This is a genomic window from Noviherbaspirillum cavernae (genome assembly GCF_003590875.1).
Lineage (GTDB): Bacteria > Pseudomonadota > Gammaproteobacteria > Burkholderiales > Burkholderiaceae_D > Noviherbaspirillum > Noviherbaspirillum cavernae.
In genome coordinates, this window is sequence record NZ_QYUN01000002.1 from 2,409,595 (window position 1) to 2,636,056 (window position 226,462).

At 60.0% G+C, this 226,462-nt stretch carries 223 protein-coding genes, 4 tRNA genes, 1 other RNA gene, 1 pseudogene and 1 riboswitch (1 of these 230 cut by a window edge); of the genes and pseudogenes, 121 read left to right on the forward strand and 108 right to left on the reverse strand.

The genetic code is table 11. From position 1 onward, the window contains the following. The 6 genes from D3870_RS22750 to D3870_RS22770 all read right to left on the reverse strand — a co-directional run. Positions 1-300, reverse strand: partial view of a tyrosine-type recombinase/integrase gene (locus tag D3870_RS22750; protein ID WP_242489940.1) — the 5' portion only. It extends 159 nt beyond the left edge of the window; the window shows 300 of its 459 coding nt (coding positions 1-300); the start codon lies at positions 298-300; its stop codon lies beyond the left edge, outside the window. Positions 301-374: 74 nt separating this feature from the next. After that, on the reverse strand, positions 375-893 hold the full coding sequence (locus tag D3870_RS22755; RefSeq protein ID WP_242489941.1) for a hypothetical protein: 519 nt from the start codon (positions 891-893) through the stop codon (positions 375-377). A 1-nt stretch (position 894) separates the two neighbouring features. After that, the gene (locus tag D3870_RS11250) at positions 895-1,107 is read right to left on the reverse strand and encodes a DUF4224 domain-containing protein (protein WP_158590435.1); all 213 of its coding nucleotides are present in this window, start codon (positions 1,105-1,107) and stop codon (positions 895-897) included. Between the two features lie 174 nt (positions 1,108-1,281). Further along, on the reverse strand, positions 1,282-1,473 hold the full coding sequence (locus tag D3870_RS22760) for a DUF3310 domain-containing protein (protein ID WP_242489942.1): 192 nt from the start codon (positions 1,471-1,473) through the stop codon (positions 1,282-1,284). 104 nt (positions 1,474-1,577) lie between these two features. Next, on the reverse strand, positions 1,578-2,363 hold the full coding sequence (locus D3870_RS22765; protein WP_242489943.1) for a DEAD/DEAH box helicase: 786 nt from the start codon (positions 2,361-2,363) through the stop codon (positions 1,578-1,580). Continuing rightward, entirely contained in the window at positions 2,364-2,903 is a 540-nt protein-coding gene (locus D3870_RS22770; protein ID WP_340638441.1) for an SNF2-related protein, read from the reverse strand. It lies immediately after the preceding gene. Positions 2,904-2,950: 47 nt separating this feature from the next. Here D3870_RS22770 and D3870_RS23240 point away from each other — a divergent pair, with 47 nt between their 5' ends. Next, positions 2,951-3,295, forward strand: coding sequence for a site-specific integrase (locus tag D3870_RS23240; protein WP_119739152.1), 345 nt, complete (start codon positions 2,951-2,953; stop codon positions 3,293-3,295). Here D3870_RS23240 and D3870_RS11275 read toward each other — a convergent pair. Beyond that, a complete protein-coding gene (locus D3870_RS11275) occupies positions 3,289-3,942 on the reverse strand; it encodes an IS630 family transposase (protein WP_158590390.1) in 654 nt (217 codons plus the stop codon). The genes D3870_RS23240 and D3870_RS11275 overlap by 7 nt on opposite strands. On the opposite strand from D3870_RS11275, the gene D3870_RS22055 reads away from it, so the two are divergent. The 11 genes from D3870_RS22055 (at position 3,914) to D3870_RS11325 (ending at position 16,725) form a co-directional block, all read left to right on the forward strand. After that, on the forward strand, positions 3,914-4,369 hold the full coding sequence (locus tag D3870_RS22055) for a hypothetical protein (RefSeq protein ID WP_147375771.1): 456 nt from the start codon (positions 3,914-3,916) through the stop codon (positions 4,367-4,369). The genes D3870_RS11275 and D3870_RS22055 overlap by 29 nt on opposite strands. Before the next feature lie 453 nt (positions 4,370-4,822). Further along, positions 4,823-5,452: a LysE family transporter gene (locus D3870_RS11280; protein WP_119739154.1), complete on the forward strand. Its 630-nt coding sequence runs from the start codon at positions 4,823-4,825 to the stop codon at positions 5,450-5,452. Between the two features lie 21 nt (positions 5,453-5,473). Further along, complete coding sequence (locus tag D3870_RS11285) at positions 5,474-7,345, forward strand: non-ribosomal peptide synthetase (RefSeq protein ID WP_119739156.1); 1,872 nt, start codon at positions 5,474-5,476, stop codon at positions 7,343-7,345. Between the two features lie 31 nt (positions 7,346-7,376). After that, positions 7,377-10,367, forward strand: a complete 2,991-nt coding sequence (locus tag D3870_RS11290; RefSeq protein WP_119739158.1) for a type I polyketide synthase — start codon at positions 7,377-7,379, stop codon at positions 10,365-10,367. Further along, positions 10,360-11,514: a MupA/Atu3671 family FMN-dependent luciferase-like monooxygenase gene (locus tag D3870_RS11295; protein WP_119739160.1), complete on the forward strand. Its 1,155-nt coding sequence runs from the start codon at positions 10,360-10,362 to the stop codon at positions 11,512-11,514. Before D3870_RS11290 ends, D3870_RS11295 begins: the two co-directional genes overlap by 8 nt. Beyond that, a complete protein-coding gene (locus D3870_RS11300) occupies positions 11,511-12,041 on the forward strand; it encodes a gamma carbonic anhydrase family protein (protein ID WP_119739162.1) in 531 nt (176 codons plus the stop codon). The genes D3870_RS11295 and D3870_RS11300 overlap by 4 nt, the downstream gene beginning before the upstream one ends. A 9-nt stretch (positions 12,042-12,050) precedes the next feature. Next, entirely contained in the window at positions 12,051-12,809 is a 759-nt protein-coding gene (locus D3870_RS11305; RefSeq protein ID WP_119739164.1) for a thioesterase II family protein, read from the forward strand. After that, a complete protein-coding gene (locus D3870_RS11310; protein WP_119739166.1) occupies positions 12,784-13,614 on the forward strand; it encodes a transporter substrate-binding domain-containing protein in 831 nt (276 codons plus the stop codon). Before D3870_RS11305 ends, D3870_RS11310 begins: the two co-directional genes overlap by 26 nt. A gap of 51 nt (positions 13,615-13,665) precedes the next feature. Then, the gene (locus tag D3870_RS11315) at positions 13,666-14,964 is read left to right on the forward strand and encodes a homoserine dehydrogenase (protein ID WP_119739168.1); all 1,299 of its coding nucleotides are present in this window, start codon (positions 13,666-13,668) and stop codon (positions 14,962-14,964) included. Beyond that, positions 14,948-15,679 carry an FAD-binding oxidoreductase gene (locus tag D3870_RS11320; RefSeq protein WP_119739170.1) on the forward strand — a complete coding sequence of 244 codons (732 nt, stop codon included), beginning with the start codon at positions 14,948-14,950 and terminating at the stop codon, positions 15,677-15,679. The genes D3870_RS11315 and D3870_RS11320 overlap by 17 nt, the downstream gene beginning before the upstream one ends. Before the next feature lie 290 nt (positions 15,680-15,969). After that, positions 15,970-16,725, forward strand: a complete 756-nt coding sequence (locus D3870_RS11325; RefSeq protein WP_158590436.1) for a 4'-phosphopantetheinyl transferase family protein — start codon at positions 15,970-15,972, stop codon at positions 16,723-16,725. Between the two features lie 493 nt (positions 16,726-17,218). On the opposite strand, the gene D3870_RS11335 is transcribed toward D3870_RS11325, so the two are convergent. Continuing rightward, on the reverse strand, positions 17,219-17,794 hold the full coding sequence (locus D3870_RS11335; RefSeq protein ID WP_119739176.1) for an IS630 family transposase: 576 nt from the start codon (positions 17,792-17,794) through the stop codon (positions 17,219-17,221). Here D3870_RS11335 and D3870_RS11340 point away from each other — a divergent pair. Next, positions 17,793-18,299: a hypothetical protein gene (locus D3870_RS11340; RefSeq protein ID WP_119739178.1), complete on the forward strand. Its 507-nt coding sequence runs from the start codon at positions 17,793-17,795 to the stop codon at positions 18,297-18,299. The genes D3870_RS11335 and D3870_RS11340 overlap by 2 nt on opposite strands. Positions 18,300-18,476: 177 nt before the next feature. Further along, a protein-coding gene (locus D3870_RS11345; RefSeq protein ID WP_199710509.1) for an IS5 family transposase occupies positions 18,477-19,302 on the forward strand; the annotation gives its coding sequence in 2 pieces (ribosomal slippage) (positions 18,477-18,845 and positions 18,847-19,302; 825 coding nt in all). 20 nt (positions 19,303-19,322) lie between these two features. Here D3870_RS11345 and D3870_RS11350 read toward each other — a convergent pair. The 6 genes from D3870_RS11350 to D3870_RS11375 all read right to left on the reverse strand — a co-directional run bounded on the left by D3870_RS11350 (position 19,323) and on the right by D3870_RS11375 (position 25,747). Then, positions 19,323-19,397, reverse strand: a tRNA-Val gene (locus D3870_RS11350). A 37-nt stretch (positions 19,398-19,434) separates the two neighbouring features. Further along, positions 19,435-20,145, reverse strand: a complete 711-nt coding sequence (gene dnaQ / locus D3870_RS11355; RefSeq protein WP_119739180.1) for a DNA polymerase III subunit epsilon — start codon at positions 20,143-20,145, stop codon at positions 19,435-19,437. Positions 20,146-20,148: 3 nt separating this feature from the next. Beyond that, a complete protein-coding gene (locus D3870_RS11360; protein ID WP_119739182.1) occupies positions 20,149-23,235 on the reverse strand; it encodes an efflux RND transporter permease subunit in 3,087 nt (1,028 codons plus the stop codon). Positions 23,236-23,246: 11 nt separating this feature from the next. Then, a complete protein-coding gene (locus D3870_RS11365) occupies positions 23,247-24,455 on the reverse strand; it encodes an efflux RND transporter periplasmic adaptor subunit (RefSeq protein ID WP_119739184.1) in 1,209 nt (402 codons plus the stop codon). Between the two features lie 75 nt (positions 24,456-24,530). Then, entirely contained in the window at positions 24,531-24,965 is a 435-nt protein-coding gene (gene rnhA / locus D3870_RS11370; protein ID WP_119739186.1) for a ribonuclease HI, read from the reverse strand. Beyond that, the gene (locus D3870_RS11375; protein WP_119739188.1) at positions 24,965-25,747 is read right to left on the reverse strand and encodes a class I SAM-dependent methyltransferase; all 783 of its coding nucleotides are present in this window, start codon (positions 25,745-25,747) and stop codon (positions 24,965-24,967) included. Before D3870_RS11375 ends, rnhA begins: the two co-directional genes overlap by 1 nt. 4 nt (positions 25,748-25,751) lie before the next feature. Between D3870_RS11375 and gloB the strand changes: the two genes are divergently transcribed. Together gloB and D3870_RS11385 are read left to right on the forward strand one after the other, a co-directional pair. Then, positions 25,752-26,525, forward strand: coding sequence for a hydroxyacylglutathione hydrolase (gloB, locus tag D3870_RS11380; protein ID WP_119739189.1), 774 nt, complete (start codon positions 25,752-25,754; stop codon positions 26,523-26,525). 141 nt (positions 26,526-26,666) lie between these two features. After that, on the forward strand, positions 26,667-28,163 hold the full coding sequence (locus tag D3870_RS11385) for a transglycosylase SLT domain-containing protein (RefSeq protein WP_119739191.1): 1,497 nt from the start codon (positions 26,667-26,669) through the stop codon (positions 28,161-28,163). 223 nt (positions 28,164-28,386) lie between these two features. Here D3870_RS11385 and D3870_RS11390 read toward each other — a convergent pair whose 3' ends face one another. From D3870_RS11390 to D3870_RS11405, 4 genes are all read right to left on the reverse strand, one after another. Beyond that, a complete protein-coding gene (locus tag D3870_RS11390; RefSeq protein WP_119739193.1) occupies positions 28,387-29,994 on the reverse strand; it encodes an ABC transporter ATP-binding protein in 1,608 nt (535 codons plus the stop codon). Beyond that, positions 29,991-31,034 (reverse strand): ABC transporter permease, encoded by a 1,044-nt coding sequence (locus D3870_RS11395; protein WP_119739195.1) that lies wholly within the window; start codon positions 31,032-31,034, stop codon positions 29,991-29,993. The genes D3870_RS11390 and D3870_RS11395 overlap by 4 nt, the downstream gene beginning before the upstream one ends. Then, positions 31,031-32,089: a microcin C ABC transporter permease YejB gene (locus D3870_RS11400; RefSeq protein WP_119739197.1), complete on the reverse strand. Its 1,059-nt coding sequence runs from the start codon at positions 32,087-32,089 to the stop codon at positions 31,031-31,033. The genes D3870_RS11395 and D3870_RS11400 overlap by 4 nt, the downstream gene beginning before the upstream one ends. Positions 32,090-32,217: 128 nt before the next feature. Beyond that, positions 32,218-34,017, reverse strand: a complete 1,800-nt coding sequence (locus D3870_RS11405) for an extracellular solute-binding protein (protein ID WP_119739199.1) — start codon at positions 34,015-34,017, stop codon at positions 32,218-32,220. Positions 34,018-34,348: 331 nt separating this feature from the next. On the opposite strand from D3870_RS11405, the gene fabI reads away from it, so the two are divergent. Further along, positions 34,349-35,137 carry an enoyl-ACP reductase FabI gene (fabI, locus tag D3870_RS11410; RefSeq protein WP_119739201.1) on the forward strand — a complete coding sequence of 263 codons (789 nt, stop codon included), beginning with the start codon at positions 34,349-34,351 and terminating at the stop codon, positions 35,135-35,137. Between the two features lie 344 nt (positions 35,138-35,481). Further along, positions 35,482-36,882, forward strand: coding sequence for a DEAD/DEAH box helicase (locus tag D3870_RS11415; protein ID WP_119739203.1), 1,401 nt, complete (start codon positions 35,482-35,484; stop codon positions 36,880-36,882). A gap of 90 nt (positions 36,883-36,972) precedes the next feature. On the opposite strand, the gene senA is transcribed toward D3870_RS11415, so the two are convergent. Together senA and D3870_RS22775 are read right to left on the reverse strand one after the other, a co-directional pair. After that, positions 36,973-38,169 carry a selenoneine synthase SenA gene (gene senA / locus D3870_RS11420; RefSeq protein ID WP_199710618.1) on the reverse strand — a complete coding sequence of 399 codons (1,197 nt, stop codon included), beginning with the start codon at positions 38,167-38,169 and terminating at the stop codon, positions 36,973-36,975. Between the two features lie 221 nt (positions 38,170-38,390). Next, positions 38,391-38,555, reverse strand: a complete 165-nt coding sequence (locus D3870_RS22775) for a hypothetical protein (protein WP_242489946.1) — start codon at positions 38,553-38,555, stop codon at positions 38,391-38,393. Between the two features lie 134 nt (positions 38,556-38,689). On the opposite strand from D3870_RS22775, the gene leuA reads away from it, so the two are divergent. Further along, complete coding sequence (gene leuA, locus D3870_RS11425) at positions 38,690-40,387, forward strand: 2-isopropylmalate synthase (protein ID WP_119739205.1); 1,698 nt, start codon at positions 38,690-38,692, stop codon at positions 40,385-40,387. Between the two features lie 47 nt (positions 40,388-40,434). Here the strand turns inward: leuA and egtB are convergent, their stop codons facing one another. Together egtB and egtD are read right to left on the reverse strand one after the other, a co-directional pair. Continuing rightward, on the reverse strand, positions 40,435-41,685 hold the full coding sequence (egtB, locus tag D3870_RS11430) for an ergothioneine biosynthesis protein EgtB (protein WP_119739207.1): 1,251 nt from the start codon (positions 41,683-41,685) through the stop codon (positions 40,435-40,437). A gap of 14 nt (positions 41,686-41,699) precedes the next feature. Next, positions 41,700-42,653, reverse strand: coding sequence for an L-histidine N(alpha)-methyltransferase (egtD, locus tag D3870_RS11435; protein ID WP_242489947.1), 954 nt, complete (start codon positions 42,651-42,653; stop codon positions 41,700-41,702). 236 nt (positions 42,654-42,889) lie between these two features. Between egtD and D3870_RS11440 the strand changes: the two genes are divergently transcribed. The 14 genes from D3870_RS11440 to D3870_RS11505 all read left to right on the forward strand — a co-directional run bounded on the left by D3870_RS11440 (position 42,890) and on the right by D3870_RS11505 (position 57,093). Next, positions 42,890-43,537, forward strand: a complete 648-nt coding sequence (locus tag D3870_RS11440; RefSeq protein WP_119741978.1) for an ABC transporter ATP-binding protein — start codon at positions 42,890-42,892, stop codon at positions 43,535-43,537. Next, positions 43,534-46,092, forward strand: coding sequence for an FtsX-like permease family protein (locus D3870_RS11445; protein WP_119739209.1), 2,559 nt, complete (start codon positions 43,534-43,536; stop codon positions 46,090-46,092). The genes D3870_RS11440 and D3870_RS11445 overlap by 4 nt, the downstream gene beginning before the upstream one ends. 307 nt (positions 46,093-46,399) lie before the next feature. Next, positions 46,400-47,548: an IS481 family transposase gene (locus D3870_RS11450; RefSeq protein WP_119739211.1), complete on the forward strand. Its 1,149-nt coding sequence runs from the start codon at positions 46,400-46,402 to the stop codon at positions 47,546-47,548. Positions 47,549-47,716: 168 nt separating this feature from the next. Then, on the forward strand, positions 47,717-48,886 hold the full coding sequence (locus D3870_RS11455) for a lipocalin-like domain-containing protein (RefSeq protein ID WP_119739213.1): 1,170 nt from the start codon (positions 47,717-47,719) through the stop codon (positions 48,884-48,886). Next, positions 48,883-50,676 carry an ABC transporter transmembrane domain-containing protein gene (locus D3870_RS11460; RefSeq protein WP_119739215.1) on the forward strand — a complete coding sequence of 598 codons (1,794 nt, stop codon included), beginning with the start codon at positions 48,883-48,885 and terminating at the stop codon, positions 50,674-50,676. The genes D3870_RS11455 and D3870_RS11460 overlap by 4 nt, the downstream gene beginning before the upstream one ends. A 370-nt stretch (positions 50,677-51,046) precedes the next feature. Next, positions 51,047-51,985, forward strand: coding sequence for a virulence RhuM family protein/type II toxin-antitoxin system death-on-curing family toxin (locus D3870_RS11465; RefSeq protein WP_199710620.1), 939 nt, complete (start codon positions 51,047-51,049; stop codon positions 51,983-51,985). Between the two features lie 56 nt (positions 51,986-52,041). Next, positions 52,042-52,257 (forward strand): type I restriction endonuclease, encoded by a 216-nt coding sequence (locus D3870_RS22060; RefSeq protein ID WP_147375772.1) that lies wholly within the window; start codon positions 52,042-52,044, stop codon positions 52,255-52,257. A 30-nt stretch (positions 52,258-52,287) separates the two neighbouring features. Next, the gene (locus D3870_RS11470; RefSeq protein ID WP_119739216.1) at positions 52,288-53,082 is read left to right on the forward strand and encodes a thymidylate synthase; all 795 of its coding nucleotides are present in this window, start codon (positions 52,288-52,290) and stop codon (positions 53,080-53,082) included. Next, complete coding sequence (locus D3870_RS11475) at positions 53,083-53,568, forward strand: dihydrofolate reductase (RefSeq protein WP_119739218.1); 486 nt, start codon at positions 53,083-53,085, stop codon at positions 53,566-53,568. Between the two features lie 336 nt (positions 53,569-53,904). Next, entirely contained in the window at positions 53,905-54,669 is a 765-nt protein-coding gene (locus tag D3870_RS11485) for a phosphoribosyltransferase (protein WP_242489948.1), read from the forward strand. Then, entirely contained in the window at positions 54,666-55,340 is a 675-nt protein-coding gene (locus D3870_RS11490; RefSeq protein ID WP_119739222.1) for a dienelactone hydrolase family protein, read from the forward strand. The genes D3870_RS11485 and D3870_RS11490 overlap by 4 nt, the downstream gene beginning before the upstream one ends. 33 nt (positions 55,341-55,373) lie before the next feature. Continuing rightward, positions 55,374-56,558, forward strand: coding sequence for an SRPBCC family protein (locus D3870_RS11495; RefSeq protein ID WP_158590437.1), 1,185 nt, complete (start codon positions 55,374-55,376; stop codon positions 56,556-56,558). Positions 56,559-56,659: 101 nt separating this feature from the next. Next, positions 56,660-56,869, forward strand: a complete 210-nt coding sequence (locus D3870_RS11500; protein ID WP_147375773.1) for a hypothetical protein — start codon at positions 56,660-56,662, stop codon at positions 56,867-56,869. After that, positions 56,866-57,093 carry a hypothetical protein gene (locus D3870_RS11505; protein WP_147375774.1) on the forward strand — a complete coding sequence of 76 codons (228 nt, stop codon included), beginning with the start codon at positions 56,866-56,868 and terminating at the stop codon, positions 57,091-57,093. The genes D3870_RS11500 and D3870_RS11505 overlap by 4 nt, the downstream gene beginning before the upstream one ends. A gap of 209 nt (positions 57,094-57,302) precedes the next feature. On the opposite strand, the gene dnaK is transcribed toward D3870_RS11505, so the two are convergent. Together dnaK and grpE are read right to left on the reverse strand one after the other, a co-directional pair. Beyond that, complete coding sequence (gene dnaK / locus D3870_RS11510; RefSeq protein WP_119739231.1) at positions 57,303-59,228, reverse strand: molecular chaperone DnaK; 1,926 nt, start codon at positions 59,226-59,228, stop codon at positions 57,303-57,305. A 71-nt stretch (positions 59,229-59,299) separates the two neighbouring features. Then, positions 59,300-59,854, reverse strand: a complete 555-nt coding sequence (gene grpE / locus D3870_RS11515) for a nucleotide exchange factor GrpE (protein ID WP_119741982.1) — start codon at positions 59,852-59,854, stop codon at positions 59,300-59,302. A 517-nt stretch (positions 59,855-60,371) separates the two neighbouring features. Between grpE and D3870_RS11520 the strand changes: the two genes are divergently transcribed. The 5 genes and pseudogenes from D3870_RS11520 (at position 60,372) to D3870_RS11540 (ending at position 66,299) form a co-directional block, all read left to right on the forward strand. After that, positions 60,372-62,621 (forward strand): arginine/lysine/ornithine decarboxylase, encoded by a 2,250-nt coding sequence (locus tag D3870_RS11520; protein WP_119739233.1) that lies wholly within the window; start codon positions 60,372-60,374, stop codon positions 62,619-62,621. A 45-nt stretch (positions 62,622-62,666) separates the two neighbouring features. Continuing rightward, on the forward strand, positions 62,667-62,951 hold the full coding sequence (locus D3870_RS11525) for a hypothetical protein (protein WP_242489949.1): 285 nt from the start codon (positions 62,667-62,669) through the stop codon (positions 62,949-62,951). Between the two features lie 87 nt (positions 62,952-63,038). After that, the gene (locus D3870_RS11530) at positions 63,039-64,244 is read left to right on the forward strand and encodes a DUF2863 family protein (RefSeq protein ID WP_119739234.1); all 1,206 of its coding nucleotides are present in this window, start codon (positions 63,039-63,041) and stop codon (positions 64,242-64,244) included. Positions 64,245-64,502: 258 nt separating this feature from the next. Then, positions 64,503-64,661 (forward strand): annotated as a pseudogene (locus D3870_RS23245) (Orn/Lys/Arg family decarboxylase); the annotation flags it as partial. A 318-nt stretch (positions 64,662-64,979) separates the two neighbouring features. Next, positions 64,980-66,299: a PQQ-dependent sugar dehydrogenase gene (locus D3870_RS11540; RefSeq protein ID WP_119739236.1), complete on the forward strand. Its 1,320-nt coding sequence runs from the start codon at positions 64,980-64,982 to the stop codon at positions 66,297-66,299. A 76-nt stretch (positions 66,300-66,375) separates the two neighbouring features. On the opposite strand, the gene D3870_RS11545 is transcribed toward D3870_RS11540, so the two are convergent. The 4 genes from D3870_RS11545 to hrpA form a co-directional block, all read right to left on the reverse strand. After that, positions 66,376-66,912: an REP-associated tyrosine transposase gene (locus tag D3870_RS11545; protein WP_119739238.1), complete on the reverse strand. Its 537-nt coding sequence runs from the start codon at positions 66,910-66,912 to the stop codon at positions 66,376-66,378. Between the two features lie 79 nt (positions 66,913-66,991). Beyond that, a complete protein-coding gene (dcd, locus tag D3870_RS11550; RefSeq protein ID WP_119739240.1) occupies positions 66,992-67,558 on the reverse strand; it encodes a dCTP deaminase in 567 nt (188 codons plus the stop codon). A 280-nt stretch (positions 67,559-67,838) separates the two neighbouring features. Continuing rightward, positions 67,839-69,260, reverse strand: a complete 1,422-nt coding sequence (locus D3870_RS11555; RefSeq protein ID WP_119739241.1) for an NAD(P)/FAD-dependent oxidoreductase — start codon at positions 69,258-69,260, stop codon at positions 67,839-67,841. A 236-nt stretch (positions 69,261-69,496) separates the two neighbouring features. Next, entirely contained in the window at positions 69,497-73,417 is a 3,921-nt protein-coding gene (hrpA, locus tag D3870_RS11560) for an ATP-dependent RNA helicase HrpA (protein WP_242489951.1), read from the reverse strand. Between the two features lie 172 nt (positions 73,418-73,589). Between hrpA and argA the strand changes: the two genes are divergently transcribed. Then, complete coding sequence (gene argA / locus D3870_RS11565; RefSeq protein WP_119741986.1) at positions 73,590-74,900, forward strand: amino-acid N-acetyltransferase; 1,311 nt, start codon at positions 73,590-73,592, stop codon at positions 74,898-74,900. 61 nt (positions 74,901-74,961) lie between these two features. Then, positions 74,962-75,234 (forward strand): oxidative damage protection protein, encoded by a 273-nt coding sequence (locus D3870_RS11570; RefSeq protein WP_119739245.1) that lies wholly within the window; start codon positions 74,962-74,964, stop codon positions 75,232-75,234. An 85-nt stretch (positions 75,235-75,319) separates the two neighbouring features. Here the strand turns inward: D3870_RS11570 and rpiA are convergent, their stop codons facing one another. Then, positions 75,320-75,991, reverse strand: coding sequence for a ribose-5-phosphate isomerase RpiA (rpiA, locus tag D3870_RS11575; RefSeq protein ID WP_119739247.1), 672 nt, complete (start codon positions 75,989-75,991; stop codon positions 75,320-75,322). 155 nt (positions 75,992-76,146) lie between these two features. Between rpiA and D3870_RS11580 the strand changes: the two genes are divergently transcribed. Genes D3870_RS11580 through D3870_RS11595 form a run of 4 tightly spaced genes read left to right on the forward strand, consistent with a single transcriptional unit; the run spans position 76,147 to position 80,379 of the window. Then, positions 76,147-77,370: an efflux RND transporter periplasmic adaptor subunit gene (locus D3870_RS11580; RefSeq protein ID WP_119741988.1), complete on the forward strand. Its 1,224-nt coding sequence runs from the start codon at positions 76,147-76,149 to the stop codon at positions 77,368-77,370. Further along, a complete protein-coding gene (locus D3870_RS11585; RefSeq protein ID WP_119739249.1) occupies positions 77,367-78,050 on the forward strand; it encodes an ABC transporter ATP-binding protein in 684 nt (227 codons plus the stop codon). Before D3870_RS11580 ends, D3870_RS11585 begins: the two co-directional genes overlap by 4 nt. A 5-nt stretch (positions 78,051-78,055) precedes the next feature. Continuing rightward, positions 78,056-79,213, forward strand: coding sequence for an ABC transporter permease (locus tag D3870_RS11590; protein ID WP_119739251.1), 1,158 nt, complete (start codon positions 78,056-78,058; stop codon positions 79,211-79,213). After that, positions 79,213-80,379: an ABC transporter permease gene (locus D3870_RS11595; RefSeq protein ID WP_119739253.1), complete on the forward strand. Its 1,167-nt coding sequence runs from the start codon at positions 79,213-79,215 to the stop codon at positions 80,377-80,379. The genes D3870_RS11590 and D3870_RS11595 overlap by 1 nt, the downstream gene beginning before the upstream one ends. Before the next feature lie 41 nt (positions 80,380-80,420). Here D3870_RS11595 and D3870_RS11600 read toward each other — a convergent pair whose 3' ends face one another. Then, positions 80,421-81,770: an MFS transporter gene (locus D3870_RS11600; RefSeq protein ID WP_119739255.1), complete on the reverse strand. Its 1,350-nt coding sequence runs from the start codon at positions 81,768-81,770 to the stop codon at positions 80,421-80,423. Between the two features lie 248 nt (positions 81,771-82,018). Here D3870_RS11600 and cyoA point away from each other — a divergent pair, with 248 nt between their 5' ends. The 7 genes from cyoA to D3870_RS11635 are packed head-to-tail and all read left to right on the forward strand — an operon-like array spanning position 82,019 to position 88,747. Next, the gene (cyoA, locus tag D3870_RS11605; RefSeq protein WP_242489952.1) at positions 82,019-82,960 is read left to right on the forward strand and encodes a ubiquinol oxidase subunit II; all 942 of its coding nucleotides are present in this window, start codon (positions 82,019-82,021) and stop codon (positions 82,958-82,960) included. Positions 82,961-82,962: 2 nt separating this feature from the next. After that, positions 82,963-84,966, forward strand: a complete 2,004-nt coding sequence (gene cyoB / locus D3870_RS11610; RefSeq protein WP_119739259.1) for a cytochrome o ubiquinol oxidase subunit I — start codon at positions 82,963-82,965, stop codon at positions 84,964-84,966. Continuing rightward, positions 84,959-85,606: a cytochrome o ubiquinol oxidase subunit III gene (cyoC, locus tag D3870_RS11615; RefSeq protein WP_199710624.1), complete on the forward strand. Its 648-nt coding sequence runs from the start codon at positions 84,959-84,961 to the stop codon at positions 85,604-85,606. Before cyoB ends, cyoC begins: the two co-directional genes overlap by 8 nt. Then, positions 85,603-86,028: a cytochrome o ubiquinol oxidase subunit IV gene (cyoD, locus tag D3870_RS11620; RefSeq protein ID WP_119739263.1), complete on the forward strand. Its 426-nt coding sequence runs from the start codon at positions 85,603-85,605 to the stop codon at positions 86,026-86,028. Before cyoC ends, cyoD begins: the two co-directional genes overlap by 4 nt. Further along, positions 86,025-86,888, forward strand: a complete 864-nt coding sequence (locus D3870_RS11625; RefSeq protein ID WP_119739265.1) for an SURF1 family protein — start codon at positions 86,025-86,027, stop codon at positions 86,886-86,888. The genes cyoD and D3870_RS11625 overlap by 4 nt, the downstream gene beginning before the upstream one ends. Then, complete coding sequence (locus tag D3870_RS11630; RefSeq protein ID WP_119739267.1) at positions 86,872-88,221, forward strand: ATP-binding protein; 1,350 nt, start codon at positions 86,872-86,874, stop codon at positions 88,219-88,221. Before D3870_RS11625 ends, D3870_RS11630 begins: the two co-directional genes overlap by 17 nt. Continuing rightward, entirely contained in the window at positions 88,211-88,747 is a 537-nt protein-coding gene (locus D3870_RS11635; protein WP_119739269.1) for a response regulator transcription factor, read from the forward strand. Before D3870_RS11630 ends, D3870_RS11635 begins: the two co-directional genes overlap by 11 nt. On the opposite strand, the gene eda is transcribed toward D3870_RS11635, so the two are convergent. Both eda and edd read right to left on the reverse strand, forming a co-directional pair. Beyond that, the gene (gene eda / locus D3870_RS11640; RefSeq protein WP_119739271.1) at positions 88,740-89,372 is read right to left on the reverse strand and encodes a bifunctional 4-hydroxy-2-oxoglutarate aldolase/2-dehydro-3-deoxy-phosphogluconate aldolase; all 633 of its coding nucleotides are present in this window, start codon (positions 89,370-89,372) and stop codon (positions 88,740-88,742) included. The genes D3870_RS11635 and eda overlap by 8 nt on opposite strands. Beyond that, positions 89,369-91,213, reverse strand: coding sequence for a phosphogluconate dehydratase (gene edd, locus D3870_RS11645; RefSeq protein WP_119739273.1), 1,845 nt, complete (start codon positions 91,211-91,213; stop codon positions 89,369-89,371). Before edd ends, eda begins: the two co-directional genes overlap by 4 nt. 258 nt (positions 91,214-91,471) lie before the next feature. On the opposite strand from edd, the gene pgi reads away from it, so the two are divergent. From pgi to tal, 4 genes are all read left to right on the forward strand, one after another. Then, positions 91,472-93,124 (forward strand): glucose-6-phosphate isomerase, encoded by a 1,653-nt coding sequence (gene pgi, locus D3870_RS11650; RefSeq protein ID WP_119739275.1) that lies wholly within the window; start codon positions 91,472-91,474, stop codon positions 93,122-93,124. Positions 93,125-93,320: 196 nt separating this feature from the next. Next, entirely contained in the window at positions 93,321-94,793 is a 1,473-nt protein-coding gene (gene zwf, locus D3870_RS11655; RefSeq protein WP_119739276.1) for a glucose-6-phosphate dehydrogenase, read from the forward strand. Further along, a complete protein-coding gene (locus tag D3870_RS11660; RefSeq protein ID WP_119739278.1) occupies positions 94,793-95,662 on the forward strand; it encodes an SIS domain-containing protein in 870 nt (289 codons plus the stop codon). The genes zwf and D3870_RS11660 overlap by 1 nt, the downstream gene beginning before the upstream one ends. A 219-nt stretch (positions 95,663-95,881) precedes the next feature. After that, positions 95,882-96,817 (forward strand): transaldolase, encoded by a 936-nt coding sequence (gene tal, locus D3870_RS11670; protein WP_119739282.1) that lies wholly within the window; start codon positions 95,882-95,884, stop codon positions 96,815-96,817. Between the two features lie 18 nt (positions 96,818-96,835). Here tal and D3870_RS11675 read toward each other — a convergent pair whose 3' ends face one another. Genes D3870_RS11675 through D3870_RS11685 form a run of 3 tightly spaced genes read right to left on the reverse strand, consistent with a single transcriptional unit; the run spans position 96,836 to position 98,415 of the window. Beyond that, positions 96,836-97,465 carry an FMN-binding negative transcriptional regulator gene (locus D3870_RS11675; RefSeq protein WP_119739284.1) on the reverse strand — a complete coding sequence of 210 codons (630 nt, stop codon included), beginning with the start codon at positions 97,463-97,465 and terminating at the stop codon, positions 96,836-96,838. A 54-nt stretch (positions 97,466-97,519) separates the two neighbouring features. After that, entirely contained in the window at positions 97,520-97,981 is a 462-nt protein-coding gene (locus tag D3870_RS11680; protein ID WP_119739286.1) for an OsmC family protein, read from the reverse strand. Positions 97,982-98,013: 32 nt separating this feature from the next. Continuing rightward, a complete protein-coding gene (locus tag D3870_RS11685; protein WP_119741990.1) occupies positions 98,014-98,415 on the reverse strand; it encodes a GNAT family N-acetyltransferase in 402 nt (133 codons plus the stop codon). A 103-nt stretch (positions 98,416-98,518) separates the two neighbouring features. Here D3870_RS11685 and pdxR point away from each other — a divergent pair, with 103 nt between their 5' ends. Next, the gene (gene pdxR / locus D3870_RS11690; protein ID WP_119739288.1) at positions 98,519-99,991 is read left to right on the forward strand and encodes a MocR-like pyridoxine biosynthesis transcription factor PdxR; all 1,473 of its coding nucleotides are present in this window, start codon (positions 98,519-98,521) and stop codon (positions 99,989-99,991) included. A gap of 44 nt (positions 99,992-100,035) precedes the next feature. Here pdxR and D3870_RS11695 read toward each other — a convergent pair whose 3' ends face one another. The 4 genes from D3870_RS11695 to dnaX all read right to left on the reverse strand — a co-directional run bounded on the left by D3870_RS11695 (position 100,036) and on the right by dnaX (position 103,864). After that, positions 100,036-100,638 carry a HupE/UreJ family protein gene (locus tag D3870_RS11695; protein ID WP_119739290.1) on the reverse strand — a complete coding sequence of 201 codons (603 nt, stop codon included), beginning with the start codon at positions 100,636-100,638 and terminating at the stop codon, positions 100,036-100,038. 276 nt (positions 100,639-100,914) lie between these two features. Then, complete coding sequence (gene recR / locus D3870_RS11700; RefSeq protein ID WP_119739292.1) at positions 100,915-101,511, reverse strand: recombination mediator RecR; 597 nt, start codon at positions 101,509-101,511, stop codon at positions 100,915-100,917. A 96-nt stretch (positions 101,512-101,607) separates the two neighbouring features. After that, complete coding sequence (locus D3870_RS11705) at positions 101,608-101,934, reverse strand: YbaB/EbfC family nucleoid-associated protein (RefSeq protein ID WP_119739294.1); 327 nt, start codon at positions 101,932-101,934, stop codon at positions 101,608-101,610. A gap of 28 nt (positions 101,935-101,962) precedes the next feature. Further along, entirely contained in the window at positions 101,963-103,864 is a 1,902-nt protein-coding gene (gene dnaX / locus D3870_RS11710; protein WP_119739296.1) for a DNA polymerase III subunit gamma/tau, read from the reverse strand. Between the two features lie 105 nt (positions 103,865-103,969). Between dnaX and D3870_RS11715 the strand changes: the two genes are divergently transcribed. Then, the gene (locus D3870_RS11715) at positions 103,970-105,613 is read left to right on the forward strand and encodes an isovaleryl-CoA dehydrogenase (RefSeq protein ID WP_119739298.1); all 1,644 of its coding nucleotides are present in this window, start codon (positions 103,970-103,972) and stop codon (positions 105,611-105,613) included. 29 nt (positions 105,614-105,642) lie between these two features. On the opposite strand, the gene ffs is transcribed toward D3870_RS11715, so the two are convergent. The 3 genes from ffs to ubiD form a co-directional block, all read right to left on the reverse strand. Continuing rightward, positions 105,643-105,741, reverse strand: an RNA gene (gene ffs / locus D3870_RS11720) — signal recognition particle sRNA small type. Between the two features lie 100 nt (positions 105,742-105,841). Further along, a complete protein-coding gene (locus tag D3870_RS11725) occupies positions 105,842-106,363 on the reverse strand; it encodes a superoxide dismutase family protein (protein ID WP_119739300.1) in 522 nt (173 codons plus the stop codon). Between the two features lie 120 nt (positions 106,364-106,483). Continuing rightward, on the reverse strand, positions 106,484-107,968 hold the full coding sequence (gene ubiD / locus D3870_RS11730) for a 4-hydroxy-3-polyprenylbenzoate decarboxylase (RefSeq protein ID WP_119739302.1): 1,485 nt from the start codon (positions 107,966-107,968) through the stop codon (positions 106,484-106,486). A 463-nt stretch (positions 107,969-108,431) separates the two neighbouring features. Between ubiD and D3870_RS11735 the strand changes: the two genes are divergently transcribed. Further along, positions 108,432-109,373: a transglycosylase SLT domain-containing protein gene (locus D3870_RS11735; protein ID WP_119739304.1), complete on the forward strand. Its 942-nt coding sequence runs from the start codon at positions 108,432-108,434 to the stop codon at positions 109,371-109,373. A 50-nt stretch (positions 109,374-109,423) separates the two neighbouring features. On the opposite strand, the gene D3870_RS11740 is transcribed toward D3870_RS11735, so the two are convergent. The 14 genes from D3870_RS11740 to glyA all read right to left on the reverse strand — a co-directional run bounded on the left by D3870_RS11740 (position 109,424) and on the right by glyA (position 124,388). After that, the gene (locus D3870_RS11740; protein WP_119739306.1) at positions 109,424-110,617 is read right to left on the reverse strand and encodes a pyridoxal phosphate-dependent aminotransferase; all 1,194 of its coding nucleotides are present in this window, start codon (positions 110,615-110,617) and stop codon (positions 109,424-109,426) included. A 61-nt stretch (positions 110,618-110,678) separates the two neighbouring features. Next, positions 110,679-111,149, reverse strand: coding sequence for a transcription antitermination factor NusB (gene nusB / locus D3870_RS11745; protein ID WP_119739308.1), 471 nt, complete (start codon positions 111,147-111,149; stop codon positions 110,679-110,681). Between the two features lie 100 nt (positions 111,150-111,249). Continuing rightward, positions 111,250-111,735 (reverse strand): 6,7-dimethyl-8-ribityllumazine synthase, encoded by a 486-nt coding sequence (gene ribH / locus D3870_RS11750; protein WP_119739310.1) that lies wholly within the window; start codon positions 111,733-111,735, stop codon positions 111,250-111,252. Positions 111,736-111,887: 152 nt separating this feature from the next. Further along, positions 111,888-113,000, reverse strand: a complete 1,113-nt coding sequence (ribBA, locus tag D3870_RS11755; protein ID WP_119739312.1) for a bifunctional 3,4-dihydroxy-2-butanone-4-phosphate synthase/GTP cyclohydrolase II — start codon at positions 112,998-113,000, stop codon at positions 111,888-111,890. Positions 113,001-113,208: 208 nt separating this feature from the next. After that, on the reverse strand, positions 113,209-113,823 hold the full coding sequence (locus D3870_RS11760) for a riboflavin synthase (protein WP_119739314.1): 615 nt from the start codon (positions 113,821-113,823) through the stop codon (positions 113,209-113,211). Between the two features lie 16 nt (positions 113,824-113,839). Further along, entirely contained in the window at positions 113,840-114,904 is a 1,065-nt protein-coding gene (ribD, locus tag D3870_RS11765) for a bifunctional diaminohydroxyphosphoribosylaminopyrimidine deaminase/5-amino-6-(5-phosphoribosylamino)uracil reductase RibD (RefSeq protein ID WP_242489953.1), read from the reverse strand. A 127-nt stretch (positions 114,905-115,031) separates the two neighbouring features. Then, complete coding sequence (locus tag D3870_RS11770) at positions 115,032-115,589, reverse strand: GspH/FimT family pseudopilin (RefSeq protein ID WP_242489954.1); 558 nt, start codon at positions 115,587-115,589, stop codon at positions 115,032-115,034. Continuing rightward, a complete protein-coding gene (locus D3870_RS11775) occupies positions 115,586-116,071 on the reverse strand; it encodes a type IV pilin protein (RefSeq protein WP_119739317.1) in 486 nt (161 codons plus the stop codon). Before D3870_RS11775 ends, D3870_RS11770 begins: the two co-directional genes overlap by 4 nt. After that, a complete protein-coding gene (locus tag D3870_RS11780; protein WP_158590439.1) occupies positions 116,055-119,957 on the reverse strand; it encodes a pilus assembly protein in 3,903 nt (1,300 codons plus the stop codon). The genes D3870_RS11775 and D3870_RS11780 overlap by 17 nt, the downstream gene beginning before the upstream one ends. A 38-nt stretch (positions 119,958-119,995) precedes the next feature. Next, positions 119,996-120,646 carry a pilus assembly PilX family protein gene (locus D3870_RS11785; protein ID WP_119739320.1) on the reverse strand — a complete coding sequence of 217 codons (651 nt, stop codon included), beginning with the start codon at positions 120,644-120,646 and terminating at the stop codon, positions 119,996-119,998. Then, positions 120,643-121,668 (reverse strand): PilW family protein, encoded by a 1,026-nt coding sequence (locus tag D3870_RS11790; protein WP_277986356.1) that lies wholly within the window; start codon positions 121,666-121,668, stop codon positions 120,643-120,645. The genes D3870_RS11785 and D3870_RS11790 overlap by 4 nt, the downstream gene beginning before the upstream one ends. After that, on the reverse strand, positions 121,665-122,291 hold the full coding sequence (gene pilV, locus D3870_RS11795; RefSeq protein ID WP_119741996.1) for a type IV pilus modification protein PilV: 627 nt from the start codon (positions 122,289-122,291) through the stop codon (positions 121,665-121,667). The genes D3870_RS11790 and pilV overlap by 4 nt, the downstream gene beginning before the upstream one ends. Before the next feature lie 85 nt (positions 122,292-122,376). Continuing rightward, complete coding sequence (gene nrdR / locus D3870_RS11800) at positions 122,377-122,847, reverse strand: transcriptional regulator NrdR (protein WP_119739322.1); 471 nt, start codon at positions 122,845-122,847, stop codon at positions 122,377-122,379. 293 nt (positions 122,848-123,140) lie between these two features. Further along, the gene (glyA, locus tag D3870_RS11805) at positions 123,141-124,388 is read right to left on the reverse strand and encodes a serine hydroxymethyltransferase (RefSeq protein WP_119739324.1); all 1,248 of its coding nucleotides are present in this window, start codon (positions 124,386-124,388) and stop codon (positions 123,141-123,143) included. A 165-nt stretch (positions 124,389-124,553) separates the two neighbouring features. Further along, positions 124,554-124,658: riboswitch (ZMP/ZTP riboswitch) on the reverse strand. Between the two features lie 125 nt (positions 124,659-124,783). Here glyA and D3870_RS11810 point away from each other — a divergent pair. The 9 genes from D3870_RS11810 (at position 124,784) to D3870_RS11850 (ending at position 130,960) form a co-directional block, all read left to right on the forward strand. After that, positions 124,784-125,530: an SDR family NAD(P)-dependent oxidoreductase gene (locus D3870_RS11810; RefSeq protein ID WP_119739326.1), complete on the forward strand. Its 747-nt coding sequence runs from the start codon at positions 124,784-124,786 to the stop codon at positions 125,528-125,530. Between the two features lie 65 nt (positions 125,531-125,595). Next, positions 125,596-126,015 carry a tol-pal system-associated acyl-CoA thioesterase gene (gene ybgC / locus D3870_RS11815; protein ID WP_119739327.1) on the forward strand — a complete coding sequence of 140 codons (420 nt, stop codon included), beginning with the start codon at positions 125,596-125,598 and terminating at the stop codon, positions 126,013-126,015. 85 nt (positions 126,016-126,100) lie between these two features. Further along, a complete protein-coding gene (gene tolQ / locus D3870_RS11820; RefSeq protein ID WP_119739329.1) occupies positions 126,101-126,790 on the forward strand; it encodes a protein TolQ in 690 nt (229 codons plus the stop codon). After that, positions 126,790-127,227: an ExbD/TolR family protein gene (locus D3870_RS11825; protein WP_119739331.1), complete on the forward strand. Its 438-nt coding sequence runs from the start codon at positions 126,790-126,792 to the stop codon at positions 127,225-127,227. Before tolQ ends, D3870_RS11825 begins: the two co-directional genes overlap by 1 nt. Positions 127,228-127,234: 7 nt before the next feature. Next, positions 127,235-128,185 carry a cell envelope integrity protein TolA gene (tolA, locus tag D3870_RS11830; protein ID WP_119739333.1) on the forward strand — a complete coding sequence of 317 codons (951 nt, stop codon included), beginning with the start codon at positions 127,235-127,237 and terminating at the stop codon, positions 128,183-128,185. Between the two features lie 6 nt (positions 128,186-128,191). After that, entirely contained in the window at positions 128,192-129,463 is a 1,272-nt protein-coding gene (gene tolB, locus D3870_RS11835) for a Tol-Pal system beta propeller repeat protein TolB (protein ID WP_119739335.1), read from the forward strand. 36 nt (positions 129,464-129,499) lie between these two features. Further along, positions 129,500-130,027 carry a peptidoglycan-associated lipoprotein Pal gene (gene pal / locus D3870_RS11840; protein WP_119739336.1) on the forward strand — a complete coding sequence of 176 codons (528 nt, stop codon included), beginning with the start codon at positions 129,500-129,502 and terminating at the stop codon, positions 130,025-130,027. A gap of 3 nt (positions 130,028-130,030) precedes the next feature. Beyond that, on the forward strand, positions 130,031-130,780 hold the full coding sequence (ybgF, locus tag D3870_RS11845; RefSeq protein ID WP_119739338.1) for a tol-pal system protein YbgF: 750 nt from the start codon (positions 130,031-130,033) through the stop codon (positions 130,778-130,780). Positions 130,781-130,884: 104 nt separating this feature from the next. Beyond that, positions 130,885-130,960: transfer RNA gene (locus tag D3870_RS11850), tRNA-Lys, on the forward strand. Positions 130,961-131,178: 218 nt separating this feature from the next. Here D3870_RS11850 and D3870_RS11855 read toward each other — a convergent pair. After that, a complete protein-coding gene (locus D3870_RS11855; RefSeq protein WP_119739339.1) occupies positions 131,179-132,024 on the reverse strand; it encodes a hypothetical protein in 846 nt (281 codons plus the stop codon). Positions 132,025-132,442: 418 nt separating this feature from the next. Between D3870_RS11855 and D3870_RS22065 the strand changes: the two genes are divergently transcribed. Then, on the forward strand, positions 132,443-132,742 hold the full coding sequence (locus D3870_RS22065) for a hypothetical protein (RefSeq protein ID WP_147375775.1): 300 nt from the start codon (positions 132,443-132,445) through the stop codon (positions 132,740-132,742). A gap of 54 nt (positions 132,743-132,796) precedes the next feature. Here D3870_RS22065 and D3870_RS11860 read toward each other — a convergent pair whose 3' ends face one another. The 3 genes from D3870_RS11860 to D3870_RS11870 all read right to left on the reverse strand — a co-directional run bounded on the left by D3870_RS11860 (position 132,797) and on the right by D3870_RS11870 (position 140,747). Continuing rightward, complete coding sequence (locus D3870_RS11860) at positions 132,797-134,068, reverse strand: L,D-transpeptidase family protein (protein WP_119739341.1); 1,272 nt, start codon at positions 134,066-134,068, stop codon at positions 132,797-132,799. Further along, entirely contained in the window at positions 134,068-135,144 is a 1,077-nt protein-coding gene (locus D3870_RS11865) for a nuclear transport factor 2 family protein (RefSeq protein WP_340638442.1), read from the reverse strand. The genes D3870_RS11860 and D3870_RS11865 overlap by 1 nt, the downstream gene beginning before the upstream one ends. A 410-nt stretch (positions 135,145-135,554) precedes the next feature. Further along, a complete protein-coding gene (locus D3870_RS11870) occupies positions 135,555-140,747 on the reverse strand; it encodes a hypothetical protein (RefSeq protein WP_119739344.1) in 5,193 nt (1,730 codons plus the stop codon). Between the two features lie 17 nt (positions 140,748-140,764). Between D3870_RS11870 and D3870_RS22325 the strand changes: the two genes are divergently transcribed. Both D3870_RS22325 and D3870_RS11875 read left to right on the forward strand, forming a co-directional pair. Further along, positions 140,765-140,998, forward strand: a complete 234-nt coding sequence (locus D3870_RS22325; protein ID WP_158590440.1) for a hypothetical protein — start codon at positions 140,765-140,767, stop codon at positions 140,996-140,998. A 49-nt stretch (positions 140,999-141,047) separates the two neighbouring features. Continuing rightward, entirely contained in the window at positions 141,048-141,815 is a 768-nt protein-coding gene (locus D3870_RS11875) for a response regulator (RefSeq protein ID WP_158590441.1), read from the forward strand. A gap of 6 nt (positions 141,816-141,821) precedes the next feature. Here the strand turns inward: D3870_RS11875 and amaB are convergent, their stop codons facing one another. Further along, positions 141,822-143,321 carry an L-piperidine-6-carboxylate dehydrogenase gene (gene amaB, locus D3870_RS11880; RefSeq protein ID WP_119739348.1) on the reverse strand — a complete coding sequence of 500 codons (1,500 nt, stop codon included), beginning with the start codon at positions 143,319-143,321 and terminating at the stop codon, positions 141,822-141,824. Between the two features lie 162 nt (positions 143,322-143,483). After that, positions 143,484-143,666, reverse strand: a complete 183-nt coding sequence (locus D3870_RS11885; RefSeq protein WP_119739350.1) for a hypothetical protein — start codon at positions 143,664-143,666, stop codon at positions 143,484-143,486. A 371-nt stretch (positions 143,667-144,037) separates the two neighbouring features. Between D3870_RS11885 and D3870_RS11890 the strand changes: the two genes are divergently transcribed. From D3870_RS11890 to D3870_RS11900, 3 genes are all read left to right on the forward strand, one after another. Continuing rightward, positions 144,038-145,150 (forward strand): serine hydrolase, encoded by a 1,113-nt coding sequence (locus tag D3870_RS11890; protein ID WP_119741998.1) that lies wholly within the window; start codon positions 144,038-144,040, stop codon positions 145,148-145,150. 213 nt (positions 145,151-145,363) lie between these two features. After that, positions 145,364-145,675, forward strand: a complete 312-nt coding sequence (locus D3870_RS11895; RefSeq protein WP_119739352.1) for a hypothetical protein — start codon at positions 145,364-145,366, stop codon at positions 145,673-145,675. Between the two features lie 242 nt (positions 145,676-145,917). Further along, entirely contained in the window at positions 145,918-146,256 is a 339-nt protein-coding gene (locus tag D3870_RS11900; RefSeq protein WP_119742000.1) for a hypothetical protein, read from the forward strand. A gap of 11 nt (positions 146,257-146,267) precedes the next feature. On the opposite strand, the gene D3870_RS11905 is transcribed toward D3870_RS11900, so the two are convergent. Beyond that, entirely contained in the window at positions 146,268-147,269 is a 1,002-nt protein-coding gene (locus tag D3870_RS11905; RefSeq protein ID WP_119739354.1) for a serine/threonine protein kinase, read from the reverse strand. Positions 147,270-147,518: 249 nt separating this feature from the next. On the opposite strand from D3870_RS11905, the gene D3870_RS11910 reads away from it, so the two are divergent. Beyond that, positions 147,519-148,214, forward strand: coding sequence for a UPF0149 family protein (locus D3870_RS11910; protein WP_119739356.1), 696 nt, complete (start codon positions 147,519-147,521; stop codon positions 148,212-148,214). Positions 148,215-148,346: 132 nt separating this feature from the next. Here the strand turns inward: D3870_RS11910 and D3870_RS11915 are convergent, their stop codons facing one another. From D3870_RS11915 to D3870_RS11925, 3 genes are all read right to left on the reverse strand, one after another. Beyond that, complete coding sequence (locus D3870_RS11915) at positions 148,347-148,574, reverse strand: hypothetical protein (RefSeq protein ID WP_147375776.1); 228 nt, start codon at positions 148,572-148,574, stop codon at positions 148,347-148,349. A 457-nt stretch (positions 148,575-149,031) separates the two neighbouring features. Then, on the reverse strand, positions 149,032-149,556 hold the full coding sequence (locus tag D3870_RS11920; protein ID WP_119739360.1) for a glycine zipper 2TM domain-containing protein: 525 nt from the start codon (positions 149,554-149,556) through the stop codon (positions 149,032-149,034). Between the two features lie 221 nt (positions 149,557-149,777). Further along, positions 149,778-150,008 (reverse strand): hypothetical protein, encoded by a 231-nt coding sequence (locus D3870_RS11925; RefSeq protein ID WP_119739362.1) that lies wholly within the window; start codon positions 150,006-150,008, stop codon positions 149,778-149,780. A 54-nt stretch (positions 150,009-150,062) separates the two neighbouring features. On the opposite strand from D3870_RS11925, the gene D3870_RS22070 reads away from it, so the two are divergent. The 6 genes from D3870_RS22070 (at position 150,063) to D3870_RS11955 (ending at position 156,109) form a co-directional block, all read left to right on the forward strand. Further along, positions 150,063-150,518: a hypothetical protein gene (locus tag D3870_RS22070; protein WP_147375777.1), complete on the forward strand. Its 456-nt coding sequence runs from the start codon at positions 150,063-150,065 to the stop codon at positions 150,516-150,518. Positions 150,519-150,829: 311 nt separating this feature from the next. Then, entirely contained in the window at positions 150,830-153,001 is a 2,172-nt protein-coding gene (locus D3870_RS11935) for an NHL repeat-containing protein (protein WP_158590442.1), read from the forward strand. Between the two features lie 322 nt (positions 153,002-153,323). Beyond that, positions 153,324-154,139, forward strand: a complete 816-nt coding sequence (locus D3870_RS11940) for a DNA/RNA non-specific endonuclease (protein ID WP_242489957.1) — start codon at positions 153,324-153,326, stop codon at positions 154,137-154,139. Then, on the forward strand, positions 154,136-154,399 hold the full coding sequence (locus D3870_RS11945) for a hypothetical protein (protein ID WP_119739370.1): 264 nt from the start codon (positions 154,136-154,138) through the stop codon (positions 154,397-154,399). The genes D3870_RS11940 and D3870_RS11945 overlap by 4 nt, the downstream gene beginning before the upstream one ends. 91 nt (positions 154,400-154,490) lie before the next feature. Beyond that, a complete protein-coding gene (locus D3870_RS11950) occupies positions 154,491-155,495 on the forward strand; it encodes a Bug family tripartite tricarboxylate transporter substrate binding protein (protein WP_119739372.1) in 1,005 nt (334 codons plus the stop codon). A gap of 359 nt (positions 155,496-155,854) precedes the next feature. Beyond that, entirely contained in the window at positions 155,855-156,109 is a 255-nt protein-coding gene (locus tag D3870_RS11955) for a DUF1488 family protein (RefSeq protein ID WP_119742002.1), read from the forward strand. A gap of 95 nt (positions 156,110-156,204) precedes the next feature. On the opposite strand, the gene D3870_RS11960 is transcribed toward D3870_RS11955, so the two are convergent. The 4 genes from D3870_RS11960 to D3870_RS11975 form a co-directional block, all read right to left on the reverse strand. Beyond that, on the reverse strand, positions 156,205-157,323 hold the full coding sequence (locus D3870_RS11960) for an alpha-hydroxy acid oxidase (protein WP_119739374.1): 1,119 nt from the start codon (positions 157,321-157,323) through the stop codon (positions 156,205-156,207). A 24-nt stretch (positions 157,324-157,347) separates the two neighbouring features. Further along, complete coding sequence (locus tag D3870_RS11965) at positions 157,348-158,037, reverse strand: Fe2+-dependent dioxygenase (protein ID WP_119739376.1); 690 nt, start codon at positions 158,035-158,037, stop codon at positions 157,348-157,350. A 10-nt stretch (positions 158,038-158,047) separates the two neighbouring features. Then, the gene (locus D3870_RS11970; RefSeq protein WP_422879666.1) at positions 158,048-160,276 is read right to left on the reverse strand and encodes a TonB-dependent receptor; all 2,229 of its coding nucleotides are present in this window, start codon (positions 160,274-160,276) and stop codon (positions 158,048-158,050) included. Between the two features lie 295 nt (positions 160,277-160,571). Next, entirely contained in the window at positions 160,572-161,615 is a 1,044-nt protein-coding gene (locus D3870_RS11975) for an extracellular solute-binding protein (protein WP_119739378.1), read from the reverse strand. Between D3870_RS11975 and D3870_RS22075 the strand changes: the two genes are divergently transcribed. The 3 genes from D3870_RS22075 (at position 161,614) to D3870_RS11985 (ending at position 162,802) form a co-directional block, all read left to right on the forward strand. Beyond that, positions 161,614-161,952, forward strand: coding sequence for a hypothetical protein (locus D3870_RS22075; protein ID WP_147375778.1), 339 nt, complete (start codon positions 161,614-161,616; stop codon positions 161,950-161,952). The two genes, D3870_RS11975 and D3870_RS22075, sit on opposite strands and share 2 nt — an antisense overlap. Positions 161,953-161,964: 12 nt before the next feature. Next, entirely contained in the window at positions 161,965-162,282 is a 318-nt protein-coding gene (locus D3870_RS11980; protein ID WP_119739380.1) for a hypothetical protein, read from the forward strand. A gap of 265 nt (positions 162,283-162,547) precedes the next feature. Beyond that, on the forward strand, positions 162,548-162,802 hold the full coding sequence (locus D3870_RS11985) for a hypothetical protein (protein WP_119739382.1): 255 nt from the start codon (positions 162,548-162,550) through the stop codon (positions 162,800-162,802). Between the two features lie 353 nt (positions 162,803-163,155). On the opposite strand, the gene D3870_RS11990 is transcribed toward D3870_RS11985, so the two are convergent. Then, on the reverse strand, positions 163,156-163,428 hold the full coding sequence (locus tag D3870_RS11990; RefSeq protein WP_119739384.1) for a hypothetical protein: 273 nt from the start codon (positions 163,426-163,428) through the stop codon (positions 163,156-163,158). A gap of 97 nt (positions 163,429-163,525) precedes the next feature. Further along, complete coding sequence (locus D3870_RS11995) at positions 163,526-163,750, reverse strand: hypothetical protein (RefSeq protein WP_119739386.1); 225 nt, start codon at positions 163,748-163,750, stop codon at positions 163,526-163,528. Between the two features lie 441 nt (positions 163,751-164,191). Between D3870_RS11995 and D3870_RS12005 the strand changes: the two genes are divergently transcribed. Continuing rightward, positions 164,192-165,091 carry a YihY/virulence factor BrkB family protein gene (locus tag D3870_RS12005; protein ID WP_119739390.1) on the forward strand — a complete coding sequence of 300 codons (900 nt, stop codon included), beginning with the start codon at positions 164,192-164,194 and terminating at the stop codon, positions 165,089-165,091. A 48-nt stretch (positions 165,092-165,139) separates the two neighbouring features. Here the strand turns inward: D3870_RS12005 and D3870_RS12010 are convergent, their stop codons facing one another. The 4 genes from D3870_RS12010 to D3870_RS23250 are packed head-to-tail and all read right to left on the reverse strand — an operon-like array spanning position 165,140 to position 167,185. Then, a complete protein-coding gene (locus D3870_RS12010) occupies positions 165,140-165,556 on the reverse strand; it encodes an ExbD/TolR family protein (protein ID WP_119739392.1) in 417 nt (138 codons plus the stop codon). A 1-nt stretch (position 165,557) separates the two neighbouring features. Beyond that, the gene (locus tag D3870_RS12015; protein WP_119739394.1) at positions 165,558-166,277 is read right to left on the reverse strand and encodes a MotA/TolQ/ExbB proton channel family protein; all 720 of its coding nucleotides are present in this window, start codon (positions 166,275-166,277) and stop codon (positions 165,558-165,560) included. A gap of 27 nt (positions 166,278-166,304) precedes the next feature. Continuing rightward, the gene (locus D3870_RS12020) at positions 166,305-166,997 is read right to left on the reverse strand and encodes an energy transducer TonB (RefSeq protein ID WP_158590443.1); all 693 of its coding nucleotides are present in this window, start codon (positions 166,995-166,997) and stop codon (positions 166,305-166,307) included. 26 nt (positions 166,998-167,023) lie between these two features. Next, positions 167,024-167,185 carry a hypothetical protein gene (locus tag D3870_RS23250; RefSeq protein WP_158590444.1) on the reverse strand — a complete coding sequence of 54 codons (162 nt, stop codon included), beginning with the start codon at positions 167,183-167,185 and terminating at the stop codon, positions 167,024-167,026. A gap of 350 nt (positions 167,186-167,535) precedes the next feature. Here D3870_RS23250 and D3870_RS12025 point away from each other — a divergent pair, with 350 nt between their 5' ends. Next, positions 167,536-167,808 carry a hypothetical protein gene (locus D3870_RS12025; protein WP_147375781.1) on the forward strand — a complete coding sequence of 91 codons (273 nt, stop codon included), beginning with the start codon at positions 167,536-167,538 and terminating at the stop codon, positions 167,806-167,808. A gap of 85 nt (positions 167,809-167,893) precedes the next feature. Here D3870_RS12025 and D3870_RS12030 read toward each other — a convergent pair whose 3' ends face one another. Next, complete coding sequence (locus D3870_RS12030; RefSeq protein WP_119739400.1) at positions 167,894-168,157, reverse strand: hypothetical protein; 264 nt, start codon at positions 168,155-168,157, stop codon at positions 167,894-167,896. Positions 168,158-168,424: 267 nt separating this feature from the next. On the opposite strand from D3870_RS12030, the gene D3870_RS12035 reads away from it, so the two are divergent. Both D3870_RS12035 and D3870_RS23255 read left to right on the forward strand, forming a co-directional pair. After that, entirely contained in the window at positions 168,425-168,679 is a 255-nt protein-coding gene (locus D3870_RS12035) for a hypothetical protein (RefSeq protein ID WP_119739402.1), read from the forward strand. A 207-nt stretch (positions 168,680-168,886) separates the two neighbouring features. Continuing rightward, entirely contained in the window at positions 168,887-169,345 is a 459-nt protein-coding gene (locus D3870_RS23255; protein ID WP_119739403.1) for a J domain-containing protein, read from the forward strand. Between the two features lie 54 nt (positions 169,346-169,399). On the opposite strand, the gene D3870_RS12045 is transcribed toward D3870_RS23255, so the two are convergent. After that, entirely contained in the window at positions 169,400-170,191 is a 792-nt protein-coding gene (locus tag D3870_RS12045) for a YdcF family protein (protein WP_119739405.1), read from the reverse strand. A gap of 21 nt (positions 170,192-170,212) precedes the next feature. On the opposite strand from D3870_RS12045, the gene D3870_RS12050 reads away from it, so the two are divergent. Beyond that, positions 170,213-170,512 (forward strand): hypothetical protein, encoded by a 300-nt coding sequence (locus D3870_RS12050; RefSeq protein ID WP_147375782.1) that lies wholly within the window; start codon positions 170,213-170,215, stop codon positions 170,510-170,512. A gap of 184 nt (positions 170,513-170,696) precedes the next feature. Here the strand turns inward: D3870_RS12050 and D3870_RS12055 are convergent, their stop codons facing one another. Beyond that, complete coding sequence (locus tag D3870_RS12055; protein ID WP_119739409.1) at positions 170,697-170,945, reverse strand: hypothetical protein; 249 nt, start codon at positions 170,943-170,945, stop codon at positions 170,697-170,699. A gap of 231 nt (positions 170,946-171,176) precedes the next feature. Between D3870_RS12055 and D3870_RS12060 the strand changes: the two genes are divergently transcribed. The 13 genes from D3870_RS12060 (at position 171,177) to D3870_RS12120 (ending at position 181,372) form a co-directional block, all read left to right on the forward strand. Further along, positions 171,177-171,575, forward strand: coding sequence for a hypothetical protein (locus D3870_RS12060; protein WP_199710626.1), 399 nt, complete (start codon positions 171,177-171,179; stop codon positions 171,573-171,575). Between the two features lie 78 nt (positions 171,576-171,653). Beyond that, entirely contained in the window at positions 171,654-172,148 is a 495-nt protein-coding gene (locus D3870_RS12065) for an Rrf2 family transcriptional regulator (RefSeq protein WP_119739411.1), read from the forward strand. A 79-nt stretch (positions 172,149-172,227) separates the two neighbouring features. Beyond that, on the forward strand, positions 172,228-173,667 hold the full coding sequence (gene sufB / locus D3870_RS12070) for a Fe-S cluster assembly protein SufB (RefSeq protein ID WP_119742006.1): 1,440 nt from the start codon (positions 172,228-172,230) through the stop codon (positions 173,665-173,667). 5 nt (positions 173,668-173,672) lie between these two features. After that, entirely contained in the window at positions 173,673-174,455 is a 783-nt protein-coding gene (sufC, locus tag D3870_RS12075) for a Fe-S cluster assembly ATPase SufC (RefSeq protein ID WP_119739413.1), read from the forward strand. Between the two features lie 161 nt (positions 174,456-174,616). After that, entirely contained in the window at positions 174,617-175,963 is a 1,347-nt protein-coding gene (sufD, locus tag D3870_RS12080; protein WP_119742007.1) for a Fe-S cluster assembly protein SufD, read from the forward strand. Further along, positions 175,963-177,246 carry a cysteine desulfurase gene (locus D3870_RS12085; protein WP_119739415.1) on the forward strand — a complete coding sequence of 428 codons (1,284 nt, stop codon included), beginning with the start codon at positions 175,963-175,965 and terminating at the stop codon, positions 177,244-177,246. Before sufD ends, D3870_RS12085 begins: the two co-directional genes overlap by 1 nt. 12 nt (positions 177,247-177,258) lie before the next feature. Then, positions 177,259-177,705 (forward strand): Fe-S cluster assembly sulfur transfer protein SufU, encoded by a 447-nt coding sequence (sufU, locus tag D3870_RS12090; protein ID WP_119742009.1) that lies wholly within the window; start codon positions 177,259-177,261, stop codon positions 177,703-177,705. Positions 177,706-177,740: 35 nt separating this feature from the next. After that, positions 177,741-178,136 (forward strand): SUF system Fe-S cluster assembly protein, encoded by a 396-nt coding sequence (locus D3870_RS12095; protein ID WP_119739417.1) that lies wholly within the window; start codon positions 177,741-177,743, stop codon positions 178,134-178,136. A gap of 64 nt (positions 178,137-178,200) precedes the next feature. Further along, complete coding sequence (locus D3870_RS12100; RefSeq protein ID WP_119742011.1) at positions 178,201-178,521, forward strand: non-heme iron oxygenase ferredoxin subunit; 321 nt, start codon at positions 178,201-178,203, stop codon at positions 178,519-178,521. A gap of 2 nt (positions 178,522-178,523) precedes the next feature. After that, entirely contained in the window at positions 178,524-178,943 is a 420-nt protein-coding gene (locus D3870_RS12105; protein ID WP_119739419.1) for a M67 family metallopeptidase, read from the forward strand. After that, positions 178,940-179,251, forward strand: a complete 312-nt coding sequence (locus D3870_RS12110) for a MoaD/ThiS family protein (protein WP_119739421.1) — start codon at positions 178,940-178,942, stop codon at positions 179,249-179,251. The genes D3870_RS12105 and D3870_RS12110 overlap by 4 nt, the downstream gene beginning before the upstream one ends. Further along, positions 179,223-180,395, forward strand: a complete 1,173-nt coding sequence (gene moeB / locus D3870_RS12115; RefSeq protein WP_119739423.1) for a molybdopterin-synthase adenylyltransferase MoeB — start codon at positions 179,223-179,225, stop codon at positions 180,393-180,395. Before D3870_RS12110 ends, moeB begins: the two co-directional genes overlap by 29 nt. Beyond that, a complete protein-coding gene (locus D3870_RS12120) occupies positions 180,392-181,372 on the forward strand; it encodes a PLP-dependent cysteine synthase family protein (protein WP_119739425.1) in 981 nt (326 codons plus the stop codon). Before moeB ends, D3870_RS12120 begins: the two co-directional genes overlap by 4 nt. On the opposite strand, the gene D3870_RS12125 is transcribed toward D3870_RS12120, so the two are convergent. Further along, a complete protein-coding gene (locus D3870_RS12125) occupies positions 181,348-181,788 on the reverse strand; it encodes a CBS domain-containing protein (protein WP_119739427.1) in 441 nt (146 codons plus the stop codon). The genes D3870_RS12120 and D3870_RS12125 overlap by 25 nt on opposite strands. A gap of 287 nt (positions 181,789-182,075) precedes the next feature. Here D3870_RS12125 and D3870_RS12130 point away from each other — a divergent pair, with 287 nt between their 5' ends. Next, positions 182,076-182,750 (forward strand): hypothetical protein, encoded by a 675-nt coding sequence (locus tag D3870_RS12130; protein WP_422879648.1) that lies wholly within the window; start codon positions 182,076-182,078, stop codon positions 182,748-182,750. Between the two features lie 261 nt (positions 182,751-183,011). Then, complete coding sequence (locus tag D3870_RS22085) at positions 183,012-183,203, forward strand: hypothetical protein (RefSeq protein ID WP_147375783.1); 192 nt, start codon at positions 183,012-183,014, stop codon at positions 183,201-183,203. A 194-nt stretch (positions 183,204-183,397) separates the two neighbouring features. Here D3870_RS22085 and D3870_RS12135 read toward each other — a convergent pair whose 3' ends face one another. The 3 genes from D3870_RS12135 to D3870_RS12145 form a co-directional block, all read right to left on the reverse strand. Continuing rightward, entirely contained in the window at positions 183,398-183,610 is a 213-nt protein-coding gene (locus D3870_RS12135; RefSeq protein WP_119739431.1) for a hypothetical protein, read from the reverse strand. 141 nt (positions 183,611-183,751) lie between these two features. After that, positions 183,752-184,447 carry a papain-like cysteine protease family protein gene (locus D3870_RS12140; RefSeq protein WP_158590445.1) on the reverse strand — a complete coding sequence of 232 codons (696 nt, stop codon included), beginning with the start codon at positions 184,445-184,447 and terminating at the stop codon, positions 183,752-183,754. A 118-nt stretch (positions 184,448-184,565) separates the two neighbouring features. Beyond that, a complete protein-coding gene (locus D3870_RS12145; RefSeq protein ID WP_119739434.1) occupies positions 184,566-184,955 on the reverse strand; it encodes a glutaredoxin in 390 nt (129 codons plus the stop codon). A 185-nt stretch (positions 184,956-185,140) separates the two neighbouring features. Between D3870_RS12145 and D3870_RS12150 the strand changes: the two genes are divergently transcribed. Next, complete coding sequence (locus D3870_RS12150; RefSeq protein ID WP_147375784.1) at positions 185,141-185,353, forward strand: hypothetical protein; 213 nt, start codon at positions 185,141-185,143, stop codon at positions 185,351-185,353. A 111-nt stretch (positions 185,354-185,464) separates the two neighbouring features. Further along, a complete protein-coding gene (locus D3870_RS12155) occupies positions 185,465-185,890 on the forward strand; it encodes an OsmC family protein (protein WP_119739438.1) in 426 nt (141 codons plus the stop codon). A gap of 20 nt (positions 185,891-185,910) precedes the next feature. On the opposite strand, the gene D3870_RS22335 is transcribed toward D3870_RS12155, so the two are convergent. Further along, positions 185,911-186,087, reverse strand: coding sequence for a hypothetical protein (locus D3870_RS22335; protein WP_158590446.1), 177 nt, complete (start codon positions 186,085-186,087; stop codon positions 185,911-185,913). Positions 186,088-186,385: 298 nt separating this feature from the next. On the opposite strand from D3870_RS22335, the gene D3870_RS12165 reads away from it, so the two are divergent. Further along, positions 186,386-186,865 (forward strand): septal ring lytic transglycosylase RlpA family protein, encoded by a 480-nt coding sequence (locus tag D3870_RS12165; protein ID WP_119739442.1) that lies wholly within the window; start codon positions 186,386-186,388, stop codon positions 186,863-186,865. 79 nt (positions 186,866-186,944) lie between these two features. On the opposite strand, the gene D3870_RS12170 is transcribed toward D3870_RS12165, so the two are convergent. From D3870_RS12170 to D3870_RS12180, 3 genes are all read right to left on the reverse strand, one after another. Continuing rightward, positions 186,945-188,018: an AI-2E family transporter gene (locus D3870_RS12170; protein ID WP_119739443.1), complete on the reverse strand. Its 1,074-nt coding sequence runs from the start codon at positions 188,016-188,018 to the stop codon at positions 186,945-186,947. Positions 188,019-188,114: 96 nt separating this feature from the next. Then, positions 188,115-188,723 (reverse strand): hypothetical protein, encoded by a 609-nt coding sequence (locus tag D3870_RS12175; protein WP_242489958.1) that lies wholly within the window; start codon positions 188,721-188,723, stop codon positions 188,115-188,117. A 230-nt stretch (positions 188,724-188,953) separates the two neighbouring features. Further along, positions 188,954-189,301, reverse strand: a complete 348-nt coding sequence (locus D3870_RS12180; protein WP_147375785.1) for a hypothetical protein — start codon at positions 189,299-189,301, stop codon at positions 188,954-188,956. A gap of 322 nt (positions 189,302-189,623) precedes the next feature. Between D3870_RS12180 and D3870_RS12185 the strand changes: the two genes are divergently transcribed. Together D3870_RS12185 and D3870_RS12190 are read left to right on the forward strand one after the other, a co-directional pair. Further along, positions 189,624-190,178: a ferritin-like domain-containing protein gene (locus D3870_RS12185; RefSeq protein WP_119742015.1), complete on the forward strand. Its 555-nt coding sequence runs from the start codon at positions 189,624-189,626 to the stop codon at positions 190,176-190,178. 555 nt (positions 190,179-190,733) lie between these two features. Further along, complete coding sequence (locus D3870_RS12190) at positions 190,734-191,858, forward strand: hypothetical protein (RefSeq protein WP_119739447.1); 1,125 nt, start codon at positions 190,734-190,736, stop codon at positions 191,856-191,858. Between the two features lie 716 nt (positions 191,859-192,574). Here D3870_RS12190 and D3870_RS12195 read toward each other — a convergent pair. Together D3870_RS12195 and acs are read right to left on the reverse strand one after the other, a co-directional pair. After that, a tRNA-Ser gene (locus tag D3870_RS12195) sits at positions 192,575-192,665 on the reverse strand. 147 nt (positions 192,666-192,812) lie between these two features. Continuing rightward, positions 192,813-194,795, reverse strand: a complete 1,983-nt coding sequence (gene acs / locus D3870_RS12200) for an acetate--CoA ligase (protein ID WP_119739449.1) — start codon at positions 194,793-194,795, stop codon at positions 192,813-192,815. A gap of 320 nt (positions 194,796-195,115) precedes the next feature. Here acs and D3870_RS12205 point away from each other — a divergent pair, with 320 nt between their 5' ends. From D3870_RS12205 to D3870_RS12220, 4 genes are all read left to right on the forward strand, one after another. Then, on the forward strand, positions 195,116-195,736 hold the full coding sequence (locus tag D3870_RS12205; protein WP_119739451.1) for a YqhA family protein: 621 nt from the start codon (positions 195,116-195,118) through the stop codon (positions 195,734-195,736). Between the two features lie 26 nt (positions 195,737-195,762). After that, positions 195,763-197,298, forward strand: coding sequence for a fumarate hydratase (locus D3870_RS12210; RefSeq protein WP_119739453.1), 1,536 nt, complete (start codon positions 195,763-195,765; stop codon positions 197,296-197,298). Positions 197,299-197,317: 19 nt separating this feature from the next. Further along, complete coding sequence (gene murI, locus D3870_RS12215) at positions 197,318-198,169, forward strand: glutamate racemase (RefSeq protein ID WP_119739455.1); 852 nt, start codon at positions 197,318-197,320, stop codon at positions 198,167-198,169. A gap of 80 nt (positions 198,170-198,249) precedes the next feature. Continuing rightward, positions 198,250-198,325, forward strand: a tRNA-His gene (locus tag D3870_RS12220). A 507-nt stretch (positions 198,326-198,832) separates the two neighbouring features. Here the strand turns inward: D3870_RS12220 and D3870_RS12225 are convergent. Further along, positions 198,833-199,249: a PRC-barrel domain-containing protein gene (locus D3870_RS12225; RefSeq protein ID WP_119739457.1), complete on the reverse strand. Its 417-nt coding sequence runs from the start codon at positions 199,247-199,249 to the stop codon at positions 198,833-198,835. 693 nt (positions 199,250-199,942) lie between these two features. Next, entirely contained in the window at positions 199,943-200,326 is a 384-nt protein-coding gene (locus tag D3870_RS12230; protein ID WP_119739459.1) for a hypothetical protein, read from the reverse strand. Between the two features lie 123 nt (positions 200,327-200,449). Here D3870_RS12230 and D3870_RS22340 point away from each other — a divergent pair, with 123 nt between their 5' ends. Continuing rightward, positions 200,450-200,644 (forward strand): hypothetical protein, encoded by a 195-nt coding sequence (locus tag D3870_RS22340; RefSeq protein WP_158590447.1) that lies wholly within the window; start codon positions 200,450-200,452, stop codon positions 200,642-200,644. A 325-nt stretch (positions 200,645-200,969) separates the two neighbouring features. Here the strand turns inward: D3870_RS22340 and D3870_RS12235 are convergent, their stop codons facing one another. After that, a complete protein-coding gene (locus D3870_RS12235; protein ID WP_277986357.1) occupies positions 200,970-202,139 on the reverse strand; it encodes an ABC transporter substrate-binding protein in 1,170 nt (389 codons plus the stop codon). A gap of 199 nt (positions 202,140-202,338) precedes the next feature. Here D3870_RS12235 and D3870_RS12240 point away from each other — a divergent pair, with 199 nt between their 5' ends. From D3870_RS12240 to D3870_RS12255, 4 genes are read left to right on the forward strand one after another with little or no spacing between them, the layout of a single operon-like run. After that, complete coding sequence (locus D3870_RS12240; RefSeq protein ID WP_119739461.1) at positions 202,339-203,259, forward strand: branched-chain amino acid ABC transporter permease; 921 nt, start codon at positions 202,339-202,341, stop codon at positions 203,257-203,259. A 10-nt stretch (positions 203,260-203,269) separates the two neighbouring features. Beyond that, positions 203,270-204,241, forward strand: coding sequence for a branched-chain amino acid ABC transporter permease (locus D3870_RS12245; RefSeq protein ID WP_119739463.1), 972 nt, complete (start codon positions 203,270-203,272; stop codon positions 204,239-204,241). Continuing rightward, positions 204,238-204,993 (forward strand): ABC transporter ATP-binding protein, encoded by a 756-nt coding sequence (locus D3870_RS12250; protein ID WP_119739465.1) that lies wholly within the window; start codon positions 204,238-204,240, stop codon positions 204,991-204,993. Before D3870_RS12245 ends, D3870_RS12250 begins: the two co-directional genes overlap by 4 nt. Further along, complete coding sequence (locus tag D3870_RS12255; protein ID WP_119739467.1) at positions 204,990-205,700, forward strand: ABC transporter ATP-binding protein; 711 nt, start codon at positions 204,990-204,992, stop codon at positions 205,698-205,700. Before D3870_RS12250 ends, D3870_RS12255 begins: the two co-directional genes overlap by 4 nt. A gap of 140 nt (positions 205,701-205,840) precedes the next feature. Here the strand turns inward: D3870_RS12255 and D3870_RS12260 are convergent, their stop codons facing one another. Next, positions 205,841-206,161, reverse strand: a complete 321-nt coding sequence (locus tag D3870_RS12260; RefSeq protein WP_119739469.1) for a hypothetical protein — start codon at positions 206,159-206,161, stop codon at positions 205,841-205,843. 581 nt (positions 206,162-206,742) lie between these two features. Here D3870_RS12260 and D3870_RS12265 point away from each other — a divergent pair. After that, positions 206,743-207,495, forward strand: a complete 753-nt coding sequence (locus D3870_RS12265) for a helix-turn-helix transcriptional regulator (RefSeq protein ID WP_119739471.1) — start codon at positions 206,743-206,745, stop codon at positions 207,493-207,495. 453 nt (positions 207,496-207,948) lie between these two features. Here the strand turns inward: D3870_RS12265 and D3870_RS12270 are convergent, their stop codons facing one another. Beyond that, positions 207,949-208,848, reverse strand: a complete 900-nt coding sequence (locus tag D3870_RS12270; protein WP_119739473.1) for a helix-turn-helix domain-containing protein — start codon at positions 208,846-208,848, stop codon at positions 207,949-207,951. Between the two features lie 190 nt (positions 208,849-209,038). On the opposite strand from D3870_RS12270, the gene pobA reads away from it, so the two are divergent. Beyond that, complete coding sequence (gene pobA, locus D3870_RS12275; RefSeq protein ID WP_119739474.1) at positions 209,039-210,220, forward strand: 4-hydroxybenzoate 3-monooxygenase; 1,182 nt, start codon at positions 209,039-209,041, stop codon at positions 210,218-210,220. A 223-nt stretch (positions 210,221-210,443) separates the two neighbouring features. After that, the gene (locus tag D3870_RS12280; RefSeq protein ID WP_242490070.1) at positions 210,444-211,577 is read left to right on the forward strand and encodes an ABC transporter substrate-binding protein; all 1,134 of its coding nucleotides are present in this window, start codon (positions 210,444-210,446) and stop codon (positions 211,575-211,577) included. A gap of 271 nt (positions 211,578-211,848) precedes the next feature. Here the strand turns inward: D3870_RS12280 and D3870_RS12285 are convergent, their stop codons facing one another. The 14 genes from D3870_RS12285 to D3870_RS12350 all read right to left on the reverse strand — a co-directional run bounded on the left by D3870_RS12285 (position 211,849) and on the right by D3870_RS12350 (position 225,252). Further along, the gene (locus D3870_RS12285) at positions 211,849-212,397 is read right to left on the reverse strand and encodes a YdeI/OmpD-associated family protein (RefSeq protein ID WP_119739478.1); all 549 of its coding nucleotides are present in this window, start codon (positions 212,395-212,397) and stop codon (positions 211,849-211,851) included. A 77-nt stretch (positions 212,398-212,474) separates the two neighbouring features. Continuing rightward, positions 212,475-214,337 carry an ATP-dependent nuclease gene (locus tag D3870_RS12290; RefSeq protein WP_119739480.1) on the reverse strand — a complete coding sequence of 621 codons (1,863 nt, stop codon included), beginning with the start codon at positions 214,335-214,337 and terminating at the stop codon, positions 212,475-212,477. A 299-nt stretch (positions 214,338-214,636) separates the two neighbouring features. Continuing rightward, complete coding sequence (locus D3870_RS12295; protein ID WP_119739482.1) at positions 214,637-215,341, reverse strand: ABC transporter ATP-binding protein; 705 nt, start codon at positions 215,339-215,341, stop codon at positions 214,637-214,639. After that, positions 215,334-216,101: an ABC transporter ATP-binding protein gene (locus D3870_RS12300; RefSeq protein WP_119739484.1), complete on the reverse strand. Its 768-nt coding sequence runs from the start codon at positions 216,099-216,101 to the stop codon at positions 215,334-215,336. Before D3870_RS12300 ends, D3870_RS12295 begins: the two co-directional genes overlap by 8 nt. Next, on the reverse strand, positions 216,098-217,108 hold the full coding sequence (locus tag D3870_RS12305; protein ID WP_119739486.1) for a branched-chain amino acid ABC transporter permease: 1,011 nt from the start codon (positions 217,106-217,108) through the stop codon (positions 216,098-216,100). The genes D3870_RS12300 and D3870_RS12305 overlap by 4 nt, the downstream gene beginning before the upstream one ends. A 23-nt stretch (positions 217,109-217,131) precedes the next feature. After that, positions 217,132-217,995 carry a branched-chain amino acid ABC transporter permease gene (locus tag D3870_RS12310; protein ID WP_199710628.1) on the reverse strand — a complete coding sequence of 288 codons (864 nt, stop codon included), beginning with the start codon at positions 217,993-217,995 and terminating at the stop codon, positions 217,132-217,134. A gap of 211 nt (positions 217,996-218,206) precedes the next feature. Then, a complete protein-coding gene (gene pcaC, locus D3870_RS12315) occupies positions 218,207-218,599 on the reverse strand; it encodes a 4-carboxymuconolactone decarboxylase (RefSeq protein ID WP_119739490.1) in 393 nt (130 codons plus the stop codon). 1 nt (position 218,600) lies between these two features. Continuing rightward, on the reverse strand, positions 218,601-219,386 hold the full coding sequence (gene pcaD, locus D3870_RS12320; protein ID WP_119739492.1) for a 3-oxoadipate enol-lactonase: 786 nt from the start codon (positions 219,384-219,386) through the stop codon (positions 218,601-218,603). A 5-nt stretch (positions 219,387-219,391) separates the two neighbouring features. Further along, entirely contained in the window at positions 219,392-220,774 is a 1,383-nt protein-coding gene (locus D3870_RS12325) for a 3-carboxy-cis,cis-muconate cycloisomerase (RefSeq protein WP_119739494.1), read from the reverse strand. A 209-nt stretch (positions 220,775-220,983) separates the two neighbouring features. Further along, positions 220,984-221,559: a protocatechuate 3,4-dioxygenase subunit alpha gene (pcaG, locus tag D3870_RS12330; protein ID WP_119739495.1), complete on the reverse strand. Its 576-nt coding sequence runs from the start codon at positions 221,557-221,559 to the stop codon at positions 220,984-220,986. A gap of 1 nt (position 221,560) precedes the next feature. Beyond that, positions 221,561-222,265 (reverse strand): protocatechuate 3,4-dioxygenase subunit beta, encoded by a 705-nt coding sequence (gene pcaH, locus D3870_RS12335; protein WP_119742019.1) that lies wholly within the window; start codon positions 222,263-222,265, stop codon positions 221,561-221,563. A gap of 258 nt (positions 222,266-222,523) precedes the next feature. Then, on the reverse strand, positions 222,524-223,726 hold the full coding sequence (pcaF, locus tag D3870_RS12340) for a 3-oxoadipyl-CoA thiolase (protein WP_119742021.1): 1,203 nt from the start codon (positions 223,724-223,726) through the stop codon (positions 222,524-222,526). A gap of 210 nt (positions 223,727-223,936) precedes the next feature. Beyond that, entirely contained in the window at positions 223,937-224,584 is a 648-nt protein-coding gene (locus D3870_RS12345) for a CoA transferase subunit B (RefSeq protein ID WP_119739497.1), read from the reverse strand. Further along, positions 224,581-225,252 carry a 3-oxoacid CoA-transferase subunit A gene (locus D3870_RS12350; RefSeq protein WP_119739499.1) on the reverse strand — a complete coding sequence of 224 codons (672 nt, stop codon included), beginning with the start codon at positions 225,250-225,252 and terminating at the stop codon, positions 224,581-224,583. The genes D3870_RS12345 and D3870_RS12350 overlap by 4 nt, the downstream gene beginning before the upstream one ends. Before the next feature lie 325 nt (positions 225,253-225,577). On the opposite strand from D3870_RS12350, the gene D3870_RS12355 reads away from it, so the two are divergent. Then, positions 225,578-226,414 (forward strand): IclR family transcriptional regulator domain-containing protein, encoded by an 837-nt coding sequence (locus D3870_RS12355; protein WP_119739501.1) that lies wholly within the window; start codon positions 225,578-225,580, stop codon positions 226,412-226,414. The last annotated feature ends 48 nt before the right edge of the window (positions 226,415-226,462 follow it).

Below are 226,462 nucleotides of genomic sequence, written 5' to 3' on the forward strand. Positions count from 1 at the left end.
CTTGGATTCCTTGAGCAGCCTTTCCATGAAGGATTGCCAAACCGTATCGAATCCCTTGGTGGTTCCTTTTGCCTCTTCGAATAGCGGGCGGCCAAACCTGTTGCAAAACAGGTAATGTGACAGCGCGGGCCGCACGACCACGGCATCATCGACTGCCGCGCGCAGTTCGGGCGTCCACTCGTAGATCAGACGTTTGCCGGTCTTCTTGCGGGTTTTTGAGGGTTGGACGTGAATCCCATCTTCCTGGCAATCCGCCTTGGTCAAATGGAGGATATCTCCCTTGCGCAAGCCGGTCAGCATCTTCAGGCGTAGGTATGCCTGTATCATCTTCACGCTGCCCTTGCGCCTCTTGCTGGACATCGACATTGCCTCGATCAGTTCCCAGTCCTCGACGTAGCGATCGCGCGGCGGCCGGCCTTCCAGCCTGACCTCGCCTTTGAAGGGTGGGCTTTGATCCATCCCCACTGCACTGCCTTGGTAAATGCGTGGCTCAGGACTTCGACCTCGCGCTTGGCCGCGGTCTTGGCGGTACGCTTGTCCACGTACTGATAGACGTGCTGAGGTTCCAGATCGCTCAGCGCGACGGTGGCGAACGCAGGCCGCAGCGCGGCGATATGGCGCTGGTTCTCGGTTTTCGTCTTCGGGGCCTTGGTCGGCACGACCTCGAGCGCATAGCGATCCAGCAGTGCACCGATGGTGGTTGCCTTCCTGGGCGTGCCGGCACGCTCGGCCCACGCCCGGTAGGCTTCTGGCAGAGTTGCGCCAAGCCGGAACCAAGTCTTGCCGTCCCACTGATCGCGCACCTCAGACGGTGGCAGGTAGTAGAAAGCACCATGCTTTTGCACCCAGCGCGCCGGCAGCTTGCGGTTCTCGGCTTTTCTCTTTGGCGGCATGTCAGTTCACCAGGTCAAAGCGTGGCTCGGTTTTACGCTTGGTCTTTGATACTACACCCTCGCCGAACAGCTTCTCGACATGAGCGCGCAACACGGCGATACTGCCGTCTGGACGCAGCTTGTGTTCAATGCCCATGAAGGAGAGCGCGCGCACTTGGGCAGGTCGGCGCTGCTTCCCGGACAGTTCTTCGACTTCGTTTTCATCCAGAAACATTACGGCAGCCTCCACTTGTCCCGGCACGGTGCGCAGGCGCCGCGCACCAAGCGGCCGGACCATTCACCGCACAGGTCGCACTCGCCTGGCATGCCAGGTTCAAGCGGCTTGGTCGCTCGCCGGATGGCATCTACGCGGGCAATTTCCTCGCGATCCTGAGCCAAGTCGATTTCGTCAGCCATTGCGGGACTCCAATTCAATCAGCAGATCGATGAAGTGGCGAGCCTTTTCCAAATCCTTGGTGCCGCCCTTCTCGCGCCAGCGCGTGACGTACTTGATGACGCTGCCCTCGGCGAATGGGATGCCGTTTGCGTGGATGTATTCGATCGGCTGAATCTTCAAATTCTTGTAGTGGTTGCCAGCCACTTGAGTGGCAAGCGCGGACGTTGTAGTTTTAGGTTCGCAATCGCATTTTTCCAAGTCGTCCAGCGCGCGATCGCAACGAGCGCATTGCTTCGTATAGTTCGCAATCATTTCAATCCCTTTCTTTTCATTGCTTCAAGCAGTAGGTCTTGCACTTCGCGCTTACTATCGCGGCGGGCCATAATTAGCTCGTCCACAGTGTCGGCAGCAACGATGTGGTGAATGAACACCGGGCGATCGTGCCCGGCTTGCGCCTGGCGCGTGGGGCCGATGCGCTCGATGATTTGCATGTACTTCTCCAGATCCCACCAGTGACCGAAGAAGGCGAGGATGTTGCCACCGTCCTGCAAGTTGAGGCCGTGGCCGGCGCTGGCTGGGTGCGCGAACAAGACCGGGATCTTCCCCGCGTTCCAGTCGCGGATGGTTTGCGGGTCTTTGTCCAAGGCGCGAGCTTTCGGGAAGGCACGCTGCAGGCGGGCAAGATCACTCTTGAAGTGATACGCCACCAGCACCGGCATGCCGGCCGCTTCCTCGATCACGTCCTCAAGCGCTTGCAGCTTCACGTCGTGGATGTCGGCCCACGCACTGCACGTGTCGTCGGTGTAGATCGCGCCGTTGGCGAGCTGCAGGCATTTGATCGTTTTGCTGGCCGCGTTGAAGGCTTCCACTTCGGTGCCGCATTCCAACGCGAGGAACATCTCGCGTTCCATGTCCTTGTACAGGCGGCGGGCCTTGGCCGGCAGCTCCACGCGGATGACATTCACGATGGGCTCGGAAATGTCAAAGTAGTCGCGCGCATCCAGCGACAGGCAAAGGTCGCGCATCCTGTCTTCGATCTGCTCCTGAGCAAACGGCAACGGATCGAGGCGCGTGGCATGGCGATCACTGCCCACCTAGATGGACTGGAACCACCGCGCCTTGAATGCCTCGAAGCTGCGCCCCAGGCGCACGCCCTTGTCGAGGAACCACGCCTGCCCCCACAAGTCCTGCAATCCGTTCGGGCTGGGCGTGCCGGTCAATTCAATGAAGCGGTCGATCTTGCAATGCGCGACACGACCCAACGAGTGCGCGCGCTTTCCGCCCTGCTTCAGGCGGAAGGACTTGAGCTTCGTCGATTCATCGGCCACCACCTTGCGGAAAGGCCAGCGATCACCGAAATGCTCGACCAGCCACGGCAAGTTGTCGTAGTTGGTGGCGTAAATCGTGGCCGGGCGCTTGAGCGCGGCGCGCCGTTCCTCGGGCGTGCCGACGACAGCCGACACCTCCACATTCCTCAGGTGTGCCCACTTCTTCGCCTCATCGGGCCAGGTGCTTGATGCCACGCGCAGGGGCGCGAGCACCAAGGCCGGTCTTCGTTGTCGTCGAAATAGCTCATGATTTTTCTCGTTATTCGCTTTGGTGAGGGTGTTGCCACGGAGTGCCGTCAGCCTCACCAAAGCGCCCTGAGCGCAAGACTCAGGGCGTGTTGTTTAAATGGCCGATGCGAATTTATCCAGCTCGGCCAAGGCATATCGACCTGAAAAAACAAACCGTGCTTTTGCCAGACTCAAAAAGCGGTCACTCACGAATTCTTCCATTGTCCAGTCGTGCCGTTGCAGCTGTTCGAAACCTAACAATAGGTATCAAGGGTAAAGTCTTTTCGATAGGTGCTGGTGCGCTCCGATACCAATGGAGAGCTGCCCGAGCAAACATCGGTTCGCCAGATCTGCGCATACATGACCTCCGCCATGAAGGCGCAAGCCGACTTTTTGAGAAGGGCTTGAACGTGATGGAGGCCAGTGCGGTGACCGGACATAAGACGCTAGAGCGATTTTCAAATCAATGAATGGAATAACCGCAGTGGGCGAACCAGCCGCTGGCATCGCTGTTGCTGATTCTGCCGATCACTTTGGTGAGCGCCTGATCAAGCGCCTCACGTGTCCGGGCCTTCATGCCGCGCAAGCGGGTTTTGATTTTGGACCAGCAAGGCTCGATCGGTGACCAGTCGGGAGAGTACGGCGGCAGGTAAATCAGTTGCGCGCCGGCGCCAGCAATCATGGCTTCAATGTCCGGGACCTTGTGGACGCTCAGGTTATCCATCACCACCACGTCACCTGAGCGCAGCGTCGGCACCAGAGCATGGGCAACACAAGCCCGGAATACCGCCGCATCGACCGCGCCTTCGACCGTCATGACGGCCTCCATGCCATGGCAGGAAAGCGAACCGGGAATGCTGACATTGCGCCCGAAGTTTCCCGGTACCGCGTCATGCACCCGCTGGCCGTGCATCGCCCGTCCATAACGACGCGTCATGGCAATGTTCAGGCCGGACTCGTCGATGAATTTCAGCCTTTTGACAGGACAGGATGCGATCTGCTTGCGGTAGCGACGACGTGCCAGACGTACGCGCGCCGTGTCCCGTTCTGTGGCATGTACGGTCTTTTTTTCGGCGCAGGCCCATCCGATGCAGAACCCGGCACATGGTGGGTTCACTGACGGCAATGCCGGTACCGGCCTGCAATCGTCCGATCAACTCTTTCAAAGTCAGATCGGACTGTTCCAGCAGCCACTGCCGCAATTGCTCTCGGCAAGCCTCATCAAGCAGTACGCGTCGTCCGGATTTATGCCGCTGTCGAACCAGCTCGCCGCCACTGCGGCGATAGTGGCTCAACAGCGCTTCGACAAAGGACAGGCTGACATTGAAAAACCCGGCCACTTCGCGTTGCGATTGTGTTCCTCGTTCGCACGCCTGCACGATTTTCCGCCGCAAATCCTCAGAATAGGGAGCCGCCATGATTGCACCTTCGGCATTGCATATATGCCCATGGGACCCGCATTCTGGTTTTACGTTCCTTTTGCCGTTATGAAATCCACTCTAGGGTCTAACCGATGCCCGGGTGTGGCTGATGGAGTGTTATAGCTCCGACTTACGCTCCGGTCTCGTTACCAGCAACGGCAAGTTGAACTCCATGAAAAGGTTCGATGATAGCTTGCGAAGATTTTGATTGGGACTAATGTATTGACAAATAAATATTTTATATGTCAAAATAGCAATAGAAATTTCAAATAAATTGTCTTCCTTGTGGATATGCGGTTACCCCGTATCTCTCAAAAAACAATACGATTTCTGCAACTGGCAATAATCGCTATTCGTTTTCCCCGCCAGTACTTCCTTAAGTTCGCGCCCTGCGGGTTCGTGCTAGTCGTCTGCGCGCACACCCGGAGTGCTCGCTTGATTCCAGTGCGCGACGAAGACTTTGGTATGCAGTCTAGGGTCGAGCCTGCGTAGCTCGGACGTAATTATCAACTTGTCAACCGGCGGATCAGAACTTTTTGTCTCTATTTTTGAAATCACAAAACGAATTTATTAATCATGAAAATCGACATCTGGGGTACTTGTTTTTTGGCGTCTTGGATTTTTTCTCTTTCTCCCGGTGCCGGTTCGGTGTTTTCCATGACCAACGGATTGAATCACGGGTTCAGGCGCGGCTACTTCGGCGTGCTGGGCCTGGTCCTCGGTTTGTGGACCGTATTCCTTGCGGTCGTGGTCGGGCTCGGCGCCATCATCCAGGCGTCGCCCATGACCTTCAATATTCTGAAATGGGCTGGCGTCGCCTACCTATTCTATCTCGGCTTCGATCAATGGCGTTCCAAGGGTTCGCCGATCAAGATCAACCAGGATCAGCGCGAGAAGGTCGGCCTGGGTACGCTGATTTTCAAGGGGTGGGGCCTGAATGTCATCAATCCCAAGGGCTACATCTTCATGCTGGCGGTGATCCCGCAATTCATCGATTACAGGACGCCGATGCCCATGCAATATCTGCTGATCGCGCTGACCTTCGCCTTCACCGACCTAGTTGTTATGGCCGGCTACACCGGGCTGGCGGCCAAGGCTTTGGGCTATCTGAAGACGGAAGCGCAGATGAGCATGCTCAACAAGATCTTCGGTTTCCTCTTCATGGCCGCCGCCGCGATCCTTGCGACCTTCCACCAGGCGGCTTGATCCGGATCTGGAGCTTGAAACGTGACAACTTTCAACGCGACATTCGACGAGGTCAGAGAGGCGTTCGATCAGGTCCATGTCCTGTTTCATCGCGCCTGCGCCCGGTACGGTGACCAGGTGGCAATCGAATGCGGAGGGCAACGCATCACTTACGATGGCCTGCTCGATCGCGCCAATTCGATACGCGCTCATCTACGCGCGCATCAGCTCGGACAGCGAACGATCGTCGCCGTCTGCGGCGAACGCTCGGTCGACGTAATCGCTTGCACCATAGCGGTCTGGGCGGCCGGTTCGACGGTCATGCTGATCGATTCCTCGATGCCGGAAGAGCGTCGCAACCTGATGCTGAAATCGGTCCCGACCGGTGCAGTCATGCTGTGCGGCGCCGACTTCGCCGTCAGCGACCTGCCCGTGATCGAATATCGTTCGACTGCGCCGACGCCGGTCGAATCCGGGTTCGAGAATCAAGCGGGCGATCAGGCCTACATCGCGTTCACCTCCGGCTCGACCGGACGGCCCAAGGCGATCGTCGGCAGCCACAACGGTCTGTCGCATTTCCTCACTTGGCAACGCCGGGAATTCTCGATCGGCCCCGGCGAACGCTTCGCCCATTTCACCAACCTGTCGTTCGACGTATGGTTTCGGGATGTCCTGACGCCGCTCATCAGCGGCGCGACGGTGTGCATTCCGGTTTCTCCGCCGCCGAGCGCGCGCTTCGCCTTCGATTTCCTGCGCGACAGCCGCATCACGGCAACGCACCTGGTGCCGTCCATCACGAATCTCTGGATCAACACGCATCGGCCGGAGGCGCCGATCGAGAGCCTGAAGCACACCTTCTTTGCCGGAGAACCCCTGGAGGGCGTCCTGGTGAAGAAATGGAAGCGCGTCTTTCCGAACAGCGAAATCGTCAACCTGTACGGACCGACGGAGACGACCCTGGCAAAACACTTCAAGCGCATCGGGAGCGACGTGGCCGAGGGCGTGCAGCCGATCGGATTCAACATTCTCGGATCGATGTCCTACATCCTGGCCGACGATGGCAGTCTGTGCGAGCCCGGCCAGACCGGGGAAATCTGCATTGCGACGCCTTACCGCTCGCATGGCTACCTCACCGAAAGCGGATTGGTGCCGCCGTTCGTGGAGGGCTTGGCCCCCGGGGCGACGACGGAGCCCCTGTACCGGACCGGGGATCTCGGCAGAAGGAACCGGGACAACGAGATCGAGATCCTCGGCCGCAAGGACGACCAGATCAAGATCAACGGCGTCAGGATCGATCTGCTGGAGGTGAAATCAATACTCGCATCGCATCCTTCGGTGCGCGACGTGTTCGTGTGCGCGCGCCAGAACCGGTTCACCAAGACGATCGTCGGTTTCATCGCGTCCGACGAGCGCGGCGAGAGCACCATCCTGAACTTCCTGCGCGACAAGCTTCCTGCCGTGATGATTCCTTCCCAATTGCACTTCAGGGAGGTTCTTCCGAGGCTGTCGAATGGGAAGATCGACCGTAAGTCTCTCACCGAATATGCTAATCGACCGGCGGCGCCGCTGCAGGATGCATCGCAGCGTCACGACCAGACCGCCGCTGACCATATCGAAAGGATCTGGATGCAGCTGCTGGATCGCCCCGGACTGCTTCGCACGCAAAATTTCTTCGATGTCGGAGGGAATTCGCTATCGATCATGGTGCTGCACGAACAGGTCGAGAAGCAGTTCAACCTGAGGATTCCGGTGGTGCGCTTCTTCCAGAACACGACGGTGGAGTCGCAGGCGCAATTGGTCGACCAGTTGCTGCATCGCTCCACGCAGGCGAGCCCGGACGCAGGCCATGCGTTGCTCGGACAAGTCCAGAACAGGCGGCGCATCATCGCCGCGCGTGCGCGTCCCAGGAATTGAGGCACCATGACAACGACTCAAGGAATATTCCATGCCAAATGATGACGAAAGTTCCATTGCCATAGTCGCGATGGAATGCAGGATTCCGCAGGCCTCCGACGTGGATGCGCTCTGGGACCTGCTGATGCAGGAAAAATACACGATCACCGATTTGCAGGACGAGCAGATCCAGCAAGCGGGCGTTGCGCAGGAAGTGCTCGGCAAGCCGAACTACGTCAAGCGCGCCGGCATCCTCGACGATATCGATCGATTCGACGCCGGCTACTTCGATATCGGCGCGAAGGAAGCGGACGTCCTGGACGTGCAGCAGCGGGCGATGCTCGAATCCGCCGTGACCTTGCTGAACCGGGGCAATATCGATCCGGCCCGCAGCAAGCAGCGAATCGGGGTATTCGCCGGATCCGCATTTAGCTCCTACCTGTTCGGCGTGCTCGAGAGAGACGACCTGATCGACGCCCTAGGCGAGATGGTCGTCCGGCACGGCAACGACAAGGATTTCCTCGCCACGCGCACTTCCTACAAGCTGAATCTCAAGGGCCCGAGCCTCAATGTGCAGACCTCCTGCTCGACCGGCATCGTCGCCGTGCACGTGGCTTGCCAGAGCCTGCTTCTCAACGAATGCGATGCAGCCATCGCGGGTGCGGTCTGCATCAAGCTGCCGCAGGACGCAGGCTACCTGTACCAAGAGGATGGCGTGCTTTCGCCAGACGGCAACTGCCGTCCGTTCGCCGCCGATTCGAACGGCACCATCTTCACCAACGGACTCGGCCTGGTATTGCTGAAGCGATTGAGCGATGCGGTCGACGACGGCGACGAGATCGTCGCCGTCATCAAGGCCTCCGCCATCAACAACGACGGTTCGATGAAGGTCGGCTTCACAGCTCCCAGCGTGACCGGGCAGGTCGAAGCGCTGCGCGACGCCATCCAGATTGCCGACATCAACCCGGAAGACATCCAGTACATCGAAGCGCACGGCACGGGAACCGCACTGGGCGATCCGATTGAGGTGGACGCGATCCGGCAAGCCTATGGCGAGGCGGGTACGCCGTGCGGCATCGGTTCGCTGAAGGCGAACTTCGGCCACTTCAATATCGCGGCGGGCATCATCGGCCTGATCAAGGCGGCCCTGATACTGAAGCACAAGAAGATTCCTGCGACCCTTCATGTGAAAGAGGTCAATCCGAACCTTGGGCTCGAACAATCGCGCTTCTATGTGACCGGCCGCAGCACGGAGCTCGATACCTCGAGACCGCAGATCGTGGCCGTCAGCGCGTTCGGCATGGGCGGCACCAACAGCCATGTGATCCTGCAGAACCATGAAGACCGGAGGGAGGTGTCGTCGCCGTCGGAAGAGTCGTACAGGATCTTCACGCTCTCCGCGAAATCGGAAGGTGCGCTGAACCGGCTGGCGGGAGATCATCAGGCGTATTTCTCCTCTGATCCTTTCGCTTCCTTTGCCGATGCCGCCCATACGGCGTATTTCTGCCGGCCCTTGCTGCCCAACCGGCTTGCGTTCGTCGCTAGGAGTCACAAGGAGGCGCTGTCGCGCTTGAAGTCCGGCCAATACAACCGCCGCCTGAGCAAGGATTCCAGGCTGATGGCCTTCGTCTTCTCCGGCCAGGGCACGCAGAACGTCGACATGGGTTCGACGCTCGCCGGCGAATCGCCGCAATTCAAGCAGCAGCTGGATCGCGTGCTGGCGGTCTTCAAGGTCGAACACGGACTCGATCTGTCGGCCTATCTTTGGAACCGGGATAAAGAGCAGGATATTTCGTCGACGCTCATCACGCAGCCTCTCCTGTTCGCCGTTGAGTTCGCACTTGCCCGCACGCTGCTCGATATCGGGGTCGCGCCCAACTACGTGTTCGGCCACAGCCTCGGCGAACTGATCGCCGCCGCCGTCTCCGGCGTGTTCGATCTGCAGACCGCGGCCGCGGTGGTGATGAAGCGAGCGCAGTCCATGGTGCGCTGCGAACCTGGCGCCATGCTCGCCGCCGAAAGCCTCGACGGCTTGGAGGAGCTGCTGCAGGAGCGCGCCGTCTCGGTGGCCGCGCACAATTCGCCGAAGCAGTTCGTGGTGTCCGGCGGCTTCGAGCAGATCGATGCGGCGGCCGACATATTCAAATCGCGCGGTTTCGGGCATCAACGGCTCAAGACCTCGCATGCCTTCCACTCCCACATGATGCGCCAGGCAGCAGCCGAATTCCTGGAGTTCATGAAGGGCGTGCCGTTCAACGACGCGCGCATTCCGATCGTCTCCAACATTACCGGCCGCATCCTGACGGAATACGAATACAAGAACCCGATCTATTGGTCGGACCACCTGCTGAGATCGGTCCAGTTTGCGAAATCCGTGCAAACCCTGCATGAGCTGGGCGTCAGGAATTTCATCGAGATCGGCCATGGGTATGCCATGAGCAACCTGGTTCAAGCCAATCTCGCCACACGGCCGAACGGTGAAAGCAAGGTGGTGCAGGCGCTCGGCGGCGTGGACGAGGAGTACTCCTCCTTCCTGAATACGATCGCCGCCTACTGGACGATGTCGGACCGCGTGGCTCTCGATCCCTTCGTCGTCGGCCGACGCAGGGCGGCTCTGCCGGCCTATCCCTTCGATCGCACGCGGCATTGGATAGAACCGGTCATCGGGTTCGGCAAGCGCGGCGCACGCATGGTCGAGACTCCCGCGTCGTGCCAGCAGATGGAGGCCGCGGCGAGCACGCCAGGCGCAAGCCAGGGTCCGACCCACCCCGCCCCGCAGCCGGTCGAACACGTCCAGGACAATCCGGTCGAATCGGTGGTGGCCGACATCTATGCGACCTATCTCGGCAGCGCCGACATCGACAGGCAGACTGCCTTCTTCGATCTCGGCGGAAACTCCCTGATCGCCATCCAGCTGATCAACAAGCTGCGTGAAACCTTTCAGCTGGATATCCCGATGCGCGGCTTCTACGAGAACAGCTCGATTGCCGACATTTCTCTGCAGATCGCCAACAAGCTGCTGGAGGGCGCCAAGCATGGCTGACGCCAGTGTCCTCACGAAGAGCCAGCTGTCCTTCCTGAATGCCAAGCTGCAGGGCCTCAAAACAGGTGAAGCACCCAAGACGCCGGTGCAGACCAGACGTGCCACCATCCCCGAATTGGGCGTCATCTTCTTTTCCGGCGTCGCCAATGGATGCGCGCCTTACGACCTGCTGTTGGACGTTGCGAAATTTGCCGATGCTCAAGGCTTCAAGGCGATCTGGACGCCCGAGCGGCATTTCACCGAAGTCGGCGGCGCCTATCCGAATCCCGCGACGCTGGCGGCCGCCTTGGCCACCGTCACCCGCAATGTCAGGCTGCGTGCGGGCAGCATCAATCTGCCGCTGCACGATCCGATACGGGTGGCCGAAGAATGGTCGGTGGTGGACAACCTGTCAAACGGCCGCGTCGATCTCGCGGTCGCCCCGGGATGGCATGTGCGCGACTTCGTGCTCAAGCCCGAAAATTTCGCCGGCAAGTTCGACATTCTCAATGAGTATCGCGACCAATTGCGGCGCATGTGGCAAGGCGAGCCGATCGAGAAGACGGATGCCAACGGCGATATCCAGGCGATCGTCACCTATCCCCGGCCCGTGCAAAAGACCTTGCCGTTGTGGCTCACGACCTCGCAAAAAGAGGACGCATGGCGTTTTGCCGGGGAAAACAACTTCAACGTCTTGTCGGCCTTGATCAATTTCGGGCCGAAGGATCTCGAGAAGCGCATCCGGATCTATCGGGAGGCGAGAGCGTCGGCCGGCTTGAATCCGGAATCCGGTGTCGTGTCGCTGATGCTGCATACCTATGTCGACGAAGATCCGCGGCGCGCCGTGGAACGGGTGAGGCCGGCGTTGACGGATTACCTGAAGTCCTTCGTCACTCAGCATCAGACCGCGAACACCTCGGCCGACGACAAGGTGAAGACCCTGAATTCCCTAGGCGAAGACAGCGACGATTTTGTCGACATGGTGTTCACCCGCTACGTCAAGACCAGCTCATTGATCGGCGACGCGGAACAGGCGGAGTCGGTCCTCGCGAATTTCAAGGCCATGGGCGTCGATGAAGTCGCCTGCCTGGTCGATTTCGGATTGAAGAAGGAAGAAGTCCTGGGCAGCCTGCGCCTGCTGTCGGGACTCATGCGGAGCCAACGATGAAAACCTATGCATTCAAGGGCATCGCCCCGCAAATCCACCCGAGCGCCTATGTCTTCGACGATGCGATCATCATCGGCGACGTTCTCATCGAAAAGAACGTGAGTATCTGGCCCGGCGTCACCATCCGGGGCGACAAGGAAAAGATCGTCATCAGGGAAGGGGCCAATATCCAGGAGCACTCGGTGCTCCATGCCGACCCCGGCTACCCGCTGGTGATCGAAAGAAACGCGACGATCGGCCACGGCGTGGTGCTGCACGGCTGCACGGTAGGCGCGCATACCGTCGTGGGCATCGGCGCCATACTCCTGAACGGCGCGCAAGTCGGCGACGACTGCATGATCACCGCCGGCTCCATGCTCAGCTCAGGGCCGCGGTTCCCGTCCGGCAGCCTGCTCTCCGGCAGTCCGGCCAAGGTGCTCATGAGCTTGAGCGAAAGCGATATCCGGAACCTGCGGGATACCGCGATCGAATACCAGGACCTGGCGGCGGAGTACCGGGAAAACCTGACGCCCACGCAGCCGCGATAGGGTGGCGCGATGTTCCGCGATACCCGGCTTCTTCGATTGCATGCATCGCCGCAGCCCGACCTACTGGTGTGCTTCCCGCATGCTGGCACGGGAGCGTCCGCCTTCCGGCCATGGACCGCGAAATTGAAGCTATCGGCGAGCGTCGCATTGGTGCAATTGCCGGGACGCGAAGACCGGATGCACGAGGCCTTTTCCCAGACCCTGGCCGAAGTGTCCGTTCAGATCGCAGACGAATTGGCCGCCGTGCGCGCCGGAACGCTGTTCCTCTTCGGGCACAGCATGGGCGCGTCCATCGCATGGGCCGTCGCGGCACAGCTTTGGCGGCGGCATGGTCTCCGTCCGATCGTGATTCTTTCGGCGCAATCGCCAGATGTGCCGTTGCGGGACTTGGGTCGGCGGCCGGGCGATTTGCGCGAGTGGTTTGCATTGTTGGGCGAGGATTTTCCGAAGGCGCTGGAGAACCCGGAATTGCTGGAGATTTTCCAGAGGACGCTTTCCGCGGACTGCGCATGGATGGAGAGGGAGCTTGCCGAACCGCCCGCTGGTCGTCTCCCGATCGATCTGCATTGCGTCTATGCCACACAAGACGGTTTGGCCACCAGGGAGGCGGTCGCCCGCTGGCGTGATCATACCAGCGCGTCATTCAGCATTACGCCGATGCGCGGCGGGCACATGTATTTTCTGAAGGAGTCGGAAGAACTTCTGGCTTTCGTTCATCACTTGATCGAGGTTTGCAAACACGATGCTGATTCAACCTGCATTGGATAAGTTGAAGGAACGCGGTGCGCTCCATGTCGGATTCCAGCGGTACACGCCGCCGTTTTCCTATTCCGTCGACGAGACATTCGACCCCGTCGGCTATTCGGTTGATCTGTGCCGGCATGTCGTCGCCGCGATCGGCCGGCAATGCGGGCGCGACGAAGTGGAGATCGTTCCCGTCGAGGTCACCTCGTCGAATCGGCTGGCCTTCCTGGAGCAGGGCCTGATCGACATGGAATGCGGTTCCACGACGAATACCGTGGAGCGGCAACGGTATTCGCTGTTCAGCCGCTCGATCTTCTACACTGCGCATCGGATCCTGTTGAAGGACTCGGCCGCGGATACGGACGGACGTCGCGCATTGACGATCACCGGCATCCAGGATTCCACGAGCCACCGCTCCTTGATGGAATGTGAGCATCCCGATCCGGACCAACGTTTCGATTTCACGGGATGCCCCAGCATTTTTTCCGCATTCGAACGCTTCCGCGACGATCCGCAGGTCGACGCCATCATCGCGGACGAAGTGATATTGAAATCCCTGCTGCTGCGTTCGCAGGCCGCAGGCGTGCGTTTCTTCCCCGACGGGCTGGGCGGTGAACCCTACGGCTTCATGATCCGCATGGGAGAGGATGCGTTCAAGGCCGCGGTCGACGATCAATTGGCCTGTCTCTTCCGATCGGATGGCTTCGCATCCTTGTATGCGAAATGGTTCATGCAGCCGCTGCCCGACCTCGGATTCGATCTGAGCATGCCGATGTCCTCGGCCATGCGCGAAGTGGTCCGGTCGTCCGATGACCAGGTCCGGTTATGATCGTGGTTCGCAAGCTCAAATTTGTTTATTGAAAAGGTGAGGGTGTTGCATATGAAGATAGGCGTATTGGGATTCGGCAACGTGGCCGCGGCGACGGTACAAAGATTCGTGTTCAACCGGGATCTGATCGCGTCGAAGCTCGAGACCGAGATCGAAATCGCCAAGGTGGCGACGCGAACCGTGAGCCGCGCGTCGGGCCTGGTGCCGCAAGCTTGCGTGCTGACGGACGATTGCTGGTCCGTGGTCGATGATCCCGAGATCGACGTCGTGATCGAACTGATCGGCGGCGTCGAGCTGGCCAAGGAGCTGGTGCTGCGCGCGATCGCCAACGGCAAGCACGTCATCACGGCGAACAAAGCCTTGCTTGCGACCAGCGGCGAGAAGATATTGCAGCTGGCGGACCAGAAGGGCGTATGCGTGCTGTTCGAAGGGGCGGTCGCCGTGTCGATCCCGATCATCAAGACGCTCAAGGAATCTGCCGCCGCCAATCGCGTCAGCTCCATCGTCGGCATCCTGAACGGCACCTCGAATTACATCCTGTCGCAGATGAGCGAACAGGGCGCCGACTTCGGCGACGCGCTGGCCCAGGCCCAGCAGAAGGGATATGCAGAAGCCGATCCCGCCCTCGACGTGAACGGCGAGGATGCGGCGCACAAGATCACGATCCTCGCCTCCCTGGCGTTCGGGGTTCCGGTCGATTTCGACATGGTGCGGTTCAAGGGGATCACCGAGATCGAGCGCGCCGATATCCAGGCCGCCAAGCGGCTGGGCTATGAATTGAAGCTCATCGCCCAGGCCCAGCTCAGGAACGACAAGGTCTCCATCTCGGTCGCGCCCACGCTGGTGCCGAACCATTCCATGCTGGCCCACGTGCGAGGTTCGATGAACGGCATTTCGCTGGCCGGCGATCTGTTCGGTCCGGCATTCTTCTACGGTTCGGGCGCGGGCGGCGTGCAAACCGCCAGCGCCATTCTCGCCGACCTGATCGATCTTGCCCAGAGCACTCGGGACGGCAAGTATGTTGGCGCGCCCAACATGGGCTTCAAGAAAAGCGCTATGGCAGGAAAGGAATACCTGTCGTCCGACGAGTGCAGCAGCCAATTCTATTTGCGCCTCAAGGTCGAGGACAAGGTGGGCGTCCTCGCGGAAGTCAGCGCGATTTTCGCGAAGGCCGACGTATCTGTCAGCACGCTGCTGCAGGACGAAAGCCGGGAAGGCATGACTGACCTGATCGCGACGACGCATGCCATTTCGACGTCCAAGCTGCAGAGCATCCTGCCCCTCTTGCAGGATGCAGCGGGCGGCCATCCCGTGGTGACCTATCCGGTGCTGGATGAACGTGCCGACTGAAGCCATGCATGTCGTCGACAAGGTGGCTTGCCGGATCTCCAGCGTGGAAGCGTTGTCCGCGGATATCCTGGGCATCAAGCTGGCATTGGCCGACGAAGGCTTCCTGCATCGTTCCGGGCAGTACCTCGACCTGGTGCTACCCGACGGATCGAAGCGCAGTTTTTCCATCGTCAACCGTCCGGATCGCGAGGGTACGGTCGAGTTGCATGTCAGGCAGCCGCCGGGCGGGGGCTTCATCCGCGAGGTGCTCGATACGCGGCAACGCGGCGGAGAGCTGGCGATCGAAGGTCCGTTCGGCGAATTCCATTTCCGCGACCGGCCGCAGGATCGTCATGTCCCCGTGATTTTCCTCGCTTCCGGAACCGGCTTCAGTCCGTTCAAGGCCATGATCGAGGACCTGGTCGCGGCACGCAATCGGCGACCCGTGCATCTGTATTGGGGCGGGCGCATCAAGGACGATTTCTACCTGCACGATTGGGTGACGCGGCAAGCGGAGGCGATGCCAGCATTGGCCTATGTGCCGGTGTTGAGCGAGGCGAAGGCCGGCGATGCTTGGACCGGACGCACGGGCTTCGTTCACCACGCCGTGATCGTCGATTTTCCCGATTTGCGCGATTTCCACGTGTATACCTGCGGCGCGCCGGTGGTCGTCGAATCGGCTCGGCGCGATTTCGTCACACGGTGCGGCTTGCCCGAGGACAGTTTCTTCAACTGAACACCTCCTTTGTGTATTCCTCCCGTATGGACCGGCGGTCATGCCCAGGTCGAAAATATGCGGTCGTGACGACGATCTGGAATCCGAGGCTTGAACAGACTCAGCCCGTGGAGCGATGCCCTATCGAGTTGTGCGGTCACACAGCCGTACATCTTGAGGGAAAGTGCATGCAAGACGCATTCGGCCATCCATAGGATCTGATCGCTTCAAGGTGTTGTTCTGCATCGACAAAGACTGAAATGTTAGACCACGCTCACCCTGCCGCCTGTAGGCGCGGTATTGACATATGGTTGACCTATTACCAAGACATTGTTGACACGCGATTGCTCTCGAATCTGCGAGAGCTGCTTAGCGATGCCGAGCGCGAGCGGGAGAAACACTTTTGTTTTGCTGATGACCGCCTGTGCTACCTCGTGACGCGGGCAATGGTGCGGACGGTACTGTCACGCTATGCGCCAATCTCTCCTGTGAACTGGATATTCTCGGCAAATACCTACGGCCGCCCCGAGGTCGCGAATTGTGACATTGATGCAACGGACTTGTGCTTCAATATTTCGCATGCCCGTGGCCTGATCGCACTGGCAGTTTCACGGCGTTGCGCCTTGGGGATCGATGTCGAAAATCTCCAGACACGCCAAGCTTCAATTGACCTCGCAGAGCGGCACTTTTCGCCGGTAGAAATCGCCGATCTGGCCACCGTCCCAGCCGAACAGCGTCAGGATCGCTTTTTCGAATACTGGACGTTCAAGGAATCCTATATCAAGGCGCGCGGCATGGGGCTGTCGCTTCCTCTAGACCGGTTCAGCTTCCACTATCCGCGTGAGTGCACTGTGCAGATTACCATCGATCAGAAATTGGGTGACGATGGTAATCGCTGGAGCTTCTGGCAATTCCGGCCGACCCAAGAGCACTTGCTCGCCGTTTGCGCAGAACGTTTGGATAATGAAGCGCCAGTCCTGAGCATACGAAAGATCGTACCGACAGTCGCGGATGAGGTGGTCGAAATACCGTTACTGAGGTCGTCGGAAATGCGTTCTGAACATTGAACGCGCTTCGCGGCGCATTTCTCGGAGCACGCGTGCTGCAGCGCTTCAACACCTCTGCCCTATTTCCAGGGCGTTTGTATGTGGGCGTAGCGGGTCGCAGCTGTCGTTGTGACGCTTCCTTGATTCACAGGAATGTTCCCGGGCTCGACGGCATCGACATGAATGCCCTTTGGACGCTCGAGCCTCCAACACTCATTCATTAGCAGTAAGATTCTCGAGTAGTCCATCGGGGGATGAATATGAGCATTTTCGGGTCTATTGAAGGGTGGGATTGCGGGCAGAGTGGTAATTACTGGGGGCAGTATGCGATGGATTGCTTACCCGAAGAGATCAAGAAAGCGTGCTACGGCAAATTAGCGTTTGTCAGCATGACCGAGTCTGACGGGCGACGGCTCACTCAAAAATTCTGCGCTGGGCGCGACGTAATTGTGGTATCAGAACGCATTGTTCCTCAAGGCTACGCGAGCGAGGCTGACCTAGAGCGATTTTCAAATCAATGAATGGAATAACCGCAGTGGGCGAACCAGCCGCTGGCATCGCTGTTGCTGATTCTGCCGATCACTTTGGTGAGCGCCTGATCAAGCGCCTCACGTGTCCGGGCCTTCATGCCGCGCAAGCGGGTTTTGATTTTGGACCAGCAAGGCTCGATCGGTGACCAGTCGGGAGAGTACGGCGGCAGGTAAATCAGTTGCGCGCCGGCGCCAGCAATCATGGCTTCAATGTCCGGGACCTTGTGGACGCTCAGGTTATCCATCACCACCACGTCACCTGAGCGCAGCGTCGGCACCAGAGCATGGGCAACACAAGCCCGGAATACCGCCGCATCGACCGCGCCTTCGACCGTCATGACGGCCTCCATGCCATGGCAGGAAAGCGAACCGGGAATGCTGACATTGCGCCCGAAGTTTCCCGGTACCGCGTCATGCACCCGCTGGCCGTGCATCGCCCGTCCATAACGACGCGTCATGGCAATGTTCAGGCCGGACTCGTCGATGAATTTCAGCCTTTTGACAGGACAGGATGCGATCTGCTTGCGGTAGCGACGACGTGCCAGACGTACGCGCGCCATGTCCCGTTCTGTGGCATGTACGGTCTTTTTTTCGGCGCAGGCCCATCCGATGCAGAACCCGGCACATGGTGGGTTCACTGACGGCAATGCCGGTACCGGCCTGCAATCGTCCGATCAACTCTTTCAAAGTCAGATCGGACTGTTCCAGCAGCCACTGCCGCAATTGCTCTCGGCAAGCCTCATCAAGCAGTACGCGTCGTCCGGATTTATGCCGCTGTCGAACCAGCTCGCCGCCACTGCGGCGATAGTGGCTCAACAGCGCTTCGACAAAGGACAGGCTGACATTGAAAAACCCGGCCACTTCGCGTTGCGATTGTGTTCCTCGTTCGCACGCCTGCACGATTTTCCGCCGCAAATCCTCAGAATAGGGAGCCGCCATGATTGCACCTTCGGCATTGCATATATGCCCATGGGACCCGCCCCCCTTACACATGCCGTGTTCAATTACCATGCGGTGATCTTCATTGGGTGCAGCAGACTTGCCGTTGAATATACCAACAGCTAATGGATTTAGTAACTTCTAGCAGCCCAAATCAACCCAAAAAACACCCTAAATTTTGGGTATTTCGTGGTATCCCAAGACATATCGAAATATACTAAGAGCCTATCCCGGTAGGCCGTCGGCAAGGGAAATTGCGAGGTAAATGGTGGTCCAAGCGCATGTTGGCGAAGGAGGTTCGACATGGGCATGGTCAAGCAGGACGACGGCTGGCGTTTGCCAGACAGACTCTGGGCGCAAATGGAGCCGCTTTTACCGCCACGCAAGCCACATCCGCTGGGCTGCCATAACCCGCGTGTCTGCGACCGGGCAGCCATGGATGCGATCTTGTTCGTGTTGCGTACCGGTTGCCAGTGGAATGCATTGAACGGTACCGGCATTTGTTCCAGCAGTTCGGCGCATCGGCGCTTTCAGGAATGGGTTGATGCCGGCGTGTTCGAGGAGTTCTGGATGCATGGGCTGTTGTCGGCAGCGGCGTTGCGGGAAATCGACTGGTCCTGGCTGTCACTCGACGGCGCGATGACCAAGGCTCCTCTGGGTGGGGAAAAAAATCGGCCCCAATCCAACGGATCGCGGCAAAGGCGGCGTCAAGCGCAGCCTGCTGACGGACGCACACGGCATTCCCCTGGCCATCGTCATTGATGGTGCGAACCGCCATGACATGAAGCTGGCGCGACCGACACTGGAGTCGCTGGAAGTGGGGCGACCGTCATTGCTTGCGGTGTGGCCACAAGGACTGTGCCTGGACAAGGGCTATGACTATCCGCAGATCCAGCAGTTGGCGCTTGAATTGGGCTACCGGGCGCACATCCGGTCACGCGGGGAGGAAGCGCAGCAGCGGCAGACGGGAACGAGAGCCCGCCGCTGGGTGGTGGAGCGTACGCATAGCTGGCTGAACCGGTTTCGTGGCTTGCTGATTCGTTGGGCCAAGAAGGCGAAGAACCATCTCGCGTTCCTTCATCTCGCCTGCGGCATTATCACCTGGCGAAGCATAGGCCTACTGGGATAGGCTCTAAGTGCTTGATTTGATGGTGGACGGTACTGGGATCGAACCAGTGACCCCTGCCGTGTGAAGGCAGTGCTCTACCCCTGAGCTAACCGTCCAAAGCGACCCGAATTATCTCACAAAAGATGGGCCAGATCAATTTCCGGGAGTGGCGCGCCAAATGCTGGCGCCTTTCACTTCCTTGTCCAGGCGGTCGAGGAGCGCTTCGTGTTCGGCGCACTCGTCTTCGGATGCCTGCATGACAATGATGTCCGCCATGGGAGCGTTTTCCAGCACCATGTCGCTGACGGTAGCGGTTTCGGCCACGGCAAGATCGATCGTCAGGCTGTTCTGGCCTCGCGTCATCGCAAGATAAACCTCGGCCAGCAATTCGGCATCGAGCAACGCGCCGTGGAGCGCGCGGTGCGCATTCGAGATGCCGTAGCGGTCGCACAATGCGTCGAGCGAATTGCGCTTGCCCGGATGCATTTCCTTCGCTTGCACCAGCGTGTCGGTGATCTCGCCTACGTGATCGGCGAAGCGGGGAAAACTCAAGCGCTTGAATTCCGCATCCAGAAAGGCGAGGTCGAATGGCGCATTGTGAATGATGATTTCCGCGCCGCTGACGTAATCGCGCAGTTCATTGGCGATCTCGGCGAATTTCGGTTTGTCGCTGAGGAATTCGGTCGTCAATCCGTGCACGGCAAGCGCACCCTCTTCCGAGTCTCGTTCCGGATTGATATAGGTGTGAAAGTTGTTGCCGGTCAGGCGGCGGTTGATGATTTCGACGCAGCCAACTTCGATGATGCGGTCGCCGGAGCGCGGATTGAGACCTGTGGTTTCGGTATCGAGAACGATTTGTCGCATGATTCAATGAGCAGTTACGGGGGACGCGACCGGCTGCGCGTCGGCCATGACGGCCGGCATGTGCGCTTTCTGACGCGACAGGAAGGTATAGACGGTCGGCACCACGAACAGGGTCAGCAGCGTGCCGAAGCTCATGCCGCCGACGATGACCCAGCCGATCTGGATGCGCGATTCCGCACCGGCGCCGGTCGCTAGCGCGAGCGGCATGGCACCCAACACCATCGCGCCGGTCGTCATCAGGATCGGACGCAAGCGCAATTCCGCCGCCTCCACAATGGCTTCGTGCATGGATTTTCCTTGCTCGCGCAACTGGTTCGTGAATTCCACGATCAGGATGCCGTGCTTGGTGATCAGTCCGACCAGCGTGATCAGGCCGATCTGGCTGTACACGTTGAGCGTGCCGCCGCTCAACTGCAATGCGCCCAGCGCTCCGGCCATCGACAACGGCACGGTCAGCATGATGATGAACGGGTCGATGAAGCTTTCAAACTGTGCAGCCAGTACGAGATAGATGAATGCCAGCGCGAGTACGAAGGTCAGCATCAGGCTGCCGCTGGAGGTCTTGTATTCGCGCGACGAGCCCGACAAATCCGTGGCGTAGCCGGGCTTGATGTGTTTCTGCGCAGTCGCTTCCATGAAGTCCAGCGCTTCGCCTTGGGTGTAGCCATTGGCGAGGTTGGCGGAAATGACCACGGCCCGGCGCTGGCCAAAGTGATTCAGTTCGCGCGGCGCAACCGTTTCCTGCACCTTCAACAGACTCGCCAGCGCAATCATCTGGTCGTTCTTGCTGCGCACGAAAATGTTGTTGATGTCTTCCGGCGAATTCCGCTCGCCCTTGCCGATCTGGACCACCACATCGTACTGCTCGCCGTCTTTCTTGAAGCGCGTGACATTGCGCCCGCCAAGCATGGTTTCCAGAATCCGGCCGACGGTTTCGATCTGCACGCCGGCATCCGCCGCCTTGTCGCGGTCGACCGTGACATTGACTTGCGGCTTGTTCAGGCGCAGATCGGTGTCGATATTGGCCAGACCGGGGTTCTTGCTCGCCTCGGCGACGATCTGCTGCACCACATCCTGCATTTCCTGATATGGCGCACTGCTCATCACCACGAGATTGACCGGACGTTCTCGCGCCGACTGTCCGAGCGAAGGCGGCGCATTCGGGAAGGCCAGCAAGCCGGGGATGCCCGCCATTTTCGGCTGCATTTCCTTGACCATCTGCAGCGTTGATCGATTGCGATCTTCCCAATCGACAGTGCGAAAAAATGCGATCCCGCGCTCCACCGTGGGCGAGCCGGACACGATGAAGATACGGTCGATTTCCTTCGTTTCCCTGGCGATGTCTTCGAGGCGCAGCGCATACTTCTGCGTATAGTCCAGCGAGGCGCCGTCCGGGCCGGAAAGTGAAGTGAAGATGACGCCGCGGTCCTCGATCGGAGCCAGCTCTTTCTTCATGCTCGTGCCCAGCCAGACCAGCCCGCCAATAACAATCACGTACACCAGCACGACCAGCCAGCGCGCCGACAACGACGTTACCAGCATGCGCCGATACGCAGCGGTGATGGCGTTCAAGCCATTTTCGACGATGCGATAGACCGGGCCGTGCTTTTCCTGATGCTTGAGGAGGACGGAACACATCATGGGCGACAGCGTCAGCGCGACGAAACCGGACACGATCACCGCACCTGCCAGCGTCAATGCGAATTCGATGAACAATCTTCCGGTACGCCCCGGCGTAAACGCGACCGGCGCATATACCGCGGCCAGCGTCATGGTCATCGCGATCACCGCGAAGCCGATTTCCTTTGCGCCTTTCAGGGCGGCATCAAACGGCTTCATCCCTTCTTCGATATGCCGGTAGATGTTTTCGAGGACGACGATGGCATCGTCCACCACCAGGCCGATGGCAAGCACCAGTGCAAGCAGCGTCAGCGTATTGATTGAAAAGCCGGCCAGCGACATCAGCGCGAACGCGCCGATCAGGGACACCGGGATCGTGACCAGCGGAATGATCGATGCACGGAATGAACGCAAGAACACGAAAATGACCAGCCCCACCAGCACCACCGCTTCACCGATGGTGTGGTACACCGATTTGATGGAGCGGTCGATGAACACGGTCGAGTCATACGAGATGCCGACTTCGATGCCTTGCGGTTTCAGCTCCTCGTTCAGTTTCGGCAGTTCGGCCTTCACATAGGCGGCCAGTTCCAGCGGATTCGCGGTGGCCTGCCGGATCACGCCGAGCGCCACTGCGTTGCCGCCATTGAAGCGCACCGATGAACGTTCTGCCGCCGGTCCGATTTCGACCCGCGCCACGTCCTTCAGACGCACCGCATAGCCGTTGACGTTGCGAACGATGATGTTTTCGAATTCTTCCGGCGTCGTCAGGTCAGTTTGCGAGACGACCGAGAATTCGCGCTGCATCGATTCGATCCGGCCGGCGGGCACTTCAACATTCTGCCGGCGCAGTGCATCTTCGACATCCGGCGGGGTCAGGCGCTGGGCGGCGAGCTTGTTGCGGTCGAGCCAGATGCGCATGGAATATTTGCGGTCGCCGTTGATGCGCACATCGGCCGCACCCGGCAACAGCTGCATACGCGGCTTGACGATGCGGTTGGCGACATCGGTCAAGTCCAGTGACGACATCGTGGTGCTGGAAAAGGCCAGCCAGATGATCGGACTGGCATCGGCCTCAACCTTGGCGATGACGGGTTCCTCAATCGTCTGCGGCAGTTTCGAGCGCACGCGCGAGACGCGGTCGCGCACGTCGTTGGCACCGGAATCGGGGTTCTTTTCAAGGCGGAAGCGCACCGTGATCTGGCTTTGTTCCGCGCGCGAAATCGAAGTCAGGACATCGATGCCGTCGATGCCGGCGATGGAATCCTCCAGCGGCTTGGTGATCTGCGATTCAACCACCTCCGAACTCGCGCCCGGATACTTGGTATCGACGGTCACCACCGGCTCGTCGATCTTCGGATACTCGCGCACGGAGAGCTGCTTGTAGGAAACCAGCCCGACAAGCACGATGATGAGCGACATCACCGTCGCAAACACGGGACGACGAATGCAGATATCGGATAAAACCATGACGCGCCCCGTTAGTTCTTCGCGACGCGCATCGCCGGCGCAACGGCCGCGCCGCTGTCGTTGGCCTTGGCGGCATCGCTCGGTTTGCCGTTTCGTTCGCCGCCGTCCGCGATTCTGACCGGTACGCCGTTGCTCGACAGTCTCATCTGGCCGGCAGTCACGACTGTCTCGCCGAGTCGCAATCCTTCCGTGATCTCGACCTTCGCATCGCGGCGCATGCCGATCTTGACTTCGACACGCGCAGCCTTGCCGTCCACGACTTTCCAGACGGTCGCCTTGCCGCCCTGCGGCACGATCGCCTCCTCCGGCACGACCAGCGCATTCTCGCGCTGGCCAAGGATCAACTTGACACGCGCGAACATGCCTGGCTTCAGCCTGCCTTCGGGATTGGAGATGCGGCCGCGCAACAAGGCAGAACGGCCTGAACTGTCGACCTGCGGATCGATCGCGTCGACCTTGGCAGCAAAAGGCTTGTTCGGCAGCGCGTCGACCACGACCTCGATATCCTGGCCGGGCCGCACGATGTCAACGAATTTTTCCGGCACGCGAAAGTCGACTTTCACGCTGGAGATGTCTTCGAGGTTGACGAGATCCGCGCCGTCCTTCACGTAGTCGCCCACGCTGACGCTGCGGATGCCGACCACGCCGGCAAACGGCGCCTTGATTTCCAGCTTGGACAGCTTCGCCTGCGCCAGCGCCAGCTTCGCCTCGAGAACCTGCACGTTCGATGCCGACTCGTCGCGGGCGCGGATGGAGATGAATTTCTGCTTCGCGAGATCGTCGTTGCGCTCAAAGTTGGCGCGTGCAATGTCGAGTTCGGCCTTCGCCTGCTGCACTTCCGCCTGATTGACCGCAGAATCGAAGGCAACCAGCACTTGTCCTTTCCTCACGCTCTGGCCATCGGCGAAATTGAGTCTGGTGATGCGGCCCGCGACCTCCGGCCGGATCACGACCGCCTCGTTCGAGCGGATCGTGCCGGTCGCGTTGATGTCGTCGAGCAGGCGCGCCGCCGACACAATGGCCACATCAACCGCAATCGGGCCGTTGCCGCTGGCGCTCCTGGGCGCGGCATTCGCGATACCTGCCGGTGCCGGCGGGACCGCTCCGGCGGTTTTCTCGTTGGGTCCCGAGGTTCCGCGTTGCGCGTAAAAGGCGTAAGTGCCGAGGGCTGCAATGCCGAGTGCGGCGATGCCGGAATAAACCAGTCTCCGTGCGTTCATGTGTTTGCTTGTTATTGGAAGAGTTGGGACAAGGATGCGTGCATGAGAGTCATTGAATGTAGCACAAGGCCTGTTTCAGGACACGGAGGCAACGCCCAGGTTGGCAAGCGCGTCGGCGCGCTCGTTGCCCGCATGTCCGGCGTGGCCCTTGACCCAGCGCCACTGGATCGCATGGTCCGCTTGCGCGGCATCGAGCGCCTGCCACAGATCGACGTTCTTGACCGGCGCCTTCGCCGCGGTTTTCCAGCCGCGCGCCTTCCAGCCGTGGATCCATTCGCTGATGCCCTTCTGGACGTACTGGCTGTCCGTATGGACGATCACCTCGCATGGACGCTTGAGCAAGGAGAGCGCTTCGATGACCGCCTTCAGTTCCATGCGGTTGTTGGTGGTATTCAGCTCGCCGCCGAAGAGTTCCTTGCGGTGTTCTCCGGCCACCAGCAACGCTCCCCAACCGCCGGGGCCCGGATTTCCCTTGCAGGCGCCGTCGGTGTAAATCTCGATTTTTTCCATCATTGATCTGTATTCTTGTGTATGCGGTTAGTGGCGGGGACCGCCTTGGGGGCGTTGGCCGGCCGCGTTTTCCATGCGGGACCGATCAGACGCATGCCCCTGACGCGCTTGATCGCCTGCACCATGTAGATGGCGCCGAGATAAGGCCACCAGCGGTCGCCCGCTTTTTCCATGAATGAAAAACGGTCCAGCCACTTGGTGGTGATGAAAGGCGGCGCATAACAGCCGTAGTGGCCGCGATTGACTTCCATGTTGAGGAGCTTCAGCCAGTCCTTCAGGCGCGGCAGGCTGATGAACTCCCCGTTCTGCGGCAGAAAATGCGCGCCGGTCAGACGACCCGCTGCCTGACGCAAGCCCCACAGACTGGCCGGATTGAAGCCGCAGACAATAACCTGCCCTTCGGGAATCAGCACCCGCTCCACTTCACGCAACACCTGGTGGGGCTCTTCGGTGAATTCCAGCACATGCGGCAAGACCAGCAGGTCGAGACTTTGTGACGCAAACGGCAACTCGGCAAAATCATGCACCACCACGATCGGCACCGTATTGCCGTCTTCCGCAGCAGCGGGAAGATGCGTGTCGGTGAGCCATTTGTTGGGCATCCGATTGGCACTCAGGGCGTTAATCTGGGGCAAGCCGATCTGCATCGCATTGAAGCCGAAAATATCCGCCGTCAGCATGTCCAGCCGCGCTTGCTGCCATGCCCGCACATAGCTTCCGGCTGGCGTTTCCAGCCATGCACCGAGCGATATAATGGCTTTTTCGGCTGAAAGGTTATGCATCGTTATGTTGGACGTTCTGACTGTTCCGGCGTTTGCAGACAATTACTTGTGGCTGATTCACGATCGCACGCACGCTGCGGTCGTTGATCCTGGCGATGCGGCGCCGATTCTTGCCGCACTCGAGGCGCACAAGCTCTCCCTAGTAGCTATTCTACTGACACATCATCATGCTGACCATGCAGGCGGCGTGCCTGATTTGTTGAGACGATTCAAGGTCCCGGTCTTCGGGCCGCGCAAGGAAGCGATCCCCGGCGTGACGCATCCACTCGGCGAGGGTGACACAGTGACAATACCCGAACTCGGCCTGCATCTATCGGTGCTCGACGTGCCGGGCCATACGCGCGGTCACATTGCCTACGTTGCGCAAGATCAAAGCTGGCTGTTCTGTGGCGATACGCTGTTCGCGGGCGGTTGCGGACGCCTGTTCGAAGGCACGCCGGAACAGATGGTTGACTCGTTGGCAAAACTTTCAAGCCTGCCGGACGCAACCAGGGTGTATTGCGCACACGAATACACCTTGTCCAACCTGCGATTCGCACATGAAGTCGAACCGGGCAACACCGCCCTGCAGGAACGCATTCGCATCGAGCAAGCCAGGCGTGAGCAGGGCCAACCGACCGTACCCTCCACCATCGGCCTGGAAAAGGCGACCAACCCCTTCCTCAGATACCGCGAGAAAGACATCCTCGACAGATTGACGAAAGAGCAATTGATTTCCTCTACGGAACCAATTCCGGCATTCGCAGCTCTACGACAGTGGAAAAATTCCTACCGTTGAAAAACCGCAAACTGATTATGTTTTTGTCATGTTAGTTTGGAAGCGTTTTGCAATAAGGCTTGACGCAAGGAAAAACCATTACGTAAACTCCCTCGATTGCCGGCTGACAATAGGTCAGTCACTCTAAATTAGTGAGGACCTATGCCCCTGCCGAAAACAAGAATAATCCCATTTGCAGCCCTGCTTCTCTGCACCTCCCTCACCTCCCACGCCGCCGATCTCTCTCTCCCGCTCTACAATTGGTCGCAGATCTCTGCGATGGAAGGGCCTTACGATCCGAACGATCCGCTCGCGCAAGTGCTGGGGATGGAAGAGATTGATGTCTGGGGACGCATTCGCAAGGGCTTCGGCATTCCGGACCTGGACAATCCATTGGTCGCCAACCAGACCCAGTGGTACAGCTCGCGCCCGGACTACATCCAGCGCACCACGACCCGCGCTTCGCGCTATCTGTTCCACGTCGTGCAGGAACTGGAAAAGCGCAATATGCCGACCGAACTGGCTCTGCTGCCTTTCATCGAATCGGCATTCAATCCGCAAGCCTATTCCAGCGCCCATGCCGCCGGCATGTGGCAGTTCATCCCGTCAACCGGCCGCGATTACAACCTGAAGCAGAACATGTTCAAGGACGAGCGCCGCGACGTGCTGGCCTCGACCGATGCGGCGCTGACCTACCTGCAAAAGCTGTACGGCATGTTCGGCGACTGGCAGCTCGCACTGGCCGCCTATAACTGGGGCGAAGGTTCGGTGCAGCGCGCGATCAACAAGAACCGCGCCGCCGGCTTGCCGACGGATTTCAACGGCCTGTCGCCGAACATGCCGCTGGAAACACGCAACTACGTGCCCAAGCTGCAGGCAGTCAAGAACATCATCGCCGCGCCGGCGCAATACAGCATCGTGCTGCCCAAGGTCGACAACCAGCCGTACTTCGTCACCATCGGCAAGACGCGCGATATCGACCTCAAGGTCGCCGCCCAGCTGGCCGAATTGTCGATCGACGAATTCAAGGCGCTCAATCCGCAATACAACCGCCCCGTCATCGTCGGCAGCGCGGATACGCGAATCCTGCTGCCCCAGTCCAACGCCGAGAAGTTCAAGACCAACCTCTCGAAATGGGGGCGCGCCCTGTCGTCATGGAGCGCACACACGGTCACCAACGCACGCGAACGGATCGAGACGATTGCATCGAAGTTCGGCACCACGCCGGAAGTCATCCGCGAGGTCAACAACATTCCGCCCAGGATGCGTCTGAAGGCCGGCTCGACGGTGCTGGTGCCGAAGACCGAGGCTGCGATTGAAAAGGATATCTCGTCAGATCTGGCCGAAAACGCCATCATGGCGATCGAGCCGGATGTGCCCGATACGCGGCGCATCACCGTCAAGGTCGGCAAGCGCGACAGCTTGGCGTCGATCGCACAGCGCCACAAGGTAAGCGTCGCGCAAATCAAGTCATGGAACGATCTGCGCCAAGACAAGGTGGCGAACGGCCAGAGCCTGCACATTCAGGTGCCGTACAAGCCGGCAGCGCGCCCGGCCTCAAAACAGGCGACACGCACGCCTGTACGCAAAGTGGCCGCACCGCGCAACGCCACACAACGCAAGGCGGCTCCAACGACAGGCAAACCGCGCCGCAGCTGACGCAGGGAACTCGGGCGGCATTGTCGCCGGGCAGCAAAACGGCACAGGTTTGCCATCTACCCACCCTCTGGGAAGATGGAAGAGCAAACGTCGACGCAGCCGCATATGCTGGAGATCCCTCGCTTCGCTCGGAATGACAGACCTGCGGCGGCAGCCCTTGACATCAGTTACATCAATGTGAAGGCTTCCATGCAGTCACGATCAGCTCGCGGCAAAATGCCGCTTACGAAGCGGATTCCACCCATCCCGCATTGTCATTGACGGAATACGTCGAGGCCGCCAGCAGCCGCCTGGTGTATGGCTGCACCGGATTCGACAACACGTTTTCCGTCGCACCGCTTTCCACCACCTTGCCGTCCTTCATCACCATCACGCGATGCGCCATCGCCCGGATCACCGCCAGATCGTGGCTGATGAAAACATAGGCGATGCCGTGTTTGCGTTGCAGTTCGGCCAACAGCATCAGCACCTGCTGCTGCACCGACACATCCAGCGAGGATGTCGGCTCGTCCAGCAAAATCAGTTCAGGCTTCAATACCAGTGCGCGTGCGATGGCAATGCGCTGGCGCTGACCGCCCGAGAATTCATGCGGATAGCGCGCCATCATGTCGGGCGACAGTCCAACCTCGATCAAGCCATTCGCGACGGCATCGCGCAATCCATTGCGCCCCAACTGCGGCTGATGCAGCGCCAGCCCCTCGCCCACGATCTGTTCGATCGTGCGGCGCGGCGACAGCGACGCAAACGGGTCCTGGAACACCACCTGCATCTTCGCGCGCAACGGCCGCAATGCATCGCTGGACATGTCGCTGACCGGCTGTCCCTTGAACGCAATGCGTCCATCGACGTGCGCCGATGACAGGCGCAGCAAGGCCATGCCGAGCGTCGATTTTCCCGAGCCCGATTCACCGACGATGCCGAGCGTCTCGTGCGGCTTCAGCTGCACATCGACATCATCGACCGCGACGAACGGCGTCTTCTTGAACCAGCCATGCTTGATGGAAAACGTGCAGCGCACGCGTTCCGCCGAGAGCAGCGGTTTGACGTTTTCCTCGACCTCGCCGACGATGCGTTGCGGATGGCTCGCCAGCAGCTTGCGTGTGTATGCCTCGCGCGGATTGGCGAACAATTGCGCAGTCGTTGCTGTCTCGACCAGCCGCCCTTTCTCCATCACGCCAACCCGGTCCGCGAAATGTCGCACCAGATTCAGATCGTGGGAGATCATCAGCACCGCCATGTTTTCTTCGCGCTGCAGCTGATTGAGCAGTTCCAGGATTTGCACCTGGATCGTGACGTCCAGCGCAGTGGTCGGCTCGTCAGCGATCAGCAGTTTCGGCTTGCATGCCAGCGCCATTGCGATCATCGCGCGTTGCCGCTGGCCACCCGACAATTGGTGCGGATAGGAGAGTGCGCGCCGTGCCGGGTCCGGGATATCAGTCTTGGCCAGCAACTCGACCGTGCGCTGTGCAGCGTGCTTCGCGTTGATGCCTTCATGCAGCATCAGCACCTCGGCAATCTGGTTGCCGATGGTGAACAGCGGATTCAGTGCCGTCATCGGCTCCTGAAAGATCATCGCGACATCCTTGCCGCGCACCGTGCGCATCGCCGGCTCGGTTTTTCGCAGAATGTCTTGCCCCTCGAACAGGATGCGTCCTTCGTAATCGGCATCCTGATTCAGGCGCAGCACCGACAACGATGTCACCGTCTTGCCGGAGCCCGACTCGCCGACCAGTGCGAACTTTTCGCCGGGCGCGATCGACAGACTCACATCATCGACCACCGTCGTTGCACCGAATCGCACCGTCAAATGCTGAATATCGAGCAGCGTCATGCCTTCCTCCTGACATCCAGCGCATTACGCAATGCGTCGCCGATATTGGTCAGCAGCAGCAAGGTCATGGTCAGCACCATGAACGTCGAAAGCGCGATCCACCATGCATCGAGGTTGTTTTTCCCCTGCGCCAGCAATTCGCCCAGGCTCGGCGTCGATGGCGGCACGCCGAGGCCGAGAAAATCGAGGCTGGTCAATGCCAGAATCGCCCCGCTCATGCGGAACGGCAGAAAGGTCACGACCGGTGTCATGCTGTTCGGCAACACATGACGCCAGATGATCTGGCCGTTCGACAGGCCGAGCGCGCGCGCCGCCTGTACGTATTCGAGATTGCGGTTGCGCAGAAAATCGGCGCGTACGTAATCGGACAGCCCCATCCAGCCGAACAGCGAAAGCAGAATCAGCAGCAAGCCGATGCTCGGCTCGAAGATCGATGCAAAGATGATCAGCAGGTAAAGCTCCGGCATCGAGCCCCAGATTTCCATGAAGCGCTGAAAAAACAGGTCGGTCTTGCCCGCGAAGTAACCCTGTATCGCGCCGGTGACCATGCCGAGCACGACGCCGGTGATCGTCAACGCCAGACCGAACAGCACCGATACCCGGAAGCCGTACAGCAGCCGCGCGAACACGTCGCGGCCGCGGTCGTCCGTGCCCAGCCAGTTGTCGCCCGATGGCGGCGCGGGGTTTGGCGACTTGGCGAAGTAATTCAGCGTGTCGTAGCGATAATGGTTGAGCGGATAGATGGCCCAGTTGCCATCTTTCTTGAACTGGTCCTGGATGAAGGGATCGAGATAATCCGCAGGCGAATCGAAATCGCCACCGAATACCGTTTCCGAGTAATTCTTCACGATCGGGAACACAAGCTGGCCGTTGTAGCGGGCGACGAGCGGCTTGTCATTCGACACGACTTCTGCCAGCAGACTGATCACGACCAGCACCGAAAATATGACGAGACTCCAGTAGCCGCGCCGGTTTTTCCGAAAGCGCAGCCATATGCGCCGCCAGGGAGAGAGGGAAGGTGTCGGTGTTGCTCTGTTCATCGGCTCAGGCTCTCGAACTGGACACGCGGATCGGCCCACACGTAGCAAAGATCGCCCAGCAGCTTCACTACCAGGCCGATCAGCGTAAATAGATACAGCGTGCCCATCACGACCGGATAGTCGCGCCGCACGACGGATTCATATGACAGCAGGCCGAGCCCGTCGAGCGAAAACAGCGTCTCGATCAGCAGGCTGCCGGCGAAGAATGCGCCGATGAACGCCGCCGGGAAACCCGTCACCAGCGGGATCAGCGCATTGCGGAAGACATGCTTGTACAGCACGTTCTTCTCGCTCAAGCCCTTGGCGCGCGCGGTCAATACATACTGCTTGCGAATCTCTTCCAGAAAGGTGTTCTTGGTCAGCATCGTCATCACCGCGAACGAGCCGGCGACCGAGGCCGTGACCGGCAAGGTGATGTGCCACAGATAATCGGTGACCTTGCCGAACCAGGACAAGGTCTCCCAGTTATCCGAAGTCAGGCCGCGCAACGGAAACCACTGCACGAAACTGCCGCCGCCGAACATCACGAGGAGGAAGACGCCAAGCACGAAGCCGGGAATCGAATAGCCGACCAGCACCACGATGCTGGTAATCGCATCGTAGCGGGTGCCTTCCCGTATCGCCTTGGCGATACCCAACGGGACCGAGATGAAATACGTGAGGAAGAAAGTCCACAGGCCGATGGTGATGGACACCGGAAGCTTCGACTTCACCAGCGACCAGACGTCCTTGTGGTGATAGAAACTCTTGCCGAGGTCGAAGGTCGCGAAGCCTTTCAGCATTTGCCAGAAGCGTTCCAGCGGCGGCTTGTCGAAGCCGTACAGCGCCTGGATTTCCTTGACTCGCTCGGCGTCGAGGCCCTGCCGTCCGCGATAGTCGGCTGCGCCCCTGCCGGACGCCTCGCCGCCGCCGATCTGGCCTTTCAACTCCATCATCGCCTGTTCGACCGGACCGCCGGGAACGAACTGGATCACGGCAAACGTGATGGCGACGACACCGAACAGGGTCGGCAACATCAACAGCATTCGCTTCGCAATATAGGACCAGATATTCATGTCAGCATCTCATTATGTGCATCTGCATCGACTGTCGTTCAATGCCACTCTGTCATTCCAAACGAATGCGAGGAATCTTCATTTGCACCGGAGACTCCTCACATTCGTTCGGAATGACAAGCCGATAGTCATCGCGGCTTCTTCTGCCACCACGTCGAAATCACGTACGGATCGGCCTGAAAATACAGCGGCGCCACTTCCGGAATGCCGAACCGGTCGCGGTAGGCGACACGATGCGTAGACGAGAACCAGTGCGGAACGACGATGAATTTATTCAGCAAGACCCGATCCAATGCCCGCGAGGCAGCGACCAGCTCCTTGCGCGTCGTCGCCGTGACCAGCGTCCCGACCAGCTTGTCCACCGCGGGGTCCTTCAAGCCCCAGGCATTGCTCGAACCTTTTTCATCCGCCGCCTTGGACCCGAACATGTCGAACATTTCGTTGCCAGGACTCGTCACATCGGGAAAGCGGATGCTCGTCATGTCGAAATCGAACTCATCCATCCGCCGCTGCACCAGGGCGAAATCGGCAGTACGCTGATTGACCTGGATGCCGAGTTTTTGCAGGTTGCGTATATAGACGCTGATGATGCGCGACAGCGCCGACTGGTCGTCCAGAATTTCGAACGTGAACGGCTCGCCCTTCGCGTTGCGCAACGCGCCATCCTTGTATTCCCAGCCCGCTTCCTTGAACAGGGTTTTCGCCTGCAGCAGGTTGGCACGCAGCGAGGCTGGCGGATCGGTGCGCGGCGGCACGGGAGCGGGTCCGAAGACTGCAGGGGCCAGTTGGGAGCGCAGGGATTCCAGCAACTTCAGCTCCCCGTCGGTCGGCACACCGGTCGCACCGAGTTCGCTGTTGTTGAAGAAGGAATAGATGCGCGTGTACTGGCCGTAGAACAACTGCCGGTTCATCCATTCGAAATCGAGTGCGAGGCCGAGCGCCTTGCGCACGCGAATGTCGGCAAATTGCGGGCGGCGCAGATTCATCACGAAGCCCTGCATGCCCGCGCCATTAGAGTGCGTCAGTGTGCGCTTGACGATCTCGCCGCTTTCGAATTTCGGTCCGGTGTAGCTGCGCGCCCAGTTCTTGGCGCTGTATTCGACCACGACATCGAACTCACCCGCCTTGAACGCCTCCAGCCGCGCGACATCGTCCTTGTAGAAGCGATAGTTGATGCGTCCGAAATTGAACATTCCCCTGCGGGACGGAACATCGTCCCCCCAATACGCGGGATTGCGCTTGTAATTGATCGAACGGCCGACATCGAAGCGGTCGATCAGATACGGACCGGAGGCAATCGGCGCTTCCAGCTGGATGTTGTCAAACGACGTTTTTGCGCCCCACTTGCGCGAGAACACCGGCACACCACCCACGATCAATGGCAGTTCGTGATTGAGCGATTTGAAATCGAAGCGCACGGTGCGATCGTCGACGACCACGCATTGCTTGACGTCGGCAAAGATCGTCTTGAACTGCGGCGCGCCCTTGGTGACGAGGCTATCGAACGAATGCTTGACGTCGGCGGCCGTCACCGGATCGCCATTGTTGAATTTCGCTTTGGGATTGAGGCGGAAGGTCATCGACATCCGGTCCGGTGCCAGTTCCATGTCCTCGGCCAGCAGGCCGTACATGGTCGCCACCTCGTCCGAAGAAGCGGCAGCCAGGGTCTCGAACATCAGATTTGAGACGCCCGCCGCAGCCACCCCCTTCAGCGTGAACGGATTGAACTTGTCGAAGCTGGTGCGGCGGTCCGGGTTGGCGAGGAACAACTCGCCGCCCTTGGGCGCATCCGGATTCACGTAATCGAAGTGCTTGAACCCGGCCGGATATTTCGGTGTGTCGTACAGGGAAAATGCGTGAGCGGCGACTGCGCTGCCGCCATGGCAAAGAATTCCGACGAGCAGGATAGGGAGAAGGAGTTTATGCATTCGCCTGGTTATGTAATTGCGTTGCGCTCAGTCCCGAGAGTTGGGTTATTGTACCGAAAGGGTCATGCTGCGGCGCGATTTTATGGCCGGCAAGGTGCAATGCGTTGGCGGCGCGGTCTTGCGCCTCGTCACGACGAAACGAACCGGATACCGGCATCCCCTCTTTTCCCGTCAAGGCAAAGGTTGCCGTGACCGCGGCAAGCACCTACAATCTTGGCCAGTTTGAGACCCGAGTAACGCACAACAACCCTCCCCCGCCTGTTCATGCGACTTCCCGGCCGATTTGCGGCTGCGAGCATCCAACACACGCGGGACACATTTGGAGTCATTCATGGCATTCCTGCAAGGCAAAAAAATCCTGATCACCGGCCTCTTGTCGAACCGCTCCATCGCCTACGGCATCGCACAGGCATGCAAGCGCGAAGGTGCGGAACTGGCATTCACCTACGTCGGCGATCGCTTCAAGGACCGCATCACCGATTTCGCGAAGGAATTCGACAGCAATCTGATATTCGATTGCGATGTCGGCAGCGATGAACAGATCAACGCGCTGTTCGCCGATCTCGGCAAATCCTGGGATCGTCTGGATGGCCTGGTGCATGCGATCGGCTTTGCGCCGCGCGAAGCGATTGCCGGCGATTTTCTTGACGGCCTGTCGCGCGAAGGATTCAAGATCGCGCACGATATTTCGGCCTACAGCTTCCCGGCGATGGCGAAGGCCGCATTGCCGATGCTGAGCCCGAACGCGGCGCTGCTGACCCTGACCTATCTCGGCTCGGTGCGCGCCCTGCCGAACTACAACACCATGGGCCTGGCCAAGGCATCGCTGGAAGCCAGCGTGCGTTACCTGGCGGAATCACTCGGCCCGAAAGGCATCCGTGTCAATGGCGTGTCAGCCGGCCCGATCAAGACGCTGGCTGCCAGCGGCATCAAGGATTTCGGCAAGATCCTGAATTTCGTGAAGGCAAATGCGCCGCTGCGCCGCAACGTCACCATCGAAGATGTCGGCAATGCGTCCGCCTTCCTTCTGTCCGATCTGGCGGGTGGCATTACCGGCGAAATCACCTATGTCGATGGCGGCTTCTCGCATGTGGTCGCCGGCATGGGCGAAACCGAATAAACGCTGCGACCCAATGCGGACGGGCAATTTTTTACCTGTCCGCATTTGGCAATGCAACATTCCAGCCGCCAAATACCTCGGCAGTGATTTGATTTAGTCGGTATAATTCGCCGCTGTGCACTGCAACATGACTTGCACAATCGCAGCATCGCGAACCCTTAGCAATAACGATAAAGCCCTCCCGCCCTTTGGTGTTGATTCTTGAACACCGTCCCGGCGCAAAGCTTTTGTGCCGAAATCTCTCAGATTCTTTCTCAGCAGTTTCGTTGGTTGGCGTTGCATTTTTACGTGCGCGCATTGCCCTGTAACAAGGCGGCGTGCCGTTGATTCTACGAAGGAACACAATGACTTTTGAAGCACTAGGCCTACACGCGTCCATTCTCAAAGCACTGACCGACGCCGGCTATACCGCGCCGACCCCTGTCCAGGCGCAAGCCGTTCCGGCAGCGATGGCGGGACGCGACTTGCTGGTTTCGTCACAAACCGGCTCCGGCAAGACAGCAGCATTCATGCTGCCGGCATTGCACACGTTTGCCGAAGAGGAACAACAAAATGCGGGCGGCAAAACAGCGAACCAGGAGCGCCAGTCCGCCCGTTCGCGCGGCGAGCGTCCGCGTTTTCAACCGGCACAACCAAAGATGCTGGTCTTGACCCCAACCCGCGAACTCGCCTTGCAGGTGACGACCGCAACCGAAAAATACGGTATCAATCTGCGCCGTGTGCGCGCCGTGTCGATTCTCGGCGGCATGCCGTATCCGAAACAGATGCAATTGCTGGCGAAGAATCCGGAAATTCTGGTTGCCACGCCAGGCCGGCTGATCGATCACATGGAATCCGGCAAGATCAATTTCTCGCAGCTGCAGATGCTGGTGCTGGACGAAGCCGACCGCATGCTCGACATGGGCTTCATCGACGATATCGAAAAGATCGTCGAAGCGACGCCGGAAACGCGTCAAACCATGCTGTTCTCCGCCACGCTGGACGGCGTCGTGGGCAACATGGCCAAGCGCATCACGCGCGATCCGCTCACCATCCAGATCGCCGGCTCTGCCACCAAGCATGAAAACATCCAGCAGCGCGTCCATTTCGTGGACGACCTGTCGCACAAGAATCGCATTCTCGACCATCTGCTGCGCGACACGACAATCGACCAGGCCGTGGTCTTCACCGCGACCAAACGCGATGCCGACACGATCGCCGACCGTCTGAACATCGCCGGTTTTGCCGCCGCCGCATTGCATGGCGACATGCACCAGGGTGCGCGTAACCGCACGCTGAACGCATTGCGCCGCAAGCAGGTTCAAGTGCTGGTCGCCACCGACGTGGCCGCACGCGGCATCGACGTGCCGGGCATCACGCACGTGGTCAATTACGATCTGCCGAAGTTCCCGGAAGATTACGTGCACCGGATCGGTCGTACCGGCCGTGCGGGTCGCAACGGTCTGGCGATCTCCCTAGTGAACCACAGCGAGAACATCAACATCAAGCGCATCGAACGCTTTACCAAGCAGACGATCCCGGTCGATGTGATCGAAGGCTTCGAGCCGAAGAAAACGGCGTCCGCGCCGCGTTCGAACCGCAAACCGGGTGGCTGGAAGCCCGGCGACAATCGCGGCAATTCGGGCAACGCCGGCAAGCCGGGTCAACGCACCTTCAGCAAACCGGGCGGACCGCGCAAGGAAGGCGGCTTTGGCAAGGGCTCCGGCGATGGCTACAATTCGCGCCGCAGCTACGGCGATCGCTGATCGCCATAGCGCTTGAAGAACGACCGCTTCGGCATTGCCGAGCGGTCGTTTTTTATTGGGCCGCGGATTCGTAGAGTGTTCGTGGCGCTGTTACAGTGCACAGGTGCGGAACCCCGCAAACATGTCGTTGCGTTCCGGCGCATGGAAATTGCGGAATTTCGGTGAACGCATCCGCAACGGTGTCGCAAACGACGCGCCTCGCAAGACCTGGTGCGTCATGAAATGCGGTTCGGAATATTCGCGATAACCGTCTGCCGAAAACCCCGGATACGGCTCGAAGGGTGAGCACGTCCACTCCCACAGATCGCCCCAGCGTAACGCGGCATGGCCGGACAGCGCTGCGAATTCCCATTCCGCTTCGCTCGGCAGACGCCGTCCCGCCCACATGCAATACGCCTGCGCCTCGTAGAGCGAGACATGGCGCACCGGCTCGTCGAGCGGCAGCGCGAAATGCCGGCCGAAGCGCTCGCATCGCCAGCGCTTGCCGTCACGCAGCCAATCGCGCGGCGCGGAGCGACACTGTTGCATCAGCCATTGCCGTCCCGCCGCCGACCAGAACTGCGGATGCTGATAGCCTCCGTCCGCGATGAAATCGCTGTACTGCGCATTGTTCACCAAAGTGGAATCCATCGAGAACGACGGCACGTAACATGCATGTGCCCATTTCTCGTTGTCGAATACGAATCCTGCGTCACGTTTACTGCCGAGCTCTATCGTGCCGCCGGGAAAACGGATCTCTCCTTGTGCCCATGCCGGGATCGTGCGTTCAGCGAGACGCGGCGGCAGGATCACACCTAGGGTCTGCAGCATCTGCGCCAGAGCTTCGCCGCGCTGGTCTTCGTACGCCAGTGCGAGTCGGTACGGATACAACGCAGCATCGTCGTCAGCAGAGCGGTTTAACTTGTCGAGTTTGTCGAGCACACGATCAAGCACTTCATGGCAATAGGTCTTGAGTGCGCCCGCGCCGGGAAGCCCGAGCGTCCAGCGGGCACGGTGCGGCACCGTGTTGGCGTCGAACCAGTCATCGCCCTTGGTCAGCAGCGACGCGCGCTGCGCCGCCACCGGCGCACTCGATTGCGCTTCACGCAGCACGTACCATTCGGCAAACCACGCAATGTGTCCCAGTTCCCATAGCGGCGGATTAACAGTTGGCAACATCGGCACATTGACCGGCGCATCCATGCCGGCCTGCGCAAAACACTCGAAGGTGGCAAGCGTATCGTCACGCGCATCCTGCAAAGCGTCAGCCAGCTCATCGCGGGAGGCGGTTCGAAATGAAAGATTCATCAAGGAGCAGGTGGAATGAAAAGGAATGGATGTCGAGGTCAGTATTCGCGCTCATTATCGGCCTCGGCAAGCGTGCTGTCGATTGAACAACTTCCCGCCTTGACATGAATCTGTTGCCAACCAGTCCATTATTGACAAGGAGTGGCAGCTTCTCTTACAGTCGCACAATGTTCTCCGGAAAATTTTCCTCCTCGCTACTACTGCTACCCGCCAGCGCTCCGCTAGCGGCGTCGCTGCTGCGCCTGGCGCGCTGACACTCCCCCTTCCTTGTTGTTTGCGAGCGCTGCTCCGCCATTCCGGCCGGTGCGGATGTTGAAAATTTCAGAAAGCTTCCGGTCCATGCATTTCAAGTCGATTCCCGTAACGTTCATCAGCGGCGATGCCATCGCCTTGATGATCTTTGCGCGTTCGCTTGCTCTGCTACCGCTACCGATCGGTTGCCTGGCCTCGCGCTAGTGGCAGTCAGGCAGCCATTCCGCCACATCTGATCCATTCAACACCCTCACAAAAAGGATGCACCATGATGTTGCCGAATCCGGCGGCGAAGTACCGCCCGTTCTCCCCTGTTCAGCTCACCGATCGTACCTGGCCGGACCATGTCATTTCCAGACCGCCGATCTGGATGAGCACCGATCTGCGCGACGGCAATCAGTCGCTGATCGAACCCATGAGCCCGGAACGCAAGCTGCGTTTCTTCGAGATGCTGGTGAAGATCGGCCTGAAGGAAATCGAGGTCGCCTTTCCGTCCGCTTCGCAAACCGATTACGACTTCGTGCGCAAGCTGATCGAGGAAGAGCGCATCCCGCGTGACGTCACGATCGAAGTGCTGACGCAATCGCGCGAAGACCTGATCCGCCGCACGGTGGATTCCGCGACCGGTGCGCGGCGCGCCATCGTGCACCTGTACAACGCGATCTGTCCGCAATTCCGCCGCATCGTGTTCGGCATGTCGCGCAAGGAAGTCAAAGAGATCGCCGTGTCGGGAGTGAAGCTGATCAAGCAGCTGACGGACGAACGTCCGCAAACGGAATGGGTGTTCCAGTATTCGCCGGAAACCTTCAGCATGGCCGAACTCGATTTCGCCAAGGAAGTGTGCGACGCGGTATCCGAAGTCTGGCAACCGACACCGCAGCGCAAGATGATCATCAACCTGCCCACCACAGTCGAGTGCAGCACGCCAAACGTGTATGCAGACCAGATCGAATGGATGCACCGCCATCTCGCGCGCCGCGATTCCATCATTCTCAGCGTGCATCCGCACAATGACCGCGGCACGGCGGTCGCGGCGGCGGAACAGGCGGTCATGGCCGGCGCGGATCGCGTCGAAGGCTGCCTGTTCGGCAACGGCGAACGCACCGGCAATGTAGATCTCGTCACGCTCGCCTTGAACCTGTATACGCAAGGCGTGCATCCGGGCCTCGATTTTTCGGATATCGACGAAGTGCGCAAATGCGTGGAAGAGTGCAACCAGTTGCCGGTGCATCCGCGCCATCCGTATGTGGGCGATCTGGTGTTCACTGCATTCTCCGGCTCGCATCAGGATGCGATCAAAAAAGGTTTCGCGCAGCAACAGCCTGACTCGATATGGGAAGTGCCTTATCTTCCGATCGACCCGGCAGACTTGGGGCGCAGCTACGATGCGGTGATCCGCGTCAACAGCCAGTCTGGCAAGGGTGGCATGTCGTATCTGCTGGAGCAGGAATATGGTTTGGCTTTGCCGCGCCGCCTGCAGATCGAGTTCAGCCGCGCGGTACAACGCGTGACGGACGATACCGGCAGGGAAGTCGCGGCGGAAGATATCTACGCCATCTTCAAGCGGGAATATCTGGATGCGCAATCCCCCTGCATCTACCGTTCGCACCGAATGGTGGATGACGGACAGCCCGGCGAAGTGATGGTCGAGGCGAGCATCGTGCATGCCGGCAAGGCGATGGATGTGCATGGACGCGGCAATGGTCCAATCGATGCGTTTGTCGCTGCCTTGTTCACGGCGCTCGGCATGAATATCCGGGTCATGGATTACAGCGAACACGCCATCGGCACAGGTGCCGATTCCCGCGCAGCCTGCTATGTCGAACTGCGGCTGGATAACGGCCCTACCCTGTTCGGCGTCGGCATCGACGCCAATATCGTGACAGCTTCATTCAAGGCAATACTGGGCGCGGTGAATCGGCAGATTGCGGCGGAGGGACGGAGTGTGCAGATTCGGGCGGCATAGCAATGCGATGCGCGTTCACTGTCCCACACGGCAGTGAACGCGTTGCATCACGACTTTGCCAACCGTATTCCCGTGAACTGCCAGCGCGCACTCGCGGGGAAAAAATTGCGATAGGTGATGCGCGCATGCTTCGGCGGCGTCACGCATGAAGATCCGCGCAACACATACTGGTTCACCATGAACTTGCCGTTGTATTCGCCGATCGCGCCGGCTGCCGTGATGTAGCCCGGATACGGCGCGTAGCTGCTGGAAGTCCATTGCCACACCGCGCCGAAAAGCTGCGTCAATCCGCTGCCGGACATTGCCGATGCCGCGGACGGGTGTGGCGCATTTGTTTCCGGGATCATTGCGATGCCCGCGGCAGCGCGTTCCCACTCCGCTTCGGTGGGGAGCCGTGCACCCGCCCAGCGAGCATAGGCATCCGCCTCGAAATACGATATATGCGTTGCCGGCCGCTCCGGATCGAGCGGCTGCAATCCATGCAGCGTGAACTCATTCCATCCCGATGCATCGGGCCGCCAATACATTGGATGCGCCAGCTGATTCGCCCGCACCCAGTCCCATCCTTCCGACAGCCAGAGCGCCGGTTTGTCGTATCCGCCGTCCTCGACGAACGCGAGAAACTCGCCATTGGTGACCAATCGCGATGCGAGCGAAAACCTTTCGACGAATTCCCTGTGTCGCGGCGTTTCATTGTCGAAGCAAAAGGCACCGCCCGCATGCCCGATCTCAATGAGCGCAGCGTCGAAATGCTGCCACGTCAAGGGCGACACCCTGCCGGACGGTTCAAGCAATCTCTGCGCATATGACGGTGCAAGCGGATTGAGCGACAGCAAATGCTTGAGGTCGGTGAGGATCAATTCCTGATGCTGCTGCTCATGCTGCAAGCCAAGCTCCACCAGTTCGCGCAGCATGCCGGACATCTCGCTGCGCATCAGCCGGGGAAGAAGCCGGCCCACGCGTTCATCGACGTTCCTGCGGTATGCACGCACCTCATCGAGCGAAGGACGCGTCAGCATGCCGCGCTGCGGGCGAGGATGCTTTTCGCCGATGCCGTTGTAGTAGGAATTGAAGAGCACCCGAAACATCGGATGAAAGGGCCGGAATCCCGGTTCGAAACGCTCCAGGATGAAGGTCTCGAAGAACCACGTGGTATGCGCGAGGTGCCATTTGACGGGACTGGCGTCCGGCATCGATTGCACGCAGCAATCCTCGTCCGACAACGGCTCGGACAGCGCCACGGTATATCGGCGCACCGCGTCGTACTCGGCAATCAGGCTGTCAGCGTCATTTCTCATTTTTCCGCATCACACTACACCGCTCTCGCATGACAGACCATGAACCATCCGCGCTCATCGGTCCAGGTGCGGGCATCGGCAAAGCCTGCGCGCGCCAGCAGTTGCCTGAAACTGTCCTGCGTGTACTTGTAGCTGTTCTCCGTATGAATGCGCTGCCCTTCGCGGAAATGCCGATGGCCCTGTGACCACTTCACATCGATATCTCGCCTGGCTTCGAGATGCATTTCGATTCGGCTTTTCCGCTCGTTGAAGAAAGCACGATGCCGCCATTCTCGCGGGTCAAAGTTTGCGCCGAGCAGATTGTTCAAATGCACCAGCAGATTCAGGTTGAATGCACCAGTCAGACCGAGCGCATCGTCGTAGGCCGCATTCAGCACATGTGTGTCCTTGACCAGATCGACGCCGATCAGCAGGCCGCCATCGTTGCGGCAGGCCTCACGAATGCGCGCCAGAAAAACAGTCGCCTGCTCCGGCGTGTAGTTACCGATGGACGATCCGGGATAGAAGAACAGGCGTCGGTCATGACCGATTTCTGCCGGCAGGCTCAGCGCGCTGGAGAAATCCATCCCCACTCCGGTCATCTTGATCTGCGGAAAACGGCTTTGCAGGCAGGTGACCGACTCCTGCAGGAAATCCACCGAGATATCGATGGCGACATATTCTGACGGGTGCAGAAAGGAAAACATGCGCGCTGCCTTTGCGCAATTTCCCGCACCGAGATCGATCAGTATGCTGCCCGGCTCCACCGAACGCGCGATGTCGGGCAGATGCCTGCTGAATATCGCCGCTTCGGTGCGTGTGGGGTAGTACTCCGGCAGTTCGCAGATGGCTTCGAACAATTTCGAGCCAAGGACGTCGTAAAGATATTTGGAGGATGCAAAAGGAATTTCCGCGAGCAGTCCTGCGCTCAATTCGTTGCGAATGGCGGCGGCGTCCTGGCGATAGAGTTGAATAAATCCGTTTTGCAACGTTTCAGCACCATTGGGTGCGCCGTTGATCCGCAAACGCTGAATCGCACGACACACGATTGTGAGGAATGCTTCCAGCTATCATAAGAAACAAAAAACACGAGCCCTTGATGCGACACAAGCGGAAGCCAATCGAATGGCCGATTTCGGCATCGCTTCTGTTGTGCAGGAATTCATTCGTTGTGGCAATGTTGTACTGCCTGTGGCATCCCCGCAACCGACCCATGCCCGAATCCATGCTTGAACTGCGCCGCCTCACCAAATCCTATGCAAACGGCAGACGGGTTCTGACCGATCTCTCGTATACCCTGAATGCAGGCGAGTATGTGGCGATCATGGGCGACTCCGGCGTCGGCAAATCGACGCTGCTGAATCTGATTGCCGGTCTTGATGCGCCCGATGCGGGCGACATCCTGATCGACGGCACGCCGCTGTCGGCGCTCGATGACGACGCGACCACCACCTTGCGGCGCGAGAAGTTCGGATTCATCTTTCAGGCCTTCCATGTGTTGCCGCACCTCACGCTGATCCAGAACGTCGCGCTACCGTTGTTGCTGAACGGCGATACGACGCAACGCGCGCAAGACATGCTGATTGCGGTCGGTCTGGACGGGCGCGGCAGCGATTTTCCGCGCCAGCTTTCCGGCGGCGAACTGCAGCGCGTCGCCATTGCGCGCGCGCTGGTTCATCGTCCCCGGCTCCTCCTCGCCGACGAACCGACCGGCAATCTCGATCCCGATACCGCGCATGAAGTGTTGATGCTGCTGCGGCGCGAACTCAAGGACAATGGCGCGTCCGGCATCATCGTCACCCATTCGCCGGCGGCGGCGGAAACGGCGGATCGCGTACTGCTGCTGACCCGGGACGGCCTGCAGCCGAAATGAGCGCCCTGCCCTTGCATTCATCCTCCTCTCGCTGGCAGCTGCGGCGCTGGCTGATCGGCGGCGAGTGGCGCACGCATCCGGTGCGGGCGCTGGTCGCGATCGGCGCGATTGCATTGGGTGTGGCGCTGGGCTTCGCGATTCATTTGATCAACGCCGCGGCCTTCAACGAATTTTCCGCCGCCGTCAAAAGCCTGTCCGGGCAATCCGACCTGCAGGTGCGCGCTGTACAGCCGTTCTTCGACGAGGCGCTCTATCCGCAGCTTGCACAGCGCGACGGCATCGCGGTCGCCAGTCCAGTGCTGGAACTCGATGCCGTCGCGCCCGGCGAAACCAGCGCATTGAAAATCATCGGCATCGACGTGTTCCGTTCCGCCGCGATTGCGCCCGATCTGGTGGGGCAGGCGGCAGCAGACAAGCCGTTCGACACATTGGCGGACGATGCGGTTTTTCTTTCTCCGGCGGCGATGGAATGGCTGCGGGTGAAAGCGGGCGACACACTGGAGCTTCGCAGCGGCACGCAGGTATTCGCGATGCGCGTCGCCGGCGGCCTGGTACGGGCGCATCCGGGCCAGCGCATCGGCGTGATGGATATCGCCGCCGCGCAATGGCGATTCAACAGGATCGGGCAGATTTCGCGCGTCGATCTGAAGCTGACGGAAGGTGTGGACCGGCCGGCATTCAAGGCATCCTTGTCGCAGGATCTGGGCGCATCCTTTCTTGTTACCGAAACCGCGGATCAGGAAGCAAGGGCCTCGAACATGTCGCGCGCCTATCGCGTCAACCTGAACATGCTGGCCATGATCGCCCTGTTTACCGGCGCATTTCTGGTGTTCTCCACGCAGGCCTTGTCCGTGCTGCGGCGGCGCAGCGAGCTTGCGCTGTTGCGCGTGGTCGGGCTGACGCGCCGGCAGTTGCTGACGCAGATTCTGCTGGAAGGCGCGGTGCTGGGCGTCATCGGCTCGCTGCTCGGTCTTGCCATTGGTTACGCAATGGCGGCAGCGGCGCTCCATCTCTTCGGCGGCGACCTCGGCGGCGGCTACTTTCCCGGTGTGAAGCCGACGGCGCATTTCTCATTGAGCGCCGCCGCACTATTTTTCCTGCTCGGCACCACAGTCGCCTTGCTCGGCTGTGCCAGTCCGGCACTCGAAGCGGCGCGTGCCAGGCCCGCACAGGCGCTCAAATCCGGCAGCGAGGACGTGGCGCTGGCGCGACTGGCAACGCCGTGGCCGGCCATCGCCAGTCTCGTGCTCGGGGCCTTGTGCACACAGTTTCCTCCTGTCATGGGCTTGCCGATATTCGGCTATGTCGCCATCGCCCTGCTGCTGATCGGTGCCATTGCATTGATGCCGCCGCTGGCCGCGCTGGTGTTCTCGGCCTTGTCGGCGCTTGCAGAACGCCATTCGGCAAATGCCGTGGTCCGCCTCACGCTGGCGCGGCTGGCGAATGCGCCGAATCAGGCTTCCATCGCGCTGGGCGGCGTGCTGACGAGCTTCAGCCTGATGGTGGCGATGGCGATCATGGTGTCGAGCTTTCGCGTCTCGGTGAACGACTGGCTGACGCATCTGCTGTCGGCCGATCTCTACGTGCGTTCGGCGGCAGGCGGCAACACCGGCGGCTTGAATCCTGCGGAGCAGCAAGCCATCGTGGCGATACCCGGCGTGGCGCGCGGCGAATTCCAGCGCCACATGCAACTGGCGCTCGATCCCGCCCGCCCCAATGTCGCACTCATTGCGCGACGGATCGATGCGGATGATCCCGGCAAGGTCTTGCCGATGGCGGGCGAGTCCGTCTCGCCGACCCTCCACGCAGGCGCGATGCCGATATGGGTGTCGGAAGCCATGCTCGACCTCTACGGGTATACGGTCGGCCAACGGGTGATACTGCCGGTCGGCGTCCAGCCACGGGAGTTCATCGTCGCGGGCGTGTGGCGCGACTATGCGCGGCAATCGGGCGCGATCCAGATGCGGCTCGCCGACTATCAACTACTGACGGCCGACAAGGATGTAAACGATGTGGCGCTCTGGCTGCAAGCGGATGTGCCTGCGGCGCAAGTCGTCGATGCATTGAAGCGACTGCCCTTCGGCGGAGCGCTGGAGTTTGCGGAACCGAGCGAGATCCGCGCGATCAGCATGCGCATTTTCGATCGGAGTTTTGCAGTGACTTACCTGCTGGAGCTGGTGGCGATCGTGATCGGCCTGTTCGGCGTGGCGGCGACCTTCTCGGCGCAAACGCTGGCGCGGGCGAAGGAGTTCGGCATGTTGCGGCATATCGGCGTGACGCGGCAGCAGATTCTGGCGATGCTGGCGGCGGAAGGCGGATTGCTGGCGCTGCTGGGGATTGTGGTGGGGTTTGTACTGGGAGGCGGCATCAGCCTGATCCTGGTGTTCATCGTGAATCCGCAGTCGTTTCATTGGACGATGCAGTTGCATTTGCCGTGGGGTGGGTTGTTGTTGGCTGCGGTGGTGCTGCTTGTTTCGGCGGCGGCGACGGCGCTGGCGGCGGGGAGGTATGCGGTGTCGGGGGAGGTGGTGAGGGCTGTGAGGGAGGATTGGTGATGGATGTCCTGATGTCATTCCGGCAGTTGATGTCATTGCGGCGCAGGGTGCAGCAGGGAATTTGGACAGCATGCTGTCCGCCTGCGGAACGGTTTGCGCTTGCAAGCGCAAACGCGCCGTGCAAGGGGGAATCCAGTGGCGTTCGCGGCGTAACGATGTCGCCGCTTCGTGGGGACAGGCCGGGGGTGGCCCGGCAGCCGGTTACTTTCTTTGCTTCGCTGTATAGACCGGAGACATAGGTGACACTTGTGCCGGGACATAGGTAACACTTTCGGTATCCCAAAGATGCCGGAAGGATCATCCACCCATGTCCTGGAAAGCGATAGACACGATGACTCTGCGTCAGGAATTTCTCTCATTGGCCCGTCAGGAGGGAGTGAACATGAGTGCGCTATGTGCGCAGTTCGGCATCAGCCGCAAGACCGGCTACAGGCTATTGGCCCGCGTGGCCGAAGAGGGATTGGCCGGAATGGCTGACCGCTCGCGCCGGCCATTGCACAGCCCGCAGCGCACGGATGCCGACGTCGAGGAGCTGGTGGTCGGACTGCGCAAGGAACATCCGGCCTGGGGTGCACGCAAGCTGCAGCGGCGCTTGCGCGATCTGGGCCATCAAGGCATCCCGACACCCAGCACCATCACTCGCATCCTGCACCGGCACCATCTGGTCGATCCGCAGGCCAGTGAAGACAGTACGCCATGGACACGTTTCGAGCATGCCGCACCCAACGATCTGTGGCAAATGGACTTCAAGGGCTGCTTCGAGACGGCCTCGGCTACCTGCCATCCGCTGACCGTCATTGACGACCACTCGCGCTACAACCTGACGCTTGCAGCCTGTGCCCGCCCCAACCGGGAACACGTACAGGCAGCACTGCAGGATGTGTTTCGCCGCCATGGCATGCCGGTCCGCATCAACGCCGACAACGGCTCCCCCTGGGGCAGCCCGTCACGACATGAGCACGGCATCACCAGACTGACCATCTGGCTGATCCAGCTGGGCATCCAGATCAGCCATAGTCGTCCAGCGCACCCGCAGACCAATGGCAAGAACGAACGCTTCCATCGCAGCCTGAAGCGCGAAGTGCTGCGAGGACAATGCTTCCGTGATCTGGACGAGGCGCAGGAGGCGTTCGATGGCTGGCGGCAAGTGTACAACCATGAACGGCCGCATGAGGCGCTGGGACTGGCCACGCCGGTGACGCGTTACCGGCCCAGCCGGCGGGTCTATCCGGAGACATTGCCGGAGATTCATTACCGCGATGGCGATCTGGTACAGGTAGTGGGGTGGGACGGCAAGATCGTTGTGCAGGGGCGCCGCTTCAGGGTCTCCAATGCCTTGCACACGCATCCGATTGCGGCTCGTCCGCATCCTCGGCAGGACGGCGTGTTCGATCTGTACTTTGCGCACCATCGCTTCGGCCAGATCGACTTGCGCACGACAAAAGGAGACGATTAAATGTGTTACCTATGTCCCGGCACATCTGTTACCCATGTCCCGAGTCTGTACACTTCGCCAAAGAAAGTAACCAAAGAAAGGCGACCGCAAGCCGCTGCCCCTTCGGGGTCCCCGAACAAACGGGAGCCAAAGCGGGAAGCGAAACGAACTCGCCCTTCGGGCTCAGACATGTTTCGCTTCTTTATCCGCTTTGGCTCCCGTTTGTTCGGCAGCGTCCCAGCGGATGAACGACAACTGCTGGGGACACGACCGGCATGGTGTTTAAAAAACTGTATCGGATGGCTTGCGTACCTGCTTATCGTTTTTTCCTCAATCGCATTCGCCGCTCCTCCGCAATTCTCTCCAGTCCTGCCCGACTCTCCCCTCACCTTCCCCCGCGACTTCGGCGCTCATCCCGACTTCCGCATCGAATGGTGGTACGCCACCGGCTGGCTGGAAACACCTGACAAGAAGCCGCTCGGCTTCCAGATCACGTTCTTCCGCTCCGCCACGGAGCACGATGCGGACAATCCAAGCCGCTTCGCGCCGCGCCAGTTGATCATCGCGCATGCGGCTATTTTCGATCACGCCGTCGGCAGGCTGCTGCACGATCAACGATCTGCACGGCAAGGTTTTGATCTTGCCTATGCACGTGAAGGCAATACGGATGTCAAGCTGGATGACTGGCGGCTCGTGCGCGGCGACGACGGACAATATCGCGCGATCATCAAGGCGCGTGATTTCACGCTGGAGCTCTCGCTCACGCCGTCGCAGGCACCACTGCCGCAAGGCGATGGCGGATTTTCGCGCAAGGGGCCGAAGCCCGAACAGGCCAGTTATTACTACAGCGAGCCGCATTTGCAGGTGACGGGTACAGTCGTTCGCAATGGCAAGCGCGTCAAGGTGAGCGGCACGGCCTGGCTCGACCATGAGTGGTCAACCAGCGTGCTTGATCCCGACGCCGCTGGATGGGATTGGATTGGCATCAATCTGGATGACGGTTCGGCGCTGATGGCATTCCGGATTCGCGGCAAGAGCGGTGATAAGCTGTGGGCGCATGCGGCGCTGCGCGACAAGTCCGGCAGACTCAAGCAATTCGCGCCGGACCAGGTGGAGTTCATCCCGCAACGCAACTGGCGCTCGCCGCGCACCAATGCAACCTATCCGGTGGCGATGCGGATCCGCACCGGCGACATGACGTGGGAACTGAACCCTTTGCAGGACGACCAGGAACTCGACTCGCGGCAATCGACCGGGGCGGTGTATTGGGAGGGTGCCGTCACAGTCACGCGCGATGGAAGGCCCGCCGGGCGCGGCTATCTTGAAATGACCGGCTACGTGAAACCACTGAAACTATGAGCGAAACCAATTCCAGAGAACTCAAAAAAGGCAGCCTGGCGATGCTCGGCAAGCTGTTGCCGTTTCTTGCCCCCTACAAGAAGCAGTTCGTACTCGCAGGCATCGCACTGGTGGTAGCGGCCGGAGCGACGCTCGCAATTCCCTATGCCTTCAAGCAGATGATCGATATCGGCTTCGGACTCGGCGCGGCGAATTCGAACGACCCGACGCACATCGACCGCTATTTCCTTGCGCTGTTCGGCGTTGCCTGCGTGCTTGCGCTGGCGACGGCGGCGCGCTTTTACACGGTGTCGTGGCTGGGCGAGCGCGTGACCGCCGATCTGCGCAACAGCGTGTACAGCCATGTGGTCACGCAAAGCCCGGCATTTTTCGAAACCACGCAGACCGGCGAAGTCCTGTCGCGCCTGACCACCGACACCACCCTGATCCAGACGCTGGTCGGCACCAGCATTTCGATGGCGCTACGCAACGCACTGCTGTTCGTCGGCGGACTCGTGATGTTGTTCGTGACCAGCGTCAAATTGAGCTCGATCATCGTCGTGCTGCTGGCCGCCGTCGTGCTGCCGATCGTGTTCTTCGGCCGCCGCGTGCGCAAGCTGTCGCGCGACTCGCAGGACCGGGTGGCCGACGCATCCGCACTGGCCGGCGAGATACTGAACGCGATGCCAACCGTACAGGCCTTCACCAGCGAGAAGGAAGAAGCCGGGCGCTTCGGCGCATCGGTCGAACGCGCCTTCGGCACCGCCATGCAGCGCATCCGCGCCCGCTCCCAGTTGACGGCCATCGCCATCCTGCTGGTGTTCGGCGCAATCGTGTTCGTGCTGTGGCTGGGCGCGCATGCGGTACTTCAAGGACGCATGACGGCGGGCGAGCTGGGACAGTTCGTCCTCTACGCCACCCTCGTGGCAGGCGCGATCGGCGCCCTGTCCGAAGTGATGGGCGACGCACAGCGTGCCGCCGGTGCGGCCGAACGCCTGCTGGAACTGGTCGCGTTACGCTCGGCGATACAGTCCCCCGCACAGCCCCGCGTCTTGCCGCCGCGTACGGAAAACGGCGCGGCGCTGAACATGGACAACGTCACCTTCCATTACCCTTCCCGCCCGCAGGACGCGGCGCTGTCGCACTTCTCGCTGGATATCCGGCCGGGCGAAACGGTCGCCATCGTCGGCCCCTCCGGCGCAGGCAAGACCACCCTGTTCCAGCTGCTGCTGCGCTTCTACGATCCGCAGCAAGGCACGATCACGCTCGACGGCATCGACATCCGGCAACTCGACCTGCACGTGCTGCGCGGCGCGATCGGCGTGGTGCCGCAGGACACCGTCATCTTTTCCGCCAACGCGATGGAAAACATCCGCTACGGCCGCGCGCACGCGACCGATGCCGAAGTCATCGCCACCGCCAAACTGGCCGCCGCGCACGAATTCATCGAACGCCTGCCCGACGGCTACCACTCCTTCCTCGGCGAACGCGGCGTGCGCCTGTCCGGCGGACAGCGCCAGCGCATCGCCATCGCCCGCGCCCTGTTGAAAAATCCCCCGCTCCTGCTGCTCGACGAAGCCACCAGTGCACTCGACGCGGAATCCGAACGGCTGGTGCAGGGAGCGCTGGAAGCGGCGATGATAGACCGCACCACACTCGTCATCGCACACCGCCTCGCAACCGTGCAGCGCGCCGACCGCATCATCGTGATGGAGTATGGCCGCATCGTGGAAAGCGGGACGCATGCCTCGCTGGTGACGCAAGGCGGTTTGTATGCGAGTCTGGCGGCCTTGCAATTCGGGCAAGCATAACGATCGCCGCTGCAGGGCACGGAATGTGCGGTCCTCGACGAACCGCTGTGCAGAATTTGCGGGAACGTCCGTATTTCGCGGTTGATATTGCGTTCTACAACGCACTTGCAATCTTGACAATCAAGCCTCGCCCCGCTGATCGCCTCGAACAAGGGAATCAAAGAAGAACCGTTGGAAACTATGCGTTTCAAGTTCCGCCATGAATAAAGTTGAAGCGTTTCATAATTTGGTAAGCGGATTGATATCGAAGATTCATAAGAACAATAGTCAAATCCGGATACTCGAAATCCTCCGTGACACCCTCCCCCCAAACTGATGAGCGGCGAAGTACGGGTGGCGCTCACCGAACCTCGCAGCAGGAATCTGGTTTATGGATAAACAAAATCAAATCCAGATCTATCAGTCCAACGATGGCAAGACGCAAATCGAGGTCCGGCTGGGGCAAGAGTCCGTCTGGCTGACGCAGGCCCAAATGGTCGATTTGTTCGGACGTGACCAGTCGGTGGTCTCCCGTCATATCCGCAATGCCTTGAGCGAGGGCGAAGTGTCCGAAAAAAGCAATATGCAAAAAGTGCATATTGCAAATTCCGACAAGCCGGTTGCCTTATATGACCTTGATGTTGTGATTTCGGTGGGCTACCGCATCAAATCCGCGCAAGGCGTCCAGTTCCGCCGTTGGGCCACCAATATCCTGCGCCAGCATCTGGTTCAGGGCTACACGCTGCATCAGACCCGTTTCGAGCAAAACGCCGCCGAGCTAGAGCAGGCTCTGGCGCTGATCCGCAAAGCGGCCCGCTCGCCGGCCATCACTGCGGAGATGGGTAGCGGCTTGGTGGAGATCGTCAGTCGCTATACCCAGACCTTCCTCTGGCTGCAACGCTACGATGAGGGCATGTTGAACGAACCCGATGGCCAGACCGCTGGCCAGTTGTCCACAGAGAAAGAGGCGATGGCTGCGCTGGGTGCCTTGAAGATGTCGCTGATCGGGCGCGGAGAAACGACGGACCTGTTCGCCCGACCACGTGGCGATGGCTTGGGGGCGTTGCTGGGCAATCTGGACCAGTCTGTTTTCGGCGAGCCGGCCTATCCAACAGTGAAGAGCAAGGCCGCACACCTGCTCTATTTCGTGGTCAAGAATCATCCTTTTGCTGATGGCAACAAGCGCAGCGGCGCGTTTCTGTTCGTCGATTTTCTTTATCGCAATGGCCGCCTGCTGGATGCGCGGGGCAGCCGCTCATCAACGACACAGGCCTGGCGGCGCTCACTCTACTGGTGGCGGAGTCGGCCCCCAAGCAGAAGGAAACGCTGATCCGTTTGATCATGAACATGCTGGCGTCCCCAAAAAACGCATAAGAGAGAGCCACTTTGAGCAGACTCACCGAATCCGCCATTGAAGAGTTCGCCATTCGGCAGTTGGAGCGCCTGGGATATACGCATCTCCGCGGCCCTGACATCGCTCCCGATAGCGAACGCCCCGAGCGCGGTAACTACGCCGAGGTATTCCTGAGCGGACGGCTGGAGCAGGCGGTCAGGCGCATCAACTCCAGGCGGCCTGACCCTGAAAGCCGCATACCCATTTAAAATAGCGTCACCCAACGAAAAGACCTTCCCATGCGCCAATACCTCGACTTCATGCGCCATGTCCAAGACCATGGCACCGAAAAAACCGACCGTACCGGCACCGGCACCCGCTCGGTGTTCGGTTACCAGATGCGTTTCAACCTGCAGGAAGGTTTTCCGCTCCTGACGACCAAGAAGCTGCACTTGAAGTCGATCATCCATGAACTGATCTGGTTTCTGGCCGGCTCCACCAACACAAAATACCTGAAAGACAACGGCGTTTCGATCTGGGATGAGTGGGCTGATGAAAAAGGCAACCTCGGGCCGATCTACGGCTATCAGTGGCGCTCCTGGCCTGCGCCCAACGGCCAGCACATCGACCAGATCGCGCAGGTGCTGGATCAGATCAAGAACAATCCCGACTCCCGCCGCCTGATCGTGTCGGCGTGGAACGTGGCCGACATCCCGCAGATGAAGCTGCCGCCTTGCCACGCCTTCTTTCAGTTCTACGTGGCCGACGGCAAGCTGTCGTGCCAGCTGTATCAGCGCAGCGCGGACATCTTCCTCGGCGTGCCGTTCAACATCGCGTCCTACGCCCTGCTCACGCACATGGTGGCAGAACAGACCGGGCTGGACGTGGGCGATTTCGTCTGGACCGGCGGCGACTGCCACCTCTATTCCAATCACATGGAGCAGGTGAAGGAACAACTCTCGCGCACGCCGTTTGCATTGCCGAAGCTGCTCATCAAGCGCAAGCCGGAGTCGATCTTCGACTACAGGTTCGAGGATTTCGAGATCGCGGATTACCAGTCGCATCCGCACATCAAGGCTCCGGTGGCGGTCTGAATGGAACGCCATCTCACCATCGTCGTCGCCGTCGATGCCCAGCGCGGCATCGGCATCAACAACACCCTGCCCTGGCATCTGAAGGAAGACCTGGCACACTTCAAGCGCGTCACGACCGGGCACCCGATCATCATGGGCCGCAAGACCTTCGACTCGATCGGACGCGCCTTGCCGAACCGCCGCAATATCGCCATCACGCGCAATCCGGCGTGGCAGCACGATGGCGTGGAGACGGCGGCATCGCTCGAAGCCGCGCTCGCGCTGGTGGGCGAAGTACAGTCCTTCATCATTGGCGGTGCGCAAATCTTTGCCGAGGCATTCCCGCACGCCGAGCGCCTTATCGTCACGCACATCGACAAGAGTTTTGATTGCGATACTTTCTTTCCGCCAATCGATCCGCAACAATGGAAAGAAGTTGAACACGAGCAGCATCATTCCGCCGAGAACAACTGCGACTACGCATTTGTGATTTATCAGCGCGCATAGGCGCGTTCATGCGTCGGGGAAAACTTCCCCGCCGTACTCACCCTCCATCCCCTCCCGCATTCGCACCGCACCACGCGTGTAGCAGCGACAGATTCCCTTCCGCCATTCCCCATTCTGCGGTGTCTGCAAATGACCGTCCGCGCGCAACGTTTGCGTTTTCGTCATGTCCAACCAACGGGTTTCCATGGAATAGCGTTGTTGAGCGTCATCCGATTGATCAATCACCGAAGACGATGAAGTCCGAAATTGAGGGCGAATGCCAACGGTCATGGTTTATGCGATGCAAGCACATCCCATTTCGAGCCGCGCTTTCAGGTCGATCGGCAGGTGACGTTCATGTGGCTGCACATGATTGAAAAGCGTTTCAAAAACCGGATTCATGCGGGCAAGCTGCTGGCGAAAGAGTTGAGCGCTTATGGGCAGCGTTCCGACGTGCTGGTGCTGGCGCTGCCGCGTGGTGGTGTACCTGTTGCATTTGCGATCGCGAACTCGCTTGATGCTCCGCTGGACGTCATGCTGGTGCGCAAGCTCGGTGTGCCCGGCAACGAGGAATTGGCGATGGGCGCGATTGCTTGCGGCGGCAAGCCGGTGATGACTTCCGACGTGGTGCAGATGTACGGGATCACGGCCGACGTGATCGACGCCGCCGCTGCACGCGAGTTGCGCGAGATTGAACGGCGCGAGCGTGTCTACCGGCCCGACGCCGCACCGCCTGAACTGCGTGGTCGTGTCGTGATTCTGGTGGACGACGGCGTGGCAACCGGCGCGACCATGCTGGCCGCCGTGCAAGCCGCGCGCAGCGACGCACCCGCGCACCTGGTCGTGGCCATCCCGGTGGGCGCGGCGGAGACGTGCGACATGCTGAGACGGGAAGCCGATGAGCTCGTTTGCCTCAGCACCCCGCACCCCTTCTTTGCGGTCGGTCAGTGGTATGCGGATTTCACCCAAACTAGCGATGAGGAAGTCGTCAAGCTGCTCAGGGAAGCGCGGCAGCATGAACGCGAACTGCGGAAGCACGGGCGCTCGGATAGCGGATCGGGGAACGGGTCGGTCAGCGCCGAAGGTCAAGCCGATGCATCGCAGCAAAGGAGCAAGGCATGACAGCGCCGATGCAGAAAGCGCTGGTGAGAATCGCATGTGATGAGGTCGAGGTGGAAGGCATGCTGGAACTGCCGGCCACGCCGATCGGCATCGTCCTGTTCGCCCATGGCAGCGGCAGCAGCCGGTTGAGCCCGCGCAACAACTACGTCGCAAGCATTCTGCGCGGCGCGAGGATGGGAACCCTGCTGATGGATTTGCTCACGCCGCAGGAAGATCAGGCATACCAGACGCGTTTCAACATCGCCCTCCTGACGCTGCGGCTGCGAACGGCGGCAGCATGGCTGCGGCAGCACAGCGATACGCGCGCGCTGCCGCTCGGGCTGTTTGGCGCAAGCACGGGAGCGGCGGCGGCATTGCAGCTGTGCGCGCAACCGGACGTCGCCATCGCCGCAGTCGTGTCGCGCGGCGGCCGGCCCGACATGGCCGGACCGCAGATGCTGCAGCAGGTGCGCACGCCGACGCTGCTGATCGTGGGCGGACTCGACGAGGTCGTGATCGGCCTGAATCGCGATGCATTTGCACTGCTTTCCTGCGACAAGCAGATCGTGATCGTGCCGGGCGCGACACATCTGTTCGAAGAGCCTGGCAAGCTTGAAATCGTTGCGGGCCTTGCCAAAGACTGGTTTGCCACACGAATGGGAATGCCCGCTCTGCATGCTGCGGACAACTGACTTTCAAAACACATCGACGGAAAGGATATGGTCATGAATCGACGTTCAAGACACTCTTCGGCATGGGTAACATGGCTCGGCGGCGCGGCGCTTGGGGCGGTTGCGATGTATCTGTCGGACCCCGACCGCGGAAAGCGCCGGCGCGCGCTGGCGAAGAACAAGATGCAAAGCCTGATGTCGCAGACCGGCAGCGCCATCGATGTCGCGTCGCGCGACCTTGGCAACCGCATGCAGGGATTGCGCGCGCAGGCGAACCGGATGATGAGGACGCGCCACGAAGAGATCGACGACGACATTCTGGTGGCCCGCGTGCGCTCGAAAATCGGGCGTGCCATTTCGCACCCGCATGCAATCAAGGTGCATGCCGAGCAAGGCAGTGTGATATTGAGCGGACCGATTCTGCCGAACGAAAAGAAATCGCTGGTGGCAGCGGCGCGTTCCGTTCCTGGCGCGATCGCGGTCGAAGATCACACCGAAGTGCACGAAACGCCCGACGTTCCCAGCCTGCAGGGTCAGGGCCGGCTGCGCCAGGCGCGTCCGATTCTCCTGCACGACAACTGGCCGCCGGCATTGCGCGCGTGCGCCACGCTGGGTGGCGGGATAATGGGTTTGTACGGACTGGCGCGCCGTTCTCCGACGAGCGTGATGCTGGCGGCTCTCGGTCTTGGGCTGGTGGCGCGCGGGGTATCAAACACACCGCTGACGCGCATGGCCGGACGACAGATGCGCAGGCAACCGATTCTTCTCGAAAGGTCGGTCTACATTGCGGCGTCGCCGGAAGCGGTATTCGACGTCTGGAGCAACTATGAAAATTTCCCGCGCTTCATGTCCAACGTGAAGGAAGTCAGCGACATGGGAAACAGGAATTCGCACTGGAGCGTGAGCGGCCCGGCCGGCGCGCAGATCGAATGGGATGCGGAACTGACGCACGCGGAGCGCGGCCGGATGCTTGCATGGAAGACCAGGCCCGGATCGACGATCGAGCACATGGGAGCGGTACGCTTCGCACCGGAAGCCGAAGGGACGCGCGTCGATGTGGAGATGTCCTACCACATGCCCGCCGGCGCAGCAGGAGATGCGATGGCCTCCTTGTTCAATGGCAATCCGGAGCGGCAAATGGAGGATGATCTGATGCAAATGAAGACATTCATCGAAAGCGGAATGCCGTCGTCAGGCGCGGCCCGGTCTGTCGAACAATCGAATCAGATGCTGCATTAGGCCATTCCGATATTGCGCCTTTCAGCAATGCCTGTCGGCTCCATCGGCGCGGCGCGCTTTCAGTACCATCTGCGGCAGTGCTTTGTTTTCTCAAGGGGATGGTGCTGAAGCGGCCAGAAGGCATGATCCCCGCCGCCGGTGCGAAGTTCGACGAGCAAGGCCGGCTCGTCGATGGAAAAACCAGGGAGTTCATCCAGCAGCTGCTTGTGTCACTTGCCGACTGGACCCGACACTTGAAGAACAGCGACGCCAAGAGCGCGGCTTCATGGCGCGAGTGTGACGCAGCCCTGCATTACGAATGGACAACATGAACTATCGAGGCTATCAGATCGTTGCCAAACCGATTTGCCCGGGCGGCAGCGGCAGCATGTGGTACGGCGGATACGACATATTGAAGGATGGCAAAACCGTTGCGAGCCGGACCAATATCTTTCCCGCCACCCTGTATTTCAGGGCAGCCTGTTCGGACAGCATAGAAACCGCGAAAACCGAGGTGGATAATCTGGCTGGCAGGGCAAGCGGCGGCGTTGGGTAGATTGGGTAGAGGCGTTTTCTTCAAGGGCGGCGGCAGGAATTGCGGCGCGGCAGAGCGCGAATATGTTCGCCTGCCGTGTACGTGCACCTCCCACGCGTGGCAGGCTTGTCATTCCGAGCGAAGCGAGGAATGACAGGATCGGTTGCAGCGGCGCACCTCGCCTGTCGTCGCTGCCCCGCTCATGAACAACCCGGACCGGCGGCGTCCCCCTATTTCACTTCCTTGAAGTCGGCATCGACCACATCGTCCGGCTTGCCCTGTTGCTGCGCGCCGGCATCGGCATCCGCCGCCGCACCGGCTGCCTGCTGCGCCTGCGTGTCGCCATACATCTTCTCGCCGAGTTTTTGCGCGGCGGTCGACAATGCGGAAACCTTGGCATCGATGGCGGACTTGTCGTTGCCCTTCAGGCTGTCCTCGAGCTCCTTGATCGCCGCTTCGATCTTGTCCTTCTCGCCCGCGTCCAGCTTGTCGCCATACTCGGTCATCGATTTCCTGACTGAATGCACCAGCGCGTCGCCCTGGTTGCGCGAATCGGTCAGTTCTTTCGCCTTGCGATCCTCGTCCGCGTGCAGCTCGGCATCCTTCACCATCTTCTGGATTTCGTCTTCCGTCAGGCCGGAGTTGGCCTTGATGGTGATCTTGTTTTCCTTGCCGGACGCCTTGTCCTTCGCGCCGACGTGCAGAATGCCGTTGGCGTCGATGTCGAACGTGACCTCGATCTGCGGGATGCCGCGCGGCGCGGGCGGGATGCCTTCGAGATTGAATTCGCCGAGCAGCTTGTTGCCGGTCGCCATTTCGCGTTCGCCCTGGTAGACCTTCACCGTCACTGCGGGCTGATTGTCTTCCGCAGTCGAATACACCTGGCTGAACTTGGTCGGGATGGTGGTGTTCTTCTGGATCATCTTGGTCATCACGCCGCCCAGCGTCTCGATGCCGAGCGACAGCGGAGTCACATCCAGCAGCAGCACATCCTTGCGTTCGCCTGACAAGACCGAACCCTGGATCGCCGCGCCGACCGCCACCGCCTCGTCCGGATTGACATCCTTGCGCGCTTCGCGGCCGAAGAATGCCTTCACCTTCTCCTGCACCTTCGGCATGCGTGTCTGACCACCGACCAGGATGACGTCGTTGATGGCGTCCACCTTCAGGCCGGCATCCTTGATCGCGATACGGCATGGTTCGATCGTCGATTCGATCAGATCTTCGACGAGAGACTCCAGCTTGGCGCGCGTGATCTTCATCGTCATGTGGACCGGCGCGCCGTTGGCCATCGCGATGTAGGGTTCATTCAACTCGGTCTGCTGGGTCGAGGACAACTCGATCTTGGCACGCTCGGCGGCGCTCTTGATGCGCTGCAGGGCAATCGGGTCCTTCGACAGATCAAGGCCGTTGATCTTCTTGAATTCCTCGATGATGTAGTTGATGATGCGCTGGTCGAAGTCTTCGCCGCCGAGAAAGGTATTGCCGTTGGTAGACAGCACTTCGAACTGCTTTTCGCCGCCGACGTCGGCGATTTCGATGATGGAGATATCGAAGGTGCCACCGCCCAGATCGTACACCGCGATCTTGTGATCACCCCTGGTGTCCTTGTCGAGCCCGAAAGCCAGTGCCGCCGCGGTCGGTTCGTTGATGATGCGCTTGACGTCGAGCCCCGCGATGCGGCCGGCGTCCTTGGTCGCCTGGCGCTGCGAATCGTTGAAGTAGGCCGGCACGGTGATGACGGCCTCGGTCACTTCCTCGCCGAGATAGTCTTCGGCGGTCTTCTTCATCTTGCGCAGGATTTCCGCAGAAACCTGCTGCGGCGCAAGCTTCTTGCCGCGCACCTGCACCCAGGCGTCACCGTTGTCCGCCTTGATGATCTGGTAGGGCATCAGTTTGATGTCCTTCTGCACTTCCGCTTCGTCGAACTTGCGTCCGATCAGCCGTTTGACGGCATAGATCGTGTTCTGCGAATTTGTCACCGCCTGCCGCTTGGCCGGCGCGCCGACAAGGACTTCGCCATCTTCCTGATAGGCGACGACGGACGGCGTGGTGCGCGCGCCTTCTGAGTTTTCAATCACCTTCGGCTGCGTCCCTTCCAGAATGGAAACACAGGAATTGGTCGTACCCAGATCGATGCCGATGATTTTTGCCATGATTTACCTCGTGTCAAATGGTTGCCTTGCTTGAAGTTGAAAACGAATGCGGCCTTTCGTTGCGGTCGGACTCAGGACGGCCTGGGTTGCGGCTTGGGTTGAGATACCGTCACCAATGCCGGACGCAACAAGCGATCGGCAATCATGTAGCCCTTTTGCAAGACGCTGACGATGGTGTTCGCCTCCTGGTCCGCGGGCACCATCGATATCGCATGGTGCCTGGCCGGATCGAGCTTTTCGCCAGAGGGAGGATTGATTTCAATCAGGCGGTTCTTCGCGAATGCTGACGTCATCTGCTTCAAGGTCATGTCCACACCTTCACGCAGGGACTCGACCGATGAGGAATCCACATCCAGCGCACGCTCCAGGTTGTCCTTCACCGGCACCAGCGATTCGGCAAATTCCTCGATGGCAAACTTGCTGGCGCGCGCGACATCCTCCTGTGCCCGCCGCCGCGCGTTCTCCGCATCCGCCCTTGCCCGCAGATACGCATCCTGCATTTCAGCAACGCGCGCTTCCGCACTCGCGAGCCGTTCTTCGATGTCTGGCGGCGGCTGCCCTTCTCCATTCACCGCGTCTCCTGCTGCAACCTCTTCCTGTTCCTTCAGCTTTTCCCGATCCTGCATATAAGAGCCTCCATACCGATAAGTCGAAATGAACGAAATGAACCTTGCCAAGATGAAAATGCATGTTTGACATGCTTTTTTCGACAGCGGTTTGCAGACAAATATCCGTGGATTTTTGCGTTTGCCGTGTTTCAGAGGCAGTGCATGCGCGACAACAAATGAAGAATTGAAAGCTTCGGGTGCGCCTGCAACCAGCGCGCCATGAGACGCGCAGGGAAATGCGAAAAAGACAATGCCCAGTCGCGTCAAACGAGAGGCGCGCCCGAGACAGGTCCGGCCCTGACCGCCAGGAGACAGGAAATGCAGTGCATATGTTTCGTTTTTTGACGAATCACATGTCAGGCGCAGGCATAACGGCCTGTTTTTTCCCATGCCCGCCCCATATCTGCGAAAATTCGGTTTTTGAATTTTTCGGCGCGCAAGCGGTTGTCACCACGACTTGCCCAGGCGTCTCCCGAGGGACCGCCCCGGTATTACACCGCGGGACGGTCCCTCACCCTTTGCATTGGAGACATCGATGAAATTCCGCTTCCCCATCGTCATCATCGACGAAGACTTCCGCTCCGAAAACACGTCCGGCCTGGGCATCCGCGCACTCGCGCAAGCGATGGAAAACGAAGGCATGGAAGTGCTGGGCGTGACCAGCTACGGCGACCTGTCGCAGTTCGCGCAGCAGCAATCGCGCGCGTCCGCCTTCATCATGTCGATCGACGATGAGGAATTCGGCGGCGGGTCGTCCGAAGAAATCGACAACGCGCTGAAATCGCTGCGCGCATTCGTGGAGGAAATCCGCTACAAGAACGCCGACATCCCGATCTACCTGTACGGCGAGACCCGCACCTCGCGCCACATCCCGAACGACATCCTGCGCGAGCTGCACGGCTTCATCCACATGTTCGAGGACACGCCGGAATTCGTCGCGCGCCACATCATCCGCGAAGCGAAGTCCTATCTCGACGGCCTCGCGCCGCCCTTCTTCCGCGCGCTGGTGCACTACGCACAGGACGGTTCGTATTCGTGGCACTGCCCCGGCCATTCGGGCGGCGTGGCCTTCCTGAAATCGCCGATCGGCCAGATGTTCCACCAGTTCTTCGGCGAGAACATGCTGCGCGCCGACGTCTGCAACGCGGTCGAGGAACTCGGCCAGCTGCTCGATCACACCGGCCCGGTTGCCGCCTCCGAGCGCAACGCGGCGCGCATCTTCAACGCCGACCATTGCTATTTCGTCACCAACGGCACCTCGACCTCGAACAAAATGGTCTGGCACTCGACCGTCGGCCCCGGCGACATCGTCGTGGTGGACCGCAACTGCCACAAGTCGATCCTGCACTCGATCATCATGACCGGCGCCATTCCCGTGTTCCTGATGCCGACGCGGAACCACCTCGGCATCATCGGCCCGATCCCGCTGGACGAGTTCAAGCCGGAAAACATCCAGAAGAAGATCGAGGCCAACCCGTTCGCGCGCGAAGCGAAGAACAAGAAGCCGCGCATCCTGACCATCACGCAATCGACCTACGACGGCGTGGTGTACAACGTCAAGACCATCCAGGAGATGCTGGACGGGAAGATCGACACGCTGCACTTCGATGAAGCCTGGCTGCCGCACGCGACCTTCCACGAGTTCTACAAGGACATGCACGCGATCGAGAAGGAGCGCCCGCGCGCCAAGGAATCGCTGATCTTCTCCACGCAATCGACGCACAAGCTGCTGGCCGGCCTGTCGCAAGCTTCGCAGATCCTCGTGCGCGATTCCGAGACGGTCAAGCTGGATCAGGACACCTTCAACGAGGCCTACCTGATGCATACCTCGACGTCGCCGCAATACTCGATCATCGCCTCGTGCGACGTCGCCGCCGCGATGATGGAGCCGCCCGGCGGCACCGCGCTGGTGGAGGAAAGCATTCTCGAAGCACTCGACTTCCGCCGTGCGATGAAGAAGGTCGATCAGGAATATGGCCAGGACTGGTGGTTCCAGGTATGGGGCCCGGACAATTTCGCGGAAGACGGCATCGGCTCGCGCGAGGACTGGATGATCCGCGCCGAGGACGACTGGCATGGTTTCGGCAAGCTCGCGCCGGGCTTCAACATGCTCGACCCGATCAAGGCCACCATCGTCACGCCGGGCCTCGCGCTGGACGGCAAGTTCGGCGACAGCGGCATCCCGGCATCGATCGTCACCAAGTACCTCGCCGAGCACGGCGTCATCGTCGAGAAGTGCGGCCTGTATTCCTTCTTCATCATGTTCACCATCGGCATCACGAAGGGCCGCTGGAACACGCTCCTCACCGCGCTGCAGCAGTTCAAGGACGACTACGACAAGAACCAGCCGATCTGGCGCATTTTGCCCGAGTTCGCCGCCGCCAACCCGCGCTACGAGCGCATCGGCCTGCGCGACCTGAGCCAGCAGATCCACGACATGTACAAGACCTACAACGTCGCACGCCTGACCATGGAAATGTATCTGTCCGACATGCAGCCGTCGATGAAGCCGTCGGACGCCTTTGCGAAAATGGCACACCGTGAAATCGAGCGCGTCGCCATCGACGAACTCGAAGGCCGCGTCACCGCGATCCTGCTGACGCCCTACCCGCCGGGCATCCCGCTGCTGATCCCGGGCGAGCGATTCAACAAGACGATCGTGGACTACCTGCGCTTTGCACGCGACTTCAACGAGCGCTTCCCCGGCTTCGAAACCGATGTGCATGGGCTGGTGACGCAAGAGAAGGACGGCAGGCGCGGGTATTACGTGGATTGCGTGAAGTAATGGTGGTGGCGGGTAGAGCCCGCCCTGACCAGACTTGCATGAGACATGGCATCTCTGGTTGCAGCCGCCAACGAATTCAGCAGCGGAACGTCCATCATGGCAAAAGCAATCATTCACCGCAGCATCAAGATCGTTACTCTCGCACCGGGAGAGAGTATTGCCACTCATTGCGAGCAGGATGACATAGCGCTGCTACCGGATCAACAGAATTGGTGGGTGCACTTTGTCGGTGAGAACGGAGCAAGCGAGACGTACGATGCGCCGTTCGAAAGTTACGAGAAAGCCTTATGGACAGCCAAAGCGGCAGCCGAATTCAACGCCAGTCTGTGACGATGCACCGTGCGTAGAGCGCAGGCTGATTGAAGAGACCTCACCAAAAGGCGGCACGCCCAGTAGTTTTTCAACAGCCTGCTAACCATGAAAAAAGCGAAAAGCACGTCCACAGCGAAAACTGTCTCATCCACCGAAGAAAGGGATGAGGTATTGGCCAACCGCCTGGTCGAACTGGCGCTCGGCCAGCGCGAGCATGACACCTACGCCGAACTCCCGACTGCGCTCCAGAAGATGAACGCCGATCTGCGCAAGACGATCAAGAAATGTTTGCAGCAACGACGCGAACAGGCGCTGGACGAGGCCATTGAGCGCACCTGCGAGGAAGACATCAAGGCCTGGCGCGTATTACGCGAGAACGTGGAAGACCTGTCCGGCACCATCCTGTTCCGCCGCGACGAGGGCGCAGACGTGGAGGTGAATGCCTTCGTGGTACCGCTCTTCGTGCATACCACTGGCGGTCTGCGCAGCGATCAATGTTTCCAGGATGAGGAAGCGTTCGAGCACTTGCGCGACAGCTTCCAGGATGGCGGTCTGGAGAGCAGCAAGGCGAGCGTGGTGCTCGTCAGCCATGCCTATCACCTCGACGAGATCGAGTGCATAGGTTATTGCCATCTGAACGAGATGGTGCACGAAGCATTCGATGCGATGACACGCAAGAAGACCTCTGCGGCCGATGCCATCGCTCGCAGCATGCGTGGCTGGCCGCAATCTTCCTTCGCTCCTGACGACAATGCGATAGAGCTGCGTTTCCTGCTGGGTTTTGTGCTGAAGAAAATGGACGATCCGTTCTACCACGTGCCGGAAAAGGAAGCCGCGGCCGACCGCTACTTCGAGGCACGTGCTGCGCGCTTTCGAAAATGGTCGCAACAGGTAATGCCGTTACTGCAACGCAGTCTCGTGATCGACGGACGCAACGTGCAAATTGATTTCCTTTACCAGGATCTGTTTCATGGTGGCGTAGAAGCGGCGTTGGCGGAGCTGGAGATGCTTCGACTGCTATCCGAGCTGCAGCATGCAATGGAGGCAAACGGCGTCGCGCCGGAAGAGGTGAAGGCCATCGTTGGGCCAATGGAAACAGATGAGGCGGTGATGTTGCGTGTAAGCCTTCATGCAATGGCAAACGACACGCCGATCGGCGCCATCGACACACCTCTCAATCGGATGGAAAACATGCAAAACGCGATTGCCGAAATCGCGGATGGCTTGGCAAACGCAGGGATTCGCAACATACAGATCGCCAAGCTGTTTGACGCCAATGGCGCGCCAGGCGCAGTCCGTCAGTGGAGTTGAGTAGCGCCCGACGCCACGCTGGCCCACGCCCTGCCGCATCGCCTGCGCAGCGCAGCACCGCTCCGTGCCTTCCCCGAACCAGATTCTCCTTGGCGCAACTTCCAATGCAATAATGCTATTCACTCATTTGTGAGTGAATCATTCATTGCCATTTTTCTGGAGCTGCGCATGCAAGAAGGACCGGAAACAGATGTCAGCGATTTAGTGCCTCAGTCCGTCGTCACGACGAACGCCGCCATCACCCGCCTTGCCATCGGTTTGGTCCAGGGCGAGCGATTCAACAAGACGATCGTCGATTCCCTGCGCTTCGCGCGCGATTTCAACGAGCGTTTCCCGGGCTTCGAAACCGATGTGCATGGACTGGTGACGCAGGAGAAGAACGGCAGGCGCGGGTATTACGTGGATTGCGTGAAGTAATACGCAAGACATGCGCGGCAGGCGGGCTCCCGGTAAAGCCGGGAACGGTCCGCTGCTGCGCGAGAAGATGTGATACGCGGATTCTCGCGAGTACCTCGCGGTCTGAAATCGAAGAGATTTCCCCCATTGGCGCAACGCCACGCTTGCAATAGATTCGTGCATTGCGCGAAATATTACCGCCGAACAAGCAGATCGATGGCGTTCGTGATGTTACGCAGGCTTCGAGAGACATTCCGATATTCCGCCCGTCCGGGCGGAACTCCACGCCATTCCAAAACTCACATTTTTATCTGTCCCGGCATCATGTGGAGGTATTCCATGCGCTCGTCAGCCGTATACCTGCTGCCTGCAATCATGGCACTTGGCGCGTGCGCTCATGGCGAACAGGCAAGCTTGCCGGTCGAAGCCGGCATGGGGCCGAATCCGACGCTGCCGCCTCCGAACCACACGGTCATTCCCACGATTAACGTCGCTCCGGCGAAAGGCTGGCCAGCGGGCACCAAGCCGACTGCGGCACCGGGTTTTACAGTGATGCCCTATGCGACCGGACTGGACCACCCGCGCTGGCTGTATGTCCTTCCCAACGGCGACGTGCTTGTCGCGGAAACCAATGCGCCTCCCAAGCCTGAAGACGGCAAAGGGATAAAGGCATTTTTCACGAAACGGGCCATGAAGAATGCGGGGGCTGCCACACCGAGTGCAAACCGGATCACGCTCATGCGAGATGTCGACGGCAACGGTGTCGCAGAAACGAAAACCGTATTGCTGACAGACCTGAATTCCCCTTTCGGCATGGCTCTCATCGGCAATGATTTTTACGTTGCCAACACCGATGCGGTCCTGCGCTTTCCCTACAAAACAGGTCAAACGCAGATCAGCGAGCGGGGGGTAAAGATTGCCGACCTGCCAGCCGGCCCGCTCAACCATCACTGGACCAAGAACATCATCGCCAGCCGGGACGGAAAGTATTTATATGCGACGGTCGGATCCAATAGCAACGTCGGCGAAAACGGATTGGACAAGGAAGCCAATCGTGCCGCCATTCTCGAGATCGAAGTCGCCACCGGGACGACGCGTCTGTTCGCCTCCGGTCTGCGCAATCCGAACGGGATGGGCTGGCAACCGCAGAGTGGCGTACTTTGGACTGCGGTCAATGAACGCGACGAGCTTGGCAGCGACCTGGTGCCGGACTACATGACCTCGGTCAAGGACGGCGGCTTTTACGGCTGGCCTTACAGCTACTTTGGGCAGCATGTCGATACCCGCGTGAAGCGGCAGAAACCCGAGATGGTGACCAAGGCGCTTGTGCCCGATTATGCTCTGGGGCCGCATACCGCCTCACTGGGAATGGCGTTTTACAATGGGAACCTGTTTCCGAAACAGTACGCGGGCGGCGTATTCATCGGCCAGCATGGTTCATGGAACCGCAATCCCCGCAGCGGCTACAAGGTGATTTTCGTTCCCTTCGCCAATGGCAATCCGTCGGGAATGCCGCAGGACGTGTTGACCGGATTTCTCAATGAAAACGGCGATGCGCTTGGCAGGCCGGTAGGCGTGGCAGTCGATAAAGCGGGAGCGCTGCTCGTTGCCGACGATGTCGGCAACACGATATGGAGAGTGATGCCTTCAGCCAAATAAGAGCGTCTGACAAAATGATTCTCGGGGTGTTGCGCCGCCTTGCCGCCAGTTGTAGGGCGGGTCCCACCCGCCATTCTCATTCGCCCAGATCCCCTTCCACACCGTCGCCGCCCCAATCCATAGGGTAAATCCCGTTCCTCGCAAACCGGTGAAAGCTCGAATAAGGCCAATCCATCGCCCGGTCTGCGAACCCATGCTTGACCGGATTCCAATGTATGTAATCCACATGCCGTGCATAATCCGCCTCGTCGCGTAGCCGATGCTCCCAGAAGCGGTTTTGCCACAGAGTGCTTTGACCTTTTGAAGCGCGTCGCTGAGACAGATATTCAGGATTTTCGACCCGATGGCGGCATGCCTGCGTGACGAACGTCTTGATCAGTCGCCAGCGCATTCCATAATCCGTATCGCCGTCGGGCAACGTCCATATGCAATGCAAGTGATCGGGAAGGAGCACGAAAGCGTCGATCCGAAATGGTGCGATCGTCCTGACCTGCTCAATGGCTGCGCGTAGCGCCTGCCTGACATCTTCGTCGAGAAGGAAGCGCTGACGCTGATGCGTCACGACCGTGAAGAAATAGCTGCTGCCTTCGGTCGCTCGGCGATAGTTGGGCATTGTGGGAATGGCGGGTGGGACCCGCCCTACTCCTTGTTGTGGAGTGTAGGGCGGGTCCCACCCGCCATGTGCCTTGTACTCAGGTCTTCGGCAGCGTCACTCCATGCTGCCCCTGGTATTTGCCACCCCGATCCTTGTACGAGGTCTCGCACACCTCGTCGCTCTCGAAGAACAACACCTGTGCGCAGCCCTCGCCCGCATAGATCTTCGCAGGCAGCGGCGTGGTATTCGAAAACTCCAGCGTCACATAGCCTTCCCATTCCGGCTCAAACGGCGTCACGTTGACGATGATGCCGCAGCGCGCGTAGGTCGATTTGCCGAGGCAGATGGTCAGCACCGTGCGCGGAATGCGGAAGTACTCCATCGTGCGCGCCAGCGCGAAGGAATTGGGCGGGATGATGCAGACGTCGCCCTTGAAATCGACGAAGGATTTTTCGTCGAAATTCTTCGGGTCGACGATGGTGCTGTTGATGTTCGTGAAAATCTTGAATTCATCGGCGCAGCGGATGTCGTAGCCGTAGGATGAGGTCCCGTAGCTGACGATCTTGTGCCCGTTGGCGTGGCGCACCTGGCCCGGCTCGAAGGGTTCGATCATGCCGTGTTCCTGCGCCATCCGGCGGATCCATTTGTCGGATTTGATGCTCATTGTTTTCGCGATTTTCAAGGTGGAGGGGTGTCCGCTTCAACGAGGGCGAACATGCTGCTGCGCGTTCCATCGCCGCAGTCGTGCCGTTATTGGCGAATGGCTGCGATTTTACGCGAAAACACAGGCCCGGCGGCGGCCCTGGCTTCCAAGTCTGACGCATGGATGAGGCGTGTCGGGCACGCCGCCGCACGATGCGATCGCCGCCTTGCGCCACGGGGCATTACAAAACGACATGTCCCCGTGCTCCCGGAAAGTCATGGTTCCAGCATGACATCACGGCTCACGACGGATTTCCGAAGCGTGCCGGCGGAGGCCGACGAGCGGCATTGGAGATTGTCCGATAAGCAATTGCGGCAACGGTTTCCGGCGATGCCTGGCCGCGCATCATGTCCTGCATCGTTGAACGCATGATGTCCTGATCGGCGATGTCAGCGTTTGCGCCGCCGTGCCGCCGCACGCATGCGCGATAAGCGTCACTTATGTGTGCGGGATTGCGCAGCAGCCGGTCTTTCCACTCACCCAGGGCCACCTGATGCTGAACCAGATCGCGCAGCATTCCATGCTGTTCCCTCAGACCGACGGCATTCGCCCCGACCAGCACATCCTTGCGAAACTCCAGACGCAGATACCGGTAGTTGCGCTCATCGCTTGCCTCCACCCATTGCCCGCCCGGCAGTCCGTGCCATTCGCCGAACGACGACGTGACCAGCCCCATCGTGGCAAGCACCTCGATCCGCCGCACATGATGCTGGAAGGCGGATTTGCCGATCATGTTCAAGGCCGCGCAACAGGCTTGATCGACGGCATTCGGCAAGACGCCCGCGATCACCATGCGCCCGGATGCGGCATCGAAGGTTTCTGCGCAATCGCCGGCGGCATAGATGCCCGGCACGCTGGTCTGCATCGACGCATCGACCAGGATGCCTTGCGTGCATGCGATGCCGCTGCCGCGCAGGAAGCCGATGTTCGGCTGCGCGCCGGTCGCGCAAACGATCAGGTCCGCGAACAGGCATTCGCCGTTCGACAGGCGGGCGACGAGGCGCGGGCCGCCGGCCATGCCCTGATTGATGCGCTCGATGGCGAGGATGCGGGTCGACGTGCAGATCCTGACGCCTTTGCTTTCGCACCAGCGCTTGAGCATGCCGGCCGCGCCTGCCGGCATCATGTTCGATGCCATGCGTTCGTTCTGCTCGATCACGGCAAGATGGACGTGGCGCGCCGCCAGCGCCTCCATCAAGACACAGCCGGTCAATCCGGCCCCGACCAGAACCACATGCGCGCGCGGCCTCGCCAGCGCGACGATCCTGCGGGCATCCTGCAAGGTCCGGCAAGCATGCACGCCAGGGGAATGGATGCCGGGTATCGTCGGGATGCATGCGCTGGCTCCTGTTGCAATCAGCAGGCGGTCGTATCCGAACGCGACGCCGTCTTCCATCAGCACCTTGTGCGCCTTGCTGTCGATGCGGCTGATGCGACCGAATCGCTGCTCGATGCGCAGCCGGTAAAAGTGGTCGGACTCGCTTCGCAGATGGCAACCGGATTCTCCGATATCGCCGCTCACCAGGCGCGGGAGCAAGCTGAGCGAATAAGACGGACCCGGCTCGTTGCCGAGAAGCATGATCGAATCGCATGGCGCATGCTTGCGGATCATTTCCGCAGCGACCACGCCCGCCGCACCGTTGCCGATGACGAGGTGCTTCACGCGCGTGCCTCGCTGCTTTGGTCCGAATGGTGCTGCCGCGAACAAGCGGCGCTGGATTTTTGCACTGCATCCTCCTGTCGGGATCGGATGTCACACAAAAATCACTATACTGAATCGCGGAAACTTGTCAGTTGAACAATATCAACGGCGCGCGATGATCCCTGTCAAAGGGCTTGCGCGGGTACTTCGCAGCCGGACCATGTGTCAGGCCGATGCATCCTGACCGCAGCGCGCAATCAGCGCTGCATCGACTCCCACACCTTTTGCAGACGCTTGGTCGACACCGGCATCGGCGTGCGCAATTCCTGCGCGAACAGCGAGACGCGCAACTCCTCCAGCAGCCAGCGGAACTCGGTCATCTTCGGATCGCCGCGTCTGTCCTTTTGCGCGCGCTGCCACGGCGTCGCCGCCTGCGTCCACTCCGCCATCAGCCGTGCATCGCGCGCAGGATCGGCGCGCAGCTTTTCCAGCCGCACGTTGATCGCCTTCAGGTAGCGCGGGAAGTGCGACAGCTGCACGTAGTCGTTATCGGCGATGAAGCGCTTGCCGATCAATGCCTGCAATTGCGCCTGCATGTCGGCCATGCTTTGCGCATGGGCCTTTGCGCCTTGCAGCTTCTTCGGCAGCGTGTAGTACTCGGCCAGTATCTGCGACGCCAGCCGCGCGATTTCGTTCACCAGCAGATTGAGCCGCGACTTGCCCTCCTCCTTGCGGCGGGTGAATTCCTCGGCATTCTTCGGCAGCGGCTCCTGCAGGCAGGCGCGCTCCAGACCGGCCTGGATGATCTGCTCGCGCAGCTCCTCCTGCGAGCCGAGCGACATGAATTGCATGCCCATCTGCTGCAGGCCGGGGACGTTCTTCTCCAGGTATTTGAGCTGCTCCTTCAACTGCAAGGAAAACAGGCGTCGCAGGCCGAGACGGTGGACACGAGCGGCCTCGGCAGGATCATCGAATACCTCGAGGTCGCAGTGGGTGGTTTTGTCCACCAGCGCGGGAAAGCCGATCATGGTTTGCTTTCCCTGCTGGATTTCCAGCAGTTCGGGCAGCTCGCCGAAGGACCAGGCGGTGAGGTTGTGGTGCGATGACGCTGGCATACCCGCTTTCGCCCCTCCCCCTTCAAGGGGGAGGTTGGGTGGGGGATGGGTTTTGCCGGACACGACACCCATCCCCTCCCCATCCCTCCCCTTGAAGGGGAGGGCGTCAGGCGCATCCTCGCCAGAAACGGCGCTCGCCAGCTTCTGGAAACTCTCCCGCGCCTTGCCACCAAATTCCGCCTGCAAGGCGGCCAGATTGCGCCCCAGCTCCAGCTGCCGTCCGTGCTCATCGACGATCTTGAAGTTCATGAAGTGATGCGCGGGCAGAGTCTCCAGTTTGAAATCGGTGGTTTTGGTGGCAATGCCGGTCTGTTCACGCACGTCGGCGATGACGGCATCCAGCAGGCTGCCCCGGCCGAAGGTCGCGCGCTCGGCGAACCCGGCAGCGTAATCCGGCAGCGGCACGCAATGGCGGCGCAGCTTCTGCGGCAGCGACTTCAGCAGCAGATGCACTTTCTCCTTCAGCATGCCGGGCACCAGCCATTCGCTGCGCTCGGCGGACACCTGGTTCAATGCATACAGCGGCACGATCAGCGTCACGCCGTCGCGCGGACTGCCCGGTTCGAAGTGATACGTCAGCGTCATCGCAACGCCGGCCACGTTCATCGTCTTCGGAAACAGATCGGTCGTCACGCCCGCCGCCTCGTGGCGCATCAGGTCGTCACGGTTCAGATACAGCAGCTTCGGGTTCTTCGCCGTGGCATCCTTGTGCCACTTCTCGAACGCAATGCCGTTGCAGACGTCTTCAGGGATCAGCTTGTCGTAGAAGGCGGCAATCAATTCATCGTCGACCAGCACATCGAGCCGGCGCGACTTGTGTTCCAGATTCTCGATTTCGCGCACCAGGCGCTGATTGTGCGCGAGGAAGGGTGCGCGGGTATCGAACTCGCCGCCGACCAGTGCGTCGCGGATGAAAATCTCCCGCGCCTCCTTCGGATTGATCAATCCGAAGTTGATGCGCCGCTGGCTGTACACCACCAGCCCGTAGAGCGTCGCGCGCTCGCTGGCCGATACCTGCGCAGTGCGTTTTTCCCAACGCGGCTCGCCCCAGGATTTCTTCAGCAGGTGGCCACCGACACGCTCCAGCCATTCCGGCTGAATCTGCGCGATGCAGCGCGCGTACAGCCGCGTCGTTTCCACCAGTTCCGCCGCCACGATCCAGCGTCCGGCCTTTTTCGCCAGATGCGATCCGGGCCAGATGTGGAACTTGATGCTGCGCGCGCCGAGATATTGCGGCTCGTCCTCCGACTTGAAGCCGGCATTGCCGAGCAGGCCGGTCAGCAGCGCCGTGTGCAACTGTTCATAGCTCGCCGGCAGCTCGTTCAGGCGCCAGCCCTGCTCCCGCACGAGGGTCAGGAGTTGCGAATGCACGTCGCGCCATTCGCGCAGGCGCAACTGCGACAGGAAACTGGCGCGGCAGTTTTCCATCAGCTGCTTGTTCGATTTCTTGTGCTCGATGGCGTCCTCGAACCATTTCCAGATTTTCAGATAACTCTGGAACTCCGATTTTTCATCGGCGAATTTCTTGTGCGCATTATCAGCCGCGTTCTGCGCCTCCATCGGACGCTCGCGCGGATCCTGCACCGACAGCGCCGAGGCGATGATGAGCATTTCGGAGAGGCAGACATTGTCGCGGGCGGCAAGAATCATGCGTCCGACACGCGGGTCGAGCGGCAGTCTGCCGAGCTGCTTACCAAGCGCCGTGAGCTGGTTGCCGTCATCGACCGCGCCAAGTTCCTGCAGAAGCTGATAGCCGTCCGCGATCGCGCGGCCCAGGGGCGGTTCGATAAACGGGAACGTCTCGACATCCGCCAGCCGCAGCGATTTCATCCGCAGGATGACCGCAGCCAGCGACGAACGCAGGATTTCCGGGTCGGTGAATTTCGGCCGCTGCTGATAATCCTTCTCGTCGTACAAACGGATGCAGACACCGGCCGCGACCCGGCCGCAACGCCCTGCGCGCTGGTTCGCCGCCGATTGCGCCACCGGCTCGATCTGCAACTGCTCGACCTTGTTGCGGTAGCTGTAGCGCTTGACACGCGCCAGTCCGGCATCGACCACGTAGCGGATGCCGGGCACGGTCAGCGAGGTTTCCGCGACGTTGGTCGCCAGCACGATACGTCGCGCATTGGAGGTCTTGAAGACGCGCTCCTGCTCCTGCACCGACAGGCGCGCAAACAGCGGCAGGATTTCCACATGCGGCGGGTGATGCTTGCGCAAGGCCTCGGCGACGTCGCGGATTTCACGCTCGCCGGGCAGGAACACCAGCACATCCCCGGGACCGATACGCGCCAGTTCATCGACCGCATCGACCACCGCGTCCATCAGGTCGCGCTGCTCCTTCTGCGACTGGCTTGCGGACGGCTTTGCCTCGCTCTTGTCGACGTTCTCGACCGGGCGGTAGCGGATCTCGACGGGATAGAGGCGGCCCGACACTTCGATGACGGGCGCGGGCTTTTCGTTGCTGCCGAAGTGCCTGGCGAATCTGTCTGCATCGATCGTCGCCGACGTGATGATGACTTTCAGATCGGGCCGCTTCGGCAGCAACTGCTTCAGATAGCCGAGCAGGAAGTCGATGTTCAGGCTGCGCTCGTGCGCCTCGTCGATGATGATGGTGTCGTATTGCTTCAGCAGGGGATCGGTCTGCGTTTCCGCCAGCAGGATGCCGTCCGTCATCAGCTTGACCGATGCGCCCTTCGACAAGGTATCGGTGAAGCGCACCTTGAAACCGACATGCTCGCCCAGCGGCGAACCGAGTTCCTGCGCAATGCGCTTTGCGGTCGAAGACGCGGCGATGCGACGCGGCTGCGTATGGCCGATCAGCCCCGCCTGCCCGCGCCCGAGTTCCAGGCAAATCTTCGGCAGCTGCGTGGTCTTGCCGGAACCGGTTTCGCCCGACACGATGATCACCTGGTGCGCGCGCAGCGCATTCGCGATCTCGCCGCGCCGGCCGGATACCGGCAGCTCTTCCGGGAAAACGATCGGCGGCAGCGGATTGCGTTCGATGGCGGGGGCGGATGGCGTGGTCGCGCCACGCGTGGTTGCGGCGTGGCTTTTCGACATTGTTTTTTTGGAATGATCAGATGCGGACATAGCGGGCCGAATTATACCCACCGGCTTGCATGCGACTCATGCGGGATTCCACCGATGATGGTGCGCCGGACGTTGCAAAACACGCGCAACGGTGGGCCCTGCAAGCGCAATGGAAAGATGCTCCGTGTATATAATGCCCTTCATGGAAAATCCAACACAATTCGTCCAGTGGCTGCGTTCCGTCGCGCCCTATATCCATGCCTTCCGCGGCAAGACCTTTGTGGTCGCCTTCCCGGGCGAACTGGTGAAAGCCGGTGCCCTGCCGGTGCTGGCGCACGACTTGTCCTTGTTGCACGCACTCGGCATCAAGGTCGCGATCGTGCACGGCTCGCGCCCGCAAGTGGAGGAACAGCTCGCGCTGCGCAACGTCGAACCGCGCTACCACAACGGCTTGCGCATCACCGATACCGCCGCGATGGAATGCGCGAAGGAAGCCGCCGGCGAATTGCGTCTGGACATCGAGGCCGCCTTCAGCCAAGGCTTGCCCAACACGCCGATGGCGCACTCCGCGATCCGTATCATTTCCGGCAACTTCGTCACCGCACGCCCGATCGGAGTGATCGACGGCACGGACCTGGAATTCACCGGCCTCGTGCGCAAGATCGCCCATGACGCGATCCAGCCCATCATCAATGCCGGCGGATTGGTCCTGCTGTCGCCGCTCGGCTTCTCGCCCACCGGTGAAGCCTTCAATCTGACGATGGAGGACGTGGCTGTCGCAGCGGCAATCTCCCTGCGCGCGGACAAGCTGATCTTCATCACCGAGACGCCGATGATGACGGATGCCGGCGGCACCGAAATCCGCGAACTGTCGTCACATCAGGCCGCCGCCGTGCTGGAATCCGCCTGCCTGCCGACCGATGCCGCGTTCTACCTGCAGCACGCGGTCGAAGCCTGCAACAACGGCGTCGCCCGCGCCCACATCGTGCCGTTCGCCACCGACGGTTCGGCACTGCTCGAACTGTTCACGCACGACGGCATCGGCACCATGGTCACGTACGAAAACCTGGAAAGCCTGCGCGAGGCGACCATCGAGGACGTCGGCGGCATTCTCAAACTGATCGAACCGCTCGAAGCGGACGGCACGCTGGTCAAGCGCGGCCGCGAACTGATCGAGCGCGAGATCGATTATTTCTCGGTCATCGAACACGACGGCGTGATCTTCGGCTGTGCCGCGCTGTATCCTTTCCCCACGGAAAAAATGGCGGAAATGGCCTGCCTGACCGTCAGCCCAGACGCCCAGAGCCAAGGGGACGGCGAACGCATCCTCAAGCACATGGAAAACCGCGCACGCGCTGCCGGCTTCACGAAACTGTTCGTATTGACGACACGCACCGCCCACTGGTTCCTCAGACGCGGCTTTGTCGCGAGCACCGTCGACGCTCTGCCGAAAGACCGGCAAAGCATGTACAACTGGCAACGCAAGTCACAAGTATTCATCAAGCAACTTTAAAACTTTCCACCACCTCTCTGCTCTCATGATTGAGAGCATCTGCATGAACAAGGAGTAGAAAATGGCCCGCATGGTCCACTGCATCAAACTGAACAAGGAAGCCGAAGGGCTGGATTTCCCGCCGTATCCTGGCGAACTCGGCAAGAAGCTGTACGAAAATGTTTCGAAGGAAGCCTGGGCCGCCTGGCTCAAGCATCAGACCATGCTGGTCAATGAAAACCGCCTGAACCTCGCCGATGCGCGCGCGCGCAAGTACCTGGCGACGCAGATGGAAAATCATTTCTTCGGCGCAGGCGCGGATGCGGCCTCCGGCTACGTGCCGCCGTCGGAGTAAATCGCATATGCCAATAAAAAGCCCGCTTGCTTGCGCACAGCGGGCTTTTTTGTCGGCCGCGGGTTTTCAATCCGCCATGAGTCGATCAGAACTCCAGCTTCTTCACCCCGTCCACCGTCCCCAGCAAACCGACATTCGCGCCGCGCTGCGCGAACAGGCCGACCGTGACGACACCGACGATATTGTTGATCTGCGCTTCCAGTTCAGCCGGATTCGCAATCGTCAGTCCGACGACGTCGAGGATCATGCAGCCGTTATCCGTGAGATAAGGCTTGCCGTCCTTCATGCGCAGGCGCGGTTCGCCGCCCAGCGCCGCCAGTTTGCGTGACACGACTTTCTGCGCCATCGGGATGATTTCCACCGGCAAGGGAAATTTGCCCATCACGTCCACCAGCTTGGAGCCGTCGGCGATGCAGATGAACTTGTCGGCTGCGGCGGCAACGATCTTCTCGCGCGTCAATGCGCCGCCGCCGCCCTTGATCATCGCGCCTTGTGCCGTGATCTCATCGGCACCGTCGATATAGACTGGCATGGCATCGACGTCGCTCAATTCCAGCACGTCGATGCCGTGCGACTTCAGGCGTGCTGCGGTGGCTTCCGAAGAGGCCACCGCGCCCTTGATACGGTGCTTGATCTTGCCAAGCTCGTCGATGAAAAAATTGGCGGTGGAGCCGGTGCCGACGCCGATGATTGCGCCGTCAACCACATAGTCGATCGCGGCGCGGGCCACGGCTTGCTTGAGTTCATCCTGGGTCATGATGATGCGTCGTTCGTGATGATGAAAAGCGCCTATTTTAGCCGCTCCCTTGCCGGGCCATGCGGCGCATGGAAGATTATAATTTCGGCATCTCGCCGCAAGGATTCACCGCGCCGCCATTTTCCATTCGATGTACCTGTCTCCGGGGAAATGAATTGGATACACCTGATCTTTCCAGGCTGAAAATAGACCGCTCCGCAGGCACACATCAAGGCGGTTTGAAGCGTCCTCGCCGCCGGCGCTGGCTCAAGATCGGCATCGCGGCTCTCATCATCGCCGCCGTCGCCATTGCCCTCGTCAGCCGATTTGGCGCCAGTCCCCGCGTCGAAACCTTTACGGCCGTCACCGCATATCCTTCGCAGAATTACACCATGCTCAATGCCACCGGCTATGTCGTGGCGCAGCGCAAGGCCGCCGTCGCCTCGAAGGCAACCGGCAGGCTGGAATGGCTGGGCGTGCTGGAGGGCAGCCGCGTGAAGAAGGACGAAATCGTGGCGCGACTGGAAAACAGCGACGTGAGCGCCGTCTTGAATCAGGCAGCGGCCAATGTGAAAGTGGCGCAAGCCAATCTGGAACAGGGGATGGCGGAATTGCGCGATGCCGAGCTGGCATACCGGCGCTCGCAGGATTTGCTGCGGCAGAATTTCATCTCGGCTTCAGCCGGCGATGCCGCGCTCGCCCGCTACAACAAGGCCAGGGCGGCAATCAGCGGCTTCCGCGCCGCCATCGCGGCGGCGCAGGCCAATCAGCAGAATGCGCAGGTAGCGGTCGATCAAACCATGATCCGCGCCCCTTTCGACGGCGTGGTGTTGACCAGGAACGCCAACGTCGGCGACAACATCACGCCCTTCTCCTCCGCCATCGACAGCAAGGGCGCGGTCATCACCATTGCCGACATGGAGACGCTGGAAGTGGAAGCGGACGTATCGGAAGCCAACCTTGCCAGGATCAAGGTCGATCAGCCTTGCGAAATACAGCTCGATGCGTTTCCCGACTTGCGCCTGGCGGGCGTGGTGTCGCGCATGGTGCCGACGATCGATCGCTCCAAGGCCACGTTGCTGGTCAAGGTGCGCTTCATCGACCGCGATCCGCGCGTGCTGCCCGACATGAGCGCAAAGGTGGCTTTCCTCTCGCAAGCCGTGCCGCCGCAAGACAGGCAGTCCGTGATCGCGGTGCCGCCCGCCGCCGTCACGGACCGCAACGGCGGCCAGGCCGCGTTCATCGTGACGGAAGGCAAGGTACGCGAGCAGCAAGTGAAGATCGGGCGAAAGGTGGGCGAACTGATCGAGGTGCAAGGCATCAAGCCGGGCGACAAGGTGGTTCTCCATCCCGGCAGCCAGCTGAAGGATGGCGACACGGTCGCGACGGCGAAGAAATGAATCCGCTCGTCGATATCCGTCATCTGGCGAAATCCTACCGGCGCGGCGATCAGATCGTGCCGGTGCTGACCGACATCAGCCTGCAGATCAGGCGCGGCGATTTCACCGCCCTCATGGGCCCGTCCGGCTCCGGCAAGAGCACCCTGCTCAACCTGATCGCCGGCATCGACAAGCCCGACAGCGGCATCCTGCGCGTGGATGGACTCGACATCACGCAACTGTCCGAAGCGGAATTGGCGGATTGGCGCGCTGCCAACGTCGGGTTCATCTTCCAGTTCTATAACCTGATGCCGGTCCTGACCGCGTTCGAGAACGTCGAGTTGCCGCTGCTGCTGACCAATCTCACGCGCAAGGAACGGCGCGAGCGTGCGGAGTTGATGCTCGCGCTCGTCAATCTGTCGGATCGCATGGAACACTATCCGGCGGAACTGTCTGGCGGACAGCAGCAGCGTGTCGCCATTGCGCGCGCCATCGTCACCGATCCGGCGCTGATCGTGGCCGACGAACCGACCGGCGATCTGGACCGCCATTCGGCCACGGAAATTCTCGGACTGATGAACCGGCTGAATCGGGAACTCGGGAAAACCATCATCATGGTCACGCACGATGCCCACGCCGCGGAACGCGCACGGTCGCTGATCCATCTTGAAAAAGGCGAGCTGCTCGGCGCGGAGGCGTAGATGCCATGCATATCCTCAAGCTGATCATCAAGAACGCGCTGCGCCACAAGCTGCGCACCTCGCTGACGGTGCTGGGGCTGGTGGTGGCGACGCTCTCCTTCGGTCTGCTGCAAACCGTGGTGGGCGCCTGGTATGCGGGCGCGGATGCGGCATCCAATACACGGCTGGTCACGCGCAACGCGATCTCGCTGGTTTTTCCCTTGCCGCTGTCCTATGAGAACCGGATTCGCGGGATCGATGGCGTGACCGGCATCGCGTACGCCAACTGGTTCGGCGGCATCTATCAGGATCCGAAGAATTTCTTTCCGCAATTCGCGATCTCCGGGAAAAGCTATCTTGATCTGTTTCCCGAATTCGTCGTGCCGGAGGCGGAACGCAGCGCCTTTCTGCGCGACCGCAAGGGCTGTCTGGTGGGACGAAAACTCGCCACGCAATACGGCTTCAAGCCGGGCGACATCATCCCGATCAAGGGCACCATCTTCCCCGGTCAATGGGAATTCGTCGTGCGCGGCATCTACGATGGCAAGGAAGCCAGCACCGACACTTCTCAACTATTCTTCCACTGGCAGTATCTCAACGAACGCATGCTGCAAACCGCGCCGCGGCGTGGCAACCAGGTCGGCTTCTACATGGTGCAGATCGGCAACCCGGACAATGCGGCGGCGATCTCGCGCGCGCTGGATGCGCAATTCGAGAACTCGCTGGCGGAAACGCTGACCGAAACGGAAAAGGCGTTCCAGCTCGGCTTCGTCTCCATGTCTGAAGCCATCGTGGTCGCGATCCGCGTCGTGTCCTTCGTCGTCATTGTGATTATCATGGCGGTGATGGCGAACACCATGGCCATGAGCGTGCGCGAGCGGCTGGCCGAGTATGCGACGCTGAAGGCATTGGGTTTCGGCCCCGGCTTTCTGGCGGCGCTGATCTTCGGCGAGTCGCTGCTGATCTCGCTGGCGGGTGCAGCTCTCGGCATCGCTCTGCTGTTTCCCGTTGCCGCCGCCTTCAGCGCGCAAATGGGCACGCTGTTCCCGGTGTTCAAGATTGCGCCGCAGACTCTTGCGTTGCAGGCCGCATCCGCCGTGGCGGTCGGCCTCATCGCCGCCATTGCCCCGACGGTGCGTTCGGCACGGATCAACATCGTCGAAGGCTTGCGGAGCATCGGCTGATGAAAATTCCGTTCAGTTACATCGCCCGCAACCTCTGGACGCGCCGCCTCACCACGGCCCTGACCGCCGGCGGACTTGCGCTGGTGGTGTTCGTGTTCGCGACCGTGCTGATGCTGGATGAGGGACTGAAGAAAACACTGGTCACCACCGGCGAATACGACAACGTCGTGATGATCCGGCGCGCCGCCGAAACCGAAGTGCAAAGCGGCGTGGAACGCCCGCAGGCGGCGATCGCGGCCAGCCATCCGGTGATCGCCCTGAACCACGAGGGAGTACCGATGGTGTCCAGGGAAACCGTGGTGCTGATCGCACTCAACAAGCGCGGCACCGACAAGCCGGCCAACGTCGTGATTCGCGGCGTGTCGCCGATGGGTCTGGAGCTTCGCCCGCAAGTGAAGCTGGTTGCCGGACGCATGTTCCGCCCCGGTTCATCCGAAATCATCGCCGGCAACAACATCACCAAACGCTTCGCAGGTGCGGGCATCGGCGAAGCCTTGCGTTTCGGCCAGCGCGAATGGACGGTGGTCGGCGTGTTCGACGCCGGCAACAGCGGTTTCGATTCGGAGATATGGGGCGATGCGGATCAGCTGATGCAGGCGTTTCGCCGCGTTGCGTTTTCATCGGTGATCGTGCGGCTCGACAACAGCGATCATTTCGACAGTTTCAAGAAGAATATCGAAGGCGACCAGCGCCTGACGCTCGAAGCCAAGCGCGAGCAGACCTTCTACGCCGACCAGTCGAAGGCGCTGTCCACCTTCATCGGCATACTCGGCATGACGCTGTCCATCATCTTCTCGATCGGCGCGATGATCGGCGCAATGATCACGATGTACGCATCGGTCGCCAACCGCGTCACCGAAATCGGCACCCTGCGCGCGCTCGGCTTCAAGCGGCGCGCAATCCTCACTGCGTTCCTGATGGAGTCGCTGCTGCTGGCGGCGGTCGGCGGCGTGGCGGGATTGTTCTTTGCGTCCTTCATGCAGTTCCTGTCATTCTCGACGGTGAACTTCCAGTCGTTTTCCGAATTGGCATTCGGCTTCACGCTCAACCCGGAGATTGCGGCGAAGTCGCTTGCGTTCGCGCTGGTGATGGGATTTGTCGGCGGCTTCCTGCCCGCCGTGCGGGCAGCGAGGATGAAGATCGTGGATTCACTGCGGGCGGCGTGACGGGGGGATGCGGTGCATTCCCCCGTCACCGCGCTCAGGCGTTAATCACGGATTTCCAATGCGCGGTTAAGGCTCAACGCCGCCAGTGAACCCACTGCCCCCGATAGCAAGTAGAGGCTGACATAGGCCAGGCCGAAATGCGCGGACAGGCCAAGCGCCACCAAGGGGGCGAAACCTGCGCCAACCAGCCAGGCAAAATCGGACGTCAAGGCAGCGCCGGTATAGCGATATTTCGCGGGGAAATTGGCGGTAACGGCGCCCGCCGCCTGGCCATAGGACAATCCGAGCAACCCGAACCCCAGCAGGATGAAAATGTTCTGCCCGAGCTCGCCGCCATCCATGAGCGCTGGAACAGCCGCGCTGAACAGGGCAATGAGGCATGCGAGCGCCCCCAGAGTAGTGCGCCGCCCGAAACGATCGGCGATCAAGCCGGAGGCGACAATGCCGAACGCCGCCAGCGCCGCGCCGAGCATCTGGATGACCAGGAATTCGCTGGCGGGACGCGTCGAATAGACGGCGATCCACGACAGCGGAAACACTGTCACAAGATGGAACAGCGCGTAGCTCGCCAATGCCGCCAGGGCACCGATGAGCACGTTGCGCCCTTGGGAGCGGGTCATCTCGATGACATCGGTCGGCTGCAGTTCGCGCTCCTCAAGCAGGCGCGAGTATTCGTTGGTAGATACGAGGCGCAAGCGGGCGAACAACGCCACCACGTTGATGGCAAACGCCACGTAGAACGGATAGCGCCAGCCCCAATCCAGAAAGTCTTCATTGGAAATGTTGAACAACAGGTAGGAGAACAGCCCGGCAGCCATGATGAAGCCCACCGGCGCACCCAGTTGCCCGAGCATCGCGTACCATCCCCGCCGGTTTTGCGGCGCATTGAGCGCCAGCAGCGAAGGCAGGCCGTCCCACGAACCGCCGAGCGCGACGCCCTGCCCGATGCGCAAAAGCGACAGCAAGACGATCGATGCGAAACCCAGATGCGCGTAGGTCGGCAGGAAGGCCATGCCAGCGGTGGAAATGCCCAGCAGAAAAAGGGCAAGCGTGAGCTTGGTTTCGCGACCGAAGCGGCGCTGGATTGCCATGAAGGCAACCGTGCCGAAGGGTCTTGCGACAAAGGCGAAGGCAAAGATCAGGAACGCATAGAGCGTCCCTTCCAGGCGCTGCTCGAAGGGAAAGAAAACTGTCGGAAACACAAGCACCGAAGCGATTGCGTAGACAAAGAAATCAAAATATTCCGACGCGCGGCCAATGATCACGCCAACGGCGATCTCACCCGGCGAAATCCTTGATTGATCGGCCCGGTCATGCCTGGCGTCGCCGGCGGTCGAGTGCGGCGGAAAATCGGCGGGCAGCTCCCCGCCCTGAATACTTGTACTGGACATCGTCTCACTCCTTGATTTTGGTTCTCTTCAGTCAACATTTTTTATGTCTTTCTGTCGACAAGACAAGTCTATTCAAGTATTGGCCGCAAGGGTAGGACAATATGTCCAATTCCCAACACGTATTGACGCAAGTAAAGTCACACGATCCTTATTTCCGGTCGTAACTTTTCTGCATGTCTCCAATAACAATTCGTCGTTTCCTGCTTCTGTTGCCTGTTGTCTTGCTGGCAGGCTGCGATACCGTGGTAATGAACCCGTCCGGTGACATTGCCGCTCAACAGGCGCATCTCATTCTTGTTTCCATGCTGTTGATGCTGCTGATCATCGTGCCGGTGATCGCATTGACCTTCCTGTTCGCGTGGCGCTACCGGAAAAGCAATACCTCGGCGAAGTACGACCCGGATTGGGACCACTCGACCAGGCTCGAGCTGATCATCTGGGGCGCGCCTCTGCTGATCATCATTGCCCTGGGCCTGCTGACGTGGATCAGCACGCACAAGCTGGACCCTTACCGCCCGCTGGAGCGCATTGATGCCCAGCGCCCGATTCCAGCCGGAACCAAGCCGCTGCTGGTCCAGGTCGTCGCGCTCGACTGGAAATGGCTGTTCATCTATCCCGAGCAAGGCATCGCGACGGTCAACGAACTGGTCACGCCGGTTGATGTGCCTGTCCGCTTCAAGATCACCGCCTCCACCGTGATGAACTCTTTCTATATCCCTGCGCTGGCCGGCCAGATCTACGCCATGCCAGGCATGGAGACCACGCTGAATGCGGTCATCAACAAGGCCGGCGAATACGAAGGCTTCTCGGCGAACTACAGCGGCGCAGGCTTCTCCCACATGCGCTTCAAGTATCACGGCGTGGCCGCTGCGGATTTCGACAACTGGGTGCAGAAGACGAAGGCGGGCGGCGGAGCCCTGGACCGTGCCGACTATCTGGTGCTTGAAAAGCCCAGCGAGCGCGAGCCGGTGCGCCGTTACGGCACGGTCGCGCCCGATCTGTTCGGCGCGATTGTCAATCGCTGCGTCGAATCCGGCACGGTATGCATGGACAAGATGATGGCTGCCGACAGCAACCGCATCAAGGCAGCCATCGCTCGCCAATCGCAACAAGAAGCCTCATTGAGCTCGATCGCGCAAATCTGCACCGAGGCATCCGCCTCGTCCCCCATTTCCACAAAGACTAACTGACGATGCCAGACCAAAATCACCTGACGGAGCTCATCTTCGGGCGACTGACATGGGATGCGATTCCATTCCACGAACCCATCCTGATAGGCACCTTTCTCATGTGCGCCATTGGCGGCGTGGCGATCCTCGCTGCGCTGACACGTTTCCGCCTCTGGGGCACCTTGTGGCATGACTGGATCACCAGCATCGACCACAAGAAAATCGGCATCATGTACATGATCCTGGGCCTCGTGATGCTGCTGCGCGGCTTTGCCGACGCGCTGATGATGCGCGCCCAGCAAGCGTTCGCTTTCGGCGATGCTGCCGGCTTCCTGCCGCCCGACCACTACGACCAGATCTTCACGGCGCACGGCGTGATCATGATCTTCTTCGTCGCCATGCCTCTCGTCACCGGCCTGATGAACTATGTCGTGCCGCTGCAGATCGGCGCGCGCGACGTGGCATTCCCGTTCCTGAACAACTTCAGCTTCTGGATGACCACCTTCGGCGCCGGTCTGACGATGGCATCCCTGTTCGTGGGTGAATTCGCGCGCACCGGCTGGCTTGCCTATCCGCCGCTGTCCGGCATCCTGTCCAGTCCCGATGTCGGCGTCGATTACTACATCTGGTCATTGCAGATTGCCGGGGTAGGTACCCTGCTATCAGGGATTAACCTGATCGCGACTATCGTGAAAATGCGCGCGCCCGGCATGACCATGATGAAGATGCCGGTGTTCACCTGGACCTCGCTGTGTACCAACGTGCTGATCGTCGCCGCCTTCCCGGTGCTGACCGCGGTGCTCGGCATGCTGTCGATGGATCGCATGCTCGGCGCGAACTTCTTTACCAACGACCTTGGCGGCAACGCCATGATGTACGTCAACCTGATCTGGATCTGGGGTCATCCCGAGGTGTACATCCTGATCCTGCCGGCGTTCGGCATCTTCTCGGAAGTGGTGTCCACCTTCTCCGGCAAGCGCCTGTTCGGCTACACCTCGATGGTGTATGCGACCGTGGTCATCACGATCCTGTCGTATCTGGTCTGGCTGCACCACTTCTTCACGATGGGTTCGGGCGCGAGCGTCAATTCGTTCTTCGGCATCACGACGATGATCATCTCGATCCCGACCGGGGCGAAGATCTTCAATTGGCTGTTCACCATGTATCGCGGCCGCATCCGCTTCGAACTGCCGATGATGTGGACCGTCGCCTTCATGGTGACCTTTGTGATCGGCGGCATGACGGGCGTGCTGCTGGCCGTGCCGCCGGCCGACTTCGTGCTGCACAACAGCCTGTTCCTGATCGCGCACTTCCACAACGTGATCATCGGCGGCGTGCTGTTCGGCCTGTTTGCCGGCATCCACTACTGGTTCCCGAAAGCGTTCGGCTACAAGCTCGACGATTTCTGGGGCAAGGTATCGTTCTGGTGCTGGGTCATCGGCTTCTATCTCGCCTTCATGCCGCTGTATGTGCTCGGTCTGATGGGTGTGACGCGCCGCATGAGCCATTTCGAGGACCCCTCGCTGCAGATCTGGTTCCAGATCGCGGCGCTCGGCGCGGTCCTGATTGCCTGCGGCATCGGCGCGATGCTCGTGCAGTTCTACGTCAGCTTCCGACGCCGCCATGCGCTGCGCGACGTGACCGGCGATCCGTGGGACGGCCGCACGCTGGAATGGGCGACCTCGTCGCCGCCGCCTGACTACAACTTCGCCTTCACGCCGCGCGTCTACGACAACGACGCATGGACGGACATGAAGAAGCAAGGTTACGTGCGTCCGCAGAAAGGATTTACCCCGATCCACATGCCGAAGAACACGGCTGCCGGCTTCGTGATTGCGGCCCTCTCCGCGTTCGTCGGTTTCGCCCTGATCTGGCACATGTGGCTGGTGGCCGGCCTCGGTTTCGCGGCGATGATGGCTGCCATCATCATCCATACCTTCAATTACAAACGCGACTTTCACATTCCGGCCGACGTCGTTGTCCGTACCGAGAATGCTCGCACCCGACTGCTGGAAAGCCATGCCTGAGATCATTGCCACTCCTCGCAGCGCCATGGGCGCTGAAACGACCGCCGACCCGAGCGCGCGCTTCCACGTGCGCGAGCACCACCCGGAAAACGGTACCCAGCTGGGTTTCTGGCTCTATTTGATGAGCGACTGCCTGATCTTTGCGTGCCTGTTCGCCACCTACGCGGTGCTGGGACGCAACTATGCGGGCGGTCCGTCGGGTGCGGAACTGTTCGATCTGCCGCTGGTGGCAACCAACACGGCATTGCTGCTGCTGTCGTCGATCACCTACGGCTTTGCGATGCTGGAGTCGCAGCGCAAGCGCCTGGGCAGCACCTTGCTGTGGCTGGGCGTGACCGGCCTGTTCGGCGCCGGCTTTCTTGCGCTGGAGCTGTATGAGTTCGCCCACCTGATCCACGCAGGCGCAGGCCCGCAGCGCAGCGGCTTCCTGACGGCCTTCTTCGCGCTGGTCGCCACGCACGGCCTGCACGTGAGCTTCGGCATCGTCTGGCTCGTGACGCTGATGTTCCAGCTCAACCGGCACGGACTGATCCCGGAAAACCGCCGCCGCCTGATGTGCCTGTCCATGTTCTGGCACTTCCTCGACGTGATCTGGATCGGCGTCTTCACCTTTGTCTACCTGATGGGAGTCCTGCCATGAGCAGCCACCACGACACGCATGCCGATGATCACGACCACCACGGTCACCACAGTCACGATGAGCATGCCGACCACGGCAGCCTGAAAAGCTATGCCATCGGCTTCGTGCTGTCGGTGATCCTGACCGCGATCCCGTTCTGGCTGGTGATGGGCAAGGTATTCGACAAATCCGGCACCACCGCCATGGTCATCCTCGGCTTCGCTGCCGTGCAGGTCGTCGTCCATATGGTCTATTTCCTGCACATGAACACCAGGGCCGAAGGCGGCTGGTCCATGCTTGCGCTGATCTTCACCGTCGTGCTGGTAGTCATCATGCTGGCCGGCTCGCTCTGGGTGATGTATCACCTCAATCACAACATGATGCCGGGCATGATGCACGACGCAACACAGCAGATACCGCACCAGATGCACAACATGCCATGACAGACCGGCCGGAGCGGCGCAGCGGTTCGGCTTCGGAGGAAACCGAACCACTGCGCCGACGCTCTTTCGCCATACTGCTTGCGCTTGCCGTATGCGCAACGCTGGCATTTGCAGGTTTCGTGGCGCTGGGGACATGGCAGCTTCAGCGCCTGCAATGGAAGCTTGCACTGATCGAACGGGTCGAGCAGCGGGTGCATGCCGCTCCCGTGCCCGCTCCGGGCCCGGACCGTTGGCCGCAGATCAATGCCGAAGCCGACGAGTACCGCCATGTGCGCGTCACGGGCACCTTCCTTCATGAACTCGCCACCCGGGTTCAGGCCACTACCGAACTTGGCAGTGGCTACTGGCTGCTGACGCCGCTGCGCAGTGAGGACGGCACCGTGGTGCTGGTCAACCGCGGCTTCATTCCGGCCAAGCCGACTGACTCGTCTGAACGGAAACGCCAGGATCGCCATGAGGTTTCCACCGTTAGCGGGCTGTTGCGCATCAGCGAGCCCGGCGGTGGTTTTCTACGCAACAACGATCCTGCCGCCAACCGCTGGCACTCCCGCGACGTTCAAGCCATTGCCGCAGCGCGCGGCCTGTCTCGGGTCGCTCCATACTTCGTGGATGCGGACTCTGCCAAGGACGCTGCGAACGAAAATTCGGGGGCTCTCTCGCCCGACCGCCCGATCGGCGGTTTGACGGTGATTTCCTTTCACAACAATCACTTGGTCTATGCGCTCACTTGGTATGCTTTGGCCTTGATGGTGGCCGGTGCCGGCGGATGGGTCGCGCGCGAGGAGCGAAGAATCCGCCGTGGCGCCGACACCCGTGCCGGGCATGTCAACCAAGAAAGCGAAGATGACAGGAAAAATTGAAACCGTTGCAAATCGGGAAGGCCTGAAGACAGGATCGGCCGCGGCGGCAAACATGGAACATCCTGCCGGTCACAAGAACATGCTGCAGCTCATCCAACTGCGCTGGATCGCCGCGATTGGACAGGTCACCACGATTGCCATCGTCACCCTCGGCTTTGGCATTCGCCTTCCGCTTCCGCAAATGCTCGCGGTGCTGGTATGTCTTGTTGCGTTCAACATCGGCAGCCAGTTGCGCTGGCACGAGCGTCAAACCGTCACTAACAGCGAACTGTTTTTTGCATTGCTGGTTGACGTCGCCAGCTTGACGGCCCAGCTGTATTTCAGCGGCGGAACGACCAATCCGTTTGCTTTTCTCTATCTATTGCAAGTCATTATCAGCGCCGTCCTGCTCGTAGCCTGGTCGACATGGACCATCGTCGCCATCACCAGCGCCTGCCTGGCCGGTCTGGCCCTGTTTTCCAAACCGCTGGCGCTACCGCTTGATAATGAACACAGTTTCCCCAATCTGTATATCCAAGGCATGCTGATCTGCTTTGTGCTCAATGCGGCATTGCTGGTGATCTACATCACGCGCATCAGCCGCAATCTGCGCGCGCACGATGCGCAACTTGCGGATATGCGCCAGCGCGCAGCCGAGGAAGAACACATCGTGCGCATGGGCCTGCTCGCTTCGGGCGCCGCGCATGAACTCGGCACCCCGCTGGCCATCCTGTCCGTGATTCTGGGAGACTGGCGGCAAATACCTCAACTCAACAAGAATATCGAGTTGCAGGAAGACATCACTGAAATGCAGACCCAATTGCAGCGTTGCAAATCAATTGTCAGCGGCATCCTGCTGTCGGCCGGCGAGGCGCGCGGCGAGTCGTCGGTGAAAACCACCATCAGCACTTTTCTGGATGAACTGGTCGAAGAATGGCGCTCCACCAGGCCGGTGGTCTCGTTCGACTATGAAAATCACATTCAGCAGGATCTCCCGGTGGTGTTCGACTCCACGTTGAAGCAGACGATTTTCAACGTGCTCGACAATGCGCTCGAAGCCTCGCCGCAATGGCTGAGTCTCGAAGCCATGCGCGAGAACGGCTCGCTGAAGTTGTTGATTACCGACGCCGGCCCCGGTTTCGCGCCCGAGATGCTGGCGCAATTCGGCAAGCCTTATCAATCGAGCAAGGGTCGGCCGGGCAGCGGATTGGGACTGTTCCTCGCAGTCAATGTGTCACGCACCTTGGGCGGCACCGTCACGGCGCGCAATCGCCCGAGCGGTGGAGCTGTCGTCGAACTGACCCTCCCTCTGGCAGCGATCGCTCTCGATGAGGACAAAGGACATGCCATCTGATCGTCTGTTGCTGATCGTCGAAGACGATGCCGCATTCGCCCGCACGCTCGGTCGCTCGTTCGAGCGCCGCGACTATCGGGTATTACTCGCTGCAAATATCAATGAAGCCGCCGCATTGCTGCAGGAGAACTCGCCCGGCTACGCGGTGGTTGACCTCAAGCTGAACGATGGCACGTCCGGGTTGACCTGCGTGCAAATGCTGCACAAGCATGATCCGGACATGTTAATCGTTGTCCTGACCGGCTTCGCCAGCATTAACACCGCAGTCGAGGCCATCAAGCTCGGTGCCTGCCAGTATCTGGCCAAGCCCTCCAATACCGACGATATCGAGGCGGCGTTCGGCCATGTCGCCGGCAATACCGAGGTCGAGCTGACCAATCGCTCGACCTCGATCAAGACACTCGAATGGGAACGCATTCACGAAACGCTCGTGGAAACCAACTTCAATATTTCCGAAACGGCGCGCCGCCTGGGAATGCATCGCCGCACCCTGGCCCGCAAGCTCGAAAAGCAGCGCATCAAATAGCCGGCCGCAACGCGCTCGCAGCTTTCGCCAGTTCAGTGATGCGAGTCCAGTCCGCCGCCTGCATCGCCGCCTTCGGCGTCAGCCACGATCCGCCGACGCACGCGACGTTTTGACATGCAAGGAATTGCGCCGCGTTCTCTGGCGACACGCCGCCGGTGGGACAGAACATCACGTCCGGCAAGGGTCCGGCGATCGCGTTGAGCATCCCGATTCCGCCCGCCGGCACGGCAGGAAACAACTTCAGCTGACGGAATCCCGCCTCGCGCGCCGCCATCACTTCGGACGGCGTCATCACGCCAGGCAGGAGCGGCAAGCCGCTTGTTTTCGCCGCCGCAACGAGAGCAGGCGTCAATCCCGGCGACACGCCGAATACCGCGCCGGCATCGCGCGCCGCCGCGAATTCCACGCCCTGGGTCAGGGTGCCGACGCCGACGATGGCTTCCGGCACCTGCTCCGCAATCGCCTGGATCGCGGACAAGCCATGCGCTGTGCGCAACGTCACTTCCAGCACGCGGATACCGCCCGCGACCAGCGCCCGCGCCATCGGCACCGCCTGATTGAGATCGTCGATCGCAATCACCGGGATCACGACCGATGCCTGCATGATGTCCAGCAGCTTGTTCATGCGTTCCCCCTCTCCAAAACCGGCGGCAGCCCGAATGTGGCTGCACCCTCTTCCGCCGCGCTGACCGAAGCGCGGAACATGGCGAACAGTTCGCGTCCCATGCCCACATGATTGGCCGACAGGTCGGCGGCTTCCATGCGGCGCGATTCCCATTCCGTCACGGGGACCAGCGCCTCGAGCACGCCGGCCTCGGCATCAAGCCGGATCATGTCGCCGGTGCGCACGCGGCCAAGCGGCCCGCCCGCCAATACTTCCGGCGACACATGGATCGCCGCCGGCACCTTGCCGGATGCGCCTGACATGCGGCCATCGGTCACCAGCGCCACATGCCGGCCGGCGTCCTGCAGCACGCCAAGCTCCGGCGTCAGCGAATGCAGCTCAGGCATGCCGTTGGCGCGCGGCCCCTGGTAGCGCACGACCGCGACGAAATCCCGATCCAGATCACCCTGCTTGAAGGCTTGCAGAAATGCCTCCTGCGAATCGAACACGATGGCTGGCGCTTCGACCAGACGGTGCTGCGGCTTCACGGCCGATATCTTGATCACGGCACGGCCCAGATTGCCGGTCAGCAGTTTCAATCCACCGTCGCGGGAGAATGGCGCATCGGCAGTGCGCAGCACATTCTCGTCGCCACTCGCCTCCGGCAGCGATTTCCAGACCACCGATTCGCCGTCGAGAAAGGGTTCCACGCAATGCGCATGCAAACCTCTGCCGAGCACCGTCATCACATCATCGTGCATTGCACCGATCTTCAGCAGCTCGCGGATCACGAATCCCGCGCCGCCGGCAGCGTGGAAATGATTCACGTCCGCTTCGCCATTCGGATAGATGCGCGCCAGCAGCGGCACAACCGCGGAAAGCGCATTGAAGTCGTCCCAGTCGATCACGATCCCCGCCGCCTTCGCAATCGCCACCAGATGCAGCGTGTGGTTGGTCGAGCCACCCGTCGCGAGCAAGGCGGCGATCGCGTTAACGATCGCCTTTTCATCGACGACATGGCCGACCGGCGTGTACTGTCCGCCTTCCGCGCTGATCCTTACCGCGTGCCGCGCCGCCTCGTGTGTGAGCGCATCGCGCAAGGGTGTGTTCGGCGTGATGAACGCAGCGCCCGGAAGGTGCAGACCCATGGCTTCCATCAGCATCTGGTTGCTGTTGGCGGTGCCGTAGAAGGTGCATGTGCCAGGCCCGTGATAGGACCTGGATTCTTCCTCCAGCAACTCGGCGCGTCCTATCTTCCCTTGCGCGTACAGTTGCCGGGTCCGCGCCTTCTCCGAATTGGCAATGCCGCTCGTCATCGGCCCGCCCGGAATGAATACCGCCGGCAAATGCCCGAAGTGCAACGCGCCGATCAGCAGGCCCGGCACGATCTTGTCGCAGATGCCGAGATAGACCGCCGCATCGAACATGTTGTGCGACAGCGCCACCGCCGTCGCCATCGCAATCGTGTCGCGCGAAAACAGAGACAGCTCCATCCCCGGCTGTCCTTGCGTCACGCCGTCGCACATGGCAGGCGTGCCGCCGGCGAATTGCGCAACGCCGCCCACCGCGCGCACTGCGTCCTTGATGATAGGGGGAAACCGCTCGAACGGCTGATGCGCCGACAGCATGTCGTTGTAAGAAGAGACGATCGCGACCGATGGCACCTTCTGCTGTTTCAGCATCAGTTTGTCGTTGGCGGGGAAGGCCGCAAAGCCGTGCGCGAGATTGGTGCACGACAAAGCGCTGCGGTGTACTCCTTGCTCGCGCGCAGCATCTACACGCGCCAGATAGGCACTCCGGTACGGCTTGCTGCGTTCGATGATGCGCGCTGTCACGGCAGCAACGGCGGGATGGATAGGCATGGGCGGGTTCCTGTGCAAAATGCCGATGTAATTTTACTACACATATGCGCGTGTCCGCATTGATTCCGGAACAACTGGTCGCACCGCCAAAAGGCAAGACCCTGGGCAGAAAGGCGACGGCTATTGAGCACAAAGCTCGGAATGTGTTGATGAGCAGCCGCAAACAAATGACATCTGCACAACAAACATTTGTAGTGAATTTACCAAAACTTGATGTATAGTTGAACTATTCAACACATCGCGACATCCACCTTCACCATGCGCCAAATCGCACTTACCGCCACGCCCGCATTCCATGCACTGCGCACGCATTATGCGGAAGCGAAAGACTGGCAGATGCGGGAATTGTTTGCCGCCGATCCCGCGCGCTTCTCCCGCTTCTCGATCGAGGCGGCCGGGCTATTGTTCGACTATTCGAAGAACAAGATCACCGATGCCACCATGCGCCTGCTCGTCGCATTGGCGCGGGAGCGTGGAGTCGAACAACGGCGCAACGCGATGTTTGCGGGCGAGAAAATCAATGCCACCGAACATCGGGCCGTACTGCACACCGCTCTGCGCGCGCCCGCCACCGGCACGCTCGTGGTAGATGGACAGAACGTGTCGCAAGAGGTTCATGCCGTGCTGCAGCGCATGCGCGCATTCAGCGACCGCGTACGCTCCGGTCAATGGCTCGGCAGCACCGACAAGCCGATCACCGATATCGTCAACATCGGCATCGGCGGCTCCGACCTCGGTCCGGAAATGGCGTGCCGCGCCTTGCGTCCCTACGTGCATCCGCGCCTGCGGATGCATTTCGTTTCGAATGCCGATGGCCATGATCTCGACGCGGTATTGCATCGGGTCAATGCGGACACCGTCCTGTTCGTTGTTGCCTCCAAGACTTTCACGACGCGCGAAACGATGATGAATGCGCAGTCGGCGCGCAGCTGGTTCCTTCGCGGCAAGAAAGAAGCCGACTTGCCAAAGCATTTCGTCGCAATCTCCACGAATACGGCAGCGGTTCGCGAATTCGGCATCGATACGGACAACATGTTTCCGTTCTGGGATTGGGTTGGCGGACGCTACTCGATCTGGTCCGCAATCGGCCTGCCGGTTGCGCTGGCCACCGGCTTCGATCGCTTCAGCGAATTCCTCGCCGGCGCATATGCCATGGATCGACACTTTCTCGACGCGCCGCTCGAGAAGAACATGCCGGTGATCATGGCGCTGATCGGCGTGTGGAACCGCAATTTCTTCGGCAGCACGTCGCGCTCGATCGCGCCATACCATCAGGACATGAATCGGCTCGCAACCTATCTGCAGCAGCTTGAAATGGAAAGCAACGGCAAGCGCGTTGCAATTGACGGCACGCCGCTCGATGTCGCGACCTGCCCCATTATCTGGGGCAACGTCGGCACCAATGGGCAGCACGCATATTTCCAGTTGCTGCATCAAGGCAGCGATATCACGCCGGTCGATTTCATCGCGTCGCTGGAACCTGATCACGACTTTCCCGGCCACCATGCCGTATTGCTGGCGAATTGCTTTGCACAGGCAGAAGCCTTCATGAAAGGCAAGACCGCCGACGAGGTACGCACCGAGATGCGCGCGCAGAACACCCCGCAAGCCGAGATCGAGGCATTGCTGCCGCACCGCACTTTCCCCGGCAATCGCCCAAGCAACATGATCGTGATGGATGCATTGACGCCCGCGACGCTGGGCGCGCTGATTGCGCTGTATGAACACAAGGTCTTCGTGCAGGGCGTGTTGTGGGGCATCAACAGTTTCGACCAGTGGGGCGTCGAGTTCGGCAAGGTACTGGCGAAGAGCATCGAGTCGGAATTGATCGGCGTGCCCGATCCGCAAGCGCACGACAGCTCCACCAATGCGCTGATCGCCCGCGCACGGGATGCATTGCGCGGTTCATGACCGAAACTTGAACGGATTTTGTTCGCCTAATCTGGAATGAAGAAGCAGAGAGTTTTTTCGATCTGCCGTCTGGCGCAATCCAGTGTCACGCAGGCAATGCATGAACCACGCCCGATGTCGCCTTGCGCCGCGATGACGACGGCATACCCACGAATCGGCGAACCAGCGCCCTTTCTCACAACGAGACAATGACATCATGGCTCTTGCAGATTTCGATTTGGTCCTGTTCGGCGGCAGCGGCGACTTGTCCATGCGCAAACTGGTGCCGGCCCTCTATCATCGCGACCGCGCGCATGATCTGCCATCGACGGCGCGCATCATCTGCGTCGGCCGACATGAATGGAGCCGCGATGAATTTCTGACAGCACTCAACGACAACGCCAGGCCGCACATCGCACAAGAGCTTTTCGATCCGGCTTTCTGGGAAACATTTTGCACACGTCTGACGTATGTGACGCTGGATGCCACCAACGCGAGCACCTATCAAGCACTGGTCGATGTCATGCGCAAGGATGCGTCGATCACGCGGATTTTCTATCTCGCCACGCCGCCCAGCCTGTTTGCCACCATTTGCAACAACCTGGCCGGATGCGGACTCGCCACCGCGCAGTCGCGCGTGGTGCTGGAAAAGCCGCTGGGGCGCGATCTCGCCAGCGCCAAGCTGATCAACGAGGAAGTCGGGCGCGTATTCGCCGAATCGCAAATCTTCCGCATCGATCACTACCTCGGCAAGGAACCGGTGCAGAATCTGCTTGCGCTGCGCTTCGGCAATGTGCTGTTCGAACCCTTGTGGCGGCGCGAATGGATTTCCGACGTGCAAATCACGATCGCGGAGGAACTCGGCGTCGCCAATCGCATGGGCTATTACGAAACGGCCGGTGCACTGCGCGACATGCTGCAGAATCACCTGCTGCAACTGCTGTGCATCGTCGCGATGGAGCCGCCGACCTGCGCGGCGCCCAACGCGGTGCGCGACGAAAAGCTGAAAGTGTTGCGTTCGCTCAAGCCCTTCACGCCACAGACGATTGCGCAGAATATCGTGCGCGGCCAGTATCGCGCCGGACATGTCAACGGCATGCCCGTGCCCGGATACCGCAAGGAAGCAGGTGCCAATCCGGAATCGCGCACCGAAACCTACGTCGCGCTGAAAGCGGAAATCGACACCTGGCGCTGGGCCGGCGTGCCCTTCTACCTGCGCACCGGCAAGCGCATGGCCGACCAGCTGGCGGAAATCGTGGTGCGCTTCAAGAACATCCCGCATTCGATCTTTGCCCAGCCCAACAGCAGCTTTCAGCCCAATTGCCTCGTGATCCGCCTGCAGCCGGACGAGGACCTGCAGCTGAACCTGATGGCGAAGACGCCCGGCGACGGCATGCGACTGCGCCCGGTGGAACTGGAACTGGATTTCCGCGAAACCTTCAAGATGCCGCGCATGGACGCCTACGAGCGGCTGCTGCTCGACGTGCTGCGCGGGCAACTGACACTGTTCATGCGCAGCGACGAACTCGAAGCGGCATGGGCGTGGCTTGAACCCATCCTCGATTACTGGGAGCGGGAGCAGGACCAACCCGTCCCGTACGCGGCCGGCACCTGGGGCCCCGCCGCCGCCAGCGCCCTGATCGGGCGCGACGGCTTGCAGTGGCGCGAAGAAGCCTTGCCGGAGCTGTGATGCTTCTCGATTCGATCCGGAACCAAATCGACTCGCTCTCCAAATCGGAAAAAAAAGTCGCTCTCGCCGTCCTCAAGAATCCCGAGCTGGCCGTCGACGAAAACATCACTGCGCTCGCCAGAAACGCCGGCGTGTCGGAGCCGACCGTGGTGCGCTTCTGTCGCACCCTGGGCCATGAAGGCTGGCACGATTTCAAGCTGAAACTCGCACAAGGGCTGGCCCTCGCGCTACCGAAAGCGAACGAACCGGCGCTGCAGGATGACCTCGCATCCGACCTGGTGAACAAGATCTGCAGCCGCTCGATCAACACCCTGCTCGACCTGCGCAACACGCTCAACCCGGATGCCATCGCCAAGGCGCTGGAGGTGCTGGCCGCGGCCAGCAAGATCGAGTTCTACGGACAAGGCACCTCGGGCATCGTCGCCGCCGACGCGCAACACAAGTTCTTCCGCTCCGGCGTGCCGACCGTGGCCTACGCCGATCCGCATATCCACAGCATCGCCGCCTCGCTGTTGAAGAAGGGCGACGCGGTCGTCGCCATCTCGCAGCGCGGCAACAGCACGGCCCTCCTGCGCAGCGTGCAGCTCGCGCGCAAGGCCGGCGCCGACATCATCGCCCTCACCCCCAGCGGAACACCGCTCGCCGAAGCCGCGACCCTGCTGGTGCCGGTCGATCTCGGCTTCGACACCGACCCGTACACGCCGATCTCGGCACGCCTCGCACATCTGGTCGTGATCGACATCCTCGCGGTCGGCCTCGCACTCAAACGCGGGCCGGAATTCCGCAAGAAGATGCAGAATGCGCAAAAGGCGCTGCAGAAATTCGACGTGCAGTTCGACTCCTTCCTCCGGCACGCGCCGAAAAGCTGACACGGATTAGCTGACACGGATTCATTCACAGCCGATATCGGCAGGCCGCGCGAATGCCGCTTCCCGTGCCCATGCCGTCATTCCGGACGAAGTGAGGAATCTCAACCGTCGGCAACACCTCAGGAATTTGAGGCATCTCATTCGCACTCGCCATCCACGCCGCGCCATCGCAAAATGCCGTTATCATTTGCATCTTTGATATCATCAACTTTTGCCGCCATGAACCAGCTCGATCAACTGAAGCAATACACCACCATCGTTGCCGACACCGGCGATTTCCAGGCGATGAAAGCCTTCGCCCCGCACGACGCCACCACCAATCCCTCGCTGATCCTGAAGGCAGTGCAAAAGGACGAATACAAGCCCTTGCTGGAAAAAGCGGTGCGCGAGCACGGCCGCAAATCGACCGGCGAAATCATCGACCACCTGCTGGTCGCCTTCGGCCTGGAAATCCTGAAGCTCATCCCCGGCCGCGTCTCGACCGAAACCGATGCGCGCCTGTCCTTCGACACGCAAGGCACCATCGCCAAGGGCCGCAGCCTGATCGCACTGTACGAGGCGGCGGACATTCCGCGCGAGCGCGTGCTGATCAAGATCGCCTCGACGTGGGAAGGCATCCGCGCCGCCGAAGTGCTGGAGAAGGAAGGCATCCGCTGCAACATGACACTGCTGTTCGCGCTGCCGCAAGCGATCGCCTGCGCCGACGCCGGCGCGCAGCTCATCTCGCCCTTCGTCGGCCGCATCTACGACTGGTACAAGAAGGCCACCGGACAGGATTACACCGGCGCGGACGATCCGGGCGTGCAATCGGTCAAGCGCATCTACAACTACTACCGCAAGTTCGGCTACAAGACGGAAGTGATGGGCGCGAGCTTCCGCAACACCTCGCAGATCACCGAACTGGCCGGCTGCGACCTGCTGACCATCAGCCCGGAGCTGTTGCAGAAACTGGCGGAAAGCGATGCGCCGGTCACGCGCAAGTTGAGCGAGGAGACAGCACAAGCAGCAGATATCCAGAAGCTGGCGCTGGACGAAAAATCCTTCCGACTGATGCTGAACGAAGACGCGATGGGAACGGAAAAGCTGGCGGAAGGAATCCGCCTGTTCTGCGCCGATGCGGTCAAGCTGGAAAAGATGATCGAGGCATTGCGCTGACATTGCCTTTGCCGCACTTCACGCGGGGTCGTTCCCTTTCATTCTGACAGCCTCGGCCATGGCACCGGCATTCTGCAAGCCCCGCGCAATCCCTTCGCGATTCACCGCAGGCTGGTTCTGGCTGACCTTCCACTTGCCGACAAGTCTGGTCACGGGAATTTCAATGCCGACGATTGCAGAGAGAAGTTTGTCGATGTAATCCGTCGGCGCATCCGCCACCTTCCACGGCTGTGCCTGCCCCTTTTCATGCCGCTCGGTGAGCCGCCCCACCAGACCGCGCAGCCATTGCGGATCGTCAATGATTTTCAGCGGCCCTGATGCGTGCACCACCATGTAGTTCCAGGTCGGCACCACCTTCCCGCTTTCCTGCTTTGTCGCATACCACGATGGCGAGATGTAGGCCTGCGCGCCCTGAAACACGATCAGCGCATCGACCTCGGACGAGAATTCCCGCCACACCGAATTGCTGCGCGCCACATGCGCGCGCAAGGTGCCGAAGGGCGCAGGTTCAGGATCGAGTTCAAAAGGGATATGGTTGGCGTTGAGTCCGTTCGAATCGAGCGTGACCAGCGTGCCGAGCGGATGCTCGCGCATCAGTTCAAACATCGCTTCCGGGCGCTTTTCCTCGAAATGCGGCGGCATGTACATGCGGGATCCTTCACGTAATGAGAAACACTGACGAACTGACTGCACCTCCGGCAGTCAAGTCGACTCCACCACGATTTCCGACTTCAGGGAGTTCGCGATATAGCACTCCTCATGCGAATAATGATGCATGGCATCGAGTTCATCCGCCGTCGGTTGCCGCTCGTCGCTGAACACGACCTTCGGCCGCAGGGTGATGCGCGTCATCGCCATCTTGCCGTCGCCATTGGTATCCATCACCCCGACTGCATTGTCCAGATACGACTCCACGACGAAGCCGCGCTTCGCGGCGACATGCAGGAAAAACAGCATGTGGCAACTCGATGCGGCGGCAACCAGCGCTTCTTCCGGATCGACATTGGCAGCATTCGACATCGGCAGAGGAACGCTCAAGGGCGACGACGATGCCGGCACGCGCGCACCGCCATCGAAAATCCATTCATGTGCCCGGCTGTAGCGGTTGTCGACGAATGTCTGGTCGCCGCGCTGCCAGGAAACGGTGGCTTCATAGGTATGCATGGTGTTCTCCGTTATCAGGAATGAGGCCGGGATCAGCGGGTCCGCTTGATGATCCAGCCATTGCCTACCGCTTCGAATCCGACTTTCGGGTAGTAGTTCATTGCTTCCGGTGCCGCGAGCAGCAATAGCATGGTCTCTTCGCCGATCGCCGCGCGGACATGCCGGATCAGCTCGCCGCCGATCCCGGTGTGCTGATGGCGCTTGTCCACTGCGAGATCGGACAGGTAGCAACAATAGCTGAAGTCCGTCAAGGCACGGGCGACGCCGACCAGCCGGTCCTCATCCCATGCGGTAATCAGCACATCGGCATGCTTCAGCATTTTCTCCATGCGGGCCAGATCACCGGTCGGCCGCCGGATTCCGGAAGCGTCGAACAGTGCTGCCAATTGCGCTGGAGAAATGGGTTTTCTGTTTTCGTAGCGTATCGTATTCATGTCACCTTCCGCAGTGATTTCAGGCCAAAGATACCGCGCCATTTGGCTTTCTTGAAGTACCAATAAATGCTATTTTAAGAATACCAATCCTGAGCACATTCTCATGCATCTTGCCCAATCCCTCACCGCCCTGCGCCTTGATCCCGAATCATCGACACCGATGTTCCGCCAACTGTACGACGCGATCAAGGCAGCGATACTTTCGGGACAGATCACGCCCGGCGTGCAGTTGCCGCCGACACGCGAATTTGCGCTGCTGCTGGGCGTGTCACGACAGACGGTCCTGAATGCCTTTTCGCAATTGATGGCCGAGGGATTCCTGTCGGGAACGATCGGCAAGGGAACGTTCGTCAGTCACAGCCTGTCGATCGCCCTCACGCGCGGCAAGCCGGATGTGCCGGCACCGCATCCTGCTCCACTGCGTCCCTTGTCAAATCGCGGACAGTGCTTCGTCGGCGAGAAGATTCGATTGAACACGCATCAAGGAACGCCCAGGCCATTTCGCATCGGCATGCCCGGCATCGATGTCTTTCCCTTCGATGTCTGGGCGCGACTCGAAGCGCGTCGCTGGCGGCGGCCCGTGGATCCACTGGGATACGGCGATCCCGCCGGCTATCGGCCGCTGCGCGAATTGCTTGCGGCCTACCTGCGCGCTTCGCGCGGCGTTCATTGCACAGCCGAACAAATCATCGTCACATCCGGTTCACAACAAGCCTTGTTCTTGATAGCAACGATGCTGCTCGCGCCCGGCGACGCGGCATGGATGGAAGACCCCGGTTATCAAGGCATCGGTGCATTGCTGCATGCCGTCCAGGCAAAGATATGCCCCATTCCGGTCGATGAACAGGGAATCTCTATTGCGCATGGCATGGCGCATCATGCCGATGCCAAACTCGCTTATGTCACGCCCTCGCATCAGTACCCATTGGGCGTGACGATGAGCTTGCAGCGGCGGCTGGAGCTGCTGGACTGGGCGGCAAAGAACAGGATGTGGGTCGTGGAGGACGAATACGACAGCGATTACCGCTACACGGGAAGGCCGCTGGCTTCCTTGCAAAGCCTCGACAGGAGCGGTTGCGTGATCTACGTCGGCACCTTGTCCAAGGTGCTGTTTCCCGGCTTGCGTCTGGGTTATCTGGTCGCGCCGCCGGCCCTGGTCGAGGCATTTTCCCAAGGAAAAGGGGTTCTCGACCGGCATACCGCCATCGTGCCGCAAATCGTGCTGTCGGACTTCATTGCGGAAGGTCATTTCAGCCGGCACATCAGGCGCACCCGCGAGATTTACGCCGAACGGCGCACCGCCCTGCTGGAATCTCTCGATGCAATGCTGGCCGATGAAATCCGGCTCGGCCCGACTGACGCCGGGCTGCACATCGCGGGCGCATTCGTCAACGAACATGATGACAAGGCCGTGGCCGAGGCCGCGCTGCGAAAAGGGATAGAAGTACGGGCGCTATCGCGGTTCTACGCGACGCCGGACCGGAGTGCATCCGGCTTGCTGCTCGGGTTTGCGACTGCCACGCCGGACGATATCAGGCGCGGCGTCGCCACATTGAAGGAAGTGCTGAAAGGCTGATCGCTTGCACTCGAATCGTGCAGAGCGGACAGCCGAACCCTGTGTCAGGCAAGACCGGCCAGAAGAAAGGCCCCCGTCGCGGCAATCCCGGCCCCGATCAGGCGCACGACCTTGTCCGCCGTCCTCTGCCCTGCCGCCAGGCCAACCGCCAATCCGATCAGATGCAAGACGAATGTCGCGGCAACGAAGCCGATACAGTAAAGAACCGGCGAAACATCTTTCGGCAACTCAATCCCGTGTGCGTGGCCGTGCGCCAGCGCGAACGTTGAAACCAGCGCCGCACTTGCCCAGACCGGCATCCTGACGGCGAATGCAATCAGCAGTCCCAGTACGACAACCGAGCCGCTGATGCCTGCTTCCACGCCCGGCAACTGCATGCCGTACACGCCCGCAACTGCTCCCAGAATCATCATCAAGGGGAAGACCAGCGGCAGCAGCCACACTGCGGAACGCTTGTGCTGCGCAGCCCAGAGACCAACCGCGAGCATCGCCAGCAAATGATCCAGTCCGGAGAATGGATGTGCGAATCCGGCTGCAAACCCATGCACATGATCGCCTCCCGAGTGGGCCAACGCCGGCATTGCGACCAGTGCGGACACCGCGAAAACAGCAGTACGCAACCCGGCTTTCTCTGAAATTTGAAACATGCATTTTCTCCCTGTATGGTTTTCGACAATGCGGCGTGTGCCCATTGCCAAAATGGCGCGCATCGCACAACACCGGTGCAAAAAAACTGTCAGAGGTACCAAAGCAAAACTCGCGCCCATGCATGGCGCAGAGCGTTCGACGCCGTCTATGAGAACAGATTGCTGTTGAAGGTGAAATAGCCGAGCAGGAAAAGAGCAAGCGCGATGGCGAACTGCTTCCAGAAATTCTTGTTCATGTCGTCTCCTGAATGATTTTTTGGCCGTGGGGTGGGAAGCTCATGTCGCACGGCGGTCGAGCATCGCGCGCGCAATCGTGCCGGCATCGACATACTCCAGTTCGCCGCCGACCGGCACGCCGCGCGCAAGGCGGCTCACCTTGAGGCCGCGCGCCTTGAGCGTTTCACTGATGTAGTGCGCGGTCGCCTCGCCTTCGTTGGTGAAGTTGGTGGCAAGTACGACTTCGCTCACGACGCCATCGGTGGCGCGCGCGATCAGTTTTTCCAGATGAATGTCTTTCGGACCGATGCCGTCCAGCGGCGACAGATGCCCCATCAGGATGAAGTACAGGCCCTTGTACGTCAGCGTTTGCTCGATCATCAGTTGATCTGCAGGCGTCTCCACCACGCAGAGCAGACCGGCGTCGCGCTCCGTATCCATGCACGTCTCGCACACTTCATTTTCGGTGAAGGTATTGCACTTCGCGCAGTGATGGATTCTTTCGACCGCCTGTGACAATGCGCGACCCAGCATCGCCGCGCCATCGCGGTCATGCTGCATCAGATGGTAGGCCATGCGCTGCGCCGACTTCGGGCCGACGCCGGGCAGGCGGCGCAATGCTTCAGAAAGGAATTCGAGGCTGGATGGCGATTTCACTGCATCTCACTGTATTCCGCCCGATGATGTGCCTGACGCAGGAGGTCGCATTGACGCCATCCCGTCGCACCAGGCACAAACACCAGACCGGGAAAATCAAAACGGCATCTTGAAGCCGGGCGGAAGCGGCAGGCCGGCAGTCATGCCCGCCATTTTTTCCTGCGACGTCGCTTCGGCCTTGCGCACCGCATCGTTGAAGGCGGCTGCAACGAGGTCCTCCAGCATGTCCTTGTCGTCGCCCAAGAGCGACGGATCGATCGACACGCGCTTGACGTCGTTCTTGCAGGTCATCACGACCTTGACCATCCCTGCGCCGGATTGGCCTTCCACTTCGATCAATGCAAGCTGATCCTGCATCTTCTTCATGTTGTCCTGCATTGCCTGGGCTTGCTTCATCAGCCCTGCCAGTTGGCCCTTCATCATGGTGATTCTCCTGATCGGTTGATTGTGATTAAGTCGGTTTGATCGACCCCGGCACGATGGATGCGCCGAACTCGCGCATCATCGCCTGCACGAAGGGATCGTTCTGCACGGTTTCCTCCGCCTGTCGCTGACGCTCGGCACGGTCAGCCATGGCTTGTGCGTTGGCGGTTTGCTCCACGGCACCGATCTGCGTTTCCACACGTATCGGCTTGCCGAAATGTTCGGACAATGCAGAGGCCAGCTTGTCGACGCTGCCGGCCGCGCACAGCGTTTCGAGTGGAATGCGCAAATGGAATTGCGCGCCTGCGCCATTGGTGTCGCACTTGAGCAATTCGCTTTGCTGCGCCAGCTGTTGCGCCACGCCGCGCACCGGCAACGTGGCGGCAAGCGCGGGCCAGTTGCCGTCCCAGTCGAGCGCCGGCACCGGCTGCGGCGGCAATGCCCTGATCGCCTGCGGCTTCTCATCCGGCACGGAGACGCTTGGCGCGGCGAATGGCGTTGGCGCTTCAGCCTGCTTGTTTAGATCGGTCGATCGCGGTTCAGTTTTTTTTTGAGCCACCGCATCCGAAGCTTCGGATGCGGCGTCTGCTTGCGCTTGCGGCTTTTCCTCTTCCCACGGCGGAGCCGGCCGACTTGCAGCAGGCATCGGCGATGGAGCAGCCACCGGCGGCTTGCCGCCATTGCGTGCCGCCTCGAGCGCGGCACGCGCCGGACTCATGCCACCAGCAGGCCGCGCCACCGGCGCGCTCGCAACCGCTTGCTGCGGCGCGGCGCTCAATCTCGCCGGCGCAGGTGCCGGCGCGGAAACCGGCGCAGAGGCAACCGGCTTCGCTTCAGCGCCGCCTTGCCCCGGACGGAAGGCAAGCATGCGCAGCAAGGTCATCGAAAACCCTGCATATTCATCCGGCGCAAGGCCGAGCTCATTGCGCCCGTGTACTGCGATCTGATAAAACAGCTGCACCTCTTCCGCATCGAACAGTTCCGCGAGACGCAGGATATGTTCGCGTTCCGGCACATCGTCAGGCAGGGCGGCCGGCACCGTCTGCGCCAGCGCGACGCGATGCAGCAGCGAGCCGAGGTCTTGTAATGCGGCATTCCAGGAAAGGCTGCGCGCCGCCATGTCATCCGCGACCGCCAGCAAGGCCGCACCATCCTTGGCCGCCAGCGCGTCGAGCACGCGCACCAGATACGATTGATCGAGCGCGCCAAGCATGCCTTGCACGGCGTCCAGCGTCACTTTCCCCGCAGCATAGGCAATCGCCTGATCCGTCAGCGACAGCGCGTCGCGCATTGAGCCATGCGCCCCTTGCGCGAGCAGGCGCAGAGCCGACGCATCGAATGCAATCTCTTCCTGGCCGAGAATGTTTTCCAGATGGCCGACGATATGGCCAGGCGGCATCTGCTTGAGATTGAACTGCAGGCAACGCGACAGCACAGTGACTGGAATCTTTTGCGGATCGGTCGTCGCGAGAATGAATTTCACATGCTCCGGCGGCTCTTCCAGCGTCTTCAGCATCGAGTTGAAGGCATGGTTCGTCAGCATGTGAACTTCATCGATCATGTAGACCTTGAAGCGGGCATTCGACGGCGCGTAGATCGCCTGCTCCAGCAGTTGCGCCATCTCGTCCACGCCGCGGTTGGAGGCCGCGTCCATTTCGATGTAGTCGACGAAACGTCCCGCGTCGATCGCGGTGCATGCTTCGCATACGCCGCATGGCTGCGCAGTGATGCCTTTTTCACAATTGAACGACTTCGCCAGGATGCGCGACAGTGTCGTCTTGCCCACACCGCGCGTGCCTGTAAACAGATAGGCGTGATGCAATCGCTGCTGTTCCAGCGCATGCGTCAGCGCCCGCACCACGTGCTCCTGCCCGACGAGCGTTTCAAAGCTCTTTGGACGATATTTGCGGGCAAGGACTTGGTAGGACATAGAGGCGCCGGAGATTAAATATGAGCCACATTTTACCTGACCTGCTGTAAGTTACAGGCTTGGGTTGTCGTGAATGTATTGCTCTCATCGCAAAGGATATCCAGCATGCAATGGCCTACGCACGAAGTCACCAATCAGGTCCCCGAACTTCACGACTACAACCTGTACACAACCGATATCGCACTGCGTGATGGCGTGCGGCGCGCGCAGGCGGACTGGCATGACGACAGCCTGATCCACTTCGGCGCGGAACTCGGCAGCAAGGAGGTATTGCAGCTCGGCGAATTGGCAAATCGTCATCTGCCCGAGTTGTCCACCCATGACCGCTACGGCAATCGCATCGACCTCGTGGAATTTCATCCGAGCTGGCATCGATTGTTGAGCCTGCCGCGGCGCGAGGGCTTGCATGCCCTGCCGTGGATGCTGCCGAAGCCCGGTGCACATGTCGCGCGCGCCGCCGGTTATTTCATGCAGTCACAGGTCGAGTCCGGATCGCTGTGCCCGACCACCATGACATTCGCCTCCATTCCGGTATTGCAGAACGAGCCGACATTGTTTGCCACGCTGGGGCCGAAACTGTTCTCGCGTGAACACGATCCGCGCGATTTGCCGCTGGAGCATAAGCATTCCATCCTGATCGGCATGGGCATGACGGAAAAACAGGGCGGCTCCGATGTGCGCACTAACACAACCGTCGCACGGTCACTGCGCGGCGAAGGACGTGGCGCAGAATATCTGCTGACCGGGCACAAATGGTTTTTCTCGGCACCGATGTGCGATGCGCACCTGGTGCTGGCGCGAACCGAGAACGGCCTGTCCTGCTTTTTCGTGCCGCGCTGGCGGCCCGACGGCAGCAAGAATGCCGTACTGGTGCAGCGGCTGAAAGACAAGCTCGGCAACAAGTCCAACTCCAGCAGCGAAGTGGAATTCCAGGATGCCTGGGGCGTCATGGTCGGCGACGAAGGACGCGGCATTCCGACCATCATCGAAATGGCCAACCATACCCGGCTTGACTGCGTGATCGGCAGTGCCGGTTTGATGCGGCAAGCGTTTGTGCAAGCGGCTCACCATGCCAGGCACCGCACGGCTTTCGGGCGACATCTTGCCGAGCAGCCGTTGATGCGCAATGTCCTGTCGGATCTGGCGCTGGAAAGCGAGGCGGCGACGCTGCTGATGTTGCGCCTGGCGCGTTCCTTCGAGTCGCCGCAGGATCCGGTCGAGCGCACATGGCGGCGCATCGTGACGCCCGCCGCAAAATTCTGGATCTGCAAGCGCGCGCTCGAATTCACCGGCGAATGCATGGAAGTCTGGGGCGGCAATGGTTATGTGGAAACCGGGCCGATGGCGCGCATGTACCGCGAAGCGCCGGTCAATTCGATCTGGGAGGGTTCCGGCAACATCATGTGCCTGGATGTCCTGCGCGCCATCGAACGCGAACCAGAGGGATTCATGCAGTGGCTGGACGAACTGCAGCAGACCGCCGCAGCGCATCAGGGATTGCGAAGCCACGTTGCGGCGCTGCGCAATGATCTCGCGACACCGCCCGAGCAGCGGGAAATGCTGGCGCGCCGTTTTGTTCAGCGACTGGTGCTTGCGGCCCAAGGCTGCCTGATGCTGCAACATGCGCCGAGCGGAATCGCGGACGCCTTCATTGCGAGCAGGATCGATGCGGAATGCGGTCGTGTGTACGGAACACTGGCTGCGCCGGCGCTGCAGCAGAATATTCTGGAGCGCGCATGGCCGGTTTGAACGACTTGGTATGGAAATGCAAGGAGGAAAGAGGCGAGCCTTGTCTGCGGCACTTGCGGGAAATGGCTGTGGCTGCTTCGTTCCCGACCTGACCAGGTTGGCCATGCCACAATGCGCAGGGGCCCGCCGACGCGAATTCTACCAGCAAAGCCCGCTGCCTGCTGCCTGATTTCATGCGGCCAGACGAATCAGCCTGGCCCGCAGCAAGAAAATGCGCAACTTTCTGCGTCAGACTTTCTTGATCACGCCGCAAGCAATGCGCCCGCCTGCATTGCCCGTCGGTTGCGTCTTGTAATCATCGGGACTGGCATGAATCACCACTGCGCGATCGAGGATGCCGAACTTGCCGTTATCTACGCGGATGGTATCCACCTCGATGGACACCACCGCCTCGCCCTTGCCATCCGATACAAGATTGCCCATGTCCCCTGCATGATGCATCGGGTCCTTGGGGTGGCTATGCGGCTTGGCGTCAGGATTGAAATGACCGCCGGCCGTCATCGCATCCGCCGAAGAGCAATCGCCTTTCTCATGCACATGGAATCCGTGATCGGCATTCGGCTTCAAGCCGGTCACTTTTGTTGACACGACGACCTTGTCGCCACGCTCGGCAAAATCCACGGTGCCGGCCACATTCGAACCGCTCTTGGCTTCAAGGTTTGCACGCGCCTGCTTGCCTGCAGGCTGCGTGGGCGAGGATTGGCATCCGGCAAGAATCGCCGTGCCGAGAAGTGCAAGGAACAGTTTCATCTGAGTCACTCCTTCATCAAGATAATTAGAGTGACATCAGATTAGACGGCGCGCCGGGCTCCGTATAGAGTTTGCTTAAGCTTTTATCAACTTGCGCAACATGCAATCCGGATACGTCGATCAGAGTCCGAGTTCCTGCCAGATCCGGTCGACCTTCTGTTTCACCTCCCCGGTCATGCTGATTGTCCGCCCCCATTCACGGCTGGTTTCGCCGGGCCATTTATTGGTCGCATCGATCCCCATCTTGCTGCCCAGCCCGCTGACCGGCGATGCAAAGTCGAGATAATCGATCGGCGTATTGTCCACCAGCGTCGTGTCGCGCGTCGGATCCACGCGCGTCGTGATCGCCCAGATGACTTCCTTCCAGTCGCGGATATTGACGTCCTCATCGACCACGACGATGAACTTGGTATACATGAATTGCCGCAGGAAGCTCCAGATACCGAACATGACGCGCTTGGCATGTCCGGGGTAAGCCTTCTTCATCTGCACCACCGCCATACGATAGCTGCAGCCTTCCGGCGGCAGATAGAAATCGGTGATCTCGGTAAACTGCTTCTGCAACAGCGGGATGAATACCTCATTGAGCGCCACGCCAAGAATTGCCGGCTCATCCGGCGGCTTGCCGGTGTAGGTCGAGTGGTAAATCGGATCGCGCCGCATCGTGATCCGGTCGATGGTAAAGACCGGAAACCAGTCTTGCTCGTTGTAATAACCGGTATGGTCGCCATACGGCCCCTCGAGCGCATGCTCGTAGCCGCTCGGATGCGCTTCGTCCGGATAGATATGCCCTTCCAGCACGATTTCCGCCGAAGCCGGCACGCGCAGTTCGCTCCCGATCGCCTTCACCAGTTCCGTGCGGCTGCCGCGCAGCAGGCCGGCGAACTGATACTCCGACAGACTGTCGGGAACCGGCGTGACGGCACCGAGTATCGTCGCAGGATCCGCCCCCAAGGCGACGGCGATCGGGTATGGCTTGCCGCGATTGACGATCCCGTGCTCGCGGAAATCGAGTGCCCCGCCCCGATGAGCAAGCCAGCGCATGATCACCTTGTTGCGGCCGATGACCTGCTGGCGGTAGATGCCGAGATTCTGGCGTTTCTTGTGCGGCCCCTTGGTGATGACCAGTCCCCAAGTGATCAGTGGCGCAACATCGCCCGGCCAGCAATGCTGGATCGGCAAACGGGCCAGATCCACGTCATTGCCTTCCCAGACAATCTCATGACATGGCGCGGACCGATGCTCCTTCGGCGCCATGTCCCACAGCGACTTCACCAGCGAACCCAGCCCCAGCACATCCTTGATCCCCTTCGGCGGCTCTGGCTCCTTCAGCATGGCCAGCACATGACCGATCCTGCGCAACTCGGAAACGTCATCGGCTCCCATCCCAAGCGCCACCCGGCGCGTCGTGCCGAAAAGATTGCCGAGAACCGGGATCGTTTGATCAACCGGGTTGTCGAAAAGCAGCGCCGGTCCTTCTGCCCGCAAGATCCGGTCGCAAATCTCCGTCATTTCCAGATACGGCGACACAGGCACGGAGATATGCTTAAGTTCCCCCAAATATTGCAATTGAGAAAGAAAATCTCGTAAATCGGAATATTTCATGATTTTTCGCAGAATTTTAACGTTGGCAATGTTATTAAATTTGGTTGCTCAACTGTTTGATTTAATTGAATTTCTATTGCGGCGCAGCGAAAAACATATACATAAAAGTTATAAAAGTCGACTTTGTTAGTATTGACTTGATATAAACAGCCCCCTAGAATTCGCCCAACTTGATGGCAAGGCAAGCTTTCCACAAACAGCTGCTTGAAGAAAAATTGCCATCATTCACGGGATCGGGGTCCCACATGACATTTTAAGGAGTGTTTTCAAAAGGCGTCTGCCTTCCCCCCGAAAAAATTATCTGCCACTGATCAGCACAGACAGCCGACAGCTTGAAGCAGATAATCCGCCGTTTGCCCTGCGCGCCACGCGCTGGCAAATGATGTACTGATTCACGGCAACCAGAAATCGACCGGACAGCCCGGATTGAATTCTTGCGTGCCGCGACGATTCAGGAGGATCAATGTCAAGTCGTTTTTTCAGCGCGACGTCCGTTTTCGCGCAACGAAAAGCCAGCCAGTCCGCCGCATGGGCAGTATTTGCCCGCGATACCGCAAGCGGCTTCGTCACGACAGCGCATCATGCGCTGATGGGCTTGGGAATCATTGCAATAGGCGCACTTTGCGTCATGTTCATCAAACCCGATATCGCCGATCACATCAAGGCGCTTTCGCCATTTGCCGCAGAAACCACGCCTGAGCCGGCAGCTACGCCTCACCAGCTCGCCAACCTCATGGACAAGGCCGGCCCCCAATCGCAATCCGCAACCGCAGCATCGGCCAATGAAGATGACAAGATGCTCGGCAATGCACGTCAGCAGCAATGGGTCACAAATTGGTTGTCAAAACGATATCGCGTCGCATCGGATGCGACCGACATGCTCGTTTCCGCTGCCTATCTGACAGCCAGGGAAATCAAGCTGGATCCGCTGCTCATCCTGTCCGTGATGGCCATCGAATCGGGCCTGAATCCCTTTGCCGAAAGCCCGGTTGGCGCGCAAGGCCTGATGCAGGTCATGTCCAAGGTTCATCATGACAAGTTCCAGGATTTGGGTGGCGTAAAAGCCGCGCTGAACCCGGTTGCGAATATCAAGGTCGGTTCACTGATCCTGAAGGACTATGTGAAACGCGGCGGCTCGGTGGAGGCCGGTCTGAAGTTGTATGTGGGGGCAGGTGCCTCCGATACGGATTTCGGATACGGCGCGAAAGTGCTGGCGGAATACCGCCGCCTCAAGGAAGTCGCGATGGGCAAAAAGGTGCCGATTTATTCCACTTCAGCGAACTCCACGCCGTCAAAGCCGATGCCGCAGGAAAGCAAGCTGGAGGCGGCATCGGAACCGGAATCTGCCGTGATCGGCGAGAATGACAAGACTCCCGTCAAAGCAGCTCAGGTGGCAGTCCTGTAATTACAACGCTGTTCATGCCATATGAAAAAAAGAGCCGCTGGCTCCTTTTTTCATTGTGTATTGCGTTTGCCGGAAAAATACTCTCGCAGGCGACGAACCGCCTCCTGCAGGTTCTCCATCGACGTCGCATATGACACGCGTATATAGTTGCGCGCCGTATGCGGACCGAAATCCAGTCCCGGCACCAGCACGACGCCCGCCTGATTCAGGATATCGATCGTCAGTTGATCGGCATCACCCGCCAACTCCGAGCAATCTGCGTATACATAGAAGGCACCATCAGGCGTCACCGGCACCTTGAAGCCCAACTCCCGCAATGCCGGAACGATGTAATCGCGGCGACGCCGGAATTCTGCCTTGCGCTCTTCGTGGATCGCGATGGATTCGGGCGTGAAACATGCAAGTCCGGCATGCTGGGCAATGCTCGACGCACAGATAAACAGGTTCTGCGCAAGCTTTTCGAACTGCGGTACCAGACGTTCCGGGGCAACGAGCCAGCCGAGTCGCCAGCCGGTCATGTTGAAATACTTCGAGAAACTGTTGATGACAATCACGTCCTCGCCCAGCGACAGCGCCGAGAACGGCGAAGCGTCATAGCTCAGTCCCTGATAAATCTCGTCGACAATGGTGAAGCCGCCCTTTTCCCGCACCGCAGCGACGATTCTTGCCAATTCGCCGTGTTCGATGGAGGTGCCGGTGGGATTGGAAGGCGATGCGAGCAGCACGCCGCGTGTGGCTGCCGTCCAGTGTTCACGCACCATCGATTCGGACAATTGGAAGCGTTGCTCCGGGCCGCTCGGAATCATTGTCGCGCGTCCCTCGAAGGCGGCGACAAAGTGGCGATTGCATGGATACGACGGATCCGGCATCAGCACTTCGGTCCCGGGCTCGACCAGCGCTGCGCATGTCAGCAACAGTGCGGCCGAGGCTCCGGCGGTCACAATGATGCGCGCCGGAGCAATGTCCAAGCCGTAGACGCGCCGATAATGTGCCGAAATTACCTCCCGTAGCGCGGGAATCCCGAGTGCTGCCGTGTATTGCAGCTTGCCGTCAGCCATCGCACGTGCGGCGGCCTCGATCACCGGCGGCGCGGCTGTGAAATCAGGCTCGCCGATACCCATGTGAATGATGTGACGGCCCTGCTTTTCCAGATCAGCCGCCATTTTCGCCAGTTCCATCACATGGAATGGCGCAATATTCGCCAGTCGGGAGGCGACTTGAAAATCGGGATGTGAGGAACTCATGTGGCTCGGTCCAGCCGGGGCCGCGGCGCAGCGTCTCGCGGGAGATTTTCTTGTTTCGGCATCAACGCTTTTTGGCGTCGTTGACTTCGACGTCGCGCACCTTCGCGGCAAATTTGTCCAGCACGCCGTTGACGTATTTGTGTCCGTCGATTCCGCCAAAGGACTTGGTCAGTTCGACCGCCTCGTTGATCACAACCTTGTACGGAATTTCGATGTGGTTGTTGAGCTCGAACGCGCCAATCAGCAGTGCAGCATGCTCAACCGGCGACAACTGGTCGATCGGGCGGTCAATCAGCGGCGCGAGGCTGGCGCGCAGGGCGGGAGCTTGTTTGATAGTGCCATGCAACAGCACGTCAAAGTGCTCCGCATCGGCCTTGTCGAAGCCGTGCGCTTCGCGGATGTGCGCATCGATCGCGCCGGCATCCTCATTGTTCAACAGCCATTGGTAAAGACCTTGCAGCGCAAATTCGCGGGCGCGATGGCGCGGCGTACGGTTCTTGTTGGGATTGGCATGGACGGTTTTCTGGGTCATGGCGATAAGCTGCGGCCTTCCGTGCATTGAGGGAAGGCCTGAAAATTAACTGGAGTGGCGGCAGCTACAAACCTGCCGTCGTACAAATCGTACAAATGGACTATTCGTCCTCGCTTGCTTCGGCAAGTTCTTCCAGGGCAATGGATAGATTTACCATCTCGACCGCGACACGCGCCGCATCGGCCCCCTTCTCGGCCATCCGCACTTCGGCTTGCTCATCGGTTTCGGTGGTGAGGACCGCATTGGCAATCGGGATACCGAAGTCCAGTCCAATGCGCGTAATGCCTGCACCAGATTCATTCGATACCAATTCGAAGTGATAGGTTTCTCCGCGAATCACAGCGCCCAATGCGATCAGCGCATCGAACTGCTGCGTTTGCGCCATCTTTTGCAGCGCAAGCGGGATTTCCAGCGCACCCGGCACAGTGACATGCAGCACGTCCTCGTCCGCCACGCCCAGATGCTTGAGTTCCGCGAGGCAGGCTGACAGCAGGCCATGGCAGACATCCTCGTTGAAACGGGCCTGCACGATGCCGATGCGTACGCCTTGCCCGTCAAGGTTGGATTCGTATGTTCCTACTGTCATGACTGTTCCTTTGTGCGCGATCGCGCGTTGTTCTTGTCGTCTTGTCGCCCGAATTGCCGCAACGTGTCTCGCATGGCATATGCGAGCTGTCGATGCAATCGGAATTGTCGCTATTGTTCCTCGTTATCGTCCCCGCTTGCAGGGAACAACCATCACATCTGCGGCTTGCCTTGATAGCCCACCACTTCGAGGTCGAAGCCAGTCATCGACGGCATCTTCCGTGGACTGGCGAGCAACTTCATCTTGCCTACGCCCAGATCCTTGAGAATCTGCGCGCCTATGCCGTAAGTGCGCAAATCCATGCGTGCTGCACGCGACACGGGTTGCGTGTCAGGATTGTTCAGCGCGTCGAATTGCGCAAACATCTGCTCCGCAGATTCCTCGCAATTCAGCAATATCATCGCGCCACGCTCCGACGCCTTGATGGCGGCCATCGCCGAGGCGATGTTCCACGAATGTGTGGTGACTTCGGTTTCCAGCAAATCGAGAATCGACACCGGCTGATGCACGCGCACCAGCGCCTCCAGTTCAGGAGCGAGATCGCCATGCACCAGCGCAAGGTGCGCACCGCCGCTTGGTTTATCCCGATAGGCAATCGTCTTGAACGTGCCGTGCGCCGTTTGCATGCTGCGCTCCGCAATGCGCTCGACAATGCTTTCGTTCTGACTGCGGTAGTGGATCAGATCGGCGATCGTGCCGATCTTGAGGCCATGCTGTTGCGCGAACTCGATCAAGTCCGGCAGGCGAGCCATTGTGCCGTCGTCCTTCATGATTTCGCAGATGACGGCAGCCGGAGTCAATCCGGCCAGTTCCGCAAAGTCGCAGCCCGCTTCGGTATGGCCTGCACGCATCAATACGCCGCCCTTTTGCGCCTTCAGTGGAAAAATATGGCCTGGCTGCACAATGTCGGACGGTTTTGCATTGCGGGCAACCGCAACCTGCACCGTGCGTGCACGATCCCCTGCGGAAATGCCGGTCGTCACTCCTTCTGCGGCCTCGATGGAAACCGTGAAATTCGTGCCGTACGATGTCCCGTTACGGGTAGTCATCATGGGCAAATTCAATTGCTCGCAACGCTCCGCCGTCAAGGTCAGGCAAATCAAGCCGCGGCCATATTTGGCCATGAAATTGATGGCTTCCGGTGTGACGAATTCGGCGGCAAGCACCAGATCGCCCTCGTTTTCGCGATCTTCCTCATCCACCAGAATGACCATGCGTCCGGCACGAAGCTCGGCAATGATTTCTTGAGTTGTTGAAATGGACATGACTGAAATCCTGAACAGGCCGCTATTTTAAAGGATTTAGCGCGTACTCAGATTTTTACGAGCAGGGTCGCGGCTGGTTCCGTGCAGACCGCTTTGCACGAGTCGGGAATCCGATCGTTTGTCGATCACATTCCACTTTTGACAACGTCCATCGAAGAACAATCCGGCAGCGTGCGTTGGCATCGCTGAAGCGAAGCGTTCAAGACCCCTACTCTTTGTGGCTCAACATCCGCTCCACGTAGCGCGCAATCAGGTCAATCTCCAGATTGACCCGCGCCTGCGGCTTGAGGTGCTTGAGCGTGGTGACTTCAATCGTATGGGGAATGAGGTTGATCGAAACCGCGCATCCGCTTGCGCTATCTGTGACGCTGTTCACCGTGAGCGATACGCCATTGACGACGATGGATCCCTTGTAGGCGAGGTATTTTGCGAGGTCTTTCGGCGCTTCGATCACCAACTCCCACGACTCGCCCACAGGTTCGAACTTGCAGACGACGCCCAGCCCGTCAACATGGCCCGACACCAAGTGCCCGCCCAATCGGTCGGACAATGTCAGCGCCTTTTCCAGATTCACCTCCCCCTCCGCGCCCAAGCCTGTGGTCCGGCTCAGGCTCTCGCGGGACACGTCCACGGCAAAGCCCGTATCGGTCTTTGTCACCACGGTCATGCAAGCGCCATTGAGCGCGATCGAATCGCCGATCAGGACATCCGCCATCGGCAATCCGCCCGCATCGACGGTCAACCGGACGCCGGCTGTTGCCTCGCCGCCCAACGACGAAACAGAAGTGATTTTTCCTACTGCAGCAACAATTCCAGTGAACATGACAAATATGATCCAGTTAAATGAAGCGGGCCAGGATACGCAAATCGGAACCAATCTGCCTGGCCTCGTGAAAAGATAGCCTGAGTCTGCCATCCAGTGCCTCCAAGGCAGGAAGATCGAACAGGCCCTCGGCATCGCCCAGCAGGCTGGGAGCGAGATAAAGCAGCAACTCGTCGACACAGCCTTCGCGAATCAGCGAGCCATTGAGCTTGTAGCCGGCTTCGACATGGAGTTCATTGATCTGTCGCTTGCCGAGTTCCAGCATCAAGGCGGGCAGATCGACCTTGCCGTGTGCGTTCGGCAGCATGATGATTTCCGCCCCGCGATCCCGCAACTGCGCCTCCTTTTCGGGATTCGGACGGGCCGCCGCAATCCACGTTCCACCTCCATGAAGGATGCGCGCGTCCGGGCTGATCTGCAATGTGCTGTCAACCACAATGCGGCGCGGCTGTCGAGGCGTATCGATTTCCCGCACATTCAGCTGCGGGTCGTCTTCATTGACGGTACCAATGCCGGTCAGGATCGCGCAGGCGCGCGCGCGCCACCAATGACCATCGTTGCGTGCTTGTTCGGAGGTAATCCATTGGCTGAGTCCGTTGTGCAATGCCGTCTTGCCATCGAGACTTGCTGCAGCTTTCATGCGAACCCACGGCTTGGCGCGCTGCATACGCGAGAAAAAGCCGATGTTGATTTCCCTCGCTTCGTTTTCCAGTACGCCGCAGGCAACTTCGATACCCGCAGCAGCCAGACGCGCAAGCCCTTGGCCTGCAACCAGCGGGTTCGGATCGGCCAGCGCCGCGACGACCCTGGATACACCTGCCCGGATCAGTGCATCAGCGCAAGGCGGCGTGCGACCATGGTGACTGCATGGTTCAAGCGTTACATAGACGGTGGCACCGCGCAGTTCAAACCCGCGATTGATGGCATCATTCATCGCCTGCACTTCAGCGTGAGCCTGTCCGGCAGGCTGGGTGCAGCCTTCGCCGATGATGCGATTGTCCTTGACGATAACGCAACCGACCCGCGGGTTTGGTGAGGTTGTGAATAGGCCTTTCGATGCCCATTCAAGGGCGCGGCTCATGCCTTGCGAGTCGCTGAGAATTTCCAAGGATTGAGGTGACATTGTTGCAGGTGGCGCCTACCGGCAACCTTGCGTTGAGCTTCGATCGCTCAATTGTATCCTGTCGTCTGCCGCGCCTGCCCTCTTCCTAACACTTGGTGCCCGAATCGGGATTGCATACCCGCGGCCGCCCCAGCATGTTGACGTAGATCTTGCGCACGTGCTTACCCAGAGTGAATGAAACGCTGCCAGATTGCAGGCTGTTGGCATTGGTACGAGTACGCCCACTGCCGGTATACGAAATATATTTGGCATCGTCATCGTTGTCGGTGAAATCCGACGCGACGGTGAGCGACTGCGGAACCGGACCATGCGAGAAAATGATCTGTTCGCTCGAGTCCGGTCTTTGATTCTTGTTCTGGTCGATGAAAACGACCCATCCGCTGTCCCAGTCACTTCCATTGCCCGCAGGTACCAGATCGACGCGCGTGCCTCGTTGAATCGCCTCCGATCGCGCAAGATTGATTGCTGCAAAGAAATCGTTGGCAGTCGTTGTCAGTTGCTGACTTTGAAGCAGATTTCGAAAGCTCGGTACGCCAACAGCCAACAGAATGGCGCAGATGCTGAGTACGGTCAGCATCTCAATCAAGGTAAAACCCGAGCCGCCCGTACCGCGAATGGAAGATAAACGAACCATGCCTTTCATCTCCAGCAATCCGTGGAATCGGTGCTTGCAGCTTTCTCGCCAGTACTTCGCAATGTCAAATCGCCGCATTGCAAATCCGTGAAATTCATGTCCACGTTCTCCGTACCCGGCTTTGCCGTCAGCACGACACAATCGGCGATCGTCTCTCCGTCGCATGCAGAGCCGCTGATCTCATACGCGCTCTTCGCCGCACTTTGGCCCAGGTACCATTTGAACCGTGTTTCACTTTCACTTTCGGACAAGAATGAAAAGGCAATATAGCTGTTGTTCTGGGAGTAGAAACGCTCCTGTTGTTGCATCAGCTGCATCAACGCCGCTTGCGCCTCTGCTCTTTTGGCTCTCCGGATCGCTCCTTGATATGAGGGATAGGCAATCGATGCCAGTACGGCGACGATGACAGTGACAACCATCACTTCAATGAGCGTGAAACCCGCGCAACGGCAATAGGGAGCAGGAATGGGCCGATTACTTGTTGAACGCATCACGCAATTCCTGCCAGTTCAATATTTCCCGCCAGCTAAATCGTCCGGCAGGAACAGCGGTTTCAATCAAGCCGTTTTCGGCGGCCTTTGCGCCTCCCGTTCCAAAGCTCGCCACGGAATTTTTCTTCGTTACCGTTCTCCGTCCGATTGAATTGCGATCCCCCACCGTTGCGGCTGTCTGGAATACGACTGGCGAGCTGAGCATGCCCACTTGTGACAGATACCCGGTCAGCGTGCCGTTTGCCGCAAGACCGGTAAGCGCATTCAGGACATAGGTGCGACCGCCGCCCATGTCACAGGGATCGCTGGTGAAGATAAGACTGTTGAAGAACATCATGCCATTGGCAAGGACCGGATTGGTTACCGCGCGCTCGCCGGTCTTGTCCGCATCAAGAAAGTCGACAAACCATCCCATTTTTTGCGCGCCAGTGGCGCCATACGAAAACGTGTCGCCAACGACGTTCAGTCCCGCCCCGCTCTTCTCGATCATACGTGCGGCCAGTGCGCTACGCGTGAGCGTGGCCCCCTTGGGACCCGACTCGTCATATACACCGTAGAAGGTCTGCGCTCTGAAGCTGCCCGCAGCTGCATCCGTGTTTTCGACAAACTTGCCAGTACCGAACAGCACAACGTATCCACCGCCCGGAGCAAATACAACCTTGGGTTGCATCGTGATAGGTTGACGTACCTGTGTCGCATCCTTGGCAGTAAACAACGGCGCACTATCGACCTGCACCGCACCCAATGACGCAGCACCGGAAAAATCAATACGCCACAGATTGCCTTGGAGGTCTCCGATATAGGCGAGTCGGACCGTACCGTTGCTATCGGTTACCAGCGCCGGCGTTGCCAATCCATTTTGCAAGGAGGAATCCGTACCGGGAATCTTGAACTTGTAATAGTTGACTCCCAGCTTCCACTGCGCCGAGGGTAGTTTGTCGAGCGAGAGCAGAAACAGCGCATTCGAGGCGTCGCTATTGGATTTGCCGTCATCCTTGTAATTGTTCAGGCCGCTCGGAACGACGACAAAATGCTTGTATACGGGAATGCCGTTCGTCACCGCAATCCGGAACTTCGCTATCACAGGCGCGCTTGTCAGGTTTCCCATGTCCACATCGTCTGCGTCGGTGAATTCCCATAACGCGCCGTTGCCGCTGCCGAAACTGGCAGGATTGGTGATATCGAGTGCAAAGACACCCTGCGCACCTCCACCCAGACCTGCCGCGAGAACCGTTGCCCAATATCCGCGCACCATGGCATCTCCGGTTGTCAAGGCACCATCGACAAAGGGTCGATGTACATAGTCGGGCCGCGTCAACTGGGACAAGCCGCCAATCACCTGGCGCGGCACATATGCAAACAGTTCCTTGCCGTCATTCGCGTTGAACGCATGCAGCATGCCATCGTTCGCGCCCACATATACTGCGGGCGTGCGGTTCTTGCGCGCCTCGCGAAACTCCTGGTATCCGTCGCCCCTGCCATTCAAGGCCGGCGCGCCGACATACGCCACATTGCTGTTGATGATATCGCCCAGCACGCTGTCACGTGAGCGAAACATCTTCGGCATGTCGACCTCGGGACTGCGATCGCCGCGCAGGAAATTGACCCGCATTTCACCCAGATCGTCCACCGCCCCACTCACGGGCGAGACATTCAGCAACGCTTTTTGCGCTTCGCTCAAGCCACTCCATTTGAACTCCGTCGTCGTGACGACATTGTCGGCATCGACTTTCGTCGTGTAGATCCGGCGTTGCGCGTGCGACGGATTCGGCGTCAGAAAGTTCGTGCCGGTCAGTAGCGTGCCGGCATCCCACACCGCGCTCTCTGCAATGCTGATGCCGCCGTCATCGGTCAATGTCAGCGCCAGCTTCTTCAGGCTGCCGGTCCATTTTCCGGAATTGAAGCCGGGCTGATATACATAGGCTCCGTCGGATGCGATTTTGGCGCTCGACGCCGAAACGCCCGAGATCGTACCGCTGACATCGCCGGCCGCGTTGAACACCTTGCGAATCGACTCAATCAGTTTCTGCGGCTGGCCTGCCAGAAAATAGTTGTCCGGCACTCCGTCGCCATCCTTGTCCCATTTCCAGCTCGGGCTCGGCGCATCGGGGTCGAACGGACTGTCGCCATTGTTATCACTGTTAAACCCGCCGTATTTCGCGGCCAGATAGAGCTGACTGTTGCGCGGCTTCAGCGACCGGGGGTTGTTATCGATGAGCCCATTTCCGCCTTCATCCACATCAATGGTGAAAGTTTTCACGCGGGTCCGCTTGTCGAGGCGGATGTCATGTGTATTTGCCCAATAGGCCAATCCGGCCATGTAGTAAGTGCCGTGTCCGCCCGAGCCGGTGTCTTTGACAGCGAGTTGCGCGAGCGTCGTATTGGGAACGGGATTGTCGTTCTCGCCATTGGAATTGGTTTCCAAGTCACCGACCCGTCCGGTCCACGGCTTGACGTCCAATACCGGGTTCTTGCCATCGGCGCTGTCAGCAGGACGGGTCGCGTCAAATGCGTCCGCCAACGCACTGCCGTACTTGGTGCGCTCATTACCGGGAATATAGCGGTCCCAATGAGTGTTAACGTCAGCAATCGACAGCACGTAATTGTTCTGGCAAGACGCAATCAATGGATCGACCCATGTATCAATTACGGGGAAACCATCCTTCATCGCTTCCGTCATGCCTGTCGTCGCATCTGGCGTCGCTTGCTTCCCTTGCAGATAGCGAATGCCTTCGTAATACAGTTCGCCGATCGGATCGTACCTCTTGTAGCTCGCGGTACGGCCGAACTTGTTCAAGTAGTTGATGACACCGCTGTTCACCACCTTGTTGTACTTATCCAGCGGATTCTCAGGATTGGGATACAACACGCCGGTTTCCGGATCCCATTCCGGTTTGTCATTGGGTACCGGGACGAATTCGGGGGCTTCCACTTTTTTCGCGCCGACGTATTTCATCGGTGCTCGCAATACGCCGCCATAGCGCGTCTCGCTGTCGTCCAACAGGTATCCCATCGCGGCAAGGCGCAATCTGTCGGATTTGTTCTGAATCTCGCCAACCGGCTTGTAGCGACTGCCGTACCGCTTGCAGAGATCCTTCCGCTCGGGTCCTTCGCTCTCGTCACAGACCTGGACCCGTACCAGATACTCCCCAAGCCGCTTATCCTGCGCTTCCTCCGATGCCTTTCCATTGCCGTCGTATTTCGACAGGCAGTATGTGCTCGCCTTGCTGCTGAAGGATGCGTTGTTTCCGCCAAGCTCGCTGCTCTGATCGCTGAAAAGAATGCGATTGCGACAGGACACAACATATAGCGTGGAGACATCGAAAGGCGTTACTCGTTTCGGCGCACTGACGTTGCCGCTCTCAATGATTTTCCTGCGAGGAAAATAAGTGGAATGGGCATAGAAATTGTTCGTTCCGGAATCCATGAGAACCGCTCGTTGCAGAATGGTCATATCTGCCGTGTCCATGATCCGGTCACCTCCCGTCAACGCGTAGCGCAGCATGTCTATTGCGGATGACGCAGCCCAGTTCATGAAATTACCGCTGAAGGAATTGCCGTCACATTCATGCGTTACCGGGTCGGCGTTCTTGTATATGTAGAAGTATCCGGTGTCGGTCAGATTCCGATTTCCGCCATTGTAGACATAGCACTTCGCGGGATTGAAGTATCCGACATACTCCGTGGTCCGGTTGTAGCTTCCATCATCGCCGCGATAGGCGACTCCGACCGTTGGGAATTCGACAGACAGGCTCAGTATCATGTTCGGGTGGACGTTGCCGCGTGCGCTGAACAACGGACCGTTCGCGATTTCCACCACAGGATTCGCAGCGCATGCCGACGATGACGCAAAGCCGACGGCAATGACGACAACGCTCGGCAGCATCGCAAGAGCTTTTCGGAAGCGAATGATCCGCCTTGTCTTCATTGAGCATCCTTTCTGTAGATCGACTGCAATACCACTTGCGTCGACTCGCGCATGCCGAAGCCGATCGCGGTAATGCGATAGATGAATGCCATGTCCTCCGCGCTGGCCGATGCACCGGGGCGCGTATCCGACATGAATTCGATGATGTAACGTGGAGGCCGGCTTGGCAGCACTCCTTTCCCCGTTCGGAATATCTGCCCGGTGAACTGTCCGTACGGCACCGTATGCGCATTGGCCGACTGATCCATGAAATCGACGGTTTGCCAGATCTGGGGGGAAGCGTTGTGAGCGGGACTGCACAAGCCAAGGTTCGTGCCACTGTTGCCGCAACCCGGGACGAAGCCCTCTGCACTGTCATTTGCAAACAGATGACTGCGGGATTTTCCCGGATCGGGAGAGCGTTCAATGTCGCGCTCGGCATCCATGAGGCCGGCTTCCGCAGCCTGAAACGCAATTTGCCGATCGCGATCATTGCGCGATGCTTTCTCGCTTTGCAAGGCAAGACTTGCTGCGGAAATGCCAAGCAGCAGGATGACAATCAGCATCAGCAGGGACACAATCAGCGAAGCGCCGACTTGCCTCGATGGTTGACTGGCGCATCGCCGCTTGCGGCTGATCGCCCCCGATGTTTGCCACACAGACGTCATGCTCCGCTTCCCGCCGCCTGGTTCCGCAACTGGATGCTCATCGCAAACGCTTTCCGTGCGCGATTGCGTATCGAATTCGGCAACGCCATCTCCTTGATTCGCGTCCCGATATCGGTCGTCGCGTTGGCATCGGCATAGTCCTTGCCGAACAGGTCGTACACCAGATTTGGCGTGCCCTCCCGCGTCGGCTGCGAGCCGCGGAGCAGAAGCGCCACCTTGACCGTCACCACCTTTTTCCAGTTGGTTATCTTGTTCTTGTCGACGGGGTTTTCCGCAGCGCCTGCTGCCGCCACAAACGCATCGTCCATCGCATTTATCGCTGTTGCGCTGACAAACCGGTCAGGTAACGAGTCAGCGTTCAGGTCGAGTCCGTATAACACCTGGAACGACTCGACTCCACGCGCGATCGATTCCGCCGTCCAGCTATCGTCGCCGCCCGCGCCTGGCTCGGCGTCTTTCTTCCACTTGCAATACAACCCTGGCTCCCCATCCGTACCCGTGCGAACATAGAAAATGCTCCATCCGCGCTCGCTCTCGGCCGTCGCTTGCGAAGTCGCAGCACGGACGCCGAAGCCGGCGCAATTGATAATGGTCCCGTCCCCATGCTTTCCGATACCGGAACCGAAAAAGCGGACTGCAAGAACATCGCTGCCATTGACCGCGTCACTTTGAGGAGACTCGATGCCAGCGGTAATTTTTTTCAGACTCTTTGCGTCAAGGCCTTCGATATTCGCGCTGATGTCACCGGTGGATAGAATCGGTACGTCATCCGTACGCCAATCCTCGTACGCCGCCTGCCGCACTGCGCGCGCAATGCTCTCGATCGCGTAACGGCCGGTATCCTGAATACGCGCACTCTCGTCCTGCACGGCATAGCCGGATTTGGTCGACAACAGCAGCGCTGTCGCCGCCATGACAACCACCAATCCCAGCGTCATCGAGATCATCAGCTCCACCAATGTCAGTCCTGATTGATTCGCGAAGCGGAGGCGGACGGCCTGATGGTATCGGCAGCTATTCATTGTGCGTAGGGTTGCACTGTGAGTGCCACTGCCGGTGGGAACAGGTCATTCTCGTTCTTGATCAATTTTCCATCAGCGGCTTTTTCCTGCCATCCCATCTTGATCACAACCGATCCGTTGCCCGCGCCTGCAGTGCAATCCCATGCCAAGCCATTGATTGACTCGTCCCATGGCTGGGTATCACGGCAGATTGTCACGCGCCCGCTTGGCAGCAATTCCTTGACCCGACGTTGAAGATCGTAGATGTCGGCACTGGCCAGCTCACTTGCACTACATGTCGCGGAAAAACACAGTTTGGCAGGAGCCTCCGGCGCAGCATCAGTGGCGGATTTGTAGTTCAGCGCGAGAAAGGGATTCTGATCATCAGGCAATCCCATTTGATTCGCATTTGCGCGCATCTTGTCGGCCATCTCGGAGGCGAGTTGCAATGCGGCCGTCTGAAATGCAGATTGCTGGGTAGTTCGAAGGGAAACCAGTTGCATCCCGGCGGCTCCGATCACGCCCAGCGCGAGCACAAAGACCGAAACGAGGACTTCAATCATCGAAAAACCGTTTCGCGAGTTACAGCTCACGGAAACACCGTGATGCCCTCCCCTTTTGTCACGACGAATGCATACGACCATGTTCGCCAGCCTCAATAAAGTTGTTGTATTTGCAATATTTATGACAAAACAAAGCCGCCTTGCACATGCACGGCGGCTTCAATGACTACTTGCTGGAATGTTTGCGTTCGCGCCCGACTTCGGCGATCGCATCCTGAAATTCGGCAACGTCTTCAAAACTCTTGTAGACAGAGGCAAAGCGGATGTAAGCGATCTTGTCGAGACGCTTCAGTTCGCGCATGACGAGTTCGCCAATGTGGCCCGACAGGACTTCACGTGCGCCACTGGATAGCAGTTTTTCTTCGATACGATGAATGGCGGCATCTACCGCTTCCGCAGACACAGGACGCTTGCGCAACGCCAGCATGAGACTGGCGCGCAGTTTTGCCGGATCGAAATCGGTACGGCTTCCGTTCTTCTTGACGATGACCGGCATCGTCAACTCGATGCGCTCGTAGGTCGTGAAGCGCTTGTCACATGCGGCGCAACGACGACGACGGCGAATCGTATCCCCTTCTTCCGACACGCGCGTGTCGAGAACCTGGGTGTCTTCGTGATGACAAAAGGGACATTTCATGGTACTTGCTGCGAAGCAGAAGAAAGGAGTAATTAAAAAACTCGTGCAATATTACAATTAATTTATTGTCAATTCATTAATTTTTTGTTGCTTGGAAAAATTATCAAGTGTCCTCGCAACAATTCATGCACTGTTTGCGTCCACCAAGGGCTGTTGCCATGCAAAAGCACAAAACCGGAGCTCAAAATAAATGCTGTCCCGAATAGCATAAAAGCGGTGCGCTTCAGCCAATGGCAAGCGACCGCTTTTATCCGCTCAACCGATGCAATTATCGGCGCTAACGGTGCCCAGTATCACGCGCCGTAAACCGGGAAAGCGTCGGTCAATTTCTTGACTTCCGCTTTCACGCGTTCGATGGTCGCAACGTCATGCGGATTGTCGAGCACGTCCGCGATCAGATTGCCGACCTTGGTCGCTTCCGCTTCCTTGAAGCCGCGCGTGGTCATCGCCGGGCTGCCGAGACGGATGCCGGAAGTGACGAATGGCTTTTCCGGATCATTCGGAATCGCATTCTTGTTGCAGGTCATGTGGGCCGAGCCGAGGATGGCTTCCGCTTCCTTGCCGGTGATTTTCTTCGCGCGCAGATCGACCAGCATCACGTGCGATTCCGTGCGGCCCGACACGATACGCAGGCCGCGCGCAATCAGCGCCTTTGCCAGCGCGTCCGCGTTCTTGACCACTTGCTGCTGATACTCCTTGAATTCAGGCGCGAGCGCCTCCTTGAAGGCAACTGCCTTGCCGGCAATGACGTGCATCAGCGGACCGCCCTGGATCCCCGGGAAAATGGCCGAGTTGATCGCCTTTTCATGTTCCGCCTTCATCAGGATGATGCCGCCGCGCGGACCGCGCAGCGACTTGTGCGTAGTCGATGTGACGAAATCGGCATGCGGCACCGGATTGGGATAGACGCCGGCTGCGATGAGGCCGGCATAGTGCGCCATGTCGACCATGAAGTATGCGCCGACATCCTTTGCCACCTTGGCGAAACGCTCGAAATCGATGCGCAGTGCATAGGCGGATGCGCCCGCGATGATCAGCTTCGGCTTGCGCTCGTGGGCAAGACGCTCCATCGCGTCATAATCGATCTCTTCCTTGTCGTTGAGGCCGTAGGAAACCACGTTGAACCACTTGCCTGACATGTTCAGTGACATGCCGTGTGTCAGGTGCCCGCCTTCTGCAAGCGACATGCCCATGATGGTGTCACCGGGCTTGAGCATGGCGAAGAAGACGCCCTGGTTGGCTTGCGAGCCGGAGTTCGGTTGCACGTTCGCCGCTTCGGCACCGAACAGTTCCTTGAGGCGGTTGATGGCCAGCGTCTCGGCGACATCGACATACTCGCAGCCGCCGTAATAGCGCTTGCCGGGATATCCTTCGGCGTACTTGTTCGTGAGTTGCGAGCCCTGCGCTTCCATCACCGCAGGCGAGGTGTAGTTTTCGGAGGCGATCAGTTCGATGTGCTCTTGCTGACGCGTGGTTTCGTGCTGAATGGCGGACCAAAGTTCCGGATCGACTTTGGCGATGGTGTGGTCTTTTGCGAACATGAGAATCTCCAATCGATTAAATATGCAAAGTACGTTTGCTTCAAGCCTTTGCCAACAAGCGTTGTGCGCCCGCTCCGTCGGGAAACGCGGCAACTCTTGCCGGAAGCTCGGAATCGAATGAGGGCCATTGGGAAATGACAGGCAGCCTCAGTCGTGCGTTCCATTTGTGGCTGCCCAGGCGAACGGCTAGAGAATCTCACGTTCCCCGGTGGATATCCACCTTGTGCCGGAACCGTGGGCTCCGGTGTTTCGCCAGTCACGTGAGACGAAATGGTATTAAATTGTAAGGTAGCTGTCTGAATTGAGCAAGGAGCCCTACCCTTGGCACCCATGCAGACAGGCTGCTTTCCGCTACAATTTTGGCACCCCGCAAATTTTGCAGAAAAGGAAAATTCATGCTCGTTCTTATCACAGGAGCAAGCTCCGGTTTCGGCGCTGAAATGGCACACAAATTCGTCCGGCACGGACACAAGGTGATCGCCACCGCCCGCCGCAAGGACCGGCTCGACGCGCTGGCGGCAGAACTGGGCGCAGCGCTGCTGCCGGTGGAAATGGATGTCAGCAGCAAGGATTCCATCAACAATGCGCTTGCCGCGCTGCCTGCCGAGTGGCGGGAAATCGACGTCCTGATCAACAATGCGGGGCTCGCGCTTGGCGTCGCTCCGGCTCAACAGGCATCGCTGGAAGAATGGGAAACCATGATCGACACCAACTGCAAGGGCCTCGTCACGATGACGCGTGCGCTGCTGCCGACGATGGTTGCGCGCGGAAGCGGACTGGTGATCAACCTCGGCTCGATCGCCGGCACGTACCCCTACCCCGGCGGGAACGTCTACGGTGCAACCAAGGCATTCGTGGATCAGTTCACGCTCAATCTTCGTGCCGACCTGGTCGGCACCGGTGTACGCGCGACAAACATTGCGCCCGGTTTGTGCGGCGGCACGGAATTCTCCAATGTGCGCCTCAAAGACGATGCAGCAGCGGCCAAGGTGTATGAAGGCACGGTGCCGCTGACTGCCGGCGATATCGCGGAAGCAGCGTACTGGATTGCGACACTGCCGGCGCACGTCAATATCAACTACATTGAAATGATGCCGACCTGCCAGGGCTTCGCCCCCTTCAACATCAAGCGCAACGTCTGACCGCGCAAGTCAAACCAGGCAGTGTGCCGACATTGCGGCGGCACACTCGGATTATCAAATTGAAGATGCACGAAAATTTCATCTGGCCCGTCCGCGTTTACTACGAAGATACGGACGCAGGCGGCATTGTCTTTTATGCAAATTATCTGAAGTACTTCGAACGCGCGCGCACCGAATGGCTGCGCGCTGCAGGCGTGAGTCAGCAAGCATTGACAGAATCACATCGCGTGATGTTTGTGGTAAAGAGCACTGCGGTCGATTATCATGCTCCAGCGAAATTAGATGATGAACTGAAACTGACTGTCGTAGTCGAAAAACTTGGACGCGCGTCGGTACAGTTCATGCAAGAATGTTGGCGCATGAATGGATCGCAAACGCAATTGCTCACCAGCGGACGGATCAAGATCGGTTGTATCGATACCGAGGCATTCCGCCCCAGTCCAATCCCGGATGAAGTGCTGGTGAAAATAAAACACTCCGGCTGACTTCTCGCTGCTGCGCATTCGGCCTGACAAGAATCGCGTGGCACGTCCCGCGAATACAATTTGCCCATCACCGTAACAAATCACCATGACTGTCACACAAGATTTATCCTTCATCTCGCTCATCTCCAATGCCTCCCTGCTCGTTCAATTGGTGATGGCATTGCTGCTGCTGGTTTCGGTGATGAGCTGGACGTATATTTTTCGCAAGATGTTCGCCATCAAAAGCGCACGCGTGCAGACGGAAGAATTCGAGCGCGCCTTCTGGTCGGGCGGCAACCTGAACGCCTTGTATGACGAGGCAACGTCGAACCGCCGCAAGAATGGCGCGCTGGCGCGCATTTTCGAATCCGGCATGAGCGAATACAACAAGGTGCGGGCATCCTTCGCCAACAGGAACCAGGTCGATCCCGGCAGCATGATCGACGGCGCGCGCCGGGCGATGCGGGCGGCATATCAGCGCGAAATGGATGCGCTGGAATCGCATCTCGCCTTCCTCGCCTCGGTCGGCTCGGTATCGCCTTACGTCGGCTTGTTCGGCACGGTGTGGGGCATCATGAATGCGTTTCGCGGCCTGGCGAATGTGCAGCAGGCGACGCTCGCATCGGTTGCGCCGGGCATTGCCGAGGCACTGATCGCGACGGCGATCGGCCTGTTTGCGGCGATCCCCGCGGTGGTGGCGTACAACCGCTATTCGCACGATATCGACCGGCTGGCGATCCGCTTCGAAAGCTTCATCGAAGAGTTCTCCAACATCTTGCAACGGCAGGCGCGCTGATGGCGAATTCGAGCATGCGCGGCGGGCGCAGCCGCAAGTTCAAGGCTGAAATCAACGTCGTACCCTATATCGACGTGATGCTGGTGCTGCTGGTGATTTTCATGGTCGCCGCGCCGCTGACCAATCCGGGCGTGATCGACCTGCCCACTGCCGCCAGATCCGCGCTGCCGCCAACCGAATACATCCAGATCGCATTGAAGCCGGATTCCGCGGCAACCATCGGCGTCAGCGGCCAGAAGAGCGGCGGCGCGCAAAGCGAGAAGGCGGCGAACCGTGCTGCATTGCTGCAAAAGCTGCGTGCAATCCATGATGCGAAACCCGAGCTGCCGGTGATGATTTCGGCGGACAAGGACATCAAGTACGACGAAGTAATCCAGATCATTTCGGAAGCGAAAAAACTCGGCGTGGACCGTGTCGGACTCGCAACCAGGCAATGATGGTTCCATGACAGACGCAACTCCCTACACCGTACCGAAAGAGCCCGGCCGCTGGCGTGCAATCACGCTCGCGGCATTGGTGCATCTTGCGCTGCTGGTCTTTCTCTGGATCGGCATCCGCTGGCAGAACGAAACACCGGTCACGATCGAGGCCGAAGTGTGGAGTCCGCAGGTACGCGAAGCCGCCCCGCTTCCCGAGCCACCGACAGAGCCGCAACCGGAACCCCAGCCCGTCATCAAGGAAACTCCTCCGCAGGTCATCGAGCGCCCGGTCGAAAAACCCGAGTTGAAGCAGCCGGACATCGCGCTGGAACAGGAAAAGAAGCGCAAGGCGGAACTGGAGAAGAAACGTCTTGAGGAACAACGCCTCGCGGAATTGAAAGAGAAGAAACGCCTCGAAGAACAGCGCCTCGCAGAGCTGAAGGAGAAAAAGCGCCTCGAGGAAGAACGGCTGGCGCAGCTGAAGCAGAAGCAGGATGCCGAGGACAAGCGGCTTGAAAAGGAAAAGTCCGAGAAGGCGGCCCTTGCAAAGAAAGCCGCCGAAGACAAGAAACGCAAGCAGGACGAGGCGGATGCAAAGCTGCTGGCAAAGATGCGTGACGAGGACATGCGCCGCATCACGGGCGGCGTGACCGGGACCGGCGGCAGCGGCGACGCTCCCAAGTCGCAAGGCGGCCGCGGCGACGGCAGCTACGCGCAGCGCGTCGCCGCCAAGATCAAATCCAACATCACTTTCAACACCCCCGAAGGCATGGATGGAAATCCGGCTGCGGAGTTCGAAGTCAACCTGCTGCCCGACGGATCGGTGGCAGGAATCCGCAAGCGCAAATCCTCCGGCATCCCCGGATTCGACGAGGCAGTCGGCAGGGCCATCGAGAAATCGCAGCCCTACCCGAAGGACAAGACAGGCAGCGTTCCTTCCAGTTTTATCGGAATCCACAAACCGAAAGACCAGTAAACAGCTATGACAAAAAAATCCTTTCTGCGAGCATTTGTTGTGCTTGGCCTGACGATCGGCAGCATGGCACATGCGCAATTGCGGGTCGAAACCTCCGGCGTCGGCGCAAGCCAGATCCCGATCGCGATCGCCGCCTTTGCCGATGAATCGATCGCGCCGCAACAGGCGAGCGCAATCATCAAGGCCGACCTGGAACGCAGCGGCTTCTTCAAGGTCATCGATACCGGCAGCGTGATGTCGGAGACCACGCCGGTCAATTACGGCGAATGGAAATCGCGCGGTGCCGATGCACTCGTCGTCGGCAGCGTCCAGCGCCTCGCCGACGGACGCTTCGACGTGCGCTACCGGCTGCTCGACACGCTCAAATCATCACAGCTGTCAGGCTTCGCGCAAGTCGCGGGGCCGGATCGGCTGCGCGTGTCGGCGCACAAGATCGCGGACGACATCTATGAAAAACTGATCGGCGTGCGCGGCGCGTTCGCCACCCGCATTGCCTACATCACCAAGGCCGGCAAGGAGTATCGGCTGGAAGTCGCCGATTCCGATGGCGAAGGCACGCAGATGGCGTTGCGCTCGAACGAGCCGATCATCTCCCCCGCCTGGTCGCCGAACGGCAGCAAGGTGGCCTATGTCTCCTTCGAGAACAAGAAACCGGTCGTCTACGTGCAGGATCTGGTGACGCGCCAGCGCACGATCGTCGCGAACTACAAGGGCAGCAATTCCGCGCCGTCATGGTCGCCGGACGGCACGCGGCTTGCGCTGGCATTGTCGCGTGACGGCTTGACGCAGGTGTTTGTGGTCAATGCGGACGGCACGGGCTTGCGCCGTCTATCCAACACCAACGGCATCGATACCGAGCCGCAATTCTCGGCCGACGGCAACAGCATTTATTTCACCAGCGATCGCAGCGGCGGCCCGCAAATCTACAAGATGAGCGCAAGCGGCGGCGAGGCGCAACGTGTCACCTTCAACGGCAGCTACAACATCAGTCCGCGCATCTCGCCCGACGGCAAGTCGCTGGCCTATATCTCGCGCCGCGATGGACGCTTCCAGCTGTACGTGCTCGATCTGACCAATGGCCAGGAACTGCGATTGTCAGACACGGCCAAGGACGAGTCGCCCAGCTTCTCGCCCAATGGCAGATACATCATGTACGCCACCGAATCCGGACGCCGCGGCTCGCTCGCGGTGGTGTCGGTTGACGGCCGCGTCAGACACCGATTGACAACCCAGACAGGCGACATCCGTGAGCCTACCTGGGGACCGTTCATGAAATAATCCGTCTTTACAACAGCATTTGATGAGGAGAATTCAATGCGCACTTTTACAAAACTGACTCTTATCGCTTCCAGCGTCGTGCTGATGGCCGCCTGCGGCTCGTCGGTCAAGCTGGATGACAAGGCAAAGGTCGAGGAACGCAGCGGCACCACGCCGGTGTCGACCGCCGATGCCCGCACCGTCGCTCCGGTCAGCACCGGCTCGACCGATCCGCTGAATGATCCGAAAGGCGTGCTCGCCAAGCGCAGCGTCTACTTCGACTTCGACAGCTACATCGTCAAGGATGAATTCAAGCCGCTGGTCGACGCTCACGCCAAGTACCTGGCATCCAACAAGGGCCGCAAGATCCTGATCCAGGGCAATACCGACGAGCGCGGCGGCAGCGAGTACAACCTCGCACTGGGCCAGAAGCGCGCCGAAGCCGTTCGCAAGTCGCTGTCCCTGCTGGGCGTGCCGGAATCGCAGATGGAAGCGGTTTCGCTGGGCAAGGAAAAGCCGAAGGCGACCGGCAGCGATGAATCCGCCTGGGCAGAAAACCGTCGTTCCGACATCGTTTATCAATAAGCCATGAAAACATTCGTGAAATCTTCGATCGCCGCAGCCTTGCTGGCTGCAACCTCCTTCGCGCCGATGCAGGCGAACGCCGCCCTGTTCGGCGATGACGAAGCGCGCAAGGCGATCCTCGACATCCGTGCGCGGCTTGACAACATGCAGAATGAAATCAATGCCAAGGCGGACAAGGGCAGCAGTCTTGAACTGAACAACCAGAACGAGCAGTTGCGTCAGGAAATTTCCAGACTGCGTGGACAGATCGAAGTGCTCACGAATGAATTGGCGAACACGCAGAGGCGGCAGAAGGATTTCTATGTCGACCTCGACAATCGTGTGCGCAAGATGGAGCCGCAACAGGTCACCGTCGATGGCAAGGAAGTGAGCATCGCACCGGCCGAGCAATCGGCCTACGACGTGGCGCTGGCGCATTTCAAGGCTGGCGACTACAAGAATGCCGGCGCGTCGTTCTATGAATTCACGCGCCGCTTCCCGCAGTCGGGCCTGGCGCCGTCGGCGCAATACTGGCTGGGCAATACGTATTACGCGCAACGCGACTATCGCAACGCCATCACGGCGCAGCAGGTCGTCGTCAAGAATTTTGCGGACAGTCCGAAGGCAGCCGATGCATTGCTGAATATCGCAAGCTGCCAGATGGAACTGAAGGACAAGCCGGCAGCGAGGAAGACCATGGAAACGCTGATTGCCCAGTATCCGGAGTCGCCTGCGGCGCAGACTGCCAAGGATCGCCTCGCGGCACTCAAATAAAAACGGCACGCAGAAGTCGTGCACCGCCAACCTCAACCTTGAAGTTTCTCAAGAGTGGTGTATTTGACAGAGGGCGCGAAGTCTCTTTATAATCTTGGTCTTTCGGGTCGTTAGCTCAGTTGGTAGAGCAGCGGACTTTTAATCCGTTGGTCGCAGGTTCGAGTCCCGCACGGCCTACCAGAAATGCGAAGGGCTTGGGTTTTCACCCAAGCCCTTTTTGTTTTTGCGTCATGCATCAATACGCGACGCGAACGCTGCCGATCCTTGATTCAACCGCATTCACGGCGGATCGGGCGCAGCAGTTGCGCTGCCATCAAGCGTCTCCCCAGGCATTATCCGCCCCTCATAACAAGACCGTCGCGACGCCCGTCGCCGACGGAGCCTGCTTTTCATCAGCCTCAAAACAAGCCGCCGTGCTTTTCATACGAGGGGCAGCCATCCTTGCCCCACATGCCGTTGCATATATCCCACTTGCAGCGCTCTTTCAGGATGAAGTTGGACGCCTGTTCGCATTGCGCCAGCAGCACCCGTTTGCTGGCGGGCTTGCTTGATGTGCTTTTCACACTGCCCGGTGCCGGTTGCTTGCTGTCATTTGCGGCACCGTTGTCAGCCTTTCTTTTTAACTCCTCGGCTGCCTGTTGCTTGATGCGCTCTATTTCGCGATCCTTCGCGGTCTTGGATGCCGGGCTCTTCTGCGGTGCCTTTGCGACCTTTTTCTGGCTTGGCGCAAGCGATGGCGGGATTGGCGGTGCGGTTAGACTCGGCACCTCGGCCGTTTCCACCGGCTTCCGCTCCTCTACGCCAGACGAATGCGCAGGCACCTCGGATGCCGGGCCGGTCGCGCGGCCGCTTGCCGTGTCTTGCGGCTGCGGGTTTACAGCAGTGGCTGCGCGCGGCGCAAGCGATGTCGTCTGCGCGTCCTCCGCCGGCGGTTTGCCGTCATAGGGAAGCTCACCGGAACTGATTCCCGAGCGCGCGGCTGCAGGAGACGTTGGTTCGCTCGCTGACCGAGGCGCATCGACTGGATCTTTCGATGGTACGGCAGCAACAGTGGCTGCATTCCCGGACGTTTTCTTCAGCCACGAAGTCGCGAACAGTCCGGCCGCCGCTCCGAAGGAAAAAATGCCGATCAGCATCGCCAGAATCGAAAGCCGCCGGATCGATTGCGGACTGAGTTGCCGCATCGTGCGCGCATGCGGATTTCCGGTACCAGGGGAGGTATTGGCAGTGGGCACATCATCCATGCGCTTCGCGCCCGATTCGGGAATAAAGGGCTCGACGCGCCGGGACCGTGTCCTGTCCGTACGCGGGTTATCCATCCGTCCGTGCGCAGATGTCGCCACGTGTGGACGAGACCTTGCATTCTCTTTCAATGGAGGGGAAATCTGTGCCATCAAGTTGACTGCCTTCGATCGTCGGCCCGCACGAAACGCCAATGAGTCCTTCATGCAAATACCCGCCATTGCTTCTCTGCGCTTGGCAGCGGTACAAGTGACGCTGCCCGCGCTCGCGCACGTCGGGTGTGTTAGCCGGCGCGATTGACGCCTTGCAGGCAATACAAGCGCGCACCGCTTCGGTGTTTTCCACGCTGCAAAACGGGCATTGCATTGCTGTTCGGCCTTGTCCTTCCATGCGAGGGTCTTACCGTACAGCGAGCCGAGCTTGAAGAACGGCAAGCGGGCCGAATTTTCGCCACAAGGGTTCGCGCTTAACAAAGGGCGACTGCCGGAATGGCGTGTCCGGAATTGCCTCGCGCAATCGCCTTCAAGGGGCTACCGTGCCGCCAATCAATGTCAAAGACCAGCCTGCCCGCAGTTTTTGCAAGCCTTTCGCCAGATTTTAAAAAATGGGGTGGAGCGACTTTTGATTCGCATCACATTGCAGTGTGATGAACGGGATGGAACGGGGAAAACTTTGCAATCGGGATGCATGCTGGATGATTGCGTGTTCGCCAAAGCATAACGGCTGCCTGATCGGCAGCCGTTGCATGGGTTCAATGTATTTATTTCTCGGCAATCAAAGATTGAGCTCGTACACAATCTTCCAATGGTTGCCCTCCTTCGCCCAGTACTGGCGTTTGCGCGTCGTGCTGGTGCTTTTGCTCTTGCCGATCTGCGCATTCTGGGTGAACGTCATGACAATCATGTCGTCGCGCCCCGGATAGAAGAAGGTCGTGGTGTCCTTGAGTTGCAGGCTAAGAGCCTTTACGCCGTTGAGGAATTGATGCTGCCTTGAAAACCAGGTTTCCAGGTCCTCGCCCTTATCCGACTTGAACTGGCGCGAGTAATTTGCCATCAAGCGCGACATGTTCAGACTCTCGGCGTCGCGACGCCATTCATCGATCAATCTGGCGGCAACATTGCGGTCGTTATTCCATTTCGTGCGGCTGACGAACTCGATGCTTTCGCTGATCACGACCGGGGTCTTGCCGACTTCGACCGAAGCGGTCAGTCTGTGCAGGTCGGGATTGGTCAGCACCACGCAGCCGTCGGACGACAGCGGCGGCCGGCTGAAGCTGTCGGACGGCGTGCCATGCAGCCAGATGCCCGAGCCGCTGCGGCCGTTGAGCTTGTCCCACTCGTTCGGGTAGTTGATCGGCAGCGCACCGGGGCCGTAGAAATCCGGCAGGCGCGCGCCCGGCAGATGGCCGGTGATGTAATACACGCCGATCGGCGTCTTCTGGTCGCCTTCCTTGAATTTGTTGACGCCGAACTTGCCCTGGCTGATGTAGTAATCCGTCACGAACTTCAGGCGGTCGCCCTGGTTCTCGTAGACATAGAGCCGCGAACGCTTGGCATCCACCACCAGCACATTCTTCTGGTCCTGCCGCAGTTGCAGAACGGGGCGCGGCACAAGATCCGGATCGGGACGTTCGCGCAGCGACTTCAGGCGCACCATGGCTTCGTCGCGCAGGTTCTTGAGCCTTTCATCGGAAGGATTGCCGATCGCACCGAGCGTGGTGACTGGCCTCGTATGCATCAGCAGCAAGTCGCCGCGAATCAGGTGGCCGAGCCGGAAATTCGGATAAGCCTCGACCAGCGCGTCTGCCTTTGCCTGGGCCTGACGCAGATTATTCGCGCCAAGTTCCTTGTAGACGCCGATCAGAAGCACTTCGGGATCGGGTTTTTCCGCTGGAGCCGGATTGCGAACGACAGCAGCCTTGGCCTTTGCCAAGGCCGGCAAAGGCAGATGCCAGGCGCCTGCCGTCAGCAGGCAGGTCAATCCCAGAATCAATAATCGCTTGCCGCCGGATTTGTTCGGGCGGCAGTTTGTTTCGAAGCAAAACATCACCTGCCTGTTTGCTCCTGCTTGATTTGCCACTTGCCGCCCTGTTTTGCCAGTACCAGGATCTTGCGCGTGTTGGCCGTCAATTGATCCGACACATAGACCTGGCGGAATTTCACCGTTGCCGTGTTGCCTTGCACCGTCGCCCGCGCTTGCTCAACCTTGACGCTGATGCGGCCCTTGCCGGCGATACGTGAACGCCGTTCTTCTTCCCAGGTTTTGCGCGCCTGCCCGCCCGGCACCTGGAAATCGCTGCCGTAGAAATTGAGATAGCCCTTCACATCCTGTGAACTCCACGCCTTGGCCCAGCCGTTCACCACAGCCATTACATCGTCGAGTTCGCCATTGTTGGCGGCGGGCTTCGCTTCCTGTTTGGCCGGCTCGGATTTCGCCGCCGGAGTCTTGGCTGCCGGAGCGGTCGGCGCAAGCGCGACCTGGTTGGCGGCTGCGGACTGGGCGGGCCTGGCCGATGCTGCGGCGGTCTTGGACGCGGGCTCTTGCGCTGGCTTGGTCACGGGGGCCGCCGCTGTCTGCGAGGCGGGTGCTGTGCTCGCAACCTTCGGATTCGTGCCGCCGGTCGTGTTGCCCACCAGCGTACGAACCAGTGTCAGTTTCGATTTCGCGGCGGAGTTGCCGGAATCGAGCTGCAAGGCTTTGTCATACGCCTGGCTGGCGAGCTTTGCATGAACGTCGCCGAGGTTTTCGTAGGCGGTCGCGTAAGTCGGGTTGGTGCGGATTGCGGAATCCAGCGCGGCGCGCGCCTTGTCATATTGACCGCTGGCGGCGTAGAGCACGGCCAGATTGTTGTACGGTTCAGGCAGTGCGGGGAAATCCTCGGTCAGCCTGGTGAAGATCGTGATCGCCTCCGCCGGCTTGTTTTGCTCGGTCAGGATCACGCCCTTCAGGAAGCGCATCTGCGCATCGCGCGGGTTCTTGGCGAGAAACGCGTCCGCCTTGCCCAAGGCTTCCGCGTACTGGCCGCCACGCACGAGCTTGGTGACGTCCGCCATCTCGTCCGCGAAGGCGGGCGCGGCGAACAGGGCCGCCGCCAGCGCCGACAACGCGACAGCTTTGTCCAAGGCAGGACGCAGACGGACGTTCAAGATGCGTGAGGTGATGATCATGATTGACTTTGTATTGTTTTGATGAAAAAAGAAGCCCGCGATTGGTCTGCATCCTGCCAGAACCGATTGCAGGTTTCCGCAATGCGGGCAGTCAGCGGACAGTGAAAAGTGTCATTTCAGACAGCGGCTGCCGTATGCGCCCTTCCCCCGTATTTTTCTCTTGAGCGACCTGCTTTTGAAACCAGAGCATTCTAACCTCACTGGCCCGAAATCGCCATTTGATCAGGCCGCTCTGCCGCCTGCCTGATGCATCTCTGGCATGGCAGCAACGAGGTATCGTGACGGCAGTGACAGCTCGCCAATCAATTGCACCTTCGACACCGCATGCACGCCTGAACACATGCCGACGGCCGGTGCGGCTGCATTCACTCCTTCCCGGATGATTCCGGTGTGACTGCATGCTCGGGCTGCGACTTCAATTGATATGAAATCTGCAACTTCGATGTCTCGATGACATCCGGGCTCGGCACAACAGCGGCCTCCGGCGCCAGCATGGTTGCCGATGCGGTTGCAGGCACTGTCGTTTCGACGGTCGGATGCAATGCGATGGCTTGCACGACCGCCGCATTGAAGTCCGGATTCTGCAAGCCGATGGTGGCGGCCACGGCAACACCTGCAACGGCGACGGCGCCGCCCAGGAGCGCCGTCAACGGACGGCGTTTTGCCTTCGGCGCGCCGACACTTGCCGGCGACTCCGCCAGCAATGCCTCGGCACGGGCGTGCCAGCCGGTCACGTCTTCGATCTGCTCAGACATGCGCCGCATCAGTTGCCACGAAGCCGCTCTGGCTTGCGCCCGTTCGCGCTGAACCCTGGCGCGCATTGCATCCTTCCGTTCGGCTGCGGCGATCCTGGCTTGCGTCTGCTTGCGGGCCGCTTCGAGTGCGCGGCACTCTGCGGCGGCAAATTTTTCCTCGGCGGCTCTTGCCTCCGCGTCCGCGCTCTTGCGCTGGCGTGCAAGTTCGGCCGCTGCCGTTTCCGCAGCGGCGCATCGCTCTGCTTCCTCGCGTGCCAATTCGGCCAGTCTGGCTTGTTCACGCGTGGCCTTCAGCGCCTGCTGTTCGGCCTTGGCGCGAACGCTTTCGTTGCGCGCCAGTTCGCTCGCTTCGCGGGCGCGCGCTTCAGCCGCCTCGGCAGCGCAGCGCTGTTGTTCGGCTTGCTCGGCGGCCTGTTCCAGCAATTGATGTTCCGCCGCGCAAAGGGCTGCACTCGCCTCGCGCATCTTGCGCGCGGTCTGTTCGCGCAAGCGTGTCAGCGCGGTCTGCTCGCTCTCGATTTGCGCACGGGCCTGTGCGTCCGCCCACGCAGCCTGTTCGCTGGCGAGCTTTTCCTCGATCGCGGCGAGCTCTGTCTGGACGACGGCGGCACGCTCGGATTCGAGGCGCACCTTTTCCTGCATTGCGGCCAGTGCGGCCTGCTCGGCAATGGCACGCTTGCGCTCGACGTCCGCCAATCTTGCAGCCTCGCGCAGCATGGATTCAGCGGCCTGGGCGGCCTCGCGCTGCGATCCGGCCTGCGCTTCCGTCTTTTCCAGCAGTTCCTGCTCGGCGGCGCGTCTGGCGTCGGTCGCGTCACGCGCATCGCGCTCGACCCGTTCGCGCGCCTGCATGATGCCTGCATGTTCCTGTTCAGCGCGGGCGCGCGCCTCGGCTTCGACACGCGCAGCCTGCTCGGCGGCGAGTTTTTTCTGGATCGCTTCCAGCGCCTGCTGTTCTGCGCTGGCGCGCTCCTGCTCGACACGTGCCAGTTCGACGGCTTCCTCGGCCTTGACCCTCGCCGCTTCGGCGGCCTTGTGCTGCTGGTCGGCGTGTTCGGCTGCCTTTTGCAATTGCAGCTGTTCAGCGACCAGACGGGATTCGACGGCTTCGCGTTCGGCGCGCTCGGCTGCCTCGCGTGCTGCCGCGACGGTGATGTATTCCTGCTCGGCACGGACGCGGGCTTCCGCTTCGTCGCGGGCGGCCTGTTCGGTCGCCAGCTTTTTCTGGATGGCTTCCAGCACCTGCTGTTCGGCACTGGCGCGCTCCTGCTCGACGCGTGCCAGTTCGACGGCTTCCTCGGCCTTGACCCTCGCCGCGTCGGCAGCCTTGCGCTGCTGGTCGGCGTGTTCGGCTGCCTGTTGCAATTGCAGCTGTTCGGCGGCCAGACGCGCTTCGACGGCTTCGCGTTCGGCGCGCTCGGCTGCCTCGCGTGCTGCTGCGACGGTGATGTATTCCTGTTCGGCACGGACGCGGGCTTCCGCTTCGTCGCGGGCGGCCTGTTCGGTCGCCAGCTTTTTCTGGATGGCTTCCAGCGCCTGCTGTTCGGCGGTGGCGCGCTCCTGCTCGACGCGTGCCAGCTCGACGGCTTCCTCGGCCTTGACCCTGGCCGTTTCGGCAGCCTTGCGTTGCAGATCGGCTTGTTCGGTCGCCTTTTGCAGTTGCAACTGTTCGGCGGCCAGACGGGCTTCGACGGCTTCGCGTTCGGCGCGCTCTGCTTCCTCGCGTGCTGCCGCGACGGTGATGTATTCCTGCTCGGCACGGACACGGGCGGCGGCTTCGTCGCGGGCGGCCTGCTCGGTTGCCAGTTTTTTCCGCGTGGTTTGCAGTGCCTGCTGGACGGCGCTGGCGCGCTCCCGCTCGACACGCGCCAGTTCGACGGCTCCCTGTGCCATCGCTTTTGCAGCCTCGGCGGTCTGGCGCTGCCATTCGGCATGTTCGGCGGCTTTTTGCAGCTGCAATTGCTGGTCGGCGTTACACGCTTCGCTGGCTTCGCGCGCCGCCTGTTCGGCCTCTGCGCGGGATGCTGCGGCGGCTGCATGCTCCTGCTCCGCTCGCATGCGGGACACGGCTTCCGTGCGCGCAATCTGCTCTGCGGCGCGCTTTCTTTGCGTCGCCTGCAAGGCCTGCTCTTCCGCGACGGCGCGCTCCTGCTCGATGCGCGCCAGTTCGACGGCTTCGGCTGCCTTGGACCTGGCGATTTCGGAGGTCTTACGCTGCAATTCGGCGCGTTCCACGGCTTTCTGCAGCAGCAGTTTCTCGGCTGCATGACGGGCTTCCGCGTCTTCGCGTGCCGTGCGTTCCGCCTCTTCCCGCGCTTGCAACGCGGCGGCTTGTTCCTGCTCGGCTTCGGCGCGTGCCTGCGCGTCGGCACGGGCGGCCTGTTCCGACACGAGTTTTTTGCGGATCGCTTCCAGCACAGTTGCTTCGGCGGTGGCGCGCTCCTGTTCCACGCGGGTGAGTTCAGCCGCTTCCTGCGCCCTGTTCCGGGCGATTTCAGCGGCCTGGCGTTCGGCTTCGGCGTGTTGCGTGGCGCGTTCCAAGCGCTCCTGCTCGGCGGCAGACTTCGCCTCGATCGCAGCGCGGGCGGCCTGCTCTTCGCTTTCGCGCGCACGGCTCAACTCGGCCTGCGTCTGCTCTGCGCGGATGCGCGCCTCGGCCTCGGCTCTGGCGGCTTCCTCCGCTTGCAATCTTGCCTGCATGGCCTGCAAGGCTTGCTGCTCCGCTTCGGCGCGTTCGCGTTCGGTGCGGGCCAGTTGCGTGACTTCACGCGCCTTGTGCAATGCCGACTGCGCGGCCTTGCGCTGCATGTCGACGACGGTCCGGGCTTGCGCGACGGCGTGCCGCGTGGCGGTAGATTCGGCTTCGCGTGCGAGGCGCGCTTCGCGCTCGACCTGTTCGCGCGCGCGCAATGCTTCGGCATGCTCGAGGTCGGCGCGGGTCCGGGCTTCGGCCTCCGCGCAGGCGGCCTGCTCGGCGGCCAGTTTGTCCTGTGCGGCCTGCAGTACCTGCTGCGCAGCGGCGGCGCGCTTGTGTTCGAGCTGCACTTTCGCCTGCATCGCCGCCAGCGCGTCGTGCTCGCTCTTGGCGCGCTGGCGCTGCAGACGCGCCAGTTCAACCGCTTCGCGCGCCTGCAGCATGGCTGCCTGTGCGGCTTGGCGCTTGAGTTCGGCCTGTTCGACGGCTTCGTCAAGCGCCAGTCTGGCGGCGGTGCATTCGTCTTCCTTGGCGCGGCGCGCGGCGTGTTCGGTTTCCTCCTGCTGGCGCAGCAGTTCGGTGTGTTCCTGTTCGGCTTCGGCACGGGCCTGCGCCTCGGCGCGGGCGGCTTCGGCGGCGTTCAGTTTTTCCTGCAGGGCGGCGAGTGCCTGCAACTCGGCGTCGGCATGTTCGCGCTCGGTGCGGGCCAGATCCAGTGCCTGGCGCGCCTTGAGCGATGCGGCATCTGCCGTCTGGCGCTGCGCCTCGGCCTGTTCGGCTGCCTTGTCGTAGGCCTGCTGCTCGGCGGCGGCCTGCTCGGCAGCCATGCGGGCGGCGGCGTGTTCCAGTTCGGCGCGTTGCTCGGCAAGCTGCCTCGCGCGCTGCTCTTCTTCGCTGCGCACCTGCGCCGCCGCGGCAATCCGCTGTTCGGCGTCGGCGCGCTGACGGGCTTCTTCCGCCGCGCGTGCCTCGGCGTGCACGCGGGCGCGCACCTGCACATCGGCGGCATGCTCGGCTTCGACGCGGGCCAGCGCGGTTCCCTGCAGTTGACGCTCGGTCTGGACGCGTGCTTCGGTGGCGGCACGGATGCGTTCCTCGGCGTCGCGGCGCGCCTGCGCTGCAGCGGCGGCGACGGCTTCCGCGTGGCCGCGGCGCTCGGCGGCTTCGCGCAGTTCCAGTTCGGCCTTCAGGCGCATTTGCAGCGATTCGGCGGCCTGACGCTCGGATTCGGCACGGGCGCGCGCGGCGGCTTCCTGCTCCTGTTCCGCCAGGGCGCGGGCGCGGGCCTCTTCGCGCGCGAGCACCTCGGCAGGCGCGCGGTTCAATATCGACTGCAATGCCAGCGTCTCGGCATGTTCCCGCTGGCGGGCGATTTCAAGCGCTTCGCTGTTGGCGGCGGCCAGCCTTTCGGCAGCTTGCCGCGCTTCCTTTTCCATCCGCTCGCGTTCGCGCGCCAGTTCGGCCACGTGCGCATCGGCACGGGCACGCGCTTCGGCTTCCTGCCGCGCGGCTTCGGTGGCGGCAATCCGCTGGGCGGCCTGCCAGCGCACCAGCTCTGCCTGCTGCGTCGCCTGCTCGGCTGTCACGGAGGCGCGCGCCGCCGCTTCGGCGTCAATGGCCATCTTCTCGGACATCCGTTCGCGCGCTTCCTGCTCGGCGCGCGCGCGTTCCAGCGCCACGCGCTCGGCTTGCACTTCGGCCTCGGCACGGGCGCGCAGTTCGGCGATTTCCCTGTTGGTGGCGGCAAGCCGGGCTTCGCTGGCAATGCGGGCTTCACGTTCCGCGTCGTGACGGGTGCGACTGGCAGCAAGGGCCTCCTCGGTGGCCTTGGCATTCTGGTAGGCCTCGGCGGTCGCGGCGGAATCCATACGGGCGCGTTCTTCGGCCAGCGAGCGGGCGCGCGCTTCGGCATGCGTGCGGTTTTCAGCGGCGACGGTGGCCTTGGCTTCCGCCTCGACGCGGGCAATCGCCTCGCGGATGGCCTTCAGATCGACGGCGGGCTTGAAGGCGGTATCGGACTGCGCCTGCGCGCCTGCTGCCGCCACCTCGTCGTCCGGGATGTCGACCTGCAAGTCGAGTTGTTGGCGCATCGTCTGATTTGATTCCATTTTCGGGCTCCCGCTGGATGAGCGATTCCGGCGGATTGTTGTTTACAGATTGGGGGCCGGAATTTCTTAATTGGCATTATCAGGGGCGTAAAAGCAAATCAGCCGGGGAAAAGAAGGGAAAAGCCGACCCTTTTCACGATTATGACGGCCGCCGGCGTGTCCGCTGGCCGATGCCCGCCGCCGGATTTGCCGCCGCTGCCGCAAAAAAACCTTTTGCCGGAATTTCAAGAAAACGCGGGCGGTGCCGTTAATCAGATACCGGTCGGCACCGGAACAATCCTTCAGACGCACAAGAGCAAAATGACAATATTCTTGAAGACAGGCACCCCAAGCCAAAGCGCAGGCATGCTGCCCTTTGCCGGCCGCCGCATCCTGGTCGCCGACGACAATCCGGTGAACCAGAAGCTCGCCGTGCGCATGCTGGAGAAGCTGGGCTGCCTTGCCGCCGTTGCCGATAATGGCGCGATAGCGGCCCGCATGCACGCCAGCCAGCCGTACGATCTGGTGCTGATGGATTGCCAGATGCCGGAACTCGACGGCTACCAGGCCACCGCCCGCATCAGGGAGCATGATCGCGGGCAGCGGCACACGCCCATCGTCGCGCTGACCTCGGCCACCGGACCGGCCGAACGCGAGAAATGCGCGGCGTCGGGCATGGACGATTTTCTTGCCAAGCCGGTGCAGCCGCAGGTCTTGAAGAACATGCTGGGACGCTGGCTGCCGCCGCCTGCCCCGCTGGCGCAGGACAATCTGGAAGCCGTCCATGCCATGTTCCGCGACGATTTTGCCGAACTGACGGCGCTGTATCAGAGCGATAGTCCCAAGCGCATCGACCTGATGCGGGAGGCCGCAGCGGCACAGGACCATGCGCAGGTTGCAAGGATCGCGCATTCGTTCAGCGGCAGTTGCGCATCGATCGGCGCAGCCGGCCTGTGCGCGCTGTGCAAGGACCTCGAGCTGCACGCCCGGACCGGCGCGCTGCACGACATCGATCGGCGGCTGGCCGCCATCGAGGCGGAATACGCGCGGGTCAGCGCCAAACTGCAGGCGATGCTGGCTGCGCCTTGAGCGCCGTCAGATATCGAAGCTGATGCCCTGCGCCAGCGGCAGCGCACGGCTGTAATTGATGGTATTGGTGGCGCGCCGCATGTAGGCCTTCCACGCATCCGAGCCGGACTCGCGCCCGCCGCCGGTTTCCTTTTCGCCGCCGAATGCGCCGCCGATTTCCGCGCCACTGGGCCCGATGTTGACGTTGGCAATGCCGCAATCGCTGCCGACGGAAGACATGAACACTTCCGCCTCGCGCATGTCGCTCGTGAAGATGCTCGATGACAGTCCCTGCGGCACGGCGTTGTGCCATTCGATCGCCTGCTCCAGCATCCGGTAGCGCACCACATAGAGGATGGGCGCGAAGGTTTCATGATGCATGACGCCGGTCTGGGCCGGCATTTCGACCAGTGCCGGGCGCACATAGTGGCCGCCGCCCGCGATCTCGATCCGCTCGCCGCCATGCACCGTGCCGCCTTCGGCATGGGCGTGTGCAAGCGCTTCCTGCATCGCATCGAATGCATGCGCGTCGATCAAGGGCCCCACCAGCGTGCCCTGCTCAAGCGGATTGCCGACCGCCAGCGAGGCATACGCTTTCTTCAGCCGCGGCAGCAGGCTGTCGTAGATATCCTCCTGCACGAACAGACGGCGCAGCGAGGTGCAGCGCTGGCCGGCGGTGCCGACCGCGGAGAACACGATGGCACGTATCGCCAGCTCCAGATCGGCGCTTGGCGCGACGATCATGCCGTTGTTGCCGCCCAGTTCCAGAATCGCGCGCGCCAATCGGCGGGCGCACGCCTGTGCGACGGCGCGTCCCATGCGCGTGCTGCCGGTGGCGCTGACCAGCGCCACGTGCGCATCGTCGACCAGCGCGCGGCCGCATTCCTGACCGCCGATCAGGTGTTGCGACAAGCCCTGCGGCGCATCGCTGCCGAATCGGGTCATGGCCTTGTCGAACAAGGCTTGCACCGCGATGGCCGTCAGCGGCGTTTTCTCGGACGGCTTCCACACCACGCTGTTGCCGCACACGAAGGCGAGCGCCGCGTTCCACGACCACACCGCAACCGGAAAATTGAAGGCTGAAATCACGCCGATGACACCGAGCGGATGCCACGTCTCCATCATTCGGTGGCCGGGACGCTCGGACGCAATGGTCAAGCCGTACAACTGGCGCGACAGGCCGACGGCGAAGTCGCAGATGTCGATCATCTCCTGCACTTCGCCCATCCCTTCCTGCAGGATCTTGCCGCTTTCGATCGTCACCAGCCGACCGAGGTCCGCCTTGTGCGCACGCAGTTCTTCCGCGAACAGCCGGATCAGCTCGCCGCGTCTCGGTGCGGGGACCGTCCGCCATTGCCTGAATGCGCGTTCGGCCTGCGCAATCCTGTCCGCAACGTCTGCCGCGGTATCAGCGCGCAGCTGCGTCAGCGTTTCGCCGGTGATCGGCGTCACACTGGCGAGGTCGCCGCCCTGATACTGCGTCAGATCGGCACCCAGCGTGCCGAGCAAGCTTGTGATGTTTTCCATGAAGCCCCCTCCATGTCGATTTCCCGTCCGGCCTTCTTTGGGATTGCATGCGCGGTGCGCGCAAGACATGAAGCGAGTCACCAGCCGCGCCTGCTTCACCGATCCCCCTCCTTGTCAGCTTATCCTGAAAATTGGAGGATCGGTAATGAGGCACGGCAACGGTCAATTTATCCACGAATGAAAGATCCTTTCATTCTCCTCGTAATAGCCACGGGTATCGGCTTGCGTCGGATCCATGCCGCCGCTGGCGGAATATCCCGTGGAGTACCCCGACGTGTTCATGGTTCCCATGCTGGAGCAAGCCGTGAGCAAAGCGATTGCGCTGGCAATGACAAGAGTTTTCATTTCACACCTCCGGAACGCCTCTGCTGCGAGACGAAAAACAAAAAACCACTATAGACAGCACGCTCCGGCAACGCTGCCGGAATCCGGCTATCGATGATGCGCCGCAAAATATCGTCAAGGCCTTCTTGACTTGTCTCGATGCAAGCCGCCACAGGGAACCCGCGCCGGCAACTTTCTGCTGCGGCAATTCATTTACGCTGCATCAAAGACCGTTCTCGCCGCGCACAAACGCCGTGCAGGGCAAGTCAATGCCATGTCACCATGCTCGTTCGAACGAAGAGCGCGGATGCAAAATGCCATTCATGCCCATCCTGTTGCTGCCGGCGTTGAAAAACTTACTTGCAAGAGCTCCCGCATGGGCGGGCAAGACAATGTTGGGCAGTTTCGTTTCCCTTCTGCTGCTGGCCTGCCTCATGCCCGATGCGGCGGCGCGCGAGCGGAAAGCGGGCGCATCGCAGAATGCACAGAAGGAAGTCACGAAGAAAGCGCACGCCAGGCAAAAGGGAAATGCCGCATCGCCCGGCGCAAAGGCAGCATCCGCGCGCGGCAAGAACAGGCACGCCGCCGATGGCCGCACACGCGTGGTGAAGAAGTTCATCACCGTGCATGGCCGGCGCAAGCTCGTGTTTCAGCGCGTGGCATTCCGCCCCCTGCCGCCGCCCGTACCGACCGTCGGCGATCTGGCCGGACTGGGCGCCACGCCCGATCCGCTCATGCTGCAATCCAACGTCGCCTATGTGGTGGACGCGTCGAGCAGCGATGTACTCTTTGAAAAGAACGCCGCCGTCGCCCTGCCGATCGCATCGATCACGAAGCTGATGACCGGCCTGATCGTGATGGAGTCGGGCCAGAACATGGATGAGGTGCTGGAGATCACGGATGACGATATCGACAAGGTGAGAAACTCGTCGTCCAAACTGCAACCGGGCGCGAGCTTGACGCGCGCCGACATGCTGCACATCGCCTTGATGAGTTCCGAGAACCGCGCCGCGTCCGCACTCGGCAGGAACCATCCTGGCGGCACGGCGGCTTTCGTCGCGGCGATGAACGCGAAAGCCGGGGCGCTCGGCATGAGCGAAACGCGCTACGTCGACGCGACCGGGCTTTCCGATGGAAACGTGGCAAGCGCACGCGACTTGGCAAAGCTCGTGATCGCGGCCCTCGCGCATCCCATGCTGGCGCTCTATTCGATCGATAGCCGGTATGCAGTCGATACCGGCGAAAGAATCCTGCAATATGTCAATTCCAATCGACTCGTGAGCAATCTCGACTGGCAGATCGGATTGCAGAAAACAGGCTTCATCAACGAATCCGGCCGCTGCCTGGTGATGCACGTCAACATCCGCGATCGTCCGATCGTGATGGTGTTTCTCGATTCCAAGCGCCGACATGCGCGCTTCGCGGATGCCGATCGGCTGCGGCAATGGGTGCATGAAAAAATCGCGCCCGATGCGCACTTTTCCGAATTGCCACTGGTCGAATAAACATGCGTTCCCGGCACGCAGTGTCCCGGCGCTTCAGCAGCACGGACGGAATCCGGCGGCGCAGCACGGTGTTGCGCCACAAAAAAATGCAAATCGTCACCAGCATGTGAACGCATACGAAGTTGCATTGATGCAAACACCGTCCCTGCACGAAGCCTCCCAAATGCATGTCGGCTATTCAGCATTGGTTCAACCCCATCGAGGAGCAATCACATGAGCAAGCTACTGATTTCACTGACGGGCGCACTGTTCGCCGTATCGATGAACATGACCGCGCTGGCCCAAACCGACGCTGCCAAGGCGGATTCGAAGGCGATGAAGGAACAGGCGGAAGGCGACTACAAGGCAGCCAAGGCAAAGAACAAGGGCGACTACGAAGCTGCCAAGGCCGAGTGCGACAAGTTGAGCGGTGCCCAGAAGAATACGTGCCAGAAAGATGCCAAGACGAAGAATGACAAGGCTGACGCCGATGCGAAGGCTGCCCACACGAAGGCTGAGGCCGACGCAAAGGCGATGAAGAAATAGGTTTTACGTTTGCTGCCATGCGCTGACCGGCTTGGCAAGCAATCGTTCTGCAGCCGGCTTTCCCGGGCAAAATGCTCGCGAAAGCCGGTTTTTCATGCGGCGACGATATGGCAGGTGTCCCTTTTGAGGCAGGTGTCCCTTTTGACAACGGCATCGCAAACGGTTGCCATCATTTGTTTCCAGGGGCTACCATGTCCGGGCAGAACATCAATAACGAACGTATCAAAACAAGGGAGGAAAGCATGCATTCCATATCGGAATCGAAAAAAAACCATCTGTGGCGCAAGGTCGTCTGGCACACCGATCCCGAAGATGCGCCGCTCGGCCCCTACCATTCGGTCGAGGTGTACTGCTGCGAGGAATCGAATGGCTATGCGGTGTGGTATGTACGCCGCCTCGCCATGGACGACAAGCGCGGCGCGGAGCATGTGGAGAACGGCGACTATCTGCTCAACTATTATTCAAAGCATGACCGCGACGCCGCCATCGAGCGCGCCGTGCTGGCCGCCAACAGCGACACATCGGCAGAGGGATTGATCATTGCGCTGGACAAGCTGGCGGCGGCGGCGCAGAAGGTGTAGTCAGAATGTGATCAGGCCGGCCACAAGGGCGGCTCCTGCATCAGCGCGATCTGCTCGCGCAACTCTAGAATGCGGTCCTGCCAGTAGCGTTGCGTGCCAAACCACGGAAACGCCGCCGGAAACGCCGGATCGTCCCAGCGCCGCGCGATCCAGGCGGCGTAATGAATGAGGCGCAGGGTGCGCAGCGCCTCGATCAAATGCAGCTCGCGCGCATCGAAGTCGAAGAAATCCTCATAGCCCGCCAGCAAGTCCGCCAGCTGGCGCGACATGTCGGCCCGCTCGCCCGACAGCAGCATCCACAGATCCTGAATCGGCGGGCCCATGCGGCTGTCGTCGAAATCGACAAAATGCGGGCCGTGATCGGTCCACAGCACATTGCCGCCATGGCAGTCGCCATGCAGGCGAATCTGCCGCACCTCTCCGGCACGATCGAAACAGCGGCGCACACCATCCAGCGCCTGCGCCACCACGCTGCGGTATGCCTCGCTCAAGTCCTGTGGCAGAAAGCCGTTCAACAGCAAATAGTTGCTCGGCTCCTCGCCGAAGCTGGCCAGATCGATGGTCGGGCGCGCCTGAAACGGCTGCATTGCACCGACCGCGTGGATGCGGCCGATGAAGCGACCGATCCATTCCAGCGTCTTGCTGTCATCGAGTTCCGGCGCACGGCCGCCCTGCCTCGGGAATACGGCAAAACGAAAGCCGGCGAACCGGTTCAGGGTTTCACCTTCGGTCAGCGGCATGGCCGGCACGGCCGGGATTTCCCGTTCGGCCAGCTGCTGCACGAACGCATGTTCCTCGAGGATGGCGGCATCGCTCCAGCGTTGCGGACGATAGAACTTCACCACCACCGGCGGCCCCTGCTCCATGCCGATCTGGTAGACGCGGTTTTCGTAACTGTTGAGCGCGAGCATGCGGCCATCGCTGTACAGGCCGACGCTTTCGAGCGCGTCGATCACGATGTCCGGCGTCAGGCCGGTGAAGTCGGCGGCGGGGGTCTGGGGCGTAGGAGTCATGCCGTCATTGTACGAGGCAAGCCACCGTCACGGGGGACGGCCTATCGCGCTACACTAGCGTCCTGAATTCGAAATTCGCTGCATAAAAGATGACGAGAATCGCGCCGATACCGCGTCAAAAATGCTCGCAAGGCCTCGGCCTTGCTGCGCTTTTTTCCTTGTCTCGTCGCGATTTCATCACTTTTATTTGCAACGAATTTCAAACTCAGGACACTAGCGACCTCGCATCCCTTCATCACTTTTACTCTCATGCATCTCGACGAACCGCTTTCCGACAAGGAATTTACCGAACTCGACCAGTTCCTGCTCTCCGACCGCTGTGCCGACGACGGCATGACGATGGATTCGCTGCACGGCTATCTCACCGCGCTCGTGATCGGCCCGGAAGAAGTCCTGATGGCGGAATGGCTGCCGCTGGTGTGGGGCTCGTTCGCCGAAGAAGGCCCGAAGTTCAAGAACGAGAAGGAAGCGCAGCGCATCACCGGCCTCATCGCGCGCTACATGAACGAAGTCGCGATCACCTTCGAAGTCGCGCCGAAGGAATTCGAACCGCTGTTCTGCGAACGCGAATGGGAGGAACGCACTCTGCTCGACGGCGACGGCTGGGCGTGGGGCTTCTGGGAAGGCATGAACCTGCGCGCCGAGGCATGGGAGCCGATCTGGTCATCCAACATCGCCGAACTGGTGCGCCCGATCTACCTGCTGGGCGCGGACGAAGTGGAAGAGGAAGAAGCCGCACTGACCGAAGACCCGGTCAAGCGCAGCAAGCTCGCCATCGAGATGGAAGCCGCGATCCCCGAGATCCGCAAGTTCTGGCTGCCGCACCGCAAATCCGCCGTCGCGCAGGTGCAGCGCGACGCGCCCAAGGTCGGCCGCAACGACCCCTGCCCTTGCGGCAGCGGGAAGAAGTACAAGAAGTGCTGCGGGGCGGATCAGGCGGAGTAGTGAAAGGCAGCCGCTGTATCGCGTGACCCGGTACGGACTGGCCGGTCACCAATTGCAATGTTCAGCTGTCACTCAACGAATTGCCGGGTGGTGAGAGACGCGGCTTCTTGTTCGTGGAAGATCCCCCTGTATTCAGTTGAGGTATCGCGGGTCCGGATTTTCTCTTGCTCTCCCGTCGAACGGCAATGTCAACAAGCTCTTCAATTCTTCAATATCAGTGTTCGCCGCATCGTCGTCGTCGGCATTTTCAAACAAGCTGTCTTGGGATGCGTCGACTCCTTCAAATAGCGTCATAAACGCTGCCAATTTTTTCGCAATGCTGTCGTCACGGCCATCCACGTCAGCCTGGGCAAAATCCAATTCATCTTCCAGCAATTCCGAATTGTCGAACGCTTGAACACTGAGAATGCGAACCGTGCGCTCGCCGCACGGTGGCGCGGCTCCATGACAGCAAAGCTTGATCAGCCAGGGACGCTGTCAGATTCGCCCGATGAATGCACCGGCGAGGTTATTGCGAAGAGCGCGTGGAGGATTGGAACGACGATCGTTGCCCGTCCGCTGTTAGCGGAGACGCAATGACTCGGTGGCACGGTCGCCGACTGGCGATTGACGACATGGCGCGGTATCGCAGTGAGCTGCCTTGGAAAAAAGGGGAAGGAAAAGAACGGCACATGCAACGCACGCATGAGGGAATATCCCGTGCACGGTGCGGATGAATTACGGCAGCGTTGTCCAATCCGCACACGGCATGAACGAACGGAAACGCTGCAATTCATGACGCCGTGCCGGATGCGGTGAAGGCACGGCGCGGCACTCTCTACAACTGCGGTGCCACCGACACGCGCAGCCTGACGCGCTCGCCCGGGTCATAGGGCATGACGCTGGTATAGGTACGGCCGTGGTATTCGTAGGTGACGGCGTAGCCGTTGGTGCGCGATTGCCAGTTGTCGACGGTGCGGCAGTGACGCACCGGCTGTTCGGTGACGACTTCGGGCTGATTTTGATTGTTTTCCATGCGGTCGCCGACAATTGCGCCAGCGATCGCACCCGCGGCGGTCGCTGCGGTACGGCCGTTACCGCCGCCGACCTGATTGCCGAGGATGCCGCCGGCGATGCCGCCGATGATCGAGCCGCCCATGCCGCGCGCCTGGCGCGGCTGCTGCACCGGCGCATACTCGGTACGGCATTCCTGCCGCGGGCTGTTGAACTGTTCCACCTGCGGCGTGACGTTGACCACGCGGCCATAGTCGTCGTAATCCGCCGCAGCGGCTGCCGTGGCGGCTCCCATGCACAACAGCGCAAGTACTGCCTTTGACTGCGCCGCCCTCGATTGCCTCTTCATTTGCTGCCTCCCGTGATTTGCCATGATGAATTCATCATAGATTGATCAACGCGAGAAACAGATTTCCGTCATACAAGGGAATGTAAATATATGTATCGAGAGCCATTGCCGGCGTGAAACCAGTTACATGTTGTTACATGCGATTGCGTCATGCATTTGCTGCACGAAGCCGGCGAAACGATGGTGCTGCGATGGTTGCGTGTATGTCTGCGTATCGACGTCTATGTATCGGATTTGTTCTCTCTGACGCCGGAGCCGCGGCTCAACTGGATCAGGAGCGCGCCTTTCACCATCGACAGTGCGACGTTGCTGCCGAGACGGAATCCCTGCATCGCGGCGGCGTCCATCAGGGCCAGCACCTGGTCGTGCGTGAGGTTGCGGAAATCATTGCGCCCATATAGCCGGTTGCGGTTTTTCACATTGAGGTCTGCAATGATTTCTTCGGGGGTCATTGTGCGCTCCAGATGTCAAGCCGGCCGAGATGACGCTGCGCCAGTCGAGCTGTCTTGTTGATTGTGAGACAACATGCAGCCAAGCATGCCATCCGGGTGCATTGCCTTATTGTTGCGGCTCAAGTTTTTGCCACGATGGCGCGCATGTGCGCACCGGCCCGGCATCGATTGCCTGCCTTCGTGGCGCATTGCCGGTCAGGACGCGAATGCTTCTTCGGTCCGATAATCGTCGGCGCAGGCCTTGTTGCAGAAGCGGCGCACATTGTCCAGCGGCTGGTTGCAGTACCAGCATGCGCCTTTCGGCTTGAGGTCCGCGAAACTCGGCGTCGGCGCGCATTCCCCATCTCCCTTGCGACCTTTGATGGCAATGCGGTGTTCGGCGTGTTGCAGATGATTCATGAGTTGGCTACCAGAAAATGCAGATCGGCCCGGCAATCGTTGGCGGCGGTCGCAGTCATTCTGGCACTGATGACCGGCGTTGGCGCATGGGGCATCGGGTCCGGACTTTGATCAAGATCAGAGTGCTCCCAAACTGCTGTCCGCGCGGAATGCCTAGCTGCATGGATGATGCGGAAAACCGACAGCGACAAGCAGAACGCCGGCGGATTTGACAATCAGCAAAGATGGCATGGCGAAATTCCCTATCGTGGTAATTCCGCTGCATCCCGCCGCCACTGCCGCACGGGATGGACCGAAGCCGGCATGCGCAACGCAACGAGCGCCCGGCCAGACCGGGTGCATCACGCATTCGGCTCCAGTTGCCCTCTGCATTCGAGTTGATTGTCATGCTTTCCTCCCTGCACTCATTTTTCGCGAACCGCATGCCGCGGTGCTTTCTTGCATGCCTGTTCTGCGCCACGCTCGCGTCCTGCGGCGGAGGCGGAGGCAGCGGCGATAGCACTGCCGGCCTGCAGAACACGTCGACAGCAACCCAGCCATCGTCGACCGGCACACCGCAGCAGCAGGACGATGGCGTCCCGCAGAATACGGCAGGCATCAGCCTGATCGCGGGCAGCATCGGCGGGCCGGGCGCGCTCGATGCGACCGGCACGGCGGCACGATTCCATGATCCGTACGGCATTGCCGCCGATGCGGCGGGGAACCTGTACATCGCCGATACGGCAAATCACATCATCCGCAAGGTGACGCCAGCGGGCGCGGTGAGCACGCTGGCCGGCACGGCGGGCGTGTTCGGCAGCGCGGACGGCAACGGTGCCGCTGCGCGTTTCTCCAGTCCGCGCGGCATCGTGGTGGACGGCGCGGGCAACGTCTATGTCGCCGACCGCCTGAACCATGCGATTCGCCGGATCACACCGTCCGGCGCGGTCGCCACCATCGCCGGCGCTGCCGGCAGCAGCGGCAGTGCGGATGGCGCAGGTAGCACGGCGCGCTTCAACGGGCCTTCCGGCATCGCCATCGATGCGCTCGGCAACCTGTACGTTGCCGACACCGACAATGTCGCGATCCGCAAGATCACGCCGTCCGGCGATGTCACCACGCTGGCCGGCATGGCAACCGAAAGCGGCAGCGTGGATGGCGCAGGCAGCACGGCGCGCTTCAACGGACCGAGCAGCATCGCGATCGATGCGACCGGCAACCTGTTCGTGACGGATACCTACCACTTTCCCACGTCTCATTCGGCGCTCGACAACTCCACCATCCGCAAGATCACGCCCACCGGCATCGTCACGACGCTGGCCGGGTCGAGCGGATCGCTGGGCAGCACGGATGGCAGCGGCACGCTGGCGCTGTTCTACTATCCATCCGGCATCACCGTCGATGCGGCAGGCAACCTGTTCGTCAGCGACACCTGGAACCACACCATTCGCAGAATCACGCCTGCCGGTGCGGTGAGCACATTCGCCGGCACGGCGGGTATATCCGGCAGCGACGACGGCACGGGAGCGGCGGCCCGCTTCTTTTATCCGTCGGGCGTGACGTCCGACTCTGCGGGCAATCTGTACGTGGTCGATTCATCCAACGCCACCTTGCGCAAGGTCACGCCGGGCGCTGCCGTCACCACCCTGGCCGGGATGGCGTCGCAAAGCGGCAGCGCCGACGGCATCGGCGCGGATGCGCGCTTCAGCGGCCCGTATGGCATCGCGGCCGACGCGGCGGGCAACCTGTACATCGCCGACGCCTTCAGCGCAACCATCCGCAAGATCGCGGCAGGCGGCGTCGTCACAACCCTGGCCGGTTCCGCCGGCAGCTATGGCACCGCCGATGGTGCGGGAGCGCTTGCACGATTCGGCGCACCGCACGGCATCGCCTCGGATGGGGCGGGCAATCTGTTCATCACGGACACGGCGTCCCACACGATCAGGAAGATCGACACGGCGGGCCGCGTCAGCACCTTCGCCGGGACCGCTGGCGTGTCGGGTCGTGCGGACGGACAAGGTGTTGCGGCATCCTTCAGTTCGCCGAACGGCATCGCGCTGGATGCGGGCGGCAATCTCTACGTGGCCGATACCGACAACCACCTCGTCCGCAAGATCACGGCGGCCGGATCGGTGACAACGCTCGCCGGGAGCGCCGGGACTGCGGGCAGCGCCGACGGCATCGGCACTGCCGCACTCTTCAGTTCGCCGCAAGGCATCGCCGTCGACGGCGCGGGCAATGTGTATGTGGCGGACACCAACAACCATGCGATCCGCAAAATCGCGCCGAACGGAGTGGTCACGACCCTGGCCGGCATCGGCGGAAGCGCGGGCTTTGCCGATGGTGCGGGCGCAGCGGCGCGCTTCGATTACCCGCAGAGCATCGCGCTCGACGCCGCCGGCAATCTGTTCGTCGCCGATACGGTCAACGAAGCGGTGCGCAAGGTGACGTCCGCAGGCGCGGTCACCACGGTTGCCGGCATCGGCGGGCGGCGCGGCATCGTGCTGGGTGCGCTGCCCGGCGGATTGTCGCGGCCCTTCGGGATTGCATTCGTGCGCGACGGCATGTTTGCAGTGACTAGCGGGACTGGCGTGCTGCGGTTGGACGTGCAGTAACCCGCATCGCCGGCTTGCGAGCACCCGCGCATCCCGTTGCGCGGGTGCAGACCGGAACCTCATGAGTTCCCCGCTTCACTTGCGTTCGGGATGACATGCGTCGGCCTTGTCGGACAACCGCCGTGTCGCCTGGCACACTTGTCTCGCCCCTCATTCCTGACCATGCGGTGCATGGCAAAAAATTAGTTCCCTCTTGGAACTAATTTCCTCAGAGCAAGTCAAAGCTGCGCTCGGCTAGAGCGTGCAGCGCATCAAACGCCGCAGCCCTTCCCCGCAACACCCTTCTTCCACGCATGGCGCAATGCCATCACAAGAACAATCCATGAAGACCATCGCTCTGCTTTTCCTCGGACTGCTTGTCAGTTCGTCATCCCTCGTGCAAGCGCGCGAGTGCCCGCAACATTACGCCAACGGCAGCACACCGGAAATCGTCAGTCCGAAACTGGCATCGAAGACGACATCGCTGTGCTTCGAAGCGTTTGCGGTGATGCATTCCGGCATCTCCCGCACGCCCTTGTGGTCGGCGGAATTTCTCGACGCCGACCGCATCAGCGATGCCAAATCGATCAAGCGCCGCGACGCGTTCGAAGCGGAGGAACGGATCCGGCCGTCGGAGCGGGCGGAACTGCGCGACTATGCGCGCTCCGGCTTCGATCGCGGCCACATGAGCCCGGCCGGCGACATGCCGACCTCCAGCGCAAAGGAAGAGAGTTTTTCGCTCGCGAACATCGTTCCGCAGAATCCGGACAACAACCAGAACCTGTGGGCGAGCATCGAGGAGAGGACGAGAAGCCTTGCGCGCGACCGCGGCAAGCTGTACGTGATCACGGGACCGATTTTCGAAGGCGCGTCCGTGCAGCGCCTCAATGGCCGCGTGCTGGTCCCGACCCATGTATTCAAGGCGGTGTACGATCCGGTGCGCAAGGAAGCCGCCGCCTGGGTCGCGGAAAACGAGCCGGGACCGGCATACGAAGTCGTGACGATTGCGGAACTGGAGAAGCGGATTCAGATCAATCTGTTTCCCGGCATGCCGGACGGAATCAAACGCGCGCGCATGAAGCTGCCCGAACCGAAGCAGCCGAGGAAGCGGCGATCCGAACAACCGATGCCTACATGGCTGGACAGGATATTGCAATGACAACCATCACACCATTTCAGAACGAATCGGATGCGATCGAGATCGGCGGGCTGACGATCGAGAACCGGCTCGACCGCGTCGAACTCTACGGCGCGCTGCAGATCACGAAGGACAAGGCGGGCCTGGAGCACGCGCAGGAACTCAAGCAGTTGATCGACGCGGCGCTTGCATCGCTGCGCGCGCTCGACGCGCAGAACGCACTGCCGCAGCAAATCGCGCTCGCGCCGGTCGAGACCGTGCGCAACCCTTTCGCCGATTGAACAGGACGCCCCCGCGCTCTGTGACGCGGGCGCATTTGAATTACACTCGTCGCTTGTTTTAGCCCCGCAATCCACGCAACACATCCGGTCCATGAAATCCCTCCTCACCACACTGACTCTCGCCCTCTCCTGCGTCGCCGGCACATTCGCCGCGCCGCTCGCGGCGGCCCAGGACTATCCGGCCAAGCCGATCCGCTTCATCGTGCCCTATCCGCCGGGCGGTCCGCTCGACGCCGTGGCGCGCATCCTCGCCGACAAGATGAAGGACGGCCTCGGCCAGCCGATCATCGTCGAGAACAAGCCCGGTGCGGGCGGCAACATCGGTGCCGATGCAGCGGCGAGATCCGCGCCCGACGGCTACACGATCGTGATGGGTGCCGTCGCGACGCACGCGATCAACCCCACGCTGTTCCCCAAACTGCCCTACGACCCCGTGAAGGATTTCGCGCCGGTATCGCTGGTTGCCAGCGTGCCGAACGTGCTGGTGCTCAATGCCGACACTGCCGCCAAACTCGGCGTGAAATCGCTCAAGGACCTCATCGTCTACGCCAGGGCGAACCCCGGAAAATTGAACTACGCCTCGGGCGGCAACGGCAGTGCCGGCCATCTCGCCGGCGAATTGTTCAAGATGATGGCAAAGGTCAGCATCGTGCACATTCCCTACAACGGCGCAGCGCCCGCGCAGACCGGTCTCCTGGCCGGACAGACCGACCTGATGTTCGACAATCTCGCCTCCGCATCGCAGAACATCCGCGCCGGCAAATTGAAAGCGCTCGCCGTGACGACCACGGCACGCGCCGCTGCGCTGCCGGAGCTGCCGACCATGGCGCAAGCCGGTGCCGATTACGGATTGGGCGGCTTCGACATCAACACGTGGTTCGGCGTGCTCGCGCCGGCCAAAACGCCTGCGCCGATCGTTGCGCGCCTGAACGGCGAAATCGGCAAGGCGCTGCGCGCGCCGGACGTGAAGGAAAAGATCGCACGCCTCGGCGCCGAACCATCACCGACCACGCCCGAGCAGTTCGCCGCGCTGATCCAGAACGACCTGAAGAAATACGCCGCCGTGGTGAAGGCATCCGGCGCAAAGGTCGATTGATGACGCAGCAACCGGCGGCCTGCTGATCTCTCGGCCAGCAGGCCGCTGACTCACCAGTCAGCCGATTCTTCACAGCGGTCCTCATTGAAGTCATTCCAGACGGAACGCGGAATCCGAAGCACCGACACTGCGGGCTTCGGCACTCCTCATCGCAACTCACGTCATGCGGGCGTCACATTCGTCGCGCATCGCCATCGCGAGCATCGCTCCTCTCCGCACCGGAAATCTCCGCAGCGTTGCACGCAAAACGCACTCGCTTCGCGCCTCGCCAACCATTGATCATTGTCAAATCATTGCCGTTTCGACTCGTTACCATCAGGCATGTAACGATGCTGACAATCATTTATTGGAGCGCGATCATGAGCAGAACAGTTGCTGAACCGCATGTTGCCGAAGAGGGTGTGGCCTTCACCGTGGAAGTCGGCTTTACCGATCGCGAATGCCTGGTGTCGAGAAACGCGCTGGCCCATTTGCGGCGCGTGAAAGGCGGCCCCATTGATCCGATGGCCACCTACCGCACCTTCGAAGATCAGATTCACGGCGTGGCCCGCCGCCTGGTGGTGGCCGGCGTCAGCGGCTCGCCGCTGGTGCTGGGTGCCGCATACTTCGTCTGATATCTCTGCACGCCGGCGCCTTGCTGGCGCCGGCCGCCGCATGGCTGAGTCCCACCGCTCGCGGGGCACTCTCCCGACGTCAATGCAGGTTTACCTTATCGCTTGAACAGCGTGGCGGAAGACACTTCGTCCAGCGTGGCGCAACCGCACAGTGCCATGGCGATTTCAAGTTCGTCGCGCAGCAGGCGCAGCACGTGCGAGACGCCCATCGCACCGGCATTCGCCAAACCCCAGACGTAAGGCCGACCGATCAGCACCGCTGATGCGCCCAGCGCAATCGCTTTCAACACATCGGTACCGCGCCGAATCCCGCCATCCAGCAGAATCGGCAACGCGCCGCCAACAACCTCATGGATGCGAGGAAAAACCGCGGCTGTCGCCGGCATCGTATCCAGCGTGCGACCACCATGGTTCGACACGATGATGCCGCCAAGTCCCATTTGCGACGCAAGACGGGCATCGTCTTCGTGCATGACGCCTTTCAATAGTATGGGAAGCCGTGTGACACCTTGCAGCCATTCGATGTCGGACCAGGTCGGCGCAGTGGCCAACAAGGCGTCGAACATGCGGCTTTGATGAGGTGCGAGATAAACAGGGGGCGCCGGCGGCAGGCCCGCGAGGTTGACAGCGGATATGCCGGGCGGCAGTTTGAATTCTGCACGACGCTCTCTATCGCGCACGCCGCTGCTGGGCGCATCGACGGTAACGACAATCGCCTCATAGCCAGCCTGCTCGGCACGCTGGATCAATTCCCGCATGAAGCCGCGGTCATGCTGAAAGTAAAACTGGAACCACAGCGGCCCGCGTTGCGCTTCGCTCAATACCGCTTGCGCGACATCCTCAAGCGGCATGCTGGCTTGCGTGCTCAACACCAATCCCGCGCCCTGCATGGCTGCGGCATAGGCAGTCGCGACTTCGCCGTCGGGATGCGCCATGCGCTGGAAAGCCACTGGCGCCAGCAAAATCGGATGCGCAAGCGTGCGCCCCAGCAATTGCGTTCGCGTGTTGCCGCCGACAAGATTGCGCAACACGCGCGGCGACAGCTGCATCTCGTCCCAGGCGCTGCGATTGGCCCGCAGCGTGATTTCATCCGCCGCGCCGCCGCTGAAATAGGCCCAGGCATTGTCGTCGAGCACCGACCGTGCGTGCAGTTCATGGTCTGCAAGCGTCACGATCCCGGACGGGATCGGCTGGACGGCCGGGATATGGTTCATTTGGCGTGGCTCATGAAACGTGGTTCATGTGTCTGCCCACATGCGGAGCAGGTTGTGGTAGGTGCCGGTCAATTGCACCACCGACGGCTCCTGCTCACCGAGGGCATTTCGCAGCTTCAGCAGTGCCATGTCCATCTCGAACAGCAGCCTGCGTTGCTCGCCTCCGCGCACCATGCTTTCAACCCAGAAGAAACTCGCGAGCCGCGCTCCGCGCGTCACCGGTGTCACCTGATGCAGCGTGGTACCGGGATAGAGCATGAGGTCGCCAGCAGGCAGCTTGATGCGCTGCTCGCCCTGCGGATCCTGGATCACCAGTTCGCCGCCGTCGTATTCATCGGGTTCGGCCAGGAACAAGGTGCAGGAAATATCTGTGCGCACCCATTGCGATGGATTGCGGGAGTGCAGCACTGCGCCGTCGATATGTGCACCGTAATGGTTGCTTGCCCCGCTGTAGCGGTTGAACAGCGGATTGAATATCTTGCGCGGCAGCGCCGCAGAGAAGAACAGCGGATCGCGCTGCACGGCGTTGAGCACCAGCGCCTGCAGCCGGCGCGAGGCATCGCTGTCTTGCGCCAACTGCTCGTTATTCTTGCGGGCGACCGCCTGGCCGCCCGCGCTGCTGCGCCCGTCGACCCACTGCGCCCCGGATTCAAGGAGTGACCGGGCAGTGGCGAGTTCCTCGCGTGTGAGGACGTTCTTCAGGCGCAGCAGCATCGGGCCGGTCCTAGAACGCCGCCTTGAGCGTCAACTGCACGCGGCGCGGTGACCCTGGCGCATAGAAGCCGCGGTACAGCGTGTCGGCGTAGAGCTTGTCCGTCAGATTGGAGACGTACAGCTTGGCGGACCATGTTTGGTCGATGGTGTACTCCGCCATCGCGTCGGCCACAACGAAACTGTCTGCGGTAACTGCGCGGCTTCCCTCGGGATTTTGCTCACCACGGTACGTCAGGCCCGCGCCTAACCGCAGCTTCGGCATGACGAGGTAGGTAGTCCAGAGACTGCCGCTATTCTTTGGCGTCAGGCCCGGACGGTCGCCCTTGACCTGCGCTCCGCCGCCGTTGGCGGCGAGCACCTGGTTGCTCTCGTCGATCTTGGCGTCGGGAATCCAGGTGTGGTTGAAGAACACCTCCCACTTCGGCGTAATGCGACCGGCCAGGTTGAATTCCATACCAGCCGCGTGGCGCTTGCCGGACAGCAGTTGCTGAGTGGATGCCGTGTCGGGGTCGAGGTTGCGCTCGTTATACTTCTCGCTGTAGAAAGCGGCGACTCCCAGCGAGGCGCGGTTCTCGAACAGGTCCCACTTGCCGCCCACCTCGAAGTTGCGGCTCTTCTCTGGCGGCGTGTTGGCGGCTGTCCGCTGATCATTGCCGAACGTAGGCGTGAACTGGTAGGCATCGCCCGAGGTGTTGTATGAGGTGCCGTAAGACACGTAATACGAGGCCCAATTGCTGGGCTGGTAAAGCGCCCCTACGCGCGGCGACCACAGGTTATCGCTGCGCTCGTTGCTGGTACCGGTGGGAGTCTGGTAGGAGGCAGTGAATCGGTCGAAGCGCAAGCCACCCAGCAACTTCACGGTGGGCGCGATGCTCACCATATCCTGTACATACAAGCCGATGTCGCGTGCATCGAAGGTGTTGAAGGCAGGATTGCCGCGAGTGTCCGCCACTGTGGCGCCGTCGTTCGGCGTGCCGACTTTCGTGAACGGGAAGGTCAGCCCGGTCGTAAAGGCATTATTGCGCTTTGCATCTTCCTGGTAGAAGTCGACACCTGTCAGCAATTCGTGCTTGAGACCACCCCAGATGAAATTCCCGGAGTAATCGCTTGTAAGTTGCGTGGTGTCACTGACACCAATGCGCCCCTTCGGTGCTCGGGAAAGCACGGTGTTGTCGTTGACTTGGTCGAGGCGGACAATCTGCTGACCGGGGCATGCTGCCCGCTGGCTGGCATTTCCCGTGACGCCATTACAGAATCCGACCGCACTAGCCAACAGGTCGCGCTCATAGCGGCCGTGGCGCAGCTGTGTCTTGAGCTGGCTGTTCTGATCGAATCGGTGCGTGTAGGCTATCGTGCCATAGGTGGCACTGGTATTCAGATGGTCGCTTGCCAAACCATAGTAATTCTTCGCCGGCACCGTCTCGACGATATGGCCATTGTTGATGACCCAGGGATGGTTGTAGAGCGGACGCCCATCGCTTTCCAGGTAGTACAAGCCCACCGAGAACTCATCACGCGTGCCGATGCCCCAGCTGAATGTGGGGGCAACCCCTTGCTTCTTCTGCTCGGCCCCCCAGTTGTCGGCATCTTGTACCATCGCGTTCAAACGGAAGGCTGCATTCTCGCCCGTGACGACGTTGAAGTCGCCGGTGAGGCGGTTGTCTTGCCCCGTACCCACGGTGTAGCTGACCTCGTTCTGGTTTGTGAGGAAGGGCTGCTTGCTCACCTGATTGACGACGCCACCTGTGGAACCTTTGCCGAACAACATCGAGGCAGATCCCTTCAGCACGTCAATTCGGTCGACGTTGAACGTATCACGCTCGTACAGCGTGCCGTCGCGCATGCCGTCAGAGTAGATGTCGCCAGCCTGCCCGAGCGAAAAACCGCGCAGACGAATATCTTCCTCGCCCGTTTCACCTGCCTGGAAAGTCACGCCGGCCGTGTTGCGCAGCACGTCGCGGAAATCATCGAGGTTGCGGTCGCTCATCAGGCGCTCGGTTATCACCGTGACCGACTGGGGAACGTCGCGCAGTTCCTGATTGCCCTTGCCGATGGTGGTGGTGGTGGCGCGGAAGGATTCCTTGCTTTCGTTTTCCCTAGATGCCTTGACCTCAACAGTCGGAAGAACCTGATCGGCTCCGGTACCGCCGCTCTTCGGCTGCGGAGTGGTTTGCGCCCAGGCGGAAACCGATGCGGCCAGCATCAGCGCGCCGAGCGGCAATGCCGCCTGACGGCGCATTGTCGCGCCGATGCGGGGGGAGTTTTCAATAACGTGGGTCGATTCAATCGCTTCTGCGATTGGATGCTTGACAAGTTTCAGCTTCATTTTGGCTTCTTATGGTGGGAAATTGACGCTTCAAGCTTGCTATCCACGAAACGAGATTGGCTGGCGGCGAAGCCCGGCGGTCAAGCCGGCATTGGGGAGGTAAAAATACGAATGATAATTGTTCTCAATACGGAAATTATAATGCCTTGCGTAAATTTTTGTAAAGTACGCAAGGCCATCCGGGACAGATATTGTGGAAAGGTGTTGGTTATTTATATCCGGCGCGATCCAGAATTTTCTGGGCGGGAATCTGATTTTTGCCGATGGCGGAGATAGGAAGATTCTCTGCCTTGAACTTGCCCATTGCCTTCAGGGCCGGGCTCTGCGCCGCAGCCGAGGCAACCACGGGCCATTCATTGTTGCCGTTGGCAAAATAGGTTTGCGCCTCATCGCTGGCAAGATATTCCAGGAATTTCACAGCCGCCTCACGATGCGGGGCGTTCCTGGCAACGCCAGCTCCGGCGATGTTGACGTGCGTGCCCGAGGTTTGCTGGTTGGGCCAGACCAGACCGACCTTGTTGATCGCATCCCTGTCCTCGGCCTTGGTCGAACGCAGCAGGCGTGCGTAGTAATAGCTGTTGGCAATCGTTACGCCACACTCTCCCGAGGCGACGGACTTGATCTGATCGGTATCGCCGCCACGCGGAGGACGAGCGAAATTTGCGACCATGCCTTGCGCCCATTTTTCAGTCGCCTGTTCGCCATCGCGTTCGATCATGGAACCGATGAGTGACAACATATAGGGATGGGCACCGGAAATCGTGCAGACCTTGCCTTTGTTTTTCGGATCGGCCAGAGATTCATAGGTGGAAACATCTTCCCGATTCACTGCCACCTTGTTGTAAACGATGACGCGAGCACGAGTGGAAAAGCCGAACCATTCGGCGCCCTTGCCTTCATCGCCGCCACGCAGGTTCGCGGGAATGCGCGCATTCAGGATCTGGGATTGCACCGGCTGGAACAGACCAAACACCTGGGCACGCCAGAGTCGCGCCGCATCGACCATCAACACCACATCGGCGGGGCTGTTCTTGCCTTCGTTCTTCAGACGCTCAAGCAATGCGTTGTCGTCTGCCTCGATGCGATTGATCTTGATGCCGGTCTGCGCCGTAAAGTTGCCATACAGCTGTTCATCGGTTTGATAATGACGCGCGGAATAGAGATTCAGTACGTTGTCTTGTGCATGGGCAGATGTTGCACCGACCAGAATCAAGACAGCTGCTGCAATTTTGTTCTTGAAAGCGATTTTCATGAATAACCTTATTGAGAATGATTTTCATTGGCAACATTATAGCCGAACGTCTAAATGCCAATCATTCTCGTTAAGAGTTGTCAAGCTTGCATTGCATCAAGCCATTCATCACTTCCCGCTATGCCACGAATTCCCCGTCTGCATCGATTTTTCCGAAGCTGAGAACCTGCGTAATGACGGCTCTCTTCGCATCTCGCCACCTCCTCTTTTGCGCAGACGCAAGATAAAAACCCCTGATGCGGTGAGTACCGGTAAAGAAACAAGGATTACTGACAATTATCAAAAATATATCTGCGCGTTTGGTAAAAATAGGTTCAGATCGTTACAACTACTATAAGGTAAGACGCAGATGGAAACTTCAAACTCCTCCGAGCAATACCAGTACGATCCCAACCACCTGTTGGAATCCTTGATCCAGAAGCTGAACCTCAAGAACGACGCGGCCCTGTCACGTGCGCTTGAAGTTGCGCCGCCGCTGATCAGCAAGATTCGCCACCGCCGGTTGCCGGTCGGTGCCTCGCTGCTGATTCGCATGCATGAGGTGTCGGATCTGAGCATCAAGGATCTGCGCGAGTTGATGGGCGATCGTCGCGCCAAATTCCGCATCAGCGACAAGCAGTTCAAGCCGAAGCAATCCGACAACGGACAGGCGCAGCACGCGGCGTGAGCCGCTGTGCCTTGCGGAGCAGGCCGGTTCGTCGAGAGCCGGGTGATCTTGCCTGCGCCGCAAGGCCGCTTGCCGCACGAGTTATTCACACTAATTGTGGTCAAGTTTGTTGATAACCGTGTTGATTACTCTCTATGTCCTTGATCGTGAAGGCAATTCTGCGCGTGAAGCGCAATTGCACAGGCAGGCCTTCCATCGCGCAGGCAGATCGAACACCTCTGCGGATTCATGGTCATATTTGACATGACATTCACGAGGATAGTAGATGGCAACCAGGAAAGAATGCGATCAGTACGCAGAGGAACTCAATGACCGGCTCGACGCCCTCATCCGGTGGGCGATCGCGAACTGGCCGAAGAGGGACTTCCCGCTGCTGCAGTCGGACTTCGCGCAATCGCGCAGGGAAATCGGCGGCATCATCGGCCCCAAGCTGGGAGACGGCGAGCCTGACAACACTGCCACCGGCAGCACGCACAATGCCCCGCCTTACATCGCCATGAATCCGATGCCATGGCCGTAGCCACGGAGTTGTTCACAACATTTGTGGGCAAGCCTGTTGATATCGTTGTTGATTAGTGCGGATGTGCTTGATTACATTCGCTTTTATTGACACGACACAATATCGCGCACTGCCGACATTCAGGTGATGGACTGTTCGGGGTCGGCGGACTACAGCTTGCGCGCGAAATAAATGGCAGGAAACGCAACCGCTGTCCAGAATTCGAATGCGACATTGATCCAGAACTCGTTGACACTGATGGCGACGTGTTGCTTTTTCATGGCCGATCCTCCGCTAGTAAGCTTGCAATGTACAAGGCAGGCACTGGCGCAGCTTGATATTGGTCAACCTTGTTGCGATTGCGGAAGATTTTTTTACCGACAGCGGTGCGGACTTGCCCACATTTGCTGTGGGTAATTCTGTAGATAACATGGGACAAGCTGTGCCATGTCCTTGATCCGAAAGGCAATTATCAAGCTGATCAAAATCAAGGCAGCATGAATGTGCGCGGCAATTTCCAACCCAGTGTCTTGCTGCGTCACCACCCCGAATACGTGGCAGAGAATGCTGCCGCCACAAAACAAAAAAGCCCGCAATCCTTGCGGGCTGCGGGCGAAATCCACTACTTGGATGGATAGAGGAAACATGATCACTATCGTTGCAAATCGATCATGCGTCGATTGCTGTTACTTTCTCTTACATGCTTTTCCGCCAATTTTTTCTGCGTAAAGGGATGGTCAAGCATCATTTTCGTCGCGGCCTGAACGCCAGTTCCGCACCGATCCCGCCCAAGTCGACCAGCGAATCTGCCGCTGCCTGAGCCAGCGCATCGCCAATCTGATCGGACGACGCCTCCACGCTTGTGTCCAGTTCGTGCACCGGCATCAAGGCGTTATTACCTGCGTTCCAGTCGTCGTATGCCTTGACGATCTCCAGCCAAGTGGCTTGCTGCGCAGCGGTCATCGCCATGGCACCTCCCTCGGATAACAGGCAAGTAACTGATATCAGAATAGTGGCGATCCGCCATTCCATCAATCGCGGGCGGCATGCGCTTTCCCCAGGGGGAACGTCATCTCCAAGGTGCGTCTTCCAGTTCGAGTAACGCGCTGATGAAAACGCCGCCAATCAGTGCGGCAGCGAGGATGCTCAGTACCCACAATATCGCGGTCATCATGGCAATTCCCCTACAGGTTCAAAGCCGATTTCATTACATCAGCAAGCAGATGAAGCAATGTTGATCTGGCACATCTTTCATCGCAGAACCAATGACAAAAACGCCAGAGCGGATGCCGAAGCGGACACGCTGCATGGCGACAAGTCACTGCAAGCCGGTCGAACGGCCTCCTTGTAATAACAGCAAGCCCGCGCCTACACTGCTCTGCATCGATGCGAACATTCCAGGCAATCGGCATGCATATCATCAGCGATCAAACCGAGCACGTATTGCGGCATCCCGGCGCATTCGCGCTGCAAACGCTCAGGGCTTTCCGCGCCAACCAGGGACTGCTGCTGGCCGGTGCGGTTGCCTACTATGCGTTGCTGTCCATCGTGCCGTTGCTGATACTCGTTGTCATCGCGCTATCGCACGTGATCGATCAGGCGGAACTGCTGGAAACTCTGGGACGCTATCTGGAATGGCTGGTGCCGGGACAATCGAAATCGATCGTCGCCGAATTGGCAAACTTTCTCGCCAATCGTGCCGTCGTCGGATGGGTATTGCTGGGGACGATGATCTTCTTTAGTTCGCTCGCATTCACCGTTCTGGAAAACGCGATGTCGGTGATCTTCTTCCATCGCGTCGCCATCCGGCGCCGCCACTTTCTCGTCTCGGCGCTGCTGCCGTACTGCTACATCCTGTTCCTCGCACTCGGTCTGCTGCTGATCACCTTCGTCGCCGGCAGGCTGCAGGCGATCGGCGAGGAGAATCTCGCCATACTGGGATACCGATGGTCGCTGGGCGGCGTATCGAGCGTGCTGCTCTACTGTCTCGGCCTCGCCGGCGAAATCTTCGTACTCACATCGATCTATCTCGTGATGCCGGTCGGACGGCTGTCGCTGCGGCACGCCCTGATCGGCGGCATCACTGCCGCCCTGCTGTGGGAGCTGATGCGCCATGTACTGGTGTGGTATTTCGCGAGCTTGTCGCAGGTGAACGTGGTGTACGGATCGCTGACGACCGCGATCCTGGTCTTGCTCAGTCTGGAGATCGCGGCGACCTTGCTGCTGCTGGGGGCGCAGGTGATATCGGAATACGAGAGGGTGGCGCCGCATGACCGGCAGCAGATGCCGGAGCCCTGGCGCACGGATTGAACTGCCTGTGGATCGCGCAAACAGCGCGATCCACACGGTGAAAACGAATCAGCGCCCGACGTTGGGGTCGGTGATGAAACCGATCTTGCCCAGACCGCCGCTTTGCGCAGCGGCCATGACTTGCGCCACTTTCTCGTAGGGCGTCTGGCGGTCGGCGCGAAGGTGCAGCTCCGGCTGCGGTTGCTGTGCGGCGGCCTCGGCGATGCGCGCCTTGAGCACATCCTGCTCGACTGCGGTGCCATTCCATGTGACCGCGCCCGCAGCGTCGATCGCGAGTTCGACATGCGCCGGCTTGACGTCGCTGGGCTGGCTGGTGGCACGCGGCAGATCGATCTTGACCGCGTGATTGATGACCGGGACGGTGATGATGAAGATGATCAGCAAGACCAACATGACGTCGACCAGCGGCGTCATGTTGATTTCCGACATCATGTCATCGTCCTGCGACGGGGATCCGAAGCTCATGTCAGCCTCCTGCGGCGCGCAGGTTCGAGACGTTTGCCTGCTGTCCGACACGTCCGCCGGTGATGAAGTAGGCGTGCAGATCGTGCGCGAAGTTGTGCAGTTGTGCGAGCACCGCCTTGTTGCCGCGCACCAGCGTGTTGTAGCCGAGCACCGCCGGAATCGCGACCACTAGGCCGAAGGCCGTCATGATCAGCGCCTCGCCCACGGGGCCGGCCACCTTGTCGATGCTGGCCTGGCCCGATACGCCGATGCTGACCAGCGCGTGATAGATACCCCACACCGTGCCGAACAGGCCGACGAAGGGGGCGGTGCTGCCAATCGATGCCAGCACCGGCAAGCCGCTTTGCAGGCGACCGGTGATGTTCTCGATCGAGCGGCGCAGACAGCTGGTCAGCCAGTCGCTGACGTTGAGCGCGCCGTGCAGGTCTTCCTTGCTGTGGGCGTGATGCGCGGCGGCGTTCGCGCCGTCTTCGGCCAGCGCGCAGAACGGATTCTCCTTGCGGTTCGGACCGAGCAGACGCACGCCCTCTTCCAGGCTCTTGCTGTGCCAGAACTCCTCATCGGCGACGGCGGCCTGCTTGCGCAGACGGATCAATTGCAAGCCCTTCAATGCAATCACGAACCAGGACAGGATGGACATCGTCAGCAGCACCAGCGCCACGATGCGGGTGACGATATCGCCTTGCTGCCATAGATTGGCAAGGCCGTAGGGACTGTTCATGGAATTCTCCTCAATCGGTAAAAGTGTTCAATTCAATTTGAAGCTGATGGGCACCTTGACCCATCCCGCGACCGCGACAGTGCCCTGTTTGGCGGGCACGAATTTCCATTTCCCGCGCACCGTTTCGAGTGCCGATTCGTCGAGCATGGACGAACCGCTGCTGGTCAGCACCTGCACCTCATCCGGCGTCCCTTCGGTAGTGACGTGAACGCGCAGCATCACCGTGCCTTGTTCGCCCATCCTCCGGGCAAGCGGCGGATAGCGGGGCTCGGGGTTTCTCAGGTAGGCCGCGTCGAAGCGCGGTGCGCTGATCGGTGCTGGCGCTGGCGACGGTGCCGCAGATTCTGCCGCCGCGCTGGAAGTATGAGCTGGCGCGGGCTGCGATGATGCTTGCGGCACGGAAATTGCGCTTTCGCTCGGCGTTGTATTGGGGGTCGGAACAGGCGCCGGTGTCGGGCGCGGCGTCACGGTCGGTTTTGCCGGCTTGACCTGTTTGACCGGCGTCGGCTTGGGTGCAGGCTTGACGGCTGGCTCCGGTTCCGGCTGTCGTTGCGGCTGCACTTGAGGTTGCAGCGGCAGCATTTCTGCCATCACGATCGGCACCGGGACCTCAATGGGGAGAGGCTTGTTGAATACCGTTGTCATGGCCCACAGCAGCGTCACATGCAGCCCTGCAATCAGGGTCAACAAGCCGCTCCGGGAAAAATTCGTTCCACTCATAAATTTCATTATTTGCAGGCCGTTGATCAAGTACCGGCCCGCACATGCAACAGGTTGTGGTAGCGGCCGGTCAGCCTGCTGACAACCGGATCGGAATCATGCTCGTCGCTGCCGTCGGCGTTGTGCAAGGCGATGATCGACATGTCCATATCAAAAAGCAGGCGGTCCGGATCGTCGTTGCACACCATGCTGTCGATCCAGAAAAAGGGAGCGATGCGGCTACCCGACTCTTTTATTCCGCCTTCTTTTCAGATCTTTCTCGGATTGCTGGCCGCAGGCTGGCGAGTAATCGCATGATCTTAATACGAATTATTCTCATTTGCAATCATGAAGTTGAGTTAGAAGCGCTCGACACATGTCGAGATGCCCTCTCGACGCAAGGGAAACAAGACGAAGTCAGTGGCGATGACTGGAAAAGCAGGGTGAAAGCAGCAGTCCGGCAGTACAAGGAGCGTGCCTTGTTTGCACAAAGCTGCTGCCTATAATATTCATTACTCGAGGGTCAACAGCGTTGAACTACGGCGGGCGCGGAGCGTTTATGGACAAATACCAGATCATGTCGCTGATGATGCGTGAGGAGCACCAGATCATCGACGACGATCTTTACACTCTTTCTGAACGGCTTGCGGAACGGCTCGCGCATGTCGCCGACAAGCTGGATGATGCGGAGATCAACCGCTTCATCGACATCGGCGCGGCGATCTATCGCCACGGCTTGAAGGAGTTTGGCGTCGATGCGGCACTGGCACGCGAGCACTGGCGCCTGAATGGCAGCGGCGCAACGCGCGGCGGCATGGACGAGGGACAATAAAAAACCGCCGAAGCGGTTGGCCAGCGGTTTCGCCGCGCTGGTCGTGCTGCTTATCGTGCTTCTGCTGCTTGCACTATCACTTGCACTATCGTTTTCTGCCGGGTTGCGGCGGCGGGTTCAGGAATGAATATCGCGGCTTCTGCTCCGCGGCAGTCGGTCGCTGTTCGGCATATTCCTGTTCCTCGATCACCTCAAGATACTGGCTGCCGTCGAGCGGCTTGCCCGCGAAGAAACCGTGCGGCTCGGGACCGATGCCGGCGGACTGCTGTTCAAGCTGCGAAGCCGGCGTCGCACCGCCCGCTTCCTGCCCCTTGTCCGGCGATGGCGATGGTCTGCCCTGCTTTTTCATGGATCGCTCCCTCCTTCCAGAACTGCACAGAATTTGGATTCCCGTCTGCATGGATAGTTCGTCATGCCATTCGCGTTGCCGAACTTTCACAGCAAGCGCCGCTCTTAACCAATGATGAAAAAACCATGCGCCGCATTCGTTACCCGATGACCGGCCGCATGAGTCGGCAATCGTGCAGCACGGCAAAGCCAAGGCAAAAAATCCTCGCGGGCCGAGAACTTCCCGTGGTTTACATTGCCTATCCTTTTTTGCCGAACGGAAATAGCCATGACGGATCGCGAAATCCATGATCTCATTGCCAGGTGCAGCCTGAAAGGCAATGCGTCGTGGGAGGTGCTGGTTTCCCAGTTTTCAAAACGCCTCGTCGCGCTGTCGGATCGACTGACGGAGGAAGAGCTGTATTCGCTGATGGATATTGCGATTGCGTGTTATCAGAAGGGCTGTGACGAATTCAGCGCAGGCAGGGAAGCGGAAAGTTTCATCAATGAAGTGAGGCGGCGCTCGCGGCAGATCAGTCGATGAGCAGTCCCTGTCACACCACTGATGTGGTTGTGCCATTTAGTTGATTAATAACAGCATTTCACAGCGTTCGCCGTTTTACATTAGTGCAAGTAAGATGGCGAAACGTGAAGAAGCACATCGAGGACATTGCAGACATCCGGCAAGCCAGCGACTGCGATGAACGTTTTTTGACTTACCCGACCGAATTGAACAGACGAACAGACAGCGATGGCGCGAATTCATACGCACTATGACAATCTGAAGGTTGCGCGCAACGCCCCGCCGGAAGTCATCCGCGCGGCGTATAAAACGCTGTCGCAAAAATACCATCCTGACCGCAACCCGGGCAGCCCGGACGCGATGCGCATTATTCAAATCATCAATTCCGCGTATGAAACCCTGTCCGATCCGGCCAAGCGCAACGCGCATGACGAATGGATCGCCAAGACGGAAGCCGATGAAACGAAAGCCCGGCAGGAGCCGGCTTCCGCACACCAGCCCCGACAGCCGACGCCAGGCGGGGCCACGCACCGCACGTCAACACATCATGTACACAGGCGGCATCACCACCGACCGCTTGTCGTCAAGGCCTTCCAGAAACTGGAGGCGATGCTGGATCAGCTTTTCAAGAATCTGCTGCGAAAATTCCGGCACGCACCGCAGACCGGAAACGGTCGCCGCCGCTAGGGCCTGTTGACATTCAATTCGGGAGACGCGTTCTTTCCAAAAGGCGTGTTGCGGTCACGCCGCGCTCGCCGCTTTCACTGCGCTTTCGTGACGCAGCCGATACCACACCAGCCCTACCCATTCATGCATCGCATAATGCGTTCGCCGCAACCCCTCGCCGGTCGGGATGAAGTCGAGGGGAGTGAGTCGCTCGCGGCTGAAGAACACGGTGGGTGCCGCCGCCACCTCCAGCCCGGCCGCCTCGAAAATCGCTTTCGAACGCGGCATATGCATCGCATCCGTCACCAGCAGGATGCGCTTGACGCCCGCGCCCTTCAGGATGCGCGCCGAGAACGCGGCATTTTCCGCCGTGTTGCTCGAACGCTCTTCCAGCCATTGCACCGGAACGCCAAAATCATCACGCAGCGAGCGCGCCATGCCGGCCGCCTCCGATTCCGCCGAGGCGTCCGGCACGCCGCCTGTGACGAGTACCGGCAGGCCCGTTTCGCGATGCAGGGTTGCCGCATAGCGCAGGCGCGCCAGCGCGACATGGCTGGGGCCATCCTTGCCGCCGTATTCGGGAGCGCTCTTCATGCGTCCGCCGCCGAGCGCGACGATCGCCTGCGCACCGGCATCGCGCGGCGATGCAAGCGGCGTGGTCCGCTGCTCCAGCGGTGACACGAACAGCAAGGCCCCCGCACAGGTACTCAGCACCAGCAACACGATCAGCGCACCCGCGCTGATCGCCACACCGGCACGCGGCCAGCGCGGACGCAAGCACAATCCGGCGGCGCACAGCAGCACGAGGTTGACCGGCGGCAGCAGCAATGCGCCGGCAATATTGGTGGCAAGGACGGTTCCGCTCATGGATTATTGATTCGCTGGCAAGTGAAGTGGATGGTCAATCGATTTCAGCAGAAACGACTTTCTGCAAGGGAACAAACAGCCATCATATTGGTCTTGATCAATTCGTGCCACACAATGCAATTGATCAACATGCTTGAACCGCAATACCATGAAGAACTTCGCGCATTGCGCAATCTTGAAAAAACAATCCGCGCCTGCGGCCTGCCGACAGCGATGGCCCCGGGACAAGCGCAAACGGAGATGCTGGCCACGGCCTTGAAAGACGTGGTGAATGCGCGCAAGCTCGCCATCAGAAAATCTCGCTTCACGCCCTTCAAATAGCATCGACCAAATAGCATCGACCACGCGCGACAAGTCCGTCGCGCAAAAACAAACCCGCGCCGATCATCATGACCGCGCGGGTTTTGTCGTTTCAGCTCCTGCCTCGATAACAAGGCATGTTTGTTGCTGATATCAGTAACGATGTGACGTGGCTGTCGTCATTGCAATGCCGATGGCAAACGCCTCAATCGCGGCCGGCAAGATGGCGCAGCTCGGCTGCCTGACTCGGCATGCTGGATTCGAACTGATTGGCAAGACGGTACAGTTCGGTGGTGTTATGCATCCTGACATGCTCTTGTTCGACGGCATTGGACTTGAGCGGCGCTAACGCCAGCACGGCGGCTGCCAAGGCCAGCGCGGCACGCGCGACGTTCTCGGCATAGGACGGACCCGCATGCACGGCGGGATAGGTGGCAAGGTTTGATCTCGACATTTCACACTCCTGAAAAATTCGGTTCGCTTTACTGCTTACCAGATGGAGCTGCGAAGACATAAATCAAATTCAGCGTGCATATATGTCTCATTCATTCTGCAAATATGACGACCTCATGATTCCGATGCCGCCGATGCCAGCGATATGCAAGCATGCGGGAACTTACATCGCCGACAAGGCGTCAATGTACCCGCCTCATCGTTTTATTGACAATACTTACAGGCAACAAATATGGAAACACAACGACAAGCAACATACATCGGCTATGACCCGAACCGCCTGCTCGACGCTTTGCGCGAGCGCATGCAATTGAACAGCGACAGCGCTCTCTCCCGCAAATTGAAAGTCACCAAATCCATCATTCACGACATCAGACATGGCCGCCTGCCGGTCGCCGGCTCCATGCTGATATGGATGAGCGAAACGACCGGCATCAGTGTTCCGGAATTACGCGTGCTGCTGGGTGACCGGCGCACGAAAGCGCGTGTCAGCGTTGCCATTGCGCATGATGATTCCATGCGGGAAACTCGGCACCGTCCGATGCACAACAGCGCATCATCTGTCCTGCCCTTTTCGCTATCCGTTGACAAGCCATTTCGAGATGAACTTTCGTCAAAAATGACCGACTAAATTAGTAGAGTATTTGTCGTATATGCAGCGAAGATTGCCGGTTGGATGCAATGCATGAGGCGCTGACAGGATGCCGCGATGCGATTGACGACGAAAGGACGCTACGCCGTGACCGCCATGCTGGATATCGCCCTCCATGGCGATGGCTGCGCGGTTTCTGTATCCGACATCAGCAGAAGGCAGCGTATTTCGCAGTCGTATCTTGAGCGCCTGTTCGGCCGCCTGCATCGCAGTCAATTGGTGAAAAGCGTGCACGGCCCCGGTGGCGGTTATCTTCTGGCAAGCGAACCAGGGGGAATTTCAATTGCCGACATCATTCATGCAGTGGATGAAACGGTCGATGCAACGCAATGCCATGGCCAGTTGAACTGTCACGATGGGGAACGCTGCATGACGCACGAACTGTGGGCCGAACTGAATATGGAAATCAATCGCTATCTTGCATCGGTGACGCTGGCGCAGCTGGTTGCCAGTCAGCACGCGAAGAGCGCTGCGGAGTCGCAGCAGAGCCAACAGTGGATGCCGGTATCGATCGAACGATCCGGTGCGGCCGGTGATGGACCGTCTGGATAGCAGGAAAATTGGCAGGCAATCGCCATCAGGACGCTGGAGCGGCGCTGACAGTGCTGTGACGGACGTCCGGGAGTCGAGCATGACAGCAGTACTGGATACCCTGGTCAATCAACCATATCGACATGGTTTCTTCACCGATATCGAAGCCGATGCGGTGCCGAAAGGCTTGAACGAAGACATCATCCGCATGATCTCGGCGAAAAAGAACGAGCCGCCGTTCATGCTCGAATGGCGGCTCAAGGCCTATCGCCATTTCCTCACCATGAGCGAACCGCACTGGGCCACGGTCAGGCATGCGCCGATCGATTATCAGGAGATCGTCTACTACTCCGCGCCGAAGTCACGCAAGGATGGACCGTCCAGCCTTGAGGAGATCGATCCCGAGTTGCTGCGTACCTACGAGAAGCTGGGCGTGCCGCTGCAGGAACGCGAATTGCTGGCCGGCGTGGCGGTGGACGCCGTGTTCGACAGCGTGTCGGTCGCGACCACCTTCAAGGACAAACTGTCTGAACTCGGCATCGTGTTCTGTCCTTTCTCCGACGCCGTGCAGGAACATCCGCAACTCGTGCAGCAATATCTCGGTTCGGTGGTGCCGTACACCGACAATTTCTTCGCGACGCTCAATTCCGCCGTGTTCAGCGACGGCACGTTCTGCTACATCCCTCCCGGCGTGCGTTGCCCGATGGAGCTGTCGACCTACTTCCGCATCAATGCGAAAAACACAGGGCAGTTCGAGCGCACACTGATCATCGCCGACAAGGGCGCCTATGTGAGCTATCTGGAAGGCTGCACCGCGCCGATGCGCGATGAAAACCAGCTGCATGCCGCCGTGGTCGAACTGATCGCGCTGGAAGGTGCGCAGATCAAGTATTCGACCGTGCAGAACTGGTATCCGGGCGACAAGGAAGGCAAAGGCGGCATCTACAACTTCGTCACCAAGCGCGGCGATTGCCGCGAAGCGAATGCGAAGATTTCATGGACGCAGGTCGAGACCGGTTCCGCCATCACCTGGAAATATCCGAGCGTCATTCTGCAAGGCGACAACACAGTCGGCGAGTTCTATTCGGTGGCGCTCACCAACAACCATCAGCAGGCCGATACCGGCACCAAGATGATCCACCTCGGCAAGAATACACGCAGCACGATCCTGTCCAAGGGCATTTCGGCAGGGCACGGCAACAACGCGTATCGCGGACTGGTGAAGGTCGCGAAGAGCGCTTCGGGCGCGCGCAACTATACGCAGTGCGATTCACTGCTGCTGGGCGACAAGTGCGGCGCGCATACCTTCCCCTACATCGAGGTGAAGAATGCGACGGCGCGGGTCGAGCATGAGGCATCGACCTCGCGCATCGGCGAAGACCAGTTGTTCTACTGCCAGAGCCGCGGCATCGCGGCGGAAGATGCGGTATCGATGATCGTCAACGGCTTCTGCAAGGATGTGTTCAAGGAGTTGCCGATGGAATTCGCGGTGGAAGCGCAGAAGCTGCTGGGCGTCAGCCTCGAAGGAAGCGTTGGATAGACATCATGCTCACCATCAGGAACCTGCATGTTGACGTGGACGGCAAGCCGATCCTGCGCGGCATCGATCTCGAGGTCGATGCGGGCGAAGTACACGCCATCATGGGGCCCAACGGCTCCGGCAAGAGTACCCTCGCGCAGCTGCTGGCGGGCCGCGACAGCTTCACGGTCACCAGCGGCGAAGTCATTTACGAGGGACGCGATCTGCTTGCCATGCCGCCCGAGGAGCGGGCGCGGAACGGCGTCTTTCTCGCATTCCAGTATCCCGTCGAAATTCCCGGCGTGAGCAACATCTATCTGCTCAAGGCGGCGCTCAATGCCGTGCGCAAGCATCGCGGCGAACCGGAACTCGACGCGATCGATTTTCTGGCGCTGGTGAAGGAAAAGATGAAACTGATGGATATGGATCAAAGTCTGCTCTACCGCTCGGTCAACGAAGGCTTCTCCGGCGGCGAGAAGAAGCGCAACGAAATCCTGCAGATGGCGGTGCTGGAACCGAAGCTCGCGATTCTCGATGAAACCGATTCAGGTCTCGATATCGATGCGCTGAAGGTGGTGGCAAACGGCATCAGCGCCATGCGCAGTCCGACGCGGGCGATCGTGCTGGTGACGCATTACCAGCGCCTGCTGGACTACGTCGTGCCGGACGAGGTGCATGTGCTGGCGCAGGGACGGATCGCGAAATCGGGCGGGCCGGAACTGGCGTGGGAGCTGGAAAGGTATGGGTACGGCTGGCTGGATGCAACGATGCAGACAGATAGTAAAAGCGAGGCATCGGTGCCGCGGTAGAAGACGCTTGTGCAGCGCAGATGTTGCGGTGTCATTCCGAATGCAGCGAGGAATCCGCAATGTCAACGAGCCTGCATGCCGTGGAGATTCCACGCTGCACCCAGAATGACAATGAAGTCGCACACGGAGTAAATGGCTGGAAACATTGGCTGGAGCCGCGAATGGATATGCCCTCCATCAGCAGTTACCGCGAAGCGTTCGCGACACTTGCGCCGCAGTTGCCCGGAGCCGATCTGCCGTGGCTGCAGCAATTGCGTCTTGCGGCGCTCGGCCGTTTCGAAGCATCGGGTTTCCCAAGCACCAGGAACGAAGACTGGAAGTACACCAACGTCGCGCCTCTGGCGAAACGTCCGTTCCGCGTCACGCCGAAGGAACCGACGGATGCCGCGCTGCGCGTATTGGATGGCGTGCTGGAACCGGGAGGCGGCAGCGATCATCTCCTGCTGTTCCTGAACGGCCGCCATGTGCCGGGCTTGTCCCGACCGCAGACGCTTCCTCGCGGCGCGACGGTGACGACCCTGGCCGGGGCACTAGCCTTGCATCCGGACGGTCTCGATGCGGCGCTCGACAGCAATACGGAAATCGATACGGAAAACGGCTTCGCAGCATTGAACGCCGCATTCTGGAGCGACGGCGCATACATCGATCTCGCTCCCGGCCTCGTCCTCGAGAACCCGATCCATCTGATCTTCCTCTGCACCGAGCCAGACATGGCATGCCACACGCGCAACATCATCCGCGCCGGCATCAATGCGCATGCAAGCGTGATCGAACACTACATCGGGCCGGACAGCACCTCTTACTTCACCAATGCCATCACGCGAATTGAAGCCGCAGACGGCGCAGTCATCGCGCACTGCAAGCTGCAGGAGGAAAGCCTGCGTGCCTTTCACATCGCCGCCATCGACGTCCGGCAACAACACGGGAGCCGCTTCGATTCGCACTCTTTCGCCTTCGGCGCGCTGCTGTCGCGGACGGATATCGCGACGCGCTTCGATGCCGAAGCCTGCAGCGCGAACCTGAACGGCTTGTACATGGCGGCGGGCAGGCAGCATGTGGATCATCACACGCGCGTCGACCACGCCATGCCACGCGGCACCAGCCGCGAGTATTACAAGGGCGTGCTGGACGGCGCGGCGCGCGCGGTGTTCAACGGAAAGGTGATCGTGCATGCGAATGCGCAAAAGAGCGATGCATTCCAGTCCAACCGCAACCTGCTGCTGTCGGAGAACGCGGAGATCGATACCAAGCCGCAACTGGAAATCTACGCCGACGATGTGAAATGCAGCCACGGTGCGACGGTGGGGCAACTCGATGACGAGCAGATTTTCTATTTGCGCTCGCGCGGCGTGGATGAGGCGGCGGCGAAGAACCTGCTGACCTATGCCTTTGCCGAGGAGATCGTTGCCATGCCTGGCATCGCGTCGCTGCGCGAACGCCTGGAGCGCCTGCTTCTGCAACGATTGCCGCAGCGGCTGCCGAGCGATCCACCGGGTTGGGAGCAATGATGAACACGATCAGTGAGGTAATGACATTGAAGGTCGCGCCGCCGCCGCTTGATGCGGCACGCTGGCGCAAGGATTTTCCCGTGCTGCGACAAACCGTGCATGGCAAGCCGCTGGTCTACCTCGATAATGCCGCCACCACCCAGAAGCCGCAGGCGGTGATCGACTGCGAGAGGCAGTACTACGAAACGCTCAACGCCAACATCCATCGCGGCGTCCACGACCTGAGCCAGCGCGCCACCGAGGCGTACGAAGCGGCGCGGGGCAAGGTGAAGCGCTTCGTCAATGCCGCCGACAGCAGGGAAATCGTCTTCGTGCGCGGCGCGACCGAAGCGATCAACCTGGTCGCACACAGTTACGGCCGCCGCTGCATCAAGGCCGGCGATGAAATCGTGCTGACCGAGATGGAACATCATTCCAACATCGTGCCGTGGCAGCTTCTGTGCGAGCAAACGGGCGCTGAATTGCGCGTGGTTCCCATCAACGATGCCGGCGAACTGATGCTCGACGCGTTCGACAAGCTGATGAGTCCGCGCACACGGCTGGTTGCTGTGGCGCATGTGTCGAATGCGCTGGGAACGATCAACCCGCTGGCGCGGATCATCGAAACCGCGCATGCCTTCGATGCGGTCGTGCTGGTCGACGGCGCGCAGGCGGCACCGCATCTGCAACTGGACATGCAGGCGCTGGACTGCGACTTCTATGCATTCTCGGGCCACAAGCTGTATGGCCCGACCGGGATCGGCGTACTGTACGGAAAGGCGAAGCTGCTGGATGCAATGCCGCCTTATCAGGGCGGCGGCGACATGATCAGCAAGGTGACGTTCGAAAAGACGCTGTACAACGTTCTGCCGTACAAGTTCGAGGCAGGCACGCCCAACATCGCCGGCGTGATCGCTCTCGGCGCGGCGCTGGACTATGTCGAACAGATCGGGCTGGATGCGATCGCCGCGCATGAGCATGACTTGCTCGATTACGCGACGGACATGGCGCGCGAGTTACCCGGCATGCGCCTGATCGGCACGGCGCGGGAAAAGACCGGCATTCTGGCCTTCGTCATCGACGGCATGCATCCGCACGACATCGGCACCATTCTCGATCGGGAAGGCGTGGCGATCCGCACCGGCCACAATTGCGCAATGCCGGTGATGGACCATTTCCGCATTCCGGCCACGGCGCGGGCATCGTTCGCACTGTACAACACGCGCGAGGAAATCGACGCCTTGTTTGCCGCGATCCGCAAGGCCATGCAAATGTTCGGCGTGGATGCGCGACGGACCACATGAGGAATGGCAAGCATGGGCGATCTGCGCGACCTCTATCAGGAAGTCATCTTCGATCACTACCGCAAGCCGCGGAATTTCCATGCGCTCGCCGATGCCAATCGCAGTGCCGAAGGTTTCAATCCATTGTGCGGCGATCGTCTGACGCTGTATCTGGACGTCGAGGACGATGTGATCACGGACGCGAGTTTCGAGGGAACGGGTTGCGCAATCTCGATGGCGTCGGCGTCGCTGATGACAGAGCACATCAAGGGCCGGCGCGTGCAGGAGGCGGAGAAACTGTTCGCCGATTTCCATGAGCTGGTCACGCATGAGCATGGAACGCAATCATCCGATCTCGGCAAGCTGGAAGTCCTGGGCGGCGTGCGGGAGTTTCCCGCCCGCGTGAAGTGCGCCACGCTCGCATGGCACACGCTGCGTGCCGCACTGTCCAGACAGACGGAACCGGTCAGCACGGAATAGATGCCGCCGAAGCAAGGTACTGGAGGGCAAGCGAGATGACGATATTCGATTGGCTGAAGAAGGCGGAGGAATCCGGCGCAAGGGAAATCGCCGCGGCGAATGCGCCGGTGACGCCAGCGATCGATGCCGAGATGCTGCGGCAGGACGTCATCCAGGCATTGCGGCAGATTTACGACCCCGAGATTCCTGTCAACATCTACGACCTGGGCCTGATTTACGAATTGGACGTGGACGAGGCCGGCGCGGCGCGCATACGCATGACGCTGACCTCGCCCGCCTGCCCGGTGGCGCAATCGTTTCCGGAAACGGTGGAATGCGCGGTCAATGGCGTCCCCGGCGTGACACAGGCGCAGGTCGAATTGGTGTGGGATCCGCCGTGGTCGCGCGAGATGATGTCGGAGACGGCGATGCTGGAGCTGGGCCTGCTTTGACAAGGCTTTGCCCAGCCTGACATGGCGAGGGAATCAGGAATTTCGAGAGAACGGAGAAATGACGATGAGCACATGGATCAACGTTGCCGCCGTCAGCCAGATCGCGGATGGCGGTTTCTGCACCGTCGATATCGACGGCACCGACATCGCCGTGTTCAATCTGGACGACGAGTTCTTCGCGATTGAAGACATCTGCACGCACGATGGCGGCATCCTCACCGGCGGCTCGGTCGAGGGCGATCAGGTCATATGCCCGCGCCATGGCGCGCGTTTTTCCATCCGGACCGGTGCCGCGCTTGCGCCTCCCGCCTACGAACCGGTGGTCACCTTTCCCGTGCGCGTCAAGGACGGCATGGTGCAGGTCAGGGACAACCGCTGGGATTAGCGATGGCCACGCTGCACATGCCCGGTGCTTTCCGCGACAGTCTCGCGCAGTGGGCGCGCACCGGCTATCCGAATGAATGCTGCGGTCTCTTGATCGGCGAACGCGACCATGACGACGGCATCGTCCGGCGCGTGACGCAGGCAGCCAACCTGAACGTGGAACGCGCGCGCGATCGCTATCTGCTGGACCCGCAGGACTTCATCGCAGCGGATGAAGCGGCGCGCGCGCAGGGCATGGAGGTGCTGGGCGTGTGGCATACCCATCCGGACCACCCCGCCCTGCCGTCCGAAGCCGACCGCGAAGCGGCATGGCCGAACTGGTCCTACGTGATTCTGGAAGTGAGCTGCGACGGCGTGCTCGATCTGCGCGCATGGCGACTGAACGAGGCGCAGGCATTCGACGAGGAGGCGATTCAATCATGAGCAATGTGACCATCCGCATCCCCTCTCCCCTGCGCAACTACACGCAGGGAGCCGACGAGGTGCGCGTCGATGCCGCCACTGTCGAGCAGGCCTTGAATGCATTGGGTGCGCAACACGACGGCTTGCTGGCGCGCATACTCACGCCCGGCGGCGAGCCGCGCCAGTTCGTCAACATCTATCTGGGAAGCCGGAACATCCGCAGCGAGCATGGATTGCAGACGCCCGTGGCGGACGGCGATGTCGTTTCGATCATCCCGGCGGTGGCCGGAGGAGTCGCTCATGAAAGCGAAAGACCAGCGGATTGCTGAACTCAGGACGACCATCGATGAGGTGAGTCCGGCACAGGCGCTGCAGATGCAGGCGCAGGGAGCGGCCTTGATTGACGTGCGCGAAACCGATGAAATCGCGCAGGGCAGCCCGCCCGGCGCGCATCGCCTGGGACGCGGCTTCCTCGAGGTGCGCATCGAAGACAGCGTGGCGGACCTGGATCGCCATGTGGTGACCATGTGCAACAGCGGCGTGCGCTCCCTGTTCGCGGCCGAGGAATTGAAACGGCTCGGCTACCGCAACATCCATTCGATGAGCGGCGGATTTTCGCGCTGGAAGAATGAAGGCCTGCCGTTCGAGACGCCGCGCCGTCTCGATCCTCACGCGCGCGAGCGCTATGCGCGCCACCTGACGATGCCGGAAGTGGGCGAGGCCGGGCAGATGAAACTGGCCGATGCCAAGGTGCTGCTGATCGGCGCCGGCGGACTCGGCTGCCCCGCCGCCGTCTATCTCGCGGCGGCGGGCGTGGGTACCATCGGCATCGTCGATCACGATACGGTGGACCGCAGCAACCTGCAAAGGCAGATCCTGCATACCGATGCGCGCATCGGCATGCCGAAGGTGGCATCGGCGCGGCAATCGCTGGAAGCGCTCAATCCATCTGTCAAGGTGCAGGGATTCGAGACCCGGCTCGACAGCGGCAATGTGGAAGAGATTTTTTCCGGCTTCGACATCATCGTCGACGGCTCGGACAATTTTCCGACGCGCTATCTGGTCAACGACGCCTGCGTGAAACTCGGCAAACCCAATGTGCACGGCGCAGTCTTCCGTTTCGACGGACAGGCCACGGTGTTCTGGCCCGCATGGTCGAAACTGCGCGGACCGTGCTATCGCTGCCTGTACCCGGAACCGCCGCCGCCCGACATGGCGCCGTCCTGCGCCGAAGCCGGCGTGCTCGGCGTGCTGCCCGGCGTGATCGGCCTGCTGGAGGCGGTGGAAACCATCAAGCTCCTGCTCGGCATCGGCGATCCGCTGGTCGGACGGCTGCTGGTGTATGACGCGCTCAAGGCACGCTTTAGCGAACTGGTGCTGGAACGCGATCCATCCTGCCCCTACTGCGGCGATGCGGCGCAGCCGATCCGCTACGTCGATTACGAACATTTCTGCGCGCAGGCAGCGGCATGACGCAGGAACGCGCCGCAGCGTCGTCGGACACGGGAACGCTCGCTGCCATCGGCCATACGCCGCTGGTGGAAATCGGACTGATGCATGAAGTCGCGCCGGATGTCCGGCTGTTCGCCAAGCTGGAAAGCATGAACCCCGGCGGCTCGATCAAGGACCGCCCGGTCAGGCGCATGCTGACCCGGGCCGTTGCCGCAGGACGCTTCGACGGCGGCCGCCGGCTGCTCGATTCTTCCTCCGGCAACGCCGCCATTTCCTACGCCATGCTGGGCGCGGCGCTTGGTATTCCGGTCACCATCGTCGTCCCCGGCAATGCCAGCGAGGAGCGCCTGCAGCGCATACGGGCTCATGGCGCGGAGCTGATCATCACCGATCCGCTCGAAGGATACGACTTCGCGATTCGGGAAACGAGGCGGCTGGCGAACGAGCAGCCGGAGCGTTACTGGTATTGCGATCAATACAGCAATCCCGACAACTGGCGCGCGCACTACGAGGAAACCGCAGCGGAGATACTGGAGCAGGTCGCGCGCCTGGCGGATGCGCCGCCCGATGCGCTGGTCGCCGGCGTCGGCACCGGCGGGACGCTGACCGGAGTCGCGCGGCGGCTGCGCGAGGTGCAGCCCGATCTGCACGTGCTGGCCGCCATTCCGGAAACCTTTCCCGGCATCGAGGGATTGAAGCCGCTGGGCCAACCCGGCGACATCGTCCCCGCGCAGCTGGATCAATCGCTGATCGACGAACGCATTGCCATCACGCTGGATGAAGCGATTGCGATGTCGAGGCGGCTGGCCTTGCAGGGATTGTTCGTCGGGCCGTCATCGGGGGCGTTCGTGCACGCCGCGTTGAAGCTCGCCGCCAGCAGCCGGGGCCGCTATCGCACCATCGTGACGGTGTTGAGCGATACCGGCGAGCGTTACGTCTCGACGGACATGTGGAAATGGAATCCGACGCCGGATCAGGCGCGCTCGCCTCGGATGTAGTGCTCCAGCTGCTCGATGATGAAGCGTTGCTCGGAAATGATGTCCTTCACCAGATCGCCGATGGAAATCATGCCGACCAGCTTGCCGTCGTCGATGATAGGCAGATGGCGCAGCCGGTTCTCCGTCATCAGCGCCATGCATTGCTCATTGGTGTTGTCAGGACGCACGTACATGACCGGTGAGGTCATGATGTCGCGCACCGGCGTGTCGCGTGAAGAGCGCCCCATCAGCACGACCTTGCGCGCATAGTCGCGCTCGGTCACGATGCCTGCGATCTGCTCCCCCTCCATCACCAGCAATGCACCGATTCTCTTCTCCGCCATCAGCTTGATGGCATCCAGCACCGGCGACTCCGGATCGATGGTGTGGACAGTCTTGTTCTCTTTGGAATAAAGAATGTGTGCGACGGTTGTCATTGGCAGTCTCCTTCCGGGCTCTTGAGATTCCGATGCCAGATCGCAGAGCCTTCCCTCACTATAATGAATTGCGACAGTGACGCAAGACGTTCGCGCTGCGCGATTCGTGTTGTGCAGAAATTTTCCGCATATCAATTCCATCAGATTAACCAGGCGCTATCGCGCATGCATTGTGTCTGCGCAAGGCTGATTCATTTCGCGTTTGAATACGGCAGGCATCCGGCATACTCTTTTTTGCTGAACCTGCAGTTACACGTGCTCCCGGGAGAACGCAAATGAAGAACAGCATGAAATGGTCCCTGATTGCGGCAGTCGCTTTGCTGTGCCTCAGTTCCAGTGCCATGGCGCAGGCAAAAAAGAAAAACCAGCCGGCGGCGGCACAAAACGAGATGACGTTTTTCATCACCAGCACGGGAACCGGAAAAGGCGCGAACCTGGGCGGCTTGCCGGGCGCGGATCAGCATTGCCATGCCCTCGCCAAGGCAGCCAACCTGAAGTACCGGACCTGGCGCGCCTATCTCAGCACCACCGCACTGGCAGGCGCATCCGCAGTCAATGCGCGCGACCGCATCGGCAGTGGCCCGTGGCATAACGCCAAGGGTGTGCTGATCGCCCGCGACATCGACGAACTCCACGCCAGCAACAACATCAGCAAGGACACCGCGCTGACCGAAAAAAGCGAGATCGTCAACGGCCGGGGCGACACGCCGAACCGGCACGACATCCTGACCGGTTCGCAACCGGACGGCCGGGCGTTGCGCAGCGATCAGGACACGACATGCGGCAACTGGACCAGGAGCGAATCCGGCTCCGCAATCGTGGGTCATCACGACCGCAAGGGTCTGAGCGATGACGATGCTGCGCGCTCTTGGAATTCATCGCACCCGAGCAAGGGATGCAGCCAGGAAGCGCTGCGCAGCACGGGCGGGGATGGGCTGTTGTATTGCTTTGCAATCAGATGATGATTATTGGATGGCTGCGGCAAGCCGGCGGTTTCGAAAGCCCGTGGGAAACATGCCATCGCAAGCAAAGTGCGGATAACGTCACCAATGTTTCACTCACCATGTCAATGACATCCTCACCGCTGGCTTGAGCACGATCAAACCCTGGTGCGTCGCACCAGACATCGCTGGTCTGCACAGAGCCTGCCGCCTATAGTGAATACTGCCTGTCTCCTCCATCGACAGGAGACATACGCATGGCAATTACCATGGAGGTTTGCAATGAAGAAGCTTTTAACAATGCTTGCAGTGATACTGGTCGCTGGCTGTTCGAGCATGGGCATGGGCAGCATGAGCGGCCCGAGCGGCGTGCACAGTTCCGGCATGGGCATGGGGACCGGCAGCATCGATACCGATCCCACGCCGTACATCCAACGTGACTTCAACCCGAACGATCCTTACCACGGCGGCTGATTCAGCTTGGCCGACACCATATGATGCCGTGCGTTACGGTTTCGGGGTTTCGGCCATTTTTTCCGCACAATGCTTCCTCTGGAAAGGAAGCGGGCAAGGCAGCAAGTTTTTGCTCGTCCCCCAGGCTGAATCCATAGCAGTCACGTAATGTAACGGCCTCGCACATCGATCGAGGCAGATTCCTACTGCGGAAGTCACGCCTCGTCGTCAGCGAGCGTGGCAATGGCGCAGGCCCACTTGCCGTATTTCAGTTCGGCGAGATCGCGCACGCTTGTGACATTGAACGCCTCCTTCAGAAGCTTTGCGTCGGATTCGCTGAGACCGCGCAAGGCACTGACCGGCGCGGCGGCAAGTTCCTTGAAGCTCTTGCCTTGATATTCCTTGTCGATGACTTTACTGATATCCATGTGCGTCCACTCCAATTGAACAATGCAACCATTGCCATAATCGATTGCATTGTCTTTTGAGGCGACATGTCACGTATTGCGATAACGCATACCCATGCAAGGAAAAGTAAAACGCTCGGTTCGCGATGTCAGCTATCTGTATCAGCTGCTTGCAGGTGCTGATGCAGAAGTTCCAGGTACAGAAGCAAGCAATTGCTGCTGCATGGACCTACCCTGCGTTATTCCTGCAGCATGGAGCGGAACACAGGCTTCGACGTCCGTCGGGATTTCCGCTCCGGCCACCATGAAGTTGCGGTCCTTCCAATCCAGAAAGCGGTTGAAATAGTCGAGAGACCATTCCCTGTTCCGTCCTCCCCACGGATCATGAACAACCACCTTTTCGTCGCGGACACATGTCAAAAGCACATAGTGTCCGACCAGATCGCGCGGTTCCTGCCCACCGCAAATGATCGGCCCATACTGACTGAGATGACGGGCGAGTTCCTGTGCCGGCCAGCTTTTTTTCGGCGGACGGTTGATTGGAGCCACTGCAAGCCCAGCAGCCGACAGTTTCTCTTCCAGATCCCGGAACGGAAGTTCAGCGAATACACCTCTCGGGTTGCGGTCGATTTGCTCGGCATCGCGCCTCCCTTTCTTGTACGCCACCAGCATGTTTACGCAGGCGTCGCCGCACATATTGATGTGTCGTTGATGAACATAGGGAACGTCGCCGCAATGCCAATGACCGGCCGATGGCTCTTCATGCGGCTCGTTTGGATTTGGCGCAGACGGGCATGGATGCGTTCTGCCCTTGTCCTTGAAGGATAGCGCCTTTGCAAAAATACCGACTAACCGCATTTCCCATTTCCCCCAATTGATTTCCCGGAAGCGGAGCACACATCGACCTCTCGGCCAACGCATTGCCATTACTGTCATGAGTGGAACGGGCCCGGGAGTGGTTCCATGGGATATGTGCTTACATCGTTCGAAAAGCCTGCTTCGCCTCCAGCAGGCGCGCAAATTCGCCGCTATCGATCAAGCGCTGCAACTCGCTCGCGCCGCCGACCAGCACGCCTTTCACGAACACCATCGGCATGGTCGGCCAGCCGGTCCACATCTTGAGCGCATTGCGACGGCGCCAGCCGCCGAGGTAGCTGCCGTACTCCAGATACTTGTAGGGCGTGCCGAGCACATCAAGTGCCTTGCGCGCCTTTCTCGGATACGGGTTTTGCGCCATGCCGACCACCACGACTGCATTGCCGGCAATCGCCGCCTGCACTTCGCGCACGATCCCGGCATGATGGCCGGAGATAACGGCGCGAATGGCAGGATGGATATGTGCTTCGTCGAGTACGCTGCGACTCATGATGACTCCTGGTATTGAGGAAAGGGTAACGGATTCATGCTGCACCATCCCATTTTCGCGGTACCGCAGGGCTGTCCGCACTTGCCGAACCATGTCCAGCCCTTCGGGACAGAAATTTTCCATGTTTCGTTGAACAAGCGCGCGAAAACAGTGTCCTAACAGCATTGATTCCCGTTTGACACATGATGACCGAAAAACACGAAGACTCGATGGCGCTTCTTGCCAATGATTTGTACAACAAGCGGCAACGCCTCATCAGAGCGAGCCAGCCCGGTGTCGATATTGTCGATGCGCACACGGCGCGGGCGCTGGAGGCGGAATACCGTGCCGCGGAATCCGAATACACGGAAGCCAAAGCCGCATTTGCACGTGCAATGAAATCGGAAAAGCGCGCCTGATCGTACCCCAGGCTGATCTCCGCCGTTCAATGCGAACGGCGCAGGCTGCGCCCGGGATTTTTCCGTGCATTCCGCCGTCTACCTCCTTCCCTTCCTGGATTGGAGACACACATGAAACGCACAGCATCGGCCGTCTGGAGCGGCGGCCTCAAGGACGGCAAAGGCAGCATCTCGACGCAGAGCGGCGTTCTGAAGGATACGCAATACGGCTTCAGCACCCGTTTCGAAAACGGGCCGGGAACCAATCCCGAGGAATTGATCGCCGCCGCGCATGCCGGCTGCTTCACGATGGCGCTGTCGGCGCAACTCGGCGAAGCCGGCATGGTTGCGGAAAGCCTGAAGACGACGGCGACAGTCATCCTGGACAAGGCCGGCGACGGATTCGCGATCACCGCCGTACACCTGGACCTCGCCGCGAAGATTCCGGGCGCAAATCAGCAGGCGTTCGACGCAGCCACTGCCAAGGCGAAGGCAGGATGTCCTGTCTCGAAGGTTCTCAATGCCCAGATCACGCTGGATGCCAGGCTGGAAACCTGAGGCAGCGCGGCAGCGAAGCCTTACGCCGGATCGCTCGGGTTTCGCACCGGATTGCCCGGCGCAGGAGGCTGTGCACTGCCATTGACACGCCTGTCCGGCGTGTCGCGCAGCGTCGCGCGGCGTTCGACCATGCGGCGCTCTCTGAACTTGTTCAAATCGTAACTCGCTGCCTCGTAAGGCGTTTCCGGACGTGTCATTTCACTGTTCCAATCCACTCGCACTAAAAGAACCACTCGACAAAAAGTGTAGTTCGCCAAGTCTGCCACAACTTAATCTGGAACAAGCTTTCGTTACCTGAAGGCATATTTATGCTCGCATGTCTTTGCGAATTGACAATGCTCGCCATCGCCAAATGCAACTTCCCGGCGCAATCCTTATCAAAAAAATCAGCCTTCGCGCTGTCGCCGGCAATTCGGAAAGAAAGCAGATTCCCGTTTGCCGCGAACACGACCGCGACTTTTCAGACTCTATCCGGCAAACACGGAAACCGTATCGATGCTCGCTTTTCCTGCCCTTTTTCTTGTCATTGTCTGTCTGCACGGAGGCCAGGTTTTCGCCCAGCAGTCCAGACCGGCAAGCAAAAAGCCGACACCGGATCACTCCGGCGAGGCGCGCAAAGGCAAGGCTTCGTATTACGGCAAGCAATTCTACGGAAGGACCATGGCCGACGGCACGCCGATGAATCCGCATTCCAATGTCGCCGCCAGCAGGACGCTGCCTTTGGGCACCAGGGCCGAGGTCAGGAACCTCGTCAACGGCAAGAGCGAAATCGTGGTGATCAAGGATCGCGGCCCCTACATCGATGGACGCATCATCGACCTGTCGCCAAGGATTGCCGACAAGCTCGGCATGCGCCAACAGGGCGTGGTCCCGGTTGAGGTTCGGCCGCTGCATGTGCCGCAACCGGATGGCTCCGTCAAACTCGGCGTCGCGGCCCTGGAGGGAAACCGGGCATTGCTGACCAGCGGTGAATAGCGATGAAGCCGCAATGAATGACGGTGAGTGAGCGATCCGGCGCACCGGATCGCATGCGAGCTCAGTCCGCTCAGTCCGATCAGTCCGGTTTACCGATGCTCCGGCGCGGCTCCTTGCTCGCGGCAAAGATATCCCACGAGGCGATGAACAGCGCGGCGATCACCGGGCCGATCACGAATCCGTTCAGTCCGAACAAGGACAGGCCGCCGAGCGTGGAGATCAGCACCACATAGTCAGGCATCTGCGTGTCCTTGCCGACCAGGAGAGGACGCAGAATGTTATCGACCAGTCCGATCACGAGCACGCCGAACACGATCAAGGTCACGCCTTGCCAGATCGCGCCGGTAACGAGGAAATAGATTGCCACCGGCACCCAGATCAATCCCGCTCCGACTGCCGGCAGCAGTGACAGGATCGCCATCACGACGCCCCACAGCAACGCCCCCTTGATGCCGAGGAACCAGAAAATCATTCCGCCGAGCGCGCCCTGCACGATGGCCACCGCGATATTGCCCTTGACCGTGGCGCGAATGACGGTGGTGAACTTGCTGAACAGGTTTCGCTTGTGTTCCATGCTGAGGGGCATGGCTTCGCTGATGCGCTGCGACAGGATCGTGCCGTCGCGCAGGAGGAAGAACAGCAGGTACAACATGATGGCGAATCGAATCAGGAAGCCGACGGTGTTCTGGCCGATGCTGACCGCCTGTTTGGCGATGAACTGGCTGACCTGCATCACGCCCTCCGAGAGCTTTTCCTGCAGGCTTGCGAGATCGCTCAGGTCGAAGCGGTCCAGCAGCTTGACCATCCAATCCGGCAACGCATGCAGGATCTGCTGGAAATACATGCCGATATCGAGTTCGCGCGTGGAAACTCTCTCGTAGAAAGATGCACCCTCCTGCACCAGCAAGGTCGTGATCACGGTCATCGGAAAGATCACGACCACAAGGCAGAGCAGCAGCGTGGTGATGGCGGCGAGATTGCGCCTCTGATTCATGCGCACCAGCAAGCGCCGGTAGAAAGGCGCGAACAGGATGGCCAGGACCGTGCCCCAGAATACCGCACCATGAAACGGCCAGAGTATCCATCCGAATGCCAGCGACACGGCAATCAGCAAGACAAGGAATGTTTTTTGTTGAAGCTCGGGAGAATTCATGAGGGTGCGCTATCCAGGCAGGCGAAGCAATCAAGTCGGACTTACTGCAAACGCAATGCTACCTGAATGTCACCCGCGGGAATGATTTCGTCCGGGTCATTCCATCCCGATGCGCAGGAGCAGCAGCAGCACATCGCCATTGCCCTTGTTGTCCGAGAGGCGCGGCACGTAGGAGAACAGCAGCTTGACCTTCTCCGTTCCGAGCGAAGCGACCGGCAGCACGACGGGAAAGGGAAATCCGCCAAAGTAGTCGACACGACTGGTCAGCGCGACAGTGACGCCGGCTCCCGCCTCGATGCCGGTCTGCCCCAGCCGCCACATCCACTGATACGCATAACCCGCCATCAATTGCGGATCGCGGTGCGAGTCCGAAATCAGCATCATGTACAGCGACTCGTCATTTCCCTTGGCATTGCGAATCGATTTTCCAAACCCGCCGCCCCATGTCGTTTCATTGAAGCCGTCGAGCTTTTCCTGCGTATAGGTGCTCCGCCCATGATATGCATAGCCCGACAGATACAGATCGGGCTTGCCGGTACTGGCGATGTTGCCGAGGTTATCCGTGGCGCGGTGCCACCAGCTCGCTTCCTCGGCTTGCTGTGCCATGGCGATACCGGGAAAGGCGCCTGCAATGGCGACGATCGCGCAGCCGGCAAGGCGCATGAGAAAAGGCGGGATGGATTGTCGAATGGCGGTTTCGGGCATGCGATCTTGAACGTGGCAATGCGAGCGCTGCCTGTGCTGCCAACGCCTGCGAGAATTTGTCGTTGCCCGATGATCGCATCACCGCGGAAGGCGCATTTTGAGAAAACTGAAATGCCGTGCATGTATGTTGCATACAATTGCACACGAAACAGCACACCCCTCGCTTTCATCCGGAAGCGATTTGATCGCGGACAAGCAACGGTCGTGTTGATCGCCGATTCAGCGGCAGCTCAGGCGACCCCCGCGCCCTTTTCCTTTCGATTTCGCCTTGCCGCAAGCCGGGCCGTCAAGCCGTCCTCGCCTTCTTCCTGCCTGGCCTGGGTATCGACGGTTTTGACACCGGCCTTCAATCGCTGCAGCCGCGCGTAATCCTCCGGCTCATCCTTCGCCATCTGCTTTTCACGCCATTTGTAGAAGACCATGATGCCAAGCGTCGCAGCCACGCCGATCGCCAGTTTTCCCTTGTTATCGCTCAAGGCATTCTTGATGACGCTGGCCGCGCCCGCATCGGTATCCTCCGCGCCGGGATCGGGCATCGGGAGTGGGGTTGTCGCGTCGGGGGAAGGCTTCTGGGACATGCTCACCTCAAATATTCTGCGTGCCGGAATGCTTTTTCAGTGCTTCATGGCGAGTAAGTTAGTTCCTGAATTCAGCAACTGGTTCAGCCCCGAAGCCGGTGCGCCGCTTGGGAAATATCAAATCTGCGTCAATTTGTATCCGTGTCGCAAGAAATCACCCCGGAAAAATCCGCCGCAGAGTCGGCCACGTCGCATCTGCAACCAATAAGGACACAACGCATCGAATGATCAGGACGCATTTCATGATGGCGCGCATGCATGAAATGAGGCCCGTTCAATGTGACGCGTTATGCCGACTCAAACCATCTTGATGGAGAACTACATGAGCAATTCCAATTTCCTGAGCGATATACAGACATTGCGCGACCGCGCACGTCAGCACATCGAGGCAGGCGCGGTCACCGCAGGTTACTCAGCCGACCGCGACACCGTGTTGAAGCTGTTGAACGAGTCGCTGGCAACCGAGATCATTTGCGTGCTGCGTTACCGCAGGCACCATTTCATGGCGAAAGGCATCCATTCGCCCAGCGTCGCGGACGAATTTCTCGTTCACTCGAATGAAGAGCAGGGTCACGCCGACCGCATCGCCGAACGCATCGTCCAGCTTGGCGGCGAGCCGAATTTTTCGCCGGAAGGCTTGACCACACGCAGCCACGCCGAATATATCGAGGCAGGATCGCTGACCGACATGATCAAGGAGAATCTGGTGGCCGAACGGATCGCGATCGACAGCTACAGCGAAATCATCCGCTATCTCGGCGACAAGGATCCGACAAGCCGCCGCATGTTCGAGGAAATCCTGGCGGTGGAAGAAGAACACGCGGACGAACTGGCCGATCTTCTGACGGGCCTGTCCGAGAGCGACGTCAAGCATTGACCGCACCGACTGACTTTCTCGCGAAAGGCGGCGGATGGCCGCCTTTTCTGTATCCGCGCAGTGCTAGTGTTCTGAGTTGGAAATTCGTTGCAAATAAAAGTGATGAAATCGCGACGAGACAAGGAAAAAAGCGCAGCAAGGCCGAGGCCTTGCGAGCACTTTTGACGCGGTATCGATGCGATTCTCGTCATCTTTTATGCAGCGAATTTCGAATTCAGGACATTAGATTCGCACAGACAGCCGGCGCTCCCGGATACGATTTTTCAGCATTGACGCTTCACCTTCACCGGCTTCGACACCACCCGTTCCACTTTCACCTTGATACCCGCTGCGGACGCGAGGCATGAGCGACATATCCGGGCATCGGACAGGCATTTTAGTTACCTGACGAGTTACCTGACGATTTTGACTTTCAGGCAAAACAACTCTATCTTCCTCTCCTGCAACTCTCGCGACAGGCCTGCCGGTGGCAGACGCATCCAACCGCGATGCAAGCCGGTACCAGGTTGCGTTCGGCACCTGTCGCCATCACCTCCAACAACGAAAAACAGAAAAATGAAACAGACAATCTCGCTATCCGTCCCGGCGTCCGAAGCGCCAACCGCCCGCCAGAGCATGCTGTCTCGTCTCGCCCCGCTCGCCGCCGTATTGCTCGCACTGGCACCCGCCGCATGGGCCGGCCAGCAGCTCGACACCGATCCATGCGCGGGCCGCAGCCAAGCGTCCTGCAACGCCTTGGGCGTGACAGACAAGCCATCGATCGCATGGAGAAATACCTTCAGTGCGAGCGAAGGCCAGCAGGTAAGCGCGCGCCTGACCAAAATGATGGAGGTGATCCTGCAAGCGCCGGAACTGCGCGAACCGCGTGGAATGAGCCTGCATCCTTCCATGTCGGCAAGTCCGCCGCCAGCGCATGCCGAAAAACAGCACCCCGCCCTCATCGAAGCGTTTCTGTTGGCCAAGTTCATCACGGTCGAAGACAAACACGCGACGCAGGACAAGAAAACCGGTGCATGGAAAGGGACCGGCGAAGGGCCGATGCTGCGCATGCGTTTCAACGACCTGGGCGCCTTCCTGAGCATCACCCCTATGGACTACGCCAAGCCGGGTCAGTACTACACCGAACCGCCAAAGGTCGGCGAGGTGGGGGGCTTTCCCGTCTACAAAACAGCAGGCCCGGAAGTCATTCTCATCCACAAGCGAGACGCCCTGCCATGGCGGCCGGTTCCGGTGGAACGCTATCTCCAGACCCTGATCTCCGATGAAGAAACGCTGCACGCCGGCTTCCAGAAGCAAATGGCAAGCACCCAGGGTGCCGGAAAAGCCGAACTGGAAAAAGCCAACGCCGATCGTCAGACGCGCATCGACACCATGAAACAACAACTCGCGCAACTCTCGCCCGCCCAACGACAGGCAGGCGCCTGCAATGCCGCCCGGCGCAAGCGCGGCGATATCATCGGACTGGACTTCAATTGCGGCCCCGGCTCGGAGCCGCTGGTCGAGCCGAATCAGGACTACTTCACCCGCTCCGCGCCCAAAGGTTCTCTGCAAGTACTCGCCATCTCCACCACGTGGGGCGTGCTGCCCAGAAACGACCGCATGCCCAATGTCCTGGGTCGGAAACTGCGTGCCTCGCTGTCGGAGATGGATTTGAAGGCGCTGCAGGCAATGATGGATTGAGTTCCTTGCCCGGTCTGGCAATGCTGCCGTCACGAGCGCGGTCTGCCCGGGCCGCGCAGTGAATGAGCGCATGGCTCGCGGCGGCGCATACCTCACGCTTGGATGCACACCGTTATATGCAAATCAAGACCCCATGCCGCATTGCACTCTAAAGTACAGCCATTCCCCGAAGGGCAATGAACACGGTTAACCATGTCTGCGTCCCCGGGCCCAACCTGCTGGATGGAAGTCGACAAGAACTATCGCTTGATGGACGCACGCAATGTGCATGTCGGGCAGACCGATCGGATTCGAGTTCCATGCTGCGCTTTTACGGATGAATCATGGAACGAGTCGATCAGGCAATCGCAATTTTTTTGGCCGCTTTGGTACTTCTTGTGATTGCTGGCGTGCTTCTCATCCCGTATTAGGGCTTCGCCATCGATGCGGCACATCCGTTACCGCCGCACGTATAACACACGCCACTCCTACGCCACCCTCGGACTGATGTCGGGCGCGAAACGAGGCTTTCTTGCAAAACAGCTAGGGCATTCGCAGGCAGTGTTTTTTAAAGTGTTGCCGATTGGATCAGCGGCGAAGATGATGGCCGCGAAATCGACAAGATCGCGGCCGTGCTTGGCGGATTTGTCCCCGGTTTGTCCCCGAAACAGGCAACACCCTGCCCCCTGAAAATAAAAATGCCCGATTCTCGTTGAGAATCAGGCACTTGGAACGCTTGGCGGAGAGACGGGGATTCGAACCCCGGATAGGCTATGAACCTATACACGCTTTCCAGGCGTGCGACTTAAACCACTCATCCATCTCTCCTGAATTCAGGTTTTCGCTTTGAACGAAGCCGCACATTATAGCAAAAAAGTCGGGCAAAAAATTGCACTATTTAAACTCTGACCCGAAAAGGCATAAAAAACCGGCGCAACATCATGTGATGCGCCGGTATTCAGGTGACGATTTCGCTTACTGCGCCTGTTTCAGCTGCTCCAGAATTGCCGGATTTTCAAGTGTCGACACGTCCTGCGTGATTTCCTCTCCCTTGGCGAGTACGCGCAGCAGGCGGCGCATGATCTTGCCGCTGCGGGTCTTGGGGAGGTTGTCGCCGAAACGGATTTCCTTGGGTTTGGCGATGGGGCCGATTTCCTTCGCTACCCAGTCGCGCAATTCCTTGGCGATCTGTTTGGCTTCGTCGCCGGTGGGGCGGGCGCGCTTCAGCACGACGAATGCGCAGATCGATTCGCCGGTGGTTTCGTCCGGTTTGCCGACGACCGCAGCCTCGGCGACGATCTGGTTGGCGACCAAGGCTGATTCGATTTCCATGGTGCCCATGCGGTGACCGGAGACGTTGAGCACGTCGTCGATACGGCCGGTGATGGTGAAGTTGCCGGTGTCCTTGTTGCGGACCGAGCCGTCGCCGGCAAGGTAGAGCTTGCCGCCGAATTCTTCCGGGAAGTAGCTTTTCTTGAAGCGCTCGGGATCGCCCCAGATGGTGCGAATCATCGATGGCCACGGGCGTTTGACGACGAGGATGCCGCCCTGCCCGTTCGGCAGGTCGTTGCCGGTTTCATCCACGACTGCGGCCATGATGCCGGGCAGTGGCAGCGTGCAGGAACCGGGCACCATGGGCGTTGCGCCTGGCAGCGGGGTGATCATGTGGCCGCCGGTTTCGGTTTGCCAGAAGGTATCGACGATGGGGCAATTTTCCCGACCGATATTGCGGTAGTACCACATCCAGGCTTCCGGGTTGATCGGCTCGCCGACCGTCCCCAGCAGGCGCAGACTGGAGAGATCGTATTTGCTTGGATGCACGTTGGCATCCGCGTCGGCGGCCTTGATCAGCGAACGGATCGCGGTCGGTGCGGTGTAGAAGATGGTCGTCTTGTGCTTCTGGATCATGTCCCAGAAGCGGCCGGCATTCGGGTAGGTCGGGACACCTTCGAACACGACTTGCGTCGCGCCCACTGCCAGTGGACCGTAGGCGATATAGGTATGGCCGGTCACCCAGCCGATGTCGGCGGTACACCAGAAAATGTCGGTCGGCTTGATGTCGAAGGTCCACTTCATCGTGAGCATCGCCCACAGCAGATAGCCACCGGAAGAATGCTGCACGCCTTTCGGCTTGCCGGTCGAACCCGAGGTGTAGAGGATGAATAGCGGATGTTCCGCATCGACCCACTCCGGTTCGCAAGTCGCGGACTGGTTGGCGAGCACGTCCTGCATCTTGAGATCGCGCCCGGCGACCATGCCGACATTGGCATTGGTGCGTTGATAGACGATGACGTTCTTGATGACTTCGCAGCCGCCCATGCCGAGCGCTTCGTCGACGATGGCTTTCAAGGGCAGATGCTTGCCGCCGCGCACCTGTTCGTCGGCGGTGATGACGGCCACCGCGCCGGCGTCGATGATGCGCTCCTGCAGCGACTTGGCCGAGAAGCCGCCGAATACCACCGAGTGTGTCGCTCCGATGCGCGCACATGCCTGCATCGCGACGACGCCTTCGACCGACATCGGCATGTAGACGATGACGCGGTCGCCCTTCTTGATGCCGAGCGATTTCAAGCCGTTGGCGAACCGGCACACGCGCTCGTGCAATTGCGCATATGTGACGTTGGCAACCTTACCGTCATCGGCTTCGAAGATGATCGCGGTCCTGTCGGCGTTGCCGTTCTTCAGGTTGCGATCAAGACAGTTGTACGACACGTTCAACTGGCCGTCTTCAAACCATTTGTAGAACGGCGCATTGGATTCGTCGAGCGTCTTGGTGAACGGCTTGTGCCATTCGAGGTTTTCACGTGCGTGCCTGGCCCAGAAGCCTTCGTAGTCGCGCTCGGCTTCGGCGCACATGGCCTTGTATGCCTCCATGCCAGAGATGGTCGCGTTCTTCACGAACTCCGCCGGAGGATTGAATATGCGATTTTCCTGTTTGAGCGTTTCAATGTCTGACATGGTTGTCTCCGTCTCTACTTTAATGTGGTCAATGCACGATAAGTTGAACGCATGACAAGGTAAGCTTTTACGCTTACTCAAGCCTTACATGACTTTTCCGGCACTACTGCGCCGCATCAAGAATTATCGTTTTTCATGCCATGTCCTAACGACGTCGCATCAAGCTGGCCGCCAGGCGCATTTATATAATTTCATGGCATTTTGCCATCGGGGTTTCTCATCGCCGCACGGCGTGCGCAATCGCGGAACCCGCCGCAGAGAAACGGCCTGCGCGTGTAAAATGCTGGGGTTCCGTTTTCGTTTCAAATGAGAAAGCCTGAATGAAGATTAACGATACTCCCTCCTCTTCCGCCAAAGGTCGCATCCGGCCGCTGCCCAATCTGATTTTCATGAGCCGCTGGCTGCAACTGCCGCTGTACCTCGGCCTGATCCTCGCGCAGTGCGTCTACGTATTCAACTTCTGGGCCGAACTGGTTTATCTGATCGGTGCCGCATTGGGCAACAACGATTCGCTTCAGCATATTCTCGACGCGGTCGCGGTTCAAGGCGGCACGCGTCCGACCGGCCTGAACGAAACGACAATCATGCTGGTGGTGCTGGGTCTGATCGATGTCGTGATGATTTCGAACCTGCTCATCATGGTCATCGTCGGCGGCTATGAAACCTTCGTCTCGCGCATGAACCTAGACAGCCATCCGGACCAGCCCGAATGGCTATCGCATGTGAACGCCTCGGTGCTCAAGGTCAAGCTGGCGACTGCCATTATCGGCATTTCCTCGATTCACCTGCTCAAGACCTTCATCAACGCCCATGCATACGATGTGAAGACGCTGCTCGCGCAAACCGGCATCCATGTGGTGTTCCTGCTGTCGGCCCTCGCCATCGCCTACAGCGACCGCCTCATGGCCGTTGCGCATGACCACGCCAAGAATTCCCATTGAACCCCAGCAATCAACTTCCAGCCACCATGACCATCATCAAGCAAGAAGACCTCATCGAATCCGTCGCCGCCGCGCTGCAGTACATCAGCTACTACCATCCGGTCGATTACATTCAGCATCTGGCGCGCGCCTATGAAACGGAACAAAGCCCGGCGGCGAAAGATGCCATCGCGCAAATCCTGACCAACTCGCGCATGTGCGCAGAAGGTCGCCGCCCGATCTGCCAGGACACCGGTATCGTCAACGTCTTCCTGAAGATCGGCATGGACGTGCGCTTCGAAGGCTTCAAGGGTTCCATCACCGACGCCGTCAACGAAGGCGTGCGCCGCGGCTACAACCATCCCGACAACGTGCTGCGCGCATCGGTGGTTGCCGACCCGCAGTTCGACCGCAAGAACACCAAGGACAATACGCCGGCCGTCGTGCACATGGAACTGGTGCCCGGCAACACCCTCGACGTGCAGGTCGCGGCCAAGGGCGGCGGCTCCGAGAACAAGTCCAAGTTCGTCATGCTCAACCCCTCCGACTCCATCGTTGACTGGGTATTGAAAACCGTGCCGACGATGGGTGCCGGCTGGTGCCCGCCGGGCATGCTCGGCATCGGCATCGGCGGCACCGCCGAGAAGGCGATGCTGATGGCGAAGGAAGTGTTGATGGAAGACATCAACATGTACGAATTGAAGAAGCGCGGTCCGCAGAACAAGACCGAGGAACTGCGCATCGAGTTGCATGACAAGATCAATGCGCTCGGCATCGGCGCACAAGGTCTGGGCGGCCTCACCACCGTGCTGGATGTGAAAATCATGATGCATCCGACGCACGCCGCCTCCAAGCCGGTTGCAATGATCCCGAACTGTGCGGCGACGCGCCACGCGCATTTCGTGCTCGACGGCTCCGGCCCGACCTACATCGAACCGCCGTCATTGTCGGAGTGGCCAAACGTGCACTGGCTGCCGGACACCGAAAAATCGAAGCGCATCGACCTCGACACATTGACGAAGGAAGAAGTCGCCTCGTGGAAACCGGGCCAGACCCTGCTCCTGAACGGCAAGATGCTGACCGGCCGCGATGCCGCGCACAAGCGCATCCACGACATGCTGGCCAAGGGCGAAAAACTGCCGGTCGACTTCACCAACCGCGTGATCTACTACGTCGGCCCGGTCGATCCGGTGCGCGACGAAGCCGTCGGTCCGGCGGGCCCGACGACCGCGACCCGCATGGACAAGTTCACCGACATGATGCTCGAACAGACCGGTCTGATCTCCATGATCGGCAAGGCCGAGCGCGGCCCGGTGGCGATCGAATCGATCAAGAAGCACCAGTCGGCCTACCTGATGGCAGTCGGCGGCGCGGCCTACCTCGTGTCGAAGGCAATCAAGAACGCCAAGGTGGTCGGTTTCGCCGACCTCGGCATGGAAGCGATCTACGAGTTCGACGTCAAGGACATGCCGGTCACCGTTGCCGTCGATTCCACCGGCACCTCGGTACACAACACGGGCCCGAAGGAATGGCAGGAACGCATCGCCGGCAGCATCGGCAAGATTCCGGTCACGACCGCGTGATGCATCTTGCTGCAGCCTGATGGGCTTGTTTGAGCAACAACAAACGCCGATGGAGACGGATGCCGCCATCGGCGTTTTTGATTCCGGCATCGGCGGACTCTCGGTGCTGCGCCATATCCATGCCGCCCTGCCGCGGGAACATCTGCTGTACTTCGCGGATTCCGGCTTCGCGCCCTACGGCGACAAGCCGGAAGACGTGGTTGCGGCCCGCACAATGGCAGTTGCCGCCTTCCTGATGCAGTTCCGGATCAAGGCGCTGGTGGTTGCCTGCAACACCGCGACCGCCGCAACGATCAAGGCATTGCGCGAGATCTACCCAGCCCTGCCGCTGATTGGTGTCGAACCTGGGCTGAAGCCGGCAGCCGCATTGACTGCAACGCGGACCGTAGGCGTGCTTGCCACCGAAGGAACACTCGCCAGCGCGAAATTCAAGCTTCTGCGCGAGCAGATCGCCGCCGCAACGGACGTGCGCTTTCTTGCTCAGCCCTGCATCGGCCTTGCGGACCAGGTCGAGCTGGGGGAACTGCGTTCCGCCAGGACGGCGGCGCTGATACGGCGCTACATCGAACCGCTGCTGGAACAAGGCGCGGATACGCTGGTGCTTGGCTGCACGCACTATCCGTTTGTGCAGCCACTGATCGAAGATGTGCTCGGACGCATTTCCACTTGGCCAGTCACGATCGTCGACACGGGCGAACCGGTCACGCGCCAGCTTGTGCGATTGCTGGAGCAGCAGAATTTGAGGAAAACCGGCGAAACCGGCGCAGTCGTTTCCGCCTTCACGACCGGCAGTGAAACAGCGCTTGCCCGCGCATTTTCCACCCTGCTGAATCTGAAGCCGAAAATCACTGGCATCAAGGCTCCGGCGTGAGCTGCAAAGGAATTTGCCAGCGCGCCATGGATTTTGTATAATCACGGGCTTGCTCGACGTTAGGTCTGGCAAGCGCAATGGTGGCCGTAGCTCAGTTGGTAGAGTCCAGGATTGTGATTCCTGTTGTCGCGGGTTCGAGTCCCGTCGGCCACCCCAAAATTCTCGCGTAAGTTCAAACACTTACGCGCATCAATCCTCAGGGCTGAACGCAATTTTCCAACGCTTTTTGGGATTTTCCAATTGGCGGACCTGAAGGCACGCCCTACTTCACCTTGAGAAATGCCGAATCGGAATCGCGATTATCGTGGACCGGCATATCCTTCGGGTCGTAATACTCCACCGATTCAAGCACCGGTTCTACTCACGGCCGGCATACTGCTTGATCGCGTAAGCGATCCTCATCTTCCATTTTGAAAGCGTCGACCCGTGCTCGGGATCGAGATAAGTGATCGTGTACCGGGGCAATGAATAATCGAGATCCGGACGGCTCATGCTCACATATGTTGGATTTTTATACAGCATATGCCGCATGTCTCGGCATGCAATAAATGGCTGGATCGCACGTCAAACATACAAATATGTGCGAACTGAACACGGCCCCCTTACCAGCGGGAACAGGCCAGAACAGCAGCCGCTGCTCCGGTCTGCTCCTTTGTAAGATGGTTAATGGATCATTGAATCGCCCGTTCCACTTGCACCGTAGAACGACCGAATGCCGCTGGCCCAAGACGTATCAGCCATGTCCGGCCAATCATCTTTGTCAAAGCCCGGCGCATTCTTGAGGCGGTCCTTGTCAACATTGAGCACGAAGCGCTTGTTGGTTGTATCAAGCTTTAAAGCATTGAATGGGACGGCGAACAGCTTTTCGCCGATGCCCAGGATGCCGCCGAACGACAATACGGCATAAGCCACTTCGCCACTACTCATGTCCAGCATGAACTCCTTGATGTCACCCAGCTTTTCTTCCTGCTCGTTATAGACGTCTTCGCCGGTCAGCGTGCCTGCTCCCATCAATGCAGGGCCAGGACCCGCGCCGGTTTTCCGGTACATACCATAGACATCGCGATCGAGATAACTCATGTTTTCTCTCCTAATAAATGCAACGTACAGACATACACCCCCACGACACAACGTCGCAAGGGCGCATGCCTTCTACGGACAGGGTTGAATTTACGCGGACCGGCAACTCCCTATCCGAGCTTGCTTTCGCCACCGTGGTCACGCATAAATCGTGCCTCTGGATTCCGGGGAGATGACCGATACCGGAGCGATTCGTGAAGCGGGAGATTCAAGAATTTCTGGAACCCTTACCGTCCAGAATCTCAAAATCATGGCGGCGAAATCCTGTACGGCGGCGGGCAGCCGAATATGCGTCAAACTCGTGAGTGGCTGCGCAGTCTGTGAAACGCAACCGAACAGGTACCGACGACGTCGCGTTTTTACATGTCATCGTAATAATTACGAATGCAGGGTGCTCTCTACGGCCACGCCATGAACTTTCAGTGCATGTAACGGAAGTTCGGAACGATTTGTCCGGCTGCGCCACTCGTCGACGCTCTCGCCCGAGTACGGCGACAAGTAATTAGTTTCTTGCTGAAAGCGATTTTCCCAGCGCTTCAAAAACGACGCCGCTAGCTGGTGTCCGCCGAAAACACGCAGACACAAAAAAAGCCCGCGCCGGAACCCGACGTGAGCCTGTGCAGTTTGTACAAAAGGCGCCCATCACCGGGCGCACACGACAACGGAAGCTGCAGCAGGCTCCCGCTGCAAGACCTACTTCTTGGCGCCGCCCGGTGGGTTCAAGTCAATATTCCCTTCGATCGGTGCCTGTGCGCCACTCGCTTTCAGTTCCTTGTTCGCAGCCTGCTTTTCTTTCTTGAGTTCATCCTTGGATATCTTGTTGGACTTGTAATCCGATTTTGCCTGGGCCTTCTCGTTGCGCCTTTCGATGAATGGATCGCTTGATTTCTTTGCGCCATCGCCGGTCGTTGCGGGTGCGCTTTGTGCCGCGGCAATACTTGTCAAGCCAAGGGCAACAGCACCAATAATGAGTTGATGAATTTTTTTCATACCGAATCCCAATGAAAGATTGTTGGTGGAGAGAGAGACGCACAGCGCATTGAAGTCCGATGAAGTGCAAAAATTCACCTTCAGCATCAGTGTTTGAATTTTTTACGCAGTCATGTGACTTCCACACAATTGACAATAGATAAACTGCGAAAGTTCATCACTTTTGCGCAAGCTTAGTCGTGCAAAACAGATTTCTGCATCTGAATATCGATGCATTTGAAAGATGGAAATTTCAACGCAATGGCGCGTCCGGCAAGCAATCCGATGAAGCGGCGTTGCCCCATCAAACTTGTCGCGTTGATGGTTGTATTGGACAGGAAAACGGTATTTGGCAGTGCCATTTCAGCTGCACATGGGTATGACCATGCAGGAGAAGCGCGTTCTTTTACGCGCGCGCCCCGGTGACCTTCGGAGTCAGTTCCTGTTGTCGATCTCGTCCAATTCCAGCAGCAGATTGATGCACCGTTCCGCAATCCAAGCGCAAAGCAGAATGGTTGACAGCATGGTCGTCGCAATAATCATGGCTCACCTCCCTGCTCATGGGTGACGTCAGGCAAGCAAACAGTTCCGTGCGCGGTGTTTTTTACAACGACACGTACGAAAAAAGTCGGGAGGCATGGGCTGCGGCGAAATTAGGCCAGAGACAGGGCCGCGTTGAAGCGATGAGTGGCGGAGGGTGTTGCGCGGAATCGGCCGGCCCGCGTGTCGCGGCCGGCCGGATGCGGAATGATTACTTCATCTTGCAGGCAGATGCATAGGCATCGCCGTGGTTGGTAAACACGGTGCCGAGGGTACGGTTGGTGATGCGACCTTGCGCATCCTTGCCGATCACGCGGGCGTAGTAGTTCTGGATCGGGTACTGGTTGTTGTTGAACTTGAAGTCGCCGCGGACCGACTTGAAGTTGGCTGCCTTCAAGGCCTTGCCCAGCGCATCCTTGTCTTCGATCTTGTCTTTCACGCCGCGCACGGCGGAATCCATCAGCATCGCGGCGTCATAGCCCTGCGACGCGTACAGCGACGGCAGGCGGCCGTACTCCTTCACGAAGTCGGCGACGAAGCGCTTGTTCTGTGGATTCTCCATGTCGTGGCCCCATTGCGAGGCGTTGAACATGCCGAGCATCGGCGCGCCGACCGCCTTGATGATGTCTTCATCGGCGGAGAAGCCGGGGCCGAACAGCTGCGCATTCTTCGACAGTCCGGCATCGACGAACTGCTTGATGAAGTTGATGCCCATGCCGCCCGGCAGGAAGATGTACACCGCATCCGGCTTCAATGCGCGGATCTGCGCCAGCTCCGCGCCGTAGTCGAGCTGTCCCAACTTGGTGTAGATCTCGTCGGCGACCTTGCCCTTGTAATAACGCTTGAAGCCGGTCAGCGCGTCCTTGCCGGCCGGGTAGTTCGGCGCGACCAGCGCGACGTTCTTGAAGCCCTTTTCAAAGACGTGCTTGCCGACCGCTTCGTGCAGGTTGTCGTTTTGCCATGCAACGTTGAAGAAGTAGGGATTGCACTGCTCGCCCGCGTATTGCGAGGGGCCGGCATTGGCGCTGATGAAGTAGGTCTTCGAATTGAAGATGGACGGGCCGACCGCCAGCATCACGTTCGAGAACACGATGCCGGTCATCATGTCGACCTTGTCTTTCTTCACGAGCTTGTCGACGAGCTGCTTGGCGGCATCAGGATTCTGCTGATCATCGCCGCTGATGACTTCCACCGGCAGATTGCCGAACTTGTTGTTGAGATGCTTGAGCGCGAGCGAGAAGCCGTCGCGGATGTCCACGCCCAGGCCTGCACCTGCGCCGGACAGTGTCGTCACCATGCCGACCTTGACCTTGTCGGCGGCATGCACGCCGCATGCAGCGGATAGCGCGAGTAACAACGTGGAATAACGCAATAGCTTCACAATCTGCTCCTTGTCGGTTTTTTTGAAATGATGCTGGATCGGGGTTTTGCAGCCACAACCGGCCTCGGGTTCCCGCCGCTTCCTGCCTGCTGCAATATACTTTAGCTCGCAAAAAAATGCATGCGGGTCTTTTGCGCTTCTCCCTATTTCGGATACGCTACCGGTCGCCCGCGCCCGAGGCGCATCGACAAGGACAACCATGGATATCACGCTCGTCACCGAGCACGCACTGAACGGGCTGCAGTTCGGCTTGATGCTGTTCCTGCTGGCGGCCGGCCTGACGCTGGTGTTCGGCATCATGGACCTGATCAATCTCGCGCACGGTTCGCTGTACATGGCGGGAGCCTACTTTGCCGCCACCTTCACCGCACTGACCGGCTCGTTCTGGTTCGGCACGCTGCTGGCCGTCGCCGCCACCGCCGTGCTGGGCGTGGTGCTGGAGATCAGCGTGATGCGCCGCCTGTACGGGCGCGATCATCTGTCGCAGGTGCTGGCGACGTTCGCGCTGATCCTGATCTTCAATGAAGGGGCGCGCATGATCTGGGGTGCGCAACCGCTGTCGCTCAACGCGCCGGAACAATTGTCCACTCCGGTTGAACTGCTGCCCGACTTTTTCTATTCCTCGTATCGCCTGTTCATCATCGGCGCGGGCATCGCGGTGGCGATCCTGCTGTATGTGATCGTGGTGAAGACCCGCATCGGCATGCTGGTGCGGGCCGGCGCGTCCAACCGCGAGATGGCGATTGCGATGGGCGTCAACATCAAGCTGGTATTCACCGTGCTGTTCGCGTTCGGCGCGGCCCTGTGTGCGCTGGCGGGCAGCCTGCTGGGGCCGATCCTCGCGGTGCAGGTGGGCATGGGCGAGAGCATTCTGATCCTTGCCTTCGTCGTCATCGTGATCGGCGGCATCGGCTCGATACGCGGCGCGCTGGTCGGCGCGCTACTAGTCGGTGTCGTCGATACCCTGAGCCGCACCCTGCTGCCGCTTTCGCTGAAGATGGTGATGCCGGCCGATATCGCATCCGATCTTGGTCCTGCCCTTGCCTCCATCCTGATCTACGTGCTGATGGCGGCCGTCCTGTTCTTCAAACCGCAGGGCCTGTTCCCTGCCCGCGGTTGAAAGGTTGCACATGCAAAGCAAGCTGCATCATCGCTTCTCTCCCATCGCCTCAATGATCCTGCTGGCGTTGCTGATCGCGTTTCCCCATCTCGCCACGCTGACCGGACAGGATTTTTACATCGGATTCGCCAGCCGCCTGATGATCTTCGCGCTGGCCGCGACCAGCCTGAATCTGGTGCTCGGCTTCGGCGGCATGGTCAGTCTGGGCCATGCCGCGTATTTCGGCGCGGGTGCCTATACGGTCGGCATCCTGATGCAGCATGGCGTCGCATCCGCATGGATAAGCTGGCCTGCCGCGATCGCCGTTGCCGCGCTGCTGGCGGCGGCGATTGGTGCGATCTCGCTGCGCACGCGCGGCGTGTACTTCATCATGATCACGCTCGCGTTTGCGCAGATGGTGTATTACGTCTTCATCTCGTTGCGTGCCTACGGCGGGGATGACGGACTGAACCTGCCGGCACGCTCCGCCACCGGTTTCGATCTGGCGTCCGATACGGCGTTCTACTACGTCGTGCTGGCCTTGCTGTCGCTGTCGATTGCATTCGTTCATCGCCTGGTCAATTCGCGCTTCGGCCGCGTGGTGCAGGGTATTCGCGAAAACGAAACCCGCATGGAAGCCATCGGCTATCCGGTATTTCGTTTCAAGCTGGTGTGCTTCGTCATCGGCGGTGCGCTGGCCGGGCTGGCGGGCGCATTGATCGCGAACCAGAACATGCTGGTCAGCCCCAACCTCATCCACTGGACACAATCGGGCACCCTGATGGTGATGGTGATCCTGGGCGGTGTCGGTTACTTGTCCGGCGGCGTGATCGGTGCGGTCGTCATGCTGTTGCTGGAGGAAGTGCTATCGAGCTATACGACGCACTGGCAACTCGCGCTGGGCGTGGTCCTGCTGGCGGTCGTGCTGCTGCTGCCGCGCGGCCTCGCGAGCCTGTTCGGTCGCCGCACCCGATCCACCAGCAAACAAGGGAGACAGGCATGACGCAAGCCATTCTCGAATTGCGTGATCTGGTTAAACGCTACGGCGGCCTGGTGGCAACCGATCATGTGAACCTGGCAATTCACGCCGGCGAAATCCACGCCATCATCGGCCCCAACGGCGCAGGAAAGACGACGCTGATTCATCAGATATCGGGCGCGCTCGCACCGGACAGCGGCAGCATCAAATTCGCAGGAAAAGAGGTGACGCGGCGCACGATGCACGAACGCGTCGCCGCCGGCCTCGTCCGCTCCTATCAGATAACGAATATCTTCAGGAACATCTCCGTGCTCGACAATCTCGCGCTCGCGGTGCAGGCCAAAAATGGCAGCAGCATGCGATTCTGGCGCGCGGCAATTTCCGAAAGCGCATTGTTCGAGGAGGCGCGCGCGATCGCGGAGCGTGTCGGCCTCGGTGCGCAGGTCACTGCCATCGCCGGCAATCTGGCGCATGGCGAACAGCGCAAGCTCGAGGTCGGATTGGCGCTGGCAACGGCACCCAGACTGTTGCTGCTGGACGAACCGATGGCCGGGCTGGCACATGAGGAATCGGCGAGCTTCATACCGCTCATCGAAAGCCTCGTGCCATCGCATGCGGTGCTGCTGATCGAGCACGACATGGACGCGGTGTTCCGCGTCGCGCATCGCATCTCGGTACTGGTGGCTGGACGCATCATTGCCTCCGGCACGCCGGACGAGATTCGCGGCAACGAGGAAGTCAGGAAGGCCTACCTGGGCGATGAGGTGACAGCATGAGCGCAATTCTGCGCGTGGAAAACATCGAGACAGCCTACGGCGAGAGTCAGGTGCTGTTCGGCGTCAGTTTCGAGATCGAAGCGGGCAAGGTAGCCACCCTGCTCGGCCGCAACGGCATGGGCAAGACCACCACCGTGCGCTCCATCCTCGGCCTCAATCGCATCAAGGCAGGTCGCATCTTTTTCAATGGCGTGCAGATCGACCGGCTGACAGCTGATCAGGTGGCGCGGATGGGCGTGGCAATCGTGCCGGAGGGTCGGCAGATATTTCCCAATCTGAGCGTCAAGGAGAACCTCATTGCGTTCGCCGCCAATCGCTGCGCGTCGAAACAGCCATGGACGCTCGACAGGGTCTATGCGCTCTTCCCCCGCCTGCAGGAACGTGCACACAACATGGGGAATCAGCTATCGGGCGGCGAGCAGCAGATGCTGGCGATCGGCCGCGCGTTGATGACCAATCCGCATTTGCTGATACTGGATGAAGCGACTGAAGGACTTGCGCCGCTGGTGCGCGAAGAAATCTGGCGCTGCCTGGCAGAACTGCGCGCGATGGGACAAACGACATTGATCATCGACAAGTACGTGCAACGCCTGATCGAACTCGCGGACCAGCATACCGTGATCGAGCGCGGCAAGCTTGTCTGGTCGGGTGATTCCGAAGCGCTGCGCCAGGCGCCCGATATCTGGCATCGCTACATCGGCGTGTGAGTCGTTCGCCGACTCCACACGCACCTTGAACATGCGCGGCATGCGACACGTGTCGCGCATGTCGCCGCGATGCGGCACCCACCATCCGTTCCATCCATTGCCGACGATCATGCATGATCACCGGCAATTCACGTTCCCTCTCAGTGCAGGGAAGGTGCGTTCACTTCCGGCGTGGCGGGCTTCGGCTTTCCTTGCGCATCGCTCAAGCGATATTTCGTGCGGCGGTCGCCCATCAGATCGCGCAGATCGCGAATGCTCATGCCAGTGGTTTCATGCATGCGGATCAGCAGGGATGCGCCGATCGGCAATCTGCGATGACGGATCTTGCTGATGACCGGAGGCGCAACTTCGAGCATGCGCGAAAGCGCTGCATCGTTTTTCAGGTTCATCTTTTCGAGCAATGCATCGAGCAGGCGGTTCGGGTCGTATGTTGTCTGATCGATCAGTTCGTGTTGGGCCATGATTTCCTCTTCAAATGAGCTGTGGGTCAAGATGTATGTGTTACACCTGTAGCAGATGACACCTTGATCACGCGTAAGTTTCCTGATGCGACACAAATTGTGTCAAAAATATTGATTCATCCGTTATCAAGCTGCCTGGTTCCGTCGCATCCACATGCATGCGACGCCTTGCAGGCAGCGGGATTGCGCAGAATGCGTTAGCAGAGTTGCATCGAACTGTGCGTCTGGATCAATCTCCTTTCCGAAATGGCAACGCCTCGGCGTTTTGATTCTTCAATACTTGTCATTTCTCCAGCCAATCACAATTCACCGACAAATAACAACTGCAAGTCGCGCGCGAATCGACAAAGATAGCGACCTTTGCTGCATCGCAACGACATGCTGGCAACCCCACATATCGGATGAACAACCTCCATCAAACATGTCGTCATTGCTCACATGCAGAGGCATGCTTTTTCACTACTGTTGCCTACAGGTTACAAGAGTATTTGCTTTGGAAAAATAGATGAATTCATGCATTGCTGCTGCACAACTTCTCGCCGACTCTCGGCTGCACACATCAACGTTTCACTGGTAGCACAATGGAAAGTTACAAGTTGTTAGCCTTGGTACAAAGCGGTCACGCAATCGAGACATTGGAAGAATTCAAGGCGTGGGTCAGCGGCCCCCTAAAGGATTATTTTCCGCATGACATGATGCTATGCGCACAGGGCCACATGATGTCTGACGAGATCCACATCAAGCATCTGATCGCGATCAACTATCCGGAGCATTTCGTTTCCCATCTGGCCAAGAGCATGACCTTGAGCGTGAAGGACCGCATCGTCCTTCAACGATGGCTGCTCGAATCGAGAGCGCAAATCGTCGACACGCCGGACGCAATCAGCAAATTATCGAAACTGGAGCAGGCGGAGTTTGCGATGCTCGGCCGCACCAACATGGCGGTATACGGATGCATCGATATCACGGGCCAGGCCGGGAGCTATTTCTCCTTTTCGAACATTCCGGGCTCGCTGACCGAATCACACCGCTGCCAGCTTGAATTGATCGTGCCCTACCTGCACCAGCTCCTGATTCGCATCCACCATCAGCAGCGAAAAAAATCGGACCTGCCCAGGAGCGCGTCGATCAGGCTGACAGAAAGGGAAACCCAGATCCTGCAGCTGATGGCAGCGGGCATGTCGAATCGCGCGATCGCCGAAATGCTGTCGCGCAGCGAATTGACGATACAAAACCATGTCCATGCGATCCTGAAAAAAATGGGCGTCCCCAATCGCGCCGCCGCGGTCGGGGCGATCCCGAGCATCAGCGAAATCAGCGCGCCATACTCTTGACGGAACGGCGCGAATGATTTGAGGTTCACCCTCGGTGACGGCAAGGTGTCTTGCCGTTCCTCATGCGTTGATAACGCGGCCCATTCCGAGATTTTCCTTGCTGCATAAACCGGCATCTTCCGCTGGCGAATGGGGGAGCCAATCCCGTCACCAAGGAACGTGTGATCGATGCCAGGCAAGGTCGGTGTGGAGTCCTTCTCGTTGCGGTTGGATAGCGCCGGCAATAACGTCCGAGGTCAGCGCGTAAGCAAGTTTCCATACGAACGATTGGGGCTCAACCTGTTTGCATCGACTCCGTTCGAGTTGCGAAGCATCATTTGCGACTAACTCAATGGGACTGGTGAATCCATCGTCGTCTCAATTACTGATTTTTATGTAATCAACGATCCGCCATCGCCATGTGCATCATGGTCTTCCTGTCAGTGCCCTGTCGGGGGTTCCATGCCATGAATGCTACGTCCCCTGCTCGAACAAGGTCTTTGCCTGCGCCCGGAAATCCTTCGGCGACATGCCGGTCTGCCGCTTGAAGAATCGCGTAAAGTAGGCCGGATCGGAAAACCCCAGCGCATCGGACACCTCGCTGATCGTCATCGCCGTGTAGACCAGATTCCGCTTGGCCTCCAGCAGCACGCGCTCGTGGATGATGTCCAGCGCGGACTGGTTCGCCGCATTGCGGCACAGCACGTTCAGATGCGCGGCGGTAATGCCGATTTTTTCCGCATAGCCGGCAACCGGATGGTGCCTGGCATACCCCTCCTCCACCAGCTGACAGAATGCCGCGAAGTGCCGGTCGCCCTTGCCCGTCGTGCGCGGCTGATCGGCATGGACCGCCGGCAAACGTCTCAGCATCCAGATCAGGATCGTGCCAAGCAGCGACTCGATCAGCAGATTGCGATATGGCGCATTGCGTTTGTACTCGCTGTCGATCAGGCTGAAGGCAAGCCTGACCTGCTCGCTTTCCTCGTCGCCGTCGAGCCGATGCATGCGCGGCATGCCGAGGGCCGCCACGCGGTCGCCGAGCTGGCGGCTGATCTTCTCCAGCAAGGGATAGGCCACCGTCACGACATGCCCGCCTGCATTGTGGGCAAAGTGGAAGCCGTGAATGCACATTTGCGGCACTGCAAGAACTTCTCCAGCGCCCATGTTTTCCTCGCGCTCGTCCAGCCTGATGCGGGCGGTGCCGTCGCGCAGGTACAGCAGCTGGAAGAGGCCGTGGTGCTGGTGCGGCTTGATCTGCCAATCGTGCAATTTGCTGCGCGCGGCGATCGTTTCGCAGTGCATCATTTCCGGCATCAGCCATTGCTCGTCCTCGCCGTACAGCTTGTAGATCGGGACTCCTTGAACCTGCGGCATCGCACCCTCTTGTGAAAGAACCGGATTCTCATGGTATCAGACGATTCTGAAAACCTTCGAAAAGTGCAAATTTTTGAAATAAAAATCCATTCCAAAATTGTCTTTCCAGGCACAACATGGCGGACAGTGCACCGCGTAATATGTATGGGACATAAGGCGGTGCGTATCAATGCATACAAGGAGACATGCAATGAAAACCCAGGTCGCCATCATCGGTGCCGGTCCGTCCGGCCTTCTGCTGTCCCAGCTCTTGCATCTGCAGGGCATCGACACCGTTCTGCTCGAGGCGAAATCCCCCGACTACGTGCTCGGTCGCATCCGCGCCGGCGTGCTGGAGCAAGGCACGGTCGAGCTTATCCGCGAAGCGAAGGCGAACGAGCGCATGGATCGCATCGGCCATGTGCATGATGGTTTCTCGCTGTCATTCAACGGCAAGCAGGAACGCATCGATCTGAAGGGACTCACCGGCGGCAAGACGGTGATGGTCTACGGCCAGACCGAGGTCACGCGCGACCTGATGAATGCGCGCGCCGCCGAAGGTGCCGTCAGCATCTATGAAGCGAAGGATGTGCAGCTGCATGATTTCTATTCTGACAAGCCGCGCGTCACTTTCGTCAAGGATGGCGAAACGATCGAGCTGGAGTGCGACTACATCGCTGGCTGCGACGGCTTCCACGGCGTGTCGCGCCAATCCGTGCCGAAGGATGCCATCAAGACCTTCGAACGCGTCTACCCCTTCGGCTGGCTCGGCATCCTGTCGGAAACGCCGCCGGTCTCGCATGAGCTGATCTATGCCAATCATGAACGCGGCTTTGCGCTGTGCAGCATGCGTTCCGATGTGTTGAGCCGCTACTACGTGCAATGCCCGATCGAGGACAAGGTCGAGTCGTGGTCCGACGAGCGCTTCTGGGACGAGCTGAAGGCGCGCCTGCCGGACGACGCCGCTGCCTCGCTCGTCACCGGCCCCTCGATTGAAAAGAGCATTGCCCCCTTGCGCAGCTTCGTCGCGGAGCCGATGAAATTCGGCCGCCTGTTCCTGGTCGGCGACGCCGCGCATATCGTGCCGCCGACCGGCGCGAAGGGCTTGAACCTCGCCGCCAGCGATGTGCACAACCTGTACCATGTGCTGCGCAAGGCCTACCACGACGGGCGCACCGACCTGCTCGACCAGTATTCCGAACTCTGCCTGCGCCGCATCTGGAAGGCCGAGCGCTTCTCGTGGTGGATGACTTCCGTGCTGCACAAGTTTTCCGACGACGCCTTCACTCAGCGTATCCAGCTCGCGGAGCTGGATTACTATACGAGCTCGGTGGCAGGACGCACGACGATCGCGGAGAATTACGTGGGCCTGCCTTACGAGCGGATCGAATAGGCTGCAGTATCGGGTTTGCATGAATTACACAAACCGTTCGTTAATCGCACCGTCCGCTGATTATCGAACCCCGATCCGCTATGATGACCGCCATGGGCGGCGTGTCCTGCTGCACCATTTGGCAGAAACGCGGCATCGATCGCACAAGACATCAATCAACAGGTCACCTCCAGGAGAGACAATGAAACTCATGAAGAAATTAACCGTCCTCGCAGCACTCGGCATGGCGGGCATCCTACCGCTGGCCGCTCATGCGCAAGAAACGATCAAGATCGGCCTGGTCGCGCCCTTCTCCGGACCCTTCGCCGACTACGGCAAGCAGATGGAAGGCGGCATCAAGGCCTACATGAAGCAGCACGGCGACAAGGTCGCCGGCAAGAAGATCGAAATCATCATGAAGGACACCACCGGCCCGGTGCCGGAAGTCGCCAAGCGCCTCGCGCAGGAACTCGTGGTACGCGACAAGGTGGACTTCCTCGCCGGCTTCGGTCTGACGCCTGAAGCACTGGCCGTCGCGCCGATCGCGGAACAAGCCAAGAAGCCGATGATCATCATGAACGCGGCCACTTCCGTCATCACCACCAAGTCGAACTACATCGCCCGCGTGTCGATGACCCTGCCGCAGATTTCGGCACCGATGGCGACATGGGCGTTGAAGACCGGCATGAAGCGCGTCGTCACGCTGGTGGCCGACTACGGCCCCGGTATCGACGCTGAAACTGCATTCAAGACCAACTTCGTGGGCGGCGGCGGCCAGATCGTCGAATCGATCCGCGTCCCGCTGAAGAATCCGGAATTCTCGCCGTTCATCCAGCGCATCAAGGATGCCAAGCCGGAAGCCGTGTTCATCTTCGTGCCGGCCGGCGAACAAAGCATCGCCTTCATGAAGGGCTATCGCGAGCGCGGTCTGGCCGAGGCCGGCATCAAGGTCATCGCCACCGGCGACCTGACCGACGACCACGTGCTGCCGGCCATGGGCGACGCGGTGCTGGGCGTGATCACCTCGTTCCACTACTCCGCCGCGCACAACTCGCCAGAGAACAAGGCCTTCCTGAAGAGCTTCGCCGAAGCCAACCCGCAAGGCGGCCGTCCGAACTTCATGGCGGTAGCCGCCTATGACGGCATGCATGCGATCTACGAAGTGTCGAAGAAGCTGAACGGCAAGATCGACGGCGACAAGGCAATGGCCGTGCTGAAAGGCATGAAGATCAACAGCCCGCGCGGCCCGCTGACCATCGATCCGGCAACACGCGACGCAGTGCAGACCGTGTATATCCGCCGCGTCGAGAAGGTCAACGGCGAGCCGTATAACATCGAGTTCGACAAGTTCGTGGATGTGAAGGATCCGGGCAAGTAATTCCCGAAGAGGGAGCGGCTCATTGCAAGAGCCACCTTCAGGCGAAGGGAGAAAGAGAAGCGGCATGCTCATAAAGGGCATGCCGTTTTTTTTATCGTTGTCGGAGGATGTTGGCAGTGGCTGAGGATGGCTGTTCGGGGCGCTCTGCAGCGCGTGTCCTGCCTACTCCTGCGAACGGTCTCTGCACAGCCGAAGCTCAGCCGACGGCAAACCGCGTAGCGAGTTGATGGTCGGCTGCAGCGCTTTGTTGGGCGTATACGACTCCATGCCGCTAGTCCGCTGCCTGAGGTGCGCTGAGGCTCTTGCTATAGAAGCCCGATTGATCAAAGCAGCAGACACGCTTCTTGCCCGAAGAAAGCATGTCGCAGGCGTTTTCCACCCGCTGTTTTCGAGTCTTGGCCTGCTTCGCAGATTCAATCCAGTGGACCCAATCGACACGTGCGATGGTCGTGGTGTCCTCCCAGGCAGCCTTGGCTGCCGGAGAGACAGCGAGAGCTTCCTGCAGATCATCCGGCAGCTGCGGTTCCGGCTCTGGATTGGCCGGTGAAATTTGGATCGCAACCATTTCGCCAATGTTCGCGCAGGCAGCCTCACGCAGTCCCTTGCTCACCTTGAGCCAATGGCTTAACTGACCATCCGGTTCAAGCGTGGCTTGAAAGAGGTACCCGTTGATGGTGCCCTCGACCGACGTCCTGCCACGCCTTGGCAACGTGTCACTTGCGCTTTTTGGCAGAACAAGAAAAGCCCATGAATCATCGTTACCCGGTTTTGTCGGGCGAAGCAGCTTTGATTCGAATGTAGACACGTCAGCTTTTTCCATTTCGAAATTCCTTTGATGTCCAACGTAGAAGTGAGCGGCGCTGAGCCGGTTGGTGAAGCGTCCGCTCGACTGCCGGGTTATGCATTGGTTGCAAGCGCCGAATTAATACATTTCAGAACGTCATCGTCCTTTCCAATTTCTACAGGAAAACCTTGGACGCTGAGAATCTTGCTCTCAATCGAAACAACGAGCTTTTCTCCTTTAATAGCCAGCGAAAATAATTTTGATCTCTCACCTAGTATTGATCGGGCTAGCAAGTTGAAGTTGGGTGAGGAGTCGCCGCTCTTGAATCTGGCATGTGCGGGCGCAACCACTGAAAGCAGAAGGTCCCTCAACGCATCCGCCTCACAAATTGCTTCGGCGTTTGAGGCATAGCGAATACATCGCACTACATCAAAATATGCGGAGGAGACATCATCGGCGGTAAACGGAGTGAGGGCGTCGATTTCGCTAACAGCTGCACTTGGTTTACCGATCGAAGTGAAACGATCTGAATTTAGGTAGTAAGACTCAATTGATCCCCTACGCAAAACGAACAGACCGCATTGCTCCAGCAAGTCAAGCAATGCCACAAGTCGATGTTTTATGCTCGCCCAAGCGCTGTCGGTTGCCAACTGCGTTAGTTCATTGTCGGTGCATGTAAATAGCGTACAAAAAGCAGCCCGGCGCTTTGCTTGAGTTTCCTCATCGGCATTCCTATTCACCCAATATGGATGCACCTCGGCGCTGGCGGAAACTTCGCCCCACCGACTATCCACCAATTTGCAGAAATCCGCGAAAATCGCTCCAGACATTTGTTGCGCGGAAGGAAACCCCAATGAGCTAGCGTGCTTATCTGCGTCAGGGTTGTCGATGAGGTAGGAGCTGGCCAGATCAACCCCATCAGCAAATCCATCCGCGTCAGCCAATGCCACTGGAGTCTTTCCTAGCAGCCTCAGCAATTTTGCAACGGCTGGCATTTGCCCCTTGCCGATGACAGGAAGAAGCTGTGATCCGGCGGCTTCGAGATGCATATCTAGCTTGCTCGCTAGGGCACTGCATATGATTACGTCAGAAGGCCCTTCAACAAGTAGAGGACGTTTGGAAAATAGCGACAACTTATGCTCTTGGCCCAGGCGAGCAATTAGACTTTGTACTTTCTTATTTTTTAGCTCACCAGCATCGGCCGGAATCTGAACGGGGTCAGTCATAAGGTCATAACAGAAGACAAGAGATAACAAGTCTTCTGGTCTTTGAATTTGGAGCATTTCCGTTGAGTGCGTCGCAATGATTACGATCTTCTTGTTGGCTCCGGCTGCCGGATGCCCCGAAACACGAAGGATTTCATTCAAAAGAAACGCCTGCAACTGAGGATGCAACGACACCTCGGGTTCATCGAGAAGAAGTGCGCCGACATCATCGTCATACAGAGCCGCAAGTATTCCAACCAATTGCATTAGGCCGGATGCCTCGCGGCCCGAAGAGTATGGTTTGGCTTCTATGTCTAAGCGGGAAAATGAAATTTTTAAGTTCCCACCATCCCAGTCAATAAGAACGTCTCTCTTAAATAGCTTTCTAAGTCGCTCCTGAATTTTTATCAGAATGTCAGCCCGCTCCGCGAGCGTTTGGAAATCCCCATTTAAGGTTTCCATCCGATGTCTGCGAGCAGCATCTCCTTTGCTGCCATAGGTTGCTTCGTCATACATTGGAGAGCCACCACGATGCCCATCGAAGTCTGATCTGAACTGCTCCAACATCCCCATGCGACCAGCTGAGAGGAACCGCACATGCTTACCATTCATGTGCTGGTTAAGACTGTTCTTTAGTCCCCTAAGAATGTGTGTCTTACCAGATCCGTTTGGTCCAAGCAGAACTGTAAGGCCTCGGTTCAAAGTGAACATACGGGTGAAGTTGCCGTTGTGGCTGTTAATTTGCGCTGTCAGTTCTAGAGGGAAATTCACAGGGGATGCCTCTTATGCATAACTCGATTTATACAGCACGACCTGTCCGTATAACACGGCGCCTGCTGTATAACGTGGCACCGACGGAATCGTCAAAAGCCGCGCCGATACTGGTTTTCCCGGCACATCTGGCAATTTTGCACAGTATTAATCAAACGGCAAAAAGCGGCAAGCAATCCGACGCCACGGACATGCGGCGGGGACTTGCTGGATGGCGGCGAAGGCGGGGAAGCGGGAGAGGACGACGACGTGGACCGACCGGTCCACGTGTCATGGAGGGGAAAATCAATCGAAGCGCGTCAGTGCGCGACGGCCACCAGGCGGTCCAGCTTGTCCTTGTCCTGCATCAGACTCTCGCTGTCCGACTCGTGGACGATCTGACCGCGGTCGAGCACGATGGCGCGCTTGGTGATCGAGAGCGCCAGTCGTGCGTGCTGTTCGACGACGATGACGGACATGCCCTTGTCGACGACCAGCTGGCGGATCACGCGCATCAATTCCTGCACGATGATCGGGGCAAGGCCTTCCATCGGTTCGTCCAGCAGCAGCAGCTTCGGGTTGACCATCAGCGCGCGCGCGATCGCGAGCATCTGCTGTTCGCCGCCGGAGAGCTGGTTGCCCATGTTGTTGCGGCGTTCCTGCAGGCGCGGGAAGATTTCATAAATCTTCTTCACGTCCCATTCGCCCGGCCGTGCGACGACGGTCAGGTGCTCCTCGACCGTCAGCGACGGAAACATGAAGCGTTCCTGCGGCACCCAGCCGAGTCCTGCGTGTGCGCGCAGGTAGGTCGGTACGCGCGCGATGTCGCCGCCCTGCCAGCGGATCTTGCCGCCGTGCATGCGGGTCAGGCCCATCAGCGTGACCAGCAGGCTGGTCTTGCCGACGCCGTTGCGTCCGAGCAGGGCGAGGCTGTCGCCTTCCTGCATTGCAAACGAAATTCCTTCGAGGACGACCGATTCACCATAGCCGGCCGTGACGTTGTCCAGCGCGAGCAATTCACTCATGTTCCGCTTCTCCCAGATACACTTCCTTGACCCGCGGGTCGGCTGCAATTTCCGCGGGCGTCCCTTCCGTCAGCACCTTGCCGCCGACCAGCACCGTGATGCGCTCGGCAAAGCGGAACACCAGATTCATGTCGTGCTCGATGAAAACGACGGTCACCTCGCGCGGCAGGCGCGCGATGACGTCGAACAGCTCCGCGCTTTCCGCCGACGGGATGCCCGCGGCGGGTTCGTCCAGCAGCAGCACCTTGGGCTTGGTCGCCAGTGCCAGCGCGATTTCCACCAGACGCTGCTTGCCGTACGGCAGGCTGCGCGTGATGGTGTCGGCGTCGCGCTCCAGCTTGAGCAGCGTGAGCAGCTCCATCGCTTCGTCGATCGTCGCGCTTTCCTGGGCAACGGTCTTGTACCAGACGAATTGCATGCCCTTGCGTTCATTGATCGCCAGCACGACCGATTCCAGCACAGTCAATCCGGCGAACAGCGTATTGATCTGGAACGTGCGGGTCATGCCGAGCTTGACGCGCTTGTGCTGCGGCAGCGCCGTGATGTCTTCGTCGCCGAAGAACACCTTGCCGCTGGTGGGTGCGAAAAAGCCGGTCAGCAGGTTGATGAAGGTGGTCTTGCCCGCGCCGTTCGGCCCGATCAGCGCATGGCGCGCGCCTGGCTGGAACGTCAGGCTGACATCGCTGTTGGCCTTGAACGCGCCCCACTGTTTGGACAGTCCTTCCGTGCGCAATGTAGTGTTCGGCAGTGTCGTGCTCATTTGCGTCCTCCTGCTGCGCGTTGCTTGATATTTTCCACGATGGCGACGACGCCGCCCATGATGCCGCCGCGTGCGAACAGCACGATCACGATCAGCAGCAAACCGATCCAGAATTGCCAGTAAACCGGGTTGAGGCCGGCGATATAGTCCTGCGCAACCATGAACACCGCTGCGCCGATCAGACCGCCGTACAAGCGACCGGTACCGCCGAGCACGAGGATGATGACCAGCTCTGCCGAACGGGAGAAGCCCAGCGAATCCAGGCCGACGAACTGGGTGGTTTGCGCGAGCAATGCACCGGCAATCCCTGCCACCGCCGCACCGAGCGTGAAGACCACGGTCAGACGCTGGTTGACGTTGGCACCGATGGCCGGCATGCGGCGGCCGCCTTCGCGGATGCCGATCAGGCCCAGGCCGAACGGCGAATTCATCACGCGGCGCAGGATGACGAACACGATGAACAGCACGATGCCGCTATAGATGAAGGCCACCTTGCCGTACAGGTCGAACTCGAACACGCCGAAAATCTTGCCCATCACGATGCCCTGCAAGCCATCGACACCGCCGGTGATGAAGGCCGCCTTGTTGGCTGCCTCGAACAGCATCAGGCCGATGCCGAGCGTCACCATCAGGCGCGTCAGATCCTGACCGCGAACGACAAGGAAGCTGGTCAGATAGCCGAACACGGCAGTCACCACGGCCGCGACCAGCAAGCCGGTCAGCGGTTCGGTCCAGCCGTGCACCGCCAGCAAACCGGCGGCGTAGGCACCGAGGCCGAAGAAGGCCGCGTGGCCCAGCGACACGATGCCGGCGTAGCCGAGGATCAGGTCGAGCGACACCGCGAACAGGCCGACGATCATGATCTGGCTGCCCAGCACCAGATAGCCGGAGAACAGGAAGTAGAACGCGATCGGAATCAGCCAGAACAGGATTTCCAGCGGACGCCAGCGGTCGTTCGGCAGGCGGAATTGTGTTGAGTTCGTTTGCACTGGTTTCACCGCGCTCATTGTGGAAGAAATGGTGGTCGGTTTCATGTACGCCTCCCGAGCAGACCAGCCGGGAACAGCAGCAGCAGCACTACCATCAGGCCGTAGATGACGAATGCGCCAATCGACGGCACGTAATATTTGCCGGCGACGTCGAAGATGCCGAGGATCAGCGCGGCAAGCAGCGGTCCCTTGATCGTGCCCGCGCCGCCGACGGCGACCACCAGCAGGAAGTACACCATGTACTTGATCGGGAAAGCCGGATCGAGGCCGAGGATATCGATGCCCAGCCCGCCACCGAGGCCGGCCATGCCGGAGCCCAGTGCGAAGGTGAGGCTGAACACGCGGCTGACGTTGATGCCCAGACCGGCGGACGCAGCCTGGTTGTCCACCGAGGCGCGGATCTGCGCGCCGAAGCGGGTGCGCTCAATCAGGAATCCCAGCGCCAGCGTGATGACGACCACGACGCCGATCATGAACAGGCGGTACGCGCCGACCTCGAGGCCGAACAGCGACACCTGTCCGCGCAGCCACTCGGGCAGTTGCACCGGCTGCTGCTGCGGTCCCCACACATAGGTCGCGGCGGCCATCGCCATGAAGGTCAGGCCGATCGAGAACAGCACCTGGTCGAGATGGCTTGCCTTGTACAGGCGGCGGTACAGCGTGCGTTCCAGCACGAGGCCGGCGATCGCGCTGCCGACGAATGCGATCGGCAGCGATGCCAGGAAGGGAATGCCCATCCTGGTCATCAACATCACGCAGATGTAGCCGCCGAGCATCGCGAACGCGCCGTGCGCGAGGTTGATGAAGTTCATCAGGCCCATCGTGATCGACAGGCCGACGCTGATGAGAAATAACAGGCTGCCGTAGGCAACGCCGTCGAACAATACGCCAATCAAATTACCCATCATGACCACCTTCTTCTGGTACTGGTGAATTTATGCATGATGCTGTCTCCTCCTATCTCGTTACTAATATTGTCCTGCCGGAGCGGGTTGGGCCCGCCCGGCATCTGTCCCGTTACCAATCTCGCTTGAACGCGAGCTTGCGTAGGGCGGGTTCCACCCGCCGAGACCGCCGTATCCCTGTCCCGGCGGGTGGGACCCGCCCTACGCCCTGCTACTTCCCCGCTGCCTCGTCCATCTGCCGGAACACGTCCTGCGCCATATGGAATGCCGAGTTCGCCGCAGGCACACCGCAATAGACGGCGGCCTGCAGCAGCACTTCCTTGATCTCGTCGCGCGACACCCCGTTGTTGGATGCGGCGCGCAAGTGCAGTTTCAATTCCTCTTCGCGGTTCAGCGCCACCATCGCCATGATGGTCAGAAGGCTGCGCGTGTGGCGCGGCAAGCCCGGGCGCGTCCAGATTTCTCCCCACGCGTAGCGCGTGATCAGGTTCTGGAACTCGCTGTTCAATTCGTTCAGATTGGCCTGCGCGCGATCGACGTGCGCGCTGCCCAACACGGCGCGGCGCACTTCCATCCCCTTGGCGTGCCGTTCCTGCTCATCCATCTCATGCTCCTTCTGTCAAGAATCCGACCAGCGTGTCGGTAAATTCGTCGGCAACTTCCCAGTTCGACAGGTGTGCCGCTTCCAGACTCACATAGCGCGCATGCGCGATGCGGTCGGCAACCAGCCTGCTGTCCTGCGGCGGAGTGGCCGCATCGTAGGCACCTGCGATCACCAGCGTCGGCGCGCGCACCGCGAACAGCGACTCGCGCAGGTCCATGTCGCGCACCGCGGCGCAATTGGCAGCGTAGCCGACGGTATGCGTGTGCAGCAGCATCTTGCGCACCAGGTCCACTTCGTTGTGTGCGCTTTTCTGGAATTCCGGCGTGAACCAGCGGTCGATCACCGCCGGCACGATGGCCCCCATGCCTTCGCTGTTGACCTTGGCGATACGGGTATTCCACAGCTCCGGCGGGCCGATCAGCGCGGCGGTATTGCACAGCACCAGCCGGTTGATGCGCGCAGCGCGGTTCGCACCCAGCCACATGCCGATCATGCCGCCCATCGACAGACCGCAGAAATGCGCGCGGTCGATCTGCAAATGATCCATCAGCGCAATGACGTCGTCGCCCAGTTTCGCAATGGTGTAGGGACCGGGTGGCACACTGGATTGTCCGTGGCCGCGCGTGTCGTAGCGCAGCACGCGGAAGCGCTTGCGCAGCGCCGGCATCTGCGGCGCCCACATGTCAAGTTGTGTGCCGAGCGAATTCGACAGGATCAACCACGGGCCCTCTTCGAGTCCGTCGATCTGGTAATGCAGGCGCACATGATGCGTATCGAGAAAGGGCATGATGGTTACCTTTCGGAGCCGCTCTCGCGGCCGTTGTGTCGTTGACGGGATTGGAGAACACGGTCGACGAATGCGCCGGCCTGACCGAGATAAGCGGAGGGATCGAGCAGACGGTCGATGTCCTGTGCCGACAGCTCCGCGCTGATCGCGGAGTCGGATAGCAGCACTTCACGCAGATGCTGACCGGACTGGCTGGCGCGATGGCATGCCTTTTCCACCAGTTGATGCGCGGCCATGCGGCCGATCTTCGCGCCGAGCGCGAGCGTGACCGCCTCGGCCATGATCTGGCCGCCGGTCGCGTCGAGGTTCTTGCGCATGCGCGCGGCATCGACCGCGAGGCCGGACGCGACCTGCGTCATCTGTTGCAGTGCGCCTGCGGTGAGCTGGAAGATTTCCGGCAGGGTGTCCCACTCGGCCTGCCAGCCGCCCAGGGCGCGCTCGTGCTCCTGCACCATGCCCGACAACATCACGGACACCAGCGCGGGCACGCGCACTGCGGCAGTCAGTGCCACCGCAGAACCGACGGGATTGCGCTTGTGCGGCATGGTCGATGAGCCGCCACGCCCTTCCCCTGCGGGTTCGGCGAGTTCAGCCACATCGGTTTGCATGCAGAGCGAAATATCGCGCGCCATCTTGCCGAGCGAGCCTGCCAGCATGCCGAGCGCCGCCGCGACTTCCGTGACGCGGTCGCGTTGCGTGTGCCAAGGCATATCGGGCAAGGCGAGTTGCAATTCCTCCGCCAGGGCTTCGGATACCTGCATGCCTTGCGCGCCGAGGCTGGCCAGCGTGCCAGCCGCGCCGCCGAACTGCAGGACCAGCACGCGCGAACGCAGCGCCGTCAGTCGTTCCTGATGACGCATCACGCCGTCGAGCCAGCCGGCGGCTTTCAAACCGAAGGTGATGGGCAGCGCGTGCTGCATCCAGGTGCGTCCGACCATCGGCGTGTCGCGATGCCGCAGCGCGAGCGCCGCCAGCGCGGCGGCGAGTTGTTCCAGATCGGCGTCGATCAGATCGAGCGCATGGCGCAGCTGCAGCACCAGTCCGGTGTCGATGACGTCCTGGCTGGTCGCGCCCCAGTGCACGTACTTGGCGGCTTCCTTGTCGCCGGCGGCCACCAACGCGGTCAACTGCTTGACCAGCGGGATCGCGAGATTGCCGGCCGATGCGGCGGCGTTGCCGAGCTTCTCGAAGTCGATGCGTGCGGCATCGCATGCAGCGCCGATCGCACCCACTTCCGTCGGGATGACGCCGGCGCGGATTTCGGCGCGGGACAGCGCCGCTTCGAAATCGAGCATGCCCTGCACGCATGCGCGGGCGGAAAACGCCTCCAGCATTGCCGGTGTGGAGGACATCGGGCCGGTGAGACTGGATAGTGGATTGAATGTCATTTGTCTGTTCCGGAAATCAGGCGCACCACATGCAATTCAGACAAACATGCATCATGCTCCCGATCCTTGCAAGAGCGGGAGCATGGAGCACGTCGAACATGCTGCTGACTTCAGACATTGTGACAGATGCCCTGCACATCGTTCATCTGCCCGCACAACAACGGTTGAGCCGCCAGCACCCGGACTGCTTCCGAAGAGAATGGTCTCTTCTATACATCGAAAAACACTGTCTCGTCGTTTCCGCTGGAATCGCCCTGGATCGCGACATTCCATTCGTACACGCCGTCGCCCGTGCGCTTCGCGATGAGCGTAGCGCGCCGTTCGGCGGGAACGAGTTTCAGGATCGGATCGTCGGCATTGCTCGCCTCATCCGCGAAATACACGCGGGTCGCAAGCCGCTTGGTCAGGCCGCGCGCAAACACCGACACCACGATGTGCGGCGCCTGCAGCGCGCCACCCGGTCCCGGCACGCGGCCCGGCTTGATGGTGGTGAAGCGGAATCCGCCTTCGGCATCGGTCGAGATGCGGCCGAAGCCCTTGAAGCCGGCTTCGACGGGCAGCTCGCGCGTGTCGTCCGGATGCGCGTACTTGCCGTGGGCATTGGCTTGCCAGATTTCGATCATGCCGTCCGGGACAATCTTGCCGTTGCCGTCGAACACGCGTCCCTGCAGCACGATGCGTTCACCAGTCACGCCCTCGCCGACGAGGTTATCGGTATTCAAGCCGTCGAGTCCGATATGCAGGTAGGGGCCGACGGTCTGCGATGCGGTCATTTGCAGGCTCATGTTACTTCTCCATTGGCGTGGCGTCGCGTCCGCGCAGCACGATATCGAAACGGTAGGCGAGCGCGTATTCCGGGCTGGTCTTTTCCCAATCGAAAGAGGAGATCAGCCGGTTGCGCGATTTCTCGTCAGCGGTGCAGTTGAAAATCGGATCGAACGGCAGCAAGGGATCGCCCGGGAAGTACATCTGCGTCACCAGACGGGTCGCAAAGGCATTGCCGAACAGCGAGAAATGAATATGCGCCGGACGCCATGCATTGTGATGGTTGCGCCACGGGTAGGCACCGGGCTTGATGGTCAGGAACTCGTAGCGCCCTTCCGAATCGGTCATGGTGCGGCCGTTGCCGGTGAAGTTCGGATCGAGCGGCGCATCATGCTGATCGTTCTTGTGCAGATACCGGCCGGCGGCATTGGCCTGCCATGCCTCGATCAGCTGATTGCGCACCGGCTGGCCGTTTTCGTCGAGCACGCGGCCGCTGACGATGATGCGTTCGCCGATCGGTTCGCCGGCGTGATGGTGGGTCAGATCATTGTCACCGAGCTTGACCGTGTCGTGACCGAACACCGGACCCGTCACCTCGGACAGCGTTTGCGGCAACAGGATCAGTGGCTTGGACGGCGAACGTTTCTGCGTCGACGCATAGGATTCGCAAAGATATTCCGGTTGGGTGTCCCAGTACGGCCGGCGGTATTGCGCGATTTCCGACATTGCTTGCTCCTTCAAATATGGTGCTGTGTTTCTTAGAGCGTCTAACAAAATGATTCTGAGGGTGTTGCGCCGCCTTGCCGTACAGTTGTACTGTCTGCGGCGGCGCGTCTACTCAGAACCGCTTCGCTTCATTTTGTTAGACGCTCTTATGCTGCGTGCCATGCCGAACGACCATGAAGAACCTCGAACTCCCACGCAACGGCGCGGTTCGAGATTCCTCTCATGCCACCGGCACGACGATTCACAATGACCGAGCGATCAAACCCGCTCGATCACCATTGCAATCCCCTGCCCCACGCCGATGCACATGGTGCACAGCGCGTAGCGGCCGCCGGTGCGGTGCAGCTGGTACATCGCGGTCGTCACCAGACGCGCGCCGCTCATGCCGAGCGGGTGGCCGAGCGCAATCGCGCCGCCGTTCGGATTCACGCGCGGATCGTTGTCCTGCACGCCCAGCATGCGCAGCACGGCAAGGCCTTGCGCCGCGAATGCCTCGTTCAATTCGATCACGTCCATCTGGTCGATGGTCAGGCCAAGCTGCTGCAGCAGCTTCTGCGATGCCGGCGCCGGGCCGATGCCCATGACGCGCGGCGCAACGCCTGCGGTCGCCATGCCGACAATGCGGGCGCGCGGCGTCAGGCCGAAGCGCGACGCCGATGCCTCATCGGCCAGCAGCAAGGCGCATGCGCCGTCGTTCACGCCGGAGGCATTGCCTGCGGTCACCGAGCCATCAGCGCGCACCACGCCTTTCAGTTTCGCAAGCGCTTCCATGCTGGTCGCGCGCGGATGCTCGTCCTGCGACACCGTGACCGGATCGCCCTTCTTCTGCGGGATCACGACCGGCGTGATTTCCTGTGCCAGCGTGCCGTTCTGCTGCGCGGCGGCAGCCTTGTTCTGGCTCGCCACGGCGAATCTGTCCTGGTCTTCGCGGCTGATCTTGTAGTCGACGGCGACGTTCTCTGCGGTTTCCGGCATGGAATCGACGCCGTACAGCGCCTTCATCTGCGGATTGATGAAACGCCAGCCGATGGTGGTATCGAAGATGCCGGCGTTGCGCGAGAACGCGCTGTCGGCCTTGCCCATCACGAACGGCGCGCGGGTCATCGACTCGACGCCGCCGGCGATCATCAGGCTCGTTTCGCCCGACTTGATGGCGCGCGCGGCGGTACCGAGCGCATCCATGCCCGAACCGCACAGGCGGTTGATGGTCGAACCGCCGATTTCCTGCGGCAGACCGGCCAGCAGCGCGGACATGCGCGCCACGTTGCGGTTGTCTTCGCCGGCCTGGTTGGCGCAGCCGTAAATCACGTCCTGCACCGCGTTCCAATCCACATCGGGATTGCGCGCCATCAGCGCACGCAGCGGCACCGCGCCGAGGTCGTCGGCCCGCACGTCCTTCAACGCGCCGCCGTAACGGCCGATGGGGGTGCGGATTGCGTCACAAATAAAGGCTTGGGTCATGGTCATCTCCATGAATAAGTTTGGGGTGCAGTTTCAAGTTGAAGCCTTATTGCGTCAACCGTGAATCTTGATAATACCTATTGCGTTTCTTGATCAAAGGCGGCCACAGCGAATTCTCAACGAATCCTCCATCGCACGAACCGCGCCGGGATTCATCGTTTCACTCGGAATGATGATGATCTCGACGGGCTCATCGACTGACTCAATCGGTCAGGACGCCGTCCGATCGATCAAGGGCACGCCGGTAATCGTCTGCAATTCTTCGAACGATATATCGGCAATCTTCTCGCGCACGGCCAATCCGTCCGGCGTCACGTCGAGCACTGCCAGATCGGTATAGATGCGGTTCACGCAGCCGACACCCGTCAGCGGATAGCTGCATTGCGCCACGACCTTGCTCTCGCCGGTCTTGGTCTGATGCTCCATCATCACGAACACCTGCTTCGCGCCGACCGCCAGGTCCATCGCGCCGCCAACCGCGGGGATTGCATCCGGCGCACCGGTGTGCCAGTTCGCCAAGTCGCCCGTAGCCGACACCTGGAATGCGCCGAGCACGCAGATGTCCAGATGCCCGCCGCGCATCATTGCGAACGAATCGGCGTGGTGGAAATACGCACCGCCCTTCAGCAGCGTGACCGGCTGCTTGCCGGCGTTGATCAGGTCTTCATCTTCCTCGCCGGGCGCAGGTGCCGGCCCCATGCCGAGCAAGCCGTTCTCGCTGTGCAGGAAGATTTCACGTTCCTTCGGCAGATAGTTGGCGACCATGGTGGGCAGGCCGATGCCGAGGTTCACATATGCGCCTTCAGAGATATCCTGCGCCACGCGCGCGGCGATCTGGTCGCGGGTCAAACGTTTCATGCCGGCCTCCCTTGCAGTACCACGCGCTGAACAAAAATCCCCGGAGTCACGATCGTTTCCGGATCGAGTTCGCCGAGTTCGACGACTTCATTGACTTGCGCAATCGTGCACTTGGCCGCCATCGCCATGATGGGACCGAAATTGCGCGCTGTCTTGCGATAGACCAGGTTGCCCCAGCGGTCGCCCTTGTGCGCCTTGATCAGTGCGAAGTCGGCGTGGATCGGCGACTCCAGCACATAGTTGCGGCCGTTGATCACGCGCGTTTCCTTGCCTTCTGCCAACAGCGTGCCGTAGCCGGTCGGCGTGAAGAAACCGCCGATGCCCGCGCCTGCGGCACGAATACGCTCGGCCAGGTTGCCTTGCGGCGTCAGTTCCAGCTCGATTTCGCCGGCGCGGAACGCCGCGTCGAAATGATGGGAATCGACCTGGCGCGGGAACGAGCAGATGATCTTGCGCACCCGCTTCGCCGCGATCAGCGCCGCCAGTCCGGTGTCGCCGTTGCCGGCATTGTTGTTGACGATCGTCAACTCGCGTGCGCCGTGCGCAATCAGCGCATCGATCAAGGCGGACGGCATGCCGGCGTTGCCGAAGCCGCCGATCATCACGGTCGCGCCGTCGCGGATGTCGGATACGGCAGCTTCCAGGGATTCTGAAATTTTATCGATCACGTTCGCTTCTCTTGTGTATGGAGCTGTTTGCATGTGCAAACCTGCCATGCAGCCGGAATAACGTCTCCGGCCATCGCATTCGCGGGCTTGCACAACCTGCAACTCGCATCCGGCTCATGTTGACATTGTTCGATTATCGAACTAATGTTTGTTTATAGAACACAATTGCAGTGTATCGAGTGCAACAAGCGAGCGTCAAGGCGGTTTTCGCAAATGTGTTCGATGGCCGAACAACTCCGCGCGGCACACAGAAAGCCTGTTTTCGACGCGCGAAAACCAACACTCACATCAGCCCGGCGGCTTGCCGGCATAAAAGGGAAACAGCATGCCCAACACCGCAGCCGGCCACGCACCGGCGGATGCAGCAGCAAAGAAACCGCTCACCATCGCGGAAGAAATCGACGCCCTCACCGATCCCAGCTTCATGACCTCGCTGGCGCGCGGATTGGCCGTGATCCGCGCCTTCAGCGACCAGCGCCGCAGCCTCACCATCGCGCAGATCAGCCACCGCACCGGCATTCCGCGCGCGGCCGTGCGCCGCTGCCTGCACACGCTGAAGCAACTCGGCTACGTCGATTCCGAAGCGAACAATTTCTCGCTCAAGCCCAAGATACTCACGCTCGGCTATTCCTATCTGTCCTCGACGCCGCTCACGCTCGCCGCCCAGCCCTATCTCAACAGCATCAGCCGCACGCTCAACGAATCATGCTCGCTGGCCGTGCTCGACGAGGACGAAGTGCTCTACGTGGCCCGCTCGGCCACTTCGCGCATCATGTCGGTCGCACTCAACACCGGCAGCCGTCTGCCCGCGTACTGCACCTCGCTCGGCCGCGTGCTGCTCGCCTGCCAGCCGGAGGAGGACCTGGACGCGTACTTCAAGAGAGTCGAACTGAAGGCCTGGACCGACAAGACCGTCGTCTCCGAAAAGGGCCTCAGGGAAATTCTCGGCAGCGCACGCAAGAACGGCTACGTGATCCTCGAACAGGAACTCGAAATCGGCTTGCGCAGCATCGCCGTTCCCGTACGCGGCGCATCGGGCAATGTCATCGCGGCGCTGAACGTCGGCACGCAAGCGGCGCGCGTGAGCCAGCAGAAGATGAAGGACGATATCCTGCCGGTATTGTTGAAGGGGGCGCAGGAGTTGTCGGTGCTGCTGCCGTAGGAGACGTGCGCCGCTCGATCAATTGAACAATCGGGATGCGCGTCCCTG

What these genes read in the sequence shown, in the direction of transcription:
- ybgF (WP_119739338.1), top strand. Translation starts at nt 130,031, where the DNA reads ATGAAAACATTCGTGAAATCTTCGATCGCCGCAGCCTTGCTGGCTGCA.
- D3870_RS11590 (WP_119739251.1), top strand. Translation starts at nt 78,056, where the DNA reads ATGCATATCCTCAAGCTGATCATCAAGAACGCGCTGCGCCACAAGCTG.
- D3870_RS11960 (WP_119739374.1), bottom strand. Translation starts at nt 157,323, where the DNA reads ATGAACCATATCCCGGCCGTCCAGCCGATCCCGTCCGGGATCGTGACG.
- D3870_RS11280 (WP_119739154.1), top strand. Translation starts at nt 4,823, where the DNA reads ATGAAAATCGACATCTGGGGTACTTGTTTTTTGGCGTCTTGGATTTTT.
- D3870_RS11300 (WP_119739162.1), top strand. Translation starts at nt 11,511, where the DNA reads ATGAAAACCTATGCATTCAAGGGCATCGCCCCGCAAATCCACCCGAGC.
- D3870_RS11940 (WP_242489957.1), top strand. Translation starts at nt 153,324, where the DNA reads ATGAAGACCATCGCTCTGCTTTTCCTCGGACTGCTTGTCAGTTCGTCA.
- pal (WP_119739336.1), top strand. Translation starts at nt 129,500, where the DNA reads ATGCGCACTTTTACAAAACTGACTCTTATCGCTTCCAGCGTCGTGCTG.
- D3870_RS12180 (WP_147375785.1), bottom strand. Translation starts at nt 189,301, where the DNA reads ATGTCCCAGAAGCCTTCCCCCGACGCGACAACCCCACTCCCGATGCCC.
- gloB (WP_119739189.1), top strand. Translation starts at nt 25,752, where the DNA reads ATGTTGGACGTTCTGACTGTTCCGGCGTTTGCAGACAATTACTTGTGG.
- D3870_RS11495 (WP_158590437.1), top strand. Translation starts at nt 55,374, where the DNA reads ATGAATCGACGTTCAAGACACTCTTCGGCATGGGTAACATGGCTCGGC.
- dnaK (WP_119739231.1), bottom strand. Translation starts at nt 59,228, where the DNA reads ATGGCAAAAATCATCGGCATCGATCTGGGTACGACCAATTCCTGTGTT.
- D3870_RS11460 (WP_119739215.1), top strand. Translation starts at nt 48,883, where the DNA reads ATGAGCGAAACCAATTCCAGAGAACTCAAAAAAGGCAGCCTGGCGATG.
- D3870_RS11825 (WP_119739331.1), top strand. Translation starts at nt 126,790, where the DNA reads ATGGCGAATTCGAGCATGCGCGGCGGGCGCAGCCGCAAGTTCAAGGCT.
- D3870_RS12175 (WP_242489958.1), bottom strand. Translation starts at nt 188,723, where the DNA reads ATGCCCGAAACCGCCATTCGACAATCCATCCCGCCTTTTCTCATGCGC.
- D3870_RS11775 (WP_119739317.1), bottom strand. Translation starts at nt 116,071, where the DNA reads ATGCGTTCAACAAGTAATCGGCCCATTCCTGCTCCCTATTGCCGTTGC.
- D3870_RS12060 (WP_199710626.1), top strand. Translation starts at nt 171,177, where the DNA reads ATGGAAACACAACGACAAGCAACATACATCGGCTATGACCCGAACCGC.
- D3870_RS11295 (WP_119739160.1), top strand. Translation starts at nt 10,360, where the DNA reads ATGGCTGACGCCAGTGTCCTCACGAAGAGCCAGCTGTCCTTCCTGAAT.
- D3870_RS11305 (WP_119739164.1), top strand. Translation starts at nt 12,051, where the DNA reads ATGTTCCGCGATACCCGGCTTCTTCGATTGCATGCATCGCCGCAGCCC.
- D3870_RS12205 (WP_119739451.1), top strand. Translation starts at nt 195,116, where the DNA reads ATGAAGATTAACGATACTCCCTCCTCTTCCGCCAAAGGTCGCATCCGG.
- eda (WP_119739271.1), bottom strand. Translation starts at nt 89,372, where the DNA reads ATGAACAAGCTGCTGGACATCATGCAGGCATCGGTCGTGATCCCGGTG.
- D3870_RS22340 (WP_158590447.1), top strand. Translation starts at nt 200,450, where the DNA reads ATGCATTTGAAAGATGGAAATTTCAACGCAATGGCGCGTCCGGCAAGC.
- D3870_RS22055 (WP_147375771.1), top strand. Translation starts at nt 3,914, where the DNA reads ATGCAGAACCCGGCACATGGTGGGTTCACTGACGGCAATGCCGGTACC.
- glyA (WP_119739324.1), bottom strand. Translation starts at nt 124,388, where the DNA reads ATGTTCGCAAAAGACCACACCATCGCCAAAGTCGATCCGGAACTTTGG.
- D3870_RS22085 (WP_147375783.1), top strand. Translation starts at nt 183,012, where the DNA reads ATGAAGAAGCTTTTAACAATGCTTGCAGTGATACTGGTCGCTGGCTGT.
- D3870_RS11465 (WP_199710620.1), top strand. Translation starts at nt 51,047, where the DNA reads ATGGATAAACAAAATCAAATCCAGATCTATCAGTCCAACGATGGCAAG.
- D3870_RS22335 (WP_158590446.1), bottom strand. Translation starts at nt 186,087, where the DNA reads ATGACACGTCCGGAAACGCCTTACGAGGCAGCGAGTTACGATTTGAAC.
- D3870_RS11545 (WP_119739238.1), bottom strand. Translation starts at nt 66,912, where the DNA reads ATGCCCAACTATCGCCGAGCGACCGAAGGCAGCAGCTATTTCTTCACG.
- D3870_RS11955 (WP_119742002.1), top strand. Translation starts at nt 155,855, where the DNA reads ATGAGCAGAACAGTTGCTGAACCGCATGTTGCCGAAGAGGGTGTGGCC.
- pcaH (WP_119742019.1), bottom strand. Translation starts at nt 222,265, where the DNA reads ATGTCGGAAATCGCGCAATACCGCCGGCCGTACTGGGACACCCAACCG.
- dnaQ (WP_119739180.1), bottom strand. Translation starts at nt 20,145, where the DNA reads ATGCGACAAATCGTTCTCGATACCGAAACCACAGGTCTCAATCCGCGC.
- D3870_RS11760 (WP_119739314.1), bottom strand. Translation starts at nt 113,823, where the DNA reads ATGTTCACTGGAATTGTTGCTGCAGTAGGAAAAATCACTTCTGTTTCG.
- D3870_RS12300 (WP_119739484.1), bottom strand. Translation starts at nt 216,101, where the DNA reads ATGAGCACGACACTGCCGAACACTACATTGCGCACGGAAGGACTGTCC.
- D3870_RS11740 (WP_119739306.1), bottom strand. Translation starts at nt 110,617, where the DNA reads ATGAGTTCCTCACATCCCGATTTTCAAGTCGCCTCCCGACTGGCGAAT.
- D3870_RS11445 (WP_119739209.1), top strand. Translation starts at nt 43,534, where the DNA reads ATGAGCGCCCTGCCCTTGCATTCATCCTCCTCTCGCTGGCAGCTGCGG.
- D3870_RS11335 (WP_119739176.1), bottom strand. Translation starts at nt 17,794, where the DNA reads ATGGCGCGCGTACGTCTGGCACGTCGTCGCTACCGCAAGCAGATCGCA.
- sufB (WP_119742006.1), top strand. Translation starts at nt 172,228, where the DNA reads ATGACAGCAGTACTGGATACCCTGGTCAATCAACCATATCGACATGGT.
- D3870_RS11995 (WP_119739386.1), bottom strand. Translation starts at nt 163,750, where the DNA reads ATGGCGATGACCGCTGCGCAGCAAGCCACTTGGCTGGAGATCGTCAAG.
- D3870_RS12250 (WP_119739465.1), top strand. Translation starts at nt 204,238, where the DNA reads ATGACGCAAGCCATTCTCGAATTGCGTGATCTGGTTAAACGCTACGGC.
- D3870_RS12015 (WP_119739394.1), bottom strand. Translation starts at nt 166,277, where the DNA reads ATGAACAGTCCCTACGGCCTTGCCAATCTATGGCAGCAAGGCGATATC.
- D3870_RS11290 (WP_119739158.1), top strand. Translation starts at nt 7,377, where the DNA reads ATGCCAAATGATGACGAAAGTTCCATTGCCATAGTCGCGATGGAATGC.
- tolB (WP_119739335.1), top strand. Translation starts at nt 128,192, where the DNA reads ATGACAAAAAAATCCTTTCTGCGAGCATTTGTTGTGCTTGGCCTGACG.
- D3870_RS11925 (WP_119739362.1), bottom strand. Translation starts at nt 150,008, where the DNA reads ATGACCCCCGAAGAAATCATTGCAGACCTCAATGTGAAAAACCGCAAC.
- D3870_RS12035 (WP_119739402.1), top strand. Translation starts at nt 168,425, where the DNA reads ATGACGGATCGCGAAATCCATGATCTCATTGCCAGGTGCAGCCTGAAA.
- D3870_RS11705 (WP_119739294.1), bottom strand. Translation starts at nt 101,934, where the DNA reads ATGATGAAGGGCCAACTGGCAGGGCTGATGAAGCAAGCCCAGGCAATG.
- D3870_RS11685 (WP_119741990.1), bottom strand. Translation starts at nt 98,415, where the DNA reads ATGAATACGATACGCTACGAAAACAGAAAACCCATTTCTCCAGCGCAA.
- D3870_RS12045 (WP_119739405.1), bottom strand. Translation starts at nt 170,191, where the DNA reads ATGAGCGGAACCGTCCTTGCCACCAATATTGCCGGCGCATTGCTGCTG.
- D3870_RS11390 (WP_119739193.1), bottom strand. Translation starts at nt 29,994, where the DNA reads ATGACGCTGCTCGATATTCAGCATTTGACGGTGCGATTCGGTGCAACG.
- D3870_RS12165 (WP_119739442.1), top strand. Translation starts at nt 186,386, where the DNA reads ATGCTCGCTTTTCCTGCCCTTTTTCTTGTCATTGTCTGTCTGCACGGA.
- D3870_RS22075 (WP_147375778.1), top strand. Translation starts at nt 161,614, where the DNA reads ATGAATAACCTTATTGAGAATGATTTTCATTGGCAACATTATAGCCGA.
- tolA (WP_119739333.1), top strand. Translation starts at nt 127,235, where the DNA reads ATGACAGACGCAACTCCCTACACCGTACCGAAAGAGCCCGGCCGCTGG.
- D3870_RS12240 (WP_119739461.1), top strand. Translation starts at nt 202,339, where the DNA reads ATGGATATCACGCTCGTCACCGAGCACGCACTGAACGGGCTGCAGTTC.
- egtB (WP_119739207.1), bottom strand. Translation starts at nt 41,685, where the DNA reads ATGAGAAATGACGCTGACAGCCTGATTGCCGAGTACGACGCGGTGCGC.
- D3870_RS12020 (WP_158590443.1), bottom strand. Translation starts at nt 166,997, where the DNA reads ATGAGTGGAACGAATTTTTCCCGGAGCGGCTTGTTGACCCTGATTGCA.
- D3870_RS12065 (WP_119739411.1), top strand. Translation starts at nt 171,654, where the DNA reads ATGCGATTGACGACGAAAGGACGCTACGCCGTGACCGCCATGCTGGAT.
- D3870_RS12305 (WP_119739486.1), bottom strand. Translation starts at nt 217,108, where the DNA reads ATGAGCGCGGTGAAACCAGTGCAAACGAACTCAACACAATTCCGCCTG.
- D3870_RS11875 (WP_158590441.1), top strand. Translation starts at nt 141,048, where the DNA reads ATGACAATATTCTTGAAGACAGGCACCCCAAGCCAAAGCGCAGGCATG.
- pcaG (WP_119739495.1), bottom strand. Translation starts at nt 221,559, where the DNA reads ATGAGCCTGCAAATGACCGCATCGCAGACCGTCGGCCCCTACCTGCAT.
- D3870_RS11935 (WP_158590442.1), top strand. Translation starts at nt 150,830, where the DNA reads ATGCCGCGGTGCTTTCTTGCATGCCTGTTCTGCGCCACGCTCGCGTCC.
- cyoB (WP_119739259.1), top strand. Translation starts at nt 82,963, where the DNA reads ATGCCAGACCAAAATCACCTGACGGAGCTCATCTTCGGGCGACTGACA.
- D3870_RS11485 (WP_242489948.1), top strand. Translation starts at nt 53,905, where the DNA reads ATGTGGCTGCACATGATTGAAAAGCGTTTCAAAAACCGGATTCATGCG.
- D3870_RS12270 (WP_119739473.1), bottom strand. Translation starts at nt 208,848, where the DNA reads ATGCCGCAGGTTCAAGGAGTCCCGATCTACAAGCTGTACGGCGAGGAC.
- D3870_RS12325 (WP_119739494.1), bottom strand. Translation starts at nt 220,774, where the DNA reads ATGACATTCAATCCACTATCCAGTCTCACCGGCCCGATGTCCTCCACA.
- D3870_RS12055 (WP_119739409.1), bottom strand. Translation starts at nt 170,945, where the DNA reads ATGTCGAGATCAAACCTTGCCACCTATCCCGCCGTGCATGCGGGTCCG.
- D3870_RS11470 (WP_119739216.1), top strand. Translation starts at nt 52,288, where the DNA reads ATGCGCCAATACCTCGACTTCATGCGCCATGTCCAAGACCATGGCACC.
- D3870_RS12025 (WP_147375781.1), top strand. Translation starts at nt 167,536, where the DNA reads ATGGACAAATACCAGATCATGTCGCTGATGATGCGTGAGGAGCACCAG.
- D3870_RS11905 (WP_119739354.1), bottom strand. Translation starts at nt 147,269, where the DNA reads ATGACTCCTACGCCCCAGACCCCCGCCGCCGACTTCACCGGCCTGACG.
- D3870_RS11455 (WP_119739213.1), top strand. Translation starts at nt 47,717, where the DNA reads ATGTTTCGCTTCTTTATCCGCTTTGGCTCCCGTTTGTTCGGCAGCGTC.
- D3870_RS11250 (WP_158590435.1), bottom strand. Translation starts at nt 1,107, where the DNA reads ATGTTTCTGGATGAAAACGAAGTCGAAGAACTGTCCGGGAAGCAGCGC.
- D3870_RS11780 (WP_158590439.1), bottom strand. Translation starts at nt 119,957, where the DNA reads ATGCTGCCGAGCGTTGTCGTCATTGCCGTCGGCTTTGCGTCATCGTCG.
- ubiD (WP_119739302.1), bottom strand. Translation starts at nt 107,968, where the DNA reads ATGAAATATTCCGATTTACGAGATTTTCTTTCTCAATTGCAATATTTG.
- D3870_RS11890 (WP_119741998.1), top strand. Translation starts at nt 144,038, where the DNA reads ATGTTGGGCAGTTTCGTTTCCCTTCTGCTGCTGGCCTGCCTCATGCCC.
- D3870_RS12145 (WP_119739434.1), bottom strand. Translation starts at nt 184,955, where the DNA reads ATGAGTCGCAGCGTACTCGACGAAGCACATATCCATCCTGCCATTCGC.
- D3870_RS11570 (WP_119739245.1), top strand. Translation starts at nt 74,962, where the DNA reads ATGGCCCGCATGGTCCACTGCATCAAACTGAACAAGGAAGCCGAAGGG.
- D3870_RS11385 (WP_119739191.1), top strand. Translation starts at nt 26,667, where the DNA reads ATGCCCCTGCCGAAAACAAGAATAATCCCATTTGCAGCCCTGCTTCTC.
- D3870_RS11315 (WP_119739168.1), top strand. Translation starts at nt 13,666, where the DNA reads ATGAAGATAGGCGTATTGGGATTCGGCAACGTGGCCGCGGCGACGGTA.
- D3870_RS12095 (WP_119739417.1), top strand. Translation starts at nt 177,741, where the DNA reads ATGACGATATTCGATTGGCTGAAGAAGGCGGAGGAATCCGGCGCAAGG.
- grpE (WP_119741982.1), bottom strand. Translation starts at nt 59,854, where the DNA reads ATGCAGGATCGGGAAAAGCTGAAGGAACAGGAAGAGGTTGCAGCAGGA.
- D3870_RS11450 (WP_119739211.1), top strand. Translation starts at nt 46,400, where the DNA reads ATGTCCTGGAAAGCGATAGACACGATGACTCTGCGTCAGGAATTTCTC.
- D3870_RS12150 (WP_147375784.1), top strand. Translation starts at nt 185,141, where the DNA reads ATGACCGAAAAACACGAAGACTCGATGGCGCTTCTTGCCAATGATTTG.
- pobA (WP_119739474.1), top strand. Translation starts at nt 209,039, where the DNA reads ATGAAAACCCAGGTCGCCATCATCGGTGCCGGTCCGTCCGGCCTTCTG.
- D3870_RS11975 (WP_119739378.1), bottom strand. Translation starts at nt 161,615, where the DNA reads ATGAAAATCGCTTTCAAGAACAAAATTGCAGCAGCTGTCTTGATTCTG.
- D3870_RS11895 (WP_119739352.1), top strand. Translation starts at nt 145,364, where the DNA reads ATGAGCAAGCTACTGATTTCACTGACGGGCGCACTGTTCGCCGTATCG.
- ribH (WP_119739310.1), bottom strand. Translation starts at nt 111,735, where the DNA reads ATGACAGTAGGAACATACGAATCCAACCTTGACGGGCAAGGCGTACGC.
- D3870_RS11340 (WP_119739178.1), top strand. Translation starts at nt 17,793, where the DNA reads ATGTCCCGTTCTGTGGCATGTACGGTCTTTTTTTCGGCGCAGGCCCAT.
- D3870_RS12255 (WP_119739467.1), top strand. Translation starts at nt 204,990, where the DNA reads ATGAGCGCAATTCTGCGCGTGGAAAACATCGAGACAGCCTACGGCGAG.
- D3870_RS12170 (WP_119739443.1), bottom strand. Translation starts at nt 188,018, where the DNA reads ATGAATTCTCCCGAGCTTCAACAAAAAACATTCCTTGTCTTGCTGATT.
- D3870_RS11910 (WP_119739356.1), top strand. Translation starts at nt 147,519, where the DNA reads ATGCATCTCGACGAACCGCTTTCCGACAAGGAATTTACCGAACTCGAC.
- D3870_RS11735 (WP_119739304.1), top strand. Translation starts at nt 108,432, where the DNA reads ATGTCAAGTCGTTTTTTCAGCGCGACGTCCGTTTTCGCGCAACGAAAA.
- argA (WP_119741986.1), top strand. Translation starts at nt 73,590, where the DNA reads ATGGAAAATCCAACACAATTCGTCCAGTGGCTGCGTTCCGTCGCGCCC.
- D3870_RS11990 (WP_119739384.1), bottom strand. Translation starts at nt 163,428, where the DNA reads ATGTTTCCTCTATCCATCCAAGTAGTGGATTTCGCCCGCAGCCCGCAA.
- D3870_RS11725 (WP_119739300.1), bottom strand. Translation starts at nt 106,363, where the DNA reads ATGAAACTGTTCCTTGCACTTCTCGGCACGGCGATTCTTGCCGGATGC.
- edd (WP_119739273.1), bottom strand. Translation starts at nt 91,213, where the DNA reads ATGCCTATCCATCCCGCCGTTGCTGCCGTGACAGCGCGCATCATCGAA.
- D3870_RS11310 (WP_119739166.1), top strand. Translation starts at nt 12,784, where the DNA reads ATGCTGATTCAACCTGCATTGGATAAGTTGAAGGAACGCGGTGCGCTC.
- D3870_RS11635 (WP_119739269.1), top strand. Translation starts at nt 88,211, where the DNA reads ATGCCATCTGATCGTCTGTTGCTGATCGTCGAAGACGATGCCGCATTC.
- moeB (WP_119739423.1), top strand. Translation starts at nt 179,223, where the DNA reads ATGAAAGCGAAAGACCAGCGGATTGCTGAACTCAGGACGACCATCGAT.
- D3870_RS11595 (WP_119739253.1), top strand. Translation starts at nt 79,213, where the DNA reads ATGAAAATTCCGTTCAGTTACATCGCCCGCAACCTCTGGACGCGCCGC.
- D3870_RS12125 (WP_119739427.1), bottom strand. Translation starts at nt 181,788, where the DNA reads ATGACAACCGTCGCACACATTCTTTATTCCAAAGAGAACAAGACTGTC.
- D3870_RS12285 (WP_119739478.1), bottom strand. Translation starts at nt 212,397, where the DNA reads ATGGAAAAAGCTGACGTGTCTACATTCGAATCAAAGCTGCTTCGCCCG.
- D3870_RS12310 (WP_199710628.1), bottom strand. Translation starts at nt 217,995, where the DNA reads ATGGGTAATTTGATTGGCGTATTGTTCGACGGCGTTGCCTACGGCAGC.
- cyoC (WP_199710624.1), top strand. Translation starts at nt 84,959, where the DNA reads ATGCCTGAGATCATTGCCACTCCTCGCAGCGCCATGGGCGCTGAAACG.
- D3870_RS11920 (WP_119739360.1), bottom strand. Translation starts at nt 149,556, where the DNA reads ATGAAGAGGCAATCGAGGGCGGCGCAGTCAAAGGCAGTACTTGCGCTG.
- D3870_RS11490 (WP_119739222.1), top strand. Translation starts at nt 54,666, where the DNA reads ATGACAGCGCCGATGCAGAAAGCGCTGGTGAGAATCGCATGTGATGAG.
- ribBA (WP_119739312.1), bottom strand. Translation starts at nt 113,000, where the DNA reads ATGTCCATTTCAACAACTCAAGAAATCATTGCCGAGCTTCGTGCCGGA.
- rpiA (WP_119739247.1), bottom strand. Translation starts at nt 75,991, where the DNA reads ATGACCCAGGATGAACTCAAGCAAGCCGTGGCCCGCGCCGCGATCGAC.
- D3870_RS11860 (WP_119739341.1), bottom strand. Translation starts at nt 134,068, where the DNA reads ATGTTTTGCTTCGAAACAAACTGCCGCCCGAACAAATCCGGCGGCAAG.
- D3870_RS11980 (WP_119739380.1), top strand. Translation starts at nt 161,965, where the DNA reads ATGGAAACTTCAAACTCCTCCGAGCAATACCAGTACGATCCCAACCAC.
- D3870_RS11395 (WP_119739195.1), bottom strand. Translation starts at nt 31,034, where the DNA reads ATGAACAGAGCAACACCGACACCTTCCCTCTCTCCCTGGCGGCGCATA.
- dnaX (WP_119739296.1), bottom strand. Translation starts at nt 103,864, where the DNA reads ATGTCCTACCAAGTCCTTGCCCGCAAATATCGTCCAAAGAGCTTTGAA.
- pdxR (WP_119739288.1), top strand. Translation starts at nt 98,519, where the DNA reads ATGCATCTTGCCCAATCCCTCACCGCCCTGCGCCTTGATCCCGAATCA.
- fabI (WP_119739201.1), top strand. Translation starts at nt 34,349, where the DNA reads ATGGCATTCCTGCAAGGCAAAAAAATCCTGATCACCGGCCTCTTGTCG.
- sufC (WP_119739413.1), top strand. Translation starts at nt 173,673, where the DNA reads ATGCTCACCATCAGGAACCTGCATGTTGACGTGGACGGCAAGCCGATC.
- D3870_RS11505 (WP_147375774.1), top strand. Translation starts at nt 56,866, where the DNA reads ATGAACTATCGAGGCTATCAGATCGTTGCCAAACCGATTTGCCCGGGC.
- D3870_RS11985 (WP_119739382.1), top strand. Translation starts at nt 162,548, where the DNA reads ATGGCAACCAGGAAAGAATGCGATCAGTACGCAGAGGAACTCAATGAC.
- D3870_RS11400 (WP_119739197.1), bottom strand. Translation starts at nt 32,089, where the DNA reads ATGAATATCTGGTCCTATATTGCGAAGCGAATGCTGTTGATGTTGCCG.
- murI (WP_119739455.1), top strand. Translation starts at nt 197,318, where the DNA reads ATGGGCTTGTTTGAGCAACAACAAACGCCGATGGAGACGGATGCCGCC.
- D3870_RS12155 (WP_119739438.1), top strand. Translation starts at nt 185,465, where the DNA reads ATGAAACGCACAGCATCGGCCGTCTGGAGCGGCGGCCTCAAGGACGGC.
- D3870_RS23250 (WP_158590444.1), bottom strand. Translation starts at nt 167,185, where the DNA reads ATGGTGTGCAACGACGATCCGGACCGCCTGCTTTTTGATATGGACATG.
- tolQ (WP_119739329.1), top strand. Translation starts at nt 126,101, where the DNA reads ATGACTGTCACACAAGATTTATCCTTCATCTCGCTCATCTCCAATGCC.
- D3870_RS11810 (WP_119739326.1), top strand. Translation starts at nt 124,784, where the DNA reads ATGCTCGTTCTTATCACAGGAGCAAGCTCCGGTTTCGGCGCTGAAATG.
- D3870_RS12185 (WP_119742015.1), top strand. Translation starts at nt 189,624, where the DNA reads ATGAGCAATTCCAATTTCCTGAGCGATATACAGACATTGCGCGACCGC.
- D3870_RS22775 (WP_242489946.1), bottom strand. Translation starts at nt 38,555, where the DNA reads ATGGCATCGCCGCTGATGAACGTTACGGGAATCGACTTGAAATGCATG.
- pcaD (WP_119739492.1), bottom strand. Translation starts at nt 219,386, where the DNA reads ATGCCCTTTCTCGATACGCATCATGTGCGCCTGCATTACCAGATCGAC.
- D3870_RS11630 (WP_119739267.1), top strand. Translation starts at nt 86,872, where the DNA reads ATGACAGGAAAAATTGAAACCGTTGCAAATCGGGAAGGCCTGAAGACA.
- D3870_RS11675 (WP_119739284.1), bottom strand. Translation starts at nt 97,465, where the DNA reads ATGTACATGCCGCCGCATTTCGAGGAAAAGCGCCCGGAAGCGATGTTT.
- D3870_RS11365 (WP_119739184.1), bottom strand. Translation starts at nt 24,455, where the DNA reads ATGAACGCACGGAGACTGGTTTATTCCGGCATCGCCGCACTCGGCATT.
- D3870_RS11965 (WP_119739376.1), bottom strand. Translation starts at nt 158,037, where the DNA reads ATGCTGCTGCGCCTGAAGAACGTCCTCACACGCGAGGAACTCGCCACT.
- hrpA (WP_242489951.1), bottom strand. Translation starts at nt 73,417, where the DNA reads ATGTCGAAAAGCCACGCCGCAACCACGCGTGGCGCGACCACGCCATCC.
- D3870_RS11440 (WP_119741978.1), top strand. Translation starts at nt 42,890, where the DNA reads ATGCTTGAACTGCGCCGCCTCACCAAATCCTATGCAAACGGCAGACGG.
- D3870_RS22755 (WP_242489941.1), bottom strand. Translation starts at nt 893, where the DNA reads ATGCCGCCAAAGAGAAAAGCCGAGAACCGCAAGCTGCCGGCGCGCTGG.
- D3870_RS11415 (WP_119739203.1), top strand. Translation starts at nt 35,482, where the DNA reads ATGACTTTTGAAGCACTAGGCCTACACGCGTCCATTCTCAAAGCACTG.
- D3870_RS11375 (WP_119739188.1), bottom strand. Translation starts at nt 25,747, where the DNA reads ATGCATAACCTTTCAGCCGAAAAAGCCATTATATCGCTCGGTGCATGG.
- D3870_RS11660 (WP_119739278.1), top strand. Translation starts at nt 94,793, where the DNA reads ATGCTTCTCGATTCGATCCGGAACCAAATCGACTCGCTCTCCAAATCG.
- zwf (WP_119739276.1), top strand. Translation starts at nt 93,321, where the DNA reads ATGGCTCTTGCAGATTTCGATTTGGTCCTGTTCGGCGGCAGCGGCGAC.
- D3870_RS11530 (WP_119739234.1), top strand. Translation starts at nt 63,039, where the DNA reads ATGAAAAAAGCGAAAAGCACGTCCACAGCGAAAACTGTCTCATCCACC.
- cyoA (WP_242489952.1), top strand. Translation starts at nt 82,019, where the DNA reads ATGAACCCGTCCGGTGACATTGCCGCTCAACAGGCGCATCTCATTCTT.
- D3870_RS12005 (WP_119739390.1), top strand. Translation starts at nt 164,192, where the DNA reads ATGCATATCATCAGCGATCAAACCGAGCACGTATTGCGGCATCCCGGC.
- D3870_RS11855 (WP_119739339.1), bottom strand. Translation starts at nt 132,024, where the DNA reads ATGGATGATGTGCCCACTGCCAATACCTCCCCTGGTACCGGAAATCCG.
- D3870_RS11475 (WP_119739218.1), top strand. Translation starts at nt 53,083, where the DNA reads ATGGAACGCCATCTCACCATCGTCGTCGCCGTCGATGCCCAGCGCGGC.
- D3870_RS11950 (WP_119739372.1), top strand. Translation starts at nt 154,491, where the DNA reads ATGAAATCCCTCCTCACCACACTGACTCTCGCCCTCTCCTGCGTCGCC.
- D3870_RS12260 (WP_119739469.1), bottom strand. Translation starts at nt 206,161, where the DNA reads ATGGCCCAACACGAACTGATCGATCAGACAACATACGACCCGAACCGC.
- D3870_RS11540 (WP_119739236.1), top strand. Translation starts at nt 64,980, where the DNA reads ATGCGCTCGTCAGCCGTATACCTGCTGCCTGCAATCATGGCACTTGGC.
- D3870_RS12280 (WP_242490070.1), top strand. Translation starts at nt 210,444, where the DNA reads ATGGCGGGCATCCTACCGCTGGCCGCTCATGCGCAAGAAACGATCAAG.
- D3870_RS12110 (WP_119739421.1), top strand. Translation starts at nt 178,940, where the DNA reads ATGAGCAATGTGACCATCCGCATCCCCTCTCCCCTGCGCAACTACACG.
- acs (WP_119739449.1), bottom strand. Translation starts at nt 194,795, where the DNA reads ATGTCAGACATTGAAACGCTCAAACAGGAAAATCGCATATTCAATCCT.
- pilV (WP_119741996.1), bottom strand. Translation starts at nt 122,291, where the DNA reads ATGGTCGTATGCATTCGTCGTGACAAAAGGGGAGGGCATCACGGTGTT.
- pcaC (WP_119739490.1), bottom strand. Translation starts at nt 218,599, where the DNA reads ATGGATGAGCAGGAACGGCACGCCAAGGGGATGGAAGTGCGCCGCGCC.
- D3870_RS11360 (WP_119739182.1), bottom strand. Translation starts at nt 23,235, where the DNA reads ATGGTTTTATCCGATATCTGCATTCGTCGTCCCGTGTTTGCGACGGTG.
- D3870_RS11900 (WP_119742000.1), top strand. Translation starts at nt 145,918, where the DNA reads ATGCATTCCATATCGGAATCGAAAAAAAACCATCTGTGGCGCAAGGTC.
- D3870_RS23240 (WP_119739152.1), top strand. Translation starts at nt 2,951, where the DNA reads ATGCGAATTTATCCAGCTCGGCCAAGGCATATCGACCTGAAAAAACAA.
- D3870_RS11520 (WP_119739233.1), top strand. Translation starts at nt 60,372, where the DNA reads ATGAAATTCCGCTTCCCCATCGTCATCATCGACGAAGACTTCCGCTCC.
- D3870_RS12085 (WP_119739415.1), top strand. Translation starts at nt 175,963, where the DNA reads ATGAACACGATCAGTGAGGTAATGACATTGAAGGTCGCGCCGCCGCCG.
- amaB (WP_119739348.1), bottom strand. Translation starts at nt 143,321, where the DNA reads ATGGAAAACATCACAAGCTTGCTCGGCACGCTGGGTGCCGATCTGACG.
- pcaF (WP_119742021.1), bottom strand. Translation starts at nt 223,726, where the DNA reads ATGACCCAAGCCTTTATTTGTGACGCAATCCGCACCCCCATCGGCCGT.
- D3870_RS11790 (WP_277986356.1), bottom strand. Translation starts at nt 121,668, where the DNA reads ATGAATAGCTGCCGATACCATCAGGCCGTCCGCCTCCGCTTCGCGAAT.
- leuA (WP_119739205.1), top strand. Translation starts at nt 38,690, where the DNA reads ATGATGTTGCCGAATCCGGCGGCGAAGTACCGCCCGTTCTCCCCTGTT.
- D3870_RS23255 (WP_119739403.1), top strand. Translation starts at nt 168,887, where the DNA reads ATGGCGCGAATTCATACGCACTATGACAATCTGAAGGTTGCGCGCAAC.
- D3870_RS12295 (WP_119739482.1), bottom strand. Translation starts at nt 215,341, where the DNA reads ATGAGTGAATTGCTCGCGCTGGACAACGTCACGGCCGGCTATGGTGAA.
- D3870_RS11945 (WP_119739370.1), top strand. Translation starts at nt 154,136, where the DNA reads ATGACAACCATCACACCATTTCAGAACGAATCGGATGCGATCGAGATC.
- D3870_RS12030 (WP_119739400.1), bottom strand. Translation starts at nt 168,157, where the DNA reads ATGAAAAAGCAGGGCAGACCATCGCCATCGCCGGACAAGGGGCAGGAA.
- D3870_RS11770 (WP_242489954.1), bottom strand. Translation starts at nt 115,589, where the DNA reads ATGAAAGGCATGGTTCGTTTATCTTCCATTCGCGGTACGGGCGGCTCG.
- nrdR (WP_119739322.1), bottom strand. Translation starts at nt 122,847, where the DNA reads ATGAAATGTCCCTTTTGTCATCACGAAGACACCCAGGTTCTCGACACG.
- D3870_RS11680 (WP_119739286.1), bottom strand. Translation starts at nt 97,981, where the DNA reads ATGCATACCTATGAAGCCACCGTTTCCTGGCAGCGCGGCGACCAGACA.
- D3870_RS12010 (WP_119739392.1), bottom strand. Translation starts at nt 165,556, where the DNA reads ATGAGCTTCGGATCCCCGTCGCAGGACGATGACATGATGTCGGAAATC.
- ybgC (WP_119739327.1), top strand. Translation starts at nt 125,596, where the DNA reads ATGCACGAAAATTTCATCTGGCCCGTCCGCGTTTACTACGAAGATACG.
- D3870_RS12225 (WP_119739457.1), bottom strand. Translation starts at nt 199,249, where the DNA reads ATGAGTTATCTCGATCGCGATGTCTATGGTATGTACCGGAAAACCGGC.
- D3870_RS11870 (WP_119739344.1), bottom strand. Translation starts at nt 140,747, where the DNA reads ATGGAATCAAATCAGACGATGCGCCAACAACTCGACTTGCAGGTCGAC.
- D3870_RS12120 (WP_119739425.1), top strand. Translation starts at nt 180,392, where the DNA reads ATGACGCAGGAACGCGCCGCAGCGTCGTCGGACACGGGAACGCTCGCT.
- D3870_RS11600 (WP_119739255.1), bottom strand. Translation starts at nt 81,770, where the DNA reads ATGTCCAGTACAAGTATTCAGGGCGGGGAGCTGCCCGCCGATTTTCCG.
- D3870_RS11970 (WP_422879666.1), bottom strand. Translation starts at nt 160,276, where the DNA reads ATGCGCCGTCAGGCGGCATTGCCGCTCGGCGCGCTGATGCTGGCCGCA.
- D3870_RS12210 (WP_119739453.1), top strand. Translation starts at nt 195,763, where the DNA reads ATGACCATCATCAAGCAAGAAGACCTCATCGAATCCGTCGCCGCCGCG.
- D3870_RS12100 (WP_119742011.1), top strand. Translation starts at nt 178,201, where the DNA reads ATGAGCACATGGATCAACGTTGCCGCCGTCAGCCAGATCGCGGATGGC.
- D3870_RS12105 (WP_119739419.1), top strand. Translation starts at nt 178,524, where the DNA reads ATGGCCACGCTGCACATGCCCGGTGCTTTCCGCGACAGTCTCGCGCAG.
- dcd (WP_119739240.1), bottom strand. Translation starts at nt 67,558, where the DNA reads ATGAGCATCAAATCCGACAAATGGATCCGCCGGATGGCGCAGGAACAC.
- D3870_RS12135 (WP_119739431.1), bottom strand. Translation starts at nt 183,610, where the DNA reads ATGGATATCAGTAAAGTCATCGACAAGGAATATCAAGGCAAGAGCTTC.
- pgi (WP_119739275.1), top strand. Translation starts at nt 91,472, where the DNA reads ATGCGCCAAATCGCACTTACCGCCACGCCCGCATTCCATGCACTGCGC.
- ribD (WP_242489953.1), bottom strand. Translation starts at nt 114,904, where the DNA reads ATGAGCCGCGCCCTTGAATGGGCATCGAAAGGCCTATTCACAACCTCA.
- D3870_RS11585 (WP_119739249.1), top strand. Translation starts at nt 77,367, where the DNA reads ATGAATCCGCTCGTCGATATCCGTCATCTGGCGAAATCCTACCGGCGC.
- nusB (WP_119739308.1), bottom strand. Translation starts at nt 111,149, where the DNA reads ATGACCCAGAAAACCGTCCATGCCAATCCCAACAAGAACCGTACGCCG.
- D3870_RS12265 (WP_119739471.1), top strand. Translation starts at nt 206,743, where the DNA reads ATGGAAAGTTACAAGTTGTTAGCCTTGGTACAAAGCGGTCACGCAATC.
- senA (WP_199710618.1), bottom strand. Translation starts at nt 38,169, where the DNA reads ATGAATCTTTCATTTCGAACCGCCTCCCGCGATGAGCTGGCTGACGCT.
- D3870_RS12140 (WP_158590445.1), bottom strand. Translation starts at nt 184,447, where the DNA reads ATGCGGTTAGTCGGTATTTTTGCAAAGGCGCTATCCTTCAAGGACAAG.
- D3870_RS12245 (WP_119739463.1), top strand. Translation starts at nt 203,270, where the DNA reads ATGCAAAGCAAGCTGCATCATCGCTTCTCTCCCATCGCCTCAATGATC.
- D3870_RS12345 (WP_119739497.1), bottom strand. Translation starts at nt 224,584, where the DNA reads ATGAAACGTTTGACCCGCGACCAGATCGCCGCGCGCGTGGCGCAGGAT.
- sufU (WP_119742009.1), top strand. Translation starts at nt 177,259, where the DNA reads ATGGGCGATCTGCGCGACCTCTATCAGGAAGTCATCTTCGATCACTAC.
- D3870_RS11320 (WP_119739170.1), top strand. Translation starts at nt 14,948, where the DNA reads ATGAACGTGCCGACTGAAGCCATGCATGTCGTCGACAAGGTGGCTTGC.
- D3870_RS11715 (WP_119739298.1), top strand. Translation starts at nt 103,970, where the DNA reads ATGCAATGGCCTACGCACGAAGTCACCAATCAGGTCCCCGAACTTCAC.
- D3870_RS11785 (WP_119739320.1), bottom strand. Translation starts at nt 120,646, where the DNA reads ATGACGTCTGTGTGGCAAACATCGGGGGCGATCAGCCGCAAGCGGCGA.
- D3870_RS12230 (WP_119739459.1), bottom strand. Translation starts at nt 200,326, where the DNA reads ATGCTGAAGGTGAATTTTTGCACTTCATCGGACTTCAATGCGCTGTGC.
- D3870_RS12190 (WP_119739447.1), top strand. Translation starts at nt 190,734, where the DNA reads ATGAAACAGACAATCTCGCTATCCGTCCCGGCGTCCGAAGCGCCAACC.
- D3870_RS11885 (WP_119739350.1), bottom strand. Translation starts at nt 143,666, where the DNA reads ATGAAAACTCTTGTCATTGCCAGCGCAATCGCTTTGCTCACGGCTTGC.
- sufD (WP_119742007.1), top strand. Translation starts at nt 174,617, where the DNA reads ATGGATATGCCCTCCATCAGCAGTTACCGCGAAGCGTTCGCGACACTT.
- rnhA (WP_119739186.1), bottom strand. Translation starts at nt 24,965, where the DNA reads ATGGAAAAAATCGAGATTTACACCGACGGCGCCTGCAAGGGAAATCCG.
- D3870_RS11695 (WP_119739290.1), bottom strand. Translation starts at nt 100,638, where the DNA reads ATGTTTCAAATTTCAGAGAAAGCCGGGTTGCGTACTGCTGTTTTCGCG.
- D3870_RS22325 (WP_158590440.1), top strand. Translation starts at nt 140,765, where the DNA reads ATGAGCGATTCCGGCGGATTGTTGTTTACAGATTGGGGGCCGGAATTT.
- D3870_RS11405 (WP_119739199.1), bottom strand. Translation starts at nt 34,017, where the DNA reads ATGCATAAACTCCTTCTCCCTATCCTGCTCGTCGGAATTCTTTGCCAT.
- D3870_RS12355 (WP_119739501.1), top strand. Translation starts at nt 225,578, where the DNA reads ATGCCCAACACCGCAGCCGGCCACGCACCGGCGGATGCAGCAGCAAAG.
- D3870_RS11525 (WP_242489949.1), top strand. Translation starts at nt 62,667, where the DNA reads ATGGCATCTCTGGTTGCAGCCGCCAACGAATTCAGCAGCGGAACGTCC.
- D3870_RS12130 (WP_422879648.1), top strand. Translation starts at nt 182,076, where the DNA reads ATGAAATGGTCCCTGATTGCGGCAGTCGCTTTGCTGTGCCTCAGTTCC.
- D3870_RS11625 (WP_119739265.1), top strand. Translation starts at nt 86,025, where the DNA reads ATGACAGACCGGCCGGAGCGGCGCAGCGGTTCGGCTTCGGAGGAAACC.
- tal (WP_119739282.1), top strand. Translation starts at nt 95,882, where the DNA reads ATGAACCAGCTCGATCAACTGAAGCAATACACCACCATCGTTGCCGAC.
- cyoD (WP_119739263.1), top strand. Translation starts at nt 85,603, where the DNA reads ATGAGCAGCCACCACGACACGCATGCCGATGATCACGACCACCACGGT.